Raw genomic sequence first — 230,686 nt, 5'->3', positions numbered from 1 at the left:
CCTGGTCCGGACCGGAAACCTCGGTGGCCTGCTCGGCCACGCCGTTGCGGATGGCCTGGTCCAGAGCGGTGGTGTCATCGCCGTCGAGCTCGACCACGGTGAACACTCGGCCCTGGCCCTCGGTGACCTGGGACTCCAGGACCTGAGCACCGTTCTGCTCGGCTGCGGAGGCGATGGCCGCAATGACGGACTGAGCACCCCCGCGAGTGGCGTTGCTGGGGACTACTTCGAAAAGCTGCAGTGACATGGAGATTCCTCTCGCGGTCGGTTGTCGGAGTTGGATAAACGCTACGTGTGGCCCCGGCAGCGGTCCAAGGAGATGGACACACTGCGCAACATAGGGCGGACACCCTCTTCAGACGTTGCTCATCGCGGGGATCGTCAGCATCACCCGTGACAACTGCAACTTGGATCCGCTGCGCATTTATTGGTACGACGCTTCCCGGGACGGCGTGCTCAGCGACTGGCACAAGAAAATTTCCCTGCTCGACGACGTCAAGGTCAGACTCGGTCGCATCGGCGTGAACGGACAGCAGAAGGGCGTGGACCTGCGGCCGGGTCTGGACCTGGTCGAGGTCGCCCGTAATGGTTCCGCCAAGGTCGCCTACCTCCTCAGCGGTGACGACGATCTGGCCGAGGCCGTGGAGGCCGCCCAGGATCTGGGCATGAAGGTGGTGCTGCTGGCGCTGGAGGACAAGAACAGGTATTTGGGCATCAAATCCGTGGCGGAGCACTTGGCGTACAAGGTGGACCGCATTCTCGTGCTGCCGCAAGAGCTCATCTTTTCCACGTTCACTCCGGCAACGCGGGCGGTGGTGCCGGGATCTGAGACCGTCTCCGAGTCCGATCCCCAGCCCGCCACTACCCCGTCACCCGGTCCCGGGCCGGGACCGGGGCCAACGCCGGCCGCTGTGACCCCAGCGATGCTGGCCGGCAAGAAGGCCACGCTCATCACGGTCAATGAACCGGACGCCGATCTCCCTGAGTTGTTCGCGGTGGCGGAGGAGGTCGCCGAACATCTGGCCCGCAATTGGCACCAAACCACTCCCCTGGCTGAGGTGCAGTCCGTTCTGGAGGACCGACCCATCCTCCCGGCAGAGATCGATTCGACCCTGCTGCGGGATTGCGCCGCAAGGATTGGCGAGACCGACACCGATCTGCAGTCCGTACGGAAGCACCTCCGTAAATGCTTCTGGGACACCATCGACACCCTGGCCTGACCCACCGGTGCTCTAGTCTGAAGTGTGTGAGTCACGAGCCAGCAGTACCTGAGTCCTCCGGCGGCAGGTCGAATGACAGCTCGGGAATCTCCTGGGGTTCTTTTGCCCGCAACGCCGCTTTGATCGTGGTGCTGCTGGTCATGCTGTGGTTGTTCTTCAACGTGGAACTTCCCCCGGCCGATCAACTGCAGCAACGGCTCGAAAGTTACGGGTGGGTGAGCTGGCTGGTGTTCATCGGCCTCTACGCGGTGGTTGCCCTGACCCCCATTCCGGTGACCATCATGGCGGTGGCCGGTGGACTGATCTTCGGAGTGTTCCTGGGCAGCCTGTTTTCCGTGATCGGTGTGTTGATCGGTTCGTGGGGTGCCTATTGGTTGGCCCGTGCTCTCGGCACGGACGCCGTGCGCAGGGTGCTCGGTAAGTACGGCGAAAAAATTGAGGCCCGCCTGGACGGCGCGGGCTTTGAAGCCGTGTGCACCCTGCGGCTCGTTCCCGGCATTCCGTACTGGCCGGTCAATTATGGCAGCGGAGCGTTCGGCATCACCCAGCGTGATTTCCTGGGCGCCAGCGTGATTGCCGTAATCCCCGGGCAGGTGTCCCTGGTGGCATTGGGTGCGTTCGTCGCGGACCCCACGTTCTTCCACGGCACCGTGGTGGTGCTCTCGTGGATCGTGGTGCTGGTCATGACCGTGTGGGCGTACAAACGCTGGAAGGCCGCGCGGCGGTAGCGGTCTGCCCGTCCTTGGGGCGGAAATGGGATGTCGCGAGCTACTACGAGTTGTCGCTGAATGCGGGGAATAGATGCGGGGTCCCTAGCAGCCGGCGGAGCCTAGACACCCGTTGAATCGCCCCTCATCGAAGAGCCTCGCGGAGACCCGGTGCGGCAAAGAGGAGTTCAGCGGTGTCGGTCATCCCATAGCGGTCGTCGAGAATTGTGAGCATCTCGGCTGGGGTGAGGTGAGGCCCGCGCCTCCCACTGCGCGCGCAGATCTCGAGAACGGCGCAGCATGCCTGCGTCAGGTGCTGCCGAACGGTGTCGTAGACGAACTCCTTTGCCGAAATTGCCCGGATGGGATCGGGCAGGTGTGCCGCGGGGAAGTCCTTCAGGTTGCTGGTCACGATGACTTCTGCGCCACCCTTGGCGGCCGCGGCCACGACGTGTTCGTCGTCGGGATCTGGGAGGCCGTAGGTGCCCTCCAGGGACTCCCAGTCGGTGACCAGCGCATCGTCGAACGCCGTGGACATCTGGTCGATCAGCCGCTGCGCAGATGCCTGGGCTTCACCCGTGGGTGTTCCCCTCGTGACGAGTTTCCTCGCCTCATGGAAGATCAGCTCATCGAGGATCACCGAACTCCACAGCGGGCGGTAGCTTCCCTCAGCGGCCAGGGACAGCAAGAAGTCCCGTTGCAGGCTGGGCCAGAGGACGCTGGTGTCGAGGACGGCGGCAAACACAGGGCCAGTATGTCAGGGACTTTAGCCCTTTCGCCGTTTGGCCGCGACGGCCTTCCTTGCCGCCCGGAGGTCGCCGAGCACCTCCGCAATGTCGGCCGACTCGTCGACGTCGACCGACGAGGCCTCGATCGCCGCGTACTGCTCCTGTCGACGCTGCTCCCGGTAGTCCAGGACATCGGTAAGCGTGAGGCGCCGGTGCGTGCCCGCACGCGTGTACGGCAACTTGCGGTCGTCGAGAGCCTTGATCAGCGTCGGCCGACTGATGCCGAGCAGATCGGCTGCCTGCTGAGTCGTCAGGGTCTGGGACGTCGGCGAGATCGTCACCGACAGGCCCGTCTGCATCGCGTCCACGACGCGGCGGAGCACTACGTAGATTTCCTCGGGGAGTTCGACCGGATCATCAGCCCCGCCTCCGACGAGGTAGTAGCGCGGCACAGGGCTGAGCGCCTCGTCTGCGGCGAGCATGTCGTGGACACGCTCAAGCTGCTGCGTATGGCTCGCGCTGTGCGTCGACGAGGCCAGGGCGTCGGTGGCGGTCATTGAAATACTCCTTTAGTGCACCAATCGCAAGGTCTTGCGTTTGCTTCGTTTGATACTAATGTACTCGTTCGCACAGTGGGTCGGCAAAGAGGAGTTCTCTGCACAGGCCGCACCGGTCGGTCTAGATCGGCACGGCGGTTACCTGTGCCCTCTTTATCTCGTCGATTGACTTCGACGCCGGCACGAACGGCTGAAGGAGTTCACTCCCCTGTTATTCCCCACGACACACATACGACTGCGGGATCCCTGTGATACCCAGCAAGAGCTCCGGGATACTCGTGACGCCCAGGGCTACCCGGAGCTGGCGACTTATACGTTCCGCAAGACTGCGGCGGCGGAGCTCGATCGGGCCGGTACCATTATGGAGGAACAGCTGGCCGGGCTGATTTGAAAGTGCGGGGTTTGTGCGGGGTGTCCGACTGTTAGAAATAGAAGAACCCCCGCGTGTAGAAGCCACGCGAGGGTTCAGTGGCTCCGACCGGCGTCGATCCGGTGACCTTACGATTTTCAGTCGTACGCTCTACCAACTGAGCTACAGAGCCAGGCACATCACCTGGGATATGCCGCGACGGCGCGAAAAGTTGCCTTTTCATCGCCGTCTGAGCGACCCTGACGGGACTTGAACCCGCGACCTCCGCCGTGACAGGGCGGCGCGCTAACCAACTGCGCTACAGGGCCTTAGTTGTTTCCAACGAGTGGATATCTTACCAGTAGAACTCACTGCCTTAGCAAATCGCCCACCGCGTGAGATGATCTCGCGAGAAAACGTACCCCCAACGGGATTCGAACCCGTGCCGCCGCCGTGAAAGGGCGGTGTCCTAGGCCGCTAGACGATGGGGGCCAGAACGTCGCCCGACTGCCGCTTGTGCATCAGTGGACGATGGACCTTCAGTAGCTTAGAGGTAAATACCCCGGTTGTACAAACCCGAGTATCACAGGGTGACCTCGGGTCGATCGGCCAAACGCTCGTCCTTGAAACCCTGGATGATCATGAGCGGCCCCGCGCTGTTGTGGATCACGCCCTGGGAGGTGGAACCCAGGAGCATTCCGGCGAATCCGCCGCGACCGCGGGTACCCATGACCACCAGACGATTGCGGTTGGACTGCTCCACCAGAACGTCGATCGGTGAGCCGTCCAGTAGCTCGGCGTTGATCTCCAGATCCGGGAAGTGCCCGCGCAACCAGCGAACGGAGGCGTTGAGGGCGTCCGCGATTTCCTGGTAGATATTCGCGAAGTCCACGGGGGTGGGCATCCAGGACGCGGCGCCCGCCATGGGCGGTACCGCGCACACCACGTTGAGAGGAACGCCCAGCAGTTGCGCCTCGTCCGCGGCGCGCAGCATGGCGACGCTCGAATGCTCGGATCCGTCCGAACCCACCGAAACGCCATCGACGAACGCCTTGGTCTCGTTGATGTCCCGCTCGAGCTGGTGTTCACGCGCCCACGGCAACGGGATGATGCCCACGGGACAATGCGAGTGGGCCGGCACCGCGGTGGAAACGGAACCCAGTAGACGGCCGAGCAAGCCACCGCGGCCGCGAGAGCCCAGGACCAGCAGTTGGGCGGACTTACTCAGCTCCAGGAGCACACCGGAGGGGTCCCCGGTCTCGACCGTGGACCGTACCTCCACGTTGAGGTTCTGCACGTGCAGGGCGGCCTCGCGGACGAGTTCTTTGACGGCGTTGTCCAGGGCGGCCTGGTCGAACGCCGCGTACCCGACGTCGAAAGTGGAACCGGCGTAGACCGGCACCGAGTACGCGCTCACCAGATGAAGTGGTGCGCCACGGCGCTTCGCCTCACGGGCGGCCCAGCGCAGGGCTCCCAGGCTCTGATCCGTGCCGTCCACGCCCACGATAATTTCTCGGCCGTTCAAGGTCATGGCGCGCCTTCCTTTCGCCGATCCGTCACGTCAAGCGTAGTCCTCGGACCGCCCGGATGAACGACATTCCGGTGTCCACGGAGGACAAGCGCCGCCTCTCAGCCCGTGGTGAGATGATGGGGTGGGTCCGGAGGATGGCCCTAAGGAAAGCACCCGGATCGGCGTCGCGGGCAGGAACCGGAACCGCTGTCCGAGGGAAAGGTCCTGAGGGAGGATACGAACCGTGAACGAACAGTCGGCAACACCGGGCGAATCCGCAAAGTCGTCGTCGATGACCGGCAAGACCGGCAAGGATACGTGGCGTTCGTGGGGCGGCAACCTCACGGTAAAACCGGCGGCGATCGTACGCCCCGAGAACACGGACCAGGTCGAACAGGTCTTGCGTGATGCCGCCGCACAGGGTCTTCGGGTGCGTCCTGCCGGTTCCGGGCAGAGCTTCGCACCGTTGGTCCCTACCTCGGACGTGCTCTTGGACGCCACCGCCCTTAGCGGGCTCAGCTCCATAGACATAGAGAAACAGCAGGTCACGGTGTTCGGCGGCACCACGATTCAGCAGATCTGCCAGATCCTGGAGGAACATGGCCTTGCCCTGGCCAACATGCCCGACTTCACGGGCCAAACCATTGCCGGTGCGATCGCCACTGGCACTCACGGCACCGGCCTGGGGCAACCTTCCCTTTCTGAGCAGATCACGGAAATTACGCTGGCCACCCCGTCCGGCGAGCTGCTCACGTGCTCCGAGTCCTCCAATCCGGAGATGCTGCGCGCCGCTCGAGTCCACCTGGGTGTCCTGGGCGTGATCGTGTCCGTCACCATCCAGTGCGTCAGCGCTTTTCGGCTGCACTGCGCAGAGTTCCGCGAGCCTCTCGACCGCCTGGTGGATTCCCTGGCCGAGCGGATGTCCGGCGCCGATCACTTCGAATTCTTCTGGATGCCCGGCCGCGCCACCGTGCACACCCGCATTCTCAGCCGGCTGCACCGCCTCCCGGATATTTACACGCGTCCGGCCTCACCGATCTCGCGGGCCCTTCGTCGGGCGGACGACGCCGTTCTGCGCACCACCCTGACCTCCGGCCTGGGCCGCTTGGCTTCCGTGGCACCCAAAACCGTGCCCGGTCTGAACACATTGGAGTCCATGGCCAAGAGCTCCCGGCGTTACACCGATGTGTCCTACCGGGTGTTCACCGCCCCGCGCGCAGTGCGTTTCGTGTCCACCGAGTACGCCTTGCCGCTGGAAAACACCGCCGCGGCGTTCAGCGAGTTGAAAGCCCTGGTGGACCGGGAGGGTTACACCCTGTCCTTCCCCGTCCTGGTGCGGTGCTCTCCCCCGGAACAGGGATACCTCTCCCCCGCCGCGGGCCGTTACACCGGGTGGATCAGCCTGCGCCAGTACGGCAAACGCCCCTACGAAAAGTTCTTCCGAGCCGCCGAGCAGATCTTCTTGAACCACGGTGGCCGCCCGCACTGGGGAGTCATTCACACTCAAACCGCCGAGACCCTCAAGCCCATGTACTCGAACTGGGACGATTTCTTGGCCGTCCGCTCCGAGCTGGACCCCCACGGTCTGCTCCTCAACGACCATACGAGATTGCTGCTGGGTCTGTAGTCGGGCATTCCGGCGGCCAGCCGCATTCTGTTCGACGGTACGGCCACGGTGGGGTGTCTACTGGGTCGCCGGTGACACGTGATCGACGGTACGGCCATCGGTTCCCGCCCGTCTGCACACTGATCGACGTTGTGACCGACAGGTCCCAAAGCCTGAAACCTGATGGACGTTAAGACCGAGAGGGACCGATTTCATGGCTCCACGGTTCATCAGATGACGAGGGGCGTGGGAGTCGTGGCATTACCGTCGATCGGCTTGCGCTTTGGGGTCCCCGATTGAGCCTTTCGGCCAACCACTGCAGCCAATTCCAGCGGAGACGGGGGTCTTCGAGATCGTCCAACACCAGAATGTTGAGATCCCAACCGTGATCTTGGAACGTGCGGATGCGATTCATCTCGGTGCCGTACGTACGGCGATCCAGGAGGTGAATTCCTCCGTTGTATTCGATGCCCAATCGCAGCTCGGGCCAGGACAGATCCGGGTACGCGAGGTTTCCTTCGATCATCACAGGGTGGTTCAACGTGGGCTCGGGAAAATCTTGTGTGACAACCATCCGTCGCACCAACGTTTCCATCGGTGACCATACGGGTTCTGCCGCGTTGACGAGTGCGCGTTTCAGGGCGATGACAGCAGGGTTGCGCGCTGGCAAGAGTGAGATTGCTGCCGTCATGTCGTCCTTCGTCATTGCTGGCTGAGGGGTGAACTCCGGAATTTGAAGTTCACCGGACAGCAACGCATCAAGACAGGCAGTCAGCCGCCATTGGGACAGGTAAGGTGCCGCGGCGACCAGAGCTTCGACGGGGTGGACCAATCGCGTGCCCCAGGGACCCGCAAAAGTTTTCAGTCCATAGGACTTGGTCAATCGCATTCCCTGCTCGCGCACCGTGGGACGGGATTCGGTCCACGCAAGATGTGGGACTTCGTAAGCCCTGCTCAACTCTCGTGCACGCATTGGGGGCGGGTCGCCCAGGAACTCGTTGACCCATCGTTTGGTGTATCCAACCGGCAGTGTGAACAGCTGAAGCGCATGAATACCGGTGATACTCAGACCTACGCCGTCTTTTGAATAGTGATCGTGCAACAACAGAGATCTGCGGATGGGCGTTAAAGGAACCCCCGAACAAACCCACGTGCCCCGAACCAATTTGTAAGTCCCCGGGCGTCCCTCAAGATCTCGAGCTCGGCTACCCAGCTCTGCGGTGGACCTTACGAGCGGGCGCGGTCCGAGCACCAAAGGGTCACCGAGTTTCTTCATGCTTCACAGGCTAGGAATCACGCGAGTCACCGGAAACGACATGTACTCACTGTGGAGTTCACGTCACCGCGCACACGGATCGACGCTAAAGCCAGTGCCCCGAACCGCACCGCAGGCTGATCAACGGTACGACCCCGAGAACCGGCTTTTTGGGTCGTACCGTCGACCAGTTTGCAACGGCCTCTCGCTCAGAGGCTTTACCGTCGACAACACCGCCCCACCCGGCCCGGGGTGAACGCGGGAATTGGAGGGGCGGCGGCGTCGGCGGGAAAGTGTCCGGGAGAACTAGCTGCGAGCGGGGACCCCGCGGCGGGAGACGGAGACCATCTCGTCGCGGTCGACCACCTTGACGCGTTCGCGGGGATTGCCCTCGGCGTCGTGAGAGGACTGGCCGAGGCTCTGCTCGTATTCGTCCAGGTCCAGCCAGCCGTCCCAGGTGGTGTATTCGACACCCTTGTCCTGGAGCAGCGACTCGATGGCCGAGGGCTCCGGGAAATCCGGATCGGCCAGGGCGTTACGGTCTTCGAGCAGGTGGTTGATGGTCTCGAGGGCATCGGACTTGGTGGCGCCAATCAGGCCCACGGGGCCGCGCTTGATCCAGCCGGTGGCGTAAACGCCCGGAACCACGGTGCCCTCGCCGTCGACGACGCGACCTTCCTGGTTGAGGACCACGCCGCGGTCGGGGTTGAACGGGACCTCCGGAAGGGGGGACCCCAGGTACCCGATGGCGTGGTAGACGGCTTGGACCGGGTAATCTATGTACTCGCCGGTCGCGGTCACGGATGCATCCCCGTTGAGGCGGGTGCGTTCCATGCGGATGCCGCTGACCTTGCCGTCCTCGTCACCCAGGATCTCGGACGGAGTCTGCAGGAAGTGTAGGTGCAGGCGGCGGGATGCGGTCTTGGGAGAATCGTCTTCGCGCCACTTCTGCAGGGTCTTCATCATGACCTTGGTCTGGTTGTTCTCGACCATGGCCTGCTCGGAGGCCTCGTCGAACTGGAAGTCTTCGTCATAAAGCACGATGTCCACGTCGCGGGACTTTGCCAGCTCACGCAGTTCGAGCGGGGTGAACTTGATCTGCGCGGGGCCCCGGCGGCCGAACACGTGGACGTCCGTGACCGGCGAATCGCGCAGCCCCTGGTAGACGTTGCCCGGGATCTCGGTGACGAGCATGTCATCCGCGTGCTTGGACAGCACCCGGGCCACGTCCAGCGCCACGTTGCCGTTACCGATGACCGCAACTTCCTTGGCGTTGAGCGGCCAGGTTCGCGGGTAGTCGGGGTGGCCGTCGTACCAGGCAACGAACTTGGCGGCGCCGTAGGAACCATCCAGGTCCGCACCGGGGATTACCAACGGAGCATCGTTGACAGCACCGGTGGCGAAAATCACGGCGTCGTAATGCGCCAGGTATTCCCCCATCGTGAGGTCCTTGCCGTACTCCACGTTGCCGAAGAAGCGAATGTCGCCGCGGCCCAGAATCGAGCGCAACGCGGTGATGATGCCCTTGATGCGCGGGTGATCCGGGGCCACACCGTAGCGGATCAGACCGAACGGGGTGGGATAGCGGTCGTACAGATCAACGCTGACTTCCAGCTCGCCTTCCCGCACGGCCTCGGACTTTGTGAGCATGTCAGCGGCGTAAATGCCCGCCGGACCCGCTCCGATCACGGCAACGCGCAACGGACGTGCTGAAGTAGGTGCTGTCACAGCTGGTATTTCCTTTCAACGCGCACGCACACTCGCGTGCCTGCGGGGACTGGGTTCTACGGTAGTGAAATTTGAGCAATCGCACACACCGGGCCACCCCCGCGTAATGTTCCGTCACACCCGGGTGGGGCAGGATTCGATTTACGACGCAGCCCCGGCCGCTTCCTGCCCGTCAGCAGTGAGCAGCTCCAACAGGTCGGCCACCGAATCCAGTGCCAGAGTGGGTCGGAACGGGAACCGCTCCACATCCTGGGGGGCGGTCACGCCGCTGTAGACCAGAACGGTTCGCAGGCCCGCCTCCATACCGGAGACGATGTCCGTGTCCATCCGGTCGCCCAACATGGCGGTGGTCTCCGAATGCCCACCGATCTGGTTGAGGGCAGAGCGGAACATCATGGGGTTCGGCTTGCCCACCACGTAAGGGTGGAGATTGGTGGCCGCCGTGATCAGGGCCGCAACCGATCCCGTGGCCGGCATGGGCCCCTCCGGCGATGGCCCGGTGGTATCCGGGTTGGTCGAGATGAAACGCGCGCCGTTGAGGATCAACCGGATCGCGTTGGTGATGGCCTCGAACGAATACGTGCGTGTCTCACCCAGGACCACGTAATCGCAATCGGTGTCCGTCAGGACGAACCCCGCCTCGTGCAACGCCGTGGTCAACCCCGCCTCACCGATCACATAGGCGCGGGAACCCGAGTTCTGATTCTTGAGGAACTGCGCGGTGGCCAGTGCGGACGTCCAGAGATTTTCCTCCGCCACGTGCAATCCCGAGCGCGCCAGACGAGCCGCCAGATCGCGCGGGGTGTAAATGGAATTGTTGGTCAGCACCAGGTACTCCTGGCCCCGTTCTTCCCACAATTCCAGCAGCTCCGCCGCACCGGGGATTGCCGTGTCCTCGCGGACCAGCACACCGTCCATGTCGGTGAGCCATGTGGTGACGTGGGTGAATTGTGCCTCTGCGGACTTCGTCATGAGCTTTGTCCTCCCGGGCAATCATCGTTCCTCTGCACTCCAGCGTACTGAGGACGGGCCGGCACGGCTGTGAGGTGAGCAACACCGCACCGGATAAGGTGAGCGCGCGAGAACATGGGCCGCGGCAGCGGTTGCGCCGTCGGCGTAGTATTTCTACACAAACGCCCCCATTCCGGTAGCCGTGCCGTGCGCTGCCGTTGTGCCTTTGACCCGTGAGGATCTTCATGTCGTCACCGACCAAGCCCGCATCGCAAACGCGCGAACCCCGCGGAGCGCTGGACCGCTTCTTCTACATTTCCGAACGCGGCTCCACCGTGGGACGAGAGATTCGCGGTGGCCTGGCCACCTTCATCGCCATGAGCTACATCGTGGTGTTGAACCCCCTCGTACTGGGCTACGGTCCGGACGGCGCCGGAAATGTCTTGGGCGGCGAGCGCGTGGCCGCTGTGACCGCCCTCGTCGCGGGCGTACTGACCATTGCCATGGGCGTGTGGGCCAAAGCACCCTTCGCGCTGGCCACCGGCCTGGGCGTGAACGCGTTCCTGGCGGTCACGATCGCCACGAACCCGGGCCTGACGTGGCCCGAGGTCATGGGACTGGTCATCTGGGCCGGTCTGATTATGGTGGTGCTGGTCCTCACCGGCTTCCGCACCGCGGTGTTCAACGCGGTGCCGCCGTCCCTGAAGACCGCGATCGTGGTGGGCATCGGGCTGTTCATTGCGCTCATCGGGTTCGTGAACGCGGGCTTCGTGCGCCGCATCCCGGACGCCGCCGGCACCACCGTTCCCGTGCAAATGGGCAACGGCGGCGAACTGTTCGGCTGGCCCACACTTACGTTCGTGGTGGGCCTGCTGCTGACCGTGGCGCTACTGGTGCGCAACGTGCGCGGCGGCATTCTCATCGCGGTGATCGCAACCACGATCTTCGCCCACATCCTCGAGGCGGTCTCCCCGTCCGGCTCCTCCGTGGACAACACCAGCGGCTGGTCCCTGGTGGTTCCCGCCAATCCCGAGGGCCTGTTCGCACTCCCCGACCTCTCCCTGATCGGCTCGGCAGCCCCCATTGACGCCTTCCGCGAACTGGGCGTCATCGCGTGCATGCTGCTGATCTTCACCATTTTGCTGTCCATTTTCTTCGACGCCATGGGTACCATGGTGGGCCTCTCCCAGCAGGCCGGGTTGGTGGACAAGAACGGTCAGATCGAGCGCGTTGACCGCGTGCTGCTGGTCGACGCGTTCGGCGCCGTGGCCGGCGGTGCGGGCTCGGTCTCGTCCAACCAGATCTTCGTGGAGTCCTCCACCGGTATCGCCGACGGCGCTCGCACCGGCCTGGCCAACGTGGTCACCGGCATCATGTTCCTGCTGGCCATGTTCCTGACCCCGCTGGTCAACGTGGTGCCCTTCGAGGCCGTGGCCCCCGCCATGGTGGTCGTAGGATTCCTGATGGCCAAGAACGTGGTGCACATCGACTGGGAGGACTGGGGCGTTTCCGTCCCCGCGTTCCTGACCTTCGCCGTCATGCCGTTCACCTACTCCATTGCGCACGGCATTGGCGCGGGCTTCGTGTCCTTCGTGTTCATCCGCCTGGTCCAGGGCCGCTGGCGCGATGTCCACCCGCTCATGTACGTGGTGGCCGGCGCGTTCGTGGTGTTCTTCGGGATTGCCGTGATCGAGGGGTGGACGGCGTAACTCGCTCTTCGACTACGACGCCGCCCCGGCCACTTCCCGTCGCGTCCACCGTCGCTGCGTGACCAGTGTCACCCACGTGGTCAGCACGAACGGCCACGTGTACACGGCCATACCTGTCTGGTCCATGGCCCACCACAGTGGCACCGTAAGGCACGCACCCGCCAAGGGGACGAGCAGGCGGAGTGCGCGAGCGGCGTCGTCGGGTGGGAAGACCGCGCCCAGGGCGAGGGCGGCCAAAAAGCCGCAATAGCCCGCCAGGTCCGCCGTGGCGGGTTCCCCACCGAGGATCCAGAAGCCGAGGGCCGTGGCGGCCATTGCCCCGGTGAGCGACCACAGGCCCTCGCAAGCGCCGGCGAAAAACATGAGGGCGAGGATCAACAGGCCCGTCAGCAAGTGATCGGTCAGGAGGACTTGCGCGGAGGCCCGAACCGTGCCGGTGACGAGCTCCGGGAGCGGCCCGAAGAACTCGAACGGCGGTGCTTCCGAAGTGTCTCGATGCCACCGCCCGAAGACCGGGTTCAGCGCAGAGTTCACCGCGCAGAACGGTCCCGTGAGCATGGGCAACCAGGCGAAGATGCGCAGCCGTTCGAGGAACCGTATGAGCACCGCGCACAGTGCGCTGCCCAGGACGGTCCAGATGAGCGCGGCGGTTGAGGGACCGCACGCGAGCCACGCCGCGCACCCGGTGAGGGCACCGCAGAACCCATGAATCCCGTCTGCGGCGTCGCGATGCGCTGACACGGAGCTCGGCCGACGCAGCCACAGGGACACGCCGGTCTGCACTGCTGCACCGAGCAGCGCGAAACCCGTCAACTACGGTGACGCCACCGTCAGGGCCAGCAGGACTAATAGACCGCCGAGTGTGGCGCGCTGGAAGAAGATCTGCCCCTGAGACCTGATCAGCGCTTGCGCCATCCACACACGGGCCAGTATGGATTACTCCTGCCGATCCGAGAGGATGCAGAACTCATTGCCCTCCGGGTCGGCGAGCACCACCCAGCTGTCCTTGCTGGTTTGGCCCACGTCCACCCTGGAGGCGCCCAGGGATTCGACGCGCGCCACTTCCGCGTCCTGATTCGAGTCAGAGGCCCTAATGTCCAGGTGCAGCCGGTTTTTCACGGTCTTGCCCTCCGGAACCTGGATGAAGTCCAACCGCAGGGATTGCCCCTCGTTGGGGGAGGCGCTGACGAAACCCTCTTCCTCCTCATCGATCCGGTAGTTCAGTACCTCGCACCAAAAGCGGGCGAGGGCTTTCGGGTCGTGGGCGTCAATGGCCAGTGAGTGCAGGTGGCTAGTCATGGGTCCACGCTACGGTGGCCCGGCAGGGAGCGGGAGGGCCGAGAGCCATTTGGTCCGGCTTTACTGCACGGTAGGCCAGGCTACTGTGCAGTAAAGCCGGATGAAATGGCGCACCGGGCTACAACGCCTGGGGCTCGGAGATGCGACCGGTGACTCACGCGCCGGTAATGGTCCCCACCGCCGGCATCTGGTCCGCCGGTTTGTCGTGCCAGGGCTGAGTTTCGGCCACGAGCTGGCGGCACCATGCGGTGTCCTTGTACTGGGCGGGAAGGGGCCCACCGAGCAGTTCCTTGGTCAGGGCGGCACCCGCCTCGGATCCGGGTTCGGGTAGCGGGGCGTGCGAGGCAACCAACACCACGTTGCCGTAGCGGCGCCCCTTGAGCATGGCGGGATCCGCAACCGCACCCACGTGCTCGAACACTTCCAGCAGTGCAGCCAGCTCCGCGCGCGTTCCCTTCAGATTGCGGGTGTCCCCCACGTTCATGAGGTACACCCCGTCCGATGTCAGTACCCGATCCACGTGCCGCGCGAACTCCACAGTCCGTAAATGCCCCGGTGTTTGCTCGCCGGCAAACACATCACGCAGGATCACCTCGCGCGATGACTCGTGCAGTGATTCGGTCACTTCACGGGCTTCCCCGGCGCGGATCCGAAGGAGAGGTGCGCGGGGTAGATCGAGCCATTCGCGGACCAGCCGCGTCAGAGCGGCGTCGAACTCCACGACCACCTGGCGGGCAGCGGGATAGCGCCATGCGAGGTAGCGCGCCATGGAACATGCGCCGCCGCCCAGGTGCAGAATGCGCAGGGTGGTGGGGTTCAGATGACGGTCCACGTGCTCTTCGGTGAGCGCGCTGAACCACCTCATGTACTCGAATTCGAGCTGATCCGGCCGGTCCGGCACGATGTGCGATGACGGCACACCGTTGACGCGCAGCACCCACGCGCCGGGCACGTACGAGTCATGTTCGAGCTGCACGGTCCCGGTGTCCGTATGCCAGGTACCCTCGCTCAGGCCTGGCGCGTCCGACGACGCCGCACTCACCGGCTCCGCCTGATCCCGCCGATTCTTACGGTTGCGTTTTTTGCTCACTGGTCCCGGGACGCCCGATTACTTCTGATCCGGGGAGCCGGACGTGATGCCGCGGCGTTCCCGGGCACGGTTGAGTTCGTGACTGTGAATGGCAGCCTCGAGGCGCTCGACCTTGCCGGAAAGCTCTCCGGTGTGACCGGGTCGAATGTCCGCCTTGAGCACCAGGGACACGCGCGGGCCGTACTCCGCCACGGCGGCGGTGGCCTGACGGACCACCTCCATGCATTCATTCCATTCACCCTCAATGGTGGTGAACATGGAATCCGTGCGATTGGGGAGCCCGGATTCGCGGACCACGTGGACGGCGGCGGCCACGGCGTCGTGAACGGAGGCGTCGGGGTTGTCCCCGCCGCTGGGAGAGACTGAGAAGGCGACCAACATGCCTCCAGTGTGGCACTTCTCCCACCCGAGCACCCGTGAAACCTTCGATCGTCACACCTTTGTTGCCCCACCGCACATGTGGCATCTCTAAACTGGGACAGCAGACCGCCAACCGAAAGGGACCATCTCCATGACCCAGGGCATCTACGTTTCCGCCATGACACCGCAGTCCGGCAAGACACTGGTGGCACTGGGGCTGGCGGACACGCTGTTCAACAGCACGGACAAACTGGGGTTCTTCCGCCCCGTGCATGACGGTGACTCCCCCGAACAGGACTCCGCGCTCCAACTCATGAAGCGCACGTTCGATCTGCCCGAATTCCGCTGCCGCGGCGGGGTCTCCCTCGCTCGCACGCGGGAGATTCTGGCCTCCGGCAATCATGACGAACTGGATTCGGCGGCGGTCTCCATTTATTCCGAGATGGCCCGCGAGTGCGATGTGATCCTGGTGGACGGCACCGACCTGGTCGCCCACAACGCGGCCACCGCGGAGTTCGACCTCAACGCCCGCCTGGCCAACAACATGGGGTGTTCGGTGGCCGCGGTCATCAGCGCTCACAACGCAGAGTCCGTGGCGGACACCGTCAACGCCGTGGACGTCACCCGCACCGAGCTCCGCCAGGCCGGTTGCGACATCTACGCGGTCATCGTCAACCGTGCCGCGCCTGAGCAGGTCGAGGAACTGACCCGGCGCGCCAAACCCGGTGCCCACAACCTGCCGGTCTACGTGATCCCCGAGGTCACCGCGATCTCCCATCCCACCATTGCCGAACTCGTGGACGCCCAGGGCTTCGGCGCCGACCTCAACGACAACTCCCTGGACCGCGACATCAAGGGCATTAAGATCGCGGCCATGACCGTGGGGCATTTCCTGGATCAGCTCACGGATGGCGACCTGGTGATCACCCCGGGTGATCGGACGGACGTGATGTCGGCGACCCTGGCGTCGTCGTTCGCGGCGTCGTTGCCGGTGCCCTCGGGCATGCTGCTGACCGGTGGTTTCCGCCCGGAAGGTGCCGTTGCGTCACTGTTGGCCGCCGCGCCGTTCCCGGTGCTGACCACCGATCGTGACACCTTCACCGCGGCCAGCGCGGTGGCCTCCACGCGCGGCACACTGGGCGGCGCCCACCCTCGCAAGGTCGCGGCGGCCCGCGGCGCGTGGTCCCAGTACGTGGACAGCGACGAGCTGGCCGGGCGCATGAACCTGCCGCGACCGGTGAAGCGCACCCCGTTGCGCTTCCTGCACGAGCTCGTGGAATCCGCGCGCGCCGATCGCAAACACGTGGTGCTGCCCGAGGGTGAGGACCCCCGCATCCTGCGCGCGGCGGAGATGATTCACCGTCGCAACTTCTGCGACCTCACCATCCTGGGCGATCCGGAGCAGATCAGAACCCTGGCGCAGTCCGAGGGCATCGACCTGGATTTCGAGGCCCATGGGCTCAACCTGATCGATTTCCAGCACAACGACGAACTGCGCGGTCGCTACGCGGACGAGTACGTCAAGCTGCGCTCCCACAAGGGCGTGACCAAGGAGCAAGCACTCGAACGTATGGCGGACGGTTCATACTTCGGCACCATGATGGTCCAGCTGGGCGATGTGGACGGCATGGTCTCCGGTGCCGTGCACACGACCGCCAACACCATCCGCCCCGCCCTGGAGTTCGTGAAGACCCGCGAGGGTGTCAACATCGTGTCCTCGGTGTTCTTCATGCTGCTGGCCGATCGCGCGTTAGTTTACGGTGACTGCGCCGTGAACCCCAACCCGGATGAGCAGGCCCTGGCGGACATCGCGTTGGCCTCCGCGCAGACCGCCGAACAGTTCGGCGTGGATCCCAAGGTGGCCATGCTCTCCTACTCGACCGGTGGTTCCGGTTCGGGTGAGGACGTCGAGCGTGTCCGCGCGGCCACCGAGCTGGTGCGGGCCAGCCATCCCGACTTCGAGGTCGAGGGTCCCATCCAGTACGACGCCGCGGTGGACGCCTCCATCGCCAAGTCCAAGCTGCCCGAGTCCCACGTGGCCGGGCAGGCGACCGTGTTCATCTTCCCGGACCTCAACACCGGCAACAACACCTACAAGGCGGTGCAGCAGTCCGCGGGCGCGGTGGCGGTGGGCCCGGTGCTGCAGGGTCTGCGCAAGCCGGTCAACGACTTGTCCCGCGGCTGCACGGTGGACGACATCGTCAATACCGTGGCCATCACGGCCATCCAGGCCCAGAGCCTCTAGAACCTACGACGCGGCTCGCGAGGTTTGCGGGCGGCGTCGCCCCTTCGATCAGCTCACCAGAGGCGCCCATCGACCGGGCGCGCGGAAGGACCCATCATGCTCGTGCTCGTTGTCAATTGCGGATCATCGTCGATCAAGTACCAGGTGCGCGAGGTGACTACGGCCGATGAACCGACCAACCCGTACACCTCCTCCATGCCGGCGATCAACGAGAACGTGCCGCTGGCCCGGGCGACCGAGGGTGTCGAGACCGATGAAATCATCACCAAGGGTCTGATCCAGAACATCGGCACGTCCGAGATCAAGGACCACACGCAGGCGCTGGAGATCCTGGCCGAGCGGCTCGATGAGGAGCTGGGCGGGCGCACCATTGACGCCGCCGGGCACCGCGTGGTCCACGGCGGTGAGCGGTTTTCCGCGCCGGTACTGGTCAACAACGAGATCATCCGCGCGATCGAACGCCTCGCGCCCCTGGCTCCGCTGCACAACCCGGCCTCGGCGCTGGGGTTGCGCGCCATCCAGAAAACCTGGCCGCACATGCCGCAGGTATGCGTGTTCGATACCGCCTTCCACCGCACGATGCCGGAGAAGGCCTGGCGCTATGCCATTCCCGAGGAGATGTATGTCATGCACGGCATGCGTCGCTATGGGTTCCACGGCACGTCCCACGACTACGTGACGGGCAAGGCGTGCGATGTGCTGGGGATACCGCGCGAGCAGTTCAACGGCATTGTGGCGCACCTGGGTAATGGCGCCTCCGTCACGGCCATCCGCAATGGTGAATCCTTCGATACCTCCATGGGTTACACTCCGCTGGCGGGTCTGATCATGGGCACGCGATCCGGTGACCTGGACCCCTCCGTGGTCACGGCCATGCTGGACCGCAACCCCGCCATGACCGCCAAGGAACTGGACACGATCCTCAACAAGGAGTCCGGCCTGCAGGGCATCTCCGGTGACTCGGACATGCGCGCGGTGGAGCAGCGGGCGGCCAACGGTGACGAGAAAGCCCAGCTGGCGCTGGACATGGCTGCATACCGGTTGGCCAAGTACATCGGCGGCTACCACGTGGCCGTGGGTGATGCGCAGGCCCTCATCTTCACTGCGGGCATCGGTGAGAACTCACCGGGATTCCGCACGCGGGTGTGCAACGAGCTGGGTGCGCTGGGCATAGCGCTAGATCCCGAGTTGAATGCCTCCCCGGAGGGCGAGGTGGCGCGGATCAGCACCTCGGAGTCGGCGATCGAGGTGCTGGTGATCGGCACGGATGAGGAACGCGCCATCGCAGAGGCCACGGCGTCGTTGGTGCGGGACCGGGTGCGGAAGTAGCTCCGCGGGCCCGCTCCTGAACACTTGAGTCCGTAAAACTGCGCTCTGACCCGTCGGAAGTGCAGTTTTACGGACTCAAGTGTTATAGGTTCCGAGAACTTCGGGATGTGCCCTCCACAATCTCCCCGCGTGGCTGCGGATTTACACGGAAATTCATAGTCTCCGGCTATGCCGCCACTCATTCGCATGCCCGATCTGGGGATCAAGCCCCTCGTGGGCACGAGCTCGGCATGGGGTAGAGCCCCCAGGTCACTGAATCGTGACACCCACATGCAACGACTCACCAACAGACACTGGGTCCGTGCCGCGTCGCCTCTAGATGCGTTTCAACGCGCAGCGTTACTGCATCACGTTCTGGACCGTCCGGAGTCAGAGCTGCGAGTCACGGGTCTGACTGCTTTGCAGCTCTATGGTCTCCCTTTAGGGTTGCCCAACGCAGACCTGGATCACTTGCTCGGACACGCGCCACCAGCACGAGCCGGCGAGTATCGGACAATGATGGCCACTCCTCATTTCTCCTGGCTGGGCGTCCGCCGGAAGTGTCCGGATAAGACCGTGCTGATGACCAAGTCGTATGGTCTGGGGCGCTTCCCCGGCCCGTGGGGGAGCATGTTGGCAGACCCCGTTGAGGCACTCGTCGTGGCTGCCCCTCACGTGGCCCGCTGGCGGATCACGGCATGTCTTGACGCCCTCATGACTCGCAAGATCAGATTCCCCGGCGGCAGGTTATTTCCGTTGTACAGCCGTGACCTTCTGAATCGACGAATCGACAGACTGCCTCCCACGTCACGTGCTGTGCGGAGAGTACGAGCTGCCCTTGATGACGCTGCCCAAGGAGCCTGGTCCCCCACTGAGTCCCTGACTCGTTTGATCATCATTGCTCATGGATGTCCGCCGCCCGCTCTGAATTTCCACGTGGTCGTGGACGGCGCCGATCGCTACCTGGATCTGACCTGGCCGGAATCCAAGATCGCTGTCGAGTACAACGGTGCTGATCACCTGGACCGTCGTCAGTACGGCGATGAGATGTACCGCCGTCACCGACTCGAAGACACCGGTTGGCGGGTGCGATACGTCGTGTGGGAAGACTTGATCGACCCAGGACGCCGCCATCTGCTGCTCGAATGGCTGTCACAGCACCTCGGGCAGCGGGGGTAAACAATCCAGTCCGTAAAAGTGCCGGGCCCAAGCCCCTCGATGCACGTTTACGGACTGAAAAGTCGAACACCGTGAATCCCGACACTCAGCTGCACCCCCGCTGCTCGATATCGGACAACTGCCTAAGACGGGACAGAGCAAGAATCAGTAGCACGCCGATGAACCACCAAGCCGCCGTGGACAGCGACATGTATTGCAGCAGCACCGCCAACAGCACGGCGGGAACGAGCCCCTGGAACATCCACACGATGCGCACGATGGCTGATAAGTCTCCCATCGGTGTGACCACGCCAGTCATCATCTCTGCTGGCAGGGCCCCGGCACCGCTCAAACTCAGCTTGATGAGCAGCGGGAGGAACAGCAGGATCAGCGGCGTAGCAGGATTGATCGACGCACCAAGGAACAACAAATCCCCCGCCACAAACCCCGCGCCCAGGCTCACCGTGCTCAAGACCACAGGCGCCAGCAGGTGCCGGGCGGACATCCCCCAGACACCCTGAGGCAAGATCCGATCCGCACCCACGGATTCCAGGTAGTCATTCAGCCCCTTGGCCAGCACTCCGAAGACCCACTGCAGCACCACAACCGCCAGCGTCACCAGCAGCGGATGAGGACCAAAAATGGTCACGACAGCCCCCGCGCAGAAGCTCAAGAGCAGCGCCCCCATGAATCGAAATGGCCGTCGAACAAGTGTCATCGCATCCACCGACACCGCATTCAGCCACGAATGAGAGCCCAGTGCCAGCCGAGATCTCCGGAAGACACGCCGCGCCGCGCCACCGGTCGAGGTGGCAACTCGCAAATCCCCAGCAATGAGCCCGGCGGTTAATAATTCACGCGAACGCAGGTCCGTACGCAGCCGCGCATCGGTGACCTGATCCAGCGCGGCCGGAAGTGAAAGCATCGCTGCGGCAGCGCAGGTCAAGACCACCCCGGTGAGCGCCCATGGAATCGAGTGACCGAGGCCCATCCCCAAGGTCAGACCCAGCGTGCTGCAGCCTAGTCCTGCGAAGACAAGTCGCGCCCAGGTAGCCAACCTTGAACCGCCGAGGACGACACCCGAGGCAAAGAGCGCGGCCGTTCCCGTACCGAACGCCATCATCAGCAGTGCATCAACCACCTCCATCCGCAGCCCAACGGCGATGACCGCGGAAACCAACGCCGCGCACGCCGCTACACCGAGACAAATGCGCACGGTCCGCCGCAGCACCGTCCCACGGAGCCCGAACGGCCCCTCCACGAAGTAGAAAAGCTCCTGCGCGGAAACCACCACCGGCCCATATCGGGTGGGCAGCCACGGCGCCAGCAGAATAGCCAGAGATCCACTCAGGAAGAACACGGTAAGAACCGTGTCAGATCCCGCCGCGTATCCCAGCTCCCGCACCCCGAACGCGCCGTACCAGACCAGTGGCCCCGCGAGATAGAGCCAGTACACGAGGTTCTTGTTGCCCGTTTGCTTGGGTCCGAGCACGCGCTGCGCCGCGACAATCCTGCTCCGCTGAGCGCGCGTCATCGCACACCCCTCTTCGGTAACCGTTGGTCGAGAACCACCAATCACGTCAGGCCGTGATTTCCAGCGCCACGTGACTGTCCGCGAGCGCCTCCACAAACTGTGAGTCGTGCGTGGCCAAGACGACGGCGACGCCGTTGCGTTTTTTGTCCAGCAATAGTTCCACGACTCGGGCCCGCCGCTCGCTGTCCAAGCGCTGCTCGGGTTCGTCCAGAATCATGAGTTCAGAGGGCCGGATGAGCCCGATGGCCAGGGCGACGAGCTGTCGTTCACCCGAAGACAGTTCAAGCGGAAAACTGTCCCGGATCCTCGCAATCCCGAGAGCCTCCAGAATGCGCTCCGGCGCGGACGTGCCCGGCAAGTCTCCCCACGAGACACACACGAACCGGAGGTGTTCCAGGACGGTGAGGTTTTCGAAGTATGGCGGATCACCCAGTACCGTGGCGATACCGGCCCGAGGGTCCAGGGACTCCCGCCACCGAATGGACCCTTCGGTGGCCAACTCCCGGCCCGCCATGATCTTCAGAAGGGTGGTCTTCCCCGAACCATTGGGTCCAGTCAGAACCGCTCCCTCACCGGCGGTCAGCGAGAAGCTCACGGGAGCCAGGATCTTCCGGCCAGAAGCAGTCTTGGACACGGCACTGACCTCGACCAATGGCTTACTCATAGTCCGCCCACACTAACCGAACGGGTAGCGACTACTTGCGCTGCGTCACCGGATCCTGATCCGACCAGGGGAACACGATCCACTCATCGGTGGCCTTCCACGCATAGTCCGGCTTCACTTCCGACTGGGGTTTCTCGTAGACCACGGCCGAACGGCACTGTGCGCCGTACCCACTGAGCAGTTCCAGTACAAGGGCCAGAGTGCGCCCGGAGTCGACCACGTCGTCCACGACCAGTACCTTCTTGCCGCTGATCGACTCGGTGTCCAGCATGGGCGCCAGCAGCACGGGGTCCGGCAGGGTCTCGTGCACGTCCGTGTAGAACTCCACGTTCACCGCGTCCGAGAGCTTGACGCCCATGGCGTAGGACAGGGCACCGGCGGGCAACAACCCACCGCGGGCCACGGCAATGATGATGTCCGGAGTGAAATCGGAGTCGACGATCATCTGGGCGAGATCACGGCTGGCGGTGCCGAAACTCTCCCACGTGAGTACTTCTTTGGTCTGCAGGTCCGCGGAATCAGCGTGATAAGCCATGTCCGCAGGTTAGTCGCTCCAGCACAAACGTGCCCAACGAGCCCGCCACGGTCACCGGTCGACCGGCGCGGAAGCTGTCCGCGACTTCTGCGCCGTCCGCAGTTTGCATGCAACCGCGATGATCAGCACCAAGCTGCCGGTCAGCAGCAACTGGGTCCGGACCACGGGGTCGAAGAAGCCGAGCACGAAGATCAATGCAATGAGGCCCAGCGCCACGTACGACAGGTACGGGTAGCCGCACATGCGGAAGGACAGCCGACGTCCCGCGCGGTCCGAGCGGCGTCGGAGGATGATCTGCGAGATCAAGGACAAGGTCCACACCACCAAAACGGTGGAGCCGATGGTGTTCAGCAGGAATCCGAGCAACTGCTCGGGCCACAGATAATTGGCGCCGACCGTCAGGAATCCAACAATGACAGACGCCACCACGGCCGCGCGGGGCACGCCCTGAGGGCTCAACCTGGAGTACCGGGCCGGGGCGTAGCCACGTGAAGACAATGAGTGCAGCATGCGGGATGCGCCGTAGAGGTTCGCGTTGAGCGCGGAAAGCAGAGCCAGCACGATCACAATGGCCATGACGGCCTGCGCACCGGGCAAACCGACCTCACTCAGCACGGCCACGAAGGGACTGGACGACAGTGTTTCGTCGTTCCACGGCAAGATGATCACCATGAGCGTCACGGCGCCGATGTAGAACACGAGCAAGCGCACCACAATGGTGCGGATTGCCTTGACCACGTTCTCCTTGGGGTTCTCGGTTTCGGCGGCGGCCACGACCACCAATTCCGTGCCACCGAAGGCGAACACCACGATCAGCAGCGCCGCGGCCACACCCGTGAACCCGTTGGGAATGAAGCCACCGTGCTCCGTGAGGTTGCTCAGCCCCGGCGACGGCGCAGGCAACAGCCCCAGCAGCAAGGCCACCCCCACCAGCAGGAACACGACCACGGCACCCACCTTGAGCAGCGCGAACCAGAACTCGGACTCGCCCAGGGCCTTCACGCTGATGAGGTTCAGCGCCGTGAAGATCACCATGAACGCGAGCGCCATGAGCCACTGGGGAATCACGGGCCACATCTCGTTCAAAATCTGCGCGGCGGCAGTGGCCTCGGCGGCAATCACGATCACCAGCTGAACCCACCACAGCCAGCCCAGGGTCTGACCGGCGGTGCGACCCATGGCCTGCTCGGCATAGAGCGAGAAGGCGCCGCGAGCGGGTTCGGCCGCTGCCATCTCCCCCATGGCACGCATGACCAGCACGAGGATCACACACGCCACCAGGAACGAAATCAGCACACCGGGCCCGGCCACGGCAATGGCGTTACCCGAACCGACGAACAACCCCGTGCCGATGGCCGAACCCAGCGCCATCATCACCAGGTGGCGGGTCTTCATGTGCGAGGCATCAGATTTATTGATGTCCGGGTGCGGAGTGGGGGCAGTTGCGGACATGACATCCCGATCAGATCGAGTCGCGCCCTCACGTGTGGAGAGCGGCGACTTATGGCGTAGGGACATGGGGAGTTCCTTTCGGGCCTGCACCGACAGTATGGGCCGGGTGCATTCCAGGAGGCCGGGCGAACCCGGCACAGGCGGTGGGAGAAAACTGCGGGTCAGGCGGCGGGGAATGCGGAACGATCTTTGAGGACCTCGAGCACCCGGTCATTGGTCACGGGGTCGGCCAGCGTGATCCGCACGCCGTCTCCCGCGTAGGCGCGCACCAGGACATCGGAACGATCGAAGGCATCGACCAGGGCCCGCCTCAGCTCCTCGCCCGCCCGCAACCACACAAAATTCGCCTGACTGTGCGGGACGTCCCAGCCGGCCCGGCGCAGGGCGGTGAGAAGACGACGTCGTTCGGAGACCACCGCGGCCACGCGCTCGCGCAACTGTTCCTGGGCCTCGAGCGACGCGAGGGCCGCTTGCTGGGCCAGCGTGCTCACGCCGAACGGGAGCGCCACGCGACGCAGTGCTTCCGCCAGCTTCGGGTGGGCCACCGCGTATCCCACGCGCAGTCCTGCCAGTCCGTACGCCTTGGAGAAAGTCCGCAGCACGCACACGTTGTTGTGGGCGCGGAACAGGGCCAGCGCGTCCAGGGTCTGATCGGCGTCGAGGTACTCGGTGTAGGCCTCGTCGATCACCACGAGCACGTGCGGCGGAACCCGGTCCAGGAAACGAGCCATATCCTCGTGCTCCAGCGCGACCCCGGTGGGGTTGTTGGGAGAGCACACCATGACCACGCGGGTGCGGTCGGTGATGGCGGTGAGCATGGCCTCCAGGTCATGACCTTCGTCCGCGTTCAGCGGCACGGGCACCGGGGTGGCGCCGGTCAGGCTCACCAGGATGGGGTACGCCTCGAAGGAGCGCCACGCGAAAATGACCTGGTCGCCGGGACCGCACGTGGCCGCCAGAATTTGTTGGAGCACGCCCACGCTGCCGGGTCCCACGGACACTTCACCGACTTCCGCGGCTACAAAATCCGCCAGCCGCTCCCGCAACTCGGTTGCGGCCATGTCCGGGTAGCGATTCATCCGGTGGGCGCTGCGCTGCACGGTGTCCACTACGGCCGGGAGGGGTTCGTAGTGGCTCTCGTTGGACGCCAGCGCGGCAGTGAGATCGCCGGTGGCGCGGCGGCCGGCAACGTAACCGGGAAGTTGCGAGACGACGTCGCGCACGCGCGGTTCCTCGTCCCGCAGTTCCGGGGTCTCGGGGTTCGCTAGCCGGCAGGCGGTGGAGCTGGTGGTCATCAAGGGGCCTTTCGGATGCCAAGGGTCCGGGTGACGGACACACGGTGGGACGTCGGCTCAAGGTGTGAGCCATGACACGCTCACACGATGGTGAGCCACCTGACCGGCGTGCGCAATACTTTAATTCTTGACTGTGCTTAATGCTCAGTTACTTCTCTTTCGGGTGACACAATGCACTATATGTACCGGCTCGACCCCTTGGACGCCCGCATCCTCATGGCATTGGACGAGGATCCCAACGCCACAATCCTGGCCCTGGCCCAAAGGTTGGGCGTGGCACGCAACACCGTCCACGCCCGGCTTCGCAGGCTTTCGGAAGGAGCAGTCATGGGCCCCGTCAGCCAACGACTCAATCCGCGTGCGCTGGGCTACGATCTCATGGCGTTCGTGGAACTCTCCATCCGCCAGGGAACCAGCGAGGACGCCCAGAAGGCCCTCTTGAAGATCCCGGAGATCATTGAAATTTACGCGACCACCGGGGACTCGGACCTGCGCGTGCGGCTGGTGGCCAAGGGCACCTCGGACTTGCACCGGATCACCAATTTGATCCTCGAGACTCCGGGTCTGCTGCGCACCACCACGTCCATCTCACTGCTCGAGGCCATGCCCCTGCGTATGTCCAGCCTGCTGCAACGCGAAGCCGAACGTAGTTGATTCGGCTCAGGCCCGCGAGCCCCGTAAAGCCCTCAAATGCAGCGCCAGTCCGGCCGCCATGCACGCGGATCTGAACGTCTCACCCATGAGCACCCACACGGCCATGCTCGCTGCGGTGTCCGCCCCGCTCGCCAGTGCACCACCCACCACGACCGTCATTTGCACCGCCGCGATCACGACGAACATCCGTTCCCGACCACCGAGCACCATTACATTGCTCATGGCCGAGGTCACGGCGTTGATCACCGTGGACACCACCAAAATCACCGACGCCGCCCACGCCCCCTGATACTCGTCGCCCAGTACGGCCACGAGCCCGTCCGAACCGACCACGAACAGGAACAGGAGCAGCCCCAGCGGGACCACCAAGGAGCTGGCGCTGGCCTGCAACAGCAACTTGATCAGCGCCACGGGCTTGCGCAGCGCCACGGCAATCCGCGGGGCGAACACGGTGGCCACGGCGGAGGTTCCCATGGCGCCGCCGGACTGAATTTTCTGCGCCACCTCGTACACACCCGCGGCGGCCAGGGATTGCCCGCCGATCACGAACATCGGCCCGCGCACGCACAGCGACGTGAGCGCATTGCCCGCACCCACGGTCAGCGCGGGGCGCCACGGAACGGGGGCCGAGGCGGCGTCGTCCGGGCGTGACCCACCGGAGGCATGCCGGGGGACGTATGAGGGATCCGGTTCGGGGACGGCTCTCGCGTGCCGCCCGATGAACGGTGCGGTTGAGGCCGACGACGCCGCGCGGCGTCGTCCTGCGCGGGCCTCTTGAACGGACGGAGAGACCGCGTACAAAACCACCGTGACCAGCACGAAGGCCATGACCTGCGAGGCGATCAACCAGTTCGGCGCGAACACCGAGGTGAGCAAAGCGCCCAGTAGCCCGAGCGCGGGAAGCGCAACCGACTCCATGAACTGGCCCAGCAGGGGCCAATTACGCGCTTGTCGCTGGGCGACGTACAACTGCATGAACGCGGAAGTCACCGCAACGATGGCCAACGCGAGGAACCAGGATCCTGGGCCGCCACCGAGTGCCAGGGCCGCGCACGCTACGGCCGCGATACCGAAAACAACGCCCCACACACGACCGAGCGCGCCCGAGTACCGGCGTGCGAGCGCCGCGGCTTGGTCATTGCGGCCCTCGGCCCACAACGGTGATTGCGAGCGCAACCCCATGACGTCCAGACCCAGGGGTCCGGCCATGCGCGCGACCAGGGCCACCGCCCACAGGATGCCGTTGAGACCCACCTCGGTGACGGAGAAGCGCACGGCCACCGTGGCAACTAGCAGCATCTGCAGCACGGCCCCGCCCACCCGAATACCGAGCACCAAGATGGACTGTTTGGCGGCACTCATCGGGGCACCCGGCCGCCGGGGAGATGCCCGGTGACGTGGTCCAGTGTTGGAGGTGGCGGGGGGACTCGGGGCCACGCTGCCCGGCGCCGCTCGAGTCTTGGTGGCTTCAGTCACGGTTCAATCGCGCCCTCACCACGAGCCACACGAACTTGGAATTGCCCACCAGATAGCGCTTGAACATTCGGCGCGGTTCCTGAGCCAGGCGCCAGAACCATTCCATACCCAGTCGCTGCACCGCCTTGGGTGCGCGGGAGGTGATGCCCGCGACTACGTCGAAGGAACCACCCACCCCCACGCAGATCCCCGCGCGGGTGCGGTTCTTGTGGGCGAACACGAAGTCCTCCTTGAGCGGGGACGGCATCCCCACGAACACGATGTCCGGGTTGCTGCGGGCGATCTCATCGGCCATTTGCTGGTCCGTCATGTCCTCGCGGCGCCAGAACCCGTTGTGGAAACCCACCACCTTGGCCCCGCGCGCCAGGAACCGCCAGCGCACCTGCCGGACCACGGTCTCGGTGGCGCCCAGCAGGTAGATCCGGTATCCCTTCGCGACGCTGGCGTCCACGAGCCGGTCCATGAGGTCGATGCCCGCCACGCGTTCGGGCAGCGGTGCGCCCAGGAGTTTGGAGGCCCACACCAGGGACTGGCCGTCGGCCGTGACCAGTGTGGCGGTGGCGAATTTGGCCACGAGGTGCTGGTCGTGGCTGGCCGCCACCAGCTTGGCCGCGTTCATCGCCAGGTGGTTGTGGTGACCGGAGTGATCCTGGATGAGGTCCTCAATGGTCCGCACCGTCTGGTCCATGGTGAGCGGGTCGACGCGGGTGCCCAGCAGGCGGTTGGTGGGCTCGGGCGGGACCGGGGTGTGCACATGGGACCTTTGACGGCTGATGTGAGGTCGGTGGAGCAATCTCATGACCGCACCTGCTCGGACTTCTCATTATTGCGAAGGGCGATCCACCGACTCAGTGCGTAGCTGGCGTGTGCTTGATTCCAGCGCATGTGTGGCAGGGACTTGGGACTGTTCCGGAAGCCGCCGTCTTCACCCTGATGCGACAGGAGATGCCGGATGGCCGGTTCCGGATTGACCTCCAGGTCTCCCCTGCCTGCAAGCCCGGCCAGGAACCCCACGGTGGTGGCCACGTTGTGGACGTCGTGGGAGGCATCGACCTCGTCCGCGTTGTAGACGGGTAACCCCTGAGCATTGAGACAGTGGGCGTACCAGTACGCGAGGCCTCGCTCGTAGGAGTCACCGATCTCGAAGCCCCGCTGTTTCAAGAAGAACAGCGAGTCGAGAACGTATATGGTGTGGAAGCTGTCAACCCACTCGAGACCCTTACCCTCGCCGTAGGCCCAGGAGCCGTCTGCGGCTTGCGCGCTCACGGTGCGGGTGACGGCCTGTTGGATCAACGTCCTGTCCCCATCCAAGATCGCCAGGGACTCCGCGGCCAACAGCGAACCGTTGTGGACCAGCCGATCGGAGGCCTCCGTGTAACGGAAGAAGCCCTCCGGGTGGGCCAGGTTCTCCAGCCAGGTGGTGGTTTTCGGCGATATTTCACCCAGCCGGTCCATGGCGGAGATCGCCCGCAGCGCGAAGACCGTGGCCACCACATTCGGGGAGTTGGCCAGGTAGTGCGCCCAACGGGTCTGGACGTCGAACTCATAACCCCACGGCCCACTGCCCCGCATGCACAGGAGCTTGGTGATCAGATCCTGAGCACGATCCGTGTGTCCATCGCAGTGCTCCGCCATGGCGAACAGGGCCATGGCCTTGGTCATGGTGACCTTGGGGACCCGAGTCACCGAACGCAGCGACTTACCCAGTCGCTTGTGGGCCTGAACCCATACCTGCCGCGGAAGCCGGCCCCGCAACATCGGAGCCACTGGCGAGAGCAATCCGTCATACGGATCCGTACCGGCGTAATCACGAGTCCGCGCGAAACGCAGGGCCGCCTCCGTCGCCGAGTGGATATCGTCCCCCAGCGTCTTTCTCAAAATCTCATGAGTGTACAAGCTCATTAGTTCCCCCTTGGAAGGCCTTGGTGTGTGCCCGTTCCCCCGAACTGACACACGGCTTCTGTGTGGTTTTCCTACCCGGTTCTGACTTGCCGATACACGTCCTCGAGTCGACGTCGGTAGTGGGCGATGTCGTACTGCTTTTCCCACCGGGACCGAGCGGCCTGGGCTATGGCCTCTCTCCGAGCGGTGTCCCCCAGGAGCACCTCCATGGCGTTCGCCAACTCTCGCGGTGCCCCGACGGGCACAATCCACCCGGAATCACCACCCTCGATGACGTCAGAGACAGACCCCACGTCTGTCACCACCGGGGCCAAACCCCACGCCATCCCGTCCAGGAGCGAGAGCGGTAGATTTTCCATGTGGCTGGGCAGCACCAAGATGCTTGCGCGGGCCAGTTCTTTCTTCAACTGGTCACCGTTCAGCCAGCCCGTGGTGGTCACGTCCGGAGTGGCTTCCAGCAGCCGGGTGATGTGGCCATCGGGATCGTGTAGATCCCCTGCCAGGACCAGGTGCGTTCGGACATGCTCAGGTAGTGAACCCCAAGCGTGCAGCAGGTCGATGACCCCCTTGGCTCGGGTGACCTTCCCGGTGAACAGTACGGTGGGCGTGGCCTTCGCGTTCGGTACCGAGGCGGGGCCGGGAACGGCATTGGGAATGACATGCAACTTCCGCGCCGCGACTCCCAGTTCCGCACTCACGAACTGCCGCCAGAATTCGCCCAGCACCACCACAGAGCTCGCGGATCGGAACATGGATCGGACGATTGCGGCCATGACGCCGTTGAGATTCTTGAGGAAGTCGACATAACCACCGCCGTGCAAATGCAGCACGTACGGGCGTCGCCTGACGCGAAGCAAACTCGTCAGCACGAGTTTGCGCCACGTACTGCCATTCGAAGCCAGGTTCACGTGATAGACAGTGCCGTCCGCAACTGGTGCCCAGCAGGTCACCATGGCCCGCCCGAACGCACGGAGTCGTTGCGCGGAGGATCCTGGGGCGCCGCCGGACTCGACGAATGACAGACTCGAATGGTCGGATGCGGTGCGGGCCAAGTGACCCATCATGACCCCGATGCCACCCGCGGTATCCGGGCCCGGGCCCAGGACTATGACCCGGCTCATCGGTCCTCCTCCGCACTGCGGAAGCCACGAGAATGACGGGAGGCCGGCTCAGTTAGTAACCACCCTCCATCTGGCGGACCAAGAGTACTCGCCCACGGCTTCTCTTTCCTGCGGACGGGGGTGGTGTCAACCGCGTAAAGTGCCGCCGCTATGCCCGCCGCGCCGAAAACGAGTCCAAACATCGGAGGCCCGGTGAACACCGGGGCAACGGCGGACTCGATCAGCATTTGGCCCATCCAGGCCACGGCCACGGTGCCAATCCATTGCATGTACGGCTGGCTGGACCGCCGCATGAGTTTCCAGCCCGGGTAAACAGCCATGATGAGACCCGCAAAATAGAGCACGAGTCCGAAAAACCCGGTTTCTGCGAGGATCGACGGCCAGAAGGTATCCGCCAGGAAACCCCCGCGCTCGCCCGGGCCCATGCCGTAGATGCGTGTGTATCCCAGGTCTTCGTACACGGGACTGTAGTTGGAGGAAGCCACGGCCGATCCGAACCGCCCCAGCCCAACGCCGAGTGGAAAGGCGGCAACGGCCAACCGTGCGGAATCGATAGTCATGGTGGTACGCGCCGTGGTGTCCACGCTGCTGAAGTACTCGTTGTAGGTACTGGTCACGACGTCGACGAGTGGTTGCCATGCAATGAGAAGCGCTACGGGAAGAAGGACCGCGAGCAGAACTACAAAGCGGGTCCGCCTTCCGGGCAACACCAACCTGGAGCCAACTGCCACGATGGCCACCGAAGCGATCGACTTACGACGGAACGTGAGAATTCCCACCACGCCGGTGGTCAGCAACAACACGAAAGATACGACTGATCGTTCAACGATGCGCCGGTAGGAGAGAATGGCTAGAAATGCCATACCCATCACGGATGCGAGGCCAACGGGATGGTCAAAAATTCCGGTCAGGCTGGGAATGCCCAGCCGGTAACTGACTTCTTGTCGGCCCACTATCGAGTTCCAGGCTTCGGGGGCCACGGCGTTGAGCAGGGCGGAGACCAGGATGATCAGGACCCCGACGGTTCCGAAGCGCGCGATCCTGGGCAGATCGGCACGCTGCCAGTCGATTTGCAGTACGCCGAGCATGAGAAGCGGCCCCTTGAGAAACAGGAAACCGCTGACCGCCCACACGCTGAGCGGAACCGAGTTCATGAGAGCCGACATGATCCCGAGGGCCGCGTAACCGGCAAAGCACCAGTACGCGGCCATGAACCTCAGAGTTCCGTGGATCAGTAGTCGCCGCACGGGGAAAACCACCGCTGCAACCAGGACCGCCAGTTCATCGACATACCCGACCAGGGAACTACCGGTCATGGTTTGCAGCGTCTGCGCAATCACGGTGGCACTCAACAAGACGGCGGCCCCCGCCTTGGGCCACAGCCCCAGGGCAACACAGCACAGGGCACCCACCGCAATAGCCGCTACCGTTGCCACAGCCATCACCATGATGGCCACCCGCGGCCCAGAGCCCTGAACATGAACGTCTCCCCCAAACTTTTGTGTGTCACGCTCACGCGTGGCCACCCGTCACAGAACCGCGATTCCCCCGAATGCGGCCACCGCAATGATGAAATCTGTTCAGGGCGGCTAGACACTACAGTAACCATGGAATGTGTTCTTTCGAAACGTAAGACTGCACTTCTGTGGTCCCACGAATGGGCGGTTGTCCCTCATTGGGCCGACACGCGAGAAATTCGCGGGCGAGGAAAGTGTGTTTACCATGGACCACGTCTGCGCGCCCGGGGAAGGCGCGCATATTCGACGCATAACCCGCGGATCACACTCCGCGGGAGGGCTGAGGGGGAATCGAATTCGTTATGAGTCAACAGACGATCGGACAGAGTCGGCCGTATGAACGCGGCGAAGTCAGCACGGGTCAATTCGGCAGGGCATTCCGCAGGCTCTGGTGGCTCCCGTTCATCACCTTGCTGTTGGGTGCGGCTTTGGGTTGGGCGGCGTCCACGGTCTTGGGCACTACATACACGTCGACGGCCTCGGGAGTAGTGGTCGCCAACGGTGGTTCCGACTCCACCGAAGCGTTGGCCGGAGAAAACTTGTCCAAGTCCAAGGCCGTGACCTTTGGCAGTATTTCCGGCACCAGTTCGACCGCATCTGCGGTCATTGAGGAACTGGGCCTGGACCAGACCCCCGAGGCCCTGCTTCAGAACGTGACCACAACGGTGCCTCTGGACACCTCCGAGGTTCGCATCTCGGCAACTGCGGGGTCACCGGAACAAGCTCAAGAACTGGCAGACGCCTGGGTAAACGTGTTGGGCACGAATGTCGGTGAACTGGATGACAGCACGGACGCGCCCGGTACCGCGGTGGAGCTCACCCCGGTGGGCCAGGCTTCGCTCCCTCAGGACCCGTCGTCCACTGACCCGATGGTGCTGATCGTGGCGGGTGCTCTGATCGGCTTGCTTCTCGGTCTCTTTATCGTCATTGCGCAGGCACAATACCGACGCCGCTGAGACGTGGACATCGCCTCACGAGGTCATGGGGCCCGATCCACCAACGGACCCCATGACCTCCGGCGAAGAAACGGCAACTGCGATGTCGAACGCCTTATGCCCAGGTGGACGGAGCGTTGGGGATGCGCTGATCCAGCATGACTTCCTTGCCGTTGGCGGTCGGCTCGAATCGGTCGATGACCTCCAACTCCAGTTCCACGTGATGCTCGCCGCGCAGCGACATTTCCCTGAAGAATTCGGCAATGTCGGACTCGCTGGCGGCCGGCGAGGGCTGAACCTGCAGGACTGCCCTGCCGGGAACCTCTTGTCGGAGCTTGAACCGGCGAATCAACGGGAATTCCTCTCCGTCGAAGCCGTAGGACGTGAGCGAGAAAAGCTTACCGTCCGCTCTGACCAACCCCTCCCGACCCCGCCGAGAGAGAATGTCTTTGAACACCACGGATCCGTTGGGCTCCTGACCAATGAATTCCGCCGAATCACCCGTGTCGTAACGCAACAGGGGCATTCCGCGGTCGTCCAAACTCGTGGTCACCACGCGACCGCGTTCACCGACTCCCACCGGCGTGCCCTCCGGGTCCAACAGCTCCACGTACCCGTACAGCGGGTACGAGTGGTAGTTATGATCCCGATCCATTCGTGCAAATGCGGTTTTCTCGCTGAGCCCGTAGAACACCGAAATGACAGCGTGTGGGAAAACGCGCCGAAGTATTTCCTCCTGCGCGGCCGTGAATTGCTCGGAAACCGGGAATAGACCTTTGATTTCATGACGCCATGATGTATCGAAATCGGATTCCTCGATCAATTGCGCCAGGTACAGCAACGTTGACGCGTAACCGTGCAAGAAATGTATTTTCCGCTCCTCAAGGAGATTCCAGAACATGTGAATTGATTCCGGCTGCACGGCCTGGAGTCGGATCAATAATTCCCTGATGCTGGGCATGAGAATAAAGGGGCGGTTCCGAGACAGCGTCTGACCCCTGAAGAAAGCACGCCACTGTCCGAGTTCGTAACCGGAATCCGACCACGCATCCACGACATACGCCCATTCCCGTGCCCCGCGGTTGCGATCCAGAAAGAACCGGACCGGCTCGCCCGATGTCCCGGACGTCCCAGAAATTTCGACCTGGGACTCATCCACCACGAGCATGTCCCTGTTGTGATCGGTAACATCTCGCCTGGTCAAGATGGGAAGTGACCGCAGCGCCTCATGGGCGCCCAGCTCCCCCCGCGCCACCCACTCCAGAGCACGGTAAGCGGGACCCTCGGAGTAGTAGGGGGCCCGCCGCGCTGTGCTCAGCGTTTCACCCAGACGCTTGGCCGCCTCTTGCCTGGACCACCACGGCATGGTACGGGCTTTCTGGATATCCCTGTATGTGCTTTCGTAAACTGGCCCGTAAAGAACCTTGGGCGGAAGTAATCTTGCCGGGGCAGCCAGAAGCTCCCTTTGTTCGACCGGAAGATGCCCCACATATTCACGGATCGATACCATCACTGTTCCCCCTCATGCGTGTACAGCTTGAATCACAATACATTGACCGCCTGGTCAGAGAGGAATCGGAATTGAGCCCCGCCGATTTTGCACATGGAAATCCTCATGGGTCGCGTGGCGGTCACGCTCACCGCGCCCGCTCGTCACGGGTCGGGAATCCATTGATATCCGGGGTGCGCTACGGTTCACGCCCACATTGACGGCGCATTGGGGATTCGCTGGTCCAGCAGCGTGAACTTCCCGTTCAGTGTGGCCGGCAACTCATCCACCAGTTCGAAGTCAAGCTCCACCTGATTCTCCGTTCGGCGGATCATCAGCTGACGGAATCGCTCCAGCTCTTCCTCGGTGGCCTTCTGCGAAGGCTGGACGAGCAGCACTGCCTTGCCGGGGACCTCTTGACGGATTTTGAATCGGTGCACGCACTCGAACTCGTGCCCGTGAACGTTGAACGGCGTGGTCGAAAAGGTCTGACCGTCGGCTTTGATGAGTCCCTCGCGGCCTCTCCGAGCCAGGATGTTCTTGAACAGCGGCGTACCCACGTTGTCGTGGCCTACGAGTTCTGCCGAATCACCCGTGTCGTAGCGGATCAGGGGCATGCCGCGCCCGTCCAGCGTGGTGGTGACGATGCGCCCGCGCTCCCCCAGCTCCACGGGCTTACCATCCCGGTGCAGTAGCTCCACATGCCCGTAGAGCGGGTACGGGTGGTAGACGAAGTCTTCGTCGAGCGAGGCGAAGACCGACTTCTCGCTCAAACCGTAGAACACGGCCTGCTTGGCGTTGGGGAACAAGCGCCGCAGGAGATCCCTCTGTCCGGGGGTGTACTGCTCCGATACCGGCAATACACCGCGAATACGATACCGCCAGGACGTATCGAAATCGGCGTCCTCGAGGAGCCTGGCCAGGTATACGAGGGTGGAGGGATACCCGTGAAGGTATTCAATGCCTCGCTTCGCAATCATCTCCCAGTACTCCCGGACGGTGTCCGGGCAGAGCGTCTGGATCCGCACCACGATTTCGCCGGTGCTGTTCATCACGAAATACGGCCGGTTCTGTGGCAAGTCCAAGCCGCGGAAGAACACACGCCATTGCCCCAGCTGATACCCGGTGCTTGCCCAGGAATCCACGACGTAGGCCCATTCCCGCGCACCGCGATCACGGTCCAGCAGGAAGAAAATGGGATCACCCGAGGTGCCGGAGCTCGCTGAGAGTTCCACCGTCTTCTCGGGGGCCGCAAGCATGTCTCGGTAGTGCGCGGACAAATCCTCACGCCTAAGGATCGGCAACTGCGCCAGGGCCTCCCGCGGACTCACGTCCCCCGCGGCCACTCGGTTCAGCACGTCGTAGTGCTGGCCCTTGCCGTAATAAGGAGTCTTACGCGCGGTGCAAAGTGTCTCGGCCAGGCGCTCATCCACCGTGCTTTTCGCCCACGACGGCGCTGTACGCGCCTTGTGGATCTCCCGAGCCGTGCGCTCGTAGACCGGTCCGTAACGCATCTTGGCCGGCAGCAACCGTGCCGGCACAGCCAGAAGTTCGCGCTTGTCAGGTGGCAGATGTGCTACAAATTCGCGGATCGAAACCACAAAATCACTCCCCTTGTTTCACTCATTCCACGGCGCAACCATGTCTCTCCCCCCCGGATTTCAGGGTTGCGCACCGTCCTCAGTCTTCCCTTAAGTGACTGCAACGTCACGTCGACGCGGCGGAATGTTTTTCATTTGTGACTTATTAACCGAGTGCTCCCCGGCCCTCGTTCACCCCGCGCACCGCCATGAGGCAGCCGGTCACCGCCTGCGGTGATACGCGGCGTGCACCTCTTGCCGACGCGGCAGCGCCAGATGCCCGGGGTGTCCCCGGTGGTGAGCGAGCACGTCCAGTCCGTCGCGCTCCACGTCAGTCATGAGCCGGTCCACCAGCTCGTTCAGGCTTTCTCGCCCGTCCGCTGTGCGGTCGATCTGATCCAACAGCCGCGCAATCGCCTCGGTCTGCGAGGGGTCCACGAGCTGCGACAGGGCGGATACGTCCACGTCCTCCCGGCCTCGCTGAATGGTCCCCAGACCTCGCCCACGGGCCGGTTTCTCGCGGTACCCGCCCCGCTCACCACCGCGGCCACCCGCACGGACACCGCGAGCACCGTCGTCCTTCGACGTGGCCGCCGGGATGTGCTCGCGCAACTCGCCGAAAATCTCCGTGGGCCGGGTCTGCTCCCCGGATGGGATATCAGCGGACACCTGACGCGCCCGGGCCGTGACGTCCGAGGCCCGGTAGGCGTCCATGGCGATGACCAGGTCCGCGACGTCCAAGAACGCCCCGGAACCGCCCGTGACGAGCACCGTGGACACGCCCTTGTCCCGATACAGCGCCCGCACCCGGTCGACGAACGGCGTGATGGGTTCGCGTTCGCCGGGCACCAGGGCGCGCATGCGCTGATCGCGGACCATGAGGTTGGTGGCGCAGGTGTCCTCGTCCAGGAGCAACACTGTCGCCCCGGATTCGACGGCCTCCGTGATCGAGGCCGCCTGCGACGTGGAGCCCGAGGCATTCGTGGTACTGAACCGCCTGGTGTCCGCGCCCGTGGGGAGGTTGTTGATGAACGGGGTCACGTCCGTTTCCCTGACCGCGCGGCCGTCCTCCGCGCGAACGGCCATGGCATCAGCCCGAGTGATCACCAGTTCGCGACCGTCCCGGGGCACGTGGTCGTACACCCCGCGCTCGAGTGCTTGCAACAACGTGGACTTGCCGTGATACCCCCCGCCCACGATCACGGTCACGCCCTCGGGAACCCCCAGGCCGGAGACCTCCGTGCCATCGCTGAGCGTGAGCGTGACCCGCAGGTTGTCGGGTGACTCGAACGGCACGGCGTGATCGGTGAGGGGCTCATCCCGATGCCCGGACGCGCGAGGGAGCACGGCGCCGTCGGCGACGAAGGCCACCAGAGCCCGAGCGGCGAGCTGCGAACGCACGTGCTCGGCGTCGAGGTAACCGCGCACGTGGCGATCGAACGCCGCGGCGTCCAGGTTGCGGAAAAGCAGGGAACGCTTGACGACGCTCGGCAGCACCTCGGTCAACAACCGTTGCGCGGCGCGGCCCTTGATACGGCGGCCCGCGGCGGGAAGGGCGATTTCGCAGCGCACCTCGATCGCGGCGTGGTCGATGAGCACGGACGAGCGCTGCAGAATTTCCTGGCCCACGTGCACCACGAAAATCCCGCCGGAGCCCTTGCCCCCGTCCGGGCCGAGGTCCCGTGCGGCTCGGCCGAAGGCGCGCGTGAGGAAATCACCGGCGGCAATCCGCTGGGCCGCGGAATTCATGAGATGCCCCGGGATGCCCGCGACCCGCCGCGGCACGCGAATCCGCACCAGGGACGGTGGTGCGTACGGATCCGATTGCACGCGATCGACGATCAGCTCGAAATCGCCAACGCGCCATTCGCCCTTGAGCTGTTTGTAGGCGCCGTAGCTGTTGCCCTCCAAGCGTTTGAGGACGTGTGCGAGGTCTGTGCGTGGGGTGCCCATGCTTCCATGGGACCACACGCGGCAACCTCAGGCCGAACTTTTGTGCAGTCGGCTCAGAATGATCGCGACCACCACGCTGGCCACGTACGTGACGCCCACGGCAATCCAACCCGCGGTGAAGCTCCCGGTCAGGTCCACGAGCTGCCCCACGATCAGCGGTCCCGCGCCGAATCCCAGGTACATGCCGGTGGCCACCAGGCCCGACGCCGCTCCCACCTTGGCTGCCGGGGCGGCCGCCACCGTGCCGGAATTGATGATGACATTGGCGGCCAGCGGAAGAGTCGCGTGGAACAGGATGCCCACCCACATCAGCCACCCCTGGTGGAACAGCTCGGCGGCGATCAGGAACAGTAACCCGGCCACGCCACCCAGGCTCATGATTTGGATGAGTACGGACGGCCGCGCCATTCGGCCGGCCACGCGTCCCCAGCCGATGCGGCTCAGGATGCCGAACACACCGATCACGCCAATGATCATTCCCGCCACGGTCAACGGGAAGTCCAACGCTCGCACCGCGAACAGCGACGAGTAGACGGTCACGCCCTGGGTTCCCACGGCATTGAGGAACGCAACCAGGGAGAACAGCCAGACCGCCGTCGGCAATTTTCCGCGATCGGGCACCCCAGACGCCGCGGGGGCGGGACGGGAGACGACGTCGCGCTCGAGCTTGGTGATGATCAGCCACGCGATCGCCAACGCGGGAACGCACGCCGCCGCGCCGATCAGGGCGGAGGTCTGCCAGCCCAGAGCCGCACCCAGGAACGGGAACGTGAGCCCCGAAATCAGCAGGCCCATTTGCACCCCGGACTGTTTCCAGCCCATCCACCGGGCACGCTGGGTGAAACTCGTGCGCTGGGCAATCAGACGGTTGGTGGCGGGATTCGAGAAGGACTGCGCGACACCCGCGATCAGGGCCGCGGCCAGCAATACCACGAAGGACTGCCACATGGCGCTCACCAGGAATGCAACCACGATGCCCGAGAAGATCAATGCGATCTGGAAGCGCGGGGTGAGCTTGTCCGCGAGCACCCCGAGGAACGTGGCCGTGAGGCCTGCGGAAAGATACACAGCGGCCAGAATGAACCCGTACTGGCCCTCGGTGATGCCGTACTCGTCCACGATCAGCGCGCTCAGGGACCCCAGCGCGTAATTGAACATCGGCCCGATGGCCATGGCCCCCATCAGCACGACCAAAAGCACTCCGGGTGCTCGGCTCGATGCATTGGATGTGGGACGTGTCACCCAAAGCACATTAGCGGGCCTAACTGATTCGCGACAGGGGTGGTCCGGAGAGCGAGACGGGACGGGCTGCGGTGGCGGGTGTGGCCGCCGACAGCCACGTCGCCCCGGTCATCACGCGCGCCGAGGCCTCCCTCGCTCGGCACCGCCGTCAGCTTCCAAGACTCGCTTGCCTCTTGCTCACCAAGAACGTCGCGCCCGCGGCGATGACCAGCGGGATCGCCAAGACCATGAAGTACCCGCCGGGCTGGAACGTGGCCAGCAGCCACCCACCCAGAGCAGAGCCCACAATGGACCCCAGCCGCCCGATGCCGATGGCCCATCCCGTGGCGGTGGATCGCAGAGACGTGGGGTAGGCGTTTGCAATCAGGTAGTTGAGAACCAGCTGCTGCCCGCCGATCCCGAATCCCGCCAACGCCAGCAGGATGAAGACCCACGTCCAAGAACTGCCCGCAAGTCCCAGCCCCACGGCCACGAGAATTCCGATCCCGAACATTCCGAGCAGCAAGGACCTCGGGTTCACCCGCGGCAAGACAATCGACAGGGGAATCGCGAAGACAATGAATGCGCCATTCACGGTGACCGTACCGAGCGCGGCCGTCGAGGTCGGCAGACCCAGGGCATGGAGGGCGCTGGGCATCCACTGCAAGAGCAGGAACCAGGCGATCCAGTTGAACAGGTAGACCGCCCAGACGGCGATCGTCACCTTGCGGTACTCGCCGGACAACAGTCCGGCTACCGAGCCTTGTTTGGCGGTGGGCTTCTCCGTCCGCAAACTCACGTCAGCGGGGATGTCACGCCGGGTCATCTTCTCGATGAGTGCCCGACCTCGTGCTTGAGCTTGTTCCGTTCCTCGCCCCACCACATATCCCGGCGACTCTGGCAGAAAGAACACGCTGACAACCAGAAGGATCAGCGGTAGAACGCCGCCGATCAGAAAAATGCCACGCCACCCCACCGCGGGAAGCCATGCGGCCGCCACGAGTCCGCCCAACAGCGCACCGCCGGGCAACCCGAGGATCACGAGGGTCATGAATGTTCCGCGCCTGCGGAGGGGACTGTATTCAGCGACCAGCGCCAGCAGGGACGGTGTTGCACCACCCATGCCGAGTCCAATGAGGAAACGCAGTCCGATGATCGTCTCGGGGTTGGGCGCCATGGACCCCAGAATCGAGAACACACCGAAAAGCCCCAGCGCGATGAGGACTGCTTTCTTCCGGCCGATCTTGTCGCCCAGGCTACCGAGTGTCATCGCGCCAAGTGCCATACCGATGGTGCTGGCCGTGATGACCCAGGTCAGTTCGGCGGTGCCCATCTCGAAATCCGCGGCAATCGCCGGACCAATGAAAGCAATGGACTGAGTGTCGAACCCGTCAAGTAATGCAATGACAAAACACAGGACCACAACGAGAGCGCGGCGCCCATTCATCGGTGCCTCATCGATGACTTCCTGGACCAGCTTGGTGTGACGATCCTTCGCACTGGGCGCGGCAGCTACCGCCATTGGTTCTCCCTCGTAGATGCGGAGCGCTCATCGTTGGGCGCATAGTAGATTAAATATAAGTCAGCGAGACTAAGTTATTAGTTTTGAGTCTGTAGCGCATATTAATGACCGGCTCTTTGGAACCGCCTTCCCCCAGCATCCGTTCATGGCTCAAGACGGCGCGGGCATCCTCACGTAGGCTCGTAGAACGGACTACGGAGGCGATCGACATGAGTGAAGAGCTTGACCCGGATCTTGCCCGTGCGTTGAGCGAGCCCGCCCGGCTCGTGCGTGCAGACCCTGCCTTGCTGGAGGTGGTGCGCAATGCCGGAGCGCCGGCGCAACGGCAATTGCTCACGCAGAGTTCCGAGGCCGCCTCGACGGAAGACCGCTACGCCTCCGCAGCCATGCTTGCCGCGCTGTTCAACGACCGCGGTCCCCTGGATCAGGCCGCCCGCAGTTACGGTTCCACCCCGCCGCGCGAACTCGTGGCGCTGTCCGAGGTGGAAGCCTTGCGCCCCGCGCTCAAGAAGTCACTGTCCAGTCCCGTACTGACCGGTTTGCTGGAATGGGCCACCAAGCCCAATCCCGCCGATCCCCCGCTTGAACTCGCCATGGCCGCCCGGGACCTGGAGCTCCAGGACGCCTCCGTCCTGCGTTCCGTGGCCAGCCGCGCCGAGCAGGTTGCGCAGCAGAGCACCAAGCGTAATCAACGCGGCCCCCTCGAACGGGTTTCGGAGGTGCTGCGGCAGGCGGCGGATCGTGTGAGCGAAACGGATGGCACGACGTCGACGGTTGCGGAACCCGCATCGAAGCCCTCTCCGCGAGATCCGGTGAAATCCACGGGCGGCATTCCGGAGTCGGAGCTGGTCGGCGATGACGAGCCGGATCCGTTCGGCACGGACAGCTCACACAAGGACCCGCGCGGGACCGAGTACCCCGGCACCGGCGTACCCGTGCGCGACTCACTCAACGGTCCGCGCCCGGATGCGCAGGATCAGCCCAAGCGGGACAAGATCTTCGACGCCGACCGCTTCTGGCCGATGGGCCCCCGCAAGACCGACGACGCCGCCGGTGATCCTCCCGCACCCCAACCGCCCACCGAGCCAGCCCCGCCGCGCGAACCGTCAACGTCCGAGCTGTACTACGGCGTGGGCAGTGACCGTTACGCGGACCGGGACCCCGACAGCCAGGAAACCCGCGACAGCGACAAGCACGTGCTGCGCAACTGGGGCATCGTGTTCCTGGTGATCATCGCGATCATCTTCCTGCTGACGCTCGTGCTGTAAGGCCCCCGCGAGCTGCACAAACATCTGAGTCCGTAAATGTGCTCTTCACGAGCGCGAAGAAGCACTTTTACGGACTCACATGTTTCGGCTGGGAACTGAGAAAACGGATTACCTGCTGGTCCGGAGCTCCGCGACCACCCGGTCCATGGACGGGCTGTGGTTGCCGAAGCGGTGCATGGTGATGGACACCGCCTGCTCGGAGAGCATGTACATCAACTCGATGCGCCCGGTACCCACCACGTCGTCGGTGATCAGGGCGATGTCCGGGTGCTCGGCACGGACCTCGTACAGCGGCTTGAGATCATCGTCGCTACCGTCCCACGGCTGAATCACACGAACGCGAGCGCCGTGGTCCACGTCGAGAGCGGTGCCGTTGAGGACCTCCCGGTCGGAGAGCTCCGCGAACACACCCAGTGACCCTTCGCCCAGCGCGTGCGCGAAGTCCACGTCCGAGGCCGGGGAGAGCACCGTGGTGAACAGCCGACCCACCTGCTCCGGCAGTTCCTCCGCCGGGCTGAGGATGACCTCGGACCCGGACCGGGAAGCCGCCAGCCCCACGCGCAGCACATCGGTCAGTGAGGCCCCTTCCGCCGCGCGCACGATCACGGTGCGGGGGCGGTAGCGGAACAGGTTGGCCTCACTGATCAGGGCCGTGGGGTCCTTGACCTGGCCGAACTCGCGCTGCCACTCGGACTGATCGGAGAGTGCGGCCCGGCGCAGCCACACCTGATCCTCCTGGTCCACCAGCGGCAGAACGGCGTCCAGCCCACGGTGCACGCGGGGCTCGAGAACCCAGGCGCCGGCGGCACCGCGGTCCGAGCTCGAGGAGGTGAAACCTTCGCGGCACCAGCGACCCAGTGACGCCAGGTAATTGGGACCACCGGCCTTGGCGCCCAGTCCCACGGAGGAACGCTTCCAGCCGCCGAAGGGCTGACGCTGCACGATCGCACCGGTGATGCCGCGGTTCACGTACAGGTTGCCCGCCTGAACCCGATCCACCCAGTGCAGGATCTCGTCCGCGTCCAGGGAATGGAGGCCGGCGGTCAGGCCGTAGTCCACGGCGTTCTGAAGTTCCAGCGCGTGGTCCAGGTCGTCCGCGCGCATCAGGCCCAGCACCGGGCCGAAGCACTCGGTCAGGTGGAAGAACGAACCGGGCTTCACGCCCGCGCGGATACCTGGACGCCACAGCTTGCCGGAATCGTCCAGCTGCTCGGGCTCGATCAGCCATTCCTCGCCGGGCTCGAGCTCCGTGAGCGCCTTGAGCAGCTTGCCCTGGGGCTTCTCCACGGTGGGCCCCACGGACGCCTGCAGGTTATCGGGCCACGCGACCACCATGGAGGACGCGGCGTCGATGAGCTGGCGGCGGAACCGGTCGGAGGTCGCCACAGGACCGACCAGGATGCCCAGCGAAGCCGCCGAGCACTTCTGGCCCGCGTGACCGAACGCGCTGGCCACCAGATCCCATACGGCCTGGTCACGGTCCGAGCTGGGGGTGATCACCAAGGAGTTCTTACCGGAGGTCTCCGCGGTGAGCGGGCGCTCAGGGAACCAGTTGGCGAAGAGCTGAGCCGTCTCGTACGCACCGGTCAACACCACGCGCTCAACGTCCGGATGGGAGATGAGTGCCTTACCGGCATCACCCTCCACGGCGTCCACCAGTTGCAGCAGGTCGCGCGGCACACCGGCCTCCCACAGGGCCTCGCAAATGGCCGCCGAGCAGCGACGGGTCTCCGGGGACGGCTTGTGGATCACGGCCGAACCGGTGGCCAGCGGCGCCACGGTGGTGCCGGTGGGAATCGCGATCGGGAAGTTCCACGGCGGGGTCACCACGGTCACGTGGTGCGGGATGAACTGACCGCCGTCCACGAATTCCAGCTCCAGGGCGCGGCGCGCGTAGTAGCGGCAGAAGTCCACGGCCTCCGAAATTTCCGGGTCGCCCTGTTCGAGCACCTTGCCGGTCTCGGCACCGGCAACGGCCAGGAGGTGACCGCGGCGAGCAGCGAGGATGTCGCCGGCGCGGTTAAGGATTTCGGCGCGTTCGCGGGCGGGAGTGGCCGCCCAGGTCTTGCCGGCAGCCTTGGCACGCGCCACGACGTCGTTCACGGCTTCGACGGCCCCGCTCGAGTCGTCCTCGAGGCCCGCGAGCGCCTCCGGAACGGGCAGGTTCTCGAACCATTCCTTGTCCGCGATGCGAGCGGCGATCTTCTCGGCCCACGTCTGATTCGCACGGGTGGAGATGTCCGTGTCCGGCTCGTTCATGAACGGCTCATCCAGGGGCTGAGTGGGCTCTTCCCCCACGGTCTCCCGCGAGCGGTCCTGCGTGCGGGAGGGTGGAATGACCTCCGGCTCGGCTTCTAGATCCCCCAGGGCGGCGCGGAAACGGCTCTCTTCACGCCGGAAGATGCGGTTGTCCGGGGAGAGGTCGAAGATCCCGGACATGAAGTTCTCGCTCGCGGAGTTCTCCTCGAGGCGGCGCACCAGGTAGGACACGGCCACGTCGAACTCGGTGGGGCGGACCGCCGGAACGTAGAGCAACAACTGACCCACGTCCGTGGAGACGGCCTCGCTCTGTTCCGTGGCCATGCCCTGGAGCATTTCGAACTCGATGCGATCGGTCACCCCGCGCTGCTCGGCGAGCAGGTGGGCGAAGGCGATGTCGAACAAGTTATGTCCGGCCACGCCCATGGCCAGCCCGCTCATGCGCTCCGGGGTGAACAGCCAACTCAGCACGCGCTTGTAGTTGGTGTCCGTGGCCTGTTTGGAGGGCATGGTGGCAATGGGCCAGCCGTGCATCTCGGCGTCCACGCGTTCCAGCGCCAGGTTGGCACCCTTGACCAGGCGAACCTTGATCTGCGCGCCGCCTTGGGACACGCGCTCGGCGGACCACTCGGAGAGGCGCTTCACGGCGCCCAGGGCGTCCGGGAGGTAGGCCTGCACCACGATGCCGGCTTCCAAGTTCTTCAGCTGCGGTTTGTCGAGCAGACGCCGGAAGACCTCCATGGTCAGTTCCAGATCCGAGTAGATCTCCATGTCCAGGTTGATGAACATGGTGCCGGCCTCCTTGGACGCGGCGGCCTCGTAGAGCGGCAGTAACCGCTCGACCACGCGATCCGCGGTGCGGTCGAAGCCCCAGTGGGACAGCTGCGGCACCACGGAGGAGACCTTGAGGGAGACGTAGTCCACATCCGGACGGTGAAGCAGGTCCTTGGCGTCCTGCAGGTGTTTCTCGGCTTCCTGCTCACCGAGCACCTCTTCACCCAACAGGTTGATGTTGAGGCGGTGGCCCTGCTCCTTCATGGTTTTCACGGACTTACCGAAGGGGCCCGGGCGGGCATCCACCACCATGTGTCCCACCATTTGGCGCAGGCGGGTACGCGCGGCCGGAACCACAATGGATGGGAGCTTGTCCGAGAGCGCGGTACCGGCCTTGATCTGGGCGCGGTCCACCGCGGACATGGACTCCGGGGTCAGCTTGGCAATGTCCTGCAGTGCCTTGGCCGCGGCCTTGGTGTCTTCCGTGCGGATCACACGGTCCACAAAACCCACGGTGAACTCCAGTCCGTGCGGATCCTGTAACACGGTGGCCAGACGATCTTCGGCGGGGTTCTTCTGAGAACTACGTTTCTTGTTGTCCTTGGCCCGGCCCAGCCACTGGCGTACCAGGTCCACGGATGCATCCGCGAGTTCGCGGGGATCGGTCACAGCGGTGATGTTGCTGGTCATCGCAGCACCTCCAGAATCTCGGCCCGGCTGAGATACCGAGGCATTCCCTCGGCCACCAGCCGAGGTGATCCGGGCCCTGCGTGGCTGGTCCGTCAACGCTAACGTGTTCAGCGCCCTGATGAGTAGTCGGGAGCACGGGATGACGCCGCCGCTCACACCGCTATGGGAGGAAGCTGTCGCTCCGCGGCGTGAGGGGAGGTAAATGCCTGGATCCGCGCGGATCTAGACATTTACCTCCCCTCAAACTTCATCCGGCATTTTCCTCACACTACGCTCCCCCGGCATTTGCTAAGCGGAACGCTCACGCGCGGAACCAGAAGCTGGAGCCCCACGACCCGAGCGGAAAATGGGTTGGCCGGTGGATCTGAGGCACTCTTACGCCAGCATTGATCTATGAGTCATAGTGAAGCCATACACCGCCTCCGAAGGGGGCTCCAACGTGTCTGAGATCTGCATACTGGCCTGAGAATGACTCCGATGACGCCGCCGCTCACACCGCCCAACCGGCCCACCGCAGCAGTGCTGCGGTCAGGGCGCCGAGAATCACCACCGCAAGGAAGGGAGCCCGTAACCACAGGGCCGCACCGGCCACGACGAGCGCACCCACCCGGGCGTCCAGGACCAGCTCCGTGCCGGACGCGAACGTGTTCATGACCACGAGTGCCGCGAGCAGACCCGCGGTGACCAACCCGGCCAGGCGAGGCACGAGCGGGTGGTCCAGAACGGCGTCGGGAACCAAATACCCCACGAGCTTGGAGACGTAGGCGATGGCGGCGGCGGCGAGTACCCAGAACCACATGCTCATGAGCGCACCGTCTTTCGTGCCGATCGCGCGCCCACCAGACCCCAGGCCAACGCGACCACCGCGGCGACCAGCACCGGGATGCCCGACGGGACCAGCGGAATGCTGATGGCGGTGACCACCCCGCACACCACGGCGACGGCCAGCGGTTCGCGGTCGCGTAACCGCGGCCAGAGCAGCCCCAGGAAGGCGGCCACGGCGGCGCCGTCGAGACCCCACTGACCGGGATCCCCCACGGCGTCTCCCAGGAGAGCGCCGACTGCCGTGAACAGATTCCACAGCAGGAACACACTGACCCCGGCCACCCAGAAACCGCGCTTGCGCTCCACACCGGTGGGCTGAGCGGAGGCCGCGGCATTGGATTCATCGATGGTGACCTGGGCGGCCACCGCCTTGCGCCACGACCGCGGGCGCAGCAGCGCATTCATGGTCATGCCGTACACGGTGTTGCGCACACCCAACAGCGACGCCGCACCCAGGGCCGCCGCGCCCGTTCCGCCGCCGGAGAGCACCCCGATGAACGCGAACTGGGACCCGCCCGTGAACATCAACGCGGACAGCGCCTGCGTTTGCCAGAACGTGAGCCCCGCGGCGATCGAGAGCGCACCGAACGAAATGCCGTACAACCCCGTGGCGATGCCCAGGGACAATCCCACGCGCACGGCGGGCGAGGAACGCCAGGGGATGACCGACTCCGAGCCCACCGTGACCGAAGAAGAACCATTCACGATTGCGCGGAACCCCCGCCCTGCACGACCTTCAAGGTGTCCAGCACACGAATGAGGTTCAAATGCGATTCGGACTGCGGGAAGTTGCCCGTGGCCCTGCGTTCGGATGTCGAATACGTGGTGGACAACAGGCCCAGCTCGTTGGCCGTTGCGAGCACGGTGTCCAGCAGTTTCACGGCCTCCGCAACGCGATCGCACCGCGCCAGCTGATCCGCCAACTGCAACGTTGCGGACACCGACGGCGCCGCCTGGCCGGCGAAACCGTCCTGGCCGATCGAGGATGCGAACGCCTCGGCATCGTCCAGGTCGGTGAGCTGCGGGAGGTTGCGGTAGCGGTGCAGCAGCCCGGAACGGTCGGTGAGTTCCCTCTGGATGCGGGCTACCGTGGCCACCATGCGCTCATCGTCATACGCGACGAAACCGACCTTGGACAGTTGCAACAGCGAGGAGTCCACGGCGGTGGAACCGTAGTACTGCACGAAGGAACCGACCTCGGGGTCATAGCCGTTGGTCCAGATCTCATGGGCCAGTTGATCACGGTGTTCTTCCCAGGTCTCCACGTCTCCGGGCAGCCCGTGGATGCGCACGGCATCCACCCCGGCCTGCAGCGCGGCCCACATCATCACGCGGGTATAGGTGTAGTACTGGGGCTCACCGCGCATCTCCCACACGCCCTGGTCCTTGTCCTCGTAGTTGGCCACCACGGCGCGCAGCAGCCCCTGCTGCAACGGCCAGGACAGGTGATCCTCCTGGACGCCGCGGCGTCGGAGGCGTTCGAAGACGACCAGCACGTGACCGGCCACGTCCGCCTGGTACTGCGAACCGGCGGTGTTGCCCTCGCGCACTGGCCGAGCGCGCTCGTAACCGGGCAGGTCCACGAGCCGTTCGCGACCCACCACGGAACCGTCCAGGCCGTAGACGTTGGAGGGGTGGTCCACGTCCCCGGCAACCGCGCGCAGTAACCAGTTGCGCAGCTGGGCGGCCTCACGGTCGTGGCCGTGGTCGAGCATGATTTCCAGGGCGAATGCGGCGTCGCGCGGCCACGACAAGCGGTGGTCCCAGGTGCGGTCCCCGCCCAGCACCTCGGGCAGGGAGGTGGTGTCCGAGGCGATCAGACCGCCGGTGGCCTGGTGCATCAACCCGCGCACCACCAGTAGGCTGCGGCGGATGATGTCCTCACGGGCATCCTGGGTGACGGTCAGTTCCGCGGCCCGCTCGGCGGGCGTGGGCGCGCGCCGGGTGTCCTCCCGTTCCGCGAGCTTGGCTTCGGTGGCCGCGGGATCGTAGAGTCCGGACCATTCCTGCCACAGATTGATCGTGGCGGTGAGCGTCTCGTTGACGTCCACGGCTTCCGGTGGCGTGCTGTGGGACGGGAACCACGTGAGCGAGAAGTCCTTGATTTGACCCGCGGCCACGGTGAACGTGCCGGTGTGCCGGCGCTTGGAACGGTCCTCGTCCGCTTCGGGCAAGGGATCGCCGCGGAAGACGACGGCGTTCGGGCCGGCCATACCCACCAGCACACCTTCCGTGTGCTCGCCGGACGTATCGCTTTCCGCCACGTCGAAACGGCTCAGCCACGGCACCGACGCGCCGAAGTTGAAGCGCAGACGCACGTCCTGAAAGATCTCCACCTCGCCGGTGAGGCCTTCGACCCGGCGGATCAGCGCGGTGCGGGAGGACAGCGGCATGAAGTCCGTGACGCGGACGGTTCCGGTCTCGGTGGTCCACACGGTGTGCAGCACAAAGGTGTTCTCCGCGTAGAAACGTTCAACGGCCGTAACCCCTGAGCGGTCGAGCACCACCTCGCTGTTCTCGTCCACCGCGCACGCCGGCGCCAGCAGCCACCGCCCGTGATCGGGCCCGCCCAGCAGAGAGGCGAACATCGCCGGGGAATCAAAGCGGGGAGCGCACCACCAATCGACGGAACCCGTGCGGGACACCAGCGGGCCGCTGCGCATGTTGGACAGCAGCGCGTAATCCTCGATCCATGAAGCCATGGGTCCAGAATTTCATACTCGCGGGGTGGCGCGTTCACGCCCGACCAGCGGTGCCGATGGCGGGCGTCGTCGACCCCCTTGATTTATACCCCCCTAGGGTATAAATTGGCATCATGAGCACCGAGCAGCCCGTGACCCGCGGGTACACCCAGGACAAGGCCGCGTACGGCCGTCGCCTCAAGCGGATCGAGGGGCAGGTGCGCGGGATCCAACGCATGATCGACGAGGACACCTACTGCATTGACGTGCTCACCCAAATTTCTGCCATCCAGTCGGCCCTGAAGTCAGTGAGCCTGGGGCTGATGGAGGAACACCTGGGTCATTGCGTGCGCCACGCGGTGGAACACGCCCATGACACCGGTGACACTACCGAGCTGGATACCAAGCTCGCGGAGGCGAACGCCGCCATCGCCCGCCTGGTGAAAAGCTGACCCACCCCCGAGAACCAAGGAGTCTCCCCATGATCACCACCATTACCGTCTCCGGCATGACCTGCGGCCACTGCGTGTCCTCCGTCAAGGAAGAGCTCGCAGAGGTCCCCGGTGTGCAGTCCGTTTCCGTGGATCTCAACGCCGGCGGGGTATCGCCCGTGACCATTGAAAGCACCCGCGAGCTGAGCTCAGAAGAGACTGCCGCGGCCGTCGAAGAAGCTGGTTACACCATTGTCTAATCAATCCACTCAATCCCCCGTCACGGACACTCAGGTTCACGGGCCGCTGCGTGAGCTGGATCTTCAGATCAGCGGGATGACCTGTGCCTCGTGCGTGGGTCGCATCGAGCGCAAGCTGCGCAAGATCGATGGCGTGGATCCCGCGGTCAACCTGGCCCTCGAATCCGCGTCCGTGAAAGTTCCGGACAGCATCTCGGACAACCAGATCGTCGAGACCATCAAGAAGGCCGGTTACGGCGCGGAAATCACGGGCGGGTCCCGTTCCTCGGATCGCGACGAGTCTCCCGCAACCGCCGACGACGCCGCTGCCTCACGTTCCGACCGCGGCGACCGCACTGCACCGGCGGACCCGGCACCCGCGACGCCATCCGAGACACCCGAGGCCTCCGGCTCTCCCAAGACCGCCGGAACCCCTGATGGGGAGGGCGCGCGAGTGGAGCGGTCGGCATCTGCGGAACAGGAGCTGGAACATAACACCGACTCCACGGACCCCGCCGCCGATCTGTCCCCGGCGGACCAGCGCCGCCGAGACCTGGGGGTCCGGCTGATCGTGGCCGCGATCCTCTCCGTGCCCGTGTTCATCATGTCGATGATTCCGGGCGCGCAGTTCCCGCACTGGGGCTGGGTCGCCGCGGCACTGACCCTGCCGGTCGTGACGTGGAGTGCGTGGCCGTTCCACAAGGCTACCGCCATCAATGCACGGCATTTGTCCTCCACCATGGACACGTTGGTGTCGATGGGCGTGGCCGCCGCCTACCTGTTCTCGCTGTGGCACCTGCTCGTGGACCCGGGGATGACCGCGCACGCGCACCCCGGCCAGGCCATGGACATGTCCAGCCACCAGCTGTACTTCGAATCCGCCGCCATCATCACCACGTTCCTGCTGCTCGGGCGCTGGCTCGAGGCCCGCGCGAAGGCTCGCTCCGGTGAGGCGCTCAAGGCTCTGCTGAACCTCGGTGCGCAGCAGGCGACCGTGCTCACCAAGGACGGAACCGAACGATCCGTCCCCGTGGAACAGCTCACGGTGGGTGATCGATTCGTGGTGCGTCCGGGCGAGAAAATCGCCACGGACTCCGTGGTGGTGACCGGCCAATCCGCCGTGGACGCGTCCATGCTGACCGGGGAATCCCTGCCCGTGGAGGTCGGACCGGGTGACGAGCTCACCGGCGCCACCGTGAACACCACCGGGCGGCTGCTCGCGGAAGCCACCCGTGTTGGGGCGGACACCGTCCTCGCGTCCATGGGTCGCACCGTGGCTCGCGCTCAGGCGACCAAGGCCCCCGTGGCCCGGTTGGCGGACCGGATTTCGGCCGTGTTCGTCCCCGTGGTCATCGGTATCGCGCTGTTGACCCTGGTGATCTGGCTGCTTGTGACCGGCAACGTGGATCAAGCCTTCGTGGCTGCGGTGTCCGTGCTGGTGATCGCGTGCCCGTGCGCCCTGGGTCTGGCGACCCCCACCGCCCTGCTGACCGGCACGGGCCGCGGCGCTCAAATGGGAATTCTGATCACCTCCGCGGAGGTGCTCGAGGATTCCCGCAACGTGGACACCATCCTGCTGGACAAGACCGGCACCGTGACCCGCGGTGAGCTGGCCGTGACGGCCGTGAACTCGGTGTCCCAGTGGTCCAAGGACCAGGTGCTGGACTTCGCCGCGGCGGTGGAGGATTACTCCGAACATCCGATCGCCCGAGCAATTGCGGATGCCTCATCGCAGCGCTTCCAAGTGGCCCGCTTCGAGTCCGCCCCCGGCGGCGGCGTGAAAGCATATGTCGCGGACGGCATGCAATCCCGCTCCGTGGTGGTGGGTCGGGAGCAGTGGCTGGCCAAGAACGGTGTCCGGTTGTCGGAGACCGATCGCAAGGCCCTCGGGCACGCCCGCGCGGACGGATTCACCACCATCCTCGTGGCCGTGGACGGCAACCTGGCCGGCCTGATCGACATGCAGGACACCATCAAGGAGGAGTCCGCCCGGGCGATCGCGCAGCTCAAGGCACTGGGCCTGCGTCCGGTCCTGCTGACCGGTGACCACTCCGCCGTGGCACGTTCCGTGGCCGAGCAGGTGGGTCTTGCCCCCGAGGACGTCATTTCCGATGTCACCCCGGACGGTAAGGTCCAGGCCGTGACCGACCTGCAGCGGCAGGGTCGCGTGGTGGCCATGGTGGGCGACGGCGTCAATGACGCTCCCGCACTCACCCAGGCCGATCTGGGCATCGCGATGGGCTCCGGTACGGACGCCGCCATGCAAGCCTCGGACATCACCGTGGTCCGCAGCGAACTGACCGCCATCCCCACCGCACTCAAGCTGTCCCGGAAGACCCTGGGGACCATCAAGTCCAACCTGTTCTGGGCCTTCGCCTACAACGTGGTGGCCATTCCGGTGGCCGCGCTGGGCTTCTTGAACCCCATGATCGCCGGGGCCGCCATGGCCTTCAGCTCCGTGTTCGTGGTGCTGAACTCGCTGCGGTTGAAGCGCTTCGGGCGGTAATCCCTACTGATGGTTGCGCGAAGAACGCCCTGGACCGTGATTCACGGTCCAGGGCGTTCTTCGTTGCGGGGTGCTGATCAGCGGGCGCTCGAACCCGGTTCCTCGCCCTGGGTGTCGGGGCGGACGCGCTGGCCGTATTGGGGTTCACCATTGTCCGTGGAATCGGCGGCACCGGACGGCTTGCCGGGCGACGTCGACCCTGAACCGCCGCCACGTGCCTGCTCGGCCTGCCGGCGGGCTTTGTTCTCGGCGAACAACTTGGCCGAGGAACGATTCACGCCGGTGCCCTGACCGAGTTCGGGGTCGTTGGGCTTTTCCAGGAGCATGAGAGTGGAGCACACGATCACGGAAGCGATGAAGGCAATACCCGCCGCGATCAAACCCAGCCCCACACGGGCGGCGTTGTCGGTGCCGCCGGCGGCTGCTACCGAGACCACCACGAAGGCGACGACCGCCAGCACGGCTGAAATGACAAGGGGACCCTTGATATCAGTCTTGCGACGGCCGTTGTGCTCGGTGCGCTGGGCCACGTGAATCCTCCTACGAAAACAAGCGAAAAATAGTCGAGATCAACTGTTCAGTCTACGCGCTTCGGCCGGCCGTTATCCGGAGAGCCCGCGCGGTCCGCTGCGAGCGCATCGTGGCGCAAGCTCAGCGCGGCAATGAACTGGGTGACGCCGATGATGATGGCCACGCCACCCACCACGCCCAGCTCCGCCTTGGCGCCCAGCGCCTCCACGAGCATCATGCCCATACCCGCGCCCACGGTCACCAGACCGCTGAGGGTCCAGTCCCTACCGAGCGGGAAGCTCTGGCGGAAACGCAGTCCCAGAGCGAGTTCCAGGATGCCGCAGAGGCCAAGCACCATGGCGGCCAGCAGCACGAACAGCCAGTTCTGCTGCGCCATGATCGCAATGAGCGCCCCGCCCAGGATGTACAGGATTCCCGCGAGCTGAGGGATATTGGCCAATGAGCCGAGGTCACCGTCCTCGCGGGCCTTCAGGCGCAAGTGCAGGAACAGCCACGCGGCGCCCGTTGCCACCAGAAACAGACCCAGCACCCACGGTGCCGCGTTCTCCGTGGGTTCCTGCCAGAAGATCGTGACCGCGCCGAACACCAGCGCGACCAGGGACCGACTCAGCGTGGGCACCCACAGAACGTGCCGCACATCCGCTCCGTTGCGACGGCCGCCGGATGCGCCGCCGCGGGGGGACGGGATCTGCTGAGACACGCGAAATACTCCTCATTGGCGGGGTGGGACCGGGCCAGTCTAGTGGAGACAGCTGCGGGCCGTCCGGGAGCAGAACTTGGTGTTCGCTGACGCCCGTGCCAGCCCCGAAGTGACTACGGGCCCGGTGTGAGCACATCCCGCAGCACTCGCATTCCTCGTTCAAGGTGCGCGTCCGACGCCGTCAGCCCCAGCACCAGCCCGTTGCGCAGTTCCGAACCGGGGGCGGTGCGTCCGCCTTCTGTCGTGTCCGGCGCAGGGGTCATCGTGCGCGTTCTCGCCCGGTTCGCCGACGCCGCCCAGTATTCTCCCAGCCCACTGACCAGCACCCCGCGTCGGGCCGTAGCCGCGACCGCTGCGACCTCGTCCGGCACCTCGATCACGGTATGGGAACCACCGGCCATGGGCACCACGGCCACGCCGGGCAGGTTCGCGAGCGACTGTCCGATGAGTGAGCGGCGTCGGCGGTAGGCGCGGCGCATCCGGGCGGTGTGGCGCTGCAAGTGACCCGAATCCATGAACCGCGCAATTGCCCGCTGCGCCACGACCGAAACAGGTGACCCCAGCTCCGCACGCAGGGTGTGCAGCTTGGGGAGCAGATCATCGGGTGCCACCAGGTGTCCCACGCCCACGCCGTTGCCCAGCACTTTGGTGAAGCTGCCGAGGGTGACCACGGTGTCGCGGTCGGTGTCGAGGGCGGCCAGCGCGGGTAGTGGCTGTCCGGTGTAGCGCAGCTCGGAGTCGTAGTCGTCCTCAATCACCACGGCGCTGTGGCGGCGAGCCCAGCGCAGCAGTTCCAGCCTGCGGCTCACGGGCATGGTGCCGCCCAGCGGGTACTGGTGTCCGGGCGTCACCACCACAACATCCGGAGTTTCGGCCACATCCCACGTGCCGGTTCCCGCCCACTCGCCGGTGGGCAGGTTGGCCGGATCGAGACCGAACCCGTCCACGGGGATTGGGATCGCCACGTGCCCGGTGGCCTCCACCACCCTGCGCAGCGCGGAGTACCCGGGGTCCTCCACCGCCACGCGCAATCTGCGGCCGCGCAGTGCACCCAGGACTCGCAGGACCAGCTGGAGTCCGTCCCGGGCACCCGCGGTGATCACGATGTCGTCCAGTTCTCTCACCACCCCTCGGTTCAATCGCAGGTATTCGGCCAGGTGTTGCCGTAACGGCACCTCCCCCGCGTTGGCACTCGCGGCATCTCGCCAGGCACCCCGCCAAGCCGGAGTATCCAGTTCCGCGATGAGTGCTTTGCCGGGCCGCAGGTCGATCTGGCCCGTGTTCACAACGCTACGTCGAGGGCGGGAGGAGCGGGGCGGCGTCGTCGACACGGGGAGTTCGCTCGCCGCGGGGACCACGCGAACGTCCGGGGCAATGCGGGTGGCCCCATGATCCGCAGTGAGGTATCCCTCGCCCGCGAGCACGTCCCACGCCGTGACCACCGTGCCGCGCGAGGTCCCCAACCGCTCGGCCAAGACCCGCGATGAGGGCAACGGATCTCCCGCACACAGGACACCGCGGGCGACCAGGTCACGGACCTGGCCGACCAGTTGCTCGCCGAGCGGGACACCCGAGGCTCTGTCGACGGACAATGGCACATCCACTACACGCGCATGCCGCATGGGCTCCTCCAAAGTGGACTATTCGAATTACTCAATTATGGATCTGTTACCGGGCCACTTTGGCGGGCAGCATGGCCAATATGACTCAAACCGTGCAATCTCCCGTGGACAACAAGACCCCCGTGACCGGATCCAAGCTGGTCAAGAGCGGACTGGCCGACATGCTCAAGGGCGGCGTGATCATGGACGTGGTCACGGCCGAGCAGGCCAAGATCGCCGAAGATTCAGGAGCCGTGGCCGTGATGGCCCTCGAACGCGTGCCGGCGGACATCCGCGCTCAGGGCGGCGTGGCCCGGATGAGCGACCCGGATTTGATCGAACAGATCACCGACACCGTATCCATCCCGGTGATGGCCAAGGCGCGCATCGGCCACTTCGTGGAAGCGCAGGTCCTGGAGCACCTGAAGGTCGACTACATCGACGAGTCCGAGGTGCTCTCCCCCGCTGACTTCGCTCACCACATCGACAAGCACCGCTTCACCGTGCCGTTCGTGTGCGGTGCCACCAACCTGGGTGAGGCCCTGCGCCGGATCACCGAGGGCGCGGCCATGATCCGCTCCAAGGGTGAAGCCGGCACCGGCGACGTCTCCGAGGCCACCCGCCACATCCGCACCATTCGTTCGCAGATCGCCGAGCTGCAGGGCCTCTACAACTGCGCCCCCGACGCCCTTTACGTGAAGGCCAAGGAACTGTCTGCCCCGTACGACCTGGTGGTCGAGGTGGCCCGCACCGGCAAGCTCCCCGTGGTGCTGTTCACCGCCGGCGGCATTGCCACTCCCGCAGACGCGGCCATGATGATGCAGCTCGGCGCGGACGGCGTGTTCGTGGGCTCCGGGATCTTCAAATCCGGCAACCCGGCCGAGCGCGCTCGCGCCATCGTTGCCGCGACCGCCTACTACGACGATCCCGCCCGCATCACCGAAGCCTCCCGCGGCCTGGGCGAAGCCATGGTCGGCATCAACGTGGCTGACCTGGCCGCTCCGCACCGGCTCGCGGAGCGCGGCTGGTGACCCAACCGGTCGTCGGCGTTCTCGCCCTTCAAGGCGGCGTGGCCGAGCACCTGGCGATACTCGAATCGCTGGGTGCCCGGGCGGTCCGCGTCCGGTCCGCATCGGACGTGGTCGGGGACCGCGGCGCTCCGGTCATCGACGCGCTCGTCCTCCCCGGGGGTGAGTCCTCCACCATGGATCGACTGTGCCGCACGTTCGGGCTGTTCGATCCGCTGCGGCAGGTCATTGCCGCCGGTCTGCCTGTGCTGGGTACGTGCGCGGGGCTGATCATGCTCGCCACACATATCGAGGACCCCGCACCCGGTCAGCAGTCGCTGGGAGTTTTGGACGTGACCGTGACCCGCAACGCGTTCGGCTCACAGGTGGACTCCGCAGAGGTTTCGCTGGAGTGGGCGGGTTCCCGAGAGCTCTCCGGTCACAGTGAGCCAGGTAATGAGGCTGCGACCAATGCGTTCGGCCCGGATGCCGACACCGCAACGCCCCCGGGCGACGCGGTCCGCGCAGCGTTCATCCGCGCGCCCGCCGTGACCCGAGTGGGTGACCGCGTGGCGGTGCTGGCCCGGTATCGCGACGCGGTGGTGGCCGTGCGGCAGGACAACATCCTGGGCATCAGTTTTCACCCCGAACTCACCGGGGACACCACGGTGCACGAGGAGCTGTTGGGGCTGGTTCGCACTCGGCGATCCGCGGAAGCGTCGGCCGCCTGACAAATATGGCAGAGGTCCGCAGCGTTCGGGCGTAAGACGCTGCGGACCTCTGCCAATAATGTCGGCCCGCGTGAAGCTCACCTCTGAAAGTGCGGGGTGACATGGGTGACTTCCGATGTCATCATGATGCTTACTAATCGAGCGTCTGGTGCACCTGCGACAGGTTGTGTCTGGAACGGAGTCCCGCCCATGAACATTTCACGCAGAACGCTTTTCCGAGGAGCCGTGGGACTCTCGGGCGCAGCTATGTTGACCGGTTGCTCGGGTTTCACCGGTGGCGGCGGAGGCAGCGACTCGGGTGGCGGCGACACCCTGTCCATGGTCTCGTGGGGGCAGGACTCCGAGCAGTCAGCGTTCAAGAAACTGGTGCAGAAGTATCAGGAGAGCTCTGGGGTCACGGTGGATCTGCGGTTCGTGCCGTTCGCGGAGATGTTCACGACCATCGATGCTCAGTTGCAGGACGGTTCGGCTCCGGACATCTTCCGGGTGGATTACACGTCCTTGGCCTCCTACAGCAGTGCGGACCAGCTCTTGGACCTCAGCGACCAGATGGACGACGATCTCAAGAACGATCTGATTCCCGCGTTCATGGAGGCGGTGTCCCTGGACGGCAGGCCCTACGGTGTTCCCCACCAGACAGACACCACCGCCACGGTGTACCGCCCCGACCTGTTGCGGCAGGCGGGCATCACGTCCGTTCCGGACTCGCTCGAGAACGCCTGGACGTGGGAGGAGTTCAACGAGGTCCTCACCAAACTGAAGGGCTCCCTCAGCGGTGATGTGGCACCGTATTCCTACCAGTGGCAGAAGGCCGGGGCCTACCGTTGGCTCAACTGGTTGTTCCAGGCCAACGGGCGGTTGCTCAGCGACGACCTCAAGAGCGCCGCTATCGACTCCGACGCCGGGCGGCGCGCCCTCACGACCACCAAGGCGCTTTTTGAGAATAAGGTGGTGCCCTCCAACAGTTCCCCCAAGAGCGGGGTGTACTCGAGTGACGCGTTCGTGGGCGGCAAAACGGCCATGGCTGCCCTGGGCAACTTCACAATTCCCGAGCTCAACACGGCCGTCGGTTCCCGGTTCGAGTGGCAGGCCACCTACCATCCGCAGGACGTGCGGGCCGCTTCCGACCTGGGCGGCAATGCACTGGTGATCAACAAGGCCACCGACAAGGCGGACCAGGCCGGCGAGTTTCTGCGCTTCATGATGGAAGCGGAGAACCAGAAAGCGTTCTGCGAGGAGACTATCGAGCTACCCACACGACGTTCCGTTGCAGAGGGGAAGCTGAACCTCAGCGTTCGCCCCGATCTGGCACCGGTCTTCACCGCGCAGGCCACCACCCTCAAGCCCGAAGACGTCGCCCAGGTGACCATCCCTGGCTTCAGCCAGATCAACACGGAGTTGCAGGAACAATTGGAGCAGTGCTTCGTGGGCGGCAGGTCGGTGGACGATGCCCTCAAGGGCATCGCGGATCGCGTGAACCAGATCGTCTCGGCATAGGTGGGCGGATGAGTCTCGCAGCCACCGGGGCGGACCCGGGTTCCGCCACCCAGCCCGCACCGGGCACACGACCCCCAACGACCACACCGCCCCCGCCGGTCCGCGCCAAGCGCTCGGCGGGGACCAATGCGGCCGGGTGGGCGTTCGTCACACCCAACATGATCATCCTGATCGCGTTCCTGTTCCTGCCGTTGATTCTCACGTGGGTGGTGTCCTTCCAGGCCGCCACCCCGCTGGGTAGCAACGGCTGGGTGGGCCTGGACAACTACGCACGGTTGTTCCGCGACCCCATTTTCTGGCGGGTACTGCTCAACTCCGTGGTGTTCACCGTGTTGACCGTTCCAATCAGCATTGGCCTGGGCCTGAGCTTCGCACTGCTGCTGAACAAAGCGATACCCGGGCGGGGGATCTTCCGCACCGCCATTTACCTGCCCATCGTGCTGAGCAACCTGGTGACCTCGCTCATGGGTCTGCTGTTGTTCAACGAGGGCGTGGGGGTGCTCAACAACCTGCTGCGCAGCATCGGCGTGGGCGGGCTGCCGTGGCAGTCCAGCGGGAGCCTGGCCATGATCTCCGTGGTGCTCATGACCATCTGGACCCGCGCGGGCTTCGCCATGGTCATCTACCTGGCCGCCCTGCAGGACGTCCCGGAAGAGTTCTACGAGGCCGCACGGTTGGACGGAGCGAACTCCTGGCAACAGTTCTGGTACATCACCCGCCCCCTGTTGGCGCCCTCCACCTTGTTCCTGGTGATCATGAACGTGATCTGGTCCTTCCAGATCTTCGACATTGTCTACGTGATGACCGGGGGTGGTCCGGGCAACTCCACGTCCATGCTGGTGACCTACGCGTACGACCAGGGGTTCGGACCCGCCCGTGACTTCGGGTACGGCTCGACCATCGGCGTGGTGCTGTTCCTGCTCACGCTCGTGATGACGGCGTTCCAGTTGCGCTCCCCCAAGTCCGAGTCCACCGGACCCACGAGACGCACACGTCGTAAGGGGGCCCACGGCGTTCGTACCGACGGCCCCGCAAGCGCACCCCACGCTACGAAGGACGCATCATGAGAACCGGACTGCGCGTGGCCATCTGCACGGTCATCACCGTGATCATGGTGTTCCCGCTTTACGCCATGGTGCGCATGGCCTTCTCCACCCGTTCCGAATTGTTCGCCGGGAACATCCTGATCCCGAATTCCTGGACACTGGCCAACTTCCAGAACCTGTTCGAGAAGTATCCCATTGGCACGTGGGTCCTGAACTCGGTGGCGGTGAGCCTGGTGACGGTGGTGCTGTCCGTGAGCATCAACCTGCTCGCGGGATACGCGTTCGCCAAGATTCCTTTCCGGGGCCGTTCGGCACTGTTCATTCTGGTGCTGAGTACGCTCATGATTCCCGCGCAGGCCATCATGATCCCGCAGTTCAGGATCGTGTCCAATCTGGGAATTTACGGCACGTTCTGGGGAGTCATCCTGCCGACCGCGGCCACGGCTCTGGGAATCTTCCTGGCCCGCCAGTTCTTCCTCTCCATCCCGGATGAACTGCTGGAGGCCGCCAAGTTGGACGGCGCCGGTCAGCTGCGGATCTTCTGGTCCGTGGTGCTGCCCCTGGCCAAACCCTTGATCGCGGTCATGGTGTTGTTGGCCTTCATGAACACGTGGAACGACTTCCTATGGCCGTTGATTGTGCTCAAGGACCCGCAGCTCTACACACTGCCCGTGTCACTACGCTTCCTGCAGGGCGAATTCAGCAACGATTACGGCGGGCTCATGGCCGCTGGCCTGATCAGTTGTCTACCCCTCGTGATCCTGTTCCTGATACTGCAGAAGTGGTTCGTGCAGGGCATCGCCCGCACGGGTATTCGCTGAAAGAGCGAACGCCGCCGCTGGGGGGGGTACCCCCCAGGTCCTCAGAAGCTGCCCGATGAACCGCCGCCGCTGAAACCACCGCCACCACCGAAGGACGCACCGGCAGAACCCGAGTAGCCGGAGGAACCGCTCGCAGAGGTCGAGTGGTTGGCGCCGCTGTAGATCGCCGGGTACATCAGGTAGAGCGGCAACCAACTCTGGAACGTCGAGGCGTACTGCACGTCCCGCTCCACGCCGTCCTGGTCCTTGGCTGTGGGCGGTTTCTTACCCTCCTTGGGCGGTTTCCGGTGATTGGAACGGTACGTGTAGTACTTCTTGCGGACCTCATCCGAGATCTCCTCGCCCGGATGCTCGCGTTGGTACCGCTCGATCTCACGGTCCGCCTGCTCACGGATCTTCTTCTGGTCCCTGCGCCACCACAGGATGGACCCGAGCACCACGGCCACGACCAACCCGGCAATGCCGAGGAGCACCGCGGTGACGATGTTCCCCTTACGCTCGCGATCCGCGGCAGCCTGGGCCGCCGACTCCGGGTTCGCTTGGTCGTACACCGAATCCACGGTCGTGAGGAAGGCCTGGGCGTACTGTTCGTCCCGGAAACCGGGCTCCAGATGGTCCTCCATGATGACTTCCGCGGTGTCGTCCGAGAGCACTTGACGTGCGCCGTCGGCCACTTCGATGCGCAGGTTGCGGTCGTCCATGTCCGCGACGATCAAGACACCGTTGTCCCGACCGGCCTCACCCACGCCCCATTCGGTAGCCACTTGCCGGGTGAAGTCTTCGAAATCCCCGTCCACGCCGTCCACGGTGAGTACGGCCGCGCGGATGTAGTCATTCTGTTCGTTGCCGCGGCCGATCCGCTCGTTGATGTGCTGCTCGTCAGCGCCGGAGAGGATCTCGGCCTGGTCCAGCACCGCCCCGGAATCCGGACGCGGGGGCACTTGAGCGGCCCGAGCGGCGTCGGCGGACCAGACCACCAGCGACACCGCCGCGAGAAGCGCAAAGAGGGAAAATACGACCCAGCGCGGGACGCGGCTGGAACGCGGGCTCGTTAGGGTGAGCATGATGCCTCCTCGGGTGCGATTGACACCACAATAGGCACCGCACGCCCACAACGGATCCACCCGCGGAATGAAAACGGCGCCCCGCCGGTGGAGACGGGGCGCCGACGTCGCACGGGGCCTCCCGTACGCTACGTTGCCTATTTTTCGCGGTTGGGCACGATCATCAGCGGTGACTCGGTGTCCGCGAGCACGGCCTGGGAGACCGAGCCCATGAGCAGCCCGCGGAATCCGCCGTAACCGCGCGAACCCATGACCAGGAGGTCAGCGGTGCGGGACGCATCCACCAGGGCATCCGCCGGGCGTCCCTGCAGCACGCGGGTCACGATGTTCAGATCCGGGTACGTGGCGCCCAATTCCTGGGCTACCTGGTCGGTGAGCTCTTTCGCCGGGGCCAGCAGTTGCTCCTGCACCGCGCGCTCCAACTCGGAGGAGTTCATGGGCAGGTAACTGGTGGTCGGAACCACGCTGACCACCGCCAGGGTGAGACCGTGCGCGCGGGCGTAATCGGCGGCCACGTGCACCGCTTTGTTCTTGGCGCCGAGCTTGTCCACGCCCACCACCACGGCGCCCTCGAAGGACTCGTCCTCGGAACGGGACTCGCGTTGAGCCGGGTTCCAGCTCTCCGGCAGGATCACCACGGGCACGGGCGAGTGGGATGCCGTAGCGGCGGAAACGGATCCCACGCGGCCGCGCACGCCGTGACGGCCGCGCTTTCCCATGACCACCAGGGAGGAATCCTTGGCCTCGTACACGATCACGCCGGCGGCGTCACCGCGTTCGATGATGCCCTGCACCTGCACGCCGGCGTCCTTGGCCTTGGCCACTGCCGCGCGGGTGAGCTTCTCGGACTCCTCCTGCACGGCGTCCAGAAAGGGACCGTACAGGGACTGATCCACACCCACGGGGCGACCGGTGGAGACCACGATCTTCAGCGGAATCTCCTGAGCTGCTGCTTCCTGGATGGCCCAGTCCAACGCGCGTTCGCTGTAGTCGGAGCCGTCGTATGCCGCCACGATTCGTTGTGACATCTGTTTCGCACCTGTTTCTGTGTGTAGTGAATGGCTACTGTTTCAGGCTCACTTGCCGTTGGGGACCACCATGACGGGTCCGGCGGTCGCACCGAGCACCGACTGGGAGACCGAACCGAGCAGCAGGCCGGTGAAGCCACCAATGCCGCGTGAGCCGACCACCACGAGGTCCGCGGTGCGGGTTGCCTGGACCAGCACGCGACCGGGGCGGCCCAGGAACCCGTGACGGGTGACCTTCAGATCCGGGTTCTGTTCCGTGAGATCCTGAGCGATCTGGTTGAGCTTCCGCACGGACTCATCGAAGTAGTAGGTCTGGTTGTACTGGTCCTGGAACCAGTCCGGGGTGCCGGAGAGGGCACCGTTGACGGACACGAGGCTCAGCGTGGAACCGTGGGCCTTGGCGTACTCGATGGCCTGGGCCACCGCCGGGTTCTTCTCTCCCGCGGCGTCCACACCGACCACCACGGATCCCGTGAAGTCCATCTCTGAGGCCGGGGTGCGGGTGTCGCCCTGGGATTGCTCATCGGTGACGTGGACGTCCTTGTGGTGGGCGGATTCGCGAGCGGACTCCACATCGGAGCTGTCATCGTCTGCATGAGGCGGAACCACGATCACGGGCACCGGGCTGTGCGCGGCCACTGCCGCGGACACCGAACCCAAGCGGCCCCGCAACGCGCCGCCCTTACCGCGCTTACCCATGATCACCAGGCTGCAGTCCTTGGCGGCCTCAATGATGGCCTTGGCCGCGTCTCCCTCACCACTGACGGTGTCCACCGTGACATCGGCTTGTGCTACGCGGTCCAGAGCGGCCTGAAGGTTCTGGTCGTTCTCAGCGGTCACGGCTTCACGGAAGCGACGCTCCAGGCCGGGGTCTCCCACACCGACCACCGGGAATGCTCCGATGAGGCGCACACCCAGGTTGCGGACGCGCGCTTCCTCGATGGCGCGATCCAGGGCTCGCAGTGCAATTTCGGAACCGTCAATGCCCACCAAGATCGGGCCGTTGACGGATGCGGACTTGGTGTTGGGAACGTCTTTGTTCATGCCTTAAGGATAGTAGATCCGCCCGTGTAAATAGAGACGTGCGCCACTCGTTTCGCCCGTCGATTCGCGGGGTAACGCCCGATCCGAAGGGCGCGAGCGGCGCGGTCGACGGCTGAAACCAGCGTGTGGTCAGGCCATGGCGTACATCCATCGGTCGCTGCGTATCCGCCAGCCCAGCGTGAGCGCCCGCGCGCCGATGTACCCGCCCGCGTATGCAACCCACAGCCAGGCCATACCGGCCGCGCCACCTCCGGCGAACTGCATGACCGCCCACAGCAGCGGCGCGTACACCACGATGTTGATGAGGCCGGCCAGCGCCAGGTACCGGGCGTCGCCGGCGCCGATCAGCACGCCGTCGAGCACGAACACATATGCCGCGAGGGGTTGGCCCACCGCGACCACCACCAGCGCGATCCCGAACAGGTATTGCACGCGCTCCGACGGCGTGAACAGGAACCCCAGGTGTGGGCCCGCCAAGCCCACCACCAAGCCCGTGACCACGCCGAATCCCAGCCCCCACCGGATGAGCCGGTGCATGAGGTGGCGCACGCCGTCCCGCTCGGTCCGCCGGTCGAGGTCGCGGGCACCGAGTTCCTTTCCGAGCAGGGCCTGGGCGGCGATCGCGAGCGCATCGAGCGCGAACGCCAAGAAGTTGAAGACGGTCATGGTCAGTTGGTACGCCGCAAGATTTTCCGCTCCCTCGGCCGTTGCCACCACGACGGTCGCGAGGATCGCCGCGCGCAGCGACAGGGTGCGCAGCATGAGCCAAGATCCCACCGTGAGGTGCCCGCGAATGCCACGCCAGCCGGTGGTCAGCCGCACGTTCTCACGGGCAAATTGCCGGCCCAGCAGCACCAAATACGTGATGGCCATGGCCCACTGAGTGATGCTCGTACCCATTGCCGCCCCGGCCACGCCCAGGTCTGCACCATAGACGAGCGCGACGTTCAGTCCCGCGTTCACCGCCGCGCCGATACCCGCGATGATCAGTGGGGTTTTGGTGTCCTGCAGCCCGCGCAGCACGCCCATTGCAGCCAGCACCACCAGCATGGCCAGCAGCCCGGGCATGGACCACACGAAGTACGACGTCGCGTGCTCCAGTACCTCACCCCGCGCGCCGAGCGCTTGCAACAGGGGCCTACCCGCGAGGATGCCTACGGTGGCGAGCAGCACACCGAGACCGGCCGCGGTCCAGAGACCGTCACGACCGACTTCGAGGGCCTGTTTGAGCCGACCACCCCCGAGATGTCGCGCCACGGCGGGGGTGGTCGAGTACGCCAGGAACACCATGAGCCCGACCACGGTCTGCACCACCGTTGCGGAGATGCCCACGCCCGCGAGTTGCGCGGTGCCCAGGTGGCCGATGATCGCCGAATCCGCCAGCAGGAACAGCGGCTCCGCAATCAGCGCGCCGAACGCGGGGACCGCGAGCGCTAGGATCTGCCGGTTCAGGGACCGGGTGTCACGGGGCTCTGCTGTGGCTGGGGATTCGGGTTCGGGCTGCACCCGTCCAGAGTAGGGGGTGCTGAGTAGTCGAAGAGTCTGGTGTGAGGAAACTGCAGTGGTGCAGCCTTAGGGGAGGGAGATGCAGAATTCGGCTCAATGTCGGACATTTGCATCACATGAGACTTCGGGGGTGCAGTTTCCTCACATGTGATTGGCCTCCCCGCCGATCACGTTGAAGGTCAGGTGGCGGGTTTGACGGAGATCACCGGGACGGCGGCCTCCAGGATGATCTGCTGGGCGGAGGAGCCCAGGAAGATCTTGCCCGCGGGGCTGCGTCGCTTCACACCCACGACCACGGCCTCGACCTCGGAGCGGTTGGTGGCGTCGATGAGGTCCCCCACGGCGTCCTTGCTGCGGCCGTCTGCGTTTTCCAGGGTGACGCGGTCATAGCCGAAGCCGGAGATGTCCGGGGTGGAACCGTCCACGGGAAACACAATGAGGTCCGCGCCGCGGCGTCGGGCTTCGTCAATGGCGAAGTTTCGGGCGGCGTGCCCGGCGGGGGTGTCTGCGCTGGCAAGGATGATGGTCATTTCTGGAAACTTCTCCTCGGTCTACGGGCTGGGGCAACTCATTGAGCGGCACGACTTGTTGTTACCCAAATTATGCGCGACTTCTGTGATTGATTACTTTCTCAGATGAGCTTATGTGTACTCTAGGTCACAATCTTTCGGTCGGTCCCAGGCCGCCAGTCCGCTCGCCACCAGTGCATTTAATTCAGGAGACCCGTTTGGTCGAGAAACGTCCGCCGAACCGTCGGCAGTTCATCACGTACGGGATCGGTGGGCTGATCGCGGCTGGTGCCATTGGAACCGCCGTCACCGGATCCATCACGTCCGCCTCCGGAGGTAACAACCTTCGTTCGAGCATGACCATCATTGCCCCGGCCGCGGCCGGCGGCGGCTGGGACACCGTTGCCCGCGAAATGCAGCAGGCACAGCGGGCGAACAGCATCATCAACAACACGCAGGTGGTCAACATGCCGGGCGCTGGCGGAACCATCGCGTTGGGGAACCTGTCCGTTCTGGACGGCGACGCGAACAACTTGATGGTCGGCGGCACCGGCCAGCTGGCCGCAACCATTCAGTACGATTCCGCCACTAAGTACGACGACGTCAGCCCCCTGGCCGTCACGGTCGAGGAGTACGACGTGATCGTGGTTCCCGCCGACTCCCCCTACAAGACCCTTGACGACCTCTTGAGGGCCTGGTCGCAGAACCCCGGCAATGTCCCGTGGACCGGCGGCGGCTCTTTCGACCAGCTGGTGGTCACCGAAATGGCCATTACCGGCGGCATCAAACCGGCGGACATGATTTACGTGTCCTCGGACGGCGGCGGCGAGTCCACGCAGGCGCTGCTCAACGGCACCGTGGCCGCGGCGGCCAGCGGTTACCCGGATTCCATTGACCAGATCGAGTCCGGCAGGCTCCGCGCGCTCGCGATCGTGGCGGAGGAACCCGTGGAGGGCGTCGACATTCCGACCACCGTCGAACAGGGCTACGACGTGACTCTGGCCAACTGGCGCATCCTGATGGCTCCCGGCGGCATCACCGATGACGAAAAACAAGAGCTGGAGAACATCGTGCTGGAAACGATCGCCACTCCCGAATGGGGCGAAGCCATCAAGCGCTACAACTGGAACGAGAATGTGATCACCGGCGACGCGCTCACGCAGTTCATCACGGACGAGACCGAGCGAATCACCGCCCTGTACAAGGAGTTGGGACTGTGAGTCACGCATCGGTTTCGGATTCCTCGGCGCCCGCGCCCTGGACGGACGCCGCCCCTTCCTCCGGCGGCAGTCCACGCTCCGCCGGCGCTCTACTTCGCGCCCTCGTCATGCCAGTGGTGTTCGCCGCGTTCGCCACGTATCTGCTCGTGGGCATGCTGGTGATGGACGTCCCGGATTCCGTGGACTTCCCCGGCCCGCGCTTCTTCCCGGCCATCATCACGGGCGTCATTTACGTCCTGGTGGTCGTGCAGATCATCACCGTTGTTCGTCACTGGTCCAGCGGCACGTTGGGCGACACCGACGACGCCGCTCCCGCCATCTTTTCGTGGCGTTCGCTCATCTGGGTCATCGGCGGGTTCTTAGCCTTCTCCCTGCTTCTGGAGTTTCTGGGGTGGATCCTTGGAGCGGCGCTGTTGTTCTGGTGCGTGGCCCGCGGATTCGGGTCCAAGCGGCCCTTGGTCTCATTGATCATCGGATTGACGGTCAGCTCCGTTGCGTACATCGCGTTCGACATGGCACTGGGGCTCTCGCTGCCCTCTGGAATTCTCGGGGGTGGCTTCTAAATGGAGACTTTGTCCTTACTGATGGAGGGCTTCGCTGGAGCCCTCACCTGGCAGAACTTGTTCTGGGTGGTCCTGGGGTGTTTTCTGGGCACCGCCGTGGGCGTCATGCCCGGTCTGGGCTCATCCATGGCCGTGGCACTCCTTCTGCCCGTGACCTTCGCCCTGGAACCCACGGCCGCGTTCATCATGTTCTCCGGCGTGTACTTCGGAGGCTTGTTCGGTGACTCCACCATGGGCATTCTGATGAACACCCCGGGGCAGGCGTCCGCCATTGCTTCAACCTTCGAAGGTCACAAGATGGCCCTGGACGGGCGCGCTCCACAGGCACTGGCCACCGCGGCCATCGGCGCTTTCGTGGGTGGTTTCATTGCCTCCGGCGTGGTGGTTTTCCTGGCGCCGTTCCTCGCGGAATTCTCCACGCAGTTCGGGCCCGCGGAGTTCTTTGCCCTGGCACTGTTCGCGTTCATGGCCACGTCGTCCGTGGTGACGGATTCTGCGGTCAAGGGTTTGCTGGCTCTGGCATTCGGTCTGGGTATCGCGGTGGTGGGTATTGACGGCGTCACGGGTATCCCCCGTTTCACCATGGACTCCCCGTTCCTCTTCGATGGCATCTCGCTGGTCACCGTGACCGTGGCGGTGCTGGCTCTGGGCGAGGTCATCTACTTCGCGACCATTGCGCGTTTCCAACGTGAGGGCCAGATGATCCGGTCCAAGGGCCGCCCGTGGTTGAGCAAGAAAGAGCTCCGCGAAGCCGCACCTGCTTGGGCGCGCGGCACGGCCATCGGCCTCCCCTTCGGAGTGGTCCCCGCCGGTGGTTCCGAGATCCCCACGTTCTTGGCCTACGGCGCGGAACGCAAGTTGGATCGACGTCGTCATGACCCGCAGTTCGGTAAGGGCGCCATCCGAGGCTTGGCGGCGCCCGAGGCCGCCGGTAACTCCACAACCGGCATGGCCATGGGCGCCCTGCTGGCTCTGGGCCTACCGATCTCCGCGACCGCGGCCATCATGCTCGCGGCGTTCCGTCAGTACGGCCTGCAACCGGGCCCGCTGTTGTTCGAACGCGCCCCGGATTTGGTGTGGGCGCTGCTGGCGAGCTTCTTCATCGCGATGATCGTGCTGCTGATCATCAACCTGCCGTTCGCCATGGTGTGGGCAAAGCTCCTGCTCATTCCACGCCATTACCTGTACGCCGGCATCACGGTGTTCTGTGGACTGGGCATCTATGCGACGTCCGGCTCGTCGTTCGACCTGCTTCTCCTACTGGGTGTGGGCATTGTCGGCTTCTTGATGCGTATGCATGATTATCCGCTGGCGCCGCTCATCATCGGCATGGTGCTGGGGCCGTTGGCTGAGACGAGCCTGCGCGATGCCCTCATCAGCGCCGACGGCGATGCCTCCGTACTCGTGCAGGGCCCGATTGCCCTGACGCTCTACGGCTTGCTGGCGATCGTGCTGCTGGTGACCCTGCGGAGCAAGATCACCAGCCGGACCAAGCGGGATACGTAGGAGGTTCCCTCGCGGGCACGCGGCCTCATGTGAGGAAACTGCAGCCACCAAGTCTCAAGTGATGGAAATGTCCAAACTTGCTCCATTTTGGACCCTTCCCTCACACCAGTCTTGAGGGCTGCAGTTTCCTCACATCTGGCTTCATCGGGGTCGGCAGGAACCAAACTTCCGTGGTTCAGTTAGTTCCGGGACAGCCAAAGCTGCGGGGGTTCTCGTTGCAGTCATCGGCAACGTTTCGGACAGTGGCTTTCCACACGCTGATCGGAACGGGAGCGGAAGCCACCTCATTGAAGCCAGCAACCGGCTGCCAGCCGGTGCCCGCCACGTTGTATTCGCCGTAAAAGTAGGTGGTCAACGTGACGCTGTAGTCGCCGGTTTCCGCATAGACGTGCGACGTGTCCGTGGGGATGTCCCAATCGCCCTCCGCCAATGGAACACCCGTCAGAGGCGTGGGACCAAGGATGGCCCCATCACCATAGTTCCAGGAGTACTGCGTGGGATACGCCCGCACCGCAACTGGGAAACCACCCAGTTCAGTTTGGAACACCTGGGCACCCGCAACGGCGAACACATTGGTGTTCATGTTCTTGAGAGTGTCCGGCGCCGGTTCAACGGTAGAGACAGCAGGGGCCACGTTCAGACGTTGGAAATCCTGCAGGGTGAATACGGGAAGCGGGATAACACCCTCGTCATCTGCTTCTGCCGCATCAGCATTGGCCACGCACATCTGGGTTCCGCGCGATGCACGGCCTTCTTCCCCCGCTTGGCCGACAACCACGTCCATGTTGACGCCTTCACCGCCACCATCGACCGTGCACTCTTGTGCTTGACGACAGTCATCGAAAGCATCGCCATCTTCTCCGGCGCATGGGTCTTGCAGGCTATAAGTGGTTCGATTCAGCGCCGCATCCATCTTGGTGGGGTCGAAGAAGATCGAGTCATCGTCGCTCATCAACTCCTGCCGCAAGGCCTTTTGATAGGCGGGATCTTCATCCGGATCCCAGGCGGTGTCGGCATCGCGGCCAATAACGCCTCCAGGATGCTGCTCACCAAGCGATACAGAGATCCCGGCCGGACCACCGCTTGTCTCACGGTCCCAATTGACCGACAGGTCCGTGAACTTACCTTTAGCCTCTGCTCTGATGTTCTCTTGAGCGGGTGTCTGAGTCACCCACCCCCATCCACCCTCAACAGCGGCTTCATCTGCCTGGGCAGGTTCAGCTATCCAAAACCCATGAATTAATGCAAAAAAGGCGATTACACCGCACACAAAGTACACGGGAAGATTCAAGAAGACCGTGGGGATGCGGTTACGTATTTCCACTTTTTATCCTTGAAAATAAGGTTCCCGTTGAATTCCGAGTCTGTCGAATATGGACGCTGCTGAGATGTCAATTCGCCCTCTTCGAATACCTTTACCCCCGAACTATCCAGCTGCACCGGAAGCGAATAGATACCGTCAGCGCCCTGCGAAAATGCCCCTCCAAGGATTTTCGCCCTCTCAAGTCCCCCCGCTAACCAGTCACCCGACCCATAGATTGCGTCTATACGATCCAACTCGTCGAGACACTTCTCACAGTGCTCCGACGTCACTTCTCGTGCAAATTGCGTGTCCCCCGTCTGGAACGCGTACCAGACTGCGTCCGTGCGGTAATCCAAAAACGCCTGCGCCCCCGCCTCGGTCTCCTGCTTAGCTTCTTCCGGCATTACCGGTTTGGGCACATTGCGGGCGGGGTGCTCAAGGCTGGCAGGTTCATAGTCATCTGGGAATTCTTGGCCGGTAGCCATCTTGTCCGGCTGCTCGGGCCACCAGTCGCCGCTGGCGGACGGATCCGGTGTCGAGGCTGGCGAATCGGATGACTCCGCGCCGGTCTCACCGGTGCTGGGAGATGAACTACCGTCGACAGTCGTGGCCGTACCCTCCGACCCGGGGTTGTTAGTGTCGCCGCAGCCGGCCAGCGTCAGCCCCAACGCCAGCGCGGCCAGGCTCGCCGCGAACTTACTACGCTTCAGCGCATCCCCCATTGGATAGTCCCCTCTAACTCAATGAAGCTCGCGGCCACCACCGTCATGCGGCAGCCATTCGAGCTTACGAAATTTCGTTTGGCACAATCCACCGCAAGCAAAATCCTGTGGAAAACTCTTCAATGCAAATGCATAACTACTGGCCAGATACGGTCGTTGTGTCTTACTGAAACAGCAAGGTGACCGTTTGTTGCACGGTCACCTTGCTGTACTGGTCAGTAGCCTCAGAACGGGTACTGGGGAATATCGGGGCTGATCGTGACCCACTGGCTCTCGGTGAACGCCTCGATGTTCGCGGCCGCACCACCGAAACGAGCGCCCGTCCCGGAGGCCTTCATGCCTCCCATGGGGGCGGTGGCCTCGTCCATCACGGTCATCTCATTGATGTGGATCTTGCCCGCGGTAATCCGGTCCGCGACCTTGAGCGCCTCACCCACGTCACCAATGATCGACAACGACAGCGCATACCACGAATTGTTCGCCAGGTTCACGGCCTCATCAACGGAGGACACCTTGATGACCGGTGCCACCGGGCCGAAGATCTCCTCATTCCACGCCGGCATGTCCACGGAGAGATCCGCGAGAACCGTGGGTCGGTAGAACAGGCCGTCATGCGTGGCGCCCGCGCGGATGGAAGCACCCGCGATGACCGAATCCTGGACCTTGGAATCCACGGACTTCAATTGCTTCTCGTCGATGATCGGCCCCAGGTGAACCTGCCCCTCGGACGGATCGCCCACCGCCAGCGCGCCCGCGCGCTCCGCCAACTTGGCCACATAAGACTCGTACACATCCTCGTGCACGATGTGCCGGCCCGTGGTCATGCATACCTGGCCCTGGTGGAAGAACGATCCCATGGAACCCACGCTCGCCGCCAAGTCCAGATCGGCAGAGGGCAGCACCACCATGGCGTTGTTGCCGCCCAGCTCCAAGTGTGTTCGCTTCAAGTGCTTGGCACCGGCGGCCCCCACATGGCGGCCCGCCTCGGTCGACCCGGTGAAGGACACGATCCGCACCTCGGGTGCATCCACCGCGGCCGCGCCCGCATCGCCGCCGCCCGGCAAGACCTGCAGGACTCCCTGGGGCAGCCCCGCCTCCTCGAAGATTCGGGAGATCAGCACCCCACCGCTAATGGGCGTGCGAGGATCCGGCTTCAACAACACCGCGTTCCCCAGAGCCAACGCCGGGGCCACGGAACGGATGGACAGGATCAAGGGGAAATTGAACGGTGAAATCACCGACACCACCCCCGCGGGCACGCGCCGGGCAAAGGACCAGTGCGGCTGATCGGAGGCCAAGACCTCGCCGGAAGGGTGCGTGGGCAGTGCGGATGCCTCGTAGCACTCCTGCGCTGCCACGTTTGCTTCCATCCCCGCCTTGGGCTGGATCGCCCCGGTCTCGCGCACCACCCAGTCGATGATCTCGTCCGCGTTCTCCTCGAACAGCTGGCCCGCCTTGCGCAGGACCGCTGCGCGTTCGGTAGGTTTGAGCCCGGCCCAGGCGACCTGCGCTTCGGAAGCCTGCCGAGCGGCGTCGTAGACATCGGCCGGGGATGCGGAACCAACCGTGGCCAGAACCTCTTCCGAAGCGGGATTTTGAACGGAGATCGGCTCGCCGGACCCGTCACGCCACCCATTGATGTAGAGCTTCCCGTGCCAGCGGGTGTCCTCAAGGATTGCCATTGTTCGCTCCTTCTGGTGGATCGATGTGCGCCGTGCGCAAGGCCCTGCACAGCACCCGATTTCTTTTCCATTGTGACGTACAAGACATGAATTCGGCTCAAGAGGCTGCCACTGCGCACCTTGAAACTCACACTGGAGTCATCCCTACGGTTGCGGATCGCGTGCGTCGTAGCGGTTGAACGCGGGGAACTTCCGCACCAGGACGACCACGAGCACCAGACACACGACTGCACCCACCACGGCGGCCAGACCGGGGCCAGCGAACTGCCCCGCGGTGCCCATGAACGCGTCACCCAGGCGCGGGCCGCCGGCCACCACCACAATGAAGATGCCCTGCAACCGACCCCGCAGCGCGTCCGGTGTGGCGGCTTGGAGGATGGTGGTGCGGAACAGCATGGAGATCGCATCCATGGCGCCCGCCGCCACCAGCACGGCGCACGACGCCGCCAGCGGCCACACGGTCTCGCGTCCCCAACCTGCGGAGGCCAGCAGAATCACACCACCGAACGCCATAATGCACACGGCCCAACCGGCCACCGCCATCGCGCACGCCTTGCCGTGCCGATGCAACCGCACCAGCGGCCCGGACAGCAACCCCGCCAACACGGAACCGGCCGCGAGCGCCGCTGTCAGCAACCCCACCGTGAACTGATCGCCGCCCAACACCGTGGCCCCCAGCACCGGGAAAAGGGCGCGCGGCATCGCGAAGAACATTGCGGCCATGTCCAGCAGGAACGTCATGCGCAGATTGGGCCGGGTGGCCAGGAACCGGAAGCCCTCGATCACGGAACGGAACCCAGCGCGGGAGGCGACTCCGTCCGGCGGAAGGGACGGCAACCGGTACATGGCCCACAGACTGGCCATGAAAGTCAGGGCATCCACGGTGTAAGCCCACTGGAAACCCAGCCCGGCCACGGTCAATGCACCCAGTAACGGCCCCACCATGAGTGTGGAACCCATGGTCAGTTGGTACAGCGCATTGGCTGCGGGCAACTGTTTCACGGGCACCAGCCGGGGAACGATCGCCCCTCGCACGGGCTGGTTGAGCCCCTGCGCAAACGAATGCAGGGCCACCAGGGTGTACAGCACGGTCAGGGATGAAATCTGCGCCCACGAGTGCGCGGCCAGCGCGACCGTGACCGCGAAGAGTCCGAATGTGGTCCACAGCCCCACGGTTCGGCGGTTGTGGGCATCCCCCATGGAGCCGCCGTACAACCCCGCGATGATCAGCGGCACCAGTGCGGCAACACCCACCATGCCCACGGCGAACGTGGAGCGCGTGAGCTCGAAGACCTCCAGGCTGATCGCCACGACCGTGAACTGATTCCCCAGCATGGACATGGTGGAGCCGATCCACAGGCGGCGGAACGCCGGGGATTCACGCAGCGGGGTGATGTCGAGCAGTAAACGGGGCACTGGTCGATCCTAGGCCCACAATCCAGGGCACGGCACCGCCGGAACGGCCGGAACCATTTACCCTGAAAGGAGCCCACTTCCCCGGGACATCAGGAGTTCTCATGCGCACACGCGAACAACGCTGGGCCGCTCGTTCGGCGCGCGGCTGGCCTCGGTTGCGCGTGTTCGCCATGATCAACGGCATCACGGGTCTGCTGATCGGGGGCGTGATCCTGTGGTTCACCCACGGGGTGCTGCAGTTCGAGAACTTCCCGGCCGCCGGCGTTCCCTGGATCTGGCGCGTTCTGGCCCTGGCCATCGCCGTCCTACTTCCCGGGGTGCTGCTGTCCATGGGCGGCTATTTGGTGCTGGCGGGCGCCACGGCGTCGAACAGGGCGGCTCTGGCGGCGGGGCGAGCGCGCGACGTCGTCCGCAATGCATCCCAACCGGACGAACCCCCGGTAGTTGTCCACAAGCTCACCGACACCACCCCGCCCGGCGTGAAGATCCGCGCCCACGCACTGCACGGTTCGGACGCGACCAACCGGTACACCCGCACCCTGCTCGGCGCGCTGCCGGTACAAACGCCCATGGCGCTCGCGCCGGTGGGGTTGGGTTTGGTTCTGCTGGTGGTCGCCACCGTCTACTATGCGATTGGCTACGGCGCCCCGGCCACGGTCATCCTGCTGGGCGTGGCGTACCTGGCCTGGAAACTCTGGCGCGGCTTCAGCAGCTACCAGGCCTTTTCCGAGGCCGACTGGGTTCCCACCCGCGCGGACGATGCGGACACCGGCCCCCTCCCCGCGGTCACCGAGCTGCGCGAGAGCGAAACCACCCAGCCGATCCCCCGGCAGCGCGCGGCGTACGACGACGCTCCGCCCACCTACCGCGCCCATGACGAGCAGGTCGCGTACGAGACCACGGATGAGCTGCCGGTCATCGAACGGATCCGGGACAACTACTCGCACCCCAAGAGGGTGAGCGCGTCCCAGCGCAGGCTGGCCGAGCGCGCCGAGCGTGAACGCCTGGTCATGGAACGGCGCCAGCGCAATCGCCGCTCCCCGGATGACCAGCCACCTCACACGATCACCTCCGTGGAACGCCACCCGGACAGCGACGACCTGGGCGGTGCATCCGAACAGGAACAGCAACGCCAACAACAGCGCCGCTACGAGCAGTACCTGGATGAGCACCAGCGCATGCGCCAGGACAGGCTGCGGAACGCAAATACCAAGGAACCGGAGGAAGCGCCGTCGTTGCTCAGTTACGCCATGACGCGCTGGAAGGGCAAACGCAACGGGTCCGCGAACGACCGGTGACCCGCCGTGGCGCGCTGCGAACACGTTCAGCGTTCCCCTCCGCCGGAGATATTCCGGATTTCATCCCTGAGGGTCTCGACGGCGCGGTCCTTGTCCTCGGACGCGTCCCGGTGCATGAGATGCAGCGCAAGGCCATCCGTGAGGGCGTGAAGTCGCCGGCCCCTCCGCGTTGCTTCTGGGCCGGGGGCCTCCGGGTCTTCTTCGCGAAGCAGGGCAGCCAATCGAATACACGCGGAGGCCAACTGGTCGTGGGCGGCATCCCGCAAAGTCTTAAGTTCGGGCACCGCGGTTGCCTCGGCAATCAAAGCAACATTGACGTCCATTTCCGCCCGGGTCTGCTCGGTGAAGGGCACCAGGTTCTTGACCACCTCGAGAACGTAATCTTCAGTGCTGCCGTGCCGGGGAAGATTCACGATGCGTTCGTACACCCGCTCCATCATAAGTTCCGCGGAATATACGAGCAGCTCGGTGCGGGTGGGAAACACGTGCCGCAATGACCCCACCGCCAGGTCCGCTTCTTCCGCCACCGTTCGCACGGACACCGCAGAAACACCCGACCTGAGAATCACCCGCCACGCGGCCTCTGCAAGTTCGGCCTTGCGCGCTTCACGGTCAATTCTGGATGGCATAACTCAAAACTAGCACGGTTGTGCTAGTTTGATCTGGCACGCCCGTGCTAGTTCAACACGGAAGGCCCCCCATGGAGACTCTCGGAATTCTTGCGGTTCTCGCCCTAGTCGATTCCACCAGCTTCGGAACACTGCTCATCCCGATCTGGCTACTCATGGCGCCCGGTCGCCTGAGGACAAGCCGCTTGCTCGTCTACCTGGCCACGGTGATGGCCGCGTATTTTGTGATCGGCGTGGTTGTCATGCTGGGCGCCACGGCCTTCCTCGACACCTTCGGGGATGCCCTGGAATCTCGCACCGCGTACATCATTCAATTAGTGCTGGGAATCGGCCTGGTCACCCTGAGCTACCTGATGGACCCGGGCACTAAGCGGGCCAAGCGCATGGCCGCCGAACGCGCGGCGGCCGGCGAGGCGGCGTCGTCGACCGGGGGCCGAGTCTCGCGCTGGCGCGGCCGAATCCTGGGTGCCGACGGCGCTCCCGCCGACACTCGCGCCGGTGCCGGATCCCTGGCTGCGCTCATGGGTCTGGCCCTAGTGGGGGTCTCGCTCGAGGTGGCCACCATGGTTCCGTACCTGGCGGGCATCGGCATCATCTCGTCGACAAGCCCGAGCCTGACGATTTCACTGGTTTTGCTTGCAGGGTACTGCCTGGTGATGATTGCGCCGGCGTTGATCCTGACTCTCGGACGATTGGTAGCCCGCAATGCGCTGGAGCGCCCGCTGTCCGCGCTGGACCGCTGGCTCACGAAGAACGCCCAGTCCACCACGTCGTGGATCATCGGCATTGTGGGTGTGCTGCTGGCCATCAACGCCTTCGGGATGCTGCAGTCGATGTAGCTGGGCCGGTGTCGCTGCTCAGCACGTTGGGTCGAACTCGGTTCCCGGTCTCCGCACGGGCGTTCGTGGCTTACCCTGACGGACTAGCGCGAACCGTCCAGACCGCGCAGTCGTTCCATCTCGCGGCGATCCTTCTTGGTGGGCCTACCGGCACCGCGGTCACGGCGCCCCACGGGAACACTGAGTTCGGCCGGCCGTGGCGGCGAATGATCGATGTAGCACTGCGCCGCCACCGGGGCACCCACGCGCTTGACGATCAACGTGGTGACCTGAAATTCCTGCTGCCACCCGGGACGCCGCACCGTGACTCGATCCCCCACGCGCACGGGCTGCGCCGCCTTCACGGGCGCCGCATTGAGCCGCACGTGACCGGCCCGGCACGCGGTGGTTGCAGCGGATCGAGTCTTGAACAGACGCACCGACCACAACCATACGTCCAGGCGCACGCTGGTTGGTTCATTGGCATTCGCGGGCATGCTCCCACGCTACTCGGGGCGCCGCGGGGCGGAAAATTCGGGGCACGCGTGGCCACGGCAAATTCGGCGCCCGTTACCCCGGCATGGACCGCGAGAAGGACCTATTCCACCACGGGCAGTTCAGTGGTTTCAAAACGCTGGCGGAAGAACGAACGGTTGCGCAGGTACTGCGTGAACATCACCACCAACCCGAGTACCAGAATTCCCGCCCCTAGGATGAAGACGAGCCCCACTCCACCGATCTGGGAGCCTGACCCGTAGTCAGGGTCCATGGAATCCACCGATGTCTGCACGAAGAAGACCAGCAGCAGCACACCACCCAGCAGCGGGGCCACGAGATTGGTGAAGAAACTCTTGGTGGACCGGAACCACGAGCGGCGGAAGTACCACACACATGCCAGGGCGGTGACCCCGTAGTAGAAGCACACCATCATTCCCAGCGCCGTAATGGTGTCCCACAGGACATCCTCACTGACGATCCGCATGAATGTGTAGAACAAGGATGAGATCACGGCCGCCGCCACGGTCGCGAAACCCGGGGACTGGAACCGCGGGTTGATCCGGGCGAACGACTTGGGCAGGGCCCCGTAGTAACCCATTGCCAACAAAGTGCGAGCCGGGGACACGAAGGTCGACTGCAAGGAGGCCGCGGAGGATGACAGCACCGCCAACGACAGCAGGATTGCCAAGGGCCCCATGACGGGCCCCGCCAGCGCCGCGAACACGTTTTCTTGGATTTCAGCGTTGTTGAGGCCGATCCCCTGATCGGACAGTCCGGCGAAGCTTAGAACCGCCAGCCCGATGACCATGTACAGCACCACGATGGAGAAAATCGTGGCCAACGCGGCTTTGCCCGGAGTGGTGGACGAACCGGTTGTTTCCTCGTTAATGGTCAGCACCACGTCCCAGCCCCAGTAAATGAACACGGACAGGGAGACCCCGGCGGCAAAGGCGGAGAACGATGGCACCCCGAACGGATTGAACCACTCGGCTTCGATCTGAAGGCCACCGAAAGCGGTGCCGTTGGCCACGTGAATGTAGGCGGATATCGCGAACCACAGGAGCACGATGATCTGGAAGGCCACCAGCACGTACTGGACCTTCTTGGTGGCTTCCATCCCTCGATACGAGATCCAACATGCGCCGGCCATGAAGACCAAACACGTCAAGATGTTGACGGGCACGTTCCGCGCGAGATCAGCCAGAGAGTCGTTACCGGTGAGCTGCGAGAGCATCAGGTAGAAGAAGTCCACGGCGATGCCCGCAAGGTTGGACAGCACCAGGATGGTGGCGGCCAGGAGCCCCCAACCGCCCATCCATCCGACCCACGGTCCGAAGGCCTTGGACGTCCACGTGAACGTGGTCCCGGAGTCGGGCATGGCCCGGTTGAGCTGCCTGTAGCCAACGGCCACGAGCAACATCGGAATGAAACCCACCAGGAAAATGGCGGGCAAATGGGTACCGACCGCCGCGGCGGTGGGCCCCAGCGCTCCGGACAGCGTGTAGGCGGGGGCAATGCAGGACATACCGATCACCACGGCGCCCAACAGGCCCACGGAACCCGAACTCAATCCCTTGCTGGTGTCGCTGCTGGTCATCTCGCTCATCAGCGCACCTCCTCTTCATCCGGTCCGGCACCGCCCATTCCGCGGCCGCCTTCGTGACGGTTGTCCGCAGTGGGCGCACTCGGATCATTTGCTCCGCGGGGAAGCACAATCATGGGAACGGGCAGGTGCCGCACAATGCGTGCGGCGGTGCTGCCCAAGAAGATCTGACGATCTCCGGCGAGGCGTGATGAGCCCACGAACAGCACTGAACCGGTGTCCCAGTCCATGCTGGTAACGGTCTCCCTGAGATTCTTTCCCTCAGCGACGGTCACGCTAACGGGGTGGTCGACACCGATTTCTGCGGCGTTCTCCTGAAGCTTTTCGCGCGCGGCGTCGATGGCCTGCGCCGGCTCCCCATGGATCTGATCAAGTGGCAAGAAGCTCACCAACACCAGGTCCAGACCGGTGCGTTTCACAGCGCGTTTAGCCACGTCAATGACCCGTTGGGCGCCCGGTCGCAATCCGACGCCCGCGTACATGCGGGTGATGGGCTCGGTCCCCTTGTAACCTCGGGGCGTCAGGGCCACGGGAACGGTGGCGCGGTGCAGCAGCGTGTCCGTCACGGGCCCCACGGAGAACTTGGCCGTGTATTTTCCGCTCGCCGCACCGACCACGATCAGTCCCGCACCGAATTCGGTCACGGCGTCCAGAAGCCCGCCCGCGATCGAGGGTGAGGTGCGGATATGGGTGCGCGCTGGGACGTCGTCAGGAACGAGCTCGAGACCCTTCCGGAGCCACCCCGAGGCCTGCTCGCGCAGCATGGGAGAAATATCGCCCACGGGCGGATACACCTGCTGGTAGGGATCGTCAGCGCGCAGTACGCACACGATCTCCAGCTGGGCGTTGAAGGCCCTGGCCATGACCGCGGCGAGTTTCACGGCCTCTCTACTTCGCTTGTCACCGCCGTAGCCCACCACGTAACGCACCGAGGGCGACGTCGCTCCCACCATCCCGGGGTTCGGCACCTTGGCGCCGGGTTCGTTGTCCTGAGTTCTCATGCCCGATCCCGCGCTTCCACAATGTGGGAGGCCGCGAGAGCGCCCTGACGCAGCGCGCCGTCCACGTGCTGGTAGCCCTCGGCGGCGAGGTCCGAGCAGGCCCACCGAATGGGACCCACGGGTTCGGACTGGATGGCGCCGTAGCGGGACAGGCCGCCCAGGTCGTAGGAGGCCGCGTACGCACCGCGCGTCCATTCCTCGGATCCGAAGTCGGACTCGTAGTAGACCACCGGGTTCTTGGCTTCTTCACCCAGGTAGTGGGACAGGGATTCCAGGATCTGGCGCTTGCGCTCCTCGGCGGGCAGGCGGAAGAGTTCATCGGCTTTCTCGTCCGACACAAAGCTGACCAGGGTGCCGCGGGTGTCCCCGTGGTTGCTGTTGTCGTAGACCTCCTGGGCGAGCTCGTAGGCACCGAATCCGGTGCCGCACAGGCCCTTCTCACGCCAGAACGGAGTCTCGTACACGGCATGGATCTTGATCACGATGCCCAGCGACTGGTGCTGGTGCATCTGGTGCTGGAACCGCGGCAGCGGCGGCTCGAAGGACATGCGCGAATACAGGTTCGGGGGAACCGCAACCACCACGTCCTTGGCCTTGACGCTGACCCGGTCCGAGAAGACGGTCACGGTGTAGTTGGGGTCATGCTCGTCATAGGTCTCCCCCTCACCGGCCCAGTTGATGGTGCGCACCGGGGAGTTGAGGAACACGGAGGCGTCCGAGGAACCGGAAAGGACGTCCGTCCCGTCATCCACGCCCAGCTGGTCGGCCATGGTGATGGACACGGACTGCATGCCACCCAGTACACGGCGGTCCAGGATGAAGTCCTCGTCCACGAGGTTCGAGAAGGAACCCGCGGAGGCGGCCATGAGGATGGCCTGCAACGCGGAGAACGCGTGAGCAGGCTTGGTCAGCATGCCACCGGCAATGAAGATGCTGATGTTGTTGCACGCTTCCTCGTCCGAGCTGGTCTGGCGCAGCCAGTCCTGGAAGGAGACGGTGTCCAGCTCGCGAGCCTTCTCGTGGGCCCACGGTTGCCTGGCGCCGATGTCCGCGGCGAGTCCGTCCACGAGCTCGATGAGCTTGGCCATCTCGGCCTTGGTGGTCTCCGAGGCCGGGAACATGTGGCCGGTGTAGGTGTGACGGGTGCCGTCCGGGGCGATGTACACGGAATCGCCGTCGCGATATCGCTGGAAGGTCGACAGGCCCAGCTCTTCCACGAGGGACAGCAACTCGGTCTGGTCCGGGGAGATCCACTGGCCGCCGATTTCCAGGAACGCGCCGTCAATCACATTGGACCAGGTGCGGCCGCCCACGCGGTCGCGGGCCTCCAGCACGGCCACCGATTTGCCGGCCTGGGACAGCCGGCGGGCCGCCATGAGTCCTGCCGGTCCGGCGCCGACAATCACGACGTCGCGTTCAATTGCTTCGGGGGATCCTACGGTTCGCTGGTCAGACACGGTGTGTTCCTTTCGCTTTTATGAATGAAATTCATTTATTGCTGTCGTGCATCACGGCACGTCATGTTTACTGTTGTTGTTGTCCATCCCCGCGGGTCACCGCGTGTGGAGCCCGGGGTATCAGGAGGATCAGTGAGTCAGGACGATCGCGCACGCGGCCGAGGGAGGCCTTTGAGCCCCGTGCTGACCCAGCGCAAGATTGCCTCCGCGGCCGTGGCCCTGATCCAAAGCCGGGGTTACCGGGCCCTGACCATGTCCGCGCTGGCTGAGCAGCTGGGGGTCTCCGCATCCGCGTTGTACAACCATGTGGGCTCCAAGCGGGACATCATGATCCTCATCCAGGACCGAGTGAACCAGGACATCGATTGCGGCGCCTTCGAGAGTGAGCCCTGGGACGTGGCCCTGGATCAATGGGCCCGCTCCTACCGCGATGTCTACATACGCAACATCCCGTTGATTCCCGTGATGGCCGTGCTGCCCGTGGCCAACTCCCCCCACACGCTGCGCATGTACGAGAAGGTTGCCACGGGCCTCACTCGCGCCGGGTGGCCCGAGTCCTGGGTGGTCAATACCATCGTGGCGGTCGAGTCCCTGGTCTTCGGTTCCGCCTATGACGCCGTGGCCCCCGAGAACATCTTTGATCCCGGCGAGCTCAGTGACATCGCCCCCGTGTTTTCCGCAGCCGTTGCTCACCGTGACCTCCTCCTGGGTTCCGTACCGAACAACACCGCCCGCGCGCCCGAGGCGCCCCGGACGCCGTCGCCGGCAGACGTCGCTTTCGATGTGGGCCTGCGGAGCTTGCTGGCCGGATTCCGTTTGGCTCTGCAAGCCCTGCACGACCGCACCGCTGCCGACTAGAACGCGACCCTCAGACCTCGAGCGAGTGCATCACGTGCTTGACGCGCGTGTATTCCTCGACCGAGTAGAGGGACAGGTCCTTGCCGTGGCCGGAATATTTGAAACCGCCGTGGGGCATTTCCGAGACGAGAAGCACGTGGGTGTTGACCCACACGCACCCGAAGTCCAAGTCGCGGCTCACGCGCATCGCCGTGCCGTGGTCCGAGGTCCACACGCTGGAAGCCAGAGCGTAGGGGACGTCGTTGGAGAGCTCCACTGCCTCCTCCTCGGATGAGAACGACTGCACGGTCAGCACGGGACCGAAGGTTTCCTCCTGAACGAGCACGTCGTCCTGGTGCACGCCCGAAATCACCGTGGGCTCCACGAAAAAACCTTCTGAACCCGCAACCGGCTTCCCACCGGTCACGACGGTCGCGTGAGCCGGGATGTTCTCCAGCTTGCCGCACACGTCCGCGTAGTGGCGCTTGTTGTTGAGCGGCCCGTAGTCATTCTTGGATTCGTCCGCGTTGCCGGTCGCAACCTTCTTGGCCTCCGCAGCCAACAGCTCCACGAACTTGTCGTGAACGCTGTCCTGCACCAGGATCCGGGTGACGGCGGTGCAGTCCTGACCCGCGTTGAAGGTGCCGAAGCCGATCAGCTGTTCTGCCGCGCGCTCCAGATCCGCATCCGCGAAAACCACCGCGGGCGCCTTACCGCCCAGCTCCAGGTGGGTGCGCTTGACCCCCGCCCCGGCGCTCTTGGCCACGGCCTGACCCGCGCGCACCGATCCGGTGATGGAGACCATGGCCGGCACGGGGTGCTCGGTGAGGAGCGCACCGGTTCCGCCATCACCCAGGACCACGTTGAGCACACCCGCCGGGAGAACCTCTCCGGCGATCTTGGCCAGCACCAAGGTGGACTCCGGTGTGGTGTCACTGGGCTTCATCACGATCGTGTTGCCCGCGGCGAGCGCCGGACCGATCTTCCAGATGGCCATCAACAGCGGGTAGTTCCACGGTGTCACCTGAGCGACCACGCCCACCGGCTCACGGCGATCGTAGGAGGTGTGCTCGCTCATATATTCGGTGGCCGCCTTGCCCTCGAGCGTTCGGGCCGCGCCGGCAAAGAACTTAAGGTTATCGATGCCCGTGTCCACTTCTTCCACACCGATCTGCTCCTTGGGCTGACCGGTGTTGCGGTGCTGAGCCGCCACGAGTTCGTCCCGGTGTTCCCGGAGGCCCTCGGCGAGGTTGAGCAGCGCGTCCTGACGTTCGGCCGGGGTGGACCGCCGCCAGGTCTTGGCCGCGGCCACCGCTGCCTCGAATGCGGCATTGACATCCTGCTCATCAGAGATGGGAGCCACCGCAACCGTCTGCGCGTTGACGGGGTTCACAATGTCGATGGTGTCCCGCCCATGAGCCTTCACGAACTGACCATTGATGTAGTTCTGCAGCACCTCTGTCATGGAAATCCTCCCTGCTTGTGAGTGAGTCTCACGGTGCCCGTGTCGTCACCGTCACGTGATGCACGGAAGCTCGTGCCCGACACACCAAGTTGTGTGGATCACTCTAAATGATCGCCGTTCATTTTTGAACCCCCAAGAGAAACGCGCACAACCGGCGCCTCCGGCTTACCCGTCACCACGGCCATCTCCACCGGAGTTTCCGGAAGGTCGATGGATTTGGCGACCTTGCCCTCGGACAGGTCGACCACGTGGAGTTTCTTGTTCTCCGCATCGGTCACGTACGCATTGGAACCCGCCACCCTGACCGCGGGACCGGCCTCCTGCCAGTCCTCCTTCTCCTCCCACGGCTCGATCACGTCGATCTTTTGGGCCACCGTGCCGGTTTCCTCATCGATCACGTTGAGCTTGCCGTCGTAGGTCAGCACCAGAGCCTCTCCCTCGGGGCCGCGAGCCAGCGAGCGGAACCAGTAGGACGAGCCCAGGTCCACCAGCTGATGTGAATCATCGCGAGTGTCGAAAAGCGCGACGCGGGTGGGTCGCTCCTGCTCGGCGTCCTCGTCCACCTTGTAGTCACCCAGCACGATCGGCGATTCTTCCGAGCCGGCCAGGTTGCCCGAACGCGAGTAGGCATCCGCCACGGACACCTTGTGGAATTCACAGTTGCGGTAAATCACGGGCCCGTTCTCGCAGCCAACGATCACAGTGTCGGTGGTCTTACCTGGTTCCGCAGCGGCCTCGCCGTGCACACCCGGGCAGTCCGTGGTTTCGGCCTTGACCGAGCCGTCCTCATTGAGCACCTGCACCGTGGTGCGCTCGTCCTCGGTGCCCTGGGTCGTGAACAGTGTGCCGTCGGCCAACTCGAGCGCCACACCGTGGTGCGGATTCTCGGTGGCGGTTTCCGTCATCTCCGGTGTGCCGTCCTTGAGCGCCTCGGAGTCGAAGGTCTTGATGGAACCGTCCCCATCGCCGAACAGCGTGGTCCTGCCGTTGTGGACCACCACGTGCCCGGCGTGCGGGGCATCGAAGGTCACGTCGGTCAGCTCGGGCGCGGATTCGCGGTAGTGGTAGTGATCGCCGTGTTCTTGCGCGTCCAGGCCGGCGTCATGGACCCGGAACACGTCGCTGTCGCTGACCATCACGTGCCGCCCGTCGCCCGCGTTGTTGAGCCGCAGGAACCCCTCGTGCTTCGTGTCATCGATAACCTCGCCGGATTCGGTGTCCACGGTGAGCAACCCGCCGTCGTAGGACACCACGGCGCGCGGGGTCAGGCTCGAGACTTCCTTCGCGGCGGCTTCACTCGCCGTTTCACTGGGACTCGGGGACGACGACGCCGCTCCCGCCTCCCCATGGCCGCCCGCCCCACACGCGGTGAGGGCAAGTGCGGCGACGGCCATCGCGGCCATCGTCATGAGCGCACGACGGCGCGCCTTGGTGGATCCGGACATGGGCGATTGAGCCCCTTCGTGGGCGTTGCGTTCGATGGTGTGCATGCGAGCACACTATCTTAAGTGATTATCATTCTCATATGTGCCGTCCAGTCAGTCCTGCGCTGGCCGCCCTGATGACGCGGGAGGCTCTCTCGAGGCCCGAAAATCTCTAACTTTGGGTCCGAAAATCTCCAAGTTGAACTCCGAAATTCCCCACGTTGGGGGGCTATTCAATCCCGCCCCCTGGACGCCCACACCGCCCTTCACGGCATGATGGAACCAGCCGTCACCGTCGCGAGGAGTCACAACATGAGCCCGTCACCGCACACCGTAGGGATCATTGGTCTCGGAGCCATGGGACAGCCCATGGCCGGGCACATCATTGACGCCGGGCACGACGTGGTGGTTCTGCATCGCAGCCTCCACAAGGCCCAGGGGGCACGCGCGGTGGATTCGCCGCGGCACATGGCGCGCCAGTGCGACGTCGTGATTCTGCTGGTCCCCGGCGCCCCGGAAATTGACGGGGTGCTCGATGAACTCGTCGAGGGTGCCCGCGAGCGCGACCCCGACCACGACCGCCTGATCCTGGCAGTCAGCTCCACGGTCTCCCCCGTGGACATCACCCGCTGGCACCGGGACACCACGGGTGTGGAATTCGTGGACGCTCCCATCAGCGGCGGGCAGGCGGGCGCGAAGCGCGGGGACTTGTCCATCATGGTGGGTGGCGACGACGCCGCCGTCGGCCTGGTCTCGGAGGTCCTGTCCTCGTGCGGTCGCCCCGTCCACCTGGGGCCGTTGGGGTCGGGGCAGGTGGCCAAGGCCTGCAATCAGTTGATCTGCGCGGCCGAAATCGTGGCCCTCTCCGAGGCCAGCGTGGTGGCCGAGCGTGCCGGGCTGGATCTGGCTAAACTGCTCGACCTGCTCCAGGGCGGCTATGCGGGCTCGGTGATCATGAACGACAAGACCCCCAAACTGGTGGCCCACGACTACTCGGTGTCGGCGCAGGCGGCCTTCGTGCACAAGGACGTGTCCGCCTACTTGGACGCAGCCCGGGCCACCGGAACCAAATCAGTACTGGGCGGCCCCATTGCAAACGCCGCCCAGCAGCTCATCGACGCGGGGTTGGGCGAGCAGGATTCCGTGGTGTTCCAGAAGTGGGTCGCGGAGCGCGGGACGCCTAAGGACTAAGGGGCCAGCCTGCAGCTCGGGCACCCCATGCGGTCAGGCCCCCCATGAATCACCCATGCATGGATGTCGCCTGCGTCCGACCGCACAGGGCATGAGTTGCAGTGGCAAAAAAGACCAGAGCTCCCCCACCGAGCGCGAGGTAAGCAGCTGCTGCGCCGACGGCGGTGTCATCCAGCAACACTGCGCCGAGTGCGATCGCCACTGCTGCACCGGCGTTCACTGCAGTGTTGATCAGGACGGACGCTTCGGTGCGCTCTTCAGCTGGGGCAACATCATCCGCAGCGAGATACCCCGAAATCAGTGAGGGCGAAACGAAAAGACCCATCACCACGAAAGCCGCGAGCTGCAGACCGAAGTGGCTGATCCATGCCAGCGCTAGCAGAACAATAAGCCCGCACAGAGCCAGAAATACCATTCGTGGCACAGCAGACGATTTCCAGTTCCGAGAGCCGTAAACCAGCCCACCAACCGCACTCCCGGCCGCAAGTCCTGCGACCAAAATGCCGGGACCCGCGTCTCCCATTGCGCGGCCCTGAACCGTGGAAAGCAGTTCCGCGGCCCCTAGAACCAAACCGACCGCTGCAAGCACGAGAAGTACCGGCCAGAATCGAACATGTCGCAAAGGACCGACCCAGTTACGCCACTCGAAGCCATGGGCGGTACGTTCCACCGGTTCGGGGGTCGGCCCAGCCGCAACACCAAGCGTTCCAATGAGACCAGCTGCGGCCGCTACGATCACCGCGATGACGGGCCCGCTGGGCAACAGCATCAACCCCCCAACGAGTAATGGTCCGATAATGAAGACCAACTCCTCGATGACCGCATCCAGGCTGTAGGCCCGAGCCCGATGCCCACCCGTTGGTGAGAGCAGGACCCACACCCCTCGGACCACGGCACCGAGCGGGGGCGCACACACGCCACTTGCCGCGCCCAAGAGCACAAGACACCAAACTGAATCGGCACCACCCACCACGAGGATGACAAGCCCGACGAGGCTGATGGCATAGCCAAGCCCCTGAGACGGTAGAACGCGGCGTGCTCCGTACTTGTCTACAAGCCGCGCACGCAGAGGCGCGACAACCACGTTACAGACACCGAACACTCCGGCTACAGCTCCGGAGATCGCGAATCCCGCAGACGCGGTCTGGAGCAAGAGCAACAACGCCAGCGAGACCATCGCGAACGAGAGCTTTCCTATGACTGCTGGCACGAGCACGCGAAGAAAGTGCGGCAGGCGCAGCACATCGAGGTAGGTCGGTTGGCCCCCGATATCCATCTGCACTGTGCGCTCCTCTGCGGCCGCTCCCGGCAAGCTCCGCGCAGTTCGCGATGCTCCTGCCATGCATACCACTAAACGTTTCTTAGGTGGCAGCTTCAGCGTCATTCCTCAGAGTTGGGCCCTGCACACCACGTTCCGCGGGAACCCTCGAACACACGTCAGGGCCCGTTGGAACCTTCACACCACGCCGTGGGGGCTCTACTGAGCCTTCACGTGTGGCGGAGGGTTCCAACGGGCCCTGAGGCGCGAGAACTGAAGGACGCCTACTTGTAGAAGCGGTTCAGGAAACGCGCCACCACGGCGGGGCGCTCTTCGCCCTCGATCTCGATGGTCGCATCGGCCACCAGGTGCAGCCCGTTGCCCTTGACCTCGGAGACCTCCGTGATGGTCACGGTCATGCGCACGCGCGAGCCCACCTTCACGGGTGAGGTGAAGCGGACCTTGTCCAGGCCGTAGTTGACCTTGGTCTGCACGTCGGACACGTCGAAGAGCTCGGACCACATGGGGATCAGCAGCGACAGGGTCAGGAAACCGTGCGCGATCGGCGCGCCGAACGGCCCGGATGCGGCCTTTTCCGGATCGGTGTGGATCCACTGGTGGTCGTCGGTGGCGTCCGCGAAGAGGTTCACCTGGTCCTGGGTGATCTCGCGCCACTCGGAAAAGCCCAGGTTCTTGCCGGCGAGATCGGCAACGTCGGCGAAGGAAACTACGGTCTTGGCGGTCATGACATTCTCCTTGCAATAGTGAGTCAGAGACGCGCACAACGGTGCGAGCGGCGTCGTCGGCGAATCAGGCGAAAGCTGACTTGCCGGTGATGGAACGGCCGACCACGAGCGCGTTGATCTCGTGGGTGCCTTCGTAGGAATAGACGGCCTCGGCGTCCGCGTGGAAGCGGGCGACGTCGGTCGCGAGCGTGATCCCGTTGCCGCCGACCACCTCGCGGGCCAGGGCCACGGTCTCGCGCATGCGCAGTGCGATCCACATCTTGGCGAGCGCGGAATCCTCGTCCCGGTACTCGCCGCGATCCTGCTTCTCGGCGAGGTCGGAGACCATCGACAGGGACGCCGTGACGTTGCCGAGCATGCGCGCGAGCTTCTCCTGCACGAGCTGGAAACTGCCCAGCGACTTGCCGAACTGTTCGCGGGAACGCACGTAGCGCAGCGCAGCTTCGTATGCGCCGGCCTGGATGCCGGTGGCGATCCACGCGACGTCCGAGCGCATCACGCGCAACATGGCGGCGACATCCTTGAACGAGTTGCAGTTCTGCAGCCGCTGCGCCTCGGGAACGCGCACGTTCTCAAGGGTGATGTCCGCGTTCTGCATCATGCGCAGGGCGGTCTTCCCGTAAATCTTCTCCAGCGTCACCCCGGTTGCCTCGCGGTCCACGAGGAACGCCTTGACCTGACCGTCGGCCACGTCGCGGGCGAACACGGCCAGGTAATCGGCGGTGAGCGCGCCACCGATCCAGCGCTTGGCGCCGTTGAGGATCCACTCGTCACCCTGGCGTTCGGCCGTGGTGGCCAGCCCGCCGGCAATGTCCGAACCGTGATCCGGTTCGGTCAGGCAGAACACACCGGTGGTCTCGAAGCTCGTGATCTTGGGGTCCAGCTCGGCGAACTGCTCCGGGGACGCTCCCACGCGGCACGTGGTGCGGAACAGGCCCGCCTGCGCCGTGTAGAACGTGGCCATGGAGGCATCCGCGCGGGCCAGTTCGAAGATCCGGAACCCGTGGTACAGCGAGCGCGGCGCACCCTCGATCTCGTCCGGGGTCATCAGGTTCAGCCCGTACAGGGACGGCGCGATCTGATAGGGGAACTCGCCCTTCTCCCAGTACTCGGCCACCAGGGGCGTGATCTCGTTCTCGAGCACCGTGCGCAATCGCAGGATGGGCGCGCGCTCGGCCTCGCTCAACCGGTCGGCAATGCCGTACGGGTCGCAGTCCGGGTACAGCTGGCTCATGCCCGCTCCACCTTCTGCGCCTGGGCCGCCTTCTCGGCGGCGTAGGCCTTGGCCGCGGCGACGACGCCGCCCTCGCTGGGTTCGTAGCTTTCCTCGAGTTCCCCGAGGCCGAAGAGCCGCAGGGCGTTGCCCTTGAGGATCTTGGGCTTGACCTGGTCCTTGAAGCGCTGCTGCTCGAAGGCGCCCAGCCACTTCTGCGGAGTGATCAGCGGGTAGTCGGTGCCGAAGAGCACCTTGTCCTGAAGCATCGCGTTGGAGGCACGCACCAGGGACTCCGGGAAGTACTTGGGCGACCATCCGGACAGGTCGATCCACACATTCGCCTTGTGGGTGGCGATCGAGTTGGCTTCCTCCTGCCACGGCACCGAGGGGTGGGCCATGATGACCTGCAGGTTCGGGAAATCAGCGGCCACCGAGTCCAGCAGCAACGGGTTGGAGTAGCCCAGCTTGATGCCGTAACCACCCGGAAGGCCGGCACCCATACCGTTCTGGCCGGTGTGGAACAGTGCCGGAACGCCAAGCTCCTGGATGGCCTCGTAGATCGGATAGTACTTCTCGTCCGAGGGGTCGAAGCCCTGCAGGGACGGGTGGAACTTGAAACCCTTGACCCCGAACTCCTCGACCAACTGCCGGGCGCGTTCCACGGCCTTCGGAACCTGGAGCGGGTCCACGGAACCGAACGGAATCAGCACGTCGTTGTTGCGCGCTGCGCCTTCCGCGATTTCTTCGATCGAGTTGGGCTCGTGACCCAGTGCGGTGGTGGCGTCCACGGTGAATACGACCGCGGCCAGATTCCACTCGCGGTAACGCTCGGCAATGGTGTCCAGCGACGGGGAGCGATCCTCCGCCTTGAAGTACTTGGCAGACGCGTCCGTCAGGGCCTGGGGCAGTGACGCGTGGCCGTGGTCCGAGCACTCGATGTGCACGTGCACGTCAATGCCGTCGCGCTGGGCGAGCTCTGCACCGAATTCATAACGCATGGTGATTTCCCTTCAGTTCAACCGGTCCGGACCGCGGTTCAGCCCTGCGCGGGCTGAAGTTCCTCGGGCAGCGGGGGCATCATCTCGCCGCAGGTCTGCAGCTTTCCCTCGAACAAACCGTGGGCCTGCTCGGCCAGGGCTTCGTAGCTCCAGCCGCCCTCCCGGTACTCGGTGACCAGCGGAGTCGGGTGGCTGAACAACTGGAGGCGGTCGCCACCGGCACCAATGGCCTGGCCGGTGACGTCAGCGGCGTCGTCGGAAGCCAACCAGGTGATCAAGCCTGCAACGTCAGCGGCGGTGCCGAAGCCCAGGTCGTGTCGGAAGAAGGAAGGCATGGCCTCGCCGCGCTCATCGGCCTCCACGGCTTTCTGGAAGAACGGGATGGTCTTGGTCATGGCGGTGGCGGCCACGGGGATCACGGCATTGGCGGTGACGCCGGCCTTCTTCATCTCCAGGGCGAAAGTGCGGACCATGCCCACGATGCCCGCCTTGGCGGCCGCGTAGTTGGTCTGGCCGAAGTTGCCGTACTGGCCGGTGGGCGAACCGATCGCAATGATGCGCCCGGCCACGCCGTTCTCCTTGAAGTAGCGGTAGGTTTCGCGCACGCAGGTGAAGGTGCCGCGCAGGTGAACCTTGATGACCAGATCGAAATCCTCGTCGGTCATCTTCAGCAGTGACTTGTCGCGCAGCACGCCGGCGTTGTTGACCAGGATGTCCAGGCGACCGAAGGCATCCACAGCGCCGTTGACCAGCGCGGTTGCGGCCTCGGTGTCACCCACGGGGGCGACGACGGCCACGGCCTTACCGCCCTCGGCCACGATGGATTCCACGGCGGCGTCCGCGGTGTCCTGGTTGACGTCATTGATCACGACGGACGCGCCCTGCCGAGCGAGTTCCTGGGCGTAGGCCAGGCCCAGGCCTTGGCCCGACCCGGTGACGATGGCGACCTTGCCGGCCAGTGGTGACTGAGTCATGTCTGCTCCCAAATTCAGTGCTGCGGTTCACAATGTGCTGTGTCCATCGCATCGTATTTCGTTGATGATGTCAATGATCAATATTCTCCATTACTTAGCGTTTTGCCGGTACGATTGACGTATGCCGCACACACTGAGGGAATCCGATCTTTCGCAAGAGCCCGTGTTTCTCATGGCGCGCGCCAGTTCATTGGGCTCGGCCACGGCCAACCGGTCCCTGGCAAATCTGGGCTTGAAGGTGCGCCACTACTCGGTGCTGTCCCTGGTCTGCGGAAAGAAGCACCCCACGCAGCGCGAGTTGAGCTACCACCTGGTGCTGGATCCCAGCCAGATCGTCCTGATCGTGGATGCCCTGGAGAAGCGGGACCTGGTCCACCGTGAGACCGACCCCAGCGACCGCCGTTCCAAAATCATCGTGCCCACGGCGCAGGGGCAGAAGCTCTATCAGGAGGCGAAGGTCGCCGTGGAGGCATCATCGAACTGCACGCTCTCGAACCTCTCTGCCGAGGAACGCGCCAGCCTGCTGGATATGCTCCGGAAGATCTCACTGGACTGAGTGTCCAGCGAATCGGCCTCAGCGTGGCTCCAGCGTCCACTCGCCGTCCGCGTGCACCATGATGACTTGCTCGGCAGAACCCGCCGTGACATCCAGTTCCACGGGGCCCGTTCCGTATTCGAACTGGGTCCAGCTGCTCAGATCGTCCTTGTCATACACCTCAACCCGGGGAACGCCTTCCTCCGAGGTGAACCGATAGTCCTGCTCCTCGCCGGCCGGGAGCTCCACGACTGCGGGCCCGCCACCGGTGATCTCCGCGCCGCGTTCGACACGCGGCATCTCGGAGGCGGGGAACCCCTGAACCTTCCATTCGGTGTCACTGTTGCCCTCGGGGTAAATCACCGTGGTTTTGGGTGCATTCGGATCCGTGTCGATGAGCATCATGCCCGTCTGCCCGCTATTGACGGCGCCCAGGTGCTCGGTCATGTCCCCGCCCTTGCTTTCGTAGGCATTGAGGAAAACTCCGGCATTTTCGCGGTCACTGGCAACGGACCAGGTGATCAACAGCGGGCCGTCGTGATCCGGGACCTCGATCGCGAACTCACTCTTCTCCTCCAGCACTGTCTCCTCGAACGCGCCTTTCTTACCGAACAGGGCGCCCTCGGTGGGCACCTCCAGGTTGCCGCTCCGGGCCATGGCGCGTGGGGGCTCGGTGGTTCTCGCGGGGCTCTGTGCGTTCGACGCCGCCACCGACGGCGACGTCGTCGACTCGCGGTCCTGGGTCGCGGTGGGTTGGGCAACCGCCGTGGTCGGTGGGGGCGCCGGCAGGTCCTCCCCGCCGCCACCCGGAAGCAGCGTGGGGGCAACCCTGGTGATCGCCCACAGGAGAGCGCCGAGAAGCAGGAGGCCGAGGAGCGCCGCAAGACCGATCAGCAGAATGGCCGTCTTGACGGATGTGCCTTCGCGGGCTGTGGGCGCACCGTAGGCCGGGACGTATTCCTGCGGTCCTTGATCCGGTGAGCCGTCCTGCGAAGGCTCCTGCGGACCCGAGGGGGGTGTGTAGGACGAGCTCATGAAAACCTCCGGGGGGATGAGTACTGTCATGTTCCCATGCGCCCTAACTGTTTACGCATAGGCTGGCGGTACCGCCACATGGACAGCATGCTGACAAGTGGTGACGCCCCGCGACCGACCTACCCCCCTGAGGTGTTTGCATCATGCGCCGATTGTCCGCCGTTCTCGCCACCGCCGCCTGCGCGGCCCTTCTGCTCTCCGGTTGCGGCACTGGGGAGTCCGAACCCCAAGAGCAGGCGCCCAGCACGCAGAACGCAACCGCCGCGGCGTCGGCATCACCGGAGGCAACGCCCTCGCCCACCCAGCCGCCCGAGTTGATCGGCGGCGGAACCGAGCTGTTCCCCGACCGGCGCTTCGTGGCGCTCTACGGGCATCCCGGAACGCCCGGGCTGGGCGCACTGGGTGAGCAGGGACCGGAGGCCTCTGCGCAGCGGGCCGTGGAACTGGCCAAGCAGTACCAGCCGTACAGCGAAGAAAAGGTCATTCCCGCCTTCGAGATCATTGTGACGGCGGCTTCTTCGGAACCCGGAGCGGACGGCAACTACTCCAACGAGGTTCCCGTGGATCACTTCATCCCCTACATCGAGGCCGCCGAGAAGAACGGCGTGTACGTGGTGCTCGATCTGCAGCCCGGCCACACCGATTTCCTGACTCAGGCCAAGCGCTACGAGGAACTCCTGAAACGGCCCAACGTTGGCCTGGCGCTGGATCCCGAATGGCGTTTGGCCCCGGGCCAGGTGCACATGCAGCAAATCGGCTCGGTCTCCGCGGATGAGATCAATGAGACTACCGAGTGGCTGGCCGAGCTCACGGCAGCGAACAACCTGCCGCAAAAGGTCGTGATCCTGCATCAATTCTCCATGTCCATGATTCAGAATCGCGAGAACATCAAGACCGACCACCCCGAACTGGAACTGGTGCTGCACGCTGACGGCCACGGCACCCCGGACTTGAAGATGGAAACCTGGGGTGTGCTGCAACAGGGCCTGCCCGAGGGCATCCGCATGGCGTGGAAGAACTTCTACGACGAGGACACCCCCATGTTCACACCGGAGCAGACGTACAACCTTGAGCCCAAGCCGTGGTTCGTGTCCTATCAGTAACCGCCTCTGACGTTGTTCGCTGTGCATCCGTAGGCGAGCTGGGTGCACGCTTTGGGCGAAATCTCAGGCGCTGGCTCTTCCCCTCCCAGCCAAGTCCGTCTAGATTATGGGTACCTGTTCGTTCTACGAAAGGAAGTGCTTATGGGCCTCGGCGATAAAATTAGTAATGCTGCGGAAAAAGCGTCCGGATCCGCCAAGGAAAAGCTTGGTGATGCCACGGAGAATCGCGATATGCAGGCTGAAGGCGCATCCCAGAAGGCTTCTGGTGGCGCAAAGCAGTCCGTGGAGAACGTCAAAGACGCCGGTAAGAATCTGAAGGACGGACTGAACTAGATTCCGCACCACGCAATCTTTCGACCGAAAGGCCCCCGCCACTGGCGGGGGCCTTTCGCATGCGCCCGTTCGCGGGACGCGAGGTGCCCGGATATCACCGGCCTCCACCCATATGCTGGAGGAGAAGACCGCAACCCGAGGAGGCACACCCACCATGATCTTTATCGTTGTGAAATTCGACGTGAAGCCCGAGCACGCGGACAACTGGCCGCAGCTGGTCCAGGAGTTCACCCAGGCCACCCGCGCTGAGACCGGCAACAAGTGGTTCGACTGGTCACGCAGCCTCGACAACCCCAACGAGTACGTGCTCGTGGAGGCCTTCAACGACGACGCCGCCGAGGCCCACGTGAAATCCGAGCACTTCACCACCATGACCGAGCAGTTTCCGCAGTACCTCAGCTCCACTCCCCGCATCATTTCCCGCCAGATCGACGGCGACGGCTGGGATGAAATGGGTGAGCTGAAAGTCCAGTGACTTTCACCGGCGACCTGATCGGCCTGGACATCGGCGGCAGCACCACACGCGGGGTGCTGTTCCGCGATGGCCGGGCCGTCCGCCATGCCAGGGGCCCCAGCGCCAACGTTCAAAACGTCTCGCCCAACGCCGCCGCTTCAGCCTTGCGCGGCGTGTTCGGTGAGCTGGGGGCTGGGCCTTCCGTTCCCGTGGTCGCCGGCGCCGGCGGCGTGGACACCCCCGCCGACGCCGCCCGGCTCGAGGCTCGTATTCGCTCGGTGTCCGGGGCGCCCTCCGAGGTCCCCGTCACCGCCGTGCACGATACCCGCCTGATCCTTGCTGCGGGTGGTCACACCATCGGCATCTCGGTGATTGCCGGGACCGGCTCCGTGGCCTGGGGCATTGACTCCACCGGCCGCGAGCGCCGCGCCGGCGGTTGGGGTTACCTCCTGGGCGACGAGGGTAGCGGCTACTGGCTGGGCCGTGAGGCCGTCCGCGCCGTACTGCGCGCACACCAATGCGAACCCGATGCCCCTGCGAGCACGTTTGCCCGGGCGATTGTGAAACAGTCTCGGGTCCGCGAACCCGTTGAACTCATTGCCGCCTTCCACGACCGCCCGGAGCGTTCCTTCTGGGCGGGCCTGTCCCGCACGGTGGTGGAGTACGCCGCAAGCGGTGACGCAACCGCATTGGATCTGACACAGCGCGCCGCGAAGGAGCTCCACTCGCTGGTCATCACGGTTGCGGGGCACATCCGCGGGCCCTTGCCCGTGGTGCTGGGCGGTGGACTCGCCCGCACTGCGGTGGGCGAGGGACTAAAGAAGCTTCTCGCGGATTCCGACGTCTTGGACGTGACCGTCCTGAGCCAAGAACCCGTGCTGGGCGCCCCGATGCTGGCCCGGGCTGTCTGGGGTTGACGGGTTAAGGGGAGTTCTACTGCGCCCCAGGTCAGAGCGTACATGTGCTACCCGCAAGTAATATTGACCGATCGGTCGTTTAAGTCTTGACAACCTTCCGGGCGGACTGGAGAGTGAACTCCGTAGCGTGATTCACCTCACTTCCCCAGGAGACACTGTGCCCACACTCAAGACCCGCATTCTGATGCCCGCGCTGACGGTCGCCCTGATAGCGGGCACCACCGCAGCCCCGGCGACCGCGGCTCCCATCGCATCGCAAAGCGCCCAGCACGGTCACGGCCAGGGGCACGGCCACGGCCAGGGCCCTCAGGAACGCGTGGAGAAGAACGTGACCATCAAGCGCGACAACTACGGCGTGCCACACGTGTACGCCAAGACCATTGGCGGTCTCTACACGGGCTACGGATATGCGGTGGCCCAGGACCGGATGTTCCAGATGGAAATGGCCAAACGCTCCGTGCTGGGCACGTCCTCCGAAGTGATCGGTGAGAGCGGCGTCGAAAACGACAAGCGTTCCCGCGCGACACTAGACCCCGAGTCGATTCAGCAGCAGATCGACCAGCTCTCTGAGGACGACCGCGCGGTGCTGCGCGGATACGCGCGCGGGTACAACAAGTACGTGGACACCGTCCTCGCGGACCAAGCCACCCTGCTGCCCAAACAATTCACCGATTTCGGTTTCCAGCCCTCGCACTTCACCGAGTACGACGTGGCGATGATCTGGATCGGCACCATGGCCAACCGGTTCTCGGATTCCACGAGCGAAGTGGAGAACCTCAAGGTCAAGAACCAGCTCATTGCCGAACACGGAGCGGATGAGGGCGCCAAGCTGTTCGACCAGCTGATCTGGACGGAAGACCCCAGCGCACCCACCACAGTTCCGCGGGGCGAGTCGGTGTCCACACAGTCCTCCGGATCGAATGCGCTCGCTCCGATCGACCCGTCCGTTCAGGACAGCTCCGCGGACACCGCCGCAGCGTTCGGAGGCCAGGGCTGGCCCCATGCGGCGCCCGAAGCATCGAACATCTGGATCGCCGGCAAGGAGAAGACCACCGACGGCGGTTCCACGCTGCTGAACGGCCCGCAGTTCGACTGGTTCAACCCGTCCTACGTGTACGGGATCGGCCTGCACGGCGCGGGCATCGACGTCACCGGCAACACACCGTTCGCCTACCCGTCCATTCTCTTCGGCACCAACAAGGACATTGCCTGGGGATCCACGGCGGGGCCGCTCGATGTCAACGACATCTACCAAGAGGACCTCAACCCGGCGAACCACAAGCAGTACATGTTTGACGGGCAGTACCGGGACATGACCGAACGGACCGAACAGATCGCGGTGAAAGACTCCGCGCCCGTTGACTTCACCGTGCAGTCCACGGTGCACGGAACCGTGACGGCCACCGATCCGCAGAACAACTCGGCCTATTCCAAGAAACGCGCGTGGAAGGGCACCGAGGTGCAGTCCCTCATGGCCTGGGTGAACATCATGAAGGCCAAGAACTGGGACGAGTACCTGGCGCAGGCCGAGAAGGTGGGCATCACCATCAATTGGTACTACGCGGACAAGGGCGGAAACATCGGCTACGTCTCTCCGGGCAAGCTCCCCGCACGGCCGGAAAACCAGGACTTCCGCGTACCGGCCAAGGGTGACGGCACCATGGAATGGCAGGGCTTCCGCCCGTTCGAGGACAACCCCAAGACCTACAACCCCGAACAGGGCTACGTGGCCAACTGGAACAACCAGTCCGCGGCCGGTTTTAATTCGGACAGTGGCAACTGGTCCTCGGTGGATCGTTTCAACGAGATCACGTCCCGGTTGGAATCCCAGGAGAAGTTCACCCCGCAGGAAATCTGGGACATCAACAAGGAAACGTCGTTCGCGGACCTCAACATTCGCTACCTCCGCCCCCACCTGGAATCGGCGATCGAGTACGTTCCGGCCGACGACCAGCTGCGCTCAGACGCGAACATCCTGCTCGAGTGGGACGGACAGACGGTCGACCAGGACAAGGACGGCAACTACGACGGCGCCGCCCCCACCATCATGCGCACCTGGCTGCCCAAGCTCTCAGAGGCGGTCCTGAAGGATGACCTGCCCCAGGAGGTTTACGACCAGTACGCCGCCTCGATCTACCGCAAGCCGGGCGGATCCGTCCGGCCGGCGGAGACTACCAAGTTGCTGTCCAACGCCTTGGCCGGTGAGGATTCCGCGGTACCCCAAAGCGTGGACTTCTTCAACGGCCAGGACCACGGGAAGGTGCTTCGCGATACTTTCAAGGCCGCAACAGATGAGCTGCGTGAGACGCGCGGTGACGACCCCGCACAGTGGACCACCCCGGTAATCCCCCACGAGTACAAGACCAAGAACTTCATGGGGATTCCGCAGGCCGACCCGTCCGAGGCACTCAGCACGCACCAGTACATGAACCGCGGTACGCAGAACGATCTGGTGCACCTCAACCCCGAGGGCGCCAGCATGTGCGTGGCTGCTCCCCCGGGTCAGAGCGGTTTCGTAGCCCCCGATGGCACCACGTCGCCGCACTATCAGGACCAGTTGGAGCTGTACACGAACTTCCAGTGCAAGGAAGAGAACCTCTACAAGAACCAGCTCGCCCAGAACCTGGAATCGGTGACCAACGTCAAGTAGCTACCACAGGGAAAGGACCCGGACTCAGCCTCCCTGAGTTCGGGTTCTTCCCATCTACAACAGCGCCCTACTTCGCGTACTCGTAGAACCCCTCGCCGGACTTGCGGCCGAATTTTCCCTCGGCCACGAGCTTGGAGATGGACTCGTTGGGCTTGTCCTCCTCGGCCCCGGTTTCCTCGTAGGTGGCCTGGGCAATGAAATCGATGACGTCCAGGCCCACCATGTCCATGAGCTCGAACGGCCCCATGGGATGGCCCAGTCCGGTGCGGATCGCGCCGTCGATGTCTTCCTTGGAGGCGTAACCGTTCTCGTAGAGGAACAGGGATTCCTTGTTGATGGCGCCCATCACTCGGTTGGCAATGAACCCGGGAATCTCGCGATTGATGAGCACCGGTTCCTTGCCCATGCGGCGGGCCAGTTCCATGGTGACGTCCACGGTGTTGTCGCTCGTGGACTCGTGGCGAACCACTTCCACGCACTTCATGACCAGGGCGGGATTGAAGAAATGCATGTTGCACACCTGCTCCGCTCGCCCGCTGGCCTCGGCCACCTTGGACGAACCCAGGGTCGAGGAGTTGGTTGCGAGGATCGCGTGCTGCGGTGCCAGGGAACCCAGGGACTCGAAGATGCCGCGCTTGATGTCCAGGCGCTCGGTAGCGGCTTCGATCACGAAATCAGCGTCAGTGGCCGCGCGCTCGAGGTCCGTTTCCCACGCCAGGTTGGCCAGAGCGGCGGCGGCGGCGGATTGCTCGAGCTTGCCCTTGGCCACGCGGGACTCGGCCCAGCCGCCCATCTCGGCGGAGGCGGCGTCGAGCATGTCCTGGCTGATGTCCTGCACCGTGGTCCGGTACCCGGCCAGCGCGGCGGTCATTGCGATCTGGCGGCCCATGGCACCGGCGCCAATTACGGCGATCTTTTTGATGCTGTCAATGGTGATGCTCATGCGAAAGTCTCCCTCGAACTCGAACGCGGATTCGGACCCACATTCGGATGCGAATCCGGCACCGAAACGGGGGCGCCCGCGACGGAATCCGCCGCGAGCGCCGTGTGGAACGTGGTGATCAGCGGAAGGCCGGCTCGCCGGTGAGGTGCTGGCCGAGGATCAGGGTGTGGACCTCGTCGGTGCCCTCGTAGGTGCGCACGGACTCGAGGTTGTTGGCGTGGCGCAGCGGCGAGTAGTCCAGGGTGATGCCGTTGCCGCCCAGGATGGTGCGGGCCTCGCGCGCGATCGCGATGGCCTCGCGACAGTTGTTGAGCTTGCCCACCGAGATCTGGTGGTTCTGCAGCGTGCCGGCGTCCTTCATTCGGCCGATCTGCAGCGCGAGCAAGAAGCCCTTGTTGATTTCCAGGGCCATGTCCACGAGCTTCTGCTGCGTGAGCTGATAACCGGCCAGGGGCTTGTCGAACTGCATGCGCTGCTTGGAGTAGTCCAGGGCAGCCTCGAAGGAATCGCGAGCAGCACCCATGGCGCCCCAGATGATGCCGTAGCGTGCCTCGTTGAGACACGAGAACGGGCCGCGCAGGCCCTTGGCATCGGGAAGCATTGCGCTGGCAGGCAGGCGCACATCCGTCAGCTCGATCTCGCACTGGATGGACGCGCGCATCGACAGTTTGGGTTCGATGGGTGTGGCCTTGTAGCCGGCGGTGTCGGTGGGCACCACAAAACCGCGGATGCCGTCATCGGTTTGCGCCCAGATCACGGCCACCTTGGCCACGTTCGCCAGGCCGATCCAGCGCTTGGTGCCGTTGAGCACCCAGTCATCGCCGTCACGCTTGGCGTTGGTGGTCATCGAGGACGGGTCAGAGCCGGCGGTCGGCTCGGTCAGGCCGAAGCAACCGATCGCCTCACCGGCCGCCATCTGCGGCAACCACTCCTGTTTCTGCTCCTCCGAACCCCACTTGTAGATGGCGCTCATGGCCAGCGAACCCTGAACCGACACGAACGTGCGCAGACCCGAATCCCCGGCCTCCAGCTCCGCGCCGGCCAGGCCGTACTCCACAGCCGACCGACCCGCGCAACCGTAACCCTTGAGGTGCATGCCCAGCAGGCCCAACTTGGCCATTTCCGGCACGATCTCCAGCGGGAAATGGCCGTCCGCGAACCACTGGGCAATCTGGGGCTTGATCTGCGCGTTCACGAATTCGCGCACGCTCTGGCGCAGCTCGAGTTCCTCGGAAGTGAGCAGGGAATCGAAACTGATCAGATCTGAGGGATCCGTAGACAGCTCGGGGGTGGTCAAGGTGGTCATGGTGCTCCTTTGCATCATTGGTCATGCCGGTGTTGACGGGGCCCGGAGCAGACTGCGACCGCACCCGGTACGCTTTTGTGACTCACGGTACGCGGACAACGCCGCTCGCGAAACTTAACTGCGTCAGCCCCGGTATTTATATCGTTCGCCTAAGAAATTCGGTGGAGCCACTCCAGCACCGATTCCGTGTGCTCCCCGAGCTTCGGTGGTGCCACGGTGGGTGATGGGAGGGGCGGTTCCCAGGTCACGGGGTGCCGGAATTGTCGGCCCACGGTCTGCCCGGAGGCATCCTGAACGTCCACGGTGGGGTCGAGTCCGAGCTCTTCGGCCAGAGCCACACCGTCATCGATGCCACCCACCTTGCCCGCGGGCAGCCCCGCGCCCGTGAATACGTCCTCCCAGTGCTGGGCGGTGTGGGTCGAGAGGGCTTCTTCGAGCAGGGGAACCAGGGTCTCACGATGGGCCACCCGGGCTGAGTTGGTGGCGAAACGCTCATCCTCGGCAAGGTGGGGGACCCCCAACGCCGCGGCCATGCGCGCGAACTGACCGTCGTTGCCGATGGTCACCGCGAGCGGCCCGTCCGAGCACTTCAGCAACTGGTAGGGCACGATCGACGGGTGGTCGTTGCCCATGCGCGAGGGCACCTTGCCCGCACCCAAGTAGGCCTGACCCTGATTGACCAGTGCTCCCTGCAGGCTGGAGAGCAGGTTGATCTCCAAGTGGGCGCCGCGGCCACTGTTCCGTCGCCGGGCCTCCAGGGCGGACAGCACACCGATGGTCGTGTCCTTGGCACACAACACGTCCACCAGGGCCACGCCCGCCTTGTACGGAGATTCGGCGGGGCCCGTGATGCTCATGAGTCCACCGACCGCCTGCACCAGGAAGTCGTAACCGGCCAGATGACGGCCCCCGGCGGACCCGAACCCGGAGATCGAGGCGTAGATCAGTCCGGGGTTCTCGTCCCGTAGATCCTCGTAACCCAGCCCCAGTTTGGCCAGTCCACCGGGTTTGAAGTTCTCGACCAGCACGTCCGCCTTGAGAGCCAATTTTCGGGCGAGCGCGAGGTGCTCGGGATCCGTGAGGTCCAGCGCCACGGATTCCTTGTTGCGGTTGGCGGACTCGAAGTAGGTAGCTCCGGTCTCGGACCACGGCGGCCCCCAGGTGCGGGTGTCATCGCCCGCCCCGGGGCGTTCCACCTTGATGACGCGCGCGCCGAGATCCGCCAGTGTCATGGTGGCCAGCGGACCGGCGAGTACGCGCGAAAAATCGGCGACCAGAACGCCGTGGAGCGGGAGGGTGGTGCCGGGGTGTTCACCCGCCTGCCGCGTGGCGGTTTCCTGACCGTGCGTGGATTGGGACACTGGGCCTCCTTGCCGAGTTGTGGTTCACCCCACACTCTAAGGGGCGGCGGGGACGCGCATAACCCGCACCCACCCGCACTCGGCGCGCGCGGCGCGCGGTCACGCCAGCTCGCCCTGCGCCACCCGCGTCAGCACCCCGGTGAGCATGTCCAACCCGGCAAGCATGTCCTGGTCAGAGGTGAATTCGTACTCGTTATGCGTGATGCCCTGGTGCGAGGGGACGAACAACATCACCGCGGGCATCACGTCTTTCACGTTCGTGGAATCGTGGCCGGCCAGCGTCATGATCCGCGTGTACGGCAACCCCAGTTCCCGCACGACCTGCTCCGCGAGCGCCACACCCTCCGGTGCGTATTCCTTCACGTCCCACGCGTTGCGGCTCAGCGTCTCGATCGCAACGTTCGCCTCCGACGCCGCCGTGGTGACCTCCCGCGCGAAGGCCGCATCCGCGGCGTCGAGCCGGGCGGCGTCGGGGCTGCGTAGGTCGATCAGCAAGCGCGCCTCGCGCGCGACCGCGACGGGTGAATTGGGTAGGACCAGCAATTCGCCGCACGATGTGATCACGTTGTGTTCCACCGCGATCCGGCGCGCCGCCGCAATCAACAGGGAGGCGCCCAGCAGCGCGTCCTTGCGGTCCTCGATCAGGGTGGCGCCGGTGTGGGACTGCTCGCCGGTGACCAGGAATTCATACTTGCGCGCACCCCACGTGGCTTCCACCAGGCCGATGGTCTGCCCGTTCTCCTCCATGGACTTGCCCTGCTCGATGTGGATCTCCACGTACGCCGCCGCCTCGGGAATGCTCCCGCTGCCACGCTGGCCCAGGGTGTCGAGTGCGTTCCGCACGGTCACACCGTGAACGTCCTCGGTGGCCAGCGCGGTCTCCAGTTCGAGCTTGCCCGTGTACACCAGGCTTCCCATCATGGACGGCTTGAACCGGCAGCCTTCCTCGTTGAACCAGTTCACCACGCACAGGTTGTACGTCAGCTCCAACTCCCCCGCCGACGCCGCTCGGTGCAGTTCCGCGCACACCGTGGCCCCGGCGAGTACGCCGTAGGCGCCGTCGAACCGCCCGGCCCTGGGTTGGGAATCAAGGTGCGATCCGACCAGAACGTACGGGGCGCCGGGGTGAAGTTCGAATGTTCCGAACTGGTTCCCGATCTCGTCGTAGTGCACCGTGGCACCACGCGCCGCCAACCAGCCGGCGAACCACTGCCGGTTCAATCCGTCCGCGGCGGTGGCGGCCTGGCGTTCGACACCGCCGGAGTCCAGCCCGCCATTGCGGGACATGAGCTGGAAATCATGCAGGAACGACTGATGCGGTGCGGTCATGAGATCTCCCGGGGTAGGAACCAGTTGCGGTCATCGTACGCATGGGCGTGAGTGGCTCAGCGAGCGGAACGGTTGTCTCCCCAGAGTTTCTCGGTGCCGCTGACCAACAGGACACCGCAGCACATCCACACGGCCGCGGCAGGGCCCAACGGGGCAGCAACCACCCCGGCGAGCAGCGGGAGCACCACCTGCCCCAGACGGTTGCCCGTGAGCCGGACGGCCAGCGCGGAACCACGCCAGTTGGACGGCACGGACGTGGCGATCATGGTCATCGTCAACGGTTGCCCCAGTCCCAGGAGAAAACCGCCGATGGCCAAGAACACGGCCGTGATCCAGAAATGCTGAAACAACAAGGGCGGGATGATCAAGGTGATTCCAGCACCGAACAAGCACGTCAGCAGCAGTGCGCTCCGAGAAAAACGCCCTGACAACCACGGCAATAGCACTCGGGAGGCAATGGACGCCAAGCCTCTGACACCCAGCAGTACACCGACCACCGCGGGCGCCACGCCCGCTTCTTCACCAATGACCGGGAGGAACGCCGTGAGGATGTCCAGCATGGCCAGCAGGGACAGTGCAGCGAGCATGTGGGAGCCCACGCGGGGAACCTTGAGCACTCTGAGCACCGTGGGCTTTTCCGCCGAGACCTGGCCCACCTGGCCGGTGCACGGCTGGCCGGGCCGCGACGTCGTCGATCTGGGTGGTGTGAACCGGAAGATCAAGAGCGGCACGGCGAAAAGCGACAGTGCGGTGCCTATCCACAGGGCCTGATTGACGTCAGCCAAACGTTCTGCGGAATCAACCCCGGCGCTCCGACCCACCAACCAGCCGCCCAGCAAGGGGCCAATCATTTGCCCGGCGGAGAAGGCGGCGGTGAACCATCCGAAGCCCTTGTCCAAATCACGATCTGCGGCATAGCGGGCGATAGCGGCCTGCCCGCCGATGGTGAAACATAAGTGGCCCATGCCCAGCACCACACTGGCGGCCACGATGGCCCACACCGTGGGAGAGGCTGCCAGCAGTGCCCCACCGGCCACCAGCAACCCCACCCCGGCCAGCGTCAGGAGTTTTAATTGCGGGGCACGGTCCGAGTACCGACCGAGCCACACAGCGGTGAAGAGCGGGACCAGGGCGTAGGCGGCCGTGGTGAGACCAATGGTCACGGAATCCGCGTGCAGCGCGAGCAGCTTGTAGGAGGTGACCGGGCGTAACAGGTTCACCGTGGACTGGGTGAGCACCGCGCAGGCCACCAAGAGCCACAGCCACACCCCGGAACCGGATGGACGGTCGGAATCAGTCACACGCACCCACCCGTTTCCACCGTCTGCCGGTCATGACACCCGGTTGTGCCGCGGTCAAGCGCGGATCCGCTCCCTGATCCGACGCGCCAGCCGCGCGGTGCCTTCGGCCAGTTCCTCCGCGCGTTCGACGTCAGCGCTCAGCTCATCCCGCGTCGCGGGGTCTTTGAGCGAGGCCAGGTTGATCTCGATCGTCACCACGGCCGTGGCAATGGCGGCCCGGGTGGCCTCGGCGGCCGCGGCCACATCACTGAGAACGTTGGGGTTGACCCACGTCTCCAGCTCGCGGGTCAGTTCGAAGACCTCGGCGCCCACGCCCACGAGATCCCGCGGGGGCCGCGCGGCACCCACGGTGGCTTCCTGGATCGCACGGGAGCGCTCGGACTGTTCCCGGTCCGAGGCCTTGGGGAGTGCATACGCCGCGGAGAGAGCCCCGAACGCATCGGCGTCCGCGTCGGCCAGGCGCAGGGCCGCGGGAATGAGCTCCTCAGCGCGCCCTGCCGCGCGCCGGGCATCGTCGGCGTGCTCCGGGGCGGTGGTGTAGCGGGCGGACATACCGACCAGGGCCGCACCCAGCGCGAGTTGCAGAGCCGCGGCGGCGCCACCGCCCGGGGCGGGCTCATCCGAGGCCATGCGCTCGACGTAGGCCCTGATGTTCTGCGAGTCGATCACGGTCGCTCCTCCGGGATGCGGATCGGGTACGGATACGGCGGGACCCGAAGGCGGCCGCGGATGACGACACGAGTCTAGATGCTACAAAGCGCCACACGGGGTTTGCTGCCCCGGGCCTCAGGTCCCGCAGAAGGTGCGGTAGGGGCCGAAGCCCCCGGGTGCGGGTTCCGCGTAGCGTTGCAGCTCGGGGCGCTCGTGGTAGGGGTGGATCACGGCGTCCAGGAGCCGATCGAGCGGGCCCGTGTCGCCCTTCTCGGCGGCGGCGAGTGCCTCCTCGACCAGGTGGTTGCGAGGGATGTAGACAGGGTTGACCCGGTCCATGCGCTCCGCATCCGGGCCCAGGGCACGCCAGCGCTCGGCCCAGACATCGAAGGCCGCCGGATCCGTGAACATGCTCCGGGCGGATCCTGAGTCACCGCGGGCCACCGCTCCGAGACCCCGGAAGAACGAGGTGTAGTCCACCCGGTGCTCTCCCAGCAGGGTGACCATTTCGTCGATCAGCGGAGCGGTGACCTCACGGTCCAGAGCCTCGGGCAACCCGAGCTTGTCCCGCATACCCGCAGACCACGCGCTACTGTAGTGCGCCCGGAACGCCCCGAGCGCCTCGCTGAGCCGGGACACCGCGTCGTCCTGGTCGTCACCCATGAGGGGCAGGAGGGTCTCACCCAGACGCGCGAGGTTCCACTCCGCGACGAACGGCTGGTTGCCGTAGGAGTAGCGGCCGGTCTCGTCGATGGAGCTGTACACCGTCCGCGGGTCGAAGGCGTCCATGAAGGCGCACGGCCCGTAGTCGATGGTTTCCCCGGAGATGGTCATGTTGTCGGTGTTCATCACTCCGTGGACGAAACCCACGAGCATCCACTGCGCGACCAGCTCCGCCTGCGCGGCGACCACCGCCTCGAACAATGCGAGGTAAGGGTGCTCCGCGCTGGCGGTGTGGGGGTAGTGACGGTCGATCGCGTGGTCCGCGAGCCGGCGCAGCAGGTCGACATTGCCCGTGGCGCGGGCGTACTGGAAACTGCCCACCCGCAGGTGGCTGCTCGCGACCCGCGTCAGCACGGCTCCGGGGAGCAAGGTGTCGCGACGTACCCGTTGCCCAGTGCCGACCACGGCCAGGGAACGTGTCGTGGGGACACCCAGCGCGTGCATGGCCTCGCTGACGACGTATTCGCGCAGCATGGGCCCCACGGCAGCCAGTCCGTCGCCGCCGCGCGAGAACGGGGTGGGGCCGGAGCCTTTGAGGTGGATGTCCCTCAGCCGGCCGGCGGTATCGGTGATCTCGCCCAGCAGCAACGCGCGGCCGTCACCGAGGCGCGGGGAGAACCCGCCGAACTGGTGCCCGGAATACGCCTGCGCCACCGGTGCGGCACCCTGCGGGACGAGGTTCCCGACCAGCAGGCGCAACCCGTCGGAGGTGCGCAACCACCCCGGGTCCAGACCCAGGTCAGCGGCCAAGGGTTCGTTGAGCACGAGCAGGCGCGCGTCGGGCACCTCCCGGCCGTGCCAGGGGACGGCCATTTCGTTGAGTTCCCGGGCGAACCGGTCACCGAGGACAACGGTGGGGTCGGGTGCAGTGCTCACGCCTCCAGCCTACTCGCGCCCCTGATCGTGGGCTCGGAGTGCCGGATCACCGCCCCCGCCTGGGAACAATCAGAACGATCAGGCGGGCAGGTCGCGGCGCAGCCTGCGCTGCCCCGCGAGCAGCCTCGCCCGGACGGCGGGGGTCGTCGCGGCGTCCACGGCCGTGGCGGCGAGCCCGTAGGCGCCGTCGAGCACGGCGCGGTCCCCGTCGGGTCCGCCCGCGTGGGCGGCGAAGGCTTCGTTGTGGACGGGAACATCCGCGCAGATCTGAATCGTGGGGTGGATGGTCGGGAACCGCAGGGACACGTTGGCCATGTCCGTGGAGCCGCCGCGGGTGTCCGCCGGGAGCGGCTCGCGCCCGCGGCTGCGGAGGTTCTCCGTCCAGAGGGCCTCGAGCCCGGTGTCGGATTCCATGTGGGAGTATGAACGACCGACCTGTTGCAGGTCCAGGGAACAACCGGTGGCCAGCGCCCCGGCCTCGAGACAGCGGCGCAGCGTCTCATCAACCCGTTCCAGGGACGCCAGGGTGTGCGCGCGGGTCATGAACATTCCGGAGGAGTTACCGGGGATGACGTTGGGGGCGTCCCCGGCCCCGGTGAGCATCGCGTGGACCTGCTGGTCCGGCTCGAGTTGTTGACGGGCCAGGCCGATCGCCGTGTTGGCGATGACCATGGCATCGAGGGCGTTGATACCGTCCCAGGGCATGGCGGAGGCATGGGCGCTGCGCCCGGTGTAGGCGGCGGTGTACCCGGCGCAGGCCATGGGAAGCATGTTCGAGCGTTCCTGGTTCATGGGGTGGACCATCATGGCCAGGTGGGTGCCCTCGAACTCGCCCTGCTCGAGCATGACGATCTTACCCCCGCCGTTCTCCTCGGCGGGGGTGCCCAGCAGCCGGACGGTGACGCCGATCTCCTCGGCGATCTCGGCCAGGGCCAGGAACGCCCCGAGCCCGGCGGCGGCGATGACGTTGTGCCCGCATGCGTGGCCGACGCCGGGCAGCGCGTCGTACTCCGCGCACACCGTCACCACCAGCTCACCCGTGCCGGCCTCGGCGCGCACCGCCGTGGGCAGGGCACCGAGGCCTTGCTGGACCCGCGCTCCGCGGCCGCTCGCGGACTCCTCCGCCAACCAGCCGGAGGCCTTGACCTCCTCCCAGCCCAGCTCCGGGTTCCGATGGAGCCGGTGGCTGAAGTCCAAGAGCTGTTCCCGGCGCTCGTCGAGGTGCTCGACGATGCGTTGCTTGAGCGCGCTGCTGGCGGTCGTGGTGGTCTTTGTCATGGGGTCCGTTCTTTCGGGGCGGTGGGACCGGGCGGGTGCCCGACCCCCGCGGGGGGGTCGAGGCACCGTGTGGCATGTCAGTGGCGCAGATCCTTGGCTCTCGTCTCCGGCAGTGTGGCGGCCACGACAACCGAGACCACCAGCAGCACGATGACGTAGAAGGAGAAAGCGCCCACGGAGTAGGTGGTGCTGACCCAGTTCTGCAGGTACGGCGCGGTGCCGCCGAAGATCGCCACGGCGAACGAGTAGGGCACGGCCACGCCGATGGTGCGGATGCGGGTGGGGAACAGCTCGCTGAACACGGCCGGGGTGATAGCGAGGACCGATCCCATGAGAATCAGCATGATCGTGGCTGGCACGAACAGGGACAGGAAGGACTGTCCCACCATGGCGTTGAGGGGGAAGAACAGCAGGGCCGGGACCACGTTGCCGAGGATCAGCAACGGCTTGCGCCCGATCCGGTCCGAGAGCGCGCCCCAGAACGGCAGCGTGCAGATGAGAATCAGATTGGCCAGCAGACTCGCTTGCAGCGCCGTGCCCTGGGCCATGCCGTGGACCACGACGGCCTGCTGGATGGCGGATACGGACCACACGTAATAGCAGACGGTGCCGCCCACCGACAAGCCAATGACGCGCAGGGCGCTGCGCCAGTGACGCCGGATCTCCGGCAACATCCGGGGCCTGTCGGCTTTGCGCTCCTCGGTGAAGTGCTGCGTCTCGTGCATCGTGGAGCGGGCGATGACCGCCCACAGCCCCATGAGGGCACCCACCGCGAAGGGAATGCGCCAGCCCCATGCGGCCATGGCCTCGGCGGCGAGAACGAGGTCGAGGAGCACCCCCATGAGGATGCCGATCAGGATGCCGGCGGTACCGGAGACGTAAATGAGCGAGGACCACTTGCCTCGGCGTTCCCGCGGGGCCGCTTCGGCGATATAGGCCTGCGCCGTGGGCATCTCGCCACCGTGGGCGAGGCCCTGGAGGACGCGGGCCAGGAGCAGGATCGCGGCGGCCCAGAAACCGATGGACTCGTAGGAGGGCACCACGGCGATCAGCAGGGAACCGAGAGAGGCGGATCCCACGGTGGAAACCATGGACGACTTGCGGCCGAAGCGGTCCGACATCCAGCCGAAGAGGAAGCCTCCCAGCGGGCGGAAGACGAAACCGACGGCGAACACGGCCATGGCACCCAGGATCGCGGCCACCGGATCCTCAGGGTTGAAGATCTCGCCGGCGAAGTAGATCGCGAAGGTGGCGTAGATACCCCAGTCGTACCACTCGAGGGCGTTGCCGATGCCGGTGTTGAACAGGGTCTTGCGCGTCGACTGCGGAGCAGCGACGGGCGACGGCGTGGTGTGGGCGCCGGTAGCGGTGGAGCTCATGGGCGGGATCCTGACGGTCGAGGGTTCGGGGCACGGCCGACACATTCTGAAGCTTTTGTGCGACTGCCTGAAAATAGTGTGATCTATAACTCACTCGATGGCTAGACTTCCGCAAAAAATTGCATTGATTATTCCCATTACAAAAATTGTCTGCACCCTGGCACGCCCGGGATCGTCCGGTCAGTTAGGATCGTCATGAGGAGAAACCGGAGGACCCATGACAGAGCGCCACCACGAGGACCCGGGACTGTCCGAGCAGGACCTCGCGTTGGTCAACGTCCTGCAGTGGGCGCCTCGCATCACGTGGGGCGACGCCGGGGAGATCCTGGGCGCGCACCCCACGACACTCGCAACTCGCTGGGAACGGCTCCGGGAAACCGGTGCCGCGTGGCTGACCGCGCAACTCGACATCTCCGACACCCCGGCCGGGCTCGCCTTCGTGGAGCTGTCCTGCCGTCCCGGTACGCGGGGGGACGCCCTGGCCGAACTCGTGGCGATGCCCGAGGTACTGTCCGTGGACGCTTTCTCCGGGGATCCTGACATCGGGCTCACCGTGGTGACGCAGGACCTCGCCGCGCTCAGCGAGCTGGTCGAAGAGCGGATCTCCCCGGTGGCGGGCGTCGGCGGGATCCGGGTCATGCTCTCCTCCCACCTGCACGTGGCCGGGCACCGGTGGCGGCTCGATGTCCTGGACTCGGAGCAGCTCGCGCAGGTGCAGTCGGTGGCCGCGCGGGAACAGGAGGAACTGCCCCGGCGGGCATCGTTGCAGGAGGAGCACCGGGCGGTCGTGGAGGTGCTCATGCGCGACGCCCGCGCCAGCGCCGCCGAGATCGCCCGGCTCACCGGACTGCACCCGGCCACCGCGCGGCGCCACCTGCAGAAGGTACTGGCCAGCGGGATGCTCAACCTGCGCTGCGATGTGGCCTAGCCCCTGGCCGGCTTCCCGCTCACCGTTCAGTGGTTCACCCGCCTGGATGCCGCAGAGCACGCGGCCGCCGCCGAGCGGCTGGCCGAGGACTCCCGCACACGGGTTTTGGCCTCGGTGACTGGTCGCGCCAACTTCTTGGTGGTGATGTGGCTGAGCTCCGTGGCACACGTTCTGGAGACCGAGCAGCGAATCCAGGAGTTGGTACCGGGCATCGAAATCCAGCAGTCGGTGATCTCTTTGCGTCCCGTGAAGCGCCTGGGGTGGGTCCTGGACCCACGAGGCGGTGCCAGCGAGCGGTTCATCGTCCCGGAACTGCCCTTGAGCTGAGGTTCCTGCTGACTCGGTCTTACCGGTTCAGGAACGAGGTGAGGGTGGCGCCAAGGATACGGGTGCCCTCGGCAATCTTCTCCTCGGTGGGGTGACAGTAGGAGAGTCTGGCCTCCCGGTGCCCGCGTCCGTCGGTGTAAAACGCGGTGCCGGGGACAAAGACCACACCCTGGTCGATGGCGGCCAAGCACAGCTCGTAGGAATCCACACCCTCCGGGAGACTCAGCCAGCAGTAGAATCCGCCCCGCGGCACGTTCCAGGTGACACCTTCCGGCATGTGCTCCTGGAGCCCGCGCACCATGGCCTCGGCGCGCCTGGCATAGAGCGCCCGGTAGTGCTCGAGCACGGCCTGCCAGTCGGTGTCCCGCAGGTAGGCGGCAACGATCTCCTGCGTGAGCACGGAGGGGTTCAGCACCGCAGCCTCGGCCTGCAGCCCGAAGGGACGGGCCAGGGAGGACGGCAGCACGGTCCAGCCCACGCGCGGGCCGGGGGCGAACATCTTGGAGAACGAGCCGAGGTAGACCACGTTCGGGTCGTCGGCGCGCATCGCTCGGGCGGGCGTCCCATCGAAGCCGAGCAGGCCGTAGGGGTTGTCCTCCGCCACGAGCACATGGGCGTCCGCGCAGATCTGTCGGACGCGGTCGCGGCGCTCCTGCGACAGCATCGTCCCGCCGGGGTTCTGGTAGCTGGGAATGGTGTAGAGAAATTTGATCGCCCGCCCCTGCCCCTGGAGGCGTGCAATGGTGCGCTCGAGCTCGTCGGGCAGCAGACCCTGATCATCCGAGGGGACATGCACGACCTCGGCCTGCGCCCCGGTGAAGACGGCCAGGGCGCCCGAGTAGGAGGGCGATTCGGCCAAGACCACGTCTCCCGGGTCGACAAGAATACGGGTCAGCAAATCCAGGCCGTTCTGGGATCCGGTGGTGACCACAACGTCGTCGGGGGCGGCGTTGTCGATGCCCTCGAGCCGCATGAGCCCCAGGATCTGTTCCTTGAGCCCGGGGGTTCCGGTGCTCGCCCCGTACTGCATGACCTCGGGGCCCCGCTCACGCAACAGACCGGCAGCGATGTCGGCCAGCTGATCGTAGGGCAGGGCACCGAGCTCGGGCAGCCCGGAGGCGAAGGAGATCATGCCGGGACGGGCGGACATGGCAAAAACCTTGCGAACCTCGGAGGCCTTCGCATTGCGCACGCCCGTGGCGCAGTGCTCAAGACCGAACCCGAGAGCGGTGTTGTGGTCGGTATCGGTGGTGTGGGACATGGTGGGGCTCCTGGGAGGGGGTCGGTCAGTTCGCGGAGGGCAGCATGAGGGCGCGGTCAACCTTGACATGGACCACGGCCAGCCGGCCGGAGCGCACAGCGTTCACGGCGGCGGTGATCGTCTCCTCGATGGCGTCGTCGTCGTCGAGGACGGCGCCGAACGCGCCATAGCCGGCGGCGAGGGCGGCGAAGTCGGGGTTGACCAGTTGTGTTCCGGAGACGCGGCCCGGGTAGTGGGCTTCCTGATGGGAGCGAATGGTGCCGTACTGGCCGTTGTCCATCACGAGGACCAGGGCCTTTGCCCCGTACTGCACGGCGGTGGCCAGTTCTTGGCTGTTCATCTGGAATTCCCCGTCCCCGGCGACCGCGACGACGAAACGCTCGGGCCGGGTGAGGGAGACGGCGGCCGCGGCGGGGATGCTGTAGCCCATGGTGCCGTTGCGCACCGAGAACTGGGAGGGGTAGACGGTGGAGGGGAAGTAGTAGTGCGCCCACGCCGTGTGGTTGCCGGAGCCGTACGCCACGGCGGCGTCGGCGGGTAAGTGCCGGCGGATCTCGGCCATGACCCTCGTCATGTTGGCCGTGCCCGGCCGGTTCGCCCCGGGCTGCTCCGGAATCGCGACCGTGCGGGCGTGGTCCTCCGCCGCGGCGCGGACCCACGCGTTCCAGTCCGCGTGATCACCCAGCGTCAGGTTCTCGACAGCCCGGCCGAAGGCCACGGGGCTGGCCAGGAGGTGGCGGGTGACCGCCCCGGAGTGCTGTCGCAGGGAGGGGTCGATGTTGACGACCCAGTTCACGGCCGCAGGGTCCTGGCGCAGGGTGAAGCCGTCGGTGGGGACGTCGGAGAGGGTTCCGCCGACCACCACTAGAACGTCCGCCCGCTCCAGCACCTCGCAGGTCGCGGCGGCCCGGCCATAGCCGAGCTCGCCGGCGTTGACCGGGGAGTCCCAGGGGACACGGTCGGCGGCCCGCCAGTCAGAGAGTACCGGGATCCTGTTGGCCTCGGCGAAGCGGGTCACCTGGACGGCGGCCTCAGGAGTCCAGCGGGGCCCACCCACGAGCAGGGCCGGGCGGTGTGCGCCTTCGAGGGCCGCGGTGAGCTCGGCGAGCTCCTCCGCGCTGACGGCGCCCTCGGTGACGGGCACGGGCGGGTGGACGGGGCTGTCGACCACCTGGGCCAGGATGTCCTCAGGCAGGCCGACGACGACGGGACCTGGTCGGCCCGAGGTCGCCGCGAAGAAGGCCTGCGCCACGATTTCGGACGCCCGGGCGGCTTCGTCCAGCACGAACACGCGCTTGGCCTGGGTGCCGAACCAGGCGTGGGGGTCGAACTCCTGGAACGCCTCCTTCATGCGGTGGCCGAACGGGATCAGGCCGACGAACAGCACCAACGGGGTGGAGTCCTGCCACGCCAGATGGATACCCACAAAAGCATTGGCAGCGCCGGGCCCGCGGGTGACCATCGCCACGCCGGGCCGGCCGGTTGCCTTACCGACCGCCTCGGCCATGTAGGTCGCACCGCCCTCCTGGCGGCACACGACGTTCTCAATCCCGGACCCGTAGAGTCCGTCGAGCAGATCCAGGTAGCTCTCCCCGGGCACGGAGAAGACCCGCTCGACGCCGTGGACTTTCAGTGATTCGACGATCAAATGGCCTGCGGACTGGGTGGTCATGGTGCTCCTTGGTCTCGTCCCCCGCCTCGCCGGCGGAGGGGGGAAAGTCTGCGTGGTGCGGGCCGCACGATCGTGGTACCGCGGAATTGTAGGGTCTCAGTCGAGAGAGCCGTGGACAAGGTCGCCACCGACGACGGTGGCGATCACTTGGACGTCCTCGATGTGCTGCGGGTTCACCTCGTGGAGGTCCTCGGAGAGCACCACGAAGTCGGCCAGCATGCCGGGGGCCAGGGTGCCGATGTCCTGCTCACGGTGCACGGCCCAGGCGCTGTGCACCGTGTACGCGCGCACGGCCTGCTCGACCGTGATGCGCTCCTCGGGTCCGAACTCGGCCCCGGAGCTGGTGCGGCGGTTGACCATGTCGTGGATGTTCAGCAGTGGTCGATCATCGACGACGGGTGCGTCGGTCGAGGCCGGGGCCTTGATACCGGCCTCGAGCAGGGACCGCATCCGGTAGGCCAGCGGGGTGCGCGCGGGACCCAGCGCCCGGGCCACGCCGTCTCCCAGCTCCCGGACAAAGCGCCCCTGGGACACCGGGACCACACCCAGGGCCACACAGCGGTCGATCTGTTCGTCGCTGGCCACCCCGAGATGCTCTATGCGGTGACGCGGATCCGGTCGCGGGTGCCGTTCCTGCGCCTCGGCGATGATATCGAGAACCAGGTCCACGGCACCGTCACCGATGGCGTGGACGGCCAGCTGCCAACCGTCACGGTGGGCAGCGATCAGTCGGGTGCGCAGGTACTCCGGGGCGAACTGGAGCAGTCCCCGGTTGGACGCGCCTTGCTCCGCGTCGAGGGCGTAGTCCGCGCACATGAACGCGGAGCGACCGATGAGGGAGCCGTCGGACAGTACCTTCACGGGGCCGATCCGCAACCGGTCGTCGCCAAGACCGGTATGCATCCCGAGGTCCAGCCCGAAGGGCCGGCCCTCGGTCGGCAGCTCTTGGGCCACCGTGCGGCCGGTGGGATCCACGGGGTGGAGCGTGGTCAGGTAGGGCATCACGGTCATCCGCACGCCCAGCCGGCCCTGTTCGCGGGCGAGCTGGAACGCGGCGAGATCGGTGACGCACTGGCCGATGTGGGCGGGCGCCCCGATGCCCGGCTCGGTGGCGGAGGTGATGCCGTGGGCGAGCAACTGGTCACAGGCCGCGGCGATCTGATCCGCGACCTGCTCAGTGGTCTTCGCCGGGATCGCGTCGGTGACGAGGGCCTTGGCCGTCTCCTGCAGCAGGCCCAGGGCTCGACCTTCGGCGTCGAGAGGAACGCCGCCTCCCTCCGGGACCCGGAACCCGGTACGTTCGGGCAGGCCGGCCGCGGCGAAGGCCGCGGTGTTCGCCACGCCCATGTGCCGGGAGTTGTGCCACAGCCACACCGGGTGATCCGGGGCGACGGCGTCGAGTTCGGCCGCGGTGGGGTGCGCACCGTCGTCGAAGCAGTTCTGGTCGTATCCGGCGCCGACGACCCACTCCCCGACGGACACACTTGCCGCCCGTTCGCCCACGGCGGCCAGTAGATGTGCACGAGTGGGGGCGACCTCGGGGCGCAGATCCACCTGGACCAGGGCCTCTCCGACGAAGCTCACGTGGCAGTGCGCATCGTTGAAACCCGGGAGCACGGGCGCCCCGCCGAGGTCCACGACCCGGTCGAACGCGGAGGCAGGCAGGTCGTCATCCAGGCTCACGACACGACCGTGGTGGATGCCGAGGCTGTGGGCCATGGGGCGGTCCTCGTCCTGGGTGCGGATCCGTCCGTTCGTGAAGATCACGTCGAGCGCCATGGTCGCCGTCCTCTCGTTGTCGTGCTGGTGCCGGTGAATGCAAGCGGCGGAACGCCGCGCCACGGAGCGTCCCGCCCCGGGTCCGGCAACCGATCCGGATTAGTTCAATATCAGCACAAATATTTGTACCTGTGAAGCCTTTGAGACTTTTTTAGCTCATATCGGTCGAATACGTGGACGACGCTCATGGCCTGTGTCACCCTATAAGCCACATCATTTCCGCTCGAAGGAGACCCGTATGCCCATCCACCCGGACGCGCCGGTGACCGGCGCGATCAGCATGTACAAGGATCGGGGTGACGCCGGGTACAAACACTCCCTGGGCAACTTCCAGATCCAGATGATCGCGATCGGCGGCGCCGTCGGTGTCGGGCTTTTTCTTGGCATCGGGGATCGCCTGGCGACCGCCGGACCCGCGCTGGTGCTCTCGTACCTGGTCGTCAGCGTGGTCGTCTACCTGTTGATGCGCGCTCTGGGCGAGATGGTCATCTACCGCCCCACCACCGGGGCCTGGGTCTCCTACGCCCGTGAGTTCGTCTCCAACCGGTTCGCGTTCATCACCGGGTGGATCTACGTCTTCCTGGCGGCGATTGCCGGGGTCGGGGAGATCTCGGCCCTGGCCGTGTACGTGCAGTACTGGTGGCCGGCGATGCCCGGTTGGATCCCGTCGCTGGTGGCGGCGCTGGTGATCGTGGCCGTCAACCTGCTCAGCGTCCGATGGTTCGGGGTCGTTGAGCTCTGGGCCTCGGCGATCAAGGTCCTGGCCATCATGCTCTTCCTCGCGGCCGGGCTCGTCCTGATCGTTGCGGGCGACGTCTTCGGTGCGCCCACCCAGGCATCGTTGACGAATCTGTGGGCCGGCGGTTTCGCGCCCCACGGCGCCCTACCCTTGGTCATCGTGCTGGCCGGGGTGGTTTTCTCCTTCTCGGCGATCGAGGTCGTCGGTGTTTCCGCTGGTGAGGCGAGAGATCCGCAGGCGTCCATGCCACGGGCCATCCGGTCCGTGGTGCTGCGCATCGCCTTGTTCTACATCGGATCCATCCTGGTGCTCTCGATGCTCTTACCGACCTCGCAGTATTCCGGCTCCGAGTCCCCCTTCGTGACCGCACTGGCGTCACTGAACATCCCGGCGCTGGCCGGGATCATGAATTTCGTGGTCCTGACCGCAGCGATCTCCGGTGTCAATGCGACCCTGTACGCCTGTGTGCGGCTGCTGCGCAATCTCGCAGCCCACGGGCAGGCACCCAGGGTCACCTCCACGGTCTCCCGCCGTGGCGTGCCCTCCGGCGCTCTCATCACCATCCTGGGGGTCTATCTGGCCGGGATCATCATGATCTACTTCCTGGGCGCCTCCCACGCCTTCGAGGTCGTTCTCAGCGCCTGCGCGGTCTTCATCCTCTTCGGTTGGATCTCTATCTTCGTTTCCCATCTGGGCTATCGACGCGCGGTCGCCCGGGGCGACGCCCACGCCGTCGGCTTCCGGATGCCCGGCGCCCCGATCACCAACTGGGTCTGCCTCGTGTTCCTCGTGGCCGTGGCCGGGTACATGATGTTCGACGTCCGGAATCCCCACTGGTACTACAGCCTGATCGCGGGCGTGCTGATTCTCGTGGGCACCAATATCGGCTACGAGATCTCCCGCCGCCGGGTCGACAAGCACGGCCTGCCCCACCTCACCGACCGCAGCCACTGAAGTGCACATCACCCGGGGAGCTCCGCGAAGAACTCGGGAATGAGACCTGACCGACGTCGAAAATGAACTGGAACTCGCCGCAGGGTCGTGCCGTGTGGTTCACCGCCCCCGCAATGGAAAGCGTTCCACCTCGTGATGCAGTGCTCCCCCGCCCCGGCCCTCACCCAGCACCGAGGCCATCAACCTGATGTCGCTGACGGTCCATTCGGGGCCCTTGTACACGGACAGCGCGTGCACCACGTCCGACAGCTCGGGAGAGGGGCGCGCAATGGTGCGCGAGCGGCGCCGTTGTTCGCGGGCCTTGCGAGTCCGCTCGGCGCGGGACATACGCGCCACCGTGAGGTGGGCTCTTTGCCGGGCGCGCTCCTCCTCATGGAGAGAGCAGGCCCGCATGAGGTCGACCATGCGATCGGATTGGCCGCCCAGCCCCAGCCACAGCGTGGTCCCGGAGAACGACCCGGCCCCTCGCAAGCACGAGGTGAACGGCGCGGTCTCGCGGGCGACGCCGCTCAGATGCTCCGCGAGGTCGGGCAGCGCGCCCTCGGGCTGATCACCGTAGAAACCGAGCGTGACGTGCCACTGCTCTGGATCAGCCCAGCGCAGGGCCGTGCCCGTGATCTCTCGGACCTCACGCAGGGCACCGCACAAGTGCTCGCGCGCGGTCCTCGTGGGATAAACAGCCGCAAACAGCCTCATGACCCCACCCTAAATCCCGGGCGGTGGCTACTGCGTGAGTCCGGCCAGAAGGTTCTCCGCGCTAGCCGCGATGTCGTCGCGGATCAGGCGCATCCGTTTGAGCCGATGACTGTGTGTCAGCGAATGGGAACGGTGCGGTCGCCGGGGAACAGCTTGCGGCCGGCCCACAGCGAGACGTAGACCAGTGCCACCAGAACGGGTACCTCGATGAGCGGACCCACCACACCGACGAGCGCCTGACCCGAGGTGACCCCGAATGTTCCGATGGCCACGGCGATCGCGAGTTCGAAGTTGTTGCCCGCAGCGGTGAACGCCACCGTGGTGGACTTGGCGTAGTTCAGGCCCATTCCGCGCGAGGCCAACAGGCCAACGCCGAACATCGCGAGGAAGTACACCAGTAACGGCAGCGCGATCCGCGCGACGTCCCACGGGTTGGAGGTAATGGCATCGCCCTGGAGCGCGAACAGCAAGACGATGGTGAACAGCAAACCGTAGAGAGCGAACGGGCCGATCGTGGGCAGATACGTGTTTTCGTACCATTCTCGCCCTTTGGCGCGTTCGCCGAGAGTTCGCGTGAGGAATCCCGCCAGCAAGGGGATCCCCAAGAACACCAGGACGGACAACACAATGGCACCCATGCTGAACTGGGCGCTCGTGGTGGGCAGCCCCAGCCAGGAGGGCAAGAGCTGCAGGTAGAACCAGCCCAGCAGACCGAACGCCATCACCTGGAACACCGAGTTGATCGCAACCAGAACCGCGGCGGCCTCCCGGTCGCCGCAGGCCAGGTCGTTCCAAATCAGCACCATGGCGATACAGCGGGCCAGACCCACGATGATCAACCCAGTGCGATATTCGGGCAAGTCCGGAAGGAAGATCCACGCCAGGGCGAACATCAGCGCGGGACCCACGAGCCAGTTGAGCACCAAGGAGAGACCCAACAGCTTGCGATCCCCCGTGACCCGGTGGGTCTCGTCATAACGCACCTTCGCCAGCACCGGGTACATCATGACCAGCAGGCCGATGGCGATGGGCAGTGAGACCTCACCGACCTTCACCGCTTCGAGTGCGGTGCCCAGGCCGGGGACCACGCGCCCCAGGAATAGGCCGACCACCATGGCCGCAATGATCCACGCGGGCAGCCAACGATCCAGGAAGGACAGGTCCTTGACCACCCCGTGCTGTGCGGCGGGACGCTCGGTGACGGTGTCGCTCATGGGACGTTAAGCCTTTCGAGGTGATGTTCGGCCGTGAGTGACCGTAATGGACCCGTGGACGAGCATCAATTCGGCTTCCGCACCCCTGAGTGATCACGTGCGGGGAGGCAACCGGACCAGCTGGACCGCGGTGAGCGCGCCGTCGTCGGCGGTGACCCGCATGTACGTGCAGTGCGGCTGGCGGCGGCGATCCGTGGGTGAGCCCGGATTGAGCAGGCGCATGCCCGCGGGTGACACGGAATCCCAGGGGATGTGGCTGTGACCGAAGATCAAAACGTCGGTGTGAGGGAACGCCTTGTCCATGCGTTTCTCGCGCCCGCTCGACGCTCCGGATTCATGCGTCATGGCCCAGCGCAGACCCGCCATGTCCCAGTGAACGGTCTCGGGCATGAGCTCTCGTAATTCCGGACCGTCATTATTGCCCCACACGGCAATCAAGCGCCGGGCCCTGTTCCGGAGGGCTTCAAAGGTGTCCAGGTCCACCCAGTCGCCGGCGTGGATCACGACATCTGCGGCGTCCACCTCCCCCCACACCTGATCCGGGAGGGCTTTGGCGCGTTTGGGGAGGTGGGTGTCGGCGAGCAACAGAATGGATGTGGTCACGATGGAATTGCCGCGCTCAACACTCGATCACATTGACCGCCAGGCCACCGCGGGAGGTTTCCTTGTACTTGACCTTCATGTCCGCGCCGGTCTCGCGCATGGTTTTCACGACCTGATCGAACGAGACCTTGTGTTCGCCGTCGCCGTGCATGCACAACCGCGCCGAGTTGATGGCCTTGACGCTGGCGATCGCGTTGCGCTCGATACACGGGATCTGCACCAGACCACCCACGGGATCGCACGTCAGACCCAGGTTGTGCTCGATTCCCAGTTCGGCGGCGTTCTCCACCTGACGCGGGGTCCCACCGATCACGGCACACAGGCCCGCTGCCGCCATGGCGCACGCCGAGCCCACCTCACCCTGACAGCCGACCTCGGCGCCGGAAATCGACGCGTTTTCCTTGATGATAATGCCGATCGCAGCGGCGGTCAGCAGGAAGTTGAGCACTTCGTCATCGCTGGCGTCCTCCATGAAGCGCGTGTAGAAGTGCAGCACCGCCGGGATGATGCCCGCCGCGCCATTAGTGGGCGCGGTGACGATGCGACCGCCGGACGCGTTCTCCTCGTTGACCGCGAGCGCCCACAGGTTGACCCAGTCCATGCCGCGCATGGGATCGTTGTCGGCTTCCTTGGCGAGCAATCGCTTGCGCAGTTCCGGGGCCCGACGCCGCACTTTCAGTCCCCCGGGCAGCGTCTTCTCCTCGCGCGTGCACCCGTTCTCGACACACTCCTGCATGACATCCCAGATGTGCAGGAGTTGCGCTCGGGTCTCCTCCAAGGGGCGCCACGATTCTTCGTTGGCGATCATGACCTGGGCAATGGACAGCCCCTCGGTCTCGCACACGGCGAGCAATTCGTCACCGGTGTTGAACGGGTACTTCACGGGGGTGGTGTCCGCGACGACCTTGTCCGAGCCGGAGGCCGATTCGTCCACCACGAAACCGCCACCCACCGAGTAGTAGACGCGTTCGCGCACCAGCTCACCGACGGCATCGTAGGCTTCGAAACTCATGCCGTTGGGGTGAGTGGGCAAGGACTTTCGACGATGCATGATCACGTCGTTCGAACGGTCGAAATTGATCTCCTGACGCCCCCCCAGCAGCAGCTTTCGGGCTTCAGTGGCCCGTTGGACCTGATCATCGGCGGAGTCGGTGTCCACCGTCTCGGGATCCTCGCCCATCAGGCCCAAGATCACAGCCTTATCGGACCCGTGGCCCCAGCCCGTGGCGCCCAGGGAGCCGAAGAGCTGGGAATGAACGCGGGCCACCGATTCCAGCAGGCCGTCCTGCTCAAGGCCCTCGACGAACAGCCGGGCGGCCCGCATGGGACCCACCGTGTGGGACGAGGACGGGCCGATACCTACTGAGAACAGATCTAATGCGCTAAGTGCCACGATCTCACCTCCGGTTTTCTCGTGGGACTGATCCTTGAACACTATCAATGTTGGCTCCGGCGATACCGGGCCGCACAGACCGCCTGCGGATGAGACGGCCACTTCGGCTACCGCAACACCACCGTGCGGTGCCCGGAGAGAATCACCCGGCCTTCGCAGTGCCACCGGACAGCGTTGGACAGCGCCTTGCATTCCGAGTCCCGCCCCGCGGCTACTAGGTCTTCCGGGCCGTGCGTGTGATCGACTTCCAGGACCTGCTGGGCAATGATGGGACCCTCATCCAGTTCGTCACTCACGTAGTGTGCGGTGGCTCCCACCGTCTTCACCCCCCGTTCGTAGGCTTGGTGGTACGGCTTGGCGCCCTTGAAACTGGGGAGGAACGAGTGGTGGATGTTGATGACCCGGCCCCGCATGCGTTCCACCAGGGACTCACTCAGTACCTGCATGTACCGGGCGAGCACCACCAGATCCACGGTGTACTGGTCCACCAGGTCCAGGAGTCGTGTCTCCGCCTCCGGCTTGTTCTCCTTGGTCACGGGCACGTGATGGAAGTCGATGCCGTGCCATTCCACCAGTCCTTGGTGATCCAGATGGTTGGACACCACCGCCACGATCTCAATGGGAAGTTCCCCCACTCGGGCACGGAACAGCAGGTCATTGAGGCAGTGACCGTACTTGGAGACCATCACCAGCACGCGGCGCTTCTGCCCGTGAGGTCGCAGCTCCCAGTTCATGTGGAACCGCTGCGCCACCGGCTCCAAGTCCGCCCGCAGCGCTTGCTCATCCAGTGCCTCACCCCTGGATGACACCACGTGGACGCGCATGAAGAACCGTTCCTGACGGCGATCGTCGAACTGCTTCAGTTCCGCAATGGTGCACCCGTGCTCAAGCAGCACGCCGGTGACCGCGTGCACGATACCCACGTCCTCCGGGCAGTCGAGGGTCAGAACCAGTTCGGTGGTCTCAGCGCCGGTGCGCGCCCGTTGTACGTCCGTCACGAGGCAACTCCTTCTTCGATCTTTCACGACTGTGGTGGTTCCGCCCGTGAGCTGATGGTGACCGTCACGGGCGGAACCCTCAGGCGACTTCTTCCCCGGAGTACTCCACCATCGCGTCCAGGAGCCACCGGACCGTGTAATCGGCGAAGGACGCCCTGGGCATGATCCGGTAGGTGAGGTCCTCCGTCTGCCACAGCAGGACGGGTACCGGACCCAGCAACGTGGACACCGCCCGCCCGGGGGTGAAGCTGCGCGGGTGCAGATCCACGTGGCAGCCCTTCTCCAAGACGGCGCGCGCCGAGGGCCCGGACAGCTCCAGCGTGGTGCGGTTGGCGGACAGGTCCACGGCCTGCCCGGCCGGGCCACCCTCGACGAAGACCGCCGCGAGCTTTTGCGCGAGCGGGTGGGTGGCCAGGGTGGGCAGGGCGCCCGGGTCGCGCTCGGAGCGGGTGTCCAGTCCGGGCACGGGGGCGACCTCGTCCCCGGTGACGGCCAAGAACTCGTCCGGGCCCAGCCACACCACGGCTGCCTCCGAGGTGTCCCCCGTGACCTCACCGCACTCGGCGGGGAGCCCCACGCCGAGCACCTCGGTGACCGCCTCCGCGGCGGGGGTCCCCGGCGTCACCCTGATCCCGACCATGGTCAGGAAAGGCACCTCCCGCAGACTCACCCCGCGCTCGCCGGGCACGCTCGCGCTCTTCATCTCCCCGGCCAGGTGCTCGACGGGGCTGCGGCGCAAGTGCGCCGCGTGCTCCGCCGTGCGCTCGGCCCTGTTCATCATGGTTTGCTCAGCCATCTCGACGCTTTCCTTCCGGGTCGTAAACGACGGGTTCGGCCACCAGCACGTCCACCAGCTGCCCGTCCAGGGGTGCCTGCAGGGTCTCACCGATGCGGTTGCGGCCGTCCTTGATCAGGGCCAGCCCGAAGGTCCGACCCAGCGCGGCACTGTTATAACTGGAGGTCACATGCCCCTCCATGGGCACGGGTCCCTCCTGAGGAGTGATCGGTGTGCCCTGTTTAACCAGCTGGGTACCTTCCGGCAACCTGTAGTCGGTGTCCACGGGCAGCACGGCGACCAGTTCCTTGCGCACCTCGCCCTCCAGCCCCTTGCGGAAGTACGAGCGGTTGCCAATGAAGTCCTTACGCTTGGACACCACCCAATCCATCCCCAGATCCTGCGGGGTGACGGTGCCGTCCGTGTCCTGACCCACGATCGGGAAGGCCTTCTCGGCACGCAGCACGTGCATGGTCTCGGTGCCGTAGGGAGTGATGCCGTACTCCTGACCGGCCTGCCACACGTCCTCGAAGACCTCCGCTCCCCACCACGTGGGCACGTTGATCTCGAACGCGAGTTCCCCCGAGAACGAGATCCGGCAGATGCGCGCGGGGATCCCGCTGGCCAGGGAGACCTCACGGTAGGCCATGAACGGGAACGCGTCGTTGGACACGTTCAGCTCCGGTACGAGCTTCGCGACCACGTCCCGGGAACGGGGCCCGGCCACGGCCACGGTGGTCCACTGCTCAGTCGCGGAGGTGCACACCACGTCCAACTCCGGCCACTCGGTCTGCAGCCACTCCTCGAGCCAGTCCAGCACGTTGGCGGCCCCACCGGTGGTGGTGGTCATGAAGTATCGGTCCTCGTCCAGCCGCAGCGTCACGCCGTCGTCGAAGACCATGCCGTCCGGCTTGCACATCACGCCGTAGCGGCCCATACCGGGCTTCAGTTTCTTGAACGCGTTGGTGTAGACGCGGTTGAGGAACTCCCCCGCGTCCTTGCCGCGGATCTCGATCTTTCCCAGGGTGGTGGCGTCCATGAACCCCACGGAGTCGCGGACGGCCGCGCACTCGCGAAGCACTGCGGCGTCCATGTCCTCCCCGTCCTGGGGGTAGAACCACGGCCGCTTCCATTGCCCCACGTCCTCGAACTTCGCACCGTGCGCCAGGTGCCACTCGTGGGGCGCGGACAACCGGGCCGGGTCGAACATCTGCCCGCGCTGGGTACCCGCGAGCGCCGCGAAGGCCACGGGGGTGTAGGGGGCGCGGAAGGCGGTCACGCCGATCTCGTCCGGGGAGCTGCCGCCCAGCGCGGTGGCGATCACGCCCATGGTGTTCACGCTGGAGGTCTTGCCCTGGTCGTTAGCCGTGGAGATCGAGGTGTAGCGCTTGACGTGCTCCACCGAACGCATGCCGGCGCCCAGTGAACGCATCACGTCCTTGACGGCCTGGTCGCGCTGGAAGTCCACGAAGTGCTCGTCCCAGGTGCCGGGCTCGCCCTCGGCGCCGGGGACCAGCCACAGCGGGCGTACGATCCCAGGGGCCTCCGGCTGCGTCGTAGCGGCACGCGCCGTGGCGCTGAAGCCCGCCGCGCGGGCGGCGTTCGCCCCGGCCTGGGCACCCTCGACCAGGCACCCAGCCAGGTCCAGGGTGCCCGCGGTCCCGCCGGCCACGTGCTGGCCGGCAATCGCGGTCTCGGGCACGAACGCGGCGATCGTCTCGTTCCAGCGCAGCGGGCCGCGGCGCTGGTTGTGCAGGTGGATCACGGGATTCCAACCACCGGACACCGCCAACAGGTCCGCCTCGATGGTCTCGGGCTCGCCGGCGAGCTCGCCCGCATCGTCGAGCGCGCTGACGACGACGCCGCTCACGCGCCCGTCCGCGTCGGCGGTGGTGTCGATCACGGCCGAGCCGTAGCGCACCGACAGGCCACCGGCCTCGGCCATCTCGGCGGACACCGCAGATGCCTGAGGGCGGGCGTCCACGATCCCGGCGACCGTGATGCCTCGCTCCACGAGATCCGCCACGAGCCGGTAGGCGGAGTCGTTGGTGGTGGCCACCACCACGGTGGAGCCGGCGGCGGCGCCGTAGCGGTTGAGGTAGCTGCGCACCGCGGAGGCCAGCATGATCCCGGGGCGGTCATTGTTGCGGAAGACCACGGGGCGTTCGTGGGTGCCCTGGGCGAGCACCACCTGCCGGGCCCGCACGTGCCACACCCGCTCGCGGGACACGCCCCGGGGCACCTCCCCCGTGAGGTGGTCGGTGCGGCGCTGGACGGCCACCACGTAGTTGCTGTCGTAGCTGCCGATGGCGGTGGTGCGGGTGAGCACCGTGACCTCCTCGGCCGCCTCCAGCTCGGCGCTCACGCGTTCGACCCATTCGAGGGCCGGGACACCGTCGATGCGCTCACCCTTGCCGGACAGCAGGGCCCCGCCCGGGCGCGGCTGGTCATCCATGAGGATCACGCGTGCCCCGGAGGCCGCGGCGTCCCGGGCGGCGGACAGTCCCGCCGGGCCCGCGCCGATCACAAGCACGTCCGTGTGGACGTACTTGCGGTCGTAGTAGGCGCGGTCGGTCTCGGGGTCCAACTGCCCGTGGCCTCCGAGGTAGACGGCGTCCATCCCGGGGGTCAGTTCGGTGACCGTGGCCTGCAGCATGGACTCGGCCACGTCCTGCTGGTGACGGGGAGTGACCTTGATCAGCGCGTTGGGCTCCTCCACACCGGCGGAGTACAGCCCGCGGGGGCGGCGCCGGTACATGGACGGGGCGCAATCGATCTTGCCGTTGGCCACCAGCGCGGAGGCCACGGTGTCCCCGCGGAAGCCCGTGTACCGGGCGCCCTCGAAGGTGAACTCCAGCGGGGTGGAACGGTCGATGCCGTGGCCGGCGGCACGCTCGGCCGTTAGGCGATGGGTCTGTTCGCTCACAGGGCACCTCCAACATTTCCCAGGTCCGGCCGGGGGTCGCTCATCTTGTACTCGGTCTTGAACTCGTAGGTCACCGTGTCACGCACGGCGTTGAACCACCGGCGGCAGCCGGCGGCGTGGGACCAGCGCTCGGAGAGCAGCCCCCGCGGGTTGGCGCGGTAGAACAGGTAGCGGGCCCACTGGTGGTCGTCCAGCTCGAACGGGTCCCGGGGGTAGGGCACGTGGGCCTCTCCCCCGTAATGGAATTCGGTCTCGTCCCGTGGACCGCACCACGGGCAATTGATCTGCAGCATGTTCGCTCCCTCTAGTGCGCCACGGCAGCAGCGCCGTGCTCGTCGATCAGCATGCCCGTCTCGAACCGTTCGAGACTGAAGGGCTCGTTGAGCGGGTGTGGTTCGTCGTGGGCGATGGTGTGAGCGAGCGTGAAGCCCGCCCCCGGGGTTCCCTTGAAGCCGCCGGTGCCCCAGCCGCAGTTGACGTAGAGCTGATCCACGGGCGTCTTGGACACGATCGGGGAGGCATCCAGCGTGACATCCACCACGCCGCCCCACGTGCGCAACACGTGGGCCCGGGCGAAGATGGGGAACAGCTCCACCGCGGCGGCCATCTGCTCCTCGATCACGTGGAACGAACCGCGCTGCCCGTAGCCGTTGTAGGCGTCGATACCGGCACCCATGACCAGCTCGCCCTTGTGCGCCTGGGAGACGTACACGTGGACGTGGTTGGACATCACCACGGTGGGGTGGACCATCTCGTGCAGTTCGGAGACGAGAGCCTGCAGCGGGTGGGACTGGATGGGCAGCTCAAAGCCCGCCAGCTCGGCCAGCACCGAGGAGTTACCCGCGCCGCACAGCGCGACCTTGCCGGCGTTGATCCGGCCCCGGCTGGTCTCCACGGCGATCACCCGCCCGGCTTCCTTCACGAAACCGGTGACCTCGCAGTTCTGGATGATGTCCACGCCCATCTCGTCCGCCTTGCGGGCGAAGGCCCAGGCCACGTGGTCATGCTTGGCGATACCCGCGCGCGGCTGGTAGGTGGCTCCCATGATCGGGTACCGGATGTCGTCACCGATGTTGATGATGGGGCACAGTTCCTTGACCTGCTGGGGGTCGATCCACTCCGCATCCACGCCGTTGAGCTTGTTCGCGTTCACGCGCCGCGTGCTCTCCCGCACGTCCTGCAGCGTGTGGGCCAGGTTCAGCACCCCGCGCTGGGAGAACAGGAAATCGTACTCGAGTTCGTCCGGCAGCTGCTCCCACAATTTCAAGGAGTGCTCGTACATCCCCGAGGACTCGTCCCACAGGTAGTTGGAGCGGATGATGGTGGTGTTGCGGGCCATGTTGCCGCCGCCCAGCCAACCCTTCTCCAGCACCGCCACGTTGGTGATGCCGTGGTGCTTGGCCAGGTAGTAGGCGGTGGCCAGTCCGTGCCCGCCACCGCCGACGATCACCGCGTCGTAGGAAGGCTTGGGGTCCGGGTTGCGCCACAGGAAATCCGGGTGGTCCGGCAAGAGATCAGCCATCAGGACACTCCGTTCATCGCCGCTTCGGCGTAGTCATGGGTGGATTCGACGTCAGCATTGCTCGCCGAGAGTTCGGGGTAGAGCGGGAAGGCGGCGGCCAGGGCGTTCACGCGCTCGCGCAGGGCGTCGAGGGCGGCGGCGTCGTCGGCGGCCGTCAGCAAGGTCCGGGCAATGATGTCGGCGACCTCGCGGAACTCGTCGGGGCCGAATCCTCGGGTGGCCAACGCGGGGGTGCCGATCCGCAACCCCGAGGAGACCATGGGCGGGCGCGGGTCGAAAGGCACCGCGTTACGGTTGACCGTGATGTCCACTCGGTGCAGCAGGTCCTCGCCCTGCTTGCCGTCCAGCTGGGCGTTGCGCAGATCCACAAGCACCAGGTGCACGTCCGTGCCGCCGTTGACCAGCCCGATCCCCTGCTCCGCCACGTCATCGTGCAGCAGTCGCTCGGCCAGGATTTTGGCGCCCTCGAGGGTGCGGCGCTGCCGGTCCTTGAACTCTTCACCGGCGGCGTACTTGAAGGCCACGGCCTTCGCCGCGATCACGTGCTCGAGCGGGCCGCCCTGCTGGCCGGGGAACACCGCGGAGTTCATCTTCTTGGCCAGCTCCTGCTTGCACAGGATCACCCCACCGCGTGGGCCGCCCAGGGTCTTGTGCGTGGTGGTGGTCACCACGTCCGCGTGGGGCACGGGATTGGGGTGCAGGCCGGCGGCCACCAGACCGGCGAAGTGGGCCATGTCCACCATGAGGTAGGCCCCCACCTGGTCCGCGATCTCGCGGAAGCGCGCAAAATCCAGCTGGCGGGTGTAGGCGGACCAGCCGGCCACGATCAGCTTGGGCCGGTGCTCGACGGCGAGGCGCTCGACCTCGGCCATGTCGATCTCCAAGTCCTCTTCCGACACGCCGTAGGCCACCACGTTGTAGAGCTTGCCGGAAAAATTCAGTTTCATGCCGTGGGTCAGGTGACCACCGTGAGCCAGGTTCAACCCCAGAATCGTGTCCCCTGGGTCCAACAGCGCGAACATCGCCGCGGCGTTGGCCTGCGCCCCCGAGTGAGGCTGCACATTGGCGTGTTCGGCGCCGAACAGGTCCTTGACCCGGTCGATGGCCAGTTGCTCGATCACGTCCACGTGTTCACAACCGCCGTAATACCGACGGCCGGGGTAGCCCTCCGCGTACTTGTTGGTGAGCACCGACCCCTGCGCCTGCATCACCGCCATGGGCGCAAAGTTCTCGGAAGCGATCATTTCCAGGGTTCCTTGCTGGCGTCGCAGCTCGGCTTCGATGGCCTCGGCCACTTCAGGGTCGCCCTGGGCGAGATGAGTATTCAGATCGACCATCCTCGGCCTCCTCAAGTGTTGCTTCGTCTTCTGATACGTAATTGATATATCAGGCTGTGATCCAGGTTACGGTCACGGTGGCGACCCGTCAATGGGTTTCCGAGATTTTTTCTGATCGGTGTCACCCGGGCCGGTACGGGGTCCGGACGCCAGACCCCGGTGAGCCATCGGCCGGCCGGCACGAAGCCCGGTTAGAATCTGGTCGGAATCGAGAGGAAGGGCCGGATGAAGAACACGGGATCAAGCGCATCGTTGGCCACTCGGGCGTTCGAACTTCTCCAGGACAGGCTCATCTTCTTGGACATCGCCCCTGGCGATCCGCTGAACGAGACGAAGCTGGGACTCGAGCTGGAGGTGGGTCGCACTCCGCTGCGTGAGGCACTGAAGCGACTGGAGTCCGAGCGGCTGGTGACCACTTTCCCTCGTCGCGGCACGTTCGCCACCTCCGTGGACATCACCGTGCTCTCCGAGGTCTCGGAGGTCCGGGAGGTACTCGAACCCCTCGCCGCCCGGCTGGCCGCACAGCGGCTGGACCACCGCTCACGCGGTGAGCTCGAGAACCTCAAGGGTCAGCTCGATGCCGCCTCCCCGGGAGATTCCTCCGACCCCCAGGACGCGTTGCGCTGGGACAGCACGATCCACCGTGCCCTCTACCACGCCGCCGGCAACGCTCATCTGGAGGCCACCCTGAACCGGTACGGGAACCTGGCCACCCGGATCTGGTGCCTGGCCGCCACCCGAAACCCCACCCCCGTGGAACACATTGCCATTCACTCCCAACTGCTGGATGCCGTTCTGAGTGGTCGCGGTGAGGACGCCGCGGAGATCATGCGCGAGCACGTGGGCGAGTTCGAGCAGCACATGCGCAAGGTGCTCTGACACCCCACGGACCATCGGACAGCATTGTCAATGATTCGGCACAGCGGGCCCGTGACGATTGCGGTGCTGGACCGCCGAATCCGTGGACCCCACGGCACGGTGCTCAGGACGGACACACCCGTCCCCCCGGCCGATTCCCCGGGGCTGGCGGGTTGCAGTGCGGCCACTGCGATCATGTGGAACGGAACGCGTGGTTGCAGATACCACAACAATGTTGCACTGAGGTAGACCTCTGCGTCGGGTCCAACCCGTCCCCACCCTTACGGCATGTGGAGTCCTTTTCACGCGGGGTGGAACTTTGGTGGTGCCTCGCCGAGGACCCGGTGTAAAAATCTGCCCTCTGGGCCTTGACTCGAGATGTGATGCAGCTTACTTTTGAACAACTAGCTTGCACTCACTGCAACTCAATTGTTTATTCGGTGAGTTGTCCTCTGCCACTGATCACACACCTGCCTCTACACGGCAGGTCGCCCGAAAGGAATCCCGTGGCACAACAAGCATCCAGCACCACCTCGAAAGCGGTCACCTCCAGCGAGCGACACCGAGTCATTGCTGCGAGCTTCGTCGGCAACTTCGTCGAGTGGTTCGATTACGCGGTGTACGGCTATTTGGCCGCAACCATCTCGCGGGTGTTCTTCCCGGAATCGGACCCGCAAACAGCCCTGCTCGCAACTTTCGGGCTCTTCGCCATCTCGTTCTTCATCCGCCCGATTGGCGGGTTCGTCTGGGGGCACATCGGGGACAAGATCGGGCGAACGGTGGCTCTGTCGTTCTCCATCCTGGTGATGTCCGCCGCCACGTTCGCTATCGCCCTGATTCCCGACTACAACACTATTGGCATTGCGGCACCCATCCTGTTGTTGCTCGTGCGTGTGGTCCAAGGGTTTTCGGCCGCGGGCGAGTACGCGGGTGCCTCGGCCTTCCTAGTGGAGTACGCCCCGGCCAACAAACGAGGGATCTATGCAGCCGTGGTACCGGCAAGTACGGCCAGTGGCCTACTCTTCGGCTCATTGTTCGTCGCCGGCCTCACGGCGATCCTCTCCGACGATCAGATGCTGTCCTGGGGCTGGAGAGTTCCGTTCCTTCTGGCGGGACCCATGGGACTCATCGGCCGATACATCCGTAACCGCCTAGAGGACGCACCCGTGTTCCGTGAACTCGCAGAGCAAGAACAGACGAAGTCAACCCCGGTTCGGGACATGTTGAAGTACCACTGGTGGACGTTGCTGCGCACCATCGGCGCGGTACTACTGAACGCGGTGGGTTTCTACATTTTGCTCAGTTACATGCCCACCTACCTTCATGAGGAAGTGGGGCTCGGCCAGACGGAGTCCTTCATTGCGACGTCCATTGCCCTGGTCACATACGTGGGGTTCATTTTCCTGACAGGAATGGCCTCAGATCGATTTGGGCGCAAGAAAGTCCTGATGGCGGCGTCCATCAGCTTCATGGTGCTTACGGTGCCCATCTTCATGCTCCTGGACACCGGTTCGTTTGTTCTGATCCTCATACTTCAGGTGGTCCTCGGAGCCATGCTGACCCTGAACGACGGGACACTACCCAGCTTCCTGGCCGAATCGTTCCCCACCCGAATGCGCTACAGCGGCTTTGCCGTCAGTTTCAACGTCTCAAATGCGTTGTTCGGCGGCACCGCGCCTTTCATGGCCACTCTTTTGATATCAGCTCTCGGTACGCCATTGGCACCAGCATGGTACTTGGTGGTTGCAGCCCTTGGATCTTTGATCGCCGTAGCCGTCTCCAAAGAGACTGCAGGCCGCCCACTCACCCATTGATCGCGTTCGTCCCTACACCTTCCGTTGCGCTTGGGTCGCAGAACCGACAAGTGTTGCAACAAAGTTGCGCACAGGTTCCGTTCGACTGAACTTTACGTGGTGGGATCCCGCGCACTCGCTTGAAGATCGCGGATTCATAAGAACTCTTGACCAATGAGGTGTGATGCTGTTCACTTTAATTGCAACACCGTATTGCTAGATGCAACTTCGTTAGAGAGACCATCACCCAGCTTTTTTCGACAGAACGGTCGTCGGCAAGGCCGTCGGCGATGGAAGGAGGTCCCATGGCCCAGTCAAGAGACCAGCAGGTCACGGACCGCACGGGCGAAGCAGTGCCCGAGGCAGATCAGCAGCTGAAGGTTTCGCTTCCACGGTTCCGAGGACGGGTGATCCCACCGGTCGATCGAACGATCATCACGGTCCTGCCCCCGCTGTTGATCATCGCGGTCATCGTGGCCGTCAGCGTCAATCCCGACGGGTCGGCTCGCGTCATCAACGATCTTCGGACGTGGGTGACCTCCGGATTCACCTGGTGGTTCGTGCTCTATTCCTTGACGGCCATCGCAGTGTGCGTGTGGTTGGCGTTCAGCAAGATCGGCCGGGTTCGACTGGGCGGCCCGAAGGCTCGGCCCGAGCACAGCAAGTTCGCCTGGTACTCGATGCTGTTCGCCTGCGGGCAGGGCGTGGGACTGATCTTCTGGTCCGTTGCCGAGCCCATGCTGCTGGGCGACGAGGCTCCCGTGGTCCCCGGCTCCGACAGCCCGGGGGAACCCGGGATGGTCTGGGCCTATTTCCACTGGGGATTGACCGCGTGGGCGATGTACTGCGTGGTTGCCATCTGCCTTGCCTACTCCCACCATAATCTGGGGAAGACCCTGACCTTCCGTGAGGCCACCGTTGACATCCTCCCCGCACCCCTGCAGCGTCCCGCGGGCGTAGTTGTCGAGCTGCTGGCCATTATCGCCACAGTGCTGGGTCTCGCGACTTCTTTCGGTTTTGCCGTGATGCAGTTCACCAGCGGCCTGTCCACCTTCACCGGCGTGGAGCCGAGCATCACCGTATGGGTCATCGTCATCATCGCACTAGCCGCGTTCGCCGCTTTCTCGGCATTCGTCGGGGTCAACAAGGGCATGAAGCGCATCAGCGAGGCCAACTCGGTGCTCAGTATCGTGCTGGTCGTGGGGGTCTTCCTCTTCGGCCCCATCGTTTTCGTTCTTTCGAACCTGACGCAGACCTTCGGTACCTTCATCTACAACTTCATCCCGATGAGCTTCTGGTCCGACTCCGGCACAGCCGGTGCCCCGCTCGAGAGCTGGTCCGATAGCTGGAGTGGACCGTGGACAGTCTTCATCTGGTGCTGGGTGATCGCCTTCTCCCCCTTCGTCGGGGGATTCATCGCCAGGATTTCCCGTGGTCGCACCATCCGGGAATTCATCCTGGGCGTGACCATTATCCCGTCGTTGATCGTCATGATCTGGATCGGCATCATTGGATCCGCCGCGGTGTACTACAACCAGCAAAGCAGCGGTGAAATTGCAGATAAGGTCGCGGCAGACACCTCCTCCGGTCTGTTCGCAGCGCTCGAAATGGTCCCGCTCGTGGGAGGGATCCTCCTGGTGGTGGCCACCATCCTCGTGGCGACCTACTACGTCACCAGCCTTGACTCAGGGACCTACGCGCTTGCCGAGTTTGTGTCCGCACCCCGGAAGGCCGGTCCGTGGTTCCGGGTGGTCCTGGTTGTGAGCATTGCCGCCGTGGCGACCGTGCTCCTGTCCATCGGTGGCACCTCGGTGGTCGACACGGTCCAGACCGGCACCATCATCGGGGCCTTCCCCTTCTCCTTCATCATCTTCCTGATGATCGCCAACCTGATCCGCAGGCTGGTCACACGGACCAAGGACAGCAGGAGACTCGAGAAAGAGATCAACGACCCGAATCCTCGCCCTGAGGACGACTACGTGGACGAGCACGGTCTCCCCACCGGAGAGATGCCCATCCTCACCGACACCTCCGTCGCGGATTCCCGCCGGCCTTCCACCGCGCCGGATGAAGATCCCATGAAAGGGGGACACGCGTGAAAACTTCCCTCCTCGCACATGCCACGGCACCTGAATTCTCCAACTGGCTCGACAACGAACGCGCCACAGTCCTGGTCCCCGTGGGAGCGCTCGAACAACACGGGCCCCACCTCCCCCTGGGAACCGACAGCCTGCTCGCGACCGCCGTGAGCCTGGGGGCGGCCGAGCGCACCGGCGCCAAGGTGGCCCAGACTCTCAACTACGGATACAAATCCCAGCAGAAGTCCGGCGGGGGAAACCACTTGCGGGGCACCCTGAGCCTCGATGCCGACAACTTGATCGGCATCACCCGGGACATCACCCGCTCGTTCCTGCAGCAAGGTGTCCGCAACCTGGTGTTCGTCAACGGCCACTACGAGAACTACCAATTTCTCTACGAGGGCGTGGACCTGGCGCTGCGTGACCTCGGCCTGTCCGACCCCGCCGGCCCGTCGGTCCTGCTGTTGTCCTACTGGGACTACGTTTCCGAGAGCACCCTCGCCACCGTGTATCCCCAGGGCTTCCCGGGCTGGGACATCGAACACGGCGGAGTCCTCGAAACCTCCCTCATGCTCCACCTGCACCCCGAACTGGTGCACCTGGACGAGGCTGTGGACCATGACCCCGCGCTGCTCCCCCGGTTCGACCGGCTACCGGTCGTTCCGGAACGGACCCCGCACACGGGCGCACTGTCCGCGCCGAGCGGTTCCACGGCGCAGAAGGGACGGCTGCTGTTCGAGCAGACCGTTGCGGACCTGGCCACCGATCTTTCCACCGAACTCGGGCTCGAGCGCTGACCGTACGCACTCGAGTCCAAACATCCACACACACAAAGGAGAAATAATGACCACCAATACCCACACCACCACCAGCGTCTCCGACCTTGAGCGCCTCAAGGTTCTGCACAACGGCGAGAAGACGCCCCTGACGTTCTCGGACGCGGAGTTCGAGCGCCGGCTGGGCGGGCTGCGCCGGATCATGGCGGAGAAGGACCTGGACGCCGTGGTGCTCACCAGCTACCAGGGCATCAAGTACTACTCCGATTTCCTGTTCACCTACTTCGGCCGCTCGTACGCCCTGGTGGTCACCCCCGAGGACACGGTCTCGGTGACGGCGAACATCGACGCCGGCATGCCGTGGCGGCGCAGCTACGGCGAGAACATCGTCTACACCGACTGGCGCCGTGACAACTTCTACTACGGCGTCCAGCAGGCCTTGCAGGAACGCGGGATCACCGCCAAGCGCCTCGGTGTGGAGGACGACACGATGCCCGAGCTGATCCGCCGGCGTTTCCGGGAGACCTTCCCGGACGCCGAGTTGGTGGACGTCTCCCAGGACTCCATGCGCCAGCGGACGATCAAGTCCGAGGAGGAGATCGAGGTCATCAAACACGGCGCCCGCATCGGCGACCTGGGCGGCGAGGCCATCCGCAAGGCCATCCGGGAGGGCGTCATGGAGTACGAGGTGGCCCTGGCCGGTGTCGAGGCGATGACCCACGAGATCGCCCGGACGTTCCCGGATTCCGAGATCCGCGACACGTGGGTGTGGTTCCAGTCAGGAATCAACACGGACGGCGCCCACAACTGGGCCACCACCCGTAAGCTGCGCCGCGGGGACATCCTCTCCCTGAACTGCTTCCCCATGACCAGCGGGTACTACACGGCCTTGGAACGCACCATGTTCCTGGGTGAGCCGGACGCGGAATCCCTGCGACTGTGGAACATCAATGTGGAGGTCCACGAGGCCGGGTTGGAGCTCATCAAGCCCGGCGCCGTCTGCAAGGACATCGCCGCGGAACTGAACAAGATCTACGTCTCCCACAACCTGCTGCCCAACCGCACCTTCGGCTACGGGCACTCCTTCGGTGTGCTGTCCCACTACTATGGCCGCGAGGCGGGCCTGGAGCTGCGCGAGGACATCGACACCGTTCTGGAACCGGGAATGGTCGTGTCAATGGAACCCATGATCACCGTCCCCGAGGGCCAGCCCGGGGCGGGCGGGTACCGTGAGCACGACATCCTGGTGGTCGGCGAGGATGGTGCCGAGAACATCACCAAGTTCCCGTACGGCCCGGAGAAGAACATCGTGGACGCCTGATCCGCGATACCGGGCCCCGTTCGGCGCCGCAACCCGATGCGGCGCCGAACGGGTGGGGGCCGTGGGACGGCAACACCGTCCCACGGCCCCCACCCGTGTCACCACCGAGCAGCCCGGCTTGGAGAACAACCCCTCGGAAGGACGAAACAGCGATGAGCGCAACATCCCAGCAACCGGGGCGACCGCACGGCAACTCGGTGATCGATCACGCCCTGGCCGTCCTGCGCTGCTTCTCGGCGGAGGAACCCCTGCTGGGAGTCACCGAGATCGCGAGCCGGGTGGGTCTGCACAAGTCTTCGGTATCCCGGATCCTCGCCACCCTGGAGAACTCCGACCTGGTCGAGCAGGACCCGGCGTCCCGCCAGTATCGCCTGGGGATGGGGCTGATCACGGTGTCCGGTCCGCTGCTGGCCACCATGGACGTGCGGCGCGTGGCCTACCCGCACATGCAGGAGCTCACCGCGCAGACCGGGGAGACCACCGCCCTGCTGCTGTGGAACGGCTTCGAGGCGGTGTGCGTGGAGCAACTGCCGAGCCCGCACCCGATCAAGCACACCTCCCCCCTGGGCACCCGATACAACACCGCGTACAGCTCATCCGTCCAGCTGTTCCTCTCCGACCACCCCGAACCGCGTATCCGGTCCCTGGTGACGTCGGGCGCCATAGAGCTACCCGTCCAGGACGAAACCCACGTGGCGAACTACCTGCAGAAACTGGCGGAGGTCCGCGTCTCGGGCGTGGCCCTCAACTACGGCAGGACCTCCGTGGACGAGGTGGGCATCTGCGCCGGGATCCGGGACCACCGGGGCGATCTGGTGGCCGGGCTCATGGTCGCTGCGCCACGCTTCCGCGTGAGTGAGGAACAGGCGCGGCACATGTGCCACGCGGTCGGTCTTGCGGCCACGGAGGTTTCCCGCCGCATGGGCCACACCGGCGCCTGAGCGGCGGACCGCTCACTCACCCGCGTCCCGCAGTGCGTCCGCCGCGCGAATCAATCCCAGGTGACTGAACGCTTGCGGGAAATTACCCGCCATCCTGTGCGCGGAGACATCGTACTCCTCCGCCAGCAGGCCCAGGTCCGATGAGAACCCGACCGTGGTGCGCATGAGCTCGCGGGCCTCGTCCAGCCGGCCCGAACGCGCGTACTGCTCCACGAGCCAGAAGGTGCAGATCACGAACGGGTACTCGTGGCCTTTCAAACCGTCCATGGACTCAACGGAATCGAAGGTGCGGTAGCGCCAAACCTGCCCGTAGCCGCCCTGCAGGTCCTCCTCGATCCGCGCGGTGGTGCGCAGCATGGCCGGATGATCCGGTTCGATGAACCCGGTGTGCGGCAGCTGCAGCAGGGACGCGTCCACCTCGGTGTTGTCGTAGGTCTGCGTGAAGATCCCGAGTTCCTTGTTGTAACCCTTCTCCCAGATCTCGTCATGCAGGCGGTCCCGCAACGTGATCCAGTGGTCGACATCGCCCACGAGCCCGTGTTCTCGCACCGCTCTGATGCCCTCGTTGAACGCGGCCCACATCATCACGCGACCGTGGGTGAAGAATTGCGGTTCGCCGCGCATCTCCCAGATCCCGTTGTCCGGCACGCCCATGTGGATCTCGCAGAAAGCCATGAGGTTGCACTGCAGCCCCCAAGAATAGTCGTTCTCTCTGATCCCCGCCTCGCGCAGGATGGCCAGAGCGATCATCACCTCGCCCACGACATCCGCCTGGTACTGGTCCACGGCGCCGTTACCCACGCGCACGGGAGCGGAGGCTTCGTAACCGCTCAGGTGTTCCAACTCGTACTCCGCGAGATTGCGACGCCCGTCGATCCCGTACATGATCTGCAGCTGATTCGGGTCCGCCGCGACCGCGCGCAGCAACCAGTCCCGCCACAGGAGCGCACCGTCCTGATGGCCGTGCTGCACCAGAACCTCGATGGTCAGCGCCGCGTCCCGCAGCCACGTGTAGCGGTAGTCCCAGTTCCGCTCACCGCCGAAGTCCTCGGGCAGGCTCGCTGTGGGGGCGGCCACGATGCCGCCGGTCTCCGAGTGGGTCAGCGCACGCAATACGAGCAGCGAGCGCGAGACCGCCTCGTCGTATTCGCCGTCGAAGGTCACGTCGGAGGCCCAGTCGCGCCAGAACTCTTCGGTGGCTTCCTGCGCGAGAACCGGTTCCGCCGGAACGGGGAGTTGGTCGTAGGAGTGGCACCAGGTGAGCACCCAGTCCATCCGCTCCCCCGCGGAAAGGTCAAACGTGCCGTGGTGGCCCCGTCGCAGTTCTTCGAGGACGCGAATGTCCGCGCCGGGGCCGTGCGCCTTCTCACCGCGCGAGGGAACGGACTTTCCATTGCGATCCAACAGGTAGGGCTTCAGCTGAGGCCCGGTCAGCAGCAACGCGTCCGGGCCGGCCACGGCAAGCAGACCGCGCTCCACGTCTCGTCTGGCCGCAGCCTTCTTTGCCGCGTGGCGGACCCTGCCGCGGAAATTCTTGTACGAGCCGGCATCGGTTCGACTCTTGAACGAACGCTCCAAATGACCCTGCCCGTCCTGTTCGCGCAGGTCCTGGTTGGTGCCCACCGGGTGAGGCTCCGATCCGGACCGTGACGACTGAGCGGCGTGGTCATGATCGTGGGATTGGGCACCGGGCGGATTGAGTTCCACGCGACGGATCCACGGGGTAACCCGGCCGTAATCGAAGCGGATGCGCAGATCGTGCGCCACCTGGACCGTGCCTTCGAGGCATTCCACGCGACGCACCAGGTCCGCATGAACGTCACTGGGCGGCAGGAAGTCCGTGACCCGAACACGACCGGTGGGCGTGCGCCACTCGGTTTCCAGCACGAACGTTCGGGGGATGTAACGGCGCGAGACCACCTCGCCGTCCACCGCGGAGAGTTTCCAGCGACCATTGTCCTCGTCGCCCAGGATTGAGCAGAACACCGCGGGGGAATCGAAGCGCGGGAAGCACAACCAGTCCACGCTGCCCTCTCGGGACACCAGCGGTCCGGTGTGGAGATCGGCCAGCAGGGCATAGTCCTCAAGAGGGGTACTCATAAGGGTCATTCAATCATCAGCAACCTGCGGACACCTGGGAGATGTCGCATCTCGCGGTTCACCCGGGTGCCATAACGTAGGGGTTATGGACAACATCAGGACACTGGTCATCCTCGGCGCCTCCGGAGATCTCACGGCCCGCCTACTTCTTCCCGGCCTGGGCACGCTGCTCGACCACCAGCCCGAACGGGACATCACAGTGATCGGATCCGCCCGCGGCGCCTTTCCCGGCCCGCTGGGTCCCGACGACGACGTTCGGGGCGCCGATTGGCCCCAAACGGTCGCCAAGGCGTTCGATTCCGTGGGCGCCACCGGCCCCTCCGTGGATCGGGTGAAAGAGTCCACGCGCTGGATCGAATGCGACGCGGCCGATGCGTCCCAACTGGCCGCGCTGCTCGATGACGTGGCAGGACCGGTCTGCCTGTATTTCGCTCTGGCGCCGGCGATCACCCGGAAGGCCTGTGAGGCCCTGAAGAGCCTGGATTCGCTGCCCGATGATCTCTGCCTTGCTCTCGAGAAGCCCGTGGGTACGGACCTGGAATCGGCCCGCGAACTCAATTCCCTGGTGGGCCAGCTGGTCGATGAGGAACACACGTTCCGCGTGGACCACTTCCTGGGCATGCCCGGGGTTCTCGACGTGAGTGGACTGCGCTTCGGCAACCGGATGTTCGAGCCGATCTGGAACCGTGAGCACATTGAATCCATTGAGATCGTCTTCGACGAGACCCTGGCCCTGGAGGGCCGGGCCGGTTTCTACGACTCCACCGGCGCCGCCGAGGACATGATCCAGTCCCACCTGCTGCAGGTCATGGCGTTGATCATGATGGAGCCACCCTCGCGTTTCGACCCCGTGGAGGTCCCCGCGAATACCGCGCACATCCTCCGCGCCGCCCGGTTGTGGAATGAAGATTCTTCCACCCGTTCGCCCCACTACGAGTCGATCACGCCCGTGGTTCGCGGCCGGTACACAGCGGGCACCGTGGGCGGTCACGAGCTCCCCGATTACGCTTCCGAAGAGGGCGTGGACCCCTCCCGGGAGACGGAAACGTTTGCCCAGGTCACCCTCGAAGTGGACACGTGGCGGTGGAACGGTGTGCCCGTCACGCTGCGTTCGGGCAAGGCCATCGGCAATCCGGTCCAGCACATTCGGGTCACGTTCCGGCAACCGCCGCACGGATACGAGGGCTGGCCGCACCCGCTGGCCCCCAATGCCCTGAGCGTGGGTTTCGAGGACGAGCAGGTGCAGATCGAACTCAACGTGGGTAGCCCCTACGACTCCCGGGGCATGAACCGGTTGACGCTGTCCAGCGGCACCCCCGCCCCCGGCCTCACCGCTTACGGCTCCGTGATGCGCTGGATCCTGGACGGGGACCCCACCTTCACCGTGCGCGCGGACGCGACCGAAGAGGGCTGGCGGATCATTGATCTCATCAAGAACGCCTACGTCACTGACGCTGCCCTGCTCGAGTACCCGGCCGGTTCCGAGGGCCCGGTTCCGCTGCCCTAGCGTCCTGGGTTGGCCGCCCCGTGCAACTTGATCGATGATAAGACCAAGAACAGGCCGATCCCTGGCTCTAACGTCGATCAGAATGCGTCCAGCTCCACGCCCGGGCCCTCCACGCGCATCGCCTTGCATCTCATACTCGATCTCACCCGGGAGTTCCGTGTCCTCTTTCGCGCACGTCCACCACGTCACGCCGCTGCAGCGCCAGTCCGTGGCTCGTACTCTGCGCACCCCGTCGTGGCTCAAGACCGAGGTGCTGGGTGCCCTGGTGGTGGGGTTGGCCCTGATTCCCGAGGCCATTGCCTTCTCCGTGATCGCCGGCGTGGACCCGCAGGTGGGGTTGTTCGCGGCGGCCCTCATGGCCATGACGTTGGCGTTCGTGGGTGGGCGTCCCGCCATGATTTCCGCCGCCACCGGGGCCACCGCGCTGGTCATGGCCCCGCTGGTGGCATCCCACGGCGTGAACTACCTGATCGCCGCGGTGATCCTGGCGGGTGTTTTCCAGATCGGGCTGGGCGCGGTGGGGTTCGCTCGGATCATGCGCTTTGTTCCGCGTTCGGTGATGGTGGGCTTCGTGAACGCGCTGGGCATTCTGCTGTTCATCCCGCAGCTCGAGGAACTCATCGACGTGCCGTGGGCGGTGTACCCGATTGCCGCGGTGGCACTACTGATCGTGTTCGGCCTGCCCAGAATCACCACCGCGGTGCCCGCGCCGCTCGTGGTGATCCTGCTGCTCACCCCCGTGGTGGTGCTGCTCGGTTTGAACGTGCCCACGGTGGGTGACAAGGGGAAACTCCCCGATTCCTGGCCCCAGCTGATCGTCCCGGACGTCCCCTACACCCTGGACACCCTGCAGATCATCGCGCCGTTCGCCCTGACCATGGCGGTGGTGGGCATCATGGAGTCGCTCATGACCGCGAAACTCGTGGACGACATCACCGACACCCCCTCCAACAAGACTCGTGAAACCTGGGGTCAGGGCGTGGGCAACGTGGTCAGCGGCATGTTCGGCACCATGGGCGGTTGCGCCATGATCGGGCAGACGATGATCAACGTGCGGGCCTCGGGTGCGCGCACCCGGATCTCCACGTTTCTGTCCGGGCTCTTCCTTCTGCTGCTCGTGGTGCTGCTCGGTGAGATCGTGGGCATGATTCCCATGGCCGCGCTGGCCGCCGTCATGATTTTCGTGGCCTGGGCGACCTTCGACTGGCATTCCATCCGCCCCTCGACGCTGCGCCGTATGCCGCTGTCCGAAACCGTGGTTATGCTCGTGACCGTTGCCGTCACGGTGGCCACGCACAACCTGGCGCTCGGGGTTGCGGCCGGTGTCCTGGCGGCGATGATCGGCTTCGCTCGGCGCGTGGCGCACGTGGTCACGGTGGATCGTACGGTGACTCCCGACGACGCCGCCGTGGCCACCTACCGCGTGCGCGGCGAATTGTTCTTCGCCTCCTCCAACGACCTCTACACCCAGTTCCACTATGCGGAGGACCCGGCCACCGTGGTGATCGACTTCAGCGAGTCGCACATCTGGGATGCCTCCACGGTGGCCGCCGTGGATGCCGTCACGGACAAGTACCGCTCCCACGGCACCACCGTGAAGATCCAGGGTCTCAACCTGCCGTCCCGTCGGATGCGGGCGCGGTTGTCCGGGACCCTGTCATAGGGCACCGAAGAGTCATCAGTAGTCGGAGAAGTTCACCTCCACCGTCTCGCCGGTGACGACCAGATCACCGGAGCCGTAGAGGCTGGTCTCCGTGTCCTGGTCCTCCCAGTCCGCCGGCTCATCGTCATCCCACTCGGAGTTGTACTGGTATTCGAGCTTGGCCTCGCCCGCGGAGGACGTGCTCAGGGTCAGGGAGTCGCCACTTCCGTAGACCTCGTACTCCGGGTATTCGGTGATGGTCCATGTGGGGTTCCGGTAGTCCTCGTCGTCCGCGTAGGAATTGACCCCGAAGGAACACCCTTCCGGATCGAAGGATCCCGACGCCGCGCACTCGTCCAGCTTGGCGTTGGCCACCCGCGTGGCCTCCCGCACCAGTTCCGGGGTGTGCTCCATGGAGAACTGCACGGTGTCGCTCATGAACCGGTCATCCGCGCGCACCTCTGCCGTTTGCGGTTCGCCGTAGGTCACGTACTTACTGGGGGCGTCCACGGACATGTCGTAATCGCCAGGCAACACCGTGAGTGAGACGGAATGCGGTTCCGCTTCACTCGGAATGCTCACCGGGTTCCCGTTGACGTTCATGGTGTCGACACCCGCGGGTACCTGGACCGTGACCTCCTGATACAGCAGTGATTCCGGGCTCTCCAGGCGCCAGGACTTGAACAGCCCGTCACGACCGTCCGACACGAGGTTCATGGCCACGTCCGTGGTCACATTGTCCTGGGTGACCGTTGCGTCCACCACGGCGCTGTCCCCGGTGACCGTGGTGTCGGTGATCTCGTAGGAGGAGATTCGATTCTCGGCAGCGCCGTAGATGTCATTGGTGAGTAGACCGCGCTGCTGCGTGGACACGTTCGGATCGGCCAGTTCGGTGGCCCGCTGGGCATCTCCGTTCACCGCGGCCTCCATGAGCTCTTCGGCCTTCTTGTCCGGCCCGAATGCCGTTCGGCTGACCACGGAGAACACGATGGCCGCAATGACGGCCAGCAGGATGACTGACCCCACGATGATGACCAGCAGGCGAATCCGCTTCTTCTTGGCCGGGTCCATGGGCTCCCTGGGCGCTTGTGTTGCCACCGAGGGGGCAGCGCCCGAGCCGTACGCGGGACCGGAGCCGGGCTCGTAAGCCGGCCGTGCGGCGTCGTCGTCGTGCGGGGCGCGTCCCGCAGCCGTTGCCGCCGCGCCGCCCGCCATGACCGCGGCCGCGGCGACCACGGCGGCCCGGCCGCGCGCCCGGTCCGAGCCGCGAAGAGCCCGATTCACGCCGCCGGGGAGCACACCGATCAACGCCGGCGCCACGAACCGGGCGAGCGCCTCGATGGCGGCGCCCCAGAGCAGGAACACGATGCACGTCCACGCGACGGGACGCACGGCCAGGACACCGTCCAAGCCGAGCAGCCCGCCCAGCTGACCGGAGGCGCGCAACAACCACATGAACAGCAAACCCAGGAGGAAATACGCAACCGGCAAGACGGCCCATGACTGCACCGTGCGGGCGACCCGCTGATCCATCGGGCGCACGTGCGCCCAGCTCAACGCGGCACACACTGCCGAGACGACCGCCAGCAGAATCAGGAGGAGCATGGCCCACACGGGCTGATCATTGTCGGTCCACAGGTAGGCGACGTTCGAGGACCCTGAGGCCTCCGCGAGCCAGCCACCCGCGCCGGTGATGGTAACGGCCGACAGGTGCGAGAGCACGAACAACATGCCGGCGGCCATGGGCACCCAGAGCACCGCCGAGAATCCCGCCGCGGCGCCGCCCTCCACGAATGCGTAGACCACGATTCCGAGGCCTGCCAGGACGCAGAACACCAGGAGGTGAACCACCACGGGGCGCAGCACGGAGAGCGAGCCCGGAGCATACCGCTCGGTGGTGGTCACCACGCGCCCGGGCGCGGGCTGCGCGACCCGAACGTCGAGGGCCGCGGCCGTGCTCAACAACCCCACCAGGAAGGCGACCGCGACCAGGGCGAAGCTGACGCCGGTCAATCGCATCTCAAGGGTGGACAGGAACAGCGGAACCTCCGTGCGCACCACGGTGATGGCCGTGATGATGAGTGCCGTGGCCGCCCACGCCAGGCCGGCAATGGCCGCCATGAGCCAGTGGAACACGCGGTTGTCGAGGGTGAGGCGGTCACTGAGCTTGCGCGCCAGCAGCCACGCGGTGGCAATGCCGCACAACAGTGGGAGGTAGAGGGGGAAGATCAGACCCATGGAGGCGCCTTCCCCGGCTCCGCTCATGACCAGCCGGAGCGGGGCCAGGAACGCGAGCGCCGCCAGTTGGAAGGGGAGACAGATGAGCACCCACACCTCACTGCCGTCCGGGCTCGACTCCAGGCCCCCTGTGACGTCCGAGGTAAGGTCATTGGCCGACGAATCCCCGGCCAGTGCGAGTCCCAGCACGGTGATCAGTAGGGCGAACACCGTGGCAAGGACCGTGGCCAGATAGCCTCCGACTCCCGCAATCACCGGGACGAGCCAGTGCCTGCCGGTCATTGCGCGCAGGGGTGCGGGCAGTTGCGACCCCGCGGCACCCGGGGCGGTGGCAGGTCTCTCACCGGCGGGTCCATCGACCGCCGGCATAGTCCTGGTTGTTTGCGAACCCTGCGGTTCGTGCTCCGGCCGCGGCTCGCCCGCCGGACCGTACGCTGATGAAGACATAGCCTCTCCCCTTACTGAGTGTTTCTTACAGATCCTGCGGTCCCAACGGGATGCCCAGCACGTACCAGAGCACGAACAGCGCAAACCAGCCGACCAGCATGGCAATGGAAATGGGCAGCACCAGCGAGATCAGGGTGCCCACCCCGGCCTCTTTCTGGTAGCGCCGCAAGTACCCCAGCACCAGCGCGAAATACGGACTGACCGGGCTGATCACGTTGGTGGGTGAATCGCCGATCCGGAACAGCGCCTGCGTCATTTCCGGTGACACGTCCAGCAGCATGAGCATGGGGACCATGACCGGCGCCAGCAGGGTCCACTGCGCGGAACCGGAGGTGATCAGCAGGTTCATGACCGCCACGATGGCCACCACACCGGTGAACGTGATGATCGGGTGCAGCCCCAGTCCACCAATGAAGTCCGCGCCGTAGACCGCGAGCACCGGGCCGATTCCGGACCATTGGAAGTACGCCGTAAACTGCGCGGCCGCGAAGAACAGCACGAGCACCGGCGCCACGGAGGACAGCCCCTTGGCCATGGCTTCCGGGATCTGCCGGGCCCGGGTCATGGTCCCGGCGGCGCGACCGTAGACCCAGCCCATGACCGCGAACATCAACGCGATCACAATGCCCACGTTCAGCAGCAGCGGGGACATCAGGATGGAGCCGTCCTCGGCGCGCAGGGGTGAGCCCGGGGTCAGCAGTAACGCCAGGTACATGGCGAGCATGACGGCAAAGGCAATGCCGCTGTTGCGCAGGCCGCGCTTCTCACGAGGGGTGAGAAACATGTCCTCGAAGCTTCCCATGTTCTGTTCCTTGGTGTCCGTGTCCTCCTCGATGGCTTCACCACGTTTGGCCAGCACGGTTTCGGTGACCACGGTGATGATCGCGGCCAACACCAGGGATGACACGAACGTGAAGAAGTAATTGGAAATGGGAGTGACCAGCACGCTGTCGTCGATGAGGCCCGCAGCCGCCGTCGTAATGCCCGCGAGCAACGCGTCCGATGCCGTGGGCAACAGCGATGCGTTGAAGCCCGCCGCGACCGCGCAGAACGCGACGATCAGCCCGACCACCGGCGAGCGCCCGGCCGCTTTGAAGGCGAGCGCGCCGAGCGGGATGAGCACCACGTACATGGCGTCCGCCGCGATCGAGCCGGTGATGCCGGTCAGTGCGAGCACGAACGTCAGCCACTTGGGGCCCACGCGCGAGACCGAACCGCGCAGCGCGGCCGAGAGCATCCCGGATTCCTCGGCCACCGCAACGCCCAACAGGATCACGACGACCAGCCCCAGCGGCGGGAACTCCACAAAGTTGGTGACCGCGTCCGAGACGATCTGCCGCAGGCCGTCCGGAGCCAGGAGGTTGGTGACCTGGATGGTTTCGTCCGTGGCCGGGTTCACCGCGCTCAGCCCCACCGCGGAAAGGATCCAGCTGAGCAGCAGCACGATGCCCGCCAGAATGAAGAACAACCAGAACGGATCCGGAAGTTTGTTGCCCACCCATTCGATCCAGTTGAGCACCCTGAGCAGCGGACCCTCGCCGCTCTTCGGCCTCTTCCGGGAGGTGGCTGGCTGTGATGGCGAGGACATGGCGCGGCCCATTTCTCGAGGCGGTCACGGTCGGTTGACGACAAAAGTACCCGCCGGTTGAGCGCCCTTCGGTGATGCCGGGCCGTGGCGCGCTTGTGCACGCGAGCATTACGAACCATGTATTCCGGGCCATCTCGCCCGTCCCCGGGTTAAGGTGGCGCCCGACAACAGGTGTAATCTCCTAGAGGCTTCCGCGCCGGACGGCGCGCATTTCTGAGCAAAGCCTGAGCAGAATCACCTACTGAAGGTACTCCCGTGAGCGAATTCCCCGCTGCCCTCAAGCGCGGCCTGACCGTGCGCCACGTGCGCTTCATGGCGTTGGGCTCGGCCATTGGAACCGGCTTGTTCTACGGTTCCGCCTCCGCCATCCAAGCCGCCGGCCCCGCCGTACTGTTCGCATACATGATCGGTGGCGCGGTGGTGTTCCTGGTGATGCGCGCGCTCGGTGAGATGGCCGTGCTGCACCCTGTGACGGGGTCGTTCGGCCAGTACGCGGGCCGCTACCTGGGACCGCTGGCCGGCTTCATCACGGGGTGGACGTTCGTGTTCGAAATGGCCATCGTGGCCCTGGCGGACGTCACGGCCTTCGGCATCTACATGCAGTTCTGGTTCCCGGATACGCCGCAGTGGATCTGGGTGCTGGCCATCGTGCTACTCATCACGGGTTTGAACCTGCTCAACGTCAAGGTGTTCGGTGAGCTGGAGTTCTGGCTGACCATCGTGAAGGTCACGGCGATCGTTTTGATGATCGTGGGCGGTTTCGCCATCCTGGTCTTCGGCTTCTCCGTCCCCTCCAGCACGCCACCCGGACTGCACAACCTGATCGATCACGGCGGCCTGTTCCCCAACGGCCTCACCGGCCTGTTGCTGTCCTTCTCCGTGGTCATGTTCGCGTTCGGTGGCATCGAGACCATTGGCATCACCGCCGGTGAGGCCAAGATCCCCTCCAAGACCATCCCCGCCGCGATCAACACGGTTCCGGTGCGCATCCTGCTCTTCTACGTGCTCACGCTCTTCGTACTCATGTGCCTGTTCCCGTGGAACGAGGTCACCGGTGAGGTCAGCCCGTTCGTGCAGATCTTTGATTCCCTGGGCGTACCCTTCGCCGCGCACATCCTCAACGCGGTGATCATCACGGCCGCGATCTCCGCCATCAACTCGGACATTTTCGGTTCCGGCCGCATGGTTTACGGTCTGGCCCAGCAGGGTCACGCACCCCAGGCCTTCACGCACGTTGGGCGCACCGGCGTTCCGACCCTCACCGTCGCGCTCATGGCCGGTGTTCTGGTAATCGGGGTGATCCTCAACGCGGTGATCCCCGAAGACGTCTTCTTGATCATCGCGTCCCTGGCCACGTTCGCCACGGTATGGGTGTGGATCATGATTCTCATGTCCCACGCGGGCATGTCCCGCGAACGCGCCCGCGCCGGCACTCCGCGCAGCTCCTACCCGCTGCCCGGCGGCCGCGTGAGCACCTACCTCGCGTTGGCGTTCATGGCCTTCGTGATCGTGCTGCTCGCCTTCACCCCGGACACCCGGGTCGCCCTGATCGTGGGCCTCGCGTGGTTGATCATCATGACCGGTGTGTTCTTCACATTCGTCAAGGGCAAGGGCCGCCAGCGCACCGTTCTCCCCGACGACGACGCCGCTCTCACCGGCGATCCCGCCGGCGCCGGTTCCAGCGCGGGCGCCGTGCGGTAGGCACAGCCGACGCCATGATTGCGGCCACCGCCAGGGCGGGTGGCATGTCCATTGCTACTCGAAACATCCGGGACTTCCAAGGGGCCGGTGTGCACCTGATCAACCCCTGGAATTTCTGAATCTTTCAGATCCGGCCGGAAGTTACAGCACCTGATCCGGCAGCACCCGCTGTGGGAGGGAAACGTCGTCCGACCGGATCGTCACTTTCACGTGAGCGCTTTCCGCTGGCTCGCTGGAACCGCCGTCACCGCGCCACCACGCCATGAACTCACGAGCGGTGAAGACCGGCTTGCCCCATTTAGCCGCATTCTTGGCCTTATTGGACTGCGAACCGTCCTCTGCGGTGACCAGAACATCGCAGCGAGTCTTGGTCACGTTGTTCACCGGCTGCAGGCCGCGCTCCACCGCCATGTCCTCCAGATCTTCGCGGTAGACCTCGCGGCCGTCAGCACCGATGACCGTTCCGGTGAAACAGATGCGAGCGCCGGGAACCAACACGGAATCGATGTTCTGAGCTGAGTCAGCTGACTCGTCCAGGATGTGCTCACCGGTTTGCTCCTCCACCGCCCGCACGACCGCGAGGCTCTCGGCGGAGAAACGCCCGCGTTCACCGGCTTGGCGTAGCTTCTCCGCCAACACCGCACCGGTTGAGACCGCGGCATCCGCACTGCACCGAACGGTGAACTCCGTAGTCTCAGCGGGCCTGGGCATCAGGTACCCGGAATGATCCTGAGCCTCCGGGAACGGATCCGCCATGACCTCGGACAGGTCCTTGACCGCCACCAGATCCCGCACCGTTCGGGCGCGCTCCAGGGCGGTCGGTGCGTCGAGGGCGCGGCGCTGCTGCGCGGAAAGTCGTGTCGCGGCGACGTCGTACCCCATGGGCATGCGCGTGACGTAACCGGTGCGTTTGAGTTCGTAGTCGAGGTACCCGAGCTGTCGATCGATGCCGATGCCCATCGGAACGCGGCCGGCCAGGTGCGGTGCGAGCGCGGCCCACGCGTCCGTGAGGAGGGGCGCGAGTTGCACCTGACCCGCGGTGATGCCGTAGGCGACGCGAGCGTCACCCATGTCGCGGGTGGGGTTGACCAGGGTGCTGAGCTCCAGGCCGTCGTCGGTGACCAGGGCGATTTCCACCGGGCGGGGGCGCCAGCGATCGCCCTCGTCGCCCACGCTGCAGATGCCCAGGTAGACATTGCCCCTGGTCGGTTGGGCCGCGTGAGAACCGGACCGCAGGAACCGGCGGATGCGCTGGTCAACCTTCAGATCGCGCGGCAGAACGTTGCGGCGTAGCACGAGCCCCTCGAAGGATGTGCAGCGGCTCAGCGCAACGTACAACTGGCCGTCCGCGAACGTGCCACCCGTCAGGTCGACCACCACGTTGTCGAGTGTTTGGCCCTGACTCTTGTGAATGGTGATGGCCCACGCGAGGCGGAAGGGCAGTTGGGTGTAGGTGCCGATCACCTCGTGGCGGAGCGTTCCGTGCTCGACAACCGGGCGCGTCACCTCCCACAGGTTGGGCTCCACCTTCACGAAATCGCCGTTGGGAAGCTCGACGAACACGATGAGCTCGCCGTCCTCCCAGAAGTAGTCGGCCACCTTGGCGATCGTGCCGTTGACCCAGCGGTCGCCGGGGTCATTGGTGAGCATCATGACCTGAGCCCCGCGCTTGAAGACCAGTTCCTTGTCCACGGGGATTTCGAAACCGTCCAGGTCGCCGGTGAAAAGTGCGGCGTGATGGATCGGTTCCTCCTCGATCTGCTCGAGCATCCTGCGATTGCGTGAGGTGGCCATGCGGTTGGTGGTGGTCAGCGTCAGCCAGAATTCCTCGATGGGAGGCGTGAATTCGGGATCCGTGCGGGCGTTGAGCTCTCGGCGGGCCTCCTCGAGCAGGCTGCCCTCACGCACGGCGTTGAGAATGTCCACCAGGCGGTTGTCGCCGATCTGACGGAACACCGTGCTCAGCTCGACCGTGGCGAAATCCTCCGGGTGATAGGTGTCCGCAGAGAAGAAATACGGGGTCTTGTAGCGGGTGGAGAAGTGTTCACGTTCGTAGTCCGTGACCACGGGAGGCAGCTGATACAGATCTCCGACCAGCACCAATTGCACCCCGCCGTACGTCCGACCGGGCTTGGGGCCAAACCTCTCCAGCGCAGCCACCAGGCAGTCGAAGAGATCTGCACGGACCATGGAGGCCTCATCCACGATCAAGGTGTGCAGTTCCCGCAGCGTCGACGCGAACCTGCCGGGGAAATACTTACCGGTGCGCACCTGCTCCGGGGTCATGCCCGGATACAGAGACAGCAACCGGTGGATCGTGTAGCCCTGCACGTTGAGCGCGGCGATCCCGGTGGGCGCCACGACCACCACGTTCCGGCGGGTGTGGGCCATGAACTCTCGGATCAGCGTGGACTTACCGGTGCCCGCCTTGCCCGTGAGGAACACATTTTCGCCGTGGTGCAGCCGCTGCAGGGCGTCCTCGAATTCGCGAGTGACGATCAGCTCAGGGGTATCAATCGGATGCACGGGGATCATTCTCTCAACCTTGTGGGCATCGTGCGCGGTCATGCTGCCCGGCGCCTAAGGTCTTTCCCGGCCAGGCCGGCCTGATGTGAGGGAAACGCACGCGCGAAGTCTCATGTGCTGAAAGTGCCGAAATCCCGCCCGGATCCGGCACTTTCTCCACACCAGATTGCCTTGCCGCAATTGCCTCACATGCCGCTTCACCTGGCCCTCAGCACTCCCCTGCGCCCACTTATAGTCAACTAGACTTTAAGGTGTTAGAGTCATTCTGACACTAATCGAACGGTGTCGTGCCGCGGCGAGCAGACAGGGAGCCACCATGACTGATCAGCGTGTGCTCCTGGCCGTATCCACCGTGATTTTCACCGTCCGCCCCACCGGCGGGAATGGCTGTCATGAGCTGTGGCTCCCCCTGGTCCGCAGGATCCGTGACCCTTATCGCGGCATGTGGGCACTACCCGGCGGTCCGCTCCGCCCCAACGAGGACCTGGAGGACTCCGCGCTGCGCGACCTCACGCTCACCACAGGCCTCACCCCTACGCACCTGGAACAGCTGGCCACGTTCGGTGGCCTGACTCGCTCCGCCGGGGCCGAAGAACGTCAGGTCACGGTCGTTTACTGGGCCTCACTTCCCCCGCAGGAGGCGGCCCTGGGTGAGAACGACATCAACGTCACCTGGCTGCGCGCCACCGACCTCCCGGATCTCGCCTTCGATCACTCGGACATCGTCACCCACGCCCTCGATCGACTGCGGAACCGGATTACCGAGCCCACCGTGGCCAAGGCGTTCCTCCCGGAGACGTTCACGATCGCCGCGCTGCGCGAGGTGCACGAAGCAATCATCGGAGACCCCCTGGACCCCGCCAATTTCCGCCGCCACGTCCTCTCGTCCGGGCAGCTCGAGGACACCGGCGAGCGCCTGGAAGGTACCCGACATCGCCCGCCCAAGCTCTACCGCTTCGGACAAGCCAAGCCATCCACATTGTTCAGTCATCCCACGTCAGACCGTACCGAGGAGACCTCATGACCTCCGTAGCCACCCAGCTCAATCTCCTGCCCACGCGCCCGTCCGGCACCGCCGTGACGCTCGAGGGCGGCTCGTGCAACAGCTCCCTCGCCCAGGATCCGTGGGAGTTCCCCACCCCGCTCGTGGACGGTTACGGACCCGGGGCGTCCCAGAACGACGTCGCCCCCGCCGGCTCCCCCGCCCAGCCCACCATTCCGCAGCGCTACCGGGATGCCTCCCCGGAGGAACTGGACGCCATGATCGTCGCGGCCAAGGAAACCCTGGGCGAGCGCGCCGTCGTGATGGGCCACTTCTACCAGCGTGATGAAGTGGTCAAGCACGCGGACTTCATTGGCGACTCGTTCCAGCTGGCGCAGCAGGCCAAGGCCCACCCGGAGGCGGAGGCCATTGTGTTCTGCGGCGTGCATTTCATGGCCGAGACCGCTGACATCCTCTCCCAGGACAACCAGTCCGTGATCCTGCCCAACCCCGCGGCGGGCTGCTCCATGGCGGACATGGCGGACGAGGCCTCCGTGGCGGACTGCTGGGCGGACCTCATGGACGTGCTCGGCCCGCACGCCGTGGACGAGAACGGCCAGATCGCCAGGGACGAGAGCGGTCAACCGCTCGCCTCGGTGATCCCCGTGACCTACATGAACTCCTCGGCCGCGCTCAAAGCGTTCTGCGGCCGCAACGGCGGGATCGTCTGCACGTCCTCGAACGCGCAGACCGTGCTGGAGTGGGCGTTCAAGCGCGGCCAGCGCGTGCTGTTCTTCCCGGATCAGCACCTGGGGCGCAACACCGCCAAGGCCATGGGCGTGCCGCTCGAGCAGATGCCCCTGTGGAATCCGCGCAAGGAACTGGGTGGCAACACCGCGCAGAATCTCCAGGATTCCCGCGTGATCCTGTGGCACGGTTTCTGCTCGGTCCACAAGCGCTTCACCGTGGGCCAGATCGACCAGGCTCGCGCGGACCACCCCGGCTGCACCGTGATCGTGCACCCTGAGTCCCCCATGGAGGTCGTGGACGCCGCGGATTCCTCCGGCTCCACCGACCACATTCGCAAGGCCGTGCAAGCCGCCGAACCGGGTCAGACCTTCGCAATCGGCACCGAGATCAATATGGTCAACCGCCTGGCCGCCGAACACCCCGAGCACACCATTTTCTGCCTCGATCCCGTGATCTGCCCGTGCTCCACCATGTACCGCATCCACCCGGGTTACCTCGCGTGGGTGCTGGAGGAACTGGTGGCCGGACGCGTGATCAATCAGGTCTCCGTCTCGGACAGTATCGCTCAAGAGGCCTCCGTGGCCCTCGAGCGGATGCTGGCCGCCGTCCCGAAGAAGTGACTCATGACTGACGTGATCGTCATCGGCAGCGGGATTGCCGGTCTCAGCGCGGCGCTGTCCGCGGCCGAGGCGGGCGCCCGCGTCACCGTGGTCACCAAGGCCGCGCTCTCCCACACCGCGACCGACCGTGCCCAAGGTGGCATGGCCGCAATGACCAGTTCCCTGCCCCAGGGCCAATCCAAGGATTCGGCGCGGCTGCACGTGCAGGACACCGTGGTCGCGGGCGCTGGTTTGTGCGAGCCCCCGGTGGTTGAGGGCGTGGTCCAGGAATCCGCCGACGCCGTTCGCGACCTCACCGACCGCGGCGTCGCCTTTGCCCGCGTGGCCGGGCCGGGGTCACCGTGGGTTCAAGGCTTGGAAGCGGCTCACAGCGTGTCCAGGATCCTGCACGCCGGAGGCGATGCCACGGGGCACGTCATTCAGGAGGCGCTGTCGGATCACACGCGGGACGCGGCGTCCACCGGTCATATCCGGATACTGGAATACACACTGGTCACAGCCGTCATTGCCGACGACCACCGTGCCGGGGGTGCCACACTCCGCCCGGTTCTCGCCGGAGGCCGGTTGGGTCCCGAGGAGTTCCTGGCCGCGGATCACGTAGTGGTGGCAACCGGCGGGGCCGGTCAATTGTATCCGTACACGACCAACCCCGAGGTGGCCACCGGTGACGGCATTGCCCTGGCCTTGCGCGCCGGCGCCGAGGTTCGGGATCTGGAGTTCTTCCAGTTCCACCCCACCGCACTGGCGGCACCGGGATCGTTTCTGATCTCGGAGGCTGTTCGCGGCGAGGGAGCGGTCCTGCGCGATCAGCACGGTTATCGCTTCATGACCGACGTGGACCCCCGCGCGGAACTCGCACCTCGGGATGTCGTGGCCCGGGCGGTCTTCGCGGCTCGTACCAGCTCTCCGGATGACGCCGCGTACCTGGACTGCTCAACCATTCCCGTTCCGGAGGGGCTGACCCGTGCAGAGTTCCTGGCCCAGCGATTCCCCACCATTGATGCAAGCCTGAAAGCCCACGGCATCGACTGGTCCGCGGAGCTGGTTCCCGTGAGCCCGGCCGCGCACTATCACATGGGTGGAATCGTCACCGATGAGCAGGGCCGCACGAACGTGACCGGCCTGTGGGCCGCCGGTGAGTGCTCGAACACCGGCATGCACGGAGCCAACCGCCTGGCTTCCAACTCCCTACTGGAAGCTACCGTCTTCGGACGCCGGATCGGTGAGCTGGTGGCCGAGTCGAGCCCGACCTCGGTCCCCTGGCCTCCGTCTCACGTCAGCGAACGCGAGCCTCACGAACTCCCACGCTCACGCTCGGGCACCACCCCCGAACCATTCACCCGCGAAGCCCTCCAGCACACCATGTGGCGGGGCGCCGGTGTCTTCCGCACGGCGGAGGGCCTCGAGCAAGCGAAAGCGACGCTGGAAGGCTGGCTGGCGGCGTCGTCGTCCTGGGGTGCAACCGACGCCCCGGACACTCTGACCGACGTCGAAGACCGAAACCTCCTGACCGTTGGACATGCCCTGGTGACCGCCGCGCTGACTCGCACCGAATCCCGCGGGGCGCATCAGCGAGCGGACTTCCCCTCGGCCGATGCCCAGCAAGCCATAAGCACCCGGTGGATTGCCGCTCCAACCGCGGAGTCCACCCACGAAAGGACAGTCCATGCTGACTCGCTCGGCCGTTGAAGCCGTGATCCGCTCGAGCCTCGTCGAGGATGCCCCGTGGGGTGACATCACCTCCGAACTCGTGATCCCCGCGGAAGCCACCGCCACCGCGACCATCACCTCGCGGGAGGACGGTGTCTTCGCCGGCGAAGAGGTCATCCGTACGGGCTTCACCACCGTGGACCCGCGCCTGGAAGGCACGCTCCACGTACGCGATGGCGACCCGGTCACTCCCGGAACCGACATCGCGACCGTGACCGGACCCGCGCGGCCGCTGTTGACGGCCGAACGCACGGTGCTGAACCTGGCGCAGCGGATGTCCGGGATCGCCACGCTCACTGCCCGGTACGTGGCGGAGGTCGAGAAGGCCGTTGCGGAGGTGGAGAGCGCCAACAAGCTGCCCGCCGGAACCATCACGCGCACCCGTGTGGCCGATACCCGCAAGACCACCCCGGGACTGCGAGCGCTGGAAAAGCACGCCGTGACCTGCGGTGGCGGACATAATCACCGCTTTGGGCTCTCGGACGCCGTGATGCTCAAGGACAATCACCTGGCCGTGCTCACGGCCGGCGGAGCCACCATCACGCATGCGCTGCGCGAGCTCCGCAAACAGATGCCCCATACGACACATATGGAAGTGGAAGTGGATCGACTCGACCAGATCGAGGACGTCCTGGCCGGCGGTGTGGACACCATCATGCTGGACAACTTTGCCCTCGCGGACCTGGTCAGCGGCGTGGCCATGGTGGACGGCCGCGCGGTCGTGGAAGCGTCTGGCGGCATCACGTTGGAAACCATTGGCAAGATCGCATCCACGGGCGTGGACGTGATCTCGGTGGGCGCCCTCACCCATTCGGTGCGGGCGCTGGACCTGGGCCTGGACGTTACGGTGGGTTAGCCCGCACCCACGAGCGTCAACAACACCACGGAGTCCTCATGAGCGTGCAGGGTGTGTCGCTGCTGGGGGATCACGGCGTGATCGGCGGAGTGGAGCATGATCGACTCCTCACCGGCAACCAGTTGGACCTGGCCGATGATCACTTGGATCGTGGCTTCGCCCGGATTCTCGTGTTCTTTGAGATCCTGGCCCTGAACCAGCGCGATCAGGGTCTGCTGCAGTTTGTGCTCACGGCCGCCGTAGAGGTTGTGCGCGGATCGACCGCTGGACGATTCGCGGGCCTTGTTCAGCATGGACTGGGCGATGGTGGTCAGCGTGTTTTCTTCCATACTCCATTTTGCAGCACTCCGCCCCCGCAGTCACTGTCACCACAGGTCAGCCAGCCCGAAAGGTCACCCCATGAGTTACCTGGATCATGCAGCCACTACCGCGCCGCGCCGCGAAGTGATCGAGGCGATGTGGCCGTGGCTCACCCAGAATTTCGGCAACGCGTCCAGTCATCACGAACGTGGCCAGCGCGCCGCTCGCGCACTGGATGACGCCCGCGAGCGCATCGCCGCCGTTTTGGGAGCCAGCCCAAGTGAGATCATTTTCACCTCGGGCGGCACCGAAGGGGATAATTTGGCGGTCAAGGGCATTGCGTTGGCTCGCAGGCAGCGCCGGCCGGAGCTGAACCGGGTCCTGGTGAGTTCCATCGAACACGACGCCGTTCTGGAATCCGCCCGCTCACTCGCGCAGTACGAGGCCTTCACCGCCGTGGAGTTACTCGTGGATTCGGTGGGTTTCGTCTCCCCGGACACCTTCCGTGCCGCCCTGGCCGAGGGCGACGCCGCCCGCCCCGGATCCGGTAGCACCCCGGGTCCCAGCTCGGTTGCCGTGGCATCCGTGATGCTCGCGAACAACGAGATCGGAACCGTGCAGAACATTCCCGAGCTCGCCCGGATAGCCGCGGAGTTCGCAGTTCCACTGCACACGGACGCCGTCCAGAGCGCGGCAACTCTTCCGTTGGACGTGAACGAACTCGGCGTCAGTGCGCTGAGCCTGGCGGGTCACAAGTTCGGCACCCCTCAGGGCATCGGACTGTTGTGGGTCAAACGCGGCACTCCCCTGCGCACGCTCATGAGCGGTGGCGGCCAGGAACGAGGGCGGCGCTCGGGCACCTCCAACGTGGCCGGCGCCGTGGGGTTGGCCACCGCCCTCCAGCTGGCGGAGCGGGAACGGGAGGAATACACCGCTCGGGTCACCGCACTGCGGGATCGTCTGATCGACGGGATCCTCGGTTCCGTGCCGGGCGCACTTCTCACCGGCCCGAACCCGCGTGACACGGGCGCGATGTGGGGGCTGAACGGGACCTCACGCCTGCCGAACAACGCATTCTTCTGCTTCCCCGGCGTGAACGGTGAGACCGTGCTCGTGGATCTGGAGAATCAGGGCGTATTGGTCTCATCCGGGTCCGCGTGCGCGACCGGCTCCTCGGAACCGTCCCACGTGCTCACGGCCCTGGGGGTCCCCGCGGAGGTGGCCACCACGTCCGTGCGCTTCAGCCTGGGCAGGGAAACCTCCGAGGCCAACATCGACAACGCGATTCGCGCCACCGCGCAGATCATCGCGCGGCTGCGCGGTGGCGCACACTGATCCGCACGCTGCGGACCCCGCTGATTCTTACGGCATGACCTCGTACGGCGGGGTCTCACCGTGTGCCATGGCCACGGCATTCTCGGCGGCCATGCGCGCCATGCCCGAGCGTGAACCGACCTCGGCGGAGCCCACGTGAGGCAATAAGAAGGCATTGGGCAGCTCGGCCAGCCCCTCGGCCAGCTGCGGCTCGTTCTCGAACACGTCCAACCCGGCGGCAAAGATCTCACGGTCTCGCAGCGCTCTAACCAATGCATTTTCATCAACTACCGGGCCGCGCGCCGTATTCACCAACACCGCGGTGGACTTCATCCGCTGCAGCACGTCCGCGTCGATCAGATGGGTGGTGTCCTCCGTGAGCGGCACGTGCAGCGAGATGTAATCACTGGTCTCGATCAGTTCGTCCCACGGCACCTGGCTCACGCGTCCGGCCAGATCTCCCAACTCGTCGTCGGACACCGGGCGGTCCTCGGGTGGGCGCTGCGTGAAGATCACGTTCATGCCGAACCCGAGGGCCCGATGGGCCACGGCTTTACCAATGCGCCCCAGGCCCGCGATCCCCAACGTGGCACCGGTGATGTCCTGGCCCACCAGCAGGTTGGGTCTCAAGCCCTTGAACTTCCCCTCCCGCAGGTACTCGGAGGCCTCATACGCCCGGCGGGCGGCACCCAGCAGCAGGAGCATGGTGGTGTTCGCGGTGGCTTCATTGAGCACGTCCGGGGTATTGCCCACGGCGATCCCAAGGTCTGCGGCAGCGGCCACGTCGATGTTGTTGTAGCCCACCGCGTAGTTGGCGATTCCGCGGATCTTGGCTTGGGCCAGCAGCTCGGCGTCGAACGTGTCGGAAACCTGCGGGAGCACCACATCGTACTCGCCGCTTGTCACGGCCTCGCGCAGTTCGTCGGCGCTCATACCGTCCTTGATCACGACGTCGCCCGCATCCTTCAGGATGGACGGTCCCGGCTCCGGGATCTCTCGGGTGACCAGAAAACGATGTGTACTCACGAACTCTCCTCAGGTGTGGAAACGGCTTGGGGAAGACGAAACCCCGCGCGGCAACGGATGCTGCCGGGCGGGGTTTCGATTCACCTCACAGGGGTGAAGTGCGGGTTGGAATCCGCAATCAGATGAGGGACTTGGCGCCGGTGCGAGCCTTCTCGAAACGCTCTGCGACATCTGCCCAGTTGACGATGTTCCAGAAGGCCTTGACGTAGTCGGCCTTGACGTTCTGGTAGTCCAGGTAGAAGGCGTGCTCCCACATGTCCAGCTGCAGCAGCGGGATCGTGGCAACGGGAACGCCGTTCTGCTGGTCGTACATCTGCTCGATCACCAAGTTGCCGGCGATGGGCTCGTACGCCAGGATCGCCCAACCGGAGCCCTGAATGGTGGTGGCTGCGGCGGTGAAGTGGTCACGGAAGTTGTCGAAGGAGCCAAAGAAGTTGTCGATGGCTGCCGCGAGCTCGCCCTCGGGCTTGTCGCCGCCCTCCGGGGAGAGGTTCTTCCAGAAGATGGAGTGGTTGATGTGGCCACCCAGGTTGAACTGGAGATCCTTGGAGAGCTTGGCGGCACCGGCAGCATCACCGTTGGCGCGAGCCTCTTCCATCTTTTCCAGCGCAGTGTTGGCACCGGTCACGTAGGTGTTGTGGTGCTTGTCGTGGTGCAACTGCATGATCTGAGCCGAGATGTGGGGCTCCAGAGCGGCGTAGTCATACGGGAGATCGGGCAGAGTGAACTTTTCAGCCACAGAGAATCATCCTTCCTAGCGCTTGGTGTTGATATTTCCACCTAACGCCAGGGCACTCGGCAGGGTCAAGAAGGTTCAGCCACTAGCGTAGGAAAGATACTTTCCATGTCATAAGCCGTCATCCGGATGTCTTATTCTCGTGTGCGTGCCTGATTCATCAGAAAAGAACCACACCGCTCCCGGCCTCATCATCGCGGCGCGCACCGAGCACGCCCAGGGCATCGTCGACCTGCGCAATCGGATTGCCAGATGGCTCCAGGGGCGCGGAATCGACCAGTGGCGGGAGGGCGAATTCGACCCGGTGGATGTCGCCGAGGAAATCGGGCGCGACGAGTGGTGGGTCATTGAATCCCCTGAGGATCCCACCGTGGTGCTGGCGAGTGTGCAGGTGCTGTGGGAGGACCTGAGGATCTGGGGTGTACAGGAGGAGCCCGCCGGTTACGTGCACGGAGTGGCCGTGGATCGTTCGCTACGCGGTACCGGCACGGGCCCGGCGCTGGTGCGCCACGCGGAGAAGGTCACGCAGGACTCGGGCCGCCACATGGTGCGCCTGGACTGCGATGTGAACAGCCCGCGGCTGGCCGAGTTCTACCAGGGCCTGGGTTATCAATCCTGCGGGACGCAGAATTTCTACGTGGCCCACCAGGATTTCCACGTGACGGTGCTTCGCCACGAACTTCGGCTGGACTGATCCCCGGATCAACCGCGACCTGAAAAAAATTTTCACGCTTCCTCGGCCGCTGCTCCTTCGCCGGAAAACATGTCGCGCATGTTCCGACCTGCGGTGCGCACGAACCGCCGAGCCACCAGCTGCGTCAGGGTCTTCTTCCACCACGGCGATCCGGTCAAGCGATACATCGCATCCACCGCGACCAAGGTGCCCTCCCCGTGAGGCTTCCAGGAGTACTCGATGGTGACCTCCACGAATCCCTTGGTGGTTCGCTGAACGAAAGACACACCGGGGGTGCGACAAGCCACGATCATCACGTAGTCGAAGGACAGCGGCCCCACATTGGCCGTGAACTCCATGGCATCGCCCACGTCCATCGGCGCACAAGGATCCGCAGGTGCCGTGAGTTCTAAGTTGTGCCACGTGGCGATGGACCCGGGCGCCAAGAGCGCACGTTCGAACTCACCAGCGCTCACCGAGACAATGTCCTGCGTGCTGATGAGAAATCCGTGCGGTATGTCCATTTCATGCATGGTCGATCCCCTAGATCATTCCCCGGACGCAGCTTCTCCCAGGCTCCCGGCCAGCCCGCCGGTGGATCTACGCCTGCCGCGTCAATGTCTACAATCATGGCCCAGCATTCTTGGAAATCCCTCCGCGCCGGGCCCGAATTTTTGTGCACAGGGGTGGAGAAAGTTATCCACAGGTGTGGACGGGGTTGTGAATAGTTCGAAGACGTATCCGAGCACGGATGACAAAGAACATTTATTTCGATGGAAACTACCGCAATTCCGGGGGATTTTGGGGGCTTCCACTCGAACACATCTGCATGACACGGGTGGAATCACACCCGTGTGAGTTATCCACCATGTGGACAACTCTTGTGGATAACTGTCGACCCGGTGGTGAAAGAGAAACCTGTCCAGCCCGTCGGGCGGGATCTTGCGATGTCAGCGGCGGGTATCAGGCAGGGTGCCCACCCGTGTGCACGCCACCTCCGCGTTCTCCCCGCTGGGGATCACCCGGATCCACCAAAAGCCGTGGGCGTCCAGCAGAATGCCGCGGCGCAGGTCAAGGGTGTTGTTGCCATGCAGTTCCACACCCGTGGGTAGGAATCCGGACAGCGTTTCCCCGGTCACGAACTGTGACCAGTCACTGAAGTTGGCAAGGCACAACACGACACTGTGTTCCCCGGGGCGTTGGTAGCCCAGTACGTGCGGGTTGTGGGTGTCGAAGGGGATCAACCGGGTGCCGTCGAACTCCTCGGTCTGTTGCCGGACCGAGATCATTCGTTGCATGCCGCCGAAAATGCGCCCTTGGACGGAGAAGAGGTCGTGGCGCCGATCGTAATCGGCCGCCGAATATTCCGGTCGATGGACCCAGCGGGCATCGAGAGCGTTGTCCGGGTTGCGGTCCCACTCCGGGTCGTTGAGCTGGCCCACCTCGTCCCCCAGGTAGATCAAGGGAATTCCGCCGGTGCTCATGGCGAGCGAATAGGCCAAGAGGATGCGATCCGCCGCCGGGCCGGGCTCGGTATCCAAACCCATGAGCGACGCCGTAGTGCCGCAGATCCGGCAGTCACCGGTGCGCGGGTTGTCCTGGAACGCCACACCGTGGGCAAAGCTGCCCTCGAAGCGGCCGGTGTAGAAACCGTTGAGGAAGCGGCGGTGATCGTGCCCGTTGATCCCCAGCCGGGCGGCGTCCTCGTCCGAAAACGTCCAGCCGATGTCATCGTGACTGCGCACGTAATTGACCCAGGCGGTCCCCCCGGGAGTGTTGTGCCGCTCGTTGAGTGCCAGTTGCAGCAGGGCGACCTTGCGGGTCGCGCTGGCCTCCCATCCAAGAGCCATTTGCAGCGGGTTGTACGACAACGCGCACTGGTCGGTGTGGATGTAGCGGATCACCTCGTCCGGGTGCACGATGGCCTCGGACTTGAACTCCGTGGCGGGGGCGGCCAGTTTGACCATTGCGTTGAACGCGCGCAGCAGATCGTGGACCTGCGGCTGGGACTCGCACGTAGTTCCCAACTGCTTCCAGATGAACGCCACGGCATCCAGCCGCAACACCTGCGCGCCCTGATTGGCCAGGAACAGCATTTCGGACGCCATGGCCCGGAACACCGCGGGATTGGAATAGTTCAGATCCCACTGGAAGCGGTGGAACGTGGTCCACACCCAGCGGGAATCCTCTTCCACACCACTGGCGGCGCGGCCGGCGGGGGTCGCATCCACTCGGGTGAACACCCCCGGATGGTCATCAGGGAAGATCTCGCGGGCGGTTTCCTCGAACTGGGCGGGTACGGTGCGGTCCGGATACATCCAGTAGAACTGCTCGTAGAACGGGTCCCCCGCCGCGGCGGCCTTGGCCCATTCGTGTTCGTTGGAGGTGTGGTTGAAAACGAAGTCCAGCACCAGGGCTATGCCCTCCGCACGCAGGTCTTTCGCGAGTTCCGCCAGGTCGTGCATGGTGCCCAGGCTCGGATCCACACGCCGATAGGAGGACACGGCGTAGCCGCCGTCAGAATTGCCCTCGGGGGCTTCGTACAACGGCATCAGGTGCAGGTAAGTGAGCCCCAATTCCTTGAAGTACGGGATGCGCTCACGCAATCGGGCGATGTCCCCGGCGTAACGGTCTACATAGCAGACGCCGCCCACGGCCTGCCGGGACAGGAACCAGGACGGCTCCGCCTCCCGGTCCCGATCCAGGGTCTTGAGATCGACCGGACGCTGCGCGTAAGAATCCCACGCGGTGAGTACACTCGCGGCCACCAGGTTCCAGAAGTCCGCGCGATGCCCGTAAACGGCGCGCAGTCCGCTCACGAGTTGACCGGCACGGGCACTGAGTCGGCGCAGAAAGATCTCGCGATCGGCCGTGCAGACACGATCATCCTGAGCCAGCCGCCGTTTCATGGCGCCGATGAGCTCGTCATGGCTCGTCACGGTCGGGAGGATTATTTCTTGTTGCACCACAGTGGTCTCCTCGGTCTCCTCACGGCAATAGATCTGTGAGGTGGTTCCGAGCTCGAGATCCCCCTTGACGCCGAGCCCTCGCGGACAATGCCACCATCCAGTGGATCGTGGCTTTCCCAGCATAAACATGATTGTTAGTGCCCTAACAATGTGACACGTAGCATTGCATTCCGTTACCCCACGTTTACTGCACAGGTTGTGCACAGAGTTATCCACAGGTGTGGAAAGTGCGGCGTGTCGAATGAGAAATGACCTGCTCGAATACCGTATTCGAGCAGGTCAACTCCGGTTTACCAGAGGACCCACCAACTGTGGACAACCCCTGTGGAAACTAGGACTTGTAGCCGTTCTCCGACAACCATTCAGCCGCAGCATCGGCCGGGTTCATTTGCTGTTCACCGCTGACCTTACGATTCAGGTCAATCAGATCCTGCGTGGCCAGCTTGCCCGAGAACTCGTTCAGGGCGTCCTGCGCCTCCTGCGGCAGACGATCCGGGGCGGTCAGCGGCAAGACCTGCTGCGCAATGAAGTTGTTCTTGGGATCCTCCAGAACCACCAGGTTCTCGTCCTCGACGGCCGGGGTGGTCGTGAAGATGTTGGCCACCTGCACATCACCGCTGGTGAGGGCCTGCACGGTCAGAGGACCTGAGCCGTCATTGATGGGCTCGAAGGACTTGAAGGTGCAGTTGTATTTCTCCTCCAAGCCTTTGACGCCATAGGCGCGTTCCTGGAACTCGGGCGGGCCCGCCATGATGAACTCACCGCACACCGGGGCCAGATCCTCGATGGACGCCAACGAGCGCTCATCCGCGGTGGCCTGAGTGACCACCAGCGAATCCTTGTTCTCGGCGTCCGCTGCCTCCAACACGGACAGACCTTCGGTTTCCAGGGCGCCCGGAAGCGCGCTCATGATGTCCTCGGCGGAAGACTGGGTGGCCTCGGGGTCCGCGAAGAGCAACAAATTCCCGGAGTAGTCCGGAACCACATCCACCGAGCCATCCTTGATCGCCCCGGTGTAGGCCTCGCGAGCACCGATCCCCGTGTTGGTCTCGACCTCCAGACCGGCGTCCCGCAGAACACCCGCATACAGTTCCGCGACCACCTGGGACTCGGGAAAGTCCGCCGAGCCCACGGTGACGGTCTCCGGGGACCCGCCCGAAGCGGCGTCGTCCCCGGAATCATCGAGCGGATCGGAACCGCCGCCGCACGCGGTGAGCACCAGCGTCAGTGCAAAGAGCCCGGCCAGCCACGCGCCCGCGCGCCGGAAAAGGGAAATGTTCATGAGCGTTCTCCTGCCAATCTGAGCCCCGGTGAGGTCACCAGGCGTTGAATCAGAGCCAAAATTGCATCGGCGGCGAGCGCGAGCACCGCCACGAGCACCACGGAAGCCAGCATGCGCGCGTAGTCACGCACGGCCAGCCCGTCGATCAGGTATCGACCCAGGCCGCCCAGGTTGATGTAGGCCACGATGGTTACGGTGGCGAGCACCTGCAGCGCGGCGTTGCGGATACCGCCCAGGATCACGGGCAGTGCCACGGGGATCTCCACGCGCGTGAGCGTCTGGCGTTCGGTCATCCCCATGGCTCGGGCGCCGTCCACGAGCGCGGGCGATACCGAGGCCACACCCGAATACGTACCGGACAGGATGGGTGGGATCGCCAGCAGCACGAGCGCCAGAATGGGCGGCAGGAGACCCAGCCCCATGAGCAGGGTGAACAGGGTCAGCAGACCCAGCGTGGGCAGTGATCGCAGCGCGCCGGTGATGCCGACCACCACGCCGCTGCCGCGCCCGGTGTGGCCCACCCACAGGCCCAGCGGTACGGCGATGATCAGTGCGATCGCCATGGTGAGGGCGGTGTAGCCCAGGTGCTCGAGCATGCGTTGCGGGATGCCGGCGGCGCCGGTCCAGTTCATGGGATCGGTGAGAAATGCCAGGGCCTGATCGATCAGGTTCATGCTTTCGCACCTCCGGATTCGACCCCGGCGATGGAACGGGCGCGCTGGGAGTCCTCGTCCCCGGCCTCGTGGTCGTGGCTCGCGACGGGACGCTGATCCGCGCCCGTGCCGTGCCCCTTACGATTCGGGTTCGCGGTGCTGACCTGACCGGCACGGCGCCATCGAGTCAGCACGTGACCGATCAGGCGCAGCAGTTGGTCCAACACCACGGCCAGGATCACGGTGGCCACAATGCCCACCAGGATCTCGGACATGATGGAGCGCCGCAGGCCATCCGTGAACAGCGTGCCCAAGGACTGGATTCCGATCACCGCACCCACGGACACCATGGAAATATTGGACACCGTGGCCACCCGCAACCCCGCGATCATCACGGGCACCGCCAAGGGGAGTTCCACGCCGAAGAATCGGCGCACCGGCTTGTACCCCATGGCGGTTGCTGCCTGCAGGATGTCCTTGTCCACAGCCTCGAACGCGTCCACGCACGAGCGCACCAGAATGGCGATCACGTACAGGGTCAGCGCCACGATCACGTTGATCAGCGAGGTCACTTGCGTGCCCAGAATCAGGGGCAGCACCACGAACAGCGTGAGCGAGGGAATCGTGTACAGCAGCGACGATCCGGTCACGAACAGCGGCCGCAACCACGTGCTGCCGGCGGCCAACCGGGCCAGGGGGACGGAAATCAGCAATCCCACCACCACGGGAACCACCGATTGCAGCAGGTGGGTGCCCGTGAGTTCGAAGACCGTGGGCCAATTGTTCGACAGCCAGTTCACGGCCGCTCCCGCCGGTCGGAGCGTTCGTTACGTTGGTCCTCAATGGCGCGCATGATTTCGTCGCCGCGCAGGATCCCGGCCACGGTGCCATCCTCATGAACGGCCACGGCTTGCCCGGACGGCGAGGACAGCGCGGCGTCCAGGGCGGTACGCAGCGAATCACCGGCGTGCCACAGGGTGCCGCCCACGCGCAGTTGCTCGCGCGGGGCCGGGGTGCCGGCATCGTCCACGGGCAGCCAGCCCAGCGGCGCGTTGCGTTCATTGACCAGCAGGATCCAGCCCTCCGACGACGCCGCGCCCGCGCCGATTCCTGCGGCCGCGTGCGTGGCGCCGTGAGCGGAGTCGACCCGCGAGCGCTGACCGGTGTCCGCGTGGAACACCGTGACGGGATGAACCGTCACCGGGGCGCGGTCGAAGGTCAGGGACCGGAAGCCACGGTCACGGCCGATGAAATCCGCCACGAAGTCATCGGCGGGCGCGCGCAGTAGTTCTTCCGGGGTGGCGTATTGGGCCAGCTTGCCGCCGCGGGCGAACACGGCCACGCGGTTGCCCAGGGTGATGGCCTCGTCGATGTCGTGGGTGACGAACACGATGGTGCGGTGCAGTCGCTTCTGAAGGTCCAGGAGTTCGCGCTGCAGGTCCTGGCGCACCACGGGGTCCACCGCGGAGAAGGGTTCATCCATGAGCAGGATGGGCGGATCGGCCGCGAGCGCTCGGGCCACGCCCACCCGCTGCTGCTGTCCGCCGGACAATTGCGCCGGGTAGCGAGTGGCCAGTGACTCGTCCAAGCCCACGGAGCCGAGCAGTTTGCGGGCGTTGTCACGCGCGGTGGACTTGGCCACCCCGTTCAACCGGGGAACGGTGGCGATGTTGTCCTCCACCGTTCGATGGGGCATGAGCCCGGACTGCTGCATCACGTAGCCCATGGAACGGCGCAGTTGCGCGGCCGGAACGTCCGCCACGTTGCGGCCGTCAATCTCCACGGTGCCGGAGGTGGGTTCCACCATGCGGTTGAGCATCCGCAGAGAAGTGGTTTTGCCGCAGCCGGATGGGCCTACGAACACGGTGAGTGAGCCGGTGGGGATCTCCAGATCCAAGTGATCCACGGCGGTGGTCCCGTTGGGATACACCTTGCTCACGCCTGAATAACGAATGGCCGTTTCGGTCATGCCCTGAAGTCCCTTCCGTGGCGTGCGTTTATCCTATCCACGGAAATCATCAGCGTGCTCCGTTATGTCACGGTGTTGTCCGCGTTTATTTTTCAGATCCGTCCTGACCCAGGAACTCGGCCGGGATGCGGTCTGCACCGGCGACGTCCGTGAGCAGCCGCGGGTCAAGGGGAACCCCGCGGCGCAGCACACTGATGCCGCCCCCGGGTTCCTGAAGTACGCACGCGATCTCCTGATATGAACGGATACCCGCTCTGCGCAATGCGCCGTGCAATTCCCCCGGGGTGATGTGAGAGCGCTTGAGCGTTTTCTCCTGAATTTGCGGCCCGATCATGAGCAACCGCGCCGGGCTGTTCATGAGCCTCTGCACCCGCAACGACGAGCGCAATTGCCCGAACACGGCCTCCAGAATGAACAGGGTGGCAAGGCCCAGGATGCCGCTGGTCAGCGTGGGCGGGTGGCCCAGGATCACGCGACCGGCCACCGAACCGAGCATGACCGTGATGACCACGTCAAAGGTGGACATGGCCATGAGCACGCGCTGACCGAAGATCCGCACGAACACGAGGAACGCCAGGTAGATCCCCACCGCGGACAGGACCACGGCAATCGCGTGGGCTCCGGTGATCCCCAGTTCTTCCATCAGCTGGTCGGGTAGCGAGACGTTCATGGGCATGGCCCCAGATTAGGCCCGCTCACTCGGCCGTCGAGAACTGCGTTTCGTACAGTTCCGCGTACCGGCCGTTGACCTCGAGCAATTGCCGGTGCGTGCCGCGCTCCACGATCCGGCCGGCCTCGATCACCAGAATCTGGTCGGCCTGCCGAATGGTCGAAAGTCGGTGGGCGATCACGATGGCCGTGCGCCCAATCATTGCTTCGCTCAGGGCGGCCTGCACGTGGGCCTCGTTGGTGGAATCCAGCGCGGAGGTGGCCTCGTCCAGGATGACCACGCGTGGCTGGGCAAGCAGCAACCGGGCAATGGTCAGGCGTTGACGCTCACCGCCGGAGAGCCGGTAGCCGCGCTCCCCCACCACGGTGTCCAGTCCGTCCGGGAGGGATTCGATCACGTGCTTCATGCGGGCGCGGTCCAGGGCGTGCCAGAGGTCCTCGTCGGTGGGCTCCGGCCGGGCCAGGGCCAAGTTGGCGCGAATGGTGTCGTGGAACAAGTGACCGTCCTGCATGACCATGCCCACGGTGTCCCGCAGGGATTCGAAGGTGGTGTCACGGACATCCTGGCCGCCCACTCGCACGGCGCCGCCGTCGACGTCGTACAGACGCGCCACCAGCTGGGCGATCGTGGACTTACCTGCGCCCGAGGACCCCACCAGGGCCACGGTGTGACCGGGTTGGGCGTTGAAGGAAATCCCGTGCAGTACTTCCTCACCGCCGCGCGAGTCGAGGACCGCCACGTCCTCCAGGGAGGCCAGCGAAACCTGGTCTGCCGAGGGATAGGCGAAGTGGACGCCGTCGAACTCCACGGACGCGGGGCCCGGTGCGATGGCGCGGGCATTCGGAGCCTCACGGATGAGGGGCTTGATGTCCAAGACCTCGAACACGCGCTCGAAGCTCACTACGGCGCTCATGATGTCCATGTGGGCGTTCGCCAACATAGTCAATGGCGTATATAGCCTGGTCAAAAGCATGCCCAGGGTGACCACGGCGCCCGCGTCCAGATGACCCAGGATCGCCTGTGCACCGCCCACCCCGTACACCAGCGCGAGCGCCAGAGCCGAGACCAAGGTCAGCGCGGTGACGAACGTGGTCTGCAGCATGGTGGTGCGAATGCCCACATTGCGCACGCTTGCCGCGCGTTCGGCGAACTGCCGGGACTCACTCGAGGGGTCGCCGTAGAGCTTGACCAGCGTGGCACCACCCGCGGCAAAACGCTCGGTCATGCGGATGGACATCTGCGCGTTGTACTGCGCGGATTGCCGTTGCAGACCGGCTAGTCGTCCACCCATGGCGCGGGCGGGAATCAAGAAGATGGGGAGCAACAGCAGGGACAAACCCGTGACCTGCCACGAGATGGTCACCATGACACCCACGGTGAGCGCCAGCGACACCACGTTGGAGACCACACCGGACAGTGTTCCGGCGAAGGCGCGCTGCGCGCCGATCACATCGGTGTTGAGCCGGGAGACCAACGCGCCCGTGCGGGTTCGGGTGAAGAAAGCGAGCGGCATGGTCTGCACGTGGTCGTACACGGTGGTGCGCAGGTCGTAGATCAAACCCTCACCCACACGCGAGGACAACAGGCGATTGAGCACGGACAGACCGGCGTCCAGCAGTGCCACGATGGCAATCACCACGGCCAGCCACACCACGGCAGAGACGTCCTGACCGCCAGTGATGGCGTTCACCACGCGCCCCGCGAGGACCGGCGTCACCACGCCGAGGATCGCCAGCGCCACCGAAACAACAATGAACAGCGCAATGGTTTTGCGATGCGGGTGAGCGAAAGCCAGGATGCGCTTGATGGTGGCACCGCTGATCTTGCGTCCCTTGTACTCCTGGCCTTTGACGGTGCCCATCATGACCCGGTACGAACTGTTATTCATGCTCACCCCGCCACTCTAGACCCGTAAAAGAGGGGCAAGGAGCCGCTGTACCGCGGGCGAGCAAGTGGCACGCGGGGCGTCCGTTGCGGAGGCTGAGCGCGCCCGAGAAAGGGTGCTCACATCAATAGGTACTTGAAGCAGCTGGGCGATCAGACGATCGAGCGCAGACCCCTCGCCGCGTCCTCGACCGGTCCACAATTGAGCGCCCGGCCGATCTCGACGAGCTGCCCCACTTGCTCACAGCTCAGCCGGTCGAAGACGATCTCTCGCACGTGACGCACGTGAGCGGGCGCGGCCTGCTGGATGCGCTCGATGCCGGCGTCGGTGATTTCGGCAATGACCACGCGACGGTCATCGAGGCGACCTTCACGGGTGACCAGACCGGCCTTTTCCATGCGCGCCACGATGCGGGAGAGCCGCGACTGGGAGGTATTGGTGGCCGCCGCGAGTTCGGACATGCGGTGTCGATGGTCGGGGGCTTCGGAGAGCATCGCCAGAACCAGGTATTCCGCCAGGGACATCTCTTCCTCGCTGCGCAGCTGCGTTTCCACGGCACCGGGCAGCCGGAACATGATCGACACGAGCGCCAGCCATGCTTCGCGCTCGTCCTCGGACAACCATTCTGTATCGCTCATAACCTCGATTCTAGGTGGAATATATTGACGCGGCAAATATTGTCCCCTACAGTTGCTTGCAACAGAAACTATTTTGTAAGGAAGTAACTACCATGAGCATGACCGTTCTCGACCGTCATGAGATATCCTCGGTCCCCCGCTCGGCCGCGCAACCGCGCTGGCAAGACGGTGACGCGCCGTTGCCTTCCATTTACCTGAGCCACGGCTACCCGGGCCTGCTCGATGACGCGCTCTGGCTCTCGGAACTCTTCGAGTGGGCCATGACCATGCCCAAGCCGCGCGGCGTGGTGGTGGTATCCGCTCACTGGGAGAACGCTCCCACCTCCATCACCTCGCCCACCGCCAACACCCCGTTGGTCTACGACTTCGGTGGGTTCGAGCAGCGCTTCTACGAACTCATCTACCCCACCCCGGACGCCTCAACCCTGGGTGCGCGCATCGCTGCGATGATGCCGGACAGCGAGTCCCTGCACGTCGACCACAACCGCGGCTTGGACCACGGCGCATGGGTGCCGCTGCGCGCGATGTACCCGCTGGCAGACGTCCCCGCGCTGCAGGTCTCGATGCCCACGCACTCCCCCGAGCGCCTCATGGACCTGGGCCGTCACTTGCGCCAGTTGCGTCAGGAGGGTTACCTGGTGATCGGTTCCGGTTTCATGACGCACGGTATGCCATCGCGTCAGCTGCTGTTGGGGACCACGGCCCAGCCCGAGTCCTGGTCCGTGGACTTCGATTCGTGGGCCGCCCAGTTACTCGCCGACGGCGATGTGGCCGGCCTGTCCCGCTTCCGCACCGACGCCCCGGGCATGCCGCACGCCCACCCCACCGTGGAGCACTTCACGCCGTTGTTCATCACACTGGGCGCCGCCGATGATCCCGAGGGCCCAGTCAAGACCACGGTCGAGGGCTACAAAATCGGTCTGTCCAAGCGCTCGTTCCAGCTCGCGTAGCTCGTCGACGATCGGCGACGCCGCTCGCCCGCCCTACGCGGGCAGCGTGCGGTTGCGTCCGGCGAGCGCCACGAACACACCCTGGAGGATGATCACTCCGAGAATCGTGAGCAGCGGAATGGTCCAGGTTCCCGTGGAATCACGCAGCACGCCGATCATGACCGGACCCAGTGCGGCCAGCAGGTAGCCGATGCTCTGCGCCATGGAGGACAGTCCGGCCGCCTGGTGGTAATCCACGGTCCGCAGCCCGAACAGCGCCATGGCCAGGACGATGGCCCCGCCGGTGCAGAAGCCGATGAACAGCGCCCATACCAGTGACAGCCCGGGCATGGTCAGCAGCCCGATCACACCGATCACGGCCGAACTGGTGAACAGGATGCCCAGCCCGGACTGACTGCGGGTCCTGGGGATCATGGCCGCCGCGAAGAGGGTGCCCACCAGCCCGCACGCCTGGAACGCGAAGTGGTACCACCCTGCCGCAACCGCGCTCGTACCGTTGAACACCTGCACCGCCGGAAGCCACGTGACCATTGTGTAGTACACGGTCGACTGCAGCCCCATGTACGCGGTGACCTGCCAGGCCAGCGCCGAACCCAAGGGGAGTTTGGCGTGGCGGCGAGCGGGCGGCGTCGTCCGCAAAGCGCCGTGTTCGTCGCGCAGGTCGGGGCGGCCGGGCAGGTCCGTGGTGGGTTTGCGGCGACCCAGGATCCACGGCAGGAACACGGCCAGACCGATGATCGCCGTACCCGCCCAGATCCCCAGCGCGAAGCGCCAGCCGGACGGGGCCATCTGCGCAATGGGGACCACCACGCCGGAAGCAAGCGCCGCCGTGAGCGCGGTGACCGACTGGTACACGCCGGTCATGGGGCCGATCTTGTGCGGCCAATCGCGTTTGATCAGCGAGGGGATCAGCACGTTCATCACCGCAATGGCGGCCCCCAGCAGCACGGTGCCGATCCAGATGAAACCGGGCCCGGACGTGGAGCGAATGACAACGCCCAGCGCCAGCACGGCGAGCGCCAGACCCAGGACACGTTCCAACCCGAGGCTCTCGGCAAGCCGCGGCGCGAACGGTGAGATCACGGCGAACGCAATGAGCGGCAGACTCACGAGCAGCGACGCCTCGAACCCGGTCAACCCACCCTGTTGTTCGATCTCCGGGAGCACGGGGCCCACCGCGGTAATGCCGGCGCGCAGGTTCGCGCCCAGCAACAACACCCCCACCAGCAGCAAACCGGCACGGTGGCCGCGGTTGACCGGGGGCTGAGCGGGACGCTCGGGCATGGATGGACCACCTCTCTAGGACGTCATGCCACCATAATGGGAACCATGGATTCCATGGACACCTGGCCCACCCCCGTTACCGTTGATGACCGGGATTTCGACCTCAAAGCCATGCAGCAGCTACGACGCGGTCCGTCCGCGACCGCGACGCCCGCCGACGTCGCTTCCGACGCCGCTGCGTCCGGTACCAGCGCGGCGGCGGCCGCGCCAGCCAAGGTGGGCACCCGCGAGAAGCTCGCCAATTCCATGATCTTGGTGATCCCGCTGGTGTCGGCGCTGGCCATCGTGCTGTGCTGGATGCGTTACGCGGACAGCGACAACGGCCTGTGGTTGGGGGCGATTGCCGGGATCCTGGTACTGGCCGCGATCACGTGGATCTCCAGCGTGAAGAAGGCCTTCGCCCGCGCGCAGGGTCACCTGGCCACCCGCCTGCCGGGAGTGATCGGCTACGGCGTGGGCATCATTCGCGAGGTGGATGTGGAATCACCCTTCGACGAGAACGGCGTCTCGGACACCGTCACCGCTCACCTGGTGCTGTCCGTGAACCCGGTGCAGGGCCCCGGGTTCCAAGCGCCGGTGGATGCCGTGTACAACACCTCGGACTCCGAGAAACTCACCGTGGGAGCGCACGGCCCGGTGCGCTACCTGCGCTCCGATCCCGGAAACACCGTGAGCATCGAAACCCGCCTGGACGATACGCGGATCCGCCAGATCTATCAGGGTGCGGCGATGAACTAGCCATCCCACGTGCACATCGTGGATATGCCAACGGCCTCTTACCGGAAGGTGAGAGGCCGTTTTCGCGACGACGCAGCGGCGTCGTCGTCGGGGGAGGAGCTATTTGACCTGATGCGGGTCCTGATTGCCGTGCGCGGCAGGGCGCGAACCCGACTTGTCGGCCAGGTTGGCGCGCAGCGGGGAGGAGCCCATGCGCTTGGACGGCTTCTCGTCCTTGATGGAAGCCGCAGACTTCGCCTTGGAGGGGGCGGGCACGGTCTCCTGCTGCTCAGTGTCTACGTCAGGTTCAATCACCACGCGGGTGCCGTTGTCCACCGAGGAGCGCTTGAATTCGCGGGGGGCGCGAGGAGTGTCGTTGACCTCAGTGATCGAGACGGCCATGACGTTGAGCACGATACCCAGAATCACGAAAATCCACGCCGCCACGGGCACGGAACCGAGCGCGAACAGCAGACCGATCACCACCAGGGCGATGGAGGTGATGTACGCGGGAGTCTTGACACGGCGGAAGTTGAACTTCATACCTCTATTTGATCATGACTGGCTGACATACACCTGACGCCCATGACTTCTCTCATAACTTAACTGCTTGTCAGGGCCGCGTGCACGGGAGTTCACTGAAACCAGTTTCCCTACGAAAGGATTTTCATGCCTCGCAATGCAACTCTGACCCTCAATGACGGCAACGTCATTCCCCAGTTCGGCTACGGCGTGTGGCAGGTCGACCCGGACGTCGCCGAAAAAGTGGTGACCAAGGCCCTCGAGACTGGGTACCGCCACATCGACACCGCCAAGATCTACGGCAACGAAGAAGGCGTGGGCCGCGCCATCGCGAAGAGCGGCATTGCCCGCGAGGACCTGTTCATCACCACCAAGCTGTGGAACGACGACCAGGGTTACGACTCCGCGCTGAAGGCCATCGATGGTTCCCTGGAACGTCTGGGCCTGGACTACGTGGACCTGTACCTCATTCACTGGTCGCAGCCGAAGAAGGGTAAATATCTGGAGACCTGGAAGGCATTCCAGGAGATCAAGAAATCGGGCAAGGCCCGGTCCATCGGTATCTCGAACTTCGGTGAGGATGCCTTCCAGGACATCATCGACACCGGTGACATTCCCGCCGCGCACCAGATCGAGCTGCACCCCTACTTCAACCAGCAGGCCATGCGCGATCTGGATGCGAAGTACGACATCGTGACCGAGGCCTGGTCCCCGCTGGGTCAGGGCAAGGCCGACCTGCAGGACGAGACCATCGCCCAGATCGCCAAGGCTCACGACGCCACCCCGGCTCAGGTCATCATTGCGTGGCACCTGGCCATCGGCAACGTGCTGTTCCCCAAGTCCGTGACTCCCGAGCGCATTGAGGAGAACTGGGCCGCGCAGGACCTCACGCTCAGCTCCGAGGAGATCACCCTGATCGACGGCCTCACCCGTGACGACGGCCGCATCGGCTCCGCCCCGGAGGACTTCAACGACTGATCACTAGTGCCGCAGTGAAACGGCCCCGGTTCCAGCAATGGATCCGGGGTTGTTTTTCCACTGTTGAGGCTGCGACCCGCCCTTCGCGTAAGCCCAGCCGCCGGGCAGAAAACCGGACCGCGCACCGCCGACCAGGCCCGCAAGTGTCGCATTCGCTCCCCCAACAGGTGCAGAATTGGACGTTATGACACACAACACCCCGGGAGAGCCGCGCGCCACAACCGTGCCGGTGACCCCCAATTCGCACATAGCTCCGCAGGATCCCAGCGGAAAAACATTCTTCGGCCAGCCGCGCATGCTGTCCCACCTGTTCAGCGTGGAGATGTGGGAGCGTTTCTCCTTCTACGGCATGCAGGGCCTGGTCCTGTACTACATGTACTACGCCGTCACGGACGGCGGTCTCGGAATCCCCGAGAACGTGGCCGTGGGCATCGTGGGAGCGTACGGCGGTAGCGTCTACCTCAGCTCGATCCTGGGCGCGTGGGTCGCCGACCGGCTGCTCGGTTCCGAACGGACCATGTTCTACTCCGCGCTGCTCATCATGGCGGGTCACATATCACTGGCTCTGATCCCCAATGTGGTCGGTCTGGCCATTGGCCTGATCTGCATTGCCATTGGCTCCGGTGGCCTGAAAACCACGTGTGTCGACATGGTCGGCCACCTCTACGAACGCGAAGACCCACGCCGTGACGCCGGCTTCTCGCTCTACTACATGGGCGTCAACATCGGCGGTCTGGCCGGTCCTCTGCTGACCGGTGCCGCCTGGAACGCCTGGGGTTTCCACTTCGGCTTCGGCCTGGCCGCGATCGGCATGGCCATTGGTCTGATCCTTTACACGCGCGCTCGCCGCAAGCTCCCCCAGTCGATGCACCACGTGCCCAACCCGCTGCCCCGCTCGGAGTACGGCAAGTGGATCGCCATTGCGCTGGCCGCCCTTGCCATCATCATCGTGGCCGCGCTGCTCGGCATCCTGAACGCGGCAAACCTCGCCAACGTCATCACCGTGGTGGTCATCCTCGCGGCCATCGCGATTTTTGCCCTGCTGCTGCGCGACAAGGATCTCAGCTCGGACGAGCACTCCCGCGTGACGTCCTTCATCCCCATGTTCATTGCCACCGCGGCATTCTTCGCGTTGTTCCAGCAGCAGTTCACGGTGATCGCGATCTACGCGGACACCCGCCTGAACTTGAACCTCTTCGGTTGGGAAATGCCCCCGTCCTGGGTCCAGTCGATCAACCCCGTGTTCATCATCCTGTTGGCACCCGTGTTCGCCGCAGCATGGACCAAGCTGGGCCGCCGCCAACCCCCCGCCCCGGTCAAGTTCGGGCTGGCGTTGCTGCTCATCGGCGCCGCGTTCCTGACCTTCCTGCCCATGGTGGGCCGCGTATCCGTTCCGTTGTTGTGGATCGCCTTGATCTTGCTGATCGCCACGCTCGGTGAGCTCATGCTCTCCCCCGTGGGCCTGTCCCTGACCACCAAGCTGGCTCCGAACAAGTACCCGGCCCAGATGGTGGCCCTGAACAACCTGGCGGTCTCACTCGGTACCACGCTCTCCGGTGTGCTCGCGGTCTACTACACCTCCGACACCGAAGGCGCATACTTCGGCACGCTGGGCATCATCACCGCGATCCTGGGTATAGTCCTGCTCCTGCTGGCCAAGCCCATCACGCGCCTCATGCGCGGCGTCCGGTAATTTTCCGCCGCCGACGCCGCTCCGGCCGTTGCGAGCGCCCCGCACCTCTCGGCGAGGTACGGGGCGCTCTGTACACCGTGTTGCCCTAGGCAAGTGTGACGGCAATCGCCTACATTGACCTCACGTAGCAATTACGTTCGGCACCCCATCACGACCCTCGGTCTCACAGCCGGTTATGGACAACGCCCACATGTAGCAAGAGGTACTCATGAGCAACGAAACATCCTCCGGCCAAGGTGCCTCGGCGGCGTCGGCGGACGTCAAAGGCAACGATCCGAAGACCGGCGAATCCCACGAACTGAAACGGGTCATGGGACCCGGCCTACTGCTGTTGTTCATTGTGGGCGACATCCTGGGCACCGGTGTCTATGCACTGACCGGCAACATTGCCGGCGAAATCGGCGGTGCCGCCTGGGCACCCATCCTGATCGCGTTCGTGGTGGCCACCATCACAGCATTCTCCTACCTCGAACTGGTGACCAAGTACCCCGGTGCCTCGGGCGCCGCGCTGTACACGCACAAGGCTTTCGGCATTCACTTCATGACCTTCCTGGTGACGTTCGCGGTGTTGTGCTCCGGCCTGACATCGGCCGCTACCGCCTCATCCGCGGTGGCGTCCAACTTTGCCAAGGGCTTCCACCTGGATTTGAGCCCATTCGGCATCACCGTGGTGGCCATGGTGTTCCTGGGCATCCTGGCGCTCATCAACCTGCGTGGCGTGTCCGAGTCCGTGAAACTCAACGTGGTGCTCACCTGCATTGAACTCACGGGCCTGCTGATCGTGATCCTGGTCGGCTTCTGGGCCGCATCCCAGGGCGAGGCGGACTTCAGCCAAACGGTGGTGTTCGAAACCTCCGAGGACAAGGGCATTTTCATGGCCCTGACCGCGGTGACCTCCCTGGCGTTCTTCTCGTTCGTGGGGTTCGAGGATTCGGTCAACATGGTCGAGGAGACCAAGGACCCCACCAAGAACTTCCCCCGCGTCATGCTGCTGGGCCTGAGTATCACCCTGGTGGTTTACATTCTGGTCTCGGTCTTCACCGTGGCGATCGTTCCCATCGGTCAGCTCGGCGAATCCACCACCCCCCTGCTGGACGTGGTCCGCATTGGCGCACCCGGTATCCCGATCGACGCCATTTACCCGTTCCTGACCATCATTGCGGTGGCCAACACGGCGTTGATCAACATGCTCATGGCGTCTCGTTTGCTGTACGGCATGGCCCGCCAGGGTGTGATTCCCGGGATCCTCGGAAAGGTGCTCCCGGGGCGCCGCACGCCGTGGACCTCCATCATCTTCACCACGGTGTTGGGAATGTTGCTGATCCTGATCGTCAACAACTTCATGGGTAAGTCGACCGCCTCCGCACTGGGCGGGACCACCGCGTTGCTGTTGTTGGCCGTGTTCACCGTGGTCAATATCGCGGCCGTTATCTTGCGCCGCGACAAGTCCCAGGAAAACCACGCTTATTTCCACGCCCCCAAGGTACTGCCCTACCTGGGCGTCATCACCTGTGCCTACCTGCTGGGCCCGTGGGCGCAGGACCCCATCGAGTACCAGATTGCCGTGATCCTCATTGGTCTGGGTGTGGCCCTCTGGCTGCTGAACTTCCTGTACGACCGCCTGTTCACGGGCCGCCGCACACGGTTCCAGCACCCCGAAGATCTCGCACACCTCGAAGACACCGACCGCTAACCGCATACGTTCCACACGCCCCAGGGAGACACCCATGAGCATTGTTGTCGGCTACCTGCCCACCCCCGCCGGACGAGCCGCCCTGCGGGCAGGCATCGACGAAGCGAAACTGCGCTCCAGCAAGCTGGTCATCGTCCAGGCCCCCGCACCCAAGCAACGCTTCGGGCGCCCAGCAGAGCAGGCCTCACCGGCCGCATCTGCGGAAGACCAAGAACTTCTGGCCGAGAGCGGTATCGAGCACGAGTTGGTGTCCGTTCACCCGGACAGCGACCCCGCGGACGCCATCCTGGACGCATGTGAACGCGTCACCGCCGAGTTGCTGGTCATCGGCACGCGCAAGCGCACACCGGTGGGCAAGCTCATCATGGCGCCCACCACTCAGCGCATCCTGCTGGAGGCCTCATGCCCGGTGCTGTGCGTTAAAGCGGGTTACACCGTGGACGACTGAGTTCTTCAGCCGCCCTTAGGCCGCCCGGTCCGCTTCCGACTCGCCCAGGTCGACGGCCGGGCGGCTTCCTTCTGCCAGGGCGGGTTCGCGCCACGACGACGCTGCGGTCGCGCCGGTCGTGACTCGCGTACTTTCCGGAGCGGTCACCGTGAGGTCCGCCTGCGACCACCCGAAGCCGTACGCCAACGCCGGCACCAGCAAGTTTGCCAGGGAACAACCGATCATCACGCCCGCCCAGGCCACTGGAATGGAAACCAGCACGTCAAGGGGATAATGCGCCGTAGCGTATATTCGGCTTGCTCCGACCAGTGCCACGGCTGCCAACCCGAACAATAGAATTCGGTTGCGTTTGGACGACCGGAAATTCACCAGTGTCAGGGCCAAGACGATGGCCAGCGCGCCGCCGGTGTGTCCGGAGGGAAATGAGGTGGCTCCTTCGAGATGGAGGAGCTGCTCGCCTGTCGGCAGGGACGGACGGGGACGCTCCGCCGCGACCTTGACCAGACCGATGGCGGCCCAGCCCATGAGCGAGGTCATGAGGAACGCCGTGGCATCCAGAGGTCTCCGCCGGAAAACCGCCAGCCACCCGGTGATCATGGCAATGATCAACACGATGCTCGCGTTGGAGAACACAACGTGGATCACCATGGCGATGGCATCAAAGGCTGCGTTGCGGTAGTGGACGAGCCCCTCGAGCAACGCGGTCTCCCCGTGCGTGATTCCCGGTGAAACCACCAGCAATCGACCGACGGTTGCAACCAACAGCACCGTGACCAGAGGTACGGCCACCCGATGTTGCAACTGCGGCAAGCGCCACGGGGACCCGCCCGGCGAGGGGGAAGTTTTCTGCGCCGGATAGGTCATGGACCCATGGTGTCACCCATCACCGAATGATTGCTGAAATCGCGCGTCGGCTACTGCGTGCCTGAAGGTTTCACGTGAAACCAAATCGCCATAATAACCCTTTAGAGGTTGTATAAGACTTCTAGCATATTCAAGAAGTTTAGCCTCTGGCGTGGGATGGAATCGATAGTCCCACTGTGTCGTTATAACTGCGAACCAATCCGATTCGAGGAGGCACCACGTCCATGAACTCTCAGCACCCGCAGGTCTCACAAGACGAGGCACTCAAGCACATCGACAACAATGGCGTCGCAATTTATTGGCGCCCAGGGTGCCCCTTCTGCGAGCGCCTCGAAGACGGGCTGGGTGACGACGGTCATAAGGCCACGTGGACCAATATTTGGGAAGATTCCGCGGCCAAGGAGTACGTGGCGTCCCTGAACGACGGCAACTCCACGGTTCCCACCGTGGTCACCAGGGACACCCATTTCATCGCCGCAGCGGCAGATGCCCCCGACCAGGTTCGCCAACTGCTGGCCAATGCCACCCCCGCGACCGCAGACTGAGACAGTCAGCACCGGTAATCACAGAAAGCAGGACGACTCATGGCCGACCACTACCACTCTCCTGAAGACCTCAAGCTTCTGGGCGAACTGAAGAAACTTGCGCCCGAGGAGTTCACCAAATTCGCGGCCTTCGACGCAGCCATTGGCCGCGACGGCGGTCACATCGACCCCCTCAACCGCGAGTTCATTGCCATTGGTGTCGCGCTGACCACCCAGTGCCCGTACTGCTTGGAGGTGCACACCAAAAAGGCCAAGGCCGCCGGTGCCACCCGCGAGCAGATCGTGGAGGCGGGGATGGTGGCCGCGGGTCTGCGCGCCGGCGCAGCCGTGACGCACACGGCCATGGCCTTGCGGTTGTTCGACGAGGCCTGAGCACGGTCACACCAGCTGGGTGAAGCCGCGCCGCACGTATCGTGTGAGCGCGGCTTCACCTCATGAGCTGCGACTTTGTCTTCGAAAACCGAAGGCAGGCTACACTCCGGGGCAAGAGAATCTTCACAGGAAATTGAGGACAACGATGTCCCTGCACTCCACGACCGCTCGGAACGAGGCGGCCCCGGGCTCACAGACGTCACTGCGCGTGGCCAATCAGCGCCGGGTAATCCAAGCCATGCGCACGCTGGGCACCACCACCCAGGCCACCATTGCGCGCGAAACCGCGCTGGCGCCGTCCACGGTGTCCTCCATCGTCCACGAAATGGTGATCGCGGGGGTGCTCGCCATGGATTCATCGCACGGCGGGCGCCGTGGACAATTGGTTCGGTTCAGCGACGACGTCGGCTTCGTGGTGGGTCTCGATGTGGGCCACCGCCACCTCACCGTGGCCGTGGCCGATCTCAACCACAACGTCAGGGCACGTCAGCGCTTTGACCTACCGCACGGCCATGCAATGGCCGAGGTGTTGGACACCGCCGATTCCACGTTGACGTCCATGGTTCGAAAGTTGAAGCTATCCCGAGCCAAACTACTGGCCGCCGGGCTGACCCTGCCCGCCCCGGTGGATCTCGAGGGACGCGTGGTGAGTGCGGGGGCCATCCTCCCGGCCTGGGCGGACACCGATGTCCGCGCGGCCGCCTCGACCCGACTGGGACTTCCCGTCACGGTGGAAAATGATGCCAACGCGGGGGCCGTCGGAGAGTTTGCCCAGGGTAGGGGTCGGGGAGCGCGGAACATGGCCTACATCAAGGTCTCCCACGGTGTGGGTGCGGGCCTGATCCTCAACGGTCGACTGTTCCGCGGCGCCACGGGTTCCGCGGGGGAACTCGGCCACATGACCCTGGACGAACAGGGTGATGTGTGCCGCTGCGGCAACCGCGGATGCCTGGAAACCTTCATATCCTCCGAGGCCGTCCTCGGCCTCATGGCAACCACCCGGGGTCCCGATTTCACGGTGTCCGATCTCGTCGACACTGCCTTGGCCGGGGACATCGGTTGCGCGCGGGTCATCGGGGACACCGGCCGCACCCTGGGTACAACCGTGGCCAACCTGTGCAACATCATCAATCCGGAGCTCGTGATCGTGGGCGGCGAATTGGCCCGCGCGGGCGACCTGTTGCTGGAGCCGTTACGGGAAATCGTGTCCCGCTACGGAGTGCAGGGCTGCACCCGGGAGCTCACCATCAGCGCCGCTGAACTCGGCCCGGAGGCGCACCTCACCGGGGCCCTGATCATGGCGCTCGAAAATATTTCCCTGCCCCTTTGAGACACAGCTGACATTTTTGTATTCAAGACATGGACATTTAGTGATCTGAGTCCTAATCTTGATCCACTACCGGCAAGCCTACTTCCGGTCCCCGTCCCCACCGTGTCCTACGCCTGGGGACCCGCATTCTTACTTCGTTACAGCAAGGGAGCTGCGCGATGAGCCAAGCAGCGCAAGCAGTACCGTCGGAGCGCCACGATGCGAACACCGGCGCGGTCATCAGGATCACCACGGTCGCGGCCTTCGGTGGCCTGCTCTTCGGGTACGACTCCGCCGTGATCAACGGTGCGGTGTCCTCCATCCAATCCCACTTCGATGTGGGCCCCGGGCCCCTGGGCTTCGCGGTGGCCGCCGCCCTGTTGGGCGCAGCAGTGGGCGCCTTCTTCGGCTCTCGCATCGCGGACCGCACCGGCCGGATCCTCATCATGAAGATCGCGGCCTTGTTGTTCCTGGCCTCCGCTATCGGCTGCGGCCTGGCCAATGACATCACCATCCTGGTCATCTTCCGCGTGATCGGTGGCGTGGGCGTGGGCGTTGCCTCCGTGATCGCGCCCGCCTACATCGCGGAGGTCTCCCCCGCACACCTGCGCGGTCGCCTGGGCTCTCTGCAGCAAATGGGCATTGTGCTCGGTATCTTCCTGTCGCTGCTGATCGACGCACTGCTGGCCAACTGGGCCGGCGGTGCCGCGAACGAGCTGTGGTTGGGTCTTGAGGCATGGCGCTGGATGTTCCTGGTCATGGCGATCCCCGCGATCATGTACGGCATCGGTGCTTTCACCATTCCCGAATCCCCGCGTTACCTGGTCTCCCGCGGTCGCGAGAACGAAGCCCGCTCCGTGCTGACCAGCATCCACGGCGATCGGGTGGCCGAAGAACGGGTGGCCCGCATTCGCGAAACCATCAACCAGGAACACACCCCTCGCTTTGCCGATCTGCGCGGTTCCCTGGGTGGCCTCAAACCCATCGTGTGGGTCGGTATCGGCCTGGCGGCCCTGCAGCAGTTCGTGGGCATCAACGTGATCTTCTACTACTCCAACGTGCTGTGGGAGTCGGTGGGCTTCTCGGAATCCGATTCGTTCGTGATTTCCGTGGCCACCTCCGTGACCAACGTGCTGGTGACCATCGTCGCGATCTTCCTGGTGGACAAGGTGGGTCGCCGGCCGCTGCTGCTCGTGGGTTCGACCGGCATGGCCGTCTCCCTCGCGACCCTGGCCGTGATCTTCGCAACCGCCAGTAAGGTCATGGTGGACGGCCAGCTCACCCCGGCGCTGGGCCCCGTGGCCGGACCGGTCGCGCTGATCGCCGCCAACCTGTTCGTGATCTTCTTCGGCGTTTCGTGGGGCCCGCTCATGTGGGTTCTGCTGGGCGAGATGTTCCCCAACCGCATTCGCGGCGCAGCGCTGGCTGTGGCCGGTGCCGTGCAGTGGATCGCCAACTGGGCCGTCACCGTCACCTTCCCGTCGCTGTCCAACTTCTCGCTGGGGCTGGCCTACGGCATTTACGCGTTCTTCGCGGTGGTCTCGCTGATCTTCACCATCAAAATGGTCTCCGAGACCAAGGGTGTGGAACTCGAGGACATGCACGACTGACGCCTCCGCCACCCGGCCACGATCGCCCCGGTTCCGTACGCAAGTACGGAACCGGGGCGACGTCGTTCCCGCAGCCTTTCGCGCGGGGGCACGAGAGGGTCATAGTTTGTCGGATTAACCAATATGGAGCTTCGCTACCCCCGTCCCGCGCATTCTCGGGTAGTTTCGAATCAGGTATTCGCGGACGATCCCCGTGGAATCGCCCACACTCTTCACGATTTTTCAATGGCGAAATGAGGACCCCAACGGTGACCCAGAATTCTTCGGAACAGGCCACGGCAGGACGTAAATCGGCCGGCCACGTGATCGTGGATTCACTCGTGGCCCACGGCGTGGAACGCGCCTACGTGGTACCCGGCGAGAGCTACCTGGACGTGTTGGACGGCCTCTACAAGTCCCCCATCAACACCGTGATCACCCGCCACGAGGGCGGCGCTGCCTACATGGCCGACGCGGACGGCAAACTGAATCCCGTTCCCGGCGTGGCCATGGTCACGCGCGGACCCGGTGCCGCCAACGCCCACGTGGGCCTGCACACCGCGTGGCAGGACTCCACCCCCATGGTGCTGTTCGTGGGCCTGATCCCCTTCGAGCATCGCGAGAAGGAAGCGTTCCAGGAATTCGATCCGCACCAGTGGTTCAGTTCCGGCGCCAAGCGCGTGATGGTCCTGGACCATGCCGAACGAGCCTCGGAGTACGTTGCCGAGGCCATGTTCGCCGCGGCATCCGGCCGCCCGGGTCCTGTGGTGGTCGGTCTGCCCGAGGACGTCATCACCCGCGAAATCGATGCGACCCTGCACCCCCGGATCCCCGTGGCCGGCGGCGGCATGACGGTGACGGACTGGAAGGCCCTGGAGAACGCGCTCAAGGAATCCGAGAAGCCCCTGTTCGTGACCGGCGGTAACGACTGGACCCACGAGGGTGCTGAGAAGTTCACCCAGTGGCTCGAAGACCACCACATCCCCGCCGCCGCGGAATGGCGCACCGAGGGAACCGTGCCGTTCAACTCCCCGTCCTACGTGGGCCCCATCGGCTACGGCCGCCCGCGCCCCACCTACGACCTGCTCGAGGAAACCGACCTTCTGGTGTTCGTGGGGACCGTACCCGGTGACGTGATCACCAACGGCTTCCTGGTGCGTCAGGACTGGTCCAAGAAGAACTTCATCGTGACCATGGACCCGTCCATGCGCGGGCGCTCCGGTGCCGTTTCGCATCAGATCGTGGCCAAGCCGGACGTGTTCGTGCGCGACCTGGTGCGCATGGACCTCCCGGCCAAGGAAGGGTGGAAGGACTGGTGCGCGCGCATGCGTCAGCAGCAGGTCGAGTTCGCCGAGCCCAAGGACACCCACCCCGCCGACGGCCCGGCCACCATGGACACCATGATGGCCAACCTGGTGGCGACCCTTCCCGAGGACGCCATGGTGACCTTCGGCGCCGGCGAGCACACCAACTGGGCGCACCGCTACTTCCCGACCAACGGCTACGCGTCCATGATCTCGGCGCGCAACGGTTCCATGGGGTACTCGGTACCCTCCGCCGTGGCCGCCTCCTTGAACTACCCGAACCGTCGCGTGATCTCAATTGCCGGCGACGGCGAGTTCCTCATGAACGGTCAAGAACTGGCCACCGCCGCGCAGTACGGTGCCACGCCGCTGGTCATCGTGATGGACAACCAGGAGTACGGCACCATCCGCACCCACCAGGAACGCCAATACCCCGATCGCGTATCCGGTACGCAGTTGAAGAACCCGGACTTCGCGGGCATGGCCACCTCGTTCGGTGGTTTCGGCGTGCGCGTGCAGCGCGAATCGGAGATCCCCGGGGCGCTCGAGCAGGCTTACCGGGCGATCGACCAAGAGGGTACGTTCGCGCTCATCCACTTGATCGTCGAACAGCGCCACAAGGCATACTAATTCGGGCATACAGCCACGTCAGTTAGTTACGACGCCGCCCCCGGCAGTTCGCGCAAAAGACCGGGGGCGGCGTCGTCGTGGTGTGGTCGACGGACTACCGCAGCGGGTGCTCGGCCTGGTCCTTGTACATGCGACCCGCGACCACCGCGACCACACCGAGCAGGGGCGTGGCGATGGCCACGCCCCAGAAGATCGCCTCGGGTGGCAGAATCTGCGAGACCGGCCCCGCCACCGCCATGGACACCGGCATGAGTGAGAGGGACACGAAGAAGTCCAGGGACGAGATACGGCCGAGCATGTGCACCGGCACGCGGCGCTGCAGCAACGTGCCCCAGATGACCTGCCCCGCACCACCGGTGGCACCGAACACGCACAGGGCAATGGCCATCACCCACCAGGAATCGGTCATACCCACCAGACCGAAGGGCAGCGTGCCGAAACCCCACAACCAGATCATGGTGGTCAGGTAATGACGTGGCAGGGGCACGGACGCCGTGATCAGTGAACCCAGCGCCGTGGACACCCCGTACAGGCCGAGCATTGCGCCGTAGCTCGCCACGGAGCCACCCAGCCGATCCACCACCAGGAACGGGACCAGGACTTCCAGCGGGCCGATGAACAGGAACACCGCGGTCATGGCCCACAGCAGGGTCCACAACAACCACGGAGTGCGCACCGAGTAAAGGAACCCGTCCACCAGATCCCGCAGGATCGACGTGGCCGGCGCCGCCGTGGAACCCTGCGCTTCCTCCTCCCCGAACCGGCCCGTCGTGGGAATGCGCAGGAACATCATCAAGGCGAAGGCCGTCGCGTGGCACACGGCAATCGCGACCACCGCCAGCGCGGGGAAGGCCAGGCCCGCCAGGAAACCACCCACCGCGGGGCCGGCGGCGATCTGCAACAGGGGTCTGGCGGTCCCCTCCACACCGTTGGCGGCCAACAACTGGCCGGCGGGCAGAATCCGCGGCAACGCGGCCGAGTAGGCGGGATAGAAGAATCCCAGGGCCCCCGCGAAAACGAACCCGGCGACGGCCAGGTGCCACAGGGCGAGGTTCTCGGTCCAGGTCAGCCCCACGATCACGGCGGCGGTGACCAGGTTGACGGCCTCGACGCAACGCAGGATGAGACTCAACCGGACGCGATCCGCGGTCACGCCGCCCACCAGGACGAAGGCGACCGCTCCCACGGCGCCCGCGGCGGTGATCATGGACAGGTCCACGGCCGAGCCGCCCAGTGCCATGACCTTGGCCACCAGTGCCACCGCCCAGAGACCGGATCCGAACACGCTCATGCACATGGCACATGCCAACACCGCGTAGGCGGGCGTGCCGAAGGGTCTGAGCGCGCGGGGAAGTGACATTTGCTCACCCTATAAGTACCCGTCGGACCCGTGGTAGCAGAGCCGACGCCGGAGACCGGGGCGGCCCGTGACGTACCGTTGACACAATCAACTTCTCAGTCTCCCAGCAAAGGAGCTCCCCGTGCGCGCAACCCACGTACCCGAAACCGGCGTGATCACCGTGCGTGAATGGCCCAAGCCCCGGGCCACCGAGCCGGGAACGTTCGTGGTGCGGATGACAGCGGCGTCGGTCTGCGGATCGGATCTGCACGCGGCCCTGCACGGCACGCTGCACCCCATGGGCCCCGAGCGCGCGGGCTACCCGGGCCACGAGGGTGTGGGCGTGGTCGCGGAATCCAACTCCGAGAAATTTCCCGAGGGCACCACGGTGCTGTGCGTTCCCCCGGGTGAGTTCGGCGGGGCCTTCGCCGAGTACATGCTCCTCGACGATGACCACGCGGTCGCACTGCCCTCGGATCTGGACCGCAACGATCTCACGCAGATGCGCCGCTACATGATGGCCCAGCAGCTGGGCACCTGCATTTACGCGTTCGACCTGTACTGGCCCACCGAGGTTCCGGCGCGCACAGCCGGCACGTGCGTGATCATGGGCGCCGGTTCCGCGGGGTTGTTCTTCCTGCAGGATGCGAAGCGCCGCGGGTTCGAGCGCATCATCGTGTCGGACAAGCAGCCCGCCCGTCTCGAGATCGCGCGCACGCTGGGTGCGCGCACCGTGCTGATTCCGGACGAGGACCTGGGCGCCGTGGTCTCGGAGCTCACCGGCAACAACGGCGCGGATCTGGTGATCGAGGCGGTGGGTTCGGACGAGCTGCGCACCCAGGCCGTGGACATCGTGGCCCACCGCGGCATTGTGGGCTGGTTCGGCCTGTACGAAAGCTTCGAACCGACCCTCGTGCCGATCTTCGAGGTCTTCCGCAAGTGCGTGCGCCTACAGGGTTCCGTGGCGGCCCAGTCCGAGCCCGGCCTGAAATCCTTCCATGAAGCGGTGCGCCGCATCCACGACGGTGAGGTCGAGGTCGACTACTGTTTGGGCCCCACCCACACCCTCGACCAGGTGGCCGAGGTGCTCCGCATCGCCGAACGCGCCGGTGACGGCCAGGTCAAGTTCACAATCGTCCCGTAATCCCGCCCCGCTCATCCCGCCGACGCCGCTCGGGAGACTCGATCGCAGCACCGAGCGGCGGCCTTCGCGCACGGTGGACGCTACGAAGCGTCCCGCGGGAGGGGCAGGGTCACCGTGAAGCGACATCGCCCGTGTGAATCCTGGTCAACCGCTATGGAACCGCCGTGAGCGCGTACGATCTCGCGACTGATCGCCAAACCCAACCCGGAGCCCCCGGTGTCACGAGCGCGCGAGGCGTCCAGCCGGACGAACCGTTCGAAAACCTTCTCCTGATCTTCGGACGCAATGGTGTCCCCGTCGTTGATCACGGTCAGCACCGCGCTCTTCGCCGCCGTGCTGAGCCGAACCTCGATCAGCGACTCCGCGTGGCGGCCCGCATTGGACAGCAGATTCCGCACCACTTGTTGCAGTTTGGACCCGTCCGCACGCAACCGCACCGGTTCAATGTAGACCGTCAGCTCCTGCCGGAGCGCCGGCTTGATGCGGGCGATCTCCTCGGAGACCACCTCGTCCATGTCGGTGTCGGCCACGCGCATGTCCAGACCGGCGTCGTCGGCGCGCGCGAGCGTCAGGAGGTCCTGCACCAGCTGGCCCATACGCTGTGACTGGGAAACGAGCACCGGCGACAGTTCCTGCCAGGTCTGCCCGGAGGGATCGTTGCGGGCCACATCCAACGTGGCGGACAGCGTGGCCAACGGCGAGCGCAGCTCGTGCGAGGCATCGGCCACGAAGCGCCTCTGCGCCTGATCCGAGGCCTGGAGCCGGTCGAGCATCGCGTTCATGGTCGACGCCAGCTGAGCGATTTCGTCCCGGGTGGGCGGCACGTCCACGCGCTCGTCCAGGTTGGCCCCGCCGATGGTACGCACCTGATCAGTGATGCGCCGCACCGGTCGCAGGGAACGCCCGGTAAGCCACCACATGGTCAACGCGCCCAGGAGCACCAGAAGCGGACCCACGGCCAGCACGAAGATGGCGACCACGGTGAGGGAGCTGGTCTGCAGGTTCACGGGAACCGCAACGACCAGCGTGTGTGGTTCACCGTTGACCACGATGCCTTCGGAAACGTAGACGAAGTCATTCGGGATCCGCAGCAGCGAGTTGTTGTCCGAGCGTGATTCGAACGTGTCTCCGGGGGTGAGAACGGGCGAGTTCAAGTCGATGTCCCCGGCCATCGGGGGAGAAGAGGCCACCACCGAGCCCTCCTGATCGGTGAGCTGAACCAGCACGCCGGGCTGGCCGACCGCGCGGAGCAGATCGGCGGGATCCGCGCGGGACCACACGTAGATCACACGGTCATCGGGGGGGCCCTGCTCATCCACCAACCGCGAGAGCACTTGCTGCTGACTCGTCACCGCTTGGTCGTGGGCGGTGGACACGATGTTGCGTTTGAGTACTTCCAACAGCAACACACCGGACAGCACCAGCACCACGATCATGAGCAGGGCGGCGGCCGCCGTGGTTTTGCGCCGCACCCCCCAGCGTCTGCGAACGCCCTGCATGCTCACGGCGCGGGAGTGTCCGCTACCAGCCGGTACCCCATGCCGCGTACGGTCTGCAGGGTGTTGAGGCCGAAGGGAACGTCAATCTTCTTCCGCAGGTACCCCACGTAGACCTCCACGATGTTCTCCGAACCCTCGAAGGCGGCGTCCCACGCGTTGTCCATGATCTGCAGTTTGGACACCACCGTGTCCGCGTTCTGCATGAGGTACTGCAGGATCACGTATTCCTTGGCCGTCAGCTCGATCACCGTGTCCCCCCGGGTGACCTTATGGCGGGACGGGTCCAGTTCCAGGCTGCCCACGGTGATGTTGACCGGTCGTTCGGGGGCACCGCGGCGCATGAGCGCTCGCAATCGGGCCACCAGGACCATGAAGCTGAACGGTTTGGTCAGGTAGTCGTCCGCACCGAGGTCGAACGCGTCGGTCTCGTCGTACTCGCCGTCCTTGGCGGTCAGCATGAGCACGGGCGTCCAGTTCTTGGCGGCGCGGATTTCCTTGAGGATTGTGTACCCGTTCTTTCCGGGCAGCATGAGATCCAGCACGATCACGTCATACGGGTTCTCATGGGCCAGCCACCCGCCGGTGACGCCGTCGTTGGCCACGTCCACCACGAACCCCTCATTGATGAGTCCGCGGCGCAATGACTCCGAGAGGTCCACTTCGTCATCGACGATCAACAATCGCATGCTCAATCCTTCGTCAGTTCATGTCCGTGCCGCTTGGCCACCACGGTATTGCAGAGCCCGGCCGCGAAACAGCACCCGGCGTGAGCCACTGCCGTGATCGCAGACAGAATCTCCGGTGGCGTAGGACCAGAATGCTCCCCGTTCGCTGAAAGGCTTCTGAGCGCGGGCTCCACACAGGCTCACCCCGTGGTGGTTCCTCCCGTGCCCGTTCGAGCGCGGTAGCGCATGTCCACCACGGCCACGACCAGTGCCGCGATGACCGCCAGGGCCGTGGCCGCGAAGCCCGCCGTAATGGCTTGTCCCCAGTCGGTGCGAGCCAGCACGCTGAAAGCAACCGCGGTGATCATGGCGATCCCGATCGAGGTACCGATGCGTTGGCCCGTCTGCATAATGCCCCCGGAGCTGCCGGCGTACTCCATGGGCACCTTGGCCAGCGTGAGGGTTTGATTGGGGCTGACCACGGCGCCCTGTCCCAAGCCCACGAATGCCAGGGTGGCCAACAGCCACCACTCGCTCACCAACTCGTGTTCGCGCAATTGAATGATCATGACACTGAGCGCGAGACCAACCAGGACACTGGCCATCCCGGCCACCACGACCTTGCGCCCCAATTGCAGCACGTGCCGCCCGGCCCAGTTGGAGGCCACGGCGCTGGCCACGGCGTTGGGGAGCCCGATCATCCCGCTCTCCAGGGCGGTGTGACCCAGCCCCTCCTGCATGTACTGGGCCACGAGCACCCAGATGCTGGTGATGCCCAGGAAGTACAGACCGATCAGAACCGACCCGTGCAGGAAGCTGCGCACATGGAAGATCGACAGATCCACCATGGGGCTGTGTCCGCTCTGCTTGTGCTTCTTCTCCCATACCGCCCAGCCGCCCAGCAGCACCAGGCCCACGGGTAGCAGGGCCCACGCCCACGCGGAGGCCGCCGTGCGCGCTTCCATGAACGGCAACAGCAGCGCCAGGATGGCCAGTCCCAGGATTACGGCACCCACGGGGTCCAGCTCTCGCAGTGTCTTCCCCAGGCTCTGCCCGCGTGTGCGCTTGAACAGGGGTTTGGGGAACCACAGGAACGCCAGAACCAGGGCCAGGATGCCCACGGGGACGTTGATCAGGAAGATCCAACGCCAGCCCTCACTCGCGCCCCCGATCTGGATGAGCAGACCGCCCAACAGGGGACCCACCCCCACGGAGATCCCCACCACACTGCCGAACATTCCGTAGGCCTTACCGCGTTCGGCTCCGCGGAAGTACTGCTGGATCATGCCAATGCCCTGCGGGTTGAGCAGCCCGGAACCCAGGCCCTGCACGAAGCGCGCCACCGTGAGGGTGGTGGGATCACCGGCCATTCCCGCCGCCACCGAAGCCACGGTGAACACCACTACGCCAGCGATAAACATGAACCCCCGCCCGAAGATGTCTCCGGCACGGCCTGCGGCCACGAGCACCACACCGAAGGTCAACGCGTACCCGGACAGCACCCACTGCAATTGGGACTGACTGGCGCCCAGGCCTTCCTGGATGGAGGGCAGTCCCACGTTGAGGATGCTCACGCCCACCAGGGACATGAAGATTGCCACGAGAAGTACGGCCAGGATGCGCCAGCGGCGCGGATCCGGCTGGTCGGTGCCCAGAGCGGCGTCGCCCCCGGAAGCGGGCTCGGTAGGTCGCTGGGCGCCCGTGGCCGGAGCGGAAACGGAACTGCCGACGTGGGACACCGAGGCGCGGCTGTCGTGGGCGGGTGTATCGGAGGATGAGTGGCGGCCCATGGTGTGGTTGACGTCTTTCTGTAGTGGCCGGTGGGTGAACATGGTCCCGGAACCGTGTTCATCGCGGAAGAAGTGTGTCGGCACCGTGCGCCGACGACTCCGGGACTTCACACCCGGCGGGGAAAAGTTGCCCAAAGGCCTGCGCCCGGCGCAGCAGCCTCCTCCCAGGAGTCAGCAACGTACGAAGTGGGGAGTTCATTCCGCCGTCGCGGCCTTCCTGTCCCACCGGTGTGCGAGACCCGGGAGAAGAATATGCTGTCAGATATCACCAGCGTACGGACACGCTCCGTGGCCCACGGAGGCACGCGATGCACCAAAAACACCGCGCGTGCCCACGCCTCGGAGGATTGTCATGACCACTGCGGTTTTACATCGGTTCCGAGCCTGGTTGTTCAACGACCAGGAGAACTCGGCGGCCTACCACGGGCCGCATCAACGCCCGCGTGACGACACACGAACCCGCCCCTGGTGGGCCGTGATGTGCCTGTCCGGTGTGGACTATTTCTCCACACTGGGATACCAGCCCGGCATTGCGGCACTGGCGGCCGGTTCACTGGCTCCCGTTGCCACACTCGTGTTGGTGCTCGTCACCCTGTGCGGGGCCTTGCCCGTGTACCGCTGGGTTGCCGCGGTCAGCCCCCACGGCGCGGGGTCCATCCGCATGCTGGAGAAACTACTCCCGCGGTGGAACGGCAAGATCGCCGTGCTCGTGCTCCTGGGATTCGCGTGCACGGACTTCATGATCACCATCACCCTGTCCTCCGCGGACGCCGCGACCCATCTGGTGGACAATCCGGTCATGCCGCTGCACGGCAACGGAGCCAAGTTGTGGATCACGTTTGGTCTGATCACGCTGCTCGCCGCCGTGTTTCTGAAGGGATTTCGCGAGGCCATTGCCCTGGCCGTTTTCCTGGTCCCCATTTACCTGGCTCTCAATGTCGCGGTCATGGCGGTGGGGTTCGAGCGCATCCTGACCCATCCCGAGGTTCTGAACGCCTGGGCGTCCGCGGTGTCCACCCAACATTCCAATCCCTGGATGGCCCTGCTGCTGGCGGTCATCGTGTTTCCGAAACTCGCCCTGGGCATGTCCGGATACGAGACCGGTGTCTCGGTCATGACGCAGATCCACCCGGGGTCCACGGCCGACGCCGCCAAGGCCGGCCACGGCGCCGTCGCCGGCCGCATCAAGGGCGCCCGCAAAATGCTGACACTGGCCGCCGTGATCATGGCCGTCATGCTCCTGGCCTCGTCCATGGTCACCACCCTGCTGATTCCCCCGCAGGAATTCGCGCCCGGCGGCCAGGCCAACGGTCGTGCACTGGCGTACGTGGCGCACGAGTACATGGGACCGGTTGTCGGCAGCGCATACGACTTGTCCACCATCTTGATCCTGTGGTTTGCCGGGGCCTCCGCACTGGCCGGCATGCTCAATCTGGTGCCCCGATATCTACCGCGCTACGGCATGGCTCCGGAATGGACTCGCGCCGTACGTCCCCTGATTCTGGTCTTCACCCTAGTGGCCTTTGTCATCACATGGCTCTTCGACGCCAACGTGGACGCCCAGGGCGGGGCCTACGCGACCGGGGTGCTGGTGCTCATGACCTCGGCGGCGCTCGCGGTGACGCTGTCCGCCAGACACCATGACCGCCCGCGCCTCGCCTGGGCGTACGGACTGGTCACGGCCGTGTTCCTCTATACGACCGTGGCCAACGTGGTGGAACGCCCGGACGGCATCAAAATTGCAGCGGTCTTCGTGGTGTGCATCCTGGTGATTTCATTCGCCTCGCGCGTGTGGCGCGCCTCGGAGTTGCGCATCACGCGCCTCCGCGCCGATTCCGCCCTGCGCACCTCGATGACCGCCGCTCGCGGCCACGCTGTCCAGTTGATCCCGCGGAAACCCAAACCCCAGAACGCGGCCGAGGACTACCAGGAAAAACTGTCCGTCGAGCGCCGTTCCCACGCCCTGATCGAGGATTCGGATGTGTGGTTCGTGGAGGTCGAACTGCGCGATCCGTCCGACTTCTCGGACAAGATCTCTCTGGTCTCACGCACCGTGTGTTCGCATCACGTCATTCACGTGGACGGCTCCTCCGTTCCCACGTGCCTCGCGGGGGTCGCCTTGTGGGTGCGCGATCAGACCGGTGTGCCACCCCACGTGTATCTCGAGTGGTCCGCAGGCTCACCCGTGCGCAATTATCTGCGGTTCCTGTTGTGGGGCCAGGGCCAGACCGCGTCGGTGGTCCACGAGATCCTGCGTCGCGCCGAGCCCGACGACGCCGCTCGCCCCGTGGTCCACGTGATGTAACGTGACGCACGTGGTCACGACCCATCGTGGCTACTCGCCTCCGCCGCGCGGCGAACCACGAGAGACTATCGGTTGCAATGACCGGTGTTCGGCCGGTTCCTGGTTCCGTAGCAGCCTTCTAGACCGTGATTCGGTGGCGCCGCGCCAATCCCTCCTGCCGCTTGGCCCCGTACAGGGCGAGCAGTCCGCCCACGATCACCAGGGCGCACGCGACGAGGGCCGGCGAGCGGTAGCCGAAGCCCGCCGAGATCACCGCACCACCCAGTACGGCCCCAATGGAGTTGGCCACGTTGAAGGCCGAGTGGTTCAGGGACGCGCCCAGCAAACGTGCGTCACCGGCGGCGTCGATGAGCCAGCTCTGAATGGACGGCATAACGAACGAGTTGGCCAGGCCCATGGCCAGGCCCGCCACGAAGATCCCCACGGGGTTCCCTACGAGAGCCCACACGGCCAGCAGGACCAGGGCGAGCACCGGGAACCCGACGATCATGGATTGTTTGGGATAATGGTCAGCGCTGATGCCACCGGCGATATTGCCCACCGTCATGCCCACGCCCACGGTCGCCAGCAACCACGGCACCGCACCACCGGGCAACCCGGCCAGTTCACGGCTCATCTGGGTGAGATAACTGAAGATCGCGAAGAACCCACCAAAACCGATGGCGGCAACACCCATGACGATCCATACCTGCCCATAGCGAAGTGCGGACATCTCACCCCTGCGGCTCGATCCGGCAATGGGACGTTGGGAGGGCACGGTGAACCACAGGGCGGCCAGGGTCACAAGGAACACCACGGCCACGGCCACGTACGCCGCGCGCCAGCCCAAGGCCTGACCCAGCGCGGTCATGGTGGGAACGCCCACCACATTGGCCACGGTGAGTCCGGACAGCGCCAGTGCAACGCCCTTGGCCTGATTACCGGGACCCATCACGTCCGCGGCGATGAGAGATGCCAAACCGAAGTACGCGCCGTGGGGCAAACCCGCCAGGAAGCGCATGACCAACAAGGTCTCGAACTCCGGTGCCACCGCGGAGGCCGCGTTGCCCACCAGCAGAGCGGCCGCCATCACCAGGAGCATGCTGGTCCGGGACGCGCGTGCCACGAGCACGGAAATCAGTGGTGCACCCACCACGACACCCAGGGCGTATGCGCTGATCAACCATCCGGCCCGGGCGATGCCCTGCTCGGGCGCCGCCGCGTACATCTCGCCCAACATGTCTTGTGCGATCTGGGGTAGCAACCCCATGGAGACGAACTCCGTGCACCCTATTCCGAATCCACCCAGGGCAAGTGCGAGCAGGGCGAGCCTGCGACGGGCGGGAGTCAATTGGGGCATGCGGGCAGAGCCTTTCAAAGGGTGGGGTGTGGGCGCGGCGAATGGTGGCGCGTCTACCAGGGTGCCGGTTTTTGTTCGTGGGGTGAACTACTTGTGGTGCGATTCACCCGAAACGTGTCATTCTCCCCAGCCCGTGCACAAGAGTTATCCACAGGTGTGGAGAACATTGTGCATATCCCGAACAACATGTACGCCGTAGAGCCCCTCGACCGTGCCATCCCGGTATCCACAGGGTTGTTCACAGTTGTGGAATTACATGTTTGTAAGTTGTTAACAGGTGTGGACAACTCCTGTGGACAGGTGTCGTCAGCGCCGTTTTCGTAACCCCGGAAGCATGCCGAGAGAGACCAATGCGCCCACGATCAGGCCACCCACGTGGGCCTGCCATGCAATCCCGCCCACCAGGAATCCGAACGCCAGGTTGATCCCGATGAGCACCACGATGGGCGTGATGCTGCGCTTGAAATGGCGCATGAAAATGAACACTGCCCCGAACAATCCGAAGACACCACCCGAAGCCCCGATCACCAGGACATTGGGTTGACCCAGCAGTAGAACACCCAGGGAGCCGCCCAGAACGGAGAGAACAAACAACACGACCATCCGCCACGTCCCCAACAGTGGCTCGAGCATCCGGCCGAACAGATAGAGGGTGTACATGTTCAGCAACAGATGCACGGGTGACGGCATCGAGTGCACGAAACCCGAGGTGAGCATGCGCCACGGCTGGGACGTGGTCAGTACCGGCGCATAGCCCAAGATGGACGCCAGATTGTAGGGCGTAGCTACGTAGACCAGCCATTGGAGACCCCACACGGCCACGCACAACCCAATGATGGACCAAGAGGCCGGCATGTCGCCCCCGCGGCCGCGTCGCGCACCGCGGCCACCGCGCTGCTGAGGCGACTGAGGATAGCGAGCAGACTCGGGTGGGTTGCTCCGGCCGGAGCCTCCCCCGGGGCCCGAAATGTACTGACCGTACTGCGGGGCAGGAACGGGCCGATCGCCTCGCGGGCCCTGCGGATCGTCCGAGTTCTCTCGGGGACTCTCGTTCATGTATGCTCCCGTATATCTACTGGTCATAGCGATGACAAAGCCCACCCGGTCGACGGGTGGGCCTTGGCTGCGAAAAGCTTCTGGGTCAGAGCTTCTCAATATCAATGGAGGTGATCACGGCATCCTCCACGGGGCGGTCCTGACCGCCGGTGCGAACGTTGTTGAGCTCGTCAACGACCTTCTTGGAATCCTCGTCCGTAACCTCACCGAAAATGGTGTGCTTACCCTGCAGCCACGTGGTGGGCGCGGTGGTGATGAAGAACTGGGAACCATTGGTGCCGTGTCCGTTGCGCAGACCGGCATTGGCCATGGCCAACATGTAGGGCGCGTTGAAATTCAGTTCCGGGTGGATCTCGTCGTCAAAGTTGTACCCGGGGCCACCGATTCCCTGACCCAGCGGGTCACCGCCCTGAATCATGAAGTCCTTGATGATGCGGTGGAACACGACGTCCTTGTAGAGGGGACCGTTCTGCTTCTCACCGGTGCGGGGATCGGCCCATTCCTGGGATCCGTCCGAGAGACCGACAAAGTTCTGCACGGTCCTGGGCGCGTGGTTACCGAAAAGTTCCACGGCGATGTCGCCGTGGTTGGTGTGGATGGTCGCCTTGTGTGTGGCAATAGCAGTCATGGTGCCATTGTGGCACGCTCCCCGGGGTGCGCCAGGGTGCCGAGAGTCGTTCAGCGCACAGTGAAAAGCCCGTGAATCCGCTGATTGAGCCCTCCTGGGCCACTCGGCAGCCCGTATGCTGATTATGGAGCTTTCTAATGTCACTACTTCAGGAGGGACACGTTATGAGCTTGTTCAAGAGCGAAAGCCAGAAGAAGGCCAAGGCCGCGCAGAAGGGTGCCGAGGGGAAGGTCGTGGACGCCGGAGCATGGCTGTCCAACGAAATCGGTCACCTGGGTACCAAGCTGCAGCACGGTGTGGAGACGGGTGCTTCCGCCCTGGCCACCGGAGTTCAGTCCTCAGGCCCCTACGTCCAGGAGGGCCTGGGCAAGGCTCAGGACCTGGGCGACACCGTGAAGGCTCGCGGTGAGAAGGCCGCCGCAGCCGGTGCAGCCGCCGCCGCTCCCCTGGCCGCCAAGGCAGCGAAGAACACCGCCAAGGGCCGCGCCGCGGCTCAGGGCAAGTACGACGGCGCCGTGGCTGCTCTCGCAGCCAAGGTTGCGGATGCAGACACCTCGGAGCAGTTCGACGCTCTGATCACCAAGCTCACCGGTGACAAGAAGACCGTCAAGCGTATCCAGAAGGCCGCTCGCAACTCCGCCAAGGAGTACGCCAAGAAGCAGAAGAAGGCTCAGGGCGGCAACAAGGGCCTGCTGCTCCTGGGTCTCATCACGGCAGGTGCCGTGGCAGGCGTGGCCGCATGGCGCGCATCCCGTCCGGTTCAGGATCCGTGGAAGACCCCGGCCACCACGTCACCGCGCGTGTCCGCTTCCCCGGTCAACAACTCCACCACCGTGGCCGCGGGCCAGGGTGCCAAGGTTGATGACGTCAAGGATCCCACGTCGTCCGTGAACGACCAGGGCACTGCTTCCCAGGCTGCTCACCGCGCATCCGACAGCGCCAAGTCCGTTGCCGACGACGCCAAGCAGACCGTCAACGAGGTCAAGGAACAGATCAAGGGTTCCAAGCCCGAGGACAACAACAAGTGATCTGAGCCGGCCTCGCGCTGACTGAGTAACACCGCAACGCCGCCGGGCCCCGGGGAAGGGGCGCCGGCGGCGTCGCCGTTTAAGACCGTTGTGCAGCGCGGTGCCGCTAGGAGAACACGCTCGAGACGGTGTCCCACACTTGGTAAATGCCCAAGATGCCGAACAGCACTGCGCAAATCACCAGCACCGCATTGGTGAACATGCCGTTACGCCAGATCTTGGGGGTGCGCGAGGTGTTCAGCAGGCCCAGCAAAGTGATGGCCAGGAACGGCATGAACAATGCTCCCAGCACGCCGTAGAGCAGGATCAGGAACACCGGCCGGTCCAACAGCAGCAAAAGCATGGGCGGGAACGTGAGCCACAGCAGGTAGAACTTGAAGTACTTGCCGCCGTTGCGGGTGTCCGGGTGGTCCTTGGGTCGGTTGCGGATATTGCCCCAGTAATCGGCGAACATGAGCGAAACACCGGACCATACGCCCACCACGGACGAGAACGACGCCGCCCAGAACCCGACCAGGAAGATCAGGCCGATCACATCGCCGTAGCGTTCGCGCAGCACCGCATCCAGATCGAGCAGACCGCGATCACCGGCGCTGATGGCGTAGCCGGCGGAGTAGAGGACCTCGGCGCCCACCACCAGCATGGCCAGCACGAAAATACCGGTAATGGTGTACGCCACGGTGTTGTCCAACTGCATGACGCGCATCCACCGCGGCTGGTGCCAGCCCTTCTCACGCAGCCAATAACCGTAGGCCGCCAGAGTAATGGTACCGCCCACGCCACCGGCCAGTGCCAGGGTGTAAACCACGCCCCCCTGCGGAATCACGGGGATCAGGCCCTTGAGCATTTCCGGGATGTTGGGCAGCGTGATGATCGCCAGCCCCACCATGACCAGGAACATGATGCCCACCATGGCCGCGGTGATTTTCTCCACCGCCGTATAGCGTCCCAACCACACGATGCCGAAACCGATCAGACCCATCAAGATGGCCCACGCCCACAACGGCAGGATCGGGAAAAGAGCCGCCAGGGGAAGTGCGGACGAGGACATAGCGGTCGCGCCGTACACGAAACCCCAAATGAGGATGTACGGACCGAAGTACCAGGACGTCCAACGCCCCAGCGACCGCCAACCCTCGAAGATGGTCCGCCCGCTGGCCAACGAGTAACGCCCGGCGCCCTCGACCAGAACAATCTTCATGACCGTGCCCACGATCACGGCCCACAGCAGCGCGTACCCGTAACGAGAACCCGCGGTCAGGGTCGCAACCATGTCCGCTGCGCCCACGCCCGTGGCGGCAACCACCAGGCCGGGGCCCACGATCCGCCATTTCCTGACCCGTTCCAACTGCTCACTCGGATCCACCGACGTATCCGGTAACAAGGCTGTTTTATCGCGCATTCGGTTACTCCAGTGACTTGGCAAGCATGGGAAGGGTCACAACAATTACTCATCATCATTTCATGCGCTAACTGTTGGGGCGCTTTGGTAAACAACTGTGGCAGGGAAGTACTCGAATATTTCACCCGACGACGCCGCTCGGCCGTCTTCCTGACTGGCGTCCCGATCGGTCAGTGGCCGCCTTCCTTTTCTCCCGGGCTCGAACGCGCATGAGAGCCCTGAGCCACCGCCAGAAGTTTGAGCAGGAAGCGCGAATACGAATAGACCCCCAGCGCCACATACATGGCGAGCTGGTCGCGACTCACCGACTCGTCCCCGGAAGTGCCGCCCCGATCCGCCATGCGCTGCCATTCCTCGAGGCCCCTGCGGTCCCGTGCGATGCGAAGCTGGTGCACGGCTACCGCGTCCACTGCTCGCGCGTACACCAACGCAGAATCCAGGCGAGGAGCCAATCCCCACAGGGCCATGCGGTGGAGTTCCTGATCAAGGGCAACCATGGATTCATCCGTGCCGGACAGCCACCCCATGGCGTCCACGATGTCATCCGCCGTGAGTCGGGTGCTTTGGGACAACGGTGCATCAGCACGAACTGCGCCATCTTCAGTGCCGCCAACCCCACCTTCCCCGGACGAACTCGGACCGGGACTTTCGCCCAAGAATTCTTGGACCACGGTCTGCACCTGACCCATGAGTGCCACGGTGGTCACCGTCTCGGTCGCGTCCACCGCGGTGACCACCCGCGCGCACTGCTCGAGGGACAGTCCGATGACCTGGCGCAGCGCTTTGATAAGTTCCAACCGCTCCGCGTGATCGTGTCCGTAGCGCGCGGTGGTTGCATTGAGCTTCTCCCCGGGGTGCAACAGCTCATGACGGAGGTAGAACTTAATGGAACTGGTCGGAACACCCGTGATTTCCGCGAGCTCTTTAAGCTTCATGGTGCTTCTCCGGTTGTTGATCCGGGCAGTTCTCCACCCGTGGTTTAGATACCCGTTCCGGTGTCAGCTATCTACGGTGACAGCCTTGGATACTCAAACTATCTTATGAGCATGGAAGCGCTCAATCATTTGGTCTCCAGTCCCCTCCTCATTGTTCACGTAATCACCGCGCTCTTCGCCTTGGCGGTCGGACCGTTCAACCTGGTGCGTCGGAAACGTGATCGCACCCATCGCATGCTCGGGCGCACGTGGGTCGTCGCCATGGTGATCACCGCGGTCACAAGCTTTGGAATTCAACAGCCGTTCTCGGCACTGTCCGGGCTCCACGCACTCTCGGCGTGGACGCTCATTTCTCTCACCCTGGGAGTTGTGGCCATTCGCCGCGGGAACGTGCAAGCGCATCGGGGAAACATGGTCGGTTCGTACCTGGGCCTATGGGCGGCGTTCCTGTTCGCGGCCCTGGTGCCCACCCGCACGCTGTCCCAGGTAACCGCCGCCGCACCGCTCACTACGGTCACCACCGTGCTGGTCATCCTGCTCGCGGTAGCGGCGGCGTGGTTCGTGTTCCGGCCTCAGCCGGTTGTGGCGGCGCGTCGAAGGCTTAACACTTGGGGCACAAAAAACCTCCGGGCCCCTGCCGCAACAGGAACCCGGAGGTTGTGACTGTGGAGCCTAGGAGATTCGAACTCCTGACATCCGCCTTGCAAAGGCGGCGCTCTACCAACTGAGCTAAGGCCCCGTATTCATTGTTAGTCCACCCGCGGGTGGGCCGCATTCCCTGACCGTTCAGTCCACGGGATCCACAACTGAGTCCCACGCTTGACGTTTGGCTTCCGCCTCACGCCACGCTTTGAAGGCTGCGACGGACAGGCCCGCGAGTGCAGCCAGTGCTGCGAGTCGTGCCTTCATCGCTACCTCCACACGATGTGAATCGTGAACTCAGTGAGTGGGCGTACCAGGAATTGAACCTGGGACCTCTTCGTTATCAGCGAAGCGCTCTAACCGTCTGAGCTATACGCCCGTAGCACAGTCAACCAACACATTAACCTCTTGGTTGACCGAGCTGAAACTTTACCGGAGGTTTCCCCCGGCGCCAAATCGAGAACCGATCAGTCGTCGGTCAGGGTCACCCCGATACCGCCGATCAGAGCGGCCGCAATGTTGTACAGCAGAGCGCCCAACACTGCCAGCGCGGTCAGCAGGATCACGTTGACCACCGAGATGACCGTGGCGAACAGCGCCACGTTGCCCAGGGACAGGAATTCCTTGATGTCCGTGCCGCCCGCATTCCCGCCGAGCATGGACAGCATCTCGTTGATCCCGTCGAACAGACCGGTGAGGTTCAGCACGAGCCACAGCACCAAGGATGCGACGACCACAATGATGCCCAGTGCAACGGAGAGTAGGAAGGCAAGCTTGAGGACTGACCAGGTGTCAACCTTGGACACTACCAGCCGCGCGCGGCGCACCTTGGCGCGCGGTGCCGGACGGACCAGTCCCTTGGCGGGCTGATTCTGCGGCTTCTTCGCAGCGGGCGAGCCTGACTTTTTCGCCGCGGTCGGAGAGCTCGGCTTCTTTTCCGCGGTGCTGATGCCACCCTTGGAGGGGCTCACCGGGGAGTTCGTGGGGGGCTTGGAACCCTTCGAGGCAGAGCTTGCGCTCATGCTTCACCTCCGTTGTCGTGGTTTTCCAACGCTACTGCATCGTCCGAGGGAGCCCCGGCATCACTGCCCTGGTCCGCCGCATCTTTTTGCGTTTCCCCGGGGCGGACGTCGCCGCCCTCTTCGGCTTCGGAATCCACCTTTTTCTCGATCTCACGTTCGGCGTTGTGAGCAACCCCGACAATGTGATCCGAAGGCCCCGGCTTGGCGAAGATCACGCCCATCGTGTCGCGCCCGCGAGCGGGAACCTCGGCCACGTTGGAACGAACCACCTTGCCGCCGGACATGACCACGAGGACCTCATCCGCTTCGCCCACGATCAGGCCACCGACCAGATCGCCGCGGTCATCGGCGAGCTTGGCCACCTTGATACCCAGACCACCGCGACCCTGCACGCGGTATTCTCTGACCGCGGTGCGCTTGGCGTAGCCGCCCTCGGTCACCACGAACACGAAAGCGTCGTCGGTGACCACATTGGCCGATAGCAATTCGTCACGGTCGCGGAACTTCATGCCGGTCACCCCGGAGGTCGCGCGCCCCATGGGGCGCAGAGCGTCGTCGTCGGCGGTGAAACGCAACGACTGACCGAGATGTGAAATCAACATGATGTCGTCCGCGGGAGTCGCGAGCATGGCCGAGACCAGTTCGTCGTCGTCGCGCAGGTTGATGGCGATCACGCCGGCGGTGCGGTTGGTGTCGTAGTCGGACAACCGGGACTTCTTGACCAGACCGCGGCGGGTGGCCAGAACCAGGTACGGGGCGTCCTGGTAGGTGCGCAACTGCATGACCTGGGCGATGCGCTCGTCCGGCTGGAACTCCAAGAGGTTGGCCACGTGCTGACCCTTGGCGTCGCGGCCGGCCTCGACCAGTTCGTACGCCTTGGCCCGGTACACGCGACCGAACGTGGTGAAGAACAAAATCCAATTGTGCGTGGTGGTCACGAAGAAGTGCTCCACCACGTCACCGCCACGCAACTGTGCGCCCTTGATGCCGCGACCACCACGGTGCTGCGAACGGTACTCGTCCGAGCGCGTGCGCTTGACGTACCCGTCGCGGGTAATGGTGACGACCACTTCCTCTTCGGGAATGAGGTCTTCCATGGACATGTCGCCGTCGTAACCGAACAGGATCTCACTGCGGCGATCATCACCGAAGTGATTGACGATCTCCGCGAGTTCCTCGGAAATGATTTCGCGCTGCCGGTCCTCGGAGGCGATGATCGCCTGGTACTCGGCGATCAGACGCTCCAGTTCCGCGTGCCGGTCCTGGATCTTCTGGCGTTCCAGAGCGGCCAGGCGGCGCAGCTGCATGTTGAGAATGGCCTGCGCTTGGGCCTCGTCGATGTCGAGCAGCTCCATGAGCCCGTTGCGGGCTTCCTCCACGGTGGGAGAACGGCGGATCAGCGCAATGACCTCGTCCAGGGCGTCGAGTGCCTTGAGGAGACCGCGCAGAATATGTGCTTCTTCCTCGGCCTGCTTGAGTCGGTACCGGGTGCGACGCACAATGACTTCCATTTGGTGCGTGACCCAGTGGTGCACAAAAGCGTCCAGGGACAGGGTGCGGGGCACTCCGTCCACGAGCGCCAGCATGTTGGCGGAGAAGTTCTCCTGCAGCTGCGTGTGCTTGTAGAGGTTGTTGAGCACCACCTTGGGCACGGCATCGCGCTTGAGCACGATCACCAGACGCTGACCGGTACGACCGGAGGTCTCGTCGCGCATGTCCGCAATGCCCTGCACGCGGCCGTCCTTGACGAGGTCGGCGATCTTCACGGCCAGGTTGTCCGGGTTCACCTGGTACGGCAGTTCGGTGACCACCAGGCAGGTCCGGCCGTGGATCTCTTCCACATTGACCACGGCGCGCATGGTGATGGAACCACGGCCGGTGCGGTAGGCGTCCTCGATGCCCTTGTGGCCCAGGATCTGAGCACCCGTGGGGAAATCCGGGCCCTTGACGCGTTTGATGAGTTCTTCGAGCAGGGTCTCGCGATCCACGGTGGGGTTCTGGAGGTACCACTGCACGCCGTCCGCCACCTCGCGCAGGTTGTGCGGCGGAATGTTGGTGGCCATACCCACGGCGATACCGGAAGAACCGTTGACCAGCAGGTTCGGGAAGCGCGAGGGCAGAACGGTGGGTTCCTGCTGCTTGCCGTCGTAGTTGTCCTGGAAATCCACGGTGTCCTCGTGAATGTCCCGGACCATCTCCATGGCCAGCGGAGCCATCTTGGTCTCGGTGTAACGCGGTGCCGCGGCGCCGTCGTTACCGGGCGAGCCGAAGTTGCCCTGGCCGAGCGCGAGCGGGTAGCGCATGATCCAGTTCTGAATCAGTCGCACCAGGGCGTCGTAGATCGCGGAGTCACCGTGCGGGTGGTAGTTACCCATCACGTCACCGACCACGCGGGCGCACTTGTTGAAGGAACGCTCGGGGCGGTAACCGCCGTCGAACATCGTGTAGATCACCCGGCGGTGCACGGGCTTCAAACCGTCGCGCACATCCGGCAGCGCGCGGCCCACGATCACGGCCATGGCGTAGTCCAGGTACGAGCGCTGCATCTCGGTCTGCAGGTCCACCTGCTCCACGTGATCGCCGCTGCTCACGACGACGTCGCCCTCGCCCGTTTCGAGCTCGGTCGAGTTCTCGGGGTCGACCGGGGCGTTTCCGTCCGGAGTCTCGTCACTCATTCGTTGCTATCCGTTTCTTCTCAGATCCCACGATTCGGCATTCATACCGCATACGAAATATGCGGTAGACAGCATGTCTAGATGTCGAGGAACCGAATGTCCTTGGCGTTCTGCTGGATGAATTCGCGGCGGGATTCCACGTCCTCGCCCATGAGCACGGAGAACACCTGATCCGCCGCTGCGGCGTCGTCCATGGTGACCTGCAACAGCGTGCGGTGCTCGGGGTCCATGGTGGTTTCCCACAGCTCGGTGTAGTCCATCTCGCCCAGGCCCTTGTAGCGCTGAATGCCGTTGTCCTTGGGCAGGCGACGGTTGTTGGCCAGGCCCTTGGCCACGACCTCGTCGCGCTCGGCGTCCGAGAACACGTAATCGTGGGCGGCGTTGGACCACTTGATGCGGTACAGCGGCGGCTGCGCCAGATACACGTACCCGTGCTCGATGAGCGGGCGCATGAATCGGAACAACAGCGTGAGCAGCAGCGTGGTGATGTGCTGACCGTCCACGTCCGCATCGGCCATGAGCACGATCTTGTGGTAGCGGGCCTTCTCGATGTCGAAGTCGTCGCCGATACCCGCGCCGAACGCGGTGATCATGGACTGAACTTCCGCGTTGGACAGCGCGCGATCCAGGCGCGCGCGCTCCACGTTCAGGATCTTGCCGCGCAACGGCAGAATGGCCTGGTGGGCGGGGTCGCGGCCCTGCACGGCCGAACCGCCCGCGGAGTCACCCTCCACAATGTAGATCTCGGAGAGCGTGGGGTCCTTGGACGAGCAATCCTTGAGTTTGCCCGGCATGCCACCGGATTCCAGCAAGCCCTTACGTCGCGTGGTCTCACGCGCCTTACGCGCGGCCAGGCGCGCTTGGGACGCGTAGATCGCCTTGCGGATGATGTCCTTGGCCGGGGCGGGATTGCGCTCGAGCCAGTCACCGAACAAGTCGAACATCTCGCGCTGCACGAAGGTCTTGGCCTCGGAGTTACCCAGCTTGGTCTTGGTCTGGCCCTCGAACTGGGGTTCGCCCAGCTTGATGGAGACCACTGCGGTCAAGCCCTCGCGGACGTCGTCACCGGTGAGGTTCTCGTCCTTGTCGCGCAGCAGCTTGTTCTCCCGCGCGTACCGGTTGATCAGGGTGGTCAGCGCGGAACGGAAGCCTTCTTCGTGCGTGCCACCCTCGTGGGTGTTGATGGTGTTGGCGTAGGTGTGCACCGACTCCGTGAACGCGGTGGTCCACTGCATGGCCAGTTCCAACGACATCTTCTTGTCGTCGTCCTCCACTTCCAACGCAATGACGTCCTCGTGGATGAGATCGGCCTTCTTGGACGAGTTCAGGAAGGTCACGTAGTCCAGCAGACCGTTGTCGTACTTGTAGACGACCCGCAGGTCACCGTTCGGGTTGGTGTGGGTCTCGCCGTTCACGGCATTGACGGTGCCGCCATCCTGACCCTCGACCGGTTCCTCCGCGGAAACCTTGGTCTGAGACCCGGCGATCTCCTCACCGGACTCGTCCTTCTGTCGCTCGTCCGTCAGCGTGATGCGCAGTCCCCTGTTCAGGAAGGCCATCTGCTGGAAGCGGGCGCGCAGCGTCTCGAAGTCGAAATCGACGGTCTCGAAGATCTCGGGATCGGGGTAGAACGTCTGAGTGGTACCGGTCTCCTCGGTGGCCTCACCCTGTTGCAGCTGGCCCTGCGGAACACCGCCGTGGGCAAAGTTCATCCGCCATTCATAACCCTGCCGGCGCACCACGGTGCTGACGCGGGAGGACAGCGCGTTGACCACGGAAATACCCACACCGTGCAGGCCGCCGGAGACGGCGTAACCGCCGCCGCCGAACTTACCGCCGGCGTGCAGGATGGTCATGACCACCTCCACGGTGGGCTTGCCCTCGCTGGGGTGCATGTCCACGGGGATACCGCGGCCGTTATCGGAAACGCGCACACCGCCGTCCGCCTGGAGCGTGATCTCGATGTGATCGCAGTAGCCGGCGAGCGCCTCGTCCACGGAGTTGTCGACCACCTCGTACACCAGGTGGTGCAGACCGCGAGGTCCGGTGGAACCGATGTACATCCCCGGACGTTTCCTGACGGCCTCCAGGCCTTCCAAGACGGTGATATCACCAGCACCGTATTCGTGCTGTAGGGGATCCTCTGTAGCCACGGGGTCTCCGGTCCTCCTGCGTAATCGACGTAGATCGATTGGTCGGCCCGCATGAATACAGCCGATGAGACGGCGCGCGGCTCATCGGCTGGCGGGACAAAAAGATCTTGTACCGCAATTCTACCGGATAAAGCGCTCAACGGCCCGCAGACGCCCCGGATGCCCCGTCCGCTGGGGGACCACATGAGCCGGGGGTGATTCTGAGAATTGCGGCGTCTACCGCCTCATCCGGGACATGGAACGCGGTTATCCGTAGGTATCGCGGGGCCCGCGACCCTGGACGGTCCATCGGCCCTTCTTCCAACTCGGCCCCACCGGCCCGTGAATATCGAGCTTGGTCACGATGCCCTCCCCCAGTCGATCCGCGAAAGTGCGCAGGATCTGCGATTGCATCAACCGCATTTGCGTGGCGTATGCGGTGGAGTCGCAGCGCACGCGCACCACGGTGTCCTCGAAGCTTTCGGGCCACGTGTGCTCCGCGTTGCGCGCACCCACGAGAGAGGCCCAGTCCGCGAGCACGCTGCTCACGTTCACGGGTGTTTTCCAGCCACGGTGCACGATCAGTAAATCCACGATACTGCCCAGCTTGCGGGGGTCTCGCGCCGATTTGCCCGGGCCGGAGTAACCACCCATCTGCCGGGCATCCACGGGCCGGTTGTACCGCTGTTTGAGTGCCGGCGATCCCGTGCCGTCCTCCATCGCCTGCCCAAAGAACTTCATGTTCTTGGCCGCGGCCGCCTTGGACAGTCGCGCGTCCCCGCGCTCCTGAGCGGCTCGTCGCACGCGTTGCAGTGCGGATGCGGCGGCATCGACGACGTCGTCCCGGGCCGGATCAGTCATGCTCGCCTCGATCGGGGGGTGCCTCGTCGGCCGGGGAATCCTCGACGCCCACCTGACCGGGGCTCACGCGCACCACGCGATGCGGGTTCTCGCGCAGCGCCCGCGGAAGATCCTCGTCCACGGCGGCGGTCACCAGTACCTGCTCGGCCCGCTGGACCAGTTGAGCCAGCTTCTGCCGACGTCGCGCATCCAGTTCGGCGAACACGTCGTCCAGGATCAGCACGGGTGCTGCGCCCTCGTTGGGGTCATCGGCTACGTGTACGTACCACGAACCCAGCCGCAGAGCCAGGGCCATGGACCACGTCTCACCGTGGGAGGCATAGCCCTTGGCCGGAGTGTCCCCCAGGGAAATCATCATGTCGTCACGGTGCGGACCCACCAGTGTGATCCCGCGTTCCTGCTCTTGCCGCTCGACCCGGTCGAAGGCCTGCAGCATGAGCTGGTAGAGGTCCGCCACGGAGAAATGCTCCAGGGCCGCCGGGTCAGCAGCGGGGTCCAATGACGAGCACTCGTAGTGCAGGGCCACGTGTTTCGGGCCGTCCGTGAGCTGCTGATAGGCCAGATCCACCTCGGGCTTCAGTGCCTTGAGCAGCTGAAGTCGTGCTCCCATGACCGCGGCGCCGGCTCGCGCCAATTGCTCGTTCCACACGGCCAGGGTTGCCCTGTGGGATTCCGCGTTCTGGCGTGAGTGGCGTGCGGATTTCAACAGCGCATTGCGTTGTTTCAGGGCGCGTTCGTAATCGCTGCGGGCCGCGACCAACACCGGCCGCATGGCGGTCGCCAGGTCGTCCAGGAACTTCCGCCGGTGCCCCGGGTCTCCCTTGACCAGAGTCAGATCCTCCGGAGAGAACACCACGGTGTGAAGAATGCCCATGGCCTCCCGTGCTCGCACCGGAGCTGCGCGGTTGATCTGGACCCTATTGGTCCGCCCACTGTTGAGCTCGAACTCCAGAATCGTGCGCTGGGTGGCACGACGGACTCGGATCCTGACGATCGCTCGTTCGGACCCCGTTTTGATCAGCGGGGTATCGCTGGCCACGCGGTGTGAGGAGAGGTTGGCGGCCCAGTCGATGGCCTCGACCACGTTGGTCTTACCCACGCCGTTGGGACCTACGAATACGGTCAGCCCGCGGTCCAGGGGCAGATCGAGACTCGCGTAGGTCCTGAAGTCCAGCAGGGACAGGTGGTCTACGAACACACGATCACTGGTTGGGCAACCGGACCGGCATCAGCAGGTACTTGTAATCCACGTTGTCCTCGCCATCCAACTCCTGCTGGGCGGAGAGCACCGCGGGTTTGGGAGGTGCGGTGAAGGAGAACCGCACGTACTGCGAATCGAAGGCGTGCAGACCCTCGGACAGGTAGGTGGGGTTGAACGCCACGGTGATGTCGTCACCGTTGAGCTGGGCATCCAGGACCTCGGAAGCCTGCGCGTCCTCGCCGGTTCCGGCGTCCAGTGCCACCTGTCCCTGGGTGAAGGCCAGTCGCACCGGGGTGTTGCGTTCGGCGACCAGGGAAACGCGGCGGACCGCTTCCACGAGATCCGCCGTTTTGACCGCGGCGGTGATCGGGGTGTTCTCCGGGAACAACGAGCGAATCTTGGGATACTCGCCGTCGATCAACAAGCTGGTGGTGCGGCGGCCACCGGATTCGAAACCGACCAGCTCCGCGTTGTCGGCCAGTGCAACATTGACGTCCCCGGCGGCGCCGAGGGTCTTGGCAATGTCGTTCAAGGTCTTGGCCTTGATCAGAGCCGCCGTGGAAATGGTGGGATCAGAAGGCCGCCAGGTGAGTTCACGCATGGCCAACCGGTACCGGTCCGTGGCTAGCAACGTGATTTTTTCGCCCTCGATCTCCATGCGTACACCAGTGAGGATCGGGAGGGTGTCGTCCTTGGACGCGGCGATGTTCACCTGACCCACGGCGTGGGCGAACTCGTCACCGGCGATCACACCGGACAGTTCCGGAAGGTTCGGTAATTGGGGGTAGTCACCGACGGGCATGGCCGCGAGGTTGAACTTGGACGACTTGCACGTGAGCGTGACCTTGCCGCCCTCGACCTCCACCTGCACGGGTGCGGAGGGCAGGGAACGACAAATATCCGCCAAGAGGCGGCCGGAGACCAGGGTGGTGCCCTCCTCCTGGACATCAGCGCTGATGGTCAGACGAGCAGAGATTTCGTAGTCAAAGCTTGCGATCGATAGTGAACCGCCGTCGGCTTTGATCAGAAGACCGGAGAGAACGGGGACCGGCGGGCGTGGTGACAAGGATCGTGCCGTCCATGTGACTGCTTCAGCCAGTACGTCGCGCTCGACGGAGAACTTCACGGCAATGCCCCTTTGGTCTAAAAATATGTAACTCGCCGTGTGCATCGTATCCGCCTTGAGCTGCGACTATCGAGCCCGCAGGAACCGAGTGGAGTGCGCAAACTTGTAATTACAGGTTGCTGACCGGGCTCGAGGCGAGGCGTGGGAACAGGATTTTTGTTATTCGGTGGATTTCTCTTTAAGGGTAAGAGTGTTAATAACCCATGTGGAAACTGTGGATAACCGTCTGCTTCCCGCTGTTCGAACGGCTCGCGCTTGTTGACGTCCTGTGCTTAACTCCGGGCTTACCTGTGGCCGCTCAGTGTGTAACTTCCGCGGTCTTCCGCGGAATCCACAGGGTCGTCCCCCGTGCCGGGATGCTTATCCACCGAAGCTCAATCGTTGTCCACAAAGTTTTCCACATGGAGTGATTCCGGGTTGTGCACAACCCGTCCACATGGCCGCCCGGAACTGTGCATGCAGCGGCGTCGTTGCTGGTCCTGAGCGGTGGGAACCTGTGGATGAATCACAAAAAAAGGAGGGTCCCGACCTATTGGCCGGGACCCTCACGCAGTGGTGAAACGCGTGCTCAGCCCTCGCGGGACTGCTGCTTGATGCGGTTGGTCAGCTCCGTGACCTGATCGAAGATCTGTCGCCGCTCGGCCATCAGGGTGCGAATCTTGCGGTCCGCGTGCATCACGGTGGTGTGGTCACGCCCGCCCAGCTCCTGACCGATCTTGGGAAGCGACATATCCGTGAGCTCGCGCAACAAGTACATGGCGATCTGCCGCGCGGTCACGAGCGTGCGGGTGCGGGACTTGGACTTGAGCTCGTCCAAGGTGATGTTGAAGAACGCCGCGGTCTGGCCGAGGATCGATGCCGCCGTGATTTCCTGGCCGCCGTCCTCGGTGATCAAGTCCTTGAGCACCAGCTCGGCCAGCGGCAGATCCACCGCCTGCTTGTTCAGTGAGGCGAATGCCGTGACACGGATCAAGGCGCCCTCTAGCTCACGAATGTTGGTGGAGATGTGTGAAGCGATGTACTCCATCACGTCATCCGGGGCGTCCATGCCCTCGCTGATGGCCTTCTTCCGCAGAATCGCGATGCGGGTTTCCAATTCGGGCGGCTGCACGTCCGTGATCAAACCCCACTCGAAGCGGGATCGCATGCGCTCGGCAAAGCCGGTCAACTGCTTGGGCGGCATGTCCGAGGTGATCACGATCTGCTTCTCGTGATTGTGCAGCGCGTTGAACGTGTGGAAGAACTCTTCCTGCGTGTGTTCCTTCCCGGCCAAGAACTGGATATCGTCGATGAGCAGCATGTCCACGTTGCGGTAAATGCCCTTGAAGGAGGAGCCTTCGTCATCGCGGATCGAGTTGATGAAATCGTTGGTGAACTCCTCCGAGTTCACGTAGCGCACGCGCAGTTTGGGATAGAGCCGCTTGGCGTAGTGGCCGATGGCGTGCAACAAGTGAGTCTTACCCAGCCCGGAGTCCCCATATATGAACAACGGGTTATATGCCTTGGCGGGCGTTTCCGCCACGGCGAAGGCTGCCGCGTGGGCAAAGCGGTTGGACTGGCCGATCACGAATGAATCGAACACGTACTTGGGATTCAACCGTGCGGAGCTGTCCCATTCGGCGTCCGAGGGACTGGTGTCCGTGCCGTTCGTTGTGCTCAGCGGTTCGCGGGTGCGAACCGGCGGGACGGCCTGCGGATCTCGGCGCGGGGGTAGGTCTCCGTAATCGCGGGTGGTGGATTCCGCGGCCATGGTGTCGGTCAGACCACTGGGCATCGGACGCGGATGGTCGGTACGCGGCACGTCCACTTCGTAGTGGGCCGGCGTCTGCGGGGCGCTGCGAGTGCGTTCCGCCTCAAGTTCCTCGATCGAAGGGCTCTGCGAGTCCACGGCCGGTGTTTCGTTCTGCGGCTCGGTCAGACCGAGTTCCGTGTCCACCACGAACGCGACCAGTGTTTCCGGCCCGAATACCCGACCCACGGCCTCGTCGAGCACGGTGGCCATGCTGCGATGTTGGAAGTACTCCCGCGTGCGCTCATTGGGAACGGCCACCAGCAAGGTGGTGCCCATGAGTCCCTGGGGCTCGGACAAGGAGATGAAGCCCCGGGACCGGCCGGTCACGCTGGGGTGCTCCTTCATGTACCGGACGCATTCGGCCCACTGTTGGAGCAGGGGCTGATTGTCCTGGTACATGAATTTCTCCTGACGGTAGCGGCGGGTTCTGCCCAGTTTTCCACAGAGTTGTACACAGCGGTGGATAAACCAGAGTGGGGGAAGCCGTATCGAACAGCCTAGAACATGCATCGCGGCACTTCATAGCCCGATTGGGCGGATGTGGGGAACTACAACCTTGTAGTTCGTGCCTGGGGATAAACTCCACCGCGGCGCGTGGTGGATGAGGTTGTCCACATGATTCACAGGCTGTGGATTCACAACTGTGGAGAAGTTGCCGGCGAGCGCCCGAATTTGACCGGAGGCGGGCGATTGACTACTGTAAATCAGTCTTGTGCGTTTATGCTCGGGCCTTTCTGCCGTGCCTACGCACCCAAATACCTACCGCGTGCCCATCCCCGTGCAACCGCACGGTTCGGGCACCGTTGTCCCAACCTTGTGGAGTGACTAATGACCAAGCGGACTTTCCAGCCGAACAACCGCCGTCGTGCCCGTAAGCACGGCTTCCGCGCTCGTATGCGCACCCGCGCAGGCCGCGCCATCCTGAATGCCCGCCGTGGCAAGGGTCGCGCTTCCCTGTCGGCCTAAGTTCACGTTGTAGAGGCCCCGCACCGTGCTGCCCGTCCAGCATCGGATGCGCACCTCGGCGCAGTTTTCTGCAACCGTACGTTCCGGCGCCCGTAGTGGACGCCGGAACGTCGTCGTATCCGTACGCATAAGCGACCAGGACCAGCCCACCCGAGTGGGTTTTGTGGTGTCCAAGGCCGTGGGTAACGCCGTGGTTCGCAACAAGGTCAAGCGTCGATTGCGTGAACTCGCGGCCGACACCGTGCGTTTGCGGCCCACCGGGCATGATGTGGTGGTCCGCGCCCTACCTGCCTCGGCGGGTGCGGTGTGGAGCGAGCTCGGTGACGACTACCGTGGTGCGTATCAGAGCGCATTCCGGAAGGCCGGATGACAACAGACTCCGGCATTGCCCAGGGCAATGCCGTACCGTTCGATGTGCAAGGTATTGGAGGAGGCGCACACGTGGAAGACCGGGTGGCAGCCGACGCTCTCCTGAACCGAGCGCCCCATGAGTACCACAGGGCGAACAATGCGCTCCGCGCCATCAAGTACGCCCCGCAGAACGTGTGCATTGCTCTGCTCAAGCTGTATCGCTCCATTGTGTCCCCGCTCTACGGGGACGTGTGCCGCTACTTCCCGTCATGCTCGGCCTACGCGCTCGAGGCCTTCACCGTTCACGGTGCGGCCCGTGGACTCGGGTTGAGTGTCAAGCGCTTATTGCGGTGCCATCCATGGGCGGCGGGCGGAATCGACAGAGTTCCTGGCGGTGGACGAGAGTTCCATTCACTGTCCGAGACGCCCAAAATCATGCTGCTCAACCACCCGAACCTCGCACGTGAGGCCACGTGCGACCGCCCCGGTCACCACCACGGCGTGACCCAAGGAGCCAACGTTCGATGAATTTCTTCGACATCATCCTCTTCCCCTTCAGCTGGGCCGTTTCGGCCGTGCTGTGGGTCTTCCACGAGCTACTCACCGCCATTGGGATGGACCCGGCCTCAGGTATCACCTGGGTGCTGTCCATCGTGGGTCTGACCCTGGTGATGCGTACACTGACCATCCCCTTGTTCCTGAAGCAGATCAAGTCCATGCGCGGCATGCAGGAACTGCAGCCCGAAATGGCCAAACTGCAGGCCAAGTACAAGGGCAAGAAGGATCAGCTCTCCCGTCAGGCCATGGCCGAAGAGCAAATGGCCCTGTACAAGAACCACGGGTCCAACCCGTTCTCCGCATGCCTGCCCATCTTGGTGCAGATGCCCATCTTCTTCGCGCTTTTCAAGGTGCTGCGCTCGGTGCCCCAGGCGGCAGGCAATGGTGAGTCCATCCATGTTCTGACCCCGCAGCTGGTCGAGCAGTTCAACGCGTCCACCATTTTCGGTGCACCGTTGTTCTCCACCCTCATGCAGCCCGGTATCGGTAACCACACCGCAACCGTGGTGCTGGCGATCGTCATGATCGTGGCCATGTCCGCTACGCAGTTCATTACGCAGAAGCAGTTGACGGTGCGCAACATGAGCGATGCCGCCAAGCAGTCGCCCATGTACCGCCAGCAGCAAATGATGCTGTACCTGTTCCCGTTGGTCTTCGCGATCGGCGGCATCAACTTCCCGCTGGGTGTGCTCATTTACTGGACCGTTTCCAACCTGTGGTCCATGGGCCAGCAGTGGTGGGTCATCCGCAACAACCCCACTCCGGGTTCACAGGCCGAGCGCGAGCTCAACGAACGCCGCGCAGCCAAGGGTCTGCCCCCGGTGGGTGTCAGCAAGGAGGAGCACGAGGAGAAGCTGGAAGAACAGCGCCAGCGTGCCGCCGCGGGGCAGCGCAAGCAGCCCGTGTCCAAGAAACGCCAGAAACAACAGCAGTCCCGCAAGAAGCAAGGGTCCTGAGGGAGAGCATCCAATGAACGAGACTGACAACGGTCATGACGTCACGACCGAGAACGAGACCGGCGATGCGCCCGTGACCCAGTTGAGCCCGCTTGAAGAAGAAGGCGAGATCGCGGCCGACTACATCGAGGAGCTACTGGACACCGCCGACATTGACGGTGACATCGACATCGAGGTCCGCGATGGTCGTACCTATGTGTCCGTGGTGACCGAGGACGGTCAAGACTCCGAGCTGGAGGCCCTCGTTGGCCCCAAGGGTGAGGTACTGGATTCATTGCAGGAGCTCGCTCGCCTGGCCGTCCTATCCGCCACGGAGCGTCGCAGCCGTCTGGTGCTCGATGTCGGGGGCTACCGCGTGGCCCGCGCCGAGGCACTACGGGAGATGGCGCAGAAGGCCGTGGCCCAAGTGCAGTCCAGCGGCGACAGCGTGCATTTGGAACCGCTGTCCGCTTATGAACGCAAAATCATTCACGACGCCGTGGCCGAGGCCGGTCTAGTCTCGGAGTCCGAGGGCGAAGGCCCGGGCCGTCACATCGTGATTTCTGCGGCGGACTAGGTCTGTGGCACAGTCACGTTCGTCCAAGGCGCACGACGCCGCCTCGGGGCCTTCACAGCCTCCCGTTGACTCCCGACCGGCCCCCGATCCCCAGCCGGCGCCTCCGCTGACGGGTTCGGAATTGGCGGCCGCCCAGCAGCTCTTCGGAGACAGACTGGAACTTGCCGAGCGCTACACCGAACACCTGGCGTCGTCGGGAATCGTCCGCGGGTTGATCGGCCCGCGCGAAGCGCCCAGGCTGTGGGAGCGTCACGTACTCAACTGTGCCGTGGTCCAAGAGCTCATCCCGGAGAACGCACGTGTGGTGGACGTGGGATCCGGCGCCGGCCTGCCCGGACTGTGCCTGGCCTTGGCCCGCCCTGACATCCCGATCACCCTGGTCGAGCCCCTGGAACGCCGTGTCCAGTGGCTCCACGAAGTGATCGACGACCTGGAATTGCCCAACGTGACCGTCATGCGGACGCGCGCCGAACAGGCCAAAACGCAGCTGAAGAACATCGACGTGGTGACGGCCCGTGCGGTCTCCGCGTTGACAGGTCTGATGGACATCACACTCCCCCTGCTCAAGGGGTCGGGACAGCTGCTCGCCCTCAAGGGGCGGTCGGCGCAGGACGAAGTGGACAAGGCCAGGAAGAAGTTCAATCGGTTCGGGGTGCGGTCCGCGGAAGTACTCACCGTGGGTGAGGATTTCCTGAGCGAACCCACCACGGTGGTCCGCCTGAGCCTGTGATCCTGGTCGGTGGGCTCGATGTGGCTGGGTAAGCTAACGCAGGACAGTCTGTAACCGTCGGAGAGGACGAGTGGTACGAGTGGAGCAGAACTCCGAAACTCGGAACGACCGGGTGCGCGGCCATGACTTCGGTCTTCCACCGGATCCCGTAGCACAAACAAAAAAGGTTGTTCCGGACCGAGGACGTCACGTTTCACGTGAAACAGACACCCCACACGGTACGGCAGCGCAGCAAGCAGTAGCGGATACCGCCCTTGGGAGGAAGCTCGTGGAAGAGAACAAACGTCGCGCACGACTCAGGCAGACCAAGATCGATCCCCCTGCTGAAACCCGGTACATCACGATCAGCAATCAAAAGGGTGGCGTGGGTAAAACCAGCACCTCCGTTAACCTGGCGGTTGCCCTGGCCCAACAGGGGCAAAACGTCCTGGTGGTCGATAATGACCCCCAGGGCAATGCATCCACCGCCCTGGGGATCCCCCATGGAACGGATGTCGAGAGCGTCTACGATGTTCTGATCGATGAGACTCCAGTAGTGGATGTGGTCCAGAAGTCCCCCGAGATGGAGAACCTCTGGGTGCTGCCGGCGACCATTGACCTCGCCGGCGCTGAGATTGAACTGGTGTCGGTCGTGGCCCGCGAACAACGGTTACAGCGGGCCCTCAAGGCATACGGGAATGCACGTGAAGAGCGGGGCGAGACACGCCTGGACTACGTGTTCATCGACTGCCCGCCAAGCCTAGGCCTCTTGACCATCAACGCGTTCGTCGCGGCCACCGAGGTGCTCATTCCCATTCAGTGCGAGTACTACGCATTGGAGGGTCTGAGCCAGCTTCTGAACAACATCAAAATGATTCAAAAGCACTTGAACCCGGACCTGTCCGTCTCCTCCATTCTGCTGACGATGTACGACGGACGCACCAATCTTGCCTCGCAGGTGGCCGAGGAAGTGCGTCAGCACTTCCCGGACCAGGTCTTGGAGACAATGATTCCCCGATCCGTGCGGATTTCCGAGGCCCCGAGCTACCAGCAAAGTGTCATTACTTACGACCCCAGCTCGACCGGTGCACTTTCCTATCTCGAAGCAGCCGCGGAACTGGGAGCTCGTTCACCCCAGCACTAGGCGGCATGTTTCACGTGAAACATACCCCTTGCCCGCTGATGCCGCGGAAATAGCAATCGAGGGCCGCGAACTGCGCAGTTCGCGGCCCTTGGCGCATCTTGCCTTATGGGCCCATGACAACTCTGCTGCGCGTCATCCTGTTTCACGTGAAACATTGACCCATACACGGTGCCAATAGGTCCCTGCAGCGAGTGCGGGCGGCTGCTCGCGGATAAGATGAACGTCGGAGATACGACGAGAGGATTTACGTGAGCGAGAAACGACGAGGTCTAGGTCGCGGCCTTGGCGCCCTGATCCCCAGCGGGCCAGCGCCGGACACTGACCCGGCACGGGCCAACAATGATGCTTCATCGTCTGACGATAGGACCTCGAAACAGGACCAGAGTCAAACGCGGGTCAGATCCGCATCGAACGCCCGAACGCCCGCCGCGTCGTCCAAGACATCAGGTGGGCAGACGGCATCGAACAAGAGCACATCGACCAAGCCCTCCAAGCAGCGGTCGAAGAGCAGCGGGGTAATCGCGCGGCCGACCTCCGAGCAGCCTGCCGGTCCACGGCAAGGCGGCGAGCCAGCCAAGAAAGCTGCTGCCGTAAGGAAGAGATCCGGAGAAGGCAATTCACCGGCTCTAATGGAAAATACTAATGCAGCAGCTGCAAACACGAAACCAGCCGTTTCACGTGAAACATCGCCCGAAAGCCGCGATAAGAGCAAGAGTGGCAAGCCTGCAGCTCGTGCTCGTCGTGACATGGGCCAGGCGCTCAGGAGTACCACCACCGTTCGTCGCCCGGTAGACATGTTCTTTCTTCCCTCCGACGAGTCCGACGGTATCGAGGACTCGGCTGAGCCGACCGTGGCAGGAACCGAATCTGCCTCAAAGGACCCTGCCGGATTGGCCGAAGAGAGGCCCGAGCACGATGTTTCACGTGAAACATTGAAGACGTCTCGTCACCATGTGAGCCCCGGTAGCGGGAGCATAACCGTGGATGACACATCCGAAAAAGGTCCGCAATCTGCGAACGCTGCGCCCGACTCCTTAGAATCCACCGGCATCGACGGGGCCGCCGATAGTCAGCCCCGCACACGCCAGCAATCTCCGCAAACCATAAGCAGTCCCAAATCCCCCGACACGACGGAGCCGGACGCCAGCGTTCCACGTGAAACATCCACCGGCACGGGTGACGGAACGAATATCGGCCTCGACGCGAGTCAGCTCGACGTGGTACCGGGTGCAGAGTTCGCGGAAATCCCGGTGGCCGACATACACCCCAACCGGAAACAGCCCCGGCAAGTCTTCGACGAGGACGAGCTAGCCGAACTGGCATTCTCCGTCAAGGAATTGGGAGTCCTCCAGCCGGTCGTTGTGCGCCCGAGCCGCGAGGGGGAAGGTGCCAAGTACGAACTGGTGATGGGCGAGCGTCGCTGGCGCGCCGTTCAGAAGGCCGGCATCGATTCGGTCCCCGCCATCATTCGGGAAACCTCCGATGACGACCTCCTCCGCGATGCCCTCCTGGAGAACTTGCATCGGTCACAGCTGAATCCCCTGGAGGAGGCGGCCGCCTATCAGCAACTCTTGGAGGAGTTTGGTGCCACCCAGGACGAACTGTCCCGCCGTATCGGCCGGTCACGTCCGCAGATCTCCAACACCCTTCGTCTTCTGCGCCTGCCCCCGTTGGTGCAACGCCGCGTGGCGGCCGGCGTGCTGAGTTCCGGTCACGCGCGGGCATTGCTGGGCTTGACCGACCCCGCCGAAATGGAGCGACTTGCGCAGCGGGTAGTGGCCGAGGGCATGTCCGTGCGAGCCACGGAGGAAACCGTCGCGCTATCGGACGGTCTCAAGCGTCATGCACCCAAGCGTAAGAGCGCCACCCACCGCCATGATGATCGGCTCAACTACATTGCGGACGCGTTCTCGGATCGACTGGACACCAGCGTCAAGATTCAATTGGGCGCACGCAAAGGCAAGATGACCATTGAATTCGCGTCGGTGGAAGATTTGAACCGCATCATCGACGTGTTGGACCCGAAGGTGGGCGGCCAAAGCTAGGCACTAGCCGGAGCGTTAGGATCATCTATCACCCGGGCAGATCGGCCCCCCGCTACAAAAGATGGCCCCGATGTTTCACGTGAAACATCGGGGCCACCTTCATTTCCGGATGCCCGTGTCAGTTCGTGTTGTAGTAGTCCTGGATGTCCGACAAGCTCATGGTGCCGGTCGCTACGTTATCGGCGGACCGGACATACATGCGCTGTAGTGCGCACAGAATGGACTCCGCCAGGCGCTCCCGATGTTCCGGATCCTCGAGAAGTGTTCGTTCGGCCACGCTAGAGAGGTACCCCAGGTCGATCCACACGGTGGGGGCGTTCGAGTAGCGCAGGAGCTCCCATTGGCGCGCGTGGCAGCCGAGATCCTGTGCCCCGGTACGGGAGATCAGTTCCTTGAGTATGTATCGCGCGGCGGTCTCGCCTATCGGAGAGTAGGTCTCAGCGCCGTCCTGGTTACCCCAGTAGTAAGTGGCCACCCCATTGGCAGCAGCCGAGGCATTCCAGTCACAATGAAGTGTCAGTACGAGTGCATCGGGGTGTCCCTCGGTGGCCGCTGCCTTGGACTCCACCATGCGCACCGGCTCGCCGGACCGGGTTGTGTAGTCGCCGTTGCCGAGCACCACCGGTGACGCGCCCACGTTGTTCAGCAGCTCATACGTGCGGAGGGCCACGTCGGTGGTAATACGCTCCTGGTCCGCGGTGAACTCATCGGGTGCCGTAGGGGAGACGACCTGCCCGGAAGCGGCCCAGGGCAACAGGATCACTACACGCTGCTTCAGGGCATTGGTGGCCTGTTCCAAACGGTGGTAATCGCGCAGTGAGTAGGCCTTGGATGACGTGATGTTCTTGTTGATGCGGGCAAGCGCCGCAATTGTGTCAAGATCCACCACACCGTTGGGTTCCAGGCCCAGATTCTGCTGCAGCTCCACCACGGCGTAATGGGTCTTGCGGCAAAACGTGCCGTTGAGATGACCGTAATAGAAACCCAACCGGGACAGGTTGGCTTGGATGAGTTCTACGTCCTCGCCACGCAGGGGGTGCTCGGCGTCGTAATACAGCGGGCGATCACCCAGGGTGTACTGAGCTTGTGTCAGCGCAGTCTCGGTTTCGGGGCCGAGCACACCGTCCACGATTAAACCCTTGTTCTGTTGGAAAATCCGCAGAGCGCCGTCAAGCGTCTCGTCGAAGTATGACGGGTCGTTCACGGTGTCCGGGGACAGACCAGTGGCGCCCTTGCCGGCGCGGATGAGACGTTCGCGGAGCCCCACCACGCGCCTGTCGGTCACTCCCAAGCGAAGATTGGCCGCATGTGGCTCGGATGTCACTGGTCTTCCCCCTGACGGTTATGAAACGTGAAACGCGTTGGCGGTGTGCCGTGCGCTCAGGCCGACGGGGTCAGGTAGTCCGCAAATTCCTTTTCCAGGGCGGACTTGGGCTTGGCACCGATCGAGGTTTTGGCCACCTCACCGTTGGCAAACAAGTACACCGCCGGAATGGAGGTGATGCCGTACTTGGAGGCAATGGCGGGGTTGTCGTCAACATTGACCTTCACAACGTCAATGTTGTCCGCGTGCTCGGCGGCAATGGCGTCCAACACCGGGCCCAACTGCCGGCAGGGTCCGCACCACTCGGCCCAGAAGTCCACGATGGTCGGCTTGGAGTTCTCCAGCACCTCGGCCTGGAAGTTGGCGTCGGTGACGTCTTTGGCTGCACTCATGTCGAATTGTTCCTTTCAAGCGGGTGAACACCCGGACGGGCCGGAGTACTCACCAGTGGTTGAGATTGATTATGACGCAGACACCTGTGATCAGCTGTCCAGCGCCGCCAGATAGTGCTCCACATCAATGGCAGCAACACATCCCGAGCCTGCCGCGGTGATGGCCTGGCGGTAGGTGGCGTCGAGCACGTCACCCGCGGCGAACACACCGGGGATGGAGGTTGTGGAGGAACGGCCGTCCACGGCAATGGTGCCGTCCACCGTGAGCTCCAGCTGATCCTTCACCAGGTCAACGCGGGGATCGGAGCCGATGGCCACGAACAATCCGGTGATGTCCAGCTGCGAGGTTTCCCCGGTCACGGTGTCCTCCAGGGTCAGGGACTCCACCTTGGACTCGCCATGGATGTCCGTGACCTGCTTGTTCCACAGGATTTCGATTTTGGGGTCATCGAATGCTCGCTGCTGCATGATTTCCGAGGCGCGGAACGCATCTCGACGGTGGATCAGGGTCACCTTGGACGCGAACTTGGTCAGGAAGGTTGCCTCCTCGATCGCGGAGTCGCCGCCACCCACCACGGCGATGTTCTGTTCCTTGAAGAAGAACCCGTCACACGTGGCGCACCACGACACACCGTGACCGGACAGTCGCTCCTCATTGGGCAGGCCCAACTTCCGGTAGGCGGAACCGGTGGACATGATCACACTGCGGGTGCGCAGCACGGTGCCGTCCTCCACGGTCACGGTTTTGATCTCGCCGTCCAACTCCAAGGAGGTGACGTCCTCGAAGCGGATGTCCGCACCGAAGCGCTCGGCCTGCTGCTGCATGTTGGTCATCAAGTCCGGCCCCATGATGCCCTCGATGAAACCCGGGTAGTTCTCGACGTCCGTGGTGTTCATGAGTTCGCCACCGGCGGTGACGGAGCCCGCAATCACAATGGGTTTGAGGTCCGCTCGAGCGGCGTAAATAGCGGCGGTGTAACCGGCGGGTCCGGAACCGACGATGACCACGTCGTGGACGGCGTCGTCTGAGGTTCCGGGGGCGGTCTCCTGCGCCTGGACGGGCGTCAGGTTCAAGTTCACGGCGTTCGCGAAGGAGGGGCCGAGATCATTGCTCACGTGTTTGAAAACCTTTCTGGGGATGGCCGCGTTCGCGGCGGGAAACTACTGGAAGAACGTGCCGGTACGGCGTGAATATTCCGGATCGTTACCGAACGGCAACTTCCCCGATCCGCAAACCGTACTGGTACCCGCCAATGGGGTTGGTGAGCTGCGGCAGCTGTTCCCACATGATGAGCACGTACTCGTGCTCGCCCTCCTGTGCCGCCTGGCTGAGCGGCACAGTGATTTGCGGACCGGTGAACGAACCCGTGCCCACCTGCTGCGCGCCGTCCATGGACGGGGAATCCGAGACGTACACGGTGAAGTTGCCGCCGGTGCCGCCGGCCTGGTCGATGGTGACCTCGGACACCGGCGCCGGTTCCTCGAGTTCCACGGCCAGTCCCACGTAGTCGGTGAGATTGCCGAAGTTGGCGTTCGAGAAGCCGTAGCTGAGCCAGTATGTGGCGGGGTTGCCGTCAATGGCCTGGCTCAGGGTGGCGTCCGTGGCAGCCATGAAGTTGGGATCCGAGGTCACGCGGGTCACCGCTTGCGCGCGGGGTTCGGTGGGTGCCGCCGAGCCGTCGGCATCGGTTTCCTGGGGCGCCGACGCCGTTTGCCCACCCTGCGGAGCGGGGTCACGGCCGTCATCGGGCTGCGATGTCAACGAACCCAGCGCGCGAAAGCCGAGGACCACGGCGGCCAGCAGGGCCAGCATCAGCAGGAGTAACAGCAGGGCACGCAGTGGACCGTTGCGCTTCTTGCGTCGTGTCCCGGGATCGTGGGAGGGATCGGAGCCATGACCGGTACCGGAACCGCCATCGGAACCACCGGCGACTGCGCTCGCCGCTCCCGCCGTGCCCGCGGCACCGGCACCCGAGTGGCTCTGGGCCGGGGTCTCGGGCTCGCCGACCGGATAGCCGGCCAGACGTTCCGGGCTCCCCTCGGTGGCCTCGAAGCTCTCATAGCGGTTGTCGCCGTCGTAGGTGGGATCGATTTTCCCGGCAGCGGCGGCCGATGCCCCCACCGCGGCCGCATTGCCACCGGAGGCGGCGCGATCGAAGAGTGTCGACCGGGTGGACTGGGGATCCACTTTCCGGGCCCGACCCAGTTTGTTCCGCACGGAGGGAGCGGCGGGGGCGTTCTCGTATGCCTCGTACTCGTCGTCGCTCCACCGGGTCACGGCGGGTTTGTTCCCGGGCGCCGCGCCCTCGTCCGTGTCGGCATCGTCATCGTACGGGGCGCCCGCGCTGGGCACCGCTTCGTGGGGCTGCGTGGGGTCGGGTTCTTCGTAAACGTACGGGGATGCCGGAGCGGAGCGGGAGTCGCCAAAGATGTCGTCCGAGAGGGACTCGTCCTCCAACTCGTTCTCCGCCACGAGCAGGGTGTCCAGCAGGTCCGCGGCGGGAGCGTAGGAGGTCACCAGATAGGTGGTGTCATGGGCCTGTCCGAGGTCCAGGATCTGGAACCGGTCGCTGCCCGAGCCCGAGGCCAGGGAACGCGCGTTGGACACCATGAGCTGCTCGTGGTGGTCACCGGGCACCAGGATGGACACCCTGCGCCGTAGGATCTGGTCCTCGCCCTGCAACACGTGATCGCCGTCGGCGCTGGTCAGCAGGGACGCGGTGACCTGGTAGCGGCCACCCAGGACAGTTCCGAGCGCAATGGGCTGGGACACAGCGAACTCCCTCGAGTTACGGCGCCCGGAGCGGTTCGCGGGCGCGATGACAAACTGTTGCGCAGTCTACCGGCCCAAGCGGGCCTTCAACGGGCCGATCAGCGAACCGAACTCCTCGACCCGGAAGAGCTTCATGGCCAGCAAATACACCAGGCCCATGGCCACACCGCCTACCAGGACGGAGAGCAACGCGGTGATCTGGTTCTGCCACGGGAATCCAGCGGTGTCGTAACCGCCCATCAGCCACAACGCGACGACGCCGCCCGCGCCCGCTACCAGCGAGGCCGCCAGGATCCGCGCGTGGGCACCCAGGATACGAGCGACGTCGTAATCGCCGATGCGGCGCCTGAGCGCGAAGTGATAGAGCAGTGTGGCCAGGATGTTCTGCGCGGCGTAGCAACCGGCCACGGCAAAGACCATGTATTCGGGCGGCAGGGCACGGGCGATGCCGATCGCGGATACAACCGTGAAGATCGAGACGAGCAGCTGGACCACGAACGGCGTGCGGGCGTCCTCCTGCGCGTAGAAGGCGCGCCCGAGCATGAATGCGGTGGACATGAACGGCGCGCCGATCGCAATGACGGTGATGACCTGGCCGATCACCGCGCCGGCCGGGGCGATGCCGCCGGAGAACATCATGCCGAGCGGGCCCGCGTACACGATGAGCGCGACCATGCAGAAGACCGTGGCCACGCTCGTGATGCGCATGCTGGAGGACAACGAGGAGACCAGGCTGTCGCGGTCCTTGGCGTCCGCGGCGGCGGCCATGCGGTTGAACAGGACCGTGGCGATGGACAGGCCGATCACCCCGTGGGGCAGTGAGTAGAGCAGAGAGGCCTGGTTGAGCGCGGTGACACCGGCGATCTGTTCCGGGACCCCGCCGGGCGGGCCCACGTCACGGGCGCCGGTGGGGATCGCGGCGGTACGGGTCAGGGCCAGGAACGCGAGGTTGGCAATGATGCCGGTGGCCAGCGTCCACCCGCCCAGCTTGGCGGCGGTGGACAGACCAATGCCGCGCCAGCCGAACTTGGGGCGCAGCCCCAGGCCCAGGCGCTTGAGCGGCCAGAAGAGAATGAGCGCCTGAGCGATCACGCCCACCGTGGACATTCCCACGAGCCAGAACGTCTGGGCCGCGGTCCAATTCTCCAGGGTGTGGTGTGTGCGCGCGAACGGACCGAACTGGTAAATGAACACCAACAGGCCGGCAATTGCAATGATGTTGTTCAACACCGGCGCCCACATGTACGCACCGAAGGCACCCTTGGCGTTGAGCACCTGACCCACCACGGTGTAGAGGCCGTAGAAGAAAATTTGGGGGAAGGTGAGCAGGGCGAATGTCATGGCCATGGCCAGCTGGCCCTCGGACCACCCGGGGCCCATGATGCGGATGATCGGGATCGCACACGCGAGCACCACCGCCGTGACACCGAGCAGTGCGAGCACGGCCAGGGTGATCAGTCGGGAAATGTAGTCCGCGCCCGCATCCGGGTTCTTGGAGGCCTTGATGATCTGCGGAACCAGCACGGCATTGAACACGCCGCCGGCGATCAGTACGTAGATCAGGTTGGGCAGGTTGTTGGCGAGTTCGAAGACGTCCGCCATGGTGGTCAGCGAGCCGATGGCCACCGTGATCAGCAAGGCCTTGGCGAAACCGAGAACCCGGGAGACCAGGGTTCCGGACGCCATGATGGCGCTGGAACGCGCGCCGGATCTCTCCATGAAACAGGCCTTCCTGCACGGGGATTGCAACGGCAGGCACCGCGGAACCGATCCGCGGGCGCGATTACAACTGATGAATGATGTACTCCCGAGCGATGTCAGCAATGCGCCGCTCGTTGGGGAAGGACAGCTTGCGGTCAAGATCGTCGATCCCGGACCAGGCGACGTCAACGGCCTCGTGGTCGGGATCGTTCTCCGTGGTCAGGAAACCGCCGGTGGCTTCCAACAAGAAGTGATGAACGGTCTTGTGAACTCGGTGCCCGGAAACCGTGAACCAGTAGTCGATACTGCCCAGGGGGGAGAGGACGCGGCCCATGATGCCGGTTTCTTCCTCGATCTCACGGACAGCAGCTTCCTGATTGGTCTCATTACCTTCGGGGTGGCCCTTGGGCAGGCACCATTCCAGGCGGCCACCGCGATTGATGCGAGCAATGATGGCCACCGGATGAGTGGGTTCCTGAAGGTTCACCACAATGCCGCCGGCCGAGACTTCTTCCACCGTGGGCAGCGCGGAGACCGGTTGGTTCGGTCGCCTCTTGGGCGCGCTAGGGACGGGAAAAGCCATGACTCCTACCTTAGCCACATTCCCCGAACACTCCCTGACCCGGGAATCCGCAGGCCAGGCAGGGGCGGAAGAAATGAGACAATTACGGCCATCATGACGCAGCTGTTCGATACCTCCTCTCTCCACCCCGTTTCCTTAGAACTGGGGCGGCTCTTTGCCGACGCCGGATACGAGTTGTCCCTGGTGGGCGGGCCCGTGCGTGATCTCTTCCTGAACCGGGACGCCCTGGACCTGGATTTCACCACCAACGCCACCCCGGAGCAGACCCTCGCGGTCATCAAGAACTGGGCGGACGCGCACTGGGAGATCGGTCGGGACTTCGGAACCATCGGGATGCGCAAGGCGGGTCTGCAGCTCGAGGTCACCACGTATCGCGCAGAGGCCTACGATCCCGATTCACGTAAGCCGGTGGTCGCCTTCGGTGAAGACCTCACCGAAGATTTACGACGCCGCGATTTCACCGTCAACGCCATGGCCCTGCGGCTGCCGGACCTCGACCTCGTGGATCCGTTCGGCGGCATCAAGGACCTGCATGCCGGTGTGCTGCGCACCCCGGGCACCCCCGAGGACTCCTTCACGGACGACCCCCTGCGCATGATGCGGGCGGCGCGCTTCAGTTCACAGTTGGGGTTGAACGTGGCCGAGCCCGTCCGGGAGGCCATGACGGCCATGGCGCAGCGCATTGAGATCGTCTCCGCCGAACGCGTGCGCGAAGAACTGGTCAAGCTGGTGTGCGGTTCATATCCCCGCCGAGGCATAGAACTCATGACGGATACCGGTCTTGCGGAGATCGTGCTCCCCGAGGTGCCCGCGCTCAAGTTGGAAACCGATGAAGCCCACCACCACAAAGACGTCTACCAGCATTCCTTGACGGTGATGGAGCAGGCGGCGGAGAAAGAAACCGATGCGCACGGCCCGGTCCCGGCTCCGGACTTCGCCCTGCGTTTCGCCGCGCTCATGCATGACGTGGGTAAGCCGGCCACCCGCCGCTTCGAACTGAACGGCGCCGTGAGCTTCCGACATCACGAAGTGGTCGGTGCCAAGCTGACCCGCAAACGAATGAAGGCGCTGCGCTTCGACAACGACACCATTAAGAAGGTTACCCGCCTGGTCGAGCTGCATATGCGTTTCTACGGATATGGGGATGCGGGCTGGACGGACTCAGCAGTGCGCCGCTACGTCCGCGATGCCGGTGACCAGCTGGAGCGATTGCATCGCCTCACGCGCTCGGACGTGACCACCCGCAACAAACGCAAATCCGCGCGCCTGGCCACCGCTTACGACGACCTCGAACGGCGCATTGCCGAGCTGCGCGAACAAGAACAGCTCGAGGCCGTGCGTCCGGAGCTGGACGGCCAGCAGATCATGGACACCCTGGGGATCGGCCCCGGTCCCGAGGTGGGCAGGGCATACAAGTTCCTGCTCGAGATGCGCTTGGACCAAGGCGCAGTGGGTGAGGATGTGGCGCGCGAACGGCTCATCGAGTGGGCCCGCTCCAAAGGCATCGGCACGGCCTGACGGCGCGGCCCACCGGGCGGGCGCACGCGCACGGTGGGTGACGTGAAGTCTGCGGGCCCGCACCGGTCCCGGACCCGTGCGCGAGCGGCGTCGTAAATTGTGGGAGTGGATCGCGCCACGAGCGGCGAACGGGGCGGGGCCATGGAAGACTGATGCCGTCCCTGTGTCCACCGGAGGAGTACGTGCATGAGCATGGAAGGCGCCAAGAAGCGCGGCGGCGGCAAAAACTCCGGCCTGCTGCTGCTCGGTCTGGGCCTCTACACGGTCATGATGGCGTATCTGTTGCGTGTGCCGTGCCGGGTGCCCGACTGGAACCTCGCGGAGGACGTCCCCGAACTGTGTGCCACGGTGATCGGCACCGGCGATCTGGGTGTTCGCTCCACGGACGTGGCCAGCGGCTTCTTCACCGGCGGGCCGACCGGGGATCAGCCGGTCCTGGTGGGCATGATCACCACGATCATCGGGTGGTTCGCCTCCAACCTCTCCTCCCTGCTGGGCATCGACGTGGACCAGGGCATCTACCTGGACCTCTCGCTCGTACTGCTGGCCCTGGTCTGGCTGGCCATTGTGGCCGTGGTGTCCTCGCTGAGTGGTTCACGCACATCGGATGCGCTGGTCATGGCCCTGTCACCCGTGGTGGTGCTCGTGGGCTTCCAGACCTGGGACCTGTGGGCCGTGCTCTTCATGATGCTCGCCCTGCTGGGCTACGTGCGCGGCAACCCGGCGCTCGCGGGATTCATGGTGGGCTTCGGTGCGTCCGTGGCGTTCTTCCCCGTGGTGGTCCTGCTGGCCATCCTCATCATGGCCGCGCGCCACCGGTTCATCAAGGACTTCATCAGCGCGTTCATTTGCGCCGCCATCGCGTGGATTCTGATCAACGGCACATACATGCTCACGGCGTGGGATCAATGGCGGGCACAGTTCGACAACATTGTGGGTTCCACCACGGAGCAGTCCTCGTTCTGGAATGTGTGGAACACCAACATTGAACCGCGCACCGGGCTGGCCCTGGACGGCGGCAGCGTGGGCCAGTACGTGCTCCTGACCATGGTGCTGGGCCTGGTGTTCGTGCTGCTGGTCTCTCTGCTGAGCCGCCGCGAACCGTCCGTGGTGCAGGTGATGTTCTTGCTGCTGGCCCTGTGGGTGCTGCTGGCCAAGGACTACTCGCTCAACTACGTGCTGTGGTTGGTGCCCTTGGTGATCCTGTGCCGCCGTAACTGGATCGAATTCGGTCTGTGGCAAGTGGTCGAGGTGCTCTACTGGGCCACGGTGGTGCTCCCCGCCGCCGCCTGGCCCACCCTGCCGTGGGTCGAGCAATTCGGGTGGGCGCCCCAGGACATTCTGGCGGTCATCCGCTACTTGTTCCTGATCTACTTCGTGGTGGCCGTGGTGATCGACATGTTCCGCGGCCGCAAGGCGATGGCACTCGGGGTGTCCGCTCTAAAATGATGCGGCCCCGCTCACGAGACCATGAGCTGAACCCACCCACTCCTGCTTCTCGGACAAGGATCATGGAGAACACCAAGTCTGCAGTGGCCCGTTGGCAACCGCCCTCGTTGCGATCGCTGAGCAAGCCCTTGTTGTTGATCTTGGCGGGAGTGGTCGTGGTGGTTGTGTTGTGGAGCACCGTGATCAACTTCTTCCTGGTCGCACGCGAACCCCAGTACGCTGTCGAGAACTACCTCGAGCAATTGGAGCGGGGCAGTGCGCGGCAGGTCTTGGCCCCGCTGAGCATTACCAGCAGTGATCCCACCGTGCAGATCCTGCCCAACTCCGTGTACCACAATTCGCACGACCGTCCGGTGGCCCATGAGATCGTGTCGGTCTCCCAGCACGGAACCCAGGCTGACGTCGAGGTGAATGTTCGCACCGGTGACGGACTGACCCACCGCCTGACCTACACGGTGGACAAGCTGGTCACGTCCGGTTTCCTCAACGACACGTGGCGGCTCAACGACCTGGACGACCAAACGGTCGAGGTGAAGCTGCCCGCGAAGGTGGATGCCCTGTCCGTGAACGGCCAGTCGGTACGGCCAACCGCCGCCGCGTTGCGCGCCACGGACGACGGGCCCGCCCGCACGTGGCAGTTCGCAGGCCTCCCCGGTAGTTACGACGTGGGTTTCCCAGAGGACTCGTACCTGGCGGCCCGCAAGAATGCCGCTGGAGGTATAGACATTGGGGATCCGCGGCCCGTGTCCATGGCACTCACATTCGGGCCCTCCCCGCGCATGTGGGAGACCGTGGACCGCGAGATCACCGCGGTGTTCGGTGACTGCGAAGGTGGGCTTCGCCTGGACCTCGAAAAGTGCCCGGCGCCCAGCGCATGGGCGGAGGGAGCGGCGTCGGACTCGGAAAGCGCGCAACCCGACGCCCTGCCGGACGGGGTGACCAATGTGGAATGGGAGCTGGAAGCCCGGCCGGCCCTGGTTCTGCAACCCGATGACACGGATCCGCTGGAGTTCCATGCGCAGCGCTACCGCCCGGCCGTGGCCAAGGTGACGTACCGCGACGACGGACGCGCCAAGACCGAGCGCGTGGAATTCGGTCTGGACGTCACCGCTCGCTCCACCGGCAACGACATCACCACGGACGTGCAATTGCGCCGAGCGCTGACCGATACCGAGCGTGCGTTCGACGACTCGTAAACTTGAATCAGTCGAAGAGGGAGTCATCGTGGCCCAAGAGCCGGAATACTACACACCTCAACCGCTGTCCCCGCGCGACGGCGCCCGCGCCGGTGGTTTTCAGCACCACCCCGGGCAGTCCCAGTGGGGTCAACCCCTCCAGGGCCCGGCCGTGGTCAACGTGGTGGGCGGCAAGTCCGCACTGTTGTCCTATGTGCTGTGGTTCTTCCTGGGGTGGTTGGGCGTGCACAAGTTCTATCTGCAGCAGCCTTTCCAGGGGATCTTTTACATCCTGCTGTGGGCGCTTGGATGGTTCACCACCCCGATCATCATCGGGTGGTTCATCCTGGGCTTCTGGGGACTGCTCATGATCATTGACCTGTTCCTCATCCCGCTGCGGGTCGCCCAGCTCAATGCGCGGCTGGCCCGCCGCGTCAATGGCTACTGAGCCGCAGTTGTAGTAAACTCGGTAAGTCTGTGTGCCGTTCGATACGCGATCGGTACCGACAAACGCACAGAACCTCCTGCTGCGGAAGGACCGCAGCCGCTTAGCCCGAAGGAGGTGGGTTCTTTACATGCGTGAATACGAATTGATGGTGATCCTCAACCCCGAGGTCGAGGAGCGCGCCGTTGAGCCGACCCTCAAGAAGTTCCTCGAGGTCGTCACCAAGGAGAACGGCACCGTCGACAACGTCGACATCTGGGGCCGTCGTCGCTTGGCCTACGAGATCCAGAAGAAGGCCGAAGGCATCTACGCCGTTGTGAACTTCACCGCTGAGCCGCACACCGCTCAGGAACTGGACCGTGTCCTGGGCCTGAACGAAGCCGTGATGCGCACCAAGATCATCCGTCCTGAAGAACAGAAGATCGAAGCCAAGTGAGTTGACTGTGCGGTCCACCAGGGCTGCACAGGGTGCCTCACACACGGCCCGTACGGGTTAACCGTGAGATGCTTCAAAACCCACAACGTCTCGCATCCAGCGTCCACAGATACCGGAGGTTCACATGGCTGGCGATACCGTCATTACAGTGATCGGCAATCTGACCGCCGACCCCGAACTGCGCTTCACTCCGTCCGGAGCCGCGGTGGCCAATTTCACGATTGCGTCCACCCCGCGGGCCTTCGATCGGCAGTCCAATGAGTGGAAAGATCAGGAGACCCTGTTCTTGCGCTGCTCGGTGTGGCGTGAGGCGGCGGAGAACGTGGCCGAGTCCCTGACCAAGGGCACTCGCGTGATCGTTCAAGGTCGGCTCAAAGCACGCTCTTACGAGACCAAGGAAGGGGAGCGACGCACCAGCCAAGAGCTGGAAGTCGACGAGATCGGCCCTTCCATGCGGTACGCAACCGCCAAGGTCAACCGGAACTCGCGCGGTGGTGGTCAGGGAGGCAACTCCTACGGCGGCAACCAGAACTTCGGTAACACCGGCGGCGGTGGCGGATTCGGGGGAGACTCCGGATACGGCGGCGGCCAGCAGGGCGGCTTTGGTGGAAACCAGGGCGGCAACTTCGCCGGTTCCGGCGGCGGCAACCAGCAAGGCGGTTTTGGCGGGGGTAACCCCGGTGCCAACCGCGGCGGTGGCCCGCAGCAGCGTCCGCAACAGGGCAACGATCCTTGGGGTCAATCCTCCGGTGGTAATTACGACTGGGGTACTGATTCCGAAGACGAGCCCCCCTTCTAAACACACTTATTCACCCCATCCCGCAGGTTCGCCTGCGGGCTCCGCATCCGAAAAGGAGCACCACGATGGCCAAGGCTGAAATTCGCAAGCCGAAACCAAAGCAGAACCCGCTCAAGGCGGCAGGCGTCACCGAGATCGATTACAAAGACGTCGCTCTGCTTCGCAAGTTCATCTCCGACCGCGGCAAGATCCGTGCACGCCGCGTGACCGGCGTGTCCGTTCAGGAGCAGCGCAAGATCGCCTTGGCGATCAAGAACGCTCGTGAAG

General features: G+C 64.7%; 198 protein-coding genes and 5 tRNA genes (2 of these 203 cut by a window edge). 79 read left to right on the top strand and 124 right to left on the bottom strand.

Annotated elements, in window-relative coordinates:
- Positions 1 to 247, bottom strand: partial view of a DUF4242 domain-containing protein gene (locus AC3ENJ_RS08275; protein ID WP_431813683.1) — the beginning only. It extends 296 nt beyond the left edge of the window; only the first 247 of its 543 coding nucleotides appear in the window; the start codon lies at positions 245 to 247; the stop codon falls past the left edge of the window.
- Positions 248 to 362: 115 nt separating this feature from the next.
- Between AC3ENJ_RS08275 and AC3ENJ_RS08270 the strand changes: the two genes are divergently transcribed.
- Positions 363 to 1,220, top strand: a complete 858-nt coding sequence (locus AC3ENJ_RS08270) for an NYN domain-containing protein (protein ID WP_431813682.1) — start codon at positions 363 to 365, stop codon at positions 1,218 to 1,220.
- Positions 1,221 to 1,246: 26 nt separating this feature from the next.
- Positions 1,247 to 1,948: a TVP38/TMEM64 family protein gene (locus AC3ENJ_RS08265; RefSeq protein ID WP_431813681.1), complete on the top strand. Its 702-nt coding sequence runs from the start codon at positions 1,247 to 1,249 to the stop codon at positions 1,946 to 1,948.
- Positions 1,949 to 2,072: 124 nt separating this feature from the next.
- On the opposite strand, the gene AC3ENJ_RS08260 is transcribed toward AC3ENJ_RS08265, so the two are convergent.
- The 6 genes from AC3ENJ_RS08260 to AC3ENJ_RS08235 form a co-directional block, all read right to left on the bottom strand.
- Positions 2,073 to 2,672: a PIN domain-containing protein gene (locus tag AC3ENJ_RS08260; RefSeq protein WP_431813680.1), complete on the bottom strand. Its 600-nt coding sequence runs from the start codon at positions 2,670 to 2,672 to the stop codon at positions 2,073 to 2,075.
- A gap of 21 nt (positions 2,673 to 2,693) precedes the next feature.
- Complete coding sequence (locus tag AC3ENJ_RS08255; protein ID WP_190780926.1) at positions 2,694 to 3,212, bottom strand: helix-turn-helix domain-containing protein; 519 nt, start codon at positions 3,210 to 3,212, stop codon at positions 2,694 to 2,696.
- A gap of 469 nt (positions 3,213 to 3,681) precedes the next feature.
- Positions 3,682 to 3,754 (bottom strand) — tRNA-Phe (locus AC3ENJ_RS08250).
- A gap of 62 nt (positions 3,755 to 3,816) precedes the next feature.
- Positions 3,817 to 3,890: transfer RNA gene (locus tag AC3ENJ_RS08245), tRNA-Asp, on the bottom strand.
- Between the two features lie 90 nt (positions 3,891 to 3,980).
- A tRNA-Glu gene (locus AC3ENJ_RS08240) sits at positions 3,981 to 4,053 on the bottom strand.
- Between the two features lie 91 nt (positions 4,054 to 4,144).
- On the bottom strand, positions 4,145 to 5,092 hold the full coding sequence (locus AC3ENJ_RS08235) for a universal stress protein (RefSeq protein WP_190780927.1): 948 nt from the start codon (positions 5,090 to 5,092) through the stop codon (positions 4,145 to 4,147).
- Positions 5,093 to 5,315: 223 nt separating this feature from the next.
- On the opposite strand from AC3ENJ_RS08235, the gene AC3ENJ_RS08230 reads away from it, so the two are divergent.
- Entirely contained in the window at positions 5,316 to 6,698 is a 1,383-nt protein-coding gene (locus AC3ENJ_RS08230) for a D-arabinono-1,4-lactone oxidase (RefSeq protein WP_308495774.1), read from the top strand.
- Between the two features lie 169 nt (positions 6,699 to 6,867).
- Here the strand turns inward: AC3ENJ_RS08230 and AC3ENJ_RS08225 are convergent, their stop codons facing one another.
- The 3 genes from AC3ENJ_RS08225 to AC3ENJ_RS08215 form a co-directional block, all read right to left on the bottom strand.
- Positions 6,868 to 7,581 carry a hypothetical protein gene (locus AC3ENJ_RS08225; RefSeq protein WP_431813679.1) on the bottom strand — a complete coding sequence of 238 codons (714 nt, stop codon included), beginning with the start codon at positions 7,579 to 7,581 and terminating at the stop codon, positions 6,868 to 6,870.
- A 657-nt stretch (positions 7,582 to 8,238) separates the two neighbouring features.
- Positions 8,239 to 9,660 (bottom strand): FAD-dependent oxidoreductase, encoded by a 1,422-nt coding sequence (locus tag AC3ENJ_RS08220; protein ID WP_190806558.1) that lies wholly within the window; start codon positions 9,658 to 9,660, stop codon positions 8,239 to 8,241.
- A 141-nt stretch (positions 9,661 to 9,801) separates the two neighbouring features.
- Positions 9,802 to 10,632, bottom strand: coding sequence for an HAD-IIA family hydrolase (locus tag AC3ENJ_RS08215; protein WP_190780930.1), 831 nt, complete (start codon positions 10,630 to 10,632; stop codon positions 9,802 to 9,804).
- Between the two features lie 224 nt (positions 10,633 to 10,856).
- Between AC3ENJ_RS08215 and AC3ENJ_RS08210 the strand changes: the two genes are divergently transcribed.
- Entirely contained in the window at positions 10,857 to 12,320 is a 1,464-nt protein-coding gene (locus AC3ENJ_RS08210) for an NCS2 family permease (RefSeq protein WP_190806557.1), read from the top strand.
- Between the two features lie 12 nt (positions 12,321 to 12,332).
- Here the strand turns inward: AC3ENJ_RS08210 and AC3ENJ_RS08205 are convergent, their stop codons facing one another.
- The 4 genes from AC3ENJ_RS08205 to AC3ENJ_RS08190 form a co-directional block, all read right to left on the bottom strand.
- Positions 12,333 to 13,133 carry an urea transporter gene (locus AC3ENJ_RS08205; RefSeq protein WP_431813678.1) on the bottom strand — a complete coding sequence of 267 codons (801 nt, stop codon included), beginning with the start codon at positions 13,131 to 13,133 and terminating at the stop codon, positions 12,333 to 12,335.
- 123 nt (positions 13,134 to 13,256) lie between these two features.
- A complete protein-coding gene (locus AC3ENJ_RS08200; RefSeq protein WP_190780932.1) occupies positions 13,257 to 13,619 on the bottom strand; it encodes a VOC family protein in 363 nt (120 codons plus the stop codon).
- A gap of 154 nt (positions 13,620 to 13,773) precedes the next feature.
- On the bottom strand, positions 13,774 to 14,709 hold the full coding sequence (locus AC3ENJ_RS08195; protein WP_431813677.1) for a spermidine synthase: 936 nt from the start codon (positions 14,707 to 14,709) through the stop codon (positions 13,774 to 13,776).
- Positions 14,710 to 14,727: 18 nt separating this feature from the next.
- Positions 14,728 to 15,090 carry a thiamine-binding protein gene (locus AC3ENJ_RS08190; RefSeq protein ID WP_190780934.1) on the bottom strand — a complete coding sequence of 121 codons (363 nt, stop codon included), beginning with the start codon at positions 15,088 to 15,090 and terminating at the stop codon, positions 14,728 to 14,730.
- 130 nt (positions 15,091 to 15,220) lie between these two features.
- Between AC3ENJ_RS08190 and pta the strand changes: the two genes are divergently transcribed.
- The 3 genes from pta to AC3ENJ_RS08175 all read left to right on the top strand — a co-directional run bounded on the left by pta (position 15,221) and on the right by AC3ENJ_RS08175 (position 19,801).
- The gene (gene pta / locus AC3ENJ_RS08185) at positions 15,221 to 17,314 is read left to right on the top strand and encodes a phosphate acetyltransferase (protein ID WP_190780935.1); all 2,094 of its coding nucleotides are present in this window, start codon (positions 15,221 to 15,223) and stop codon (positions 17,312 to 17,314) included.
- 96 nt (positions 17,315 to 17,410) lie between these two features.
- Positions 17,411 to 18,643 (top strand): acetate/propionate family kinase, encoded by a 1,233-nt coding sequence (locus AC3ENJ_RS08180; protein ID WP_431813676.1) that lies wholly within the window; start codon positions 17,411 to 17,413, stop codon positions 18,641 to 18,643.
- A 915-nt stretch (positions 18,644 to 19,558) separates the two neighbouring features.
- Positions 19,559 to 19,801 (top strand): putative endonuclease domain-containing protein, encoded by a 243-nt coding sequence (locus AC3ENJ_RS08175; RefSeq protein ID WP_431813675.1) that lies wholly within the window; start codon positions 19,559 to 19,561, stop codon positions 19,799 to 19,801.
- Positions 19,802 to 19,886: 85 nt separating this feature from the next.
- On the opposite strand, the gene AC3ENJ_RS08170 is transcribed toward AC3ENJ_RS08175, so the two are convergent.
- The 5 genes from AC3ENJ_RS08170 to hisC all read right to left on the bottom strand — a co-directional run bounded on the left by AC3ENJ_RS08170 (position 19,887) and on the right by hisC (position 25,260).
- Positions 19,887 to 21,314: a hypothetical protein gene (locus AC3ENJ_RS08170; protein ID WP_498957864.1), complete on the bottom strand. Its 1,428-nt coding sequence runs from the start codon at positions 21,312 to 21,314 to the stop codon at positions 19,887 to 19,889.
- Positions 21,315 to 21,360: 46 nt separating this feature from the next.
- Positions 21,361 to 21,978 (bottom strand): ABC transporter ATP-binding protein, encoded by a 618-nt coding sequence (locus AC3ENJ_RS08165; protein WP_431813673.1) that lies wholly within the window; start codon positions 21,976 to 21,978, stop codon positions 21,361 to 21,363.
- A gap of 31 nt (positions 21,979 to 22,009) precedes the next feature.
- Positions 22,010 to 22,513 (bottom strand): phosphoribosyltransferase, encoded by a 504-nt coding sequence (locus AC3ENJ_RS08160; protein ID WP_431813672.1) that lies wholly within the window; start codon positions 22,511 to 22,513, stop codon positions 22,010 to 22,012.
- Between the two features lie 51 nt (positions 22,514 to 22,564).
- Positions 22,565 to 23,965, bottom strand: a complete 1,401-nt coding sequence (locus AC3ENJ_RS08155; RefSeq protein ID WP_431813671.1) for an amino acid permease — start codon at positions 23,963 to 23,965, stop codon at positions 22,565 to 22,567.
- A 161-nt stretch (positions 23,966 to 24,126) separates the two neighbouring features.
- Positions 24,127 to 25,260: a histidinol-phosphate transaminase gene (gene hisC / locus AC3ENJ_RS08150; RefSeq protein ID WP_431813670.1), complete on the bottom strand. Its 1,134-nt coding sequence runs from the start codon at positions 25,258 to 25,260 to the stop codon at positions 24,127 to 24,129.
- Between the two features lie 180 nt (positions 25,261 to 25,440).
- On the opposite strand from hisC, the gene AC3ENJ_RS08145 reads away from it, so the two are divergent.
- Positions 25,441 to 25,914, top strand: coding sequence for an Lrp/AsnC family transcriptional regulator (locus tag AC3ENJ_RS08145; RefSeq protein WP_223841716.1), 474 nt, complete (start codon positions 25,441 to 25,443; stop codon positions 25,912 to 25,914).
- A gap of 6 nt (positions 25,915 to 25,920) precedes the next feature.
- Here AC3ENJ_RS08145 and AC3ENJ_RS08140 read toward each other — a convergent pair whose 3' ends face one another.
- The 5 genes from AC3ENJ_RS08140 to AC3ENJ_RS08120 all read right to left on the bottom strand — a co-directional run bounded on the left by AC3ENJ_RS08140 (position 25,921) and on the right by AC3ENJ_RS08120 (position 31,849).
- Positions 25,921 to 27,276 carry a lipopolysaccharide biosynthesis protein gene (locus tag AC3ENJ_RS08140; protein WP_431813669.1) on the bottom strand — a complete coding sequence of 452 codons (1,356 nt, stop codon included), beginning with the start codon at positions 27,274 to 27,276 and terminating at the stop codon, positions 25,921 to 25,923.
- A gap of 106 nt (positions 27,277 to 27,382) precedes the next feature.
- A complete protein-coding gene (locus AC3ENJ_RS08135) occupies positions 27,383 to 28,144 on the bottom strand; it encodes a WecB/TagA/CpsF family glycosyltransferase (protein WP_431813668.1) in 762 nt (253 codons plus the stop codon).
- Positions 28,145 to 28,185: 41 nt separating this feature from the next.
- Entirely contained in the window at positions 28,186 to 29,292 is a 1,107-nt protein-coding gene (locus AC3ENJ_RS08130) for a prenyltransferase/squalene oxidase repeat-containing protein (protein ID WP_431813667.1), read from the bottom strand.
- Between the two features lie 71 nt (positions 29,293 to 29,363).
- Positions 29,364 to 30,413 carry a glycosyltransferase family 4 protein gene (locus tag AC3ENJ_RS08125; RefSeq protein ID WP_431813666.1) on the bottom strand — a complete coding sequence of 350 codons (1,050 nt, stop codon included), beginning with the start codon at positions 30,411 to 30,413 and terminating at the stop codon, positions 29,364 to 29,366.
- Positions 30,410 to 31,849, bottom strand: a complete 1,440-nt coding sequence (locus tag AC3ENJ_RS08120) for an O-antigen ligase family protein (protein ID WP_431813665.1) — start codon at positions 31,847 to 31,849, stop codon at positions 30,410 to 30,412. The genes AC3ENJ_RS08125 and AC3ENJ_RS08120 overlap by 4 nt, the downstream gene beginning before the upstream one ends.
- A 383-nt stretch (positions 31,850 to 32,232) precedes the next feature.
- On the opposite strand from AC3ENJ_RS08120, the gene AC3ENJ_RS08115 reads away from it, so the two are divergent.
- Entirely contained in the window at positions 32,233 to 32,886 is a 654-nt protein-coding gene (locus AC3ENJ_RS08115) for a YveK family protein (RefSeq protein WP_431813664.1), read from the top strand.
- Between the two features lie 94 nt (positions 32,887 to 32,980).
- On the opposite strand, the gene AC3ENJ_RS08110 is transcribed toward AC3ENJ_RS08115, so the two are convergent.
- From AC3ENJ_RS08110 to AC3ENJ_RS08090, 5 genes are all read right to left on the bottom strand, one after another.
- The gene (locus AC3ENJ_RS08110) at positions 32,981 to 34,231 is read right to left on the bottom strand and encodes a phenylacetate--CoA ligase family protein (RefSeq protein WP_431813663.1); all 1,251 of its coding nucleotides are present in this window, start codon (positions 34,229 to 34,231) and stop codon (positions 32,981 to 32,983) included.
- A 329-nt stretch (positions 34,232 to 34,560) separates the two neighbouring features.
- Complete coding sequence (locus AC3ENJ_RS08105; RefSeq protein WP_431813662.1) at positions 34,561 to 35,895, bottom strand: hypothetical protein; 1,335 nt, start codon at positions 35,893 to 35,895, stop codon at positions 34,561 to 34,563.
- A gap of 261 nt (positions 35,896 to 36,156) precedes the next feature.
- The gene (locus tag AC3ENJ_RS08100; RefSeq protein WP_431813661.1) at positions 36,157 to 37,887 is read right to left on the bottom strand and encodes an ABC-ATPase domain-containing protein; all 1,731 of its coding nucleotides are present in this window, start codon (positions 37,885 to 37,887) and stop codon (positions 36,157 to 36,159) included.
- A 27-nt stretch (positions 37,888 to 37,914) separates the two neighbouring features.
- Entirely contained in the window at positions 37,915 to 39,129 is a 1,215-nt protein-coding gene (locus tag AC3ENJ_RS08095) for an MFS transporter (protein ID WP_190780952.1), read from the bottom strand.
- Positions 39,130 to 39,277: 148 nt separating this feature from the next.
- Positions 39,278 to 40,630, bottom strand: a complete 1,353-nt coding sequence (locus AC3ENJ_RS08090) for an MFS transporter (RefSeq protein ID WP_190806540.1) — start codon at positions 40,628 to 40,630, stop codon at positions 39,278 to 39,280.
- A 209-nt stretch (positions 40,631 to 40,839) separates the two neighbouring features.
- On the opposite strand from AC3ENJ_RS08090, the gene AC3ENJ_RS08085 reads away from it, so the two are divergent.
- The gene (locus AC3ENJ_RS08085; protein WP_431813660.1) at positions 40,840 to 41,898 is read left to right on the top strand and encodes a hypothetical protein; all 1,059 of its coding nucleotides are present in this window, start codon (positions 40,840 to 40,842) and stop codon (positions 41,896 to 41,898) included.
- A 108-nt stretch (positions 41,899 to 42,006) separates the two neighbouring features.
- Here the strand turns inward: AC3ENJ_RS08085 and AC3ENJ_RS08080 are convergent, their stop codons facing one another.
- From AC3ENJ_RS08080 to AC3ENJ_RS08065, 4 genes are all read right to left on the bottom strand, one after another.
- Positions 42,007 to 45,621: a bifunctional proline dehydrogenase/L-glutamate gamma-semialdehyde dehydrogenase gene (locus tag AC3ENJ_RS08080; protein ID WP_431813659.1), complete on the bottom strand. Its 3,615-nt coding sequence runs from the start codon at positions 45,619 to 45,621 to the stop codon at positions 42,007 to 42,009.
- 490 nt (positions 45,622 to 46,111) lie between these two features.
- Complete coding sequence (locus AC3ENJ_RS08075) at positions 46,112 to 46,426, bottom strand: AzlD domain-containing protein (RefSeq protein ID WP_431813658.1); 315 nt, start codon at positions 46,424 to 46,426, stop codon at positions 46,112 to 46,114.
- Positions 46,423 to 47,151: an AzlC family ABC transporter permease gene (locus AC3ENJ_RS08070; RefSeq protein WP_190780956.1), complete on the bottom strand. Its 729-nt coding sequence runs from the start codon at positions 47,149 to 47,151 to the stop codon at positions 46,423 to 46,425. Before AC3ENJ_RS08070 ends, AC3ENJ_RS08075 begins: the two co-directional genes overlap by 4 nt.
- Positions 47,148 to 49,148 carry a glycoside hydrolase family 15 protein gene (locus AC3ENJ_RS08065; RefSeq protein WP_431813657.1) on the bottom strand — a complete coding sequence of 667 codons (2,001 nt, stop codon included), beginning with the start codon at positions 49,146 to 49,148 and terminating at the stop codon, positions 47,148 to 47,150. Before AC3ENJ_RS08065 ends, AC3ENJ_RS08070 begins: the two co-directional genes overlap by 4 nt.
- 113 nt (positions 49,149 to 49,261) lie before the next feature.
- Here AC3ENJ_RS08065 and AC3ENJ_RS08060 point away from each other — a divergent pair, with 113 nt between their 5' ends.
- Genes AC3ENJ_RS08060 through AC3ENJ_RS08050 form a run of 3 tightly spaced genes read left to right on the top strand, consistent with a single transcriptional unit; the run spans position 49,262 to position 52,303 of the window.
- The gene (locus AC3ENJ_RS08060) at positions 49,262 to 49,579 is read left to right on the top strand and encodes a metal-sensitive transcriptional regulator (protein WP_190780958.1); all 318 of its coding nucleotides are present in this window, start codon (positions 49,262 to 49,264) and stop codon (positions 49,577 to 49,579) included.
- A gap of 29 nt (positions 49,580 to 49,608) precedes the next feature.
- Positions 49,609 to 49,818 (top strand): heavy-metal-associated domain-containing protein, encoded by a 210-nt coding sequence (locus AC3ENJ_RS08055; RefSeq protein WP_190780959.1) that lies wholly within the window; start codon positions 49,609 to 49,611, stop codon positions 49,816 to 49,818.
- A complete protein-coding gene (locus AC3ENJ_RS08050) occupies positions 49,811 to 52,303 on the top strand; it encodes a heavy metal translocating P-type ATPase (RefSeq protein WP_431813656.1) in 2,493 nt (830 codons plus the stop codon). Before AC3ENJ_RS08055 ends, AC3ENJ_RS08050 begins: the two co-directional genes overlap by 8 nt.
- Positions 52,304 to 52,380: 77 nt before the next feature.
- Here the strand turns inward: AC3ENJ_RS08050 and AC3ENJ_RS08045 are convergent, their stop codons facing one another.
- The 3 genes from AC3ENJ_RS08045 to pdxR all read right to left on the bottom strand — a co-directional run bounded on the left by AC3ENJ_RS08045 (position 52,381) and on the right by pdxR (position 55,126).
- The gene (locus AC3ENJ_RS08045) at positions 52,381 to 52,833 is read right to left on the bottom strand and encodes a hypothetical protein (protein ID WP_190780960.1); all 453 of its coding nucleotides are present in this window, start codon (positions 52,831 to 52,833) and stop codon (positions 52,381 to 52,383) included.
- 47 nt (positions 52,834 to 52,880) lie between these two features.
- Entirely contained in the window at positions 52,881 to 53,534 is a 654-nt protein-coding gene (locus AC3ENJ_RS08040; RefSeq protein ID WP_431813655.1) for a DUF308 domain-containing protein, read from the bottom strand.
- A 113-nt stretch (positions 53,535 to 53,647) separates the two neighbouring features.
- A complete protein-coding gene (gene pdxR / locus AC3ENJ_RS08035) occupies positions 53,648 to 55,126 on the bottom strand; it encodes a MocR-like pyridoxine biosynthesis transcription factor PdxR (RefSeq protein WP_431813654.1) in 1,479 nt (492 codons plus the stop codon).
- 110 nt (positions 55,127 to 55,236) lie between these two features.
- Here pdxR and pdxS point away from each other — a divergent pair, with 110 nt between their 5' ends.
- The 5 genes from pdxS (at position 55,237) to AC3ENJ_RS08010 (ending at position 60,237) form a co-directional block, all read left to right on the top strand.
- Entirely contained in the window at positions 55,237 to 56,166 is a 930-nt protein-coding gene (gene pdxS, locus AC3ENJ_RS08030) for a pyridoxal 5'-phosphate synthase lyase subunit PdxS (RefSeq protein WP_190806534.1), read from the top strand.
- The gene (gene pdxT, locus AC3ENJ_RS08025) at positions 56,163 to 56,873 is read left to right on the top strand and encodes a pyridoxal 5'-phosphate synthase glutaminase subunit PdxT (RefSeq protein WP_431813653.1); all 711 of its coding nucleotides are present in this window, start codon (positions 56,163 to 56,165) and stop codon (positions 56,871 to 56,873) included. Before pdxS ends, pdxT begins: the two co-directional genes overlap by 4 nt.
- A 189-nt stretch (positions 56,874 to 57,062) precedes the next feature.
- Entirely contained in the window at positions 57,063 to 58,370 is a 1,308-nt protein-coding gene (locus AC3ENJ_RS08020) for an ABC transporter substrate-binding protein (protein ID WP_431813652.1), read from the top strand.
- An 8-nt stretch (positions 58,371 to 58,378) separates the two neighbouring features.
- Positions 58,379 to 59,437, top strand: coding sequence for a carbohydrate ABC transporter permease (locus AC3ENJ_RS08015; protein WP_190806531.1), 1,059 nt, complete (start codon positions 58,379 to 58,381; stop codon positions 59,435 to 59,437).
- Positions 59,434 to 60,237, top strand: coding sequence for a carbohydrate ABC transporter permease (locus AC3ENJ_RS08010; RefSeq protein ID WP_190806530.1), 804 nt, complete (start codon positions 59,434 to 59,436; stop codon positions 60,235 to 60,237). The genes AC3ENJ_RS08015 and AC3ENJ_RS08010 overlap by 4 nt, the downstream gene beginning before the upstream one ends.
- Before the next feature lie 41 nt (positions 60,238 to 60,278).
- On the opposite strand, the gene AC3ENJ_RS08005 is transcribed toward AC3ENJ_RS08010, so the two are convergent.
- The 5 genes from AC3ENJ_RS08005 to AC3ENJ_RS07985 all read right to left on the bottom strand — a co-directional run bounded on the left by AC3ENJ_RS08005 (position 60,279) and on the right by AC3ENJ_RS07985 (position 65,409).
- Positions 60,279 to 61,301, bottom strand: coding sequence for a TPM domain-containing protein (locus tag AC3ENJ_RS08005; protein WP_431813651.1), 1,023 nt, complete (start codon positions 61,299 to 61,301; stop codon positions 60,279 to 60,281).
- A 137-nt stretch (positions 61,302 to 61,438) separates the two neighbouring features.
- The gene (locus AC3ENJ_RS08000; protein WP_190780965.1) at positions 61,439 to 62,329 is read right to left on the bottom strand and encodes a universal stress protein; all 891 of its coding nucleotides are present in this window, start codon (positions 62,327 to 62,329) and stop codon (positions 61,439 to 61,441) included.
- 48 nt (positions 62,330 to 62,377) lie between these two features.
- Positions 62,378 to 63,373, bottom strand: coding sequence for a universal stress protein (locus AC3ENJ_RS07995; protein WP_190780966.1), 996 nt, complete (start codon positions 63,371 to 63,373; stop codon positions 62,378 to 62,380).
- A gap of 129 nt (positions 63,374 to 63,502) precedes the next feature.
- Positions 63,503 to 64,879 carry an MATE family efflux transporter gene (locus AC3ENJ_RS07990; RefSeq protein ID WP_431813650.1) on the bottom strand — a complete coding sequence of 459 codons (1,377 nt, stop codon included), beginning with the start codon at positions 64,877 to 64,879 and terminating at the stop codon, positions 63,503 to 63,505.
- Between the two features lie 179 nt (positions 64,880 to 65,058).
- On the bottom strand, positions 65,059 to 65,409 hold the full coding sequence (locus AC3ENJ_RS07985; RefSeq protein ID WP_190806528.1) for a universal stress protein: 351 nt from the start codon (positions 65,407 to 65,409) through the stop codon (positions 65,059 to 65,061).
- Positions 65,410 to 65,606: 197 nt separating this feature from the next.
- Between AC3ENJ_RS07985 and AC3ENJ_RS07980 the strand changes: the two genes are divergently transcribed.
- Genes AC3ENJ_RS07980 through AC3ENJ_RS07970 form a run of 3 tightly spaced genes read left to right on the top strand, consistent with a single transcriptional unit; the run spans position 65,607 to position 68,677 of the window.
- Positions 65,607 to 66,608, top strand: a complete 1,002-nt coding sequence (locus tag AC3ENJ_RS07980; RefSeq protein WP_190806527.1) for a tripartite tricarboxylate transporter substrate binding protein — start codon at positions 65,607 to 65,609, stop codon at positions 66,606 to 66,608.
- Complete coding sequence (locus AC3ENJ_RS07975; protein WP_308495772.1) at positions 66,605 to 67,171, top strand: tripartite tricarboxylate transporter TctB family protein; 567 nt, start codon at positions 66,605 to 66,607, stop codon at positions 67,169 to 67,171. Before AC3ENJ_RS07980 ends, AC3ENJ_RS07975 begins: the two co-directional genes overlap by 4 nt.
- Positions 67,172 to 68,677 carry a tripartite tricarboxylate transporter permease gene (locus AC3ENJ_RS07970; RefSeq protein WP_431813649.1) on the top strand — a complete coding sequence of 502 codons (1,506 nt, stop codon included), beginning with the start codon at positions 67,172 to 67,174 and terminating at the stop codon, positions 68,675 to 68,677.
- A gap of 175 nt (positions 68,678 to 68,852) precedes the next feature.
- Here AC3ENJ_RS07970 and AC3ENJ_RS07965 read toward each other — a convergent pair whose 3' ends face one another.
- From AC3ENJ_RS07965 to AC3ENJ_RS07950, 4 genes are all read right to left on the bottom strand, one after another.
- Complete coding sequence (locus AC3ENJ_RS07965; RefSeq protein ID WP_431813648.1) at positions 68,853 to 70,001, bottom strand: hypothetical protein; 1,149 nt, start codon at positions 69,999 to 70,001, stop codon at positions 68,853 to 68,855.
- Positions 69,965 to 70,702 carry a DUF6318 family protein gene (locus AC3ENJ_RS07960; RefSeq protein WP_431813647.1) on the bottom strand — a complete coding sequence of 246 codons (738 nt, stop codon included), beginning with the start codon at positions 70,700 to 70,702 and terminating at the stop codon, positions 69,965 to 69,967. Before AC3ENJ_RS07960 ends, AC3ENJ_RS07965 begins: the two co-directional genes overlap by 37 nt.
- Before the next feature lie 224 nt (positions 70,703 to 70,926).
- Entirely contained in the window at positions 70,927 to 72,384 is a 1,458-nt protein-coding gene (locus tag AC3ENJ_RS07955; RefSeq protein WP_431813646.1) for a benzaldehyde dehydrogenase, read from the bottom strand.
- A gap of 144 nt (positions 72,385 to 72,528) precedes the next feature.
- Positions 72,529 to 73,800, bottom strand: a complete 1,272-nt coding sequence (locus AC3ENJ_RS07950; RefSeq protein ID WP_431813645.1) for an MFS transporter — start codon at positions 73,798 to 73,800, stop codon at positions 72,529 to 72,531.
- 101 nt (positions 73,801 to 73,901) lie between these two features.
- On the opposite strand from AC3ENJ_RS07950, the gene AC3ENJ_RS07945 reads away from it, so the two are divergent.
- Entirely contained in the window at positions 73,902 to 75,098 is a 1,197-nt protein-coding gene (locus tag AC3ENJ_RS07945; protein WP_431813644.1) for a hypothetical protein, read from the top strand.
- A 26-nt stretch (positions 75,099 to 75,124) separates the two neighbouring features.
- On the opposite strand, the gene AC3ENJ_RS07940 is transcribed toward AC3ENJ_RS07945, so the two are convergent.
- On the bottom strand, positions 75,125 to 75,727 hold the full coding sequence (locus AC3ENJ_RS07940) for a TetR/AcrR family transcriptional regulator (protein WP_223841066.1): 603 nt from the start codon (positions 75,725 to 75,727) through the stop codon (positions 75,125 to 75,127).
- Between the two features lie 71 nt (positions 75,728 to 75,798).
- On the opposite strand from AC3ENJ_RS07940, the gene AC3ENJ_RS07935 reads away from it, so the two are divergent.
- Positions 75,799 to 76,566 carry a GAP family protein gene (locus AC3ENJ_RS07935; RefSeq protein ID WP_190806522.1) on the top strand — a complete coding sequence of 256 codons (768 nt, stop codon included), beginning with the start codon at positions 75,799 to 75,801 and terminating at the stop codon, positions 76,564 to 76,566.
- Between the two features lie 83 nt (positions 76,567 to 76,649).
- On the opposite strand, the gene AC3ENJ_RS07930 is transcribed toward AC3ENJ_RS07935, so the two are convergent.
- The 4 genes from AC3ENJ_RS07930 to AC3ENJ_RS07915 all read right to left on the bottom strand — a co-directional run bounded on the left by AC3ENJ_RS07930 (position 76,650) and on the right by AC3ENJ_RS07915 (position 81,104).
- Positions 76,650 to 77,042: an RNA-binding S4 domain-containing protein gene (locus AC3ENJ_RS07930; protein WP_190780976.1), complete on the bottom strand. Its 393-nt coding sequence runs from the start codon at positions 77,040 to 77,042 to the stop codon at positions 76,650 to 76,652.
- A gap of 101 nt (positions 77,043 to 77,143) precedes the next feature.
- Complete coding sequence (locus AC3ENJ_RS07925; protein WP_190806521.1) at positions 77,144 to 78,649, bottom strand: APC family permease; 1,506 nt, start codon at positions 78,647 to 78,649, stop codon at positions 77,144 to 77,146.
- Complete coding sequence (locus tag AC3ENJ_RS07920) at positions 78,649 to 79,647, bottom strand: universal stress protein (protein ID WP_431813643.1); 999 nt, start codon at positions 79,645 to 79,647, stop codon at positions 78,649 to 78,651. Before AC3ENJ_RS07920 ends, AC3ENJ_RS07925 begins: the two co-directional genes overlap by 1 nt.
- A complete protein-coding gene (locus AC3ENJ_RS07915) occupies positions 79,644 to 81,104 on the bottom strand; it encodes a flavin monoamine oxidase family protein (protein ID WP_431813642.1) in 1,461 nt (486 codons plus the stop codon). Before AC3ENJ_RS07915 ends, AC3ENJ_RS07920 begins: the two co-directional genes overlap by 4 nt.
- A gap of 132 nt (positions 81,105 to 81,236) precedes the next feature.
- Between AC3ENJ_RS07915 and AC3ENJ_RS07910 the strand changes: the two genes are divergently transcribed.
- Complete coding sequence (locus tag AC3ENJ_RS07910; RefSeq protein ID WP_431813641.1) at positions 81,237 to 81,962, top strand: TetR/AcrR family transcriptional regulator; 726 nt, start codon at positions 81,237 to 81,239, stop codon at positions 81,960 to 81,962.
- Positions 81,963 to 81,972: 10 nt separating this feature from the next.
- Here the strand turns inward: AC3ENJ_RS07910 and AC3ENJ_RS07905 are convergent, their stop codons facing one another.
- Both AC3ENJ_RS07905 and AC3ENJ_RS07900 read right to left on the bottom strand, forming a co-directional pair.
- A complete protein-coding gene (locus AC3ENJ_RS07905) occupies positions 81,973 to 83,406 on the bottom strand; it encodes an aminobutyraldehyde dehydrogenase (protein ID WP_431813640.1) in 1,434 nt (477 codons plus the stop codon).
- Between the two features lie 98 nt (positions 83,407 to 83,504).
- Positions 83,505 to 84,896, bottom strand: a complete 1,392-nt coding sequence (locus AC3ENJ_RS07900; protein ID WP_431813639.1) for a hypothetical protein — start codon at positions 84,894 to 84,896, stop codon at positions 83,505 to 83,507.
- Positions 84,897 to 85,142: 246 nt separating this feature from the next.
- On the opposite strand from AC3ENJ_RS07900, the gene AC3ENJ_RS07895 reads away from it, so the two are divergent.
- Positions 85,143 to 86,021 carry an NAD(P)-dependent oxidoreductase gene (locus AC3ENJ_RS07895; protein ID WP_431813638.1) on the top strand — a complete coding sequence of 293 codons (879 nt, stop codon included), beginning with the start codon at positions 85,143 to 85,145 and terminating at the stop codon, positions 86,019 to 86,021.
- A 49-nt stretch (positions 86,022 to 86,070) separates the two neighbouring features.
- Here AC3ENJ_RS07895 and AC3ENJ_RS07890 read toward each other — a convergent pair whose 3' ends face one another.
- The 5 genes from AC3ENJ_RS07890 to AC3ENJ_RS07870 form a co-directional block, all read right to left on the bottom strand.
- Positions 86,071 to 87,297 carry an MFS transporter gene (locus tag AC3ENJ_RS07890; RefSeq protein ID WP_431813697.1) on the bottom strand — a complete coding sequence of 409 codons (1,227 nt, stop codon included), beginning with the start codon at positions 87,295 to 87,297 and terminating at the stop codon, positions 86,071 to 86,073.
- Positions 87,298 to 87,563: 266 nt separating this feature from the next.
- On the bottom strand, positions 87,564 to 88,025 hold the full coding sequence (locus tag AC3ENJ_RS07885) for a MaoC family dehydratase (RefSeq protein ID WP_190806517.1): 462 nt from the start codon (positions 88,023 to 88,025) through the stop codon (positions 87,564 to 87,566).
- A gap of 64 nt (positions 88,026 to 88,089) precedes the next feature.
- Complete coding sequence (locus AC3ENJ_RS07880; protein ID WP_431813637.1) at positions 88,090 to 89,259, bottom strand: acyl-CoA dehydrogenase family protein; 1,170 nt, start codon at positions 89,257 to 89,259, stop codon at positions 88,090 to 88,092.
- On the bottom strand, positions 89,256 to 90,239 hold the full coding sequence (locus AC3ENJ_RS07875) for an amidohydrolase family protein (RefSeq protein ID WP_095798723.1): 984 nt from the start codon (positions 90,237 to 90,239) through the stop codon (positions 89,256 to 89,258). Before AC3ENJ_RS07875 ends, AC3ENJ_RS07880 begins: the two co-directional genes overlap by 4 nt.
- A gap of 38 nt (positions 90,240 to 90,277) precedes the next feature.
- Entirely contained in the window at positions 90,278 to 91,213 is a 936-nt protein-coding gene (locus AC3ENJ_RS07870; RefSeq protein WP_095798737.1) for an SDR family NAD(P)-dependent oxidoreductase, read from the bottom strand.
- Between the two features lie 121 nt (positions 91,214 to 91,334).
- Here AC3ENJ_RS07870 and AC3ENJ_RS07865 point away from each other — a divergent pair, with 121 nt between their 5' ends.
- Positions 91,335 to 91,769 carry a MarR family winged helix-turn-helix transcriptional regulator gene (locus tag AC3ENJ_RS07865; protein WP_190780987.1) on the top strand — a complete coding sequence of 145 codons (435 nt, stop codon included), beginning with the start codon at positions 91,335 to 91,337 and terminating at the stop codon, positions 91,767 to 91,769.
- Positions 91,770 to 91,787: 18 nt separating this feature from the next.
- On the opposite strand, the gene AC3ENJ_RS07860 is transcribed toward AC3ENJ_RS07865, so the two are convergent.
- Entirely contained in the window at positions 91,788 to 92,783 is a 996-nt protein-coding gene (locus tag AC3ENJ_RS07860) for a hypothetical protein (protein ID WP_431813636.1), read from the bottom strand.
- A 143-nt stretch (positions 92,784 to 92,926) separates the two neighbouring features.
- Between AC3ENJ_RS07860 and AC3ENJ_RS07855 the strand changes: the two genes are divergently transcribed.
- The 5 genes from AC3ENJ_RS07855 (at position 92,927) to AC3ENJ_RS07835 (ending at position 98,240) form a co-directional block, all read left to right on the top strand.
- Positions 92,927 to 93,886, top strand: coding sequence for a hypothetical protein (locus AC3ENJ_RS07855; protein ID WP_190780989.1), 960 nt, complete (start codon positions 92,927 to 92,929; stop codon positions 93,884 to 93,886).
- Between the two features lie 141 nt (positions 93,887 to 94,027).
- Positions 94,028 to 94,219, top strand: coding sequence for a CsbD family protein (locus AC3ENJ_RS07850; protein ID WP_095798727.1), 192 nt, complete (start codon positions 94,028 to 94,030; stop codon positions 94,217 to 94,219).
- A gap of 154 nt (positions 94,220 to 94,373) precedes the next feature.
- Positions 94,374 to 94,694: a putative quinol monooxygenase gene (locus tag AC3ENJ_RS07845; protein ID WP_190780990.1), complete on the top strand. Its 321-nt coding sequence runs from the start codon at positions 94,374 to 94,376 to the stop codon at positions 94,692 to 94,694.
- On the top strand, positions 94,691 to 95,590 hold the full coding sequence (locus AC3ENJ_RS07840; protein WP_431813635.1) for an N-acetylglucosamine kinase: 900 nt from the start codon (positions 94,691 to 94,693) through the stop codon (positions 95,588 to 95,590). Before AC3ENJ_RS07845 ends, AC3ENJ_RS07840 begins: the two co-directional genes overlap by 4 nt.
- Before the next feature lie 157 nt (positions 95,591 to 95,747).
- The gene (locus AC3ENJ_RS07835; protein WP_431813634.1) at positions 95,748 to 98,240 is read left to right on the top strand and encodes a penicillin acylase family protein; all 2,493 of its coding nucleotides are present in this window, start codon (positions 95,748 to 95,750) and stop codon (positions 98,238 to 98,240) included.
- 67 nt (positions 98,241 to 98,307) lie between these two features.
- Here AC3ENJ_RS07835 and AC3ENJ_RS07830 read toward each other — a convergent pair whose 3' ends face one another.
- The 9 genes from AC3ENJ_RS07830 to AC3ENJ_RS07790 all read right to left on the bottom strand — a co-directional run bounded on the left by AC3ENJ_RS07830 (position 98,308) and on the right by AC3ENJ_RS07790 (position 109,387).
- Positions 98,308 to 99,183, bottom strand: coding sequence for a 3-hydroxyacyl-CoA dehydrogenase family protein (locus AC3ENJ_RS07830; RefSeq protein WP_431813633.1), 876 nt, complete (start codon positions 99,181 to 99,183; stop codon positions 98,308 to 98,310).
- 118 nt (positions 99,184 to 99,301) lie between these two features.
- On the bottom strand, positions 99,302 to 100,489 hold the full coding sequence (locus AC3ENJ_RS07825; protein ID WP_431813632.1) for an acyl-CoA dehydrogenase family protein: 1,188 nt from the start codon (positions 100,487 to 100,489) through the stop codon (positions 99,302 to 99,304).
- A 149-nt stretch (positions 100,490 to 100,638) separates the two neighbouring features.
- The gene (locus AC3ENJ_RS07820; protein ID WP_431813631.1) at positions 100,639 to 101,850 is read right to left on the bottom strand and encodes a CaiB/BaiF CoA transferase family protein; all 1,212 of its coding nucleotides are present in this window, start codon (positions 101,848 to 101,850) and stop codon (positions 100,639 to 100,641) included.
- Positions 101,851 to 101,949: 99 nt separating this feature from the next.
- The gene (locus tag AC3ENJ_RS07815) at positions 101,950 to 103,179 is read right to left on the bottom strand and encodes a M20 family metallo-hydrolase (protein ID WP_431813630.1); all 1,230 of its coding nucleotides are present in this window, start codon (positions 103,177 to 103,179) and stop codon (positions 101,950 to 101,952) included.
- Between the two features lie 56 nt (positions 103,180 to 103,235).
- Positions 103,236 to 104,480, bottom strand: a complete 1,245-nt coding sequence (locus AC3ENJ_RS07810; protein ID WP_431813629.1) for an MFS transporter — start codon at positions 104,478 to 104,480, stop codon at positions 103,236 to 103,238.
- Between the two features lie 54 nt (positions 104,481 to 104,534).
- On the bottom strand, positions 104,535 to 105,149 hold the full coding sequence (locus AC3ENJ_RS07805) for a cyclodeaminase/cyclohydrolase family protein (RefSeq protein ID WP_431813628.1): 615 nt from the start codon (positions 105,147 to 105,149) through the stop codon (positions 104,535 to 104,537).
- Between the two features lie 117 nt (positions 105,150 to 105,266).
- Positions 105,267 to 106,730, bottom strand: a complete 1,464-nt coding sequence (locus tag AC3ENJ_RS07800) for a protein adenylyltransferase SelO (RefSeq protein WP_431813627.1) — start codon at positions 106,728 to 106,730, stop codon at positions 105,267 to 105,269.
- A 78-nt stretch (positions 106,731 to 106,808) separates the two neighbouring features.
- Positions 106,809 to 108,008, bottom strand: a complete 1,200-nt coding sequence (locus tag AC3ENJ_RS07795) for a M20 family metallopeptidase (protein ID WP_431813626.1) — start codon at positions 108,006 to 108,008, stop codon at positions 106,809 to 106,811.
- A 77-nt stretch (positions 108,009 to 108,085) separates the two neighbouring features.
- Positions 108,086 to 109,387, bottom strand: a complete 1,302-nt coding sequence (locus tag AC3ENJ_RS07790; protein WP_190806503.1) for an MFS transporter — start codon at positions 109,385 to 109,387, stop codon at positions 108,086 to 108,088.
- Between the two features lie 217 nt (positions 109,388 to 109,604).
- Here AC3ENJ_RS07790 and AC3ENJ_RS07785 point away from each other — a divergent pair, with 217 nt between their 5' ends.
- Both AC3ENJ_RS07785 and AC3ENJ_RS07780 read left to right on the top strand, forming a co-directional pair.
- Entirely contained in the window at positions 109,605 to 110,315 is a 711-nt protein-coding gene (locus AC3ENJ_RS07785; RefSeq protein ID WP_431813625.1) for an Lrp/AsnC family transcriptional regulator, read from the top strand.
- A 105-nt stretch (positions 110,316 to 110,420) separates the two neighbouring features.
- Positions 110,421 to 110,642, top strand: a complete 222-nt coding sequence (locus tag AC3ENJ_RS07780) for a hypothetical protein (RefSeq protein WP_431813624.1) — start codon at positions 110,421 to 110,423, stop codon at positions 110,640 to 110,642.
- Positions 110,643 to 110,661: 19 nt separating this feature from the next.
- Here AC3ENJ_RS07780 and AC3ENJ_RS07775 read toward each other — a convergent pair whose 3' ends face one another.
- The 3 genes from AC3ENJ_RS07775 to AC3ENJ_RS07765 all read right to left on the bottom strand — a co-directional run bounded on the left by AC3ENJ_RS07775 (position 110,662) and on the right by AC3ENJ_RS07765 (position 115,354).
- The gene (locus AC3ENJ_RS07775) at positions 110,662 to 111,903 is read right to left on the bottom strand and encodes an aminotransferase-like domain-containing protein (RefSeq protein WP_223841710.1); all 1,242 of its coding nucleotides are present in this window, start codon (positions 111,901 to 111,903) and stop codon (positions 110,662 to 110,664) included.
- A gap of 25 nt (positions 111,904 to 111,928) precedes the next feature.
- Positions 111,929 to 113,575, bottom strand: coding sequence for a thiamine pyrophosphate-dependent enzyme (locus AC3ENJ_RS07770; RefSeq protein WP_190806501.1), 1,647 nt, complete (start codon positions 113,573 to 113,575; stop codon positions 111,929 to 111,931).
- Positions 113,576 to 113,671: 96 nt separating this feature from the next.
- Complete coding sequence (locus tag AC3ENJ_RS07765; RefSeq protein WP_190806500.1) at positions 113,672 to 115,354, bottom strand: amidohydrolase; 1,683 nt, start codon at positions 115,352 to 115,354, stop codon at positions 113,672 to 113,674.
- Positions 115,355 to 115,592: 238 nt separating this feature from the next.
- Here AC3ENJ_RS07765 and AC3ENJ_RS07760 point away from each other — a divergent pair, with 238 nt between their 5' ends.
- Entirely contained in the window at positions 115,593 to 117,047 is a 1,455-nt protein-coding gene (locus AC3ENJ_RS07760; RefSeq protein WP_190806499.1) for an amino acid permease, read from the top strand.
- Between the two features lie 99 nt (positions 117,048 to 117,146).
- Here the strand turns inward: AC3ENJ_RS07760 and thpR are convergent, their stop codons facing one another.
- From thpR to glyA, 10 genes are all read right to left on the bottom strand, one after another.
- The gene (gene thpR / locus AC3ENJ_RS07755) at positions 117,147 to 117,743 is read right to left on the bottom strand and encodes an RNA 2',3'-cyclic phosphodiesterase (RefSeq protein WP_190806498.1); all 597 of its coding nucleotides are present in this window, start codon (positions 117,741 to 117,743) and stop codon (positions 117,147 to 117,149) included.
- A gap of 116 nt (positions 117,744 to 117,859) precedes the next feature.
- Positions 117,860 to 118,957 carry an ACR3 family arsenite efflux transporter gene (arsB, locus tag AC3ENJ_RS07750; protein WP_431813623.1) on the bottom strand — a complete coding sequence of 366 codons (1,098 nt, stop codon included), beginning with the start codon at positions 118,955 to 118,957 and terminating at the stop codon, positions 117,860 to 117,862.
- Positions 118,958 to 119,050: 93 nt separating this feature from the next.
- Positions 119,051 to 119,560 (bottom strand): metallophosphoesterase family protein, encoded by a 510-nt coding sequence (locus AC3ENJ_RS07745; RefSeq protein WP_431813622.1) that lies wholly within the window; start codon positions 119,558 to 119,560, stop codon positions 119,051 to 119,053.
- Positions 119,561 to 119,576: 16 nt separating this feature from the next.
- Positions 119,577 to 120,953: an L-serine ammonia-lyase gene (locus AC3ENJ_RS07740; RefSeq protein ID WP_431813621.1), complete on the bottom strand. Its 1,377-nt coding sequence runs from the start codon at positions 120,951 to 120,953 to the stop codon at positions 119,577 to 119,579.
- 107 nt (positions 120,954 to 121,060) lie between these two features.
- Positions 121,061 to 121,951, bottom strand: coding sequence for a formyltetrahydrofolate deformylase (gene purU, locus AC3ENJ_RS07735; RefSeq protein WP_190781006.1), 891 nt, complete (start codon positions 121,949 to 121,951; stop codon positions 121,061 to 121,063).
- Between the two features lie 79 nt (positions 121,952 to 122,030).
- On the bottom strand, positions 122,031 to 122,747 hold the full coding sequence (locus AC3ENJ_RS07730) for a sarcosine oxidase subunit gamma (protein ID WP_431813620.1): 717 nt from the start codon (positions 122,745 to 122,747) through the stop codon (positions 122,031 to 122,033).
- Entirely contained in the window at positions 122,740 to 125,652 is a 2,913-nt protein-coding gene (locus tag AC3ENJ_RS07725; RefSeq protein ID WP_431813619.1) for a sarcosine oxidase subunit alpha family protein, read from the bottom strand. The genes AC3ENJ_RS07730 and AC3ENJ_RS07725 overlap by 8 nt, the downstream gene beginning before the upstream one ends.
- Complete coding sequence (locus tag AC3ENJ_RS07720; protein WP_259916973.1) at positions 125,649 to 125,945, bottom strand: sarcosine oxidase subunit delta; 297 nt, start codon at positions 125,943 to 125,945, stop codon at positions 125,649 to 125,651. Before AC3ENJ_RS07720 ends, AC3ENJ_RS07725 begins: the two co-directional genes overlap by 4 nt.
- An 11-nt stretch (positions 125,946 to 125,956) precedes the next feature.
- Positions 125,957 to 127,174 carry a sarcosine oxidase subunit beta family protein gene (locus tag AC3ENJ_RS07715; RefSeq protein ID WP_190781009.1) on the bottom strand — a complete coding sequence of 406 codons (1,218 nt, stop codon included), beginning with the start codon at positions 127,172 to 127,174 and terminating at the stop codon, positions 125,957 to 125,959.
- On the bottom strand, positions 127,174 to 128,511 hold the full coding sequence (glyA, locus tag AC3ENJ_RS07710; protein ID WP_190806492.1) for a serine hydroxymethyltransferase: 1,338 nt from the start codon (positions 128,509 to 128,511) through the stop codon (positions 127,174 to 127,176). The genes AC3ENJ_RS07715 and glyA overlap by 1 nt, the downstream gene beginning before the upstream one ends.
- A gap of 225 nt (positions 128,512 to 128,736) precedes the next feature.
- On the opposite strand from glyA, the gene AC3ENJ_RS07705 reads away from it, so the two are divergent.
- From AC3ENJ_RS07705 to AC3ENJ_RS07680, 6 genes are all read left to right on the top strand, one after another.
- On the top strand, positions 128,737 to 129,390 hold the full coding sequence (locus AC3ENJ_RS07705; RefSeq protein ID WP_431813618.1) for a GntR family transcriptional regulator: 654 nt from the start codon (positions 128,737 to 128,739) through the stop codon (positions 129,388 to 129,390).
- Positions 129,391 to 129,875: 485 nt separating this feature from the next.
- The gene (locus tag AC3ENJ_RS07700; RefSeq protein WP_431813617.1) at positions 129,876 to 131,183 is read left to right on the top strand and encodes an MFS transporter; all 1,308 of its coding nucleotides are present in this window, start codon (positions 129,876 to 129,878) and stop codon (positions 131,181 to 131,183) included.
- A 284-nt stretch (positions 131,184 to 131,467) separates the two neighbouring features.
- Positions 131,468 to 133,261, top strand: a complete 1,794-nt coding sequence (locus AC3ENJ_RS07695) for a BCCT family transporter (RefSeq protein ID WP_431813616.1) — start codon at positions 131,468 to 131,470, stop codon at positions 133,259 to 133,261.
- Complete coding sequence (locus AC3ENJ_RS07690) at positions 133,258 to 134,037, top strand: creatininase (RefSeq protein ID WP_259916991.1); 780 nt, start codon at positions 133,258 to 133,260, stop codon at positions 134,035 to 134,037. The genes AC3ENJ_RS07695 and AC3ENJ_RS07690 overlap by 4 nt, the downstream gene beginning before the upstream one ends.
- 46 nt (positions 134,038 to 134,083) lie before the next feature.
- The gene (locus AC3ENJ_RS07685) at positions 134,084 to 135,337 is read left to right on the top strand and encodes a M24 family metallopeptidase (protein ID WP_368629324.1); all 1,254 of its coding nucleotides are present in this window, start codon (positions 134,084 to 134,086) and stop codon (positions 135,335 to 135,337) included.
- A 152-nt stretch (positions 135,338 to 135,489) separates the two neighbouring features.
- Complete coding sequence (locus AC3ENJ_RS07680; RefSeq protein WP_431813615.1) at positions 135,490 to 136,278, top strand: IclR family transcriptional regulator; 789 nt, start codon at positions 135,490 to 135,492, stop codon at positions 136,276 to 136,278.
- A 12-nt stretch (positions 136,279 to 136,290) separates the two neighbouring features.
- Here the strand turns inward: AC3ENJ_RS07680 and AC3ENJ_RS07675 are convergent, their stop codons facing one another.
- Entirely contained in the window at positions 136,291 to 138,378 is a 2,088-nt protein-coding gene (locus AC3ENJ_RS07675) for a glycoside hydrolase family 15 protein (RefSeq protein ID WP_431813614.1), read from the bottom strand.
- An 85-nt stretch (positions 138,379 to 138,463) separates the two neighbouring features.
- Here AC3ENJ_RS07675 and AC3ENJ_RS07670 point away from each other — a divergent pair, with 85 nt between their 5' ends.
- Positions 138,464 to 139,885 (top strand): glucose-6-phosphate dehydrogenase, encoded by a 1,422-nt coding sequence (locus tag AC3ENJ_RS07670; protein ID WP_190781015.1) that lies wholly within the window; start codon positions 138,464 to 138,466, stop codon positions 139,883 to 139,885.
- Between the two features lie 157 nt (positions 139,886 to 140,042).
- A complete protein-coding gene (locus AC3ENJ_RS07665) occupies positions 140,043 to 141,548 on the top strand; it encodes a SulP family inorganic anion transporter (protein WP_431813613.1) in 1,506 nt (501 codons plus the stop codon).
- A 15-nt stretch (positions 141,549 to 141,563) separates the two neighbouring features.
- Here AC3ENJ_RS07665 and AC3ENJ_RS07660 read toward each other — a convergent pair whose 3' ends face one another.
- Together AC3ENJ_RS07660 and AC3ENJ_RS07655 are read right to left on the bottom strand one after the other, a co-directional pair.
- Positions 141,564 to 144,212 (bottom strand): hypothetical protein, encoded by a 2,649-nt coding sequence (locus AC3ENJ_RS07660; RefSeq protein ID WP_431813612.1) that lies wholly within the window; start codon positions 144,210 to 144,212, stop codon positions 141,564 to 141,566.
- Between the two features lie 25 nt (positions 144,213 to 144,237).
- Positions 144,238 to 145,800 (bottom strand): AbgT family transporter, encoded by a 1,563-nt coding sequence (locus AC3ENJ_RS07655; RefSeq protein WP_431813611.1) that lies wholly within the window; start codon positions 145,798 to 145,800, stop codon positions 144,238 to 144,240.
- A 255-nt stretch (positions 145,801 to 146,055) separates the two neighbouring features.
- Here AC3ENJ_RS07655 and AC3ENJ_RS07650 point away from each other — a divergent pair, with 255 nt between their 5' ends.
- Positions 146,056 to 147,501 (top strand): amino acid permease, encoded by a 1,446-nt coding sequence (locus AC3ENJ_RS07650; RefSeq protein WP_431813610.1) that lies wholly within the window; start codon positions 146,056 to 146,058, stop codon positions 147,499 to 147,501.
- 141 nt (positions 147,502 to 147,642) lie between these two features.
- Here AC3ENJ_RS07650 and AC3ENJ_RS07645 read toward each other — a convergent pair whose 3' ends face one another.
- Complete coding sequence (locus AC3ENJ_RS07645; RefSeq protein ID WP_431813609.1) at positions 147,643 to 150,027, bottom strand: AAA family ATPase; 2,385 nt, start codon at positions 150,025 to 150,027, stop codon at positions 147,643 to 147,645.
- A 316-nt stretch (positions 150,028 to 150,343) separates the two neighbouring features.
- Here AC3ENJ_RS07645 and AC3ENJ_RS07640 point away from each other — a divergent pair, with 316 nt between their 5' ends.
- The 4 genes from AC3ENJ_RS07640 to nadC are packed head-to-tail and all read left to right on the top strand — an operon-like array spanning position 150,344 to position 154,945.
- Complete coding sequence (locus AC3ENJ_RS07640) at positions 150,344 to 151,051, top strand: NUDIX hydrolase (RefSeq protein ID WP_431813608.1); 708 nt, start codon at positions 150,344 to 150,346, stop codon at positions 151,049 to 151,051.
- Positions 151,048 to 152,379 carry a quinolinate synthase NadA gene (gene nadA, locus AC3ENJ_RS07635; RefSeq protein WP_190806479.1) on the top strand — a complete coding sequence of 444 codons (1,332 nt, stop codon included), beginning with the start codon at positions 151,048 to 151,050 and terminating at the stop codon, positions 152,377 to 152,379. Before AC3ENJ_RS07640 ends, nadA begins: the two co-directional genes overlap by 4 nt.
- A 3-nt stretch (positions 152,380 to 152,382) precedes the next feature.
- Positions 152,383 to 154,068, top strand: a complete 1,686-nt coding sequence (gene nadB, locus AC3ENJ_RS07630; protein WP_431813607.1) for an L-aspartate oxidase — start codon at positions 152,383 to 152,385, stop codon at positions 154,066 to 154,068.
- Positions 154,046 to 154,945: a carboxylating nicotinate-nucleotide diphosphorylase gene (gene nadC / locus AC3ENJ_RS07625; RefSeq protein WP_431813606.1), complete on the top strand. Its 900-nt coding sequence runs from the start codon at positions 154,046 to 154,048 to the stop codon at positions 154,943 to 154,945. The genes nadB and nadC overlap by 23 nt, the downstream gene beginning before the upstream one ends.
- Here nadC and AC3ENJ_RS07620 read toward each other — a convergent pair.
- Positions 154,942 to 155,274: a cupin domain-containing protein gene (locus AC3ENJ_RS07620; protein WP_431813605.1), complete on the bottom strand. Its 333-nt coding sequence runs from the start codon at positions 155,272 to 155,274 to the stop codon at positions 154,942 to 154,944. The two genes, nadC and AC3ENJ_RS07620, sit on opposite strands and share 4 nt — an antisense overlap.
- 70 nt (positions 155,275 to 155,344) lie before the next feature.
- Between AC3ENJ_RS07620 and AC3ENJ_RS07615 the strand changes: the two genes are divergently transcribed.
- Positions 155,345 to 156,580 (top strand): cysteine desulfurase family protein, encoded by a 1,236-nt coding sequence (locus AC3ENJ_RS07615; protein WP_431813604.1) that lies wholly within the window; start codon positions 155,345 to 155,347, stop codon positions 156,578 to 156,580.
- Between the two features lie 27 nt (positions 156,581 to 156,607).
- Here the strand turns inward: AC3ENJ_RS07615 and AC3ENJ_RS07610 are convergent, their stop codons facing one another.
- Positions 156,608 to 157,585 carry a 2-hydroxyacid dehydrogenase gene (locus AC3ENJ_RS07610; protein WP_431813603.1) on the bottom strand — a complete coding sequence of 326 codons (978 nt, stop codon included), beginning with the start codon at positions 157,583 to 157,585 and terminating at the stop codon, positions 156,608 to 156,610.
- A 118-nt stretch (positions 157,586 to 157,703) separates the two neighbouring features.
- Entirely contained in the window at positions 157,704 to 158,324 is a 621-nt protein-coding gene (locus tag AC3ENJ_RS07605; protein ID WP_190781027.1) for a superoxide dismutase, read from the bottom strand.
- A gap of 145 nt (positions 158,325 to 158,469) precedes the next feature.
- Here AC3ENJ_RS07605 and AC3ENJ_RS07600 point away from each other — a divergent pair, with 145 nt between their 5' ends.
- On the top strand, positions 158,470 to 159,015 hold the full coding sequence (locus AC3ENJ_RS07600; protein ID WP_431813602.1) for a GNAT family N-acetyltransferase: 546 nt from the start codon (positions 158,470 to 158,472) through the stop codon (positions 159,013 to 159,015).
- Positions 159,016 to 159,047: 32 nt separating this feature from the next.
- Here the strand turns inward: AC3ENJ_RS07600 and AC3ENJ_RS07595 are convergent, their stop codons facing one another.
- The 9 genes from AC3ENJ_RS07595 to AC3ENJ_RS07555 form a co-directional block, all read right to left on the bottom strand.
- The gene (locus tag AC3ENJ_RS07595) at positions 159,048 to 159,527 is read right to left on the bottom strand and encodes a hypothetical protein (protein WP_431813601.1); all 480 of its coding nucleotides are present in this window, start codon (positions 159,525 to 159,527) and stop codon (positions 159,048 to 159,050) included.
- 417 nt (positions 159,528 to 159,944) lie between these two features.
- On the bottom strand, positions 159,945 to 161,963 hold the full coding sequence (locus AC3ENJ_RS07590; RefSeq protein WP_431813600.1) for an amylosucrase: 2,019 nt from the start codon (positions 161,961 to 161,963) through the stop codon (positions 159,945 to 159,947).
- Positions 161,964 to 162,294: 331 nt separating this feature from the next.
- Positions 162,295 to 163,245, bottom strand: a complete 951-nt coding sequence (locus AC3ENJ_RS07585; protein WP_431813599.1) for an ABC transporter substrate-binding protein — start codon at positions 163,243 to 163,245, stop codon at positions 162,295 to 162,297.
- Complete coding sequence (locus AC3ENJ_RS07580) at positions 163,242 to 163,919, bottom strand: ABC transporter permease (RefSeq protein ID WP_190781030.1); 678 nt, start codon at positions 163,917 to 163,919, stop codon at positions 163,242 to 163,244. The genes AC3ENJ_RS07585 and AC3ENJ_RS07580 overlap by 4 nt, the downstream gene beginning before the upstream one ends.
- A complete protein-coding gene (locus AC3ENJ_RS07575; protein WP_431813598.1) occupies positions 163,916 to 164,698 on the bottom strand; it encodes an ABC transporter permease in 783 nt (260 codons plus the stop codon). Before AC3ENJ_RS07575 ends, AC3ENJ_RS07580 begins: the two co-directional genes overlap by 4 nt.
- Positions 164,695 to 165,867, bottom strand: a complete 1,173-nt coding sequence (locus AC3ENJ_RS07570) for an ABC transporter ATP-binding protein (protein ID WP_431813597.1) — start codon at positions 165,865 to 165,867, stop codon at positions 164,695 to 164,697. Before AC3ENJ_RS07570 ends, AC3ENJ_RS07575 begins: the two co-directional genes overlap by 4 nt.
- 85 nt (positions 165,868 to 165,952) lie before the next feature.
- The gene (locus AC3ENJ_RS07565; RefSeq protein ID WP_223841707.1) at positions 165,953 to 166,543 is read right to left on the bottom strand and encodes a DUF421 domain-containing protein; all 591 of its coding nucleotides are present in this window, start codon (positions 166,541 to 166,543) and stop codon (positions 165,953 to 165,955) included.
- 19 nt (positions 166,544 to 166,562) lie between these two features.
- Complete coding sequence (locus AC3ENJ_RS07560; RefSeq protein ID WP_431813696.1) at positions 166,563 to 168,425, bottom strand: ABC transporter ATP-binding protein; 1,863 nt, start codon at positions 168,423 to 168,425, stop codon at positions 166,563 to 166,565.
- A gap of 149 nt (positions 168,426 to 168,574) precedes the next feature.
- Entirely contained in the window at positions 168,575 to 169,060 is a 486-nt protein-coding gene (locus tag AC3ENJ_RS07555; RefSeq protein ID WP_431813596.1) for a MarR family winged helix-turn-helix transcriptional regulator, read from the bottom strand.
- A 92-nt stretch (positions 169,061 to 169,152) separates the two neighbouring features.
- Here AC3ENJ_RS07555 and AC3ENJ_RS07550 point away from each other — a divergent pair, with 92 nt between their 5' ends.
- On the top strand, positions 169,153 to 170,010 hold the full coding sequence (locus AC3ENJ_RS07550) for a dioxygenase family protein (RefSeq protein WP_431813595.1): 858 nt from the start codon (positions 169,153 to 169,155) through the stop codon (positions 170,008 to 170,010).
- A 33-nt stretch (positions 170,011 to 170,043) separates the two neighbouring features.
- Here the strand turns inward: AC3ENJ_RS07550 and AC3ENJ_RS07545 are convergent, their stop codons facing one another.
- Entirely contained in the window at positions 170,044 to 171,294 is a 1,251-nt protein-coding gene (locus AC3ENJ_RS07545; RefSeq protein ID WP_431813594.1) for a CynX/NimT family MFS transporter, read from the bottom strand.
- Between the two features lie 45 nt (positions 171,295 to 171,339).
- Between AC3ENJ_RS07545 and AC3ENJ_RS07540 the strand changes: the two genes are divergently transcribed.
- The gene (locus AC3ENJ_RS07540; RefSeq protein ID WP_431813593.1) at positions 171,340 to 172,032 is read left to right on the top strand and encodes a hypothetical protein; all 693 of its coding nucleotides are present in this window, start codon (positions 171,340 to 171,342) and stop codon (positions 172,030 to 172,032) included.
- Positions 172,033 to 172,131: 99 nt separating this feature from the next.
- Here AC3ENJ_RS07540 and AC3ENJ_RS07535 read toward each other — a convergent pair whose 3' ends face one another.
- Positions 172,132 to 172,554: a hypothetical protein gene (locus AC3ENJ_RS07535; RefSeq protein ID WP_431813592.1), complete on the bottom strand. Its 423-nt coding sequence runs from the start codon at positions 172,552 to 172,554 to the stop codon at positions 172,132 to 172,134.
- A 126-nt stretch (positions 172,555 to 172,680) separates the two neighbouring features.
- On the opposite strand from AC3ENJ_RS07535, the gene AC3ENJ_RS07530 reads away from it, so the two are divergent.
- From AC3ENJ_RS07530 to AC3ENJ_RS07515, 4 genes are all read left to right on the top strand, one after another.
- Positions 172,681 to 173,511, top strand: a complete 831-nt coding sequence (locus AC3ENJ_RS07530) for an aldo/keto reductase (RefSeq protein ID WP_431813591.1) — start codon at positions 172,681 to 172,683, stop codon at positions 173,509 to 173,511.
- A gap of 184 nt (positions 173,512 to 173,695) precedes the next feature.
- Positions 173,696 to 175,204, top strand: a complete 1,509-nt coding sequence (locus AC3ENJ_RS07525; RefSeq protein ID WP_431813590.1) for a peptide MFS transporter — start codon at positions 173,696 to 173,698, stop codon at positions 175,202 to 175,204.
- A 208-nt stretch (positions 175,205 to 175,412) separates the two neighbouring features.
- Positions 175,413 to 176,897: an APC family permease gene (locus tag AC3ENJ_RS07520; RefSeq protein WP_431813589.1), complete on the top strand. Its 1,485-nt coding sequence runs from the start codon at positions 175,413 to 175,415 to the stop codon at positions 176,895 to 176,897.
- A gap of 34 nt (positions 176,898 to 176,931) precedes the next feature.
- A complete protein-coding gene (locus AC3ENJ_RS07515) occupies positions 176,932 to 177,345 on the top strand; it encodes a universal stress protein (RefSeq protein WP_190781040.1) in 414 nt (137 codons plus the stop codon).
- A 15-nt stretch (positions 177,346 to 177,360) separates the two neighbouring features.
- On the opposite strand, the gene AC3ENJ_RS07510 is transcribed toward AC3ENJ_RS07515, so the two are convergent.
- Entirely contained in the window at positions 177,361 to 178,209 is an 849-nt protein-coding gene (locus tag AC3ENJ_RS07510) for a phosphatase PAP2 family protein (protein WP_431813588.1), read from the bottom strand.
- A gap of 224 nt (positions 178,210 to 178,433) precedes the next feature.
- On the opposite strand from AC3ENJ_RS07510, the gene AC3ENJ_RS07505 reads away from it, so the two are divergent.
- From AC3ENJ_RS07505 to AC3ENJ_RS07485, 5 genes are all read left to right on the top strand, one after another.
- Positions 178,434 to 178,754: a glutaredoxin domain-containing protein gene (locus AC3ENJ_RS07505; RefSeq protein WP_190806463.1), complete on the top strand. Its 321-nt coding sequence runs from the start codon at positions 178,434 to 178,436 to the stop codon at positions 178,752 to 178,754.
- A 39-nt stretch (positions 178,755 to 178,793) separates the two neighbouring features.
- The gene (locus AC3ENJ_RS07500; protein WP_431813587.1) at positions 178,794 to 179,126 is read left to right on the top strand and encodes a carboxymuconolactone decarboxylase family protein; all 333 of its coding nucleotides are present in this window, start codon (positions 178,794 to 178,796) and stop codon (positions 179,124 to 179,126) included.
- 145 nt (positions 179,127 to 179,271) lie between these two features.
- Positions 179,272 to 180,456, top strand: coding sequence for an ROK family transcriptional regulator (locus AC3ENJ_RS07495; RefSeq protein WP_431813586.1), 1,185 nt, complete (start codon positions 179,272 to 179,274; stop codon positions 180,454 to 180,456).
- 158 nt (positions 180,457 to 180,614) lie between these two features.
- Entirely contained in the window at positions 180,615 to 182,045 is a 1,431-nt protein-coding gene (locus AC3ENJ_RS07490; protein ID WP_190781045.1) for a sugar porter family MFS transporter, read from the top strand.
- Positions 182,046 to 182,293: 248 nt separating this feature from the next.
- Positions 182,294 to 183,958 carry a thiamine pyrophosphate-dependent enzyme gene (locus AC3ENJ_RS07485; protein ID WP_431813585.1) on the top strand — a complete coding sequence of 555 codons (1,665 nt, stop codon included), beginning with the start codon at positions 182,294 to 182,296 and terminating at the stop codon, positions 183,956 to 183,958.
- A gap of 94 nt (positions 183,959 to 184,052) precedes the next feature.
- Here AC3ENJ_RS07485 and AC3ENJ_RS07480 read toward each other — a convergent pair whose 3' ends face one another.
- Positions 184,053 to 185,318, bottom strand: coding sequence for an MFS transporter (locus AC3ENJ_RS07480; protein WP_431813584.1), 1,266 nt, complete (start codon positions 185,316 to 185,318; stop codon positions 184,053 to 184,055).
- A 121-nt stretch (positions 185,319 to 185,439) separates the two neighbouring features.
- Here AC3ENJ_RS07480 and AC3ENJ_RS07475 point away from each other — a divergent pair, with 121 nt between their 5' ends.
- Positions 185,440 to 186,441 carry a zinc-binding dehydrogenase gene (locus AC3ENJ_RS07475; protein WP_431813583.1) on the top strand — a complete coding sequence of 334 codons (1,002 nt, stop codon included), beginning with the start codon at positions 185,440 to 185,442 and terminating at the stop codon, positions 186,439 to 186,441.
- An 80-nt stretch (positions 186,442 to 186,521) separates the two neighbouring features.
- Here the strand turns inward: AC3ENJ_RS07475 and AC3ENJ_RS07470 are convergent, their stop codons facing one another.
- The 3 genes from AC3ENJ_RS07470 to AC3ENJ_RS07460 all read right to left on the bottom strand — a co-directional run bounded on the left by AC3ENJ_RS07470 (position 186,522) and on the right by AC3ENJ_RS07460 (position 190,479).
- A complete protein-coding gene (locus AC3ENJ_RS07470) occupies positions 186,522 to 187,940 on the bottom strand; it encodes a sensor histidine kinase (protein ID WP_431813695.1) in 1,419 nt (472 codons plus the stop codon).
- Between the two features lie 2 nt (positions 187,941 to 187,942).
- Positions 187,943 to 188,626 carry a response regulator transcription factor gene (locus AC3ENJ_RS07465; RefSeq protein ID WP_431813582.1) on the bottom strand — a complete coding sequence of 228 codons (684 nt, stop codon included), beginning with the start codon at positions 188,624 to 188,626 and terminating at the stop codon, positions 187,943 to 187,945.
- A gap of 179 nt (positions 188,627 to 188,805) precedes the next feature.
- Positions 188,806 to 190,479 carry an MFS transporter gene (locus AC3ENJ_RS07460; RefSeq protein ID WP_431813581.1) on the bottom strand — a complete coding sequence of 558 codons (1,674 nt, stop codon included), beginning with the start codon at positions 190,477 to 190,479 and terminating at the stop codon, positions 188,806 to 188,808.
- 268 nt (positions 190,480 to 190,747) lie between these two features.
- On the opposite strand from AC3ENJ_RS07460, the gene AC3ENJ_RS07455 reads away from it, so the two are divergent.
- Positions 190,748 to 192,700, top strand: coding sequence for an APC family permease (locus tag AC3ENJ_RS07455; protein WP_190806457.1), 1,953 nt, complete (start codon positions 190,748 to 190,750; stop codon positions 192,698 to 192,700).
- 118 nt (positions 192,701 to 192,818) lie between these two features.
- Here AC3ENJ_RS07455 and AC3ENJ_RS07450 read toward each other — a convergent pair whose 3' ends face one another.
- The 3 genes from AC3ENJ_RS07450 to AC3ENJ_RS07440 all read right to left on the bottom strand — a co-directional run bounded on the left by AC3ENJ_RS07450 (position 192,819) and on the right by AC3ENJ_RS07440 (position 195,723).
- Entirely contained in the window at positions 192,819 to 194,039 is a 1,221-nt protein-coding gene (locus AC3ENJ_RS07450) for an MFS transporter (RefSeq protein WP_431813580.1), read from the bottom strand.
- A gap of 306 nt (positions 194,040 to 194,345) precedes the next feature.
- A complete protein-coding gene (locus AC3ENJ_RS07445) occupies positions 194,346 to 195,095 on the bottom strand; it encodes a rhomboid family intramembrane serine protease (RefSeq protein ID WP_431813579.1) in 750 nt (249 codons plus the stop codon).
- An 85-nt stretch (positions 195,096 to 195,180) separates the two neighbouring features.
- The gene (locus tag AC3ENJ_RS07440; RefSeq protein WP_190781053.1) at positions 195,181 to 195,723 is read right to left on the bottom strand and encodes a peptidylprolyl isomerase; all 543 of its coding nucleotides are present in this window, start codon (positions 195,721 to 195,723) and stop codon (positions 195,181 to 195,183) included.
- 164 nt (positions 195,724 to 195,887) lie between these two features.
- Between AC3ENJ_RS07440 and AC3ENJ_RS07435 the strand changes: the two genes are divergently transcribed.
- Positions 195,888 to 196,751, top strand: a complete 864-nt coding sequence (locus tag AC3ENJ_RS07435) for a hypothetical protein (RefSeq protein ID WP_431813578.1) — start codon at positions 195,888 to 195,890, stop codon at positions 196,749 to 196,751.
- Positions 196,752 to 196,857: 106 nt separating this feature from the next.
- Here the strand turns inward: AC3ENJ_RS07435 and AC3ENJ_RS07430 are convergent, their stop codons facing one another.
- On the bottom strand, positions 196,858 to 198,153 hold the full coding sequence (locus tag AC3ENJ_RS07430; protein ID WP_190781055.1) for an Nramp family divalent metal transporter: 1,296 nt from the start codon (positions 198,151 to 198,153) through the stop codon (positions 196,858 to 196,860).
- A gap of 170 nt (positions 198,154 to 198,323) precedes the next feature.
- Entirely contained in the window at positions 198,324 to 199,088 is a 765-nt protein-coding gene (locus AC3ENJ_RS07425) for a MerR family transcriptional regulator (protein ID WP_431813577.1), read from the bottom strand.
- Positions 199,089 to 199,199: 111 nt separating this feature from the next.
- Here AC3ENJ_RS07425 and AC3ENJ_RS07420 point away from each other — a divergent pair, with 111 nt between their 5' ends.
- Entirely contained in the window at positions 199,200 to 199,751 is a 552-nt protein-coding gene (locus AC3ENJ_RS07420) for a DUF2306 domain-containing protein (RefSeq protein WP_431813576.1), read from the top strand.
- Positions 199,752 to 199,754: 3 nt separating this feature from the next.
- Here AC3ENJ_RS07420 and AC3ENJ_RS07415 read toward each other — a convergent pair.
- The 10 genes from AC3ENJ_RS07415 to dnaA all read right to left on the bottom strand — a co-directional run bounded on the left by AC3ENJ_RS07415 (position 199,755) and on the right by dnaA (position 210,938).
- Positions 199,755 to 199,827, bottom strand: a tRNA-Ala gene (locus tag AC3ENJ_RS07415).
- Positions 199,828 to 199,874: 47 nt separating this feature from the next.
- Positions 199,875 to 199,997 (bottom strand): hypothetical protein, encoded by a 123-nt coding sequence (locus AC3ENJ_RS07410; RefSeq protein WP_306786868.1) that lies wholly within the window; start codon positions 199,995 to 199,997, stop codon positions 199,875 to 199,877.
- 38 nt (positions 199,998 to 200,035) lie between these two features.
- Positions 200,036 to 200,109: transfer RNA gene (locus AC3ENJ_RS07405), tRNA-Ile, on the bottom strand.
- An 88-nt stretch (positions 200,110 to 200,197) separates the two neighbouring features.
- Positions 200,198 to 200,752, bottom strand: a complete 555-nt coding sequence (locus tag AC3ENJ_RS07400) for a DUF3566 domain-containing protein (RefSeq protein WP_190781058.1) — start codon at positions 200,750 to 200,752, stop codon at positions 200,198 to 200,200.
- Positions 200,749 to 203,427 carry a DNA gyrase subunit A gene (gene gyrA, locus AC3ENJ_RS07395; protein ID WP_431813575.1) on the bottom strand — a complete coding sequence of 893 codons (2,679 nt, stop codon included), beginning with the start codon at positions 203,425 to 203,427 and terminating at the stop codon, positions 200,749 to 200,751. Before gyrA ends, AC3ENJ_RS07400 begins: the two co-directional genes overlap by 4 nt.
- Before the next feature lie 77 nt (positions 203,428 to 203,504).
- On the bottom strand, positions 203,505 to 205,580 hold the full coding sequence (gyrB, locus tag AC3ENJ_RS07390; RefSeq protein ID WP_431813574.1) for a DNA topoisomerase (ATP-hydrolyzing) subunit B: 2,076 nt from the start codon (positions 205,578 to 205,580) through the stop codon (positions 203,505 to 203,507).
- A gap of 246 nt (positions 205,581 to 205,826) precedes the next feature.
- Positions 205,827 to 206,420, bottom strand: coding sequence for a DciA family protein (locus AC3ENJ_RS07385; RefSeq protein WP_431813573.1), 594 nt, complete (start codon positions 206,418 to 206,420; stop codon positions 205,827 to 205,829).
- Entirely contained in the window at positions 206,413 to 207,618 is a 1,206-nt protein-coding gene (gene recF, locus AC3ENJ_RS07380) for a DNA replication/repair protein RecF (protein ID WP_431813572.1), read from the bottom strand. The genes AC3ENJ_RS07385 and recF overlap by 8 nt, the downstream gene beginning before the upstream one ends.
- Before the next feature lie 4 nt (positions 207,619 to 207,622).
- A complete protein-coding gene (dnaN, locus tag AC3ENJ_RS07375) occupies positions 207,623 to 208,747 on the bottom strand; it encodes a DNA polymerase III subunit beta (protein WP_190781063.1) in 1,125 nt (374 codons plus the stop codon).
- Positions 208,748 to 209,315: 568 nt separating this feature from the next.
- Complete coding sequence (dnaA, locus tag AC3ENJ_RS07370; protein ID WP_190781064.1) at positions 209,316 to 210,938, bottom strand: chromosomal replication initiator protein DnaA; 1,623 nt, start codon at positions 210,936 to 210,938, stop codon at positions 209,316 to 209,318.
- A gap of 429 nt (positions 210,939 to 211,367) precedes the next feature.
- On the opposite strand from dnaA, the gene rpmH reads away from it, so the two are divergent.
- The 8 genes from rpmH (at position 211,368) to AC3ENJ_RS07330 (ending at position 217,824) form a co-directional block, all read left to right on the top strand.
- On the top strand, positions 211,368 to 211,505 hold the full coding sequence (rpmH, locus tag AC3ENJ_RS07365) for a 50S ribosomal protein L34 (protein WP_095797204.1): 138 nt from the start codon (positions 211,368 to 211,370) through the stop codon (positions 211,503 to 211,505).
- A gap of 25 nt (positions 211,506 to 211,530) precedes the next feature.
- Positions 211,531 to 211,875: a ribonuclease P protein component gene (rnpA, locus tag AC3ENJ_RS07360; RefSeq protein ID WP_190781065.1), complete on the top strand. Its 345-nt coding sequence runs from the start codon at positions 211,531 to 211,533 to the stop codon at positions 211,873 to 211,875.
- Positions 211,872 to 212,384 (top strand): membrane protein insertion efficiency factor YidD, encoded by a 513-nt coding sequence (gene yidD, locus AC3ENJ_RS07355; protein ID WP_223841703.1) that lies wholly within the window; start codon positions 211,872 to 211,874, stop codon positions 212,382 to 212,384. Before rnpA ends, yidD begins: the two co-directional genes overlap by 4 nt.
- Complete coding sequence (gene yidC, locus AC3ENJ_RS07350; RefSeq protein WP_190781066.1) at positions 212,381 to 213,370, top strand: membrane protein insertase YidC; 990 nt, start codon at positions 212,381 to 212,383, stop codon at positions 213,368 to 213,370. Before yidD ends, yidC begins: the two co-directional genes overlap by 4 nt.
- Before the next feature lie 13 nt (positions 213,371 to 213,383).
- Positions 213,384 to 213,926: a Jag family protein gene (locus AC3ENJ_RS07345; RefSeq protein ID WP_431813571.1), complete on the top strand. Its 543-nt coding sequence runs from the start codon at positions 213,384 to 213,386 to the stop codon at positions 213,924 to 213,926.
- A gap of 4 nt (positions 213,927 to 213,930) precedes the next feature.
- On the top strand, positions 213,931 to 214,656 hold the full coding sequence (gene rsmG / locus AC3ENJ_RS07340; RefSeq protein ID WP_431813570.1) for a 16S rRNA (guanine(527)-N(7))-methyltransferase RsmG: 726 nt from the start codon (positions 213,931 to 213,933) through the stop codon (positions 214,654 to 214,656).
- Between the two features lie 268 nt (positions 214,657 to 214,924).
- Positions 214,925 to 215,779, top strand: a complete 855-nt coding sequence (locus tag AC3ENJ_RS07335; protein ID WP_431813569.1) for a ParA family protein — start codon at positions 214,925 to 214,927, stop codon at positions 215,777 to 215,779.
- Positions 215,780 to 216,408: 629 nt separating this feature from the next.
- Positions 216,409 to 217,824, top strand: coding sequence for a ParB/RepB/Spo0J family partition protein (locus AC3ENJ_RS07330; RefSeq protein WP_431813568.1), 1,416 nt, complete (start codon positions 216,409 to 216,411; stop codon positions 217,822 to 217,824).
- A 118-nt stretch (positions 217,825 to 217,942) separates the two neighbouring features.
- Here the strand turns inward: AC3ENJ_RS07330 and AC3ENJ_RS07325 are convergent, their stop codons facing one another.
- The 6 genes from AC3ENJ_RS07325 to AC3ENJ_RS07300 all read right to left on the bottom strand — a co-directional run bounded on the left by AC3ENJ_RS07325 (position 217,943) and on the right by AC3ENJ_RS07300 (position 224,597).
- Complete coding sequence (locus AC3ENJ_RS07325; RefSeq protein WP_308495760.1) at positions 217,943 to 219,148, bottom strand: peptidoglycan-binding protein; 1,206 nt, start codon at positions 219,146 to 219,148, stop codon at positions 217,943 to 217,945.
- Between the two features lie 56 nt (positions 219,149 to 219,204).
- Positions 219,205 to 219,540: a thioredoxin gene (gene trxA, locus AC3ENJ_RS07320; RefSeq protein WP_190781069.1), complete on the bottom strand. Its 336-nt coding sequence runs from the start codon at positions 219,538 to 219,540 to the stop codon at positions 219,205 to 219,207.
- Positions 219,541 to 219,630: 90 nt separating this feature from the next.
- Positions 219,631 to 220,656: a thioredoxin-disulfide reductase gene (gene trxB, locus AC3ENJ_RS07315; RefSeq protein ID WP_320414941.1), complete on the bottom strand. Its 1,026-nt coding sequence runs from the start codon at positions 220,654 to 220,656 to the stop codon at positions 219,631 to 219,633.
- An 88-nt stretch (positions 220,657 to 220,744) separates the two neighbouring features.
- The gene (locus tag AC3ENJ_RS07310; protein WP_431813567.1) at positions 220,745 to 222,313 is read right to left on the bottom strand and encodes a hypothetical protein; all 1,569 of its coding nucleotides are present in this window, start codon (positions 222,311 to 222,313) and stop codon (positions 220,745 to 220,747) included.
- Positions 222,314 to 222,379: 66 nt separating this feature from the next.
- Positions 222,380 to 224,032, bottom strand: coding sequence for a murein biosynthesis integral membrane protein MurJ (gene murJ, locus AC3ENJ_RS07305; RefSeq protein WP_431813566.1), 1,653 nt, complete (start codon positions 224,030 to 224,032; stop codon positions 222,380 to 222,382).
- A gap of 64 nt (positions 224,033 to 224,096) precedes the next feature.
- The gene (locus AC3ENJ_RS07300; protein ID WP_190781072.1) at positions 224,097 to 224,597 is read right to left on the bottom strand and encodes an NUDIX hydrolase; all 501 of its coding nucleotides are present in this window, start codon (positions 224,595 to 224,597) and stop codon (positions 224,097 to 224,099) included.
- 93 nt (positions 224,598 to 224,690) lie between these two features.
- Between AC3ENJ_RS07300 and AC3ENJ_RS07295 the strand changes: the two genes are divergently transcribed.
- From AC3ENJ_RS07295 to rpsR, 7 genes are all read left to right on the top strand, one after another.
- Positions 224,691 to 226,115: a CCA tRNA nucleotidyltransferase gene (locus AC3ENJ_RS07295; protein ID WP_431813565.1), complete on the top strand. Its 1,425-nt coding sequence runs from the start codon at positions 224,691 to 224,693 to the stop codon at positions 226,113 to 226,115.
- 186 nt (positions 226,116 to 226,301) lie between these two features.
- Positions 226,302 to 227,564, top strand: coding sequence for a glycosyltransferase 87 family protein (locus tag AC3ENJ_RS07290; RefSeq protein ID WP_190781074.1), 1,263 nt, complete (start codon positions 226,302 to 226,304; stop codon positions 227,562 to 227,564).
- Positions 227,565 to 227,626: 62 nt separating this feature from the next.
- Positions 227,627 to 228,760 carry a hypothetical protein gene (locus AC3ENJ_RS07285; RefSeq protein ID WP_190806445.1) on the top strand — a complete coding sequence of 378 codons (1,134 nt, stop codon included), beginning with the start codon at positions 227,627 to 227,629 and terminating at the stop codon, positions 228,758 to 228,760.
- A gap of 28 nt (positions 228,761 to 228,788) precedes the next feature.
- Positions 228,789 to 229,187: a TM2 domain-containing protein gene (locus AC3ENJ_RS07280; RefSeq protein ID WP_190806444.1), complete on the top strand. Its 399-nt coding sequence runs from the start codon at positions 228,789 to 228,791 to the stop codon at positions 229,185 to 229,187.
- Between the two features lie 127 nt (positions 229,188 to 229,314).
- A complete protein-coding gene (gene rpsF, locus AC3ENJ_RS07275; RefSeq protein WP_095797186.1) occupies positions 229,315 to 229,620 on the top strand; it encodes a 30S ribosomal protein S6 in 306 nt (101 codons plus the stop codon).
- A gap of 124 nt (positions 229,621 to 229,744) precedes the next feature.
- Entirely contained in the window at positions 229,745 to 230,419 is a 675-nt protein-coding gene (locus AC3ENJ_RS07270) for a single-stranded DNA-binding protein (protein WP_190806443.1), read from the top strand.
- Positions 230,420 to 230,484: 65 nt separating this feature from the next.
- Positions 230,485 to 230,686, top strand: the 5' portion of a protein-coding gene (gene rpsR / locus AC3ENJ_RS07265; protein WP_016998183.1) for a 30S ribosomal protein S18. Its footprint extends 35 nt past the window's final position; only the first 202 of its 237 coding nucleotides appear in the window; it begins with the start codon at positions 230,485 to 230,487; the stop codon falls past the right edge of the window.

The organism is Kocuria sp. cx-455, from assembly GCF_057707085.1.
This window is presented reverse-complemented; position numbering and strand designations above follow the sequence as displayed.

What these genes read in the sequence shown, in the direction of transcription:
- AC3ENJ_RS08075 (WP_431813658.1), bottom strand. Translation starts at nt 46,426, where the DNA reads ATGAGCATGTGGTTCTGGGTACTCGCCGCCGCCGCCATCGCCTACGTC.
- AC3ENJ_RS07430 (WP_190781055.1), bottom strand. Translation starts at nt 198,153, where the DNA reads ATGCGCGATAAAACAGCCTTGTTACCGGATACGTCGGTGGATCCGAGT.
- AC3ENJ_RS07620 (WP_431813605.1), bottom strand. Translation starts at nt 155,274, where the DNA reads ATGGAAGAAAACACGCTGACCACCATCGCCCAGTCCATGCTGAACAAG.
- pdxS (WP_190806534.1), top strand. Translation starts at nt 55,237, where the DNA reads ATGACTCAAACCGTGCAATCTCCCGTGGACAACAAGACCCCCGTGACC.
- yidC (WP_190781066.1), top strand. Translation starts at nt 212,381, where the DNA reads ATGAATTTCTTCGACATCATCCTCTTCCCCTTCAGCTGGGCCGTTTCG.
- AC3ENJ_RS07270 (WP_190806443.1), top strand. Translation starts at nt 229,745, where the DNA reads ATGGCTGGCGATACCGTCATTACAGTGATCGGCAATCTGACCGCCGAC.
- AC3ENJ_RS07685 (WP_368629324.1), top strand. Translation starts at nt 134,084, where the DNA reads ATGACCACCAATACCCACACCACCACCAGCGTCTCCGACCTTGAGCGC.
- AC3ENJ_RS07385 (WP_431813573.1), bottom strand. Translation starts at nt 206,420, where the DNA reads ATGACTGATCCGGCCCGGGACGACGTCGTCGATGCCGCCGCATCCGCA.
- AC3ENJ_RS07900 (WP_431813639.1), bottom strand. Translation starts at nt 84,896, where the DNA reads ATGCACACCATCGAACGCAACGCCCACGAAGGGGCTCAATCGCCCATG.
- AC3ENJ_RS07465 (WP_431813582.1), bottom strand. Translation starts at nt 188,626, where the DNA reads ATGCGATTGTTGATCGTCGATGACGAAGTGGACCTCTCGGAGTCATTG.
- AC3ENJ_RS07660 (WP_431813612.1), bottom strand. Translation starts at nt 144,212, where the DNA reads ATGTCTTCATCAGCGTACGGTCCGGCGGGCGAGCCGCGGCCGGAGCAC.
- AC3ENJ_RS07560 (WP_431813696.1), bottom strand. Translation starts at nt 168,425, where the DNA reads ATGAATAACAGTTCGTACCGGGTCATGATGGGCACCGTCAAAGGCCAG.
- AC3ENJ_RS07825 (WP_431813632.1), bottom strand. Translation starts at nt 100,489, where the DNA reads ATGACCACCTTGACCACCCCCGAGCTGTCTACGGATCCCTCAGATCTG.
- AC3ENJ_RS07940 (WP_223841066.1), bottom strand. Translation starts at nt 75,727, where the DNA reads ATGCCATCCAGAATTGACCGTGAAGCGCGCAAGGCCGAACTTGCAGAG.
- AC3ENJ_RS08100 (WP_431813661.1), bottom strand. Translation starts at nt 37,887, where the DNA reads ATGGGCACCCCACGCACAGACCTCGCACACGTCCTCAAACGCTTGGAG.
- AC3ENJ_RS07425 (WP_431813577.1), bottom strand. Translation starts at nt 199,088, where the DNA reads ATGAAGCTTAAAGAGCTCGCGGAAATCACGGGTGTTCCGACCAGTTCC.
- AC3ENJ_RS07705 (WP_431813618.1), top strand. Translation starts at nt 128,737, where the DNA reads ATGAAGAACACGGGATCAAGCGCATCGTTGGCCACTCGGGCGTTCGAA.
- AC3ENJ_RS07715 (WP_190781009.1), bottom strand. Translation starts at nt 127,174, where the DNA reads ATGGCTGATCTCTTGCCGGACCACCCGGATTTCCTGTGGCGCAACCCG.
- AC3ENJ_RS08125 (WP_431813666.1), bottom strand. Translation starts at nt 30,413, where the DNA reads ATGAGCCGGGTCATAGTCCTGGGCCCGGGCCCGGATACCGCGGGTGGC.
- AC3ENJ_RS07435 (WP_431813578.1), top strand. Translation starts at nt 195,888, where the DNA reads ATGAGCTTGTTCAAGAGCGAAAGCCAGAAGAAGGCCAAGGCCGCGCAG.
- AC3ENJ_RS07595 (WP_431813601.1), bottom strand. Translation starts at nt 159,527, where the DNA reads ATGCATGAAATGGACATACCGCACGGATTTCTCATCAGCACGCAGGAC.
- AC3ENJ_RS07815 (WP_431813630.1), bottom strand. Translation starts at nt 103,179, where the DNA reads ATGACCGCACCGCATCAGTCGTTCCTGCATGATTTCCAGCTCATGTCC.
- nadC (WP_431813606.1), top strand. Translation starts at nt 154,046, where the DNA reads ATGCTGACTCGCTCGGCCGTTGAAGCCGTGATCCGCTCGAGCCTCGTC.
- AC3ENJ_RS08160 (WP_431813672.1), bottom strand. Translation starts at nt 22,513, where the DNA reads ATGGCTTATCACGCTGATTCCGCGGACCTGCAGACCAAAGAAGTACTC.
- AC3ENJ_RS07795 (WP_431813626.1), bottom strand. Translation starts at nt 108,008, where the DNA reads ATGACAAAGACCACCACGACCGCCAGCAGCGCGCTCAAGCAACGCATC.
- AC3ENJ_RS08155 (WP_431813671.1), bottom strand. Translation starts at nt 23,965, where the DNA reads ATGTCCGCAACTGCCCCCACTCCGCACCCGGACATCAATAAATCTGAT.
- AC3ENJ_RS07490 (WP_190781045.1), top strand. Translation starts at nt 180,615, where the DNA reads ATGAGCCAAGCAGCGCAAGCAGTACCGTCGGAGCGCCACGATGCGAAC.
- AC3ENJ_RS07290 (WP_190781074.1), top strand. Translation starts at nt 226,302, where the DNA reads ATGAGCATGGAAGGCGCCAAGAAGCGCGGCGGCGGCAAAAACTCCGGC.
- AC3ENJ_RS07885 (WP_190806517.1), bottom strand. Translation starts at nt 88,025, where the DNA reads ATGACCGCCAAGACCGTAGTTTCCTTCGCCGACGTTGCCGATCTCGCC.
- AC3ENJ_RS08065 (WP_431813657.1), bottom strand. Translation starts at nt 49,148, where the DNA reads ATGGCTTCATGGATCGAGGATTACGCGCTGCTGTCCAACATGCGCAGC.
- AC3ENJ_RS07540 (WP_431813593.1), top strand. Translation starts at nt 171,340, where the DNA reads ATGGATTCCATGGACACCTGGCCCACCCCCGTTACCGTTGATGACCGG.
- AC3ENJ_RS08130 (WP_431813667.1), bottom strand. Translation starts at nt 29,292, where the DNA reads ATGAGCTTGTACACTCATGAGATTTTGAGAAAGACGCTGGGGGACGAT.
- nadB (WP_431813607.1), top strand. Translation starts at nt 152,383, where the DNA reads ATGACTGACGTGATCGTCATCGGCAGCGGGATTGCCGGTCTCAGCGCG.
- AC3ENJ_RS07330 (WP_431813568.1), top strand. Translation starts at nt 216,409, where the DNA reads ATGGAAAATACTAATGCAGCAGCTGCAAACACGAAACCAGCCGTTTCA.
- AC3ENJ_RS07875 (WP_095798723.1), bottom strand. Translation starts at nt 90,239, where the DNA reads ATGCGTTATGAATTCGGTGCAGAGCTCGCCCAGCGCGACGGCATTGAC.
- AC3ENJ_RS08235 (WP_190780927.1), bottom strand. Translation starts at nt 5,092, where the DNA reads ATGACCTTGAACGGCCGAGAAATTATCGTGGGCGTGGACGGCACGGAT.
- AC3ENJ_RS07790 (WP_190806503.1), bottom strand. Translation starts at nt 109,387, where the DNA reads ATGAGCTCCACCGCTACCGGCGCCCACACCACGCCGTCGCCCGTCGCT.
- AC3ENJ_RS07930 (WP_190780976.1), bottom strand. Translation starts at nt 77,042, where the DNA reads ATGCCCGCGAATGCCAATGAACCAACCAGCGTGCGCCTGGACGTATGG.
- pta (WP_190780935.1), top strand. Translation starts at nt 15,221, where the DNA reads ATGACCCAGGGCATCTACGTTTCCGCCATGACACCGCAGTCCGGCAAG.
- AC3ENJ_RS07480 (WP_431813584.1), bottom strand. Translation starts at nt 185,318, where the DNA reads ATGTCACTTCCCCGCGCGCTCAGACCCTTCGGCACGCCCGCCTACGCG.
- AC3ENJ_RS07495 (WP_431813586.1), top strand. Translation starts at nt 179,272, where the DNA reads ATGTCCCTGCACTCCACGACCGCTCGGAACGAGGCGGCCCCGGGCTCA.
- rpmH (WP_095797204.1), top strand. Translation starts at nt 211,368, where the DNA reads ATGACCAAGCGGACTTTCCAGCCGAACAACCGCCGTCGTGCCCGTAAG.
- AC3ENJ_RS07855 (WP_190780989.1), top strand. Translation starts at nt 92,927, where the DNA reads ATGCGCCGATTGTCCGCCGTTCTCGCCACCGCCGCCTGCGCGGCCCTT.
- AC3ENJ_RS07440 (WP_190781053.1), bottom strand. Translation starts at nt 195,723, where the DNA reads ATGACTGCTATTGCCACACACAAGGCGACCATCCACACCAACCACGGC.
- AC3ENJ_RS08085 (WP_431813660.1), top strand. Translation starts at nt 40,840, where the DNA reads ATGAGTGAAGAGCTTGACCCGGATCTTGCCCGTGCGTTGAGCGAGCCC.
- AC3ENJ_RS08080 (WP_431813659.1), bottom strand. Translation starts at nt 45,621, where the DNA reads ATGACCAGCAACATCACCGCTGTGACCGATCCCCGCGAACTCGCGGAT.
- AC3ENJ_RS07585 (WP_431813599.1), bottom strand. Translation starts at nt 163,245, where the DNA reads ATGAACATTTCCCTTTTCCGGCGCGCGGGCGCGTGGCTGGCCGGGCTC.
- AC3ENJ_RS07345 (WP_431813571.1), top strand. Translation starts at nt 213,384, where the DNA reads ATGAACGAGACTGACAACGGTCATGACGTCACGACCGAGAACGAGACC.
- AC3ENJ_RS07400 (WP_190781058.1), bottom strand. Translation starts at nt 200,752, where the DNA reads ATGAGCGCAAGCTCTGCCTCGAAGGGTTCCAAGCCCCCCACGAACTCC.
- AC3ENJ_RS07890 (WP_431813697.1), bottom strand. Translation starts at nt 87,297, where the DNA reads ATGGATATCGGGGGCCAACCGACCTACCTCGATGTGCTGCGCCTGCCG.
- AC3ENJ_RS07420 (WP_431813576.1), top strand. Translation starts at nt 199,200, where the DNA reads ATGGAAGCGCTCAATCATTTGGTCTCCAGTCCCCTCCTCATTGTTCAC.
- AC3ENJ_RS07860 (WP_431813636.1), bottom strand. Translation starts at nt 92,783, where the DNA reads ATGAGCTCGTCCTACACACCCCCCTCGGGTCCGCAGGAGCCTTCGCAG.
- AC3ENJ_RS07675 (WP_431813614.1), bottom strand. Translation starts at nt 138,378, where the DNA reads ATGAGTACCCCTCTTGAGGACTATGCCCTGCTGGCCGATCTCCACACC.
- AC3ENJ_RS07505 (WP_190806463.1), top strand. Translation starts at nt 178,434, where the DNA reads ATGAACTCTCAGCACCCGCAGGTCTCACAAGACGAGGCACTCAAGCAC.
- AC3ENJ_RS07955 (WP_431813646.1), bottom strand. Translation starts at nt 72,384, where the DNA reads ATGGCAATCCTTGAGGACACCCGCTGGCACGGGAAGCTCTACATCAAT.
- AC3ENJ_RS07295 (WP_431813565.1), top strand. Translation starts at nt 224,691, where the DNA reads ATGACGCAGCTGTTCGATACCTCCTCTCTCCACCCCGTTTCCTTAGAA.
- AC3ENJ_RS07920 (WP_431813643.1), bottom strand. Translation starts at nt 79,647, where the DNA reads ATGAGAACTCAGGACAACGAACCCGGCGCCAAGGTGCCGAACCCCGGG.
- AC3ENJ_RS07880 (WP_431813637.1), bottom strand. Translation starts at nt 89,259, where the DNA reads ATGAGCCAGCTGTACCCGGACTGCGACCCGTACGGCATTGCCGACCGG.
- thpR (WP_190806498.1), bottom strand. Translation starts at nt 117,743, where the DNA reads ATGAGGCTGTTTGCGGCTGTTTATCCCACGAGGACCGCGCGCGAGCAC.
- AC3ENJ_RS07945 (WP_431813644.1), top strand. Translation starts at nt 73,902, where the DNA reads ATGCGCACACGCGAACAACGCTGGGCCGCTCGTTCGGCGCGCGGCTGG.
- AC3ENJ_RS08200 (WP_190780932.1), bottom strand. Translation starts at nt 13,619, where the DNA reads ATGACTAGCCACCTGCACTCACTGGCCATTGACGCCCACGACCCGAAA.
- AC3ENJ_RS07455 (WP_190806457.1), top strand. Translation starts at nt 190,748, where the DNA reads ATGACCACTGCGGTTTTACATCGGTTCCGAGCCTGGTTGTTCAACGAC.
- dnaA (WP_190781064.1), bottom strand. Translation starts at nt 210,938, where the DNA reads ATGTACCAGGACAATCAGCCCCTGCTCCAACAGTGGGCCGAATGCGTC.
- AC3ENJ_RS07445 (WP_431813579.1), bottom strand. Translation starts at nt 195,095, where the DNA reads ATGAACGAGAGTCCCCGAGAGAACTCGGACGATCCGCAGGGCCCGCGA.
- AC3ENJ_RS07935 (WP_190806522.1), top strand. Translation starts at nt 75,799, where the DNA reads ATGGAGACTCTCGGAATTCTTGCGGTTCTCGCCCTAGTCGATTCCACC.
- AC3ENJ_RS07730 (WP_431813620.1), bottom strand. Translation starts at nt 122,747, where the DNA reads ATGGCTGAGCAAACCATGATGAACAGGGCCGAGCGCACGGCGGAGCAC.
- glyA (WP_190806492.1), bottom strand. Translation starts at nt 128,511, where the DNA reads ATGGTCGATCTGAATACTCATCTCGCCCAGGGCGACCCTGAAGTGGCC.
- AC3ENJ_RS07870 (WP_095798737.1), bottom strand. Translation starts at nt 91,213, where the DNA reads ATGACTCAGTCACCACTGGCCGGCAAGGTCGCCATCGTCACCGGGTCG.
- AC3ENJ_RS07515 (WP_190781040.1), top strand. Translation starts at nt 176,932, where the DNA reads ATGAGCATTGTTGTCGGCTACCTGCCCACCCCCGCCGGACGAGCCGCC.
- AC3ENJ_RS07525 (WP_431813590.1), top strand. Translation starts at nt 173,696, where the DNA reads ATGACACACAACACCCCGGGAGAGCCGCGCGCCACAACCGTGCCGGTG.
- AC3ENJ_RS07530 (WP_431813591.1), top strand. Translation starts at nt 172,681, where the DNA reads ATGCCTCGCAATGCAACTCTGACCCTCAATGACGGCAACGTCATTCCC.
- AC3ENJ_RS07680 (WP_431813615.1), top strand. Translation starts at nt 135,490, where the DNA reads ATGAGCGCAACATCCCAGCAACCGGGGCGACCGCACGGCAACTCGGTG.
- AC3ENJ_RS08210 (WP_190806557.1), top strand. Translation starts at nt 10,857, where the DNA reads ATGTCGTCACCGACCAAGCCCGCATCGCAAACGCGCGAACCCCGCGGA.
- AC3ENJ_RS07905 (WP_431813640.1), bottom strand. Translation starts at nt 83,406, where the DNA reads ATGACAGAGGTGCTGCAGAACTACATCAATGGTCAGTTCGTGAAGGCT.
- arsB (WP_431813623.1), bottom strand. Translation starts at nt 118,957, where the DNA reads ATGAGCGACACCGTCACCGAGCGTCCCGCCGCACAGCACGGGGTGGTC.
- AC3ENJ_RS08165 (WP_431813673.1), bottom strand. Translation starts at nt 21,978, where the DNA reads ATGAGTAAGCCATTGGTCGAGGTCAGTGCCGTGTCCAAGACTGCTTCT.
- AC3ENJ_RS07470 (WP_431813695.1), bottom strand. Translation starts at nt 187,940, where the DNA reads ATGCAGGGCGTTCGCAGACGCTGGGGGGTGCGGCGCAAAACCACGGCG.
- AC3ENJ_RS07925 (WP_190806521.1), bottom strand. Translation starts at nt 78,649, where the DNA reads ATGAGCGAGATGACCAGCAGCGACACCAGCAAGGGATTGAGTTCGGGT.
- AC3ENJ_RS07670 (WP_190781015.1), top strand. Translation starts at nt 138,464, where the DNA reads ATGGACAACATCAGGACACTGGTCATCCTCGGCGCCTCCGGAGATCTC.
- AC3ENJ_RS07655 (WP_431813611.1), bottom strand. Translation starts at nt 145,800, where the DNA reads ATGTCCTCGCCATCACAGCCAGCCACCTCCCGGAAGAGGCCGAAGAGC.
- AC3ENJ_RS07410 (WP_306786868.1), bottom strand. Translation starts at nt 199,997, where the DNA reads ATGAAGGCACGACTCGCAGCACTGGCTGCACTCGCGGGCCTGTCCGTC.
- AC3ENJ_RS08055 (WP_190780959.1), top strand. Translation starts at nt 49,609, where the DNA reads ATGATCACCACCATTACCGTCTCCGGCATGACCTGCGGCCACTGCGTG.
- AC3ENJ_RS07785 (WP_431813625.1), top strand. Translation starts at nt 109,605, where the DNA reads ATGACAGAGCGCCACCACGAGGACCCGGGACTGTCCGAGCAGGACCTC.
- AC3ENJ_RS07765 (WP_190806500.1), bottom strand. Translation starts at nt 115,354, where the DNA reads ATGGCGCTCGACGTGATCTTCACGAACGGACGGATCCGCACCCAGGAC.
- AC3ENJ_RS08190 (WP_190780934.1), bottom strand. Translation starts at nt 15,090, where the DNA reads ATGTTGGTCGCCTTCTCAGTCTCTCCCAGCGGCGGGGACAACCCCGAC.
- AC3ENJ_RS07775 (WP_223841710.1), bottom strand. Translation starts at nt 111,903, where the DNA reads ATGTCCCACACCACCGATACCGACCACAACACCGCTCTCGGGTTCGGT.
- AC3ENJ_RS07550 (WP_431813595.1), top strand. Translation starts at nt 169,153, where the DNA reads ATGAGCATGACCGTTCTCGACCGTCATGAGATATCCTCGGTCCCCCGC.
- AC3ENJ_RS07565 (WP_223841707.1), bottom strand. Translation starts at nt 166,543, where the DNA reads ATGCCCATGAACGTCTCGCTACCCGACCAGCTGATGGAAGAACTGGGG.
- rpsF (WP_095797186.1), top strand. Translation starts at nt 229,315, where the DNA reads ATGCGTGAATACGAATTGATGGTGATCCTCAACCCCGAGGTCGAGGAG.
- AC3ENJ_RS07450 (WP_431813580.1), bottom strand. Translation starts at nt 194,039, where the DNA reads ATGCCCCAATTGACTCCCGCCCGTCGCAGGCTCGCCCTGCTCGCACTT.
- AC3ENJ_RS07970 (WP_431813649.1), top strand. Translation starts at nt 67,172, where the DNA reads ATGGAGACTTTGTCCTTACTGATGGAGGGCTTCGCTGGAGCCCTCACC.
- AC3ENJ_RS07960 (WP_431813647.1), bottom strand. Translation starts at nt 70,702, where the DNA reads ATGGGGGATGCGCTGAAGCGTAGTAAGTTCGCGGCGAGCCTGGCCGCG.
- murJ (WP_431813566.1), bottom strand. Translation starts at nt 224,032, where the DNA reads ATGGAGAGATCCGGCGCGCGTTCCAGCGCCATCATGGCGTCCGGAACC.
- AC3ENJ_RS07570 (WP_431813597.1), bottom strand. Translation starts at nt 165,867, where the DNA reads ATGACCGAAACGGCCATTCGTTATTCAGGCGTGAGCAAGGTGTATCCC.
- AC3ENJ_RS07845 (WP_190780990.1), top strand. Translation starts at nt 94,374, where the DNA reads ATGATCTTTATCGTTGTGAAATTCGACGTGAAGCCCGAGCACGCGGAC.
- nadA (WP_190806479.1), top strand. Translation starts at nt 151,048, where the DNA reads ATGACCTCCGTAGCCACCCAGCTCAATCTCCTGCCCACGCGCCCGTCC.
- AC3ENJ_RS07285 (WP_190806445.1), top strand. Translation starts at nt 227,627, where the DNA reads ATGGAGAACACCAAGTCTGCAGTGGCCCGTTGGCAACCGCCCTCGTTG.
- AC3ENJ_RS07760 (WP_190806499.1), top strand. Translation starts at nt 115,593, where the DNA reads ATGCCCATCCACCCGGACGCGCCGGTGACCGGCGCGATCAGCATGTAC.
- AC3ENJ_RS07300 (WP_190781072.1), bottom strand. Translation starts at nt 224,597, where the DNA reads ATGGCTTTTCCCGTCCCTAGCGCGCCCAAGAGGCGACCGAACCAACCG.
- AC3ENJ_RS08005 (WP_431813651.1), bottom strand. Translation starts at nt 61,301, where the DNA reads ATGCTCACCCTAACGAGCCCGCGTTCCAGCCGCGTCCCGCGCTGGGTC.
- AC3ENJ_RS07865 (WP_190780987.1), top strand. Translation starts at nt 91,335, where the DNA reads ATGCCGCACACACTGAGGGAATCCGATCTTTCGCAAGAGCCCGTGTTT.
- AC3ENJ_RS07615 (WP_431813604.1), top strand. Translation starts at nt 155,345, where the DNA reads ATGAGTTACCTGGATCATGCAGCCACTACCGCGCCGCGCCGCGAAGTG.
- yidD (WP_223841703.1), top strand. Translation starts at nt 211,872, where the DNA reads ATGACAACAGACTCCGGCATTGCCCAGGGCAATGCCGTACCGTTCGAT.
- AC3ENJ_RS08180 (WP_431813676.1), top strand. Translation starts at nt 17,411, where the DNA reads ATGCTCGTGCTCGTTGTCAATTGCGGATCATCGTCGATCAAGTACCAG.
- AC3ENJ_RS08020 (WP_431813652.1), top strand. Translation starts at nt 57,063, where the DNA reads ATGAACATTTCACGCAGAACGCTTTTCCGAGGAGCCGTGGGACTCTCG.
- AC3ENJ_RS08060 (WP_190780958.1), top strand. Translation starts at nt 49,262, where the DNA reads ATGAGCACCGAGCAGCCCGTGACCCGCGGGTACACCCAGGACAAGGCC.
- AC3ENJ_RS07580 (WP_190781030.1), bottom strand. Translation starts at nt 163,919, where the DNA reads ATGAACCTGATCGATCAGGCCCTGGCATTTCTCACCGATCCCATGAAC.
- AC3ENJ_RS08000 (WP_190780965.1), bottom strand. Translation starts at nt 62,329, where the DNA reads ATGTCACAACGAATCGTGGCGGCATACGACGGCTCCGACTACAGCGAA.
- AC3ENJ_RS07695 (WP_431813616.1), top strand. Translation starts at nt 131,468, where the DNA reads ATGGCCCAGTCAAGAGACCAGCAGGTCACGGACCGCACGGGCGAAGCA.
- AC3ENJ_RS07850 (WP_095798727.1), top strand. Translation starts at nt 94,028, where the DNA reads ATGGGCCTCGGCGATAAAATTAGTAATGCTGCGGAAAAAGCGTCCGGA.
- AC3ENJ_RS07720 (WP_259916973.1), bottom strand. Translation starts at nt 125,945, where the DNA reads ATGCTGCAGATCAATTGCCCGTGGTGCGGTCCACGGGACGAGACCGAA.
- AC3ENJ_RS08110 (WP_431813663.1), bottom strand. Translation starts at nt 34,231, where the DNA reads ATGCCGTGGTGGTCCAGGCAAGAGGCGGCCAAGCGTCTGGGTGAAACG.
- AC3ENJ_RS07520 (WP_431813589.1), top strand. Translation starts at nt 175,413, where the DNA reads ATGAGCAACGAAACATCCTCCGGCCAAGGTGCCTCGGCGGCGTCGGCG.
- AC3ENJ_RS07535 (WP_431813592.1), bottom strand. Translation starts at nt 172,554, where the DNA reads ATGAAGTTCAACTTCCGCCGTGTCAAGACTCCCGCGTACATCACCTCC.
- AC3ENJ_RS08145 (WP_223841716.1), top strand. Translation starts at nt 25,441, where the DNA reads ATGTACCGGCTCGACCCCTTGGACGCCCGCATCCTCATGGCATTGGAC.
- AC3ENJ_RS08255 (WP_190780926.1), bottom strand. Translation starts at nt 3,212, where the DNA reads ATGACCGCCACCGACGCCCTGGCCTCGTCGACGCACAGCGCGAGCCAT.
- trxA (WP_190781069.1), bottom strand. Translation starts at nt 219,540, where the DNA reads ATGAGTGCAGCCAAAGACGTCACCGACGCCAACTTCCAGGCCGAGGTG.
- AC3ENJ_RS08010 (WP_190806530.1), top strand. Translation starts at nt 59,434, where the DNA reads ATGAGAACCGGACTGCGCGTGGCCATCTGCACGGTCATCACCGTGATC.
- AC3ENJ_RS08170 (WP_498957864.1), bottom strand. Translation starts at nt 21,314, where the DNA reads ATGACGCGCGCTCAGCGGAGCAGGATTGTCGCGGCGCAGCGCGTGCTC.
- hisC (WP_431813670.1), bottom strand. Translation starts at nt 25,260, where the DNA reads ATGACCACCAGCTCCACCGCCTGCCGGCTAGCGAACCCCGAGACCCCG.
- AC3ENJ_RS07770 (WP_190806501.1), bottom strand. Translation starts at nt 113,575, where the DNA reads ATGACCACCCAGTCCGCAGGCCATTTGATCGTCGAATCACTGAAAGTC.
- AC3ENJ_RS07545 (WP_431813594.1), bottom strand. Translation starts at nt 171,294, where the DNA reads ATGCCCGAGCGTCCCGCTCAGCCCCCGGTCAACCGCGGCCACCGTGCC.
- AC3ENJ_RS07510 (WP_431813588.1), bottom strand. Translation starts at nt 178,209, where the DNA reads ATGACCTATCCGGCGCAGAAAACTTCCCCCTCGCCGGGCGGGTCCCCG.
- AC3ENJ_RS08215 (WP_190780930.1), bottom strand. Translation starts at nt 10,632, where the DNA reads ATGACGAAGTCCGCAGAGGCACAATTCACCCACGTCACCACATGGCTC.
- AC3ENJ_RS07995 (WP_190780966.1), bottom strand. Translation starts at nt 63,373, where the DNA reads ATGAACAAAGACGTTCCCAACACCAAGTCCGCATCCGTCAACGGCCCG.
- AC3ENJ_RS07830 (WP_431813633.1), bottom strand. Translation starts at nt 99,183, where the DNA reads ATGAGCATCACCATTGACAGCATCAAAAAGATCGCCGTAATTGGCGCC.
- AC3ENJ_RS08015 (WP_190806531.1), top strand. Translation starts at nt 58,379, where the DNA reads ATGAGTCTCGCAGCCACCGGGGCGGACCCGGGTTCCGCCACCCAGCCC.
- AC3ENJ_RS07895 (WP_431813638.1), top strand. Translation starts at nt 85,143, where the DNA reads ATGAGCCCGTCACCGCACACCGTAGGGATCATTGGTCTCGGAGCCATG.
- AC3ENJ_RS08090 (WP_190806540.1), bottom strand. Translation starts at nt 40,630, where the DNA reads ATGGCGGTAGCTGCCGCGCCCAGTGCGAAGGATCGTCACACCAAGCTG.
- AC3ENJ_RS07500 (WP_431813587.1), top strand. Translation starts at nt 178,794, where the DNA reads ATGGCCGACCACTACCACTCTCCTGAAGACCTCAAGCTTCTGGGCGAA.
- AC3ENJ_RS07640 (WP_431813608.1), top strand. Translation starts at nt 150,344, where the DNA reads ATGACTGATCAGCGTGTGCTCCTGGCCGTATCCACCGTGATTTTCACC.
- AC3ENJ_RS08115 (WP_431813664.1), top strand. Translation starts at nt 32,233, where the DNA reads ATGAGTCAACAGACGATCGGACAGAGTCGGCCGTATGAACGCGGCGAA.
- AC3ENJ_RS07985 (WP_190806528.1), bottom strand. Translation starts at nt 65,409, where the DNA reads ATGACCATCATCCTTGCCAGCGCAGACACCCCCGCCGGGCACGCCGCC.
- AC3ENJ_RS07555 (WP_431813596.1), bottom strand. Translation starts at nt 169,060, where the DNA reads ATGAGCGATACAGAATGGTTGTCCGAGGACGAGCGCGAAGCATGGCTG.
- AC3ENJ_RS08140 (WP_431813669.1), bottom strand. Translation starts at nt 27,276, where the DNA reads ATGAGTGCCGCCAAACAGTCCATCTTGGTGCTCGGTATTCGGGTGGGC.
- gyrA (WP_431813575.1), bottom strand. Translation starts at nt 203,427, where the DNA reads ATGAGTGACGAGACTCCGGACGGAAACGCCCCGGTCGACCCCGAGAAC.